Here is a 228,708-nt window from a genome sequence, read left to right as displayed (position 1 = left end):
TTCCATGGCATGGCCGCTCAGGGTCACCTCCGACTGGGTCAGCGGCAGCGGTTGCCCGGCGGCGATCTGCAACTGCCAATCCACCAGGTCGAGGCCGGTGATCAACTCGGTCACCGGGTGTTCCACCTGCAGGCGGGTGTTCATTTCCAGGAAGTAGAACCGGCCATTGCGGTCGAGCAGGAACTCCACGGTACCGGCGCCCACGTAATTCACCGCACGCCCGGCCTTCAATGCGGCTTCGCCCATGGCCTGGCGCAACTCGGGCGTCATGATGGGGCAGGGGGCTTCCTCGATGACTTTCTGGTGGCGGCGCTGGACCGAGCAGTCGCGTTCGCCGAGGTAGATCAAGTGGCCGTGGCTGTCGCCGAACAACTGGATCTCGACGTGGCGCGGCTCGATCAGCGCTTGCTCAAGAATCAGTTCGTCGCTGCCAAAGGCATTTTTGGCTTCCGAGCGGGCGGTGTGCAGGTTGTCCAGCAGGGCTTTGGCGTGGTGCACCAGGCGCATGCCGCGACCGCCGCCGCCGGCGCTGGCCTTGATCATCAATGGGTAGCCGATGCGTTCGGCTTCCTGTTGCAGGGTAGCGTCGTCCTGGGCACTGCCCTGATAGCCGGCAATGCACGGCACGCCAGCGTCGAGCATGGCGAGTTTGGACAGGCGTTTGCTGCCCATCAGTTCGATGGCCTCGACGCTGGGCCCGATGAAGGTCAGGCCGGCGTGTTGGCAGGCACGGGCGAAGTCGGGGTTTTCCGAGAGGAAACCGTAGCCGGGGTGGATCGCATCGGTGCCGGTGAGTCTGGCGGCGGCGAGGATCGCCTCGATATTGAGGTACGACTGTTGTACCGGGGCGGGGCCGATATTGACGGCTTCGTCGGCCATCTGCACATGCAGGGCCTGGGCGTCGGCATCGCTGTAGACGGCGACGGTGCGGTAGCCCAGGGCTTGGGCGGTGCGCTGGATGCGGCAGGCGATTTCGCCGCGGTTGGCGATCAGGATTTTGTTGAAGGCGGGCATGGGTTTATCCCTTGGCTGATGGGGTGTTTGATCGGGCCTCATCGGGGGCAAGCCCCCTCCCACACTGTGGGAGAGGGCTTGCCCCCGATGGCGTCATTTGCACCACCGAGGCTTTCTTTTCTGCACAAACGCCTGCGTCCCTTCAATCCCTTCGTCACTGCGCACCGCTTCGGCAAACCACTGCGCGCCCCGATCCAGCACCGCCTCCAGCGGCTCATCCACACTGGCCAGCAACAGCGCTTTAGTACGCCCATTCGCCCCCGGCGCACACTTCAGCACTTGCCCCAGCACGTCATCCAACCGCTGCGCCAACGCCTGCGGGTCGCGCTCGGTAAAGTGCACCACCCCCAGCCGCTCAGCTTCAAGCCCATCAAACCGTGTCGCCGTCAGCGCCAGCCGCCGTGCCTGGGTCAGCCCGATGCGCTTGACCACAAACGGTGCAATCTGCGCCGGTAACAAGCCCAGGCTGGTTTCCGGCAGGCCGAATTGCGCCTGGTGATCGGCGATGGCGATATCACTTACGCACGCCAACCCAAATCCACCACCCAGCACCGCGCCCTGCAGCACCACGATCACCACCTGCGGCAGCGCTTGCACTTCCTGCAGCAAGGTGCCAAACGCCCGGTTCAATGCCTGTAGTTGATTGCCCGCCGTGACCAGGTCCTTCACATCCGCCCCGGCGCAGAAATGTCCGCCGGCGCCGCTGATCACTACCGCGCGCGTCTGGACATCCAACTGCGCCAACACCGCGCGCAGTTCATTGACCATCTCCAGGCTCATCGCATTGCGGCAGTCGGGCCGGTTGAGGGTGATGTGCAGCACGCCGTTGTGGGGTTCGAGCAACAAGGTGTTCATGGTTTTTTCCCCGGCAAGGTGCCCATCAACTTGCAGATGATGCCCAGCATGATTTCATCGGCGCCGCCGCCGATCGACACCAGCCGCACATCGCGATAGGCGCGGGCCACGGGGTTGTCCCACATGAAGCCCATGCCGCCCCAGTATTGCAGGCAACTGTCGCTGACTTCGCGGCCCAGGCGCCCGGCCTTGAGCTTGGCCATGGACGCCAGGCGCGTCACGTCCTGGCCTTTGATGTACTGCTCGGTGGCCTGGTAGACCAGCGCACGCAGGCATTCGATTTCGGTGGAGAGTTCGGCCAGGCGAAAGTGAATGACCTGATTGTCGATCAGCGCCTTGCCAAAGGTCTGGCGCTCCTTGCAGTACTCGATGGTGCTGTCGATGCAATGCTCCAGGCCCTTGATCATATTGGCCGCGCCAAACAGGCGTTCTTCCTGGAATTGCAGCATCTGCATCATGAACCCCGCACCTTCGTGGCCGATGCGGTTGCGTTGCGGCACGCGCACGCCGTCGAAAAACACCTGGGCGGTCTCGGAGCTGTGCATGCCGAGCTTTTCCAGGGGCGGGCTGACGCTGATGCCGGGGGTGTTCATCGGCACCATGATCAGCGACTTGTTGATGTGCGGCTTGTCATCGGAGGTGTTGGCCAGCAGGCAGATGAAGTCGGCGCTGGGCGAGTTGGTGATCCACATCTTGCTGCCGTTGATCACGTAGTCGTCGCCATCCTTGCGCGCATGGGTCTTCAACCCGGCCACGTCGGAACCGGCGCCGGTTTCCGAGACGCCGATGCAGCCGACCTGCTCGCCGCTGATGGCCGGGCGCAGGAATTCTTCGCGCAGTGCATCGGAGCCGAAGCGGGCGAGGGCCGGTGTGCACATGTCGGTCTGCACGCCGATGGACATGGGAATGCCGCCGCAACGTATGGTGCCGAACTCTTCGGCGGCGACAATGGAATAGCTGTAGTCCAGGCCCATGCCGCCGAACTTCTCTGGTTTGGAGATGCCCAGCAGGCCGAGGTCACCGGCCTTGCGGAAAATATCGTGGATGGGAAAGCGCCCGGCCTTTTCCCATTCGTCCACATGGGGGTTGATCTCGCGGTCGACGAAGGCGCGGACGCTGCGGCGCAGTTCCTGGTGTTCTTGGGTGAAGATCATTTTTATTGTTCTCCTGATTAGAAGCGCGCCACACCAAAGCTGTTGGGCTGCAATGGCCGCACCTCAGCCTCATGACAAATATCCAGCAGAAAACCGAGCAAGGTCCGTGTATCCCGAGGGTCAATCAGCCCGTCGTCCCACAGGTTCGCGCTGCCATACAGCGCGGTGGACTGGCTGTCGAGCTTCTGCGCAGTGACCTGTTCCAGCATGTCCAGCACCTTGGGGTCCGGCACCAGGCCGTCCTTCAATTGCTTGGCCTCTGTCACGATGCGCAGCACCTTGCCGGCCTGGGCACCGCCCATCACCGCCGTGCGGCTGTTGGGCCAGGCGAAGATAAAGCGCGGGTCCAGGCCGCGACCGCACATCGCATAGTTACCGGCACCGTAGGAACCGCCGACCACAATGGTCAGTTTAGGCACCCGTGCATTGGCCACCGCCTGGATCATCTTCGCGCCGTGCTTGATCACGCCTTGCTGCTCCGACTCGGTGCCCACCATGAAGCCGGTGGTGTTGTGCAGGAACAGTAGCGGCGTGCGGCTCTGGTCGCACAGTTGGATAAATTGCGCGGCCTTGCTCGCCCCCTTCGGTGTGATAGGGCCGTTGTTGCCGATCACGCCGACGGCGCGGCCCTGGAGGTGCATGTGGCCGCAGACGGTGTGGGCGTCGAACTCGCCCTTGAACTCGAGGAAGTGCGAGCCGTCGGCCAGGCGCGCGAGGATTTCGCGGACGTCGTAGGGCTTTTTCGGGTCGTCCGGGATCAGGCCCAGCAGCTCTTCGATGGGGTACAGCGGTTCTGCGTAGGCACGTTTCAGCGTCTGTGGCAGGCGATCATTCCAGGGCAACAGGCCGACAATTTCGCGCGCGATGCGCACGCCGTCCGCATCGTTTTCCGCCAGGTATTCGGCGGTGCCGGCGGTTTGTGCGTGCATCTCGGCACCGCCCAGTTCTTCATCGGTCGCCACTTCGCCGGTCGCGGCCTTGAGCAACGGCGGGCCGGCGAGGAACAGTTTGGCCCGGCCGCGCACCACCACCACGTAATCCGACAACCCCGGTTGATACGCGCCGCCGGCCGTGGCCGAGCCATGCACCACGGTGATCTGCGGCAGGCCCATGGCCGACATGCGCGCCTGGTTGGCGAAGCTGCGCGCACCTTCGACGAAGATCTCGGCAGCATAGTTGAGGTTTGCACCGCCGCTTTCGGCGAGGGTCACCACTGGCAGTTTGTTCTCCAGGGCGATTTGTTGCAGGCGCAGGGATTTCTTCAGGCCGGTGGGGGAAATGGTGCCGCCCTTGATCGCGCTGTTATTGGCCACCACCAGCATGCGCACGCCGCTGACGTAGCCGATGCCGGCGATCAACCCACCACCGGCGGCGCTGCCGTCCTTGTCGTCGTGCAGCTTGTAGCCGGCCAGGCTGGCCAGTTCCAGGAACGGCGCACCAGGGTCCAGTAGCAGGTTGAGGCGCTCGCGTGGCAGCAGTTGGCCGCGCTTGTCGAACTTGGGCTTGGCGTCCTGCGCCTTGCTCAGCAGGGTGTCTTCCAGTTGGCGCAGTTGGGCGATGGCGGCCAGCATGGCTTCGCGGTTTTGCGCGAATTGGGCGCTGTGGGCGTCGATCAGGGATTCAATCACTGGCATGCTCTATTGCTCCGCCTTGAGCACATCCGGCAAGTAGGCGCGGTGGAAGCCGTTGAAGGGTTCGCTCGGCGCCTGCGCCTTGTGCAACGGCCAGGCGCGGCTGCCCAGGCTGGCGGCGCCGTCGATGCGCAGTGTGCTGCCGCTGATAAAGGCAGCGGCGGGGCTGAGCAGGAACACGATGGCCGCGCTGACTTCCGACTCGGTGCCGATGCGCTTGAGCGGCACATGTTCGCGCAGCGTGGGAATCACCGCCTTGAACGCGCCTTCGTAGGTGTCCATGCCGCTGGAGGCGATCCAGCCCGGCGCCACGGCGTTGACCCGCACGCCGGCATAGCCCCACTCGAACGCGGCGGTCTTGGTGAAGTTGTCCATGCCCGACCGTGCCGCCCCCGAGTGGCCCATGCCGGGCATGCCGCCCCACATGTCGGCGAGCATGTTGACGATGGCGCCGCCGTGCTTGCTCATGGATTGGTTGAACACTTCCCGCGCCACCAGGAAACCGCCGACCAGGTTGGTGCGCAGTACGGTTTCGAAGCCTTTCTGGTTGATTGCGGCCAGTGGCGAGGGGTACTGACCGCCCGCATTGTTGACCAGGCCATGGATCGGACCGTGCGCATGCAGGATGTGTTTGACCAGCGCCTTGACCGCCTCTTCATCGCGGATGTCGCACACCTGCCAATCGGCGTTGCCGCCGTCTTCGGCAATCTCTATCGCGACGTTCTGCAGTTTGTCTGCCTTGCGTCCCACCAGGATCAAGTGAGCGCCTAGGGCCGCCAGTTCATGGGCAGTGCAACGGCCAATGCCGCTGCCACCACCGGTGACTATCACGGTTTGCCCCTGGAACAGGTTGGCTTTGAAGATCGAGTCGAAGGCCACGGCAACGCTCCTGTTATGCGAGTTGATCGGCAATGTGTTGCGGCACGGCAATCGGGATATCCAGCAGTTGCTGGGCGAAGGCTTTGCCCTGCGGGTCGATGCGCAGGCTGGCGATGCCACCGCCGCCCAGCGCGTTTTCCAGCAGGAAGTTGAGGCTGTGGCTGCCGGGCAGATACCAGCGCTCGACGCGGCCGTGCACAGGGTCGAGCACATGGCCCATCCAGTCGACGATCACTGGCGGGGTGAGTGCTTCGGCGATCCATGGCAGGTAGTCGGGATGGCGGGCGATCACGCCGATATTGCTGTGGTTGCCCTTGTCGCCGGAGCGCGCCACGGCCAGTTTCACCAATGGCACGCTGGCGTCGGCGCGACCTTGGGGCTTGGGCGGATCGATGGACGCATCGGGCAGGCGCGGGGTGTCGGCAGGTGGCAGTGCGCAGGGGTGGCGCTCGCCCTGGAAGTCGATGGCCAGGTCACAGGCCGTTTTATCGATCAGGAACGAAAACAGTCGGATCAACGGGTACACCGTCGGCCGTCCGCCGACGATGCCGGTCAGGCCCGGCGCCATGCCGGTCGCGGCTTGGGCAATCTCACGGGCGAACAGCACCAGTGCGTGTTTGTTGGGGTGACGCACCGCCAGTTTCACCACCACTTCGCGGCAGTCCTGGCGCCTGGCGTGGGCGCCGTAGGTGGCTTCGCTGCCGAGCAATTCGATGTTCACTTCGGTGTAAGGCGCCCAGCCGCGCTGGCTGAATAGTTCCGAGGTCTTGTTGATGATCGCCTGGCTGACCCGCTCGGCCTTGGCGACCGCGTCGATCCCGGCAATCAGGCAACTGGCGGTGCAGCGGAAACCGTCCGGGTAAGTGGCGCTGACCTTGTACTGGTCGGTAGGTGGCAAGCCCTTGGCGCCGTGCAGGCGTACCTGGTTGTTGCCTTGCTGCTGCAATTTGACCTGGCTGAAATCGCAGATCACATCGGGCAACAGGTAGGCGTGCGGGTCGCCGATTTCATACAGCAGTTGTTCGGCGACGCTGAGTTCGCTGATCAAGCCGCCTGTACCGTCGACCTTGTTGACGGTGAATTGGCCGTCGGCGCTGACTTCGACGATGGGAAAGCCGATGTGCTCGTAGTCCGGTACGTCGCGCCAATCGGTGAAGTTGCCGCCGGTGCACTGCGCGCCGCATTCGATGATATGCCCGGCCAGTGCGGCCTGGGCGAGGCGGCCGTAATCCTGCCAGGACCAGTCGAATTCATGCACCAGCGCCGCGCTGACCACTGCGCTGTCCACCACGCGGCCGGTGATGACGATATCCGCGCCCAGCTTCAGCGCCTGGGTGATGCCGGGTGCGCCCAGGTAGGCGTTAGCGGACACGCACAACGGCGGCAGTGGGCTGCCGTTGAACATGTCGGTGATGCCATGCAGGTGTTTGAGTTGGGGTTGCAGGTCGTCGCCCAGCAGCACGGCGATTTTCAAGGGAATATCGGCTTTGTCGCAGGCCGTTTGCAGGGCGGCGGCGCAGGCTTGGGGGTTGATGCCACCGGCGTTGCTGATCACACGAATGCCCTGGTGCTGGATATCGGCCAGCAGCGGCGTGAGCACTTCGACGAAATCCGTGGCATAGCCGGCCTGGGGATCTTTCATCCGCGCACCGGCCATGATCGACATCGTGACTTCCGCCAGGTAGTCGAACACCAGGTAATCCAGCTGGCCGCCCTGCACCAATTGGGCGGCGGCGGTGCAGGTGTCGCCCCAGAAGGCGCTGGCACAGCCGATACGAACCGTCTTGCTCATGAGAAATCCTTCCTCGAATGGCTGGGGTCGAGACTACCAAGCAAGCGCTTGGTTTGTAAACTGCGGATACAAGTTTCAGCCAAGCGCTTGCTTGGGTGGCCGCCACGGCCTAAATTGCGGGCCAAGACGTCCGTGGAAGTAGAGGAGAGAGGCATGGATGAGCACAAAGCCCTGCGGGTCATGCGCACCATGGTCGATGGCGGCCAATTGACCGACCCCGACAGCGCCCGGGGCAAGCTGCTGCAAACCGCGGCCCATCTGTTTCGCAACAAGGGCTTCGAACGTACCACCGTGCGCGACCTGGCCAGCGCCGTGGGCATCCAGTCCGGCAGTATCTTTCATCACTTCAAGAGCAAGGACGAGATCCTGCGCGCAGTGATGGAAGAAACCATCCACTACAACACCGCGATGATGCGCGCTTCGCTGGAAGAGGCGAGCAACGTGCGCGAACGCGTGCTGGCGCTGATCCGCTGCGAATTGCAGTCGATCATGGGCGGCAGCGGCGAGGCCATGGCGGTGCTGGTGTACGAGTGGCGTTCGTTGTCGGCCGAAGGCCAGGCCCAGGTGCTGGCCCTGCGCGATGTGTACGAGGCGCTCTGGCTGCAAGTGCTGGGGGAGGCCAAGGATGCGGGCTACATCCGTGGGGATGTATTTATCACGCGGCGTTTCCTCACCGGCGCACTGTCCTGGACCACCACCTGGTTTCGCGCCGAGGGCAGCCTGACGCTGGAGCAGTTGGCCGAAGAAGCCCTGCTGATGGTTTTGAAGGCCGATTGAGGCGCAAGCTATTAATTTACCGCTGGAAAGTTGTCTCTCCAGACAAAAACGCCTAGCTTATCGCCATGAGCGTTTTTGAACGGTGCGTGCCTTGATGTTTTCGCCATGGCGGCTGGCTGCAGGACTTACCTTTTGGGCACTGGGCACCGCGTGGTGGATGCCGGCTTCGGCTGCGCAGTTGGTACGCATCGGCGCGGCGCATTTCCCACCCTACACCGTGCGACCGGAGCAGGGTGCCGACACCGGTTTGCTGCCGCAACTAGTCGAAGCCCTGAACGCCGCGCAAACCGACTACCAATTTGTCTTGGTGCCCACCTCCATCCCGCGACGTTTTCGCGATTTCGAGCAGGGCCGCGTGGATATGGCGATCTTCGAAAACCCTGCCTGGGGCTGGCAGGAGATTGCCCACACGTCGGTCGACATGGGCCTGGAAGATGCGGAAATCTTCGTCGCCCAGCGTGAGCCCGGTCGTGACCAAAGTTATTTCGCTGACCTGAGAGGTAAACGCCTGGCGGTGTTCAGCGGTTATCACTACGCCTTCGCCAACTTCAACCCCGACCCCAAGTACATGGCCGAGCACTTCAACGCCACGTTGACCTACTCCCATGACAGCAACCTGCTGATGGTCGCGCGCGGGCGTGCCGATATCGCCTTGGTGACGCGCTCGTACCTGAGTGATTTCATGGTGCGCAATGCGCAGATGGCGGGGCAGTTCCTGGTCTCGGAGCGCATCGACCAGGTGTATCACCACTACGCGTTGTTGCGCCCGAAAGCGCCGATCACGGGGGACGCGTTTGCCGCGTTGCTCAAGCGTTTGCGCGACGATGGCGAGATGCTGAAGATTTTCGAGCCGTACCGCATTGATGTGATGGCGGTGCCCTGAGGCACCACCGGCCCGGCATCACACTCGACGTGCAAACGTATCGCTATGGCTGCCCGACACCTTGCGGCAGTGCACCAGCGCATCACGGATCATGAAGTTCACCAGGGTCGGCGATACGCCCAGTTCCTTGGCGATGTCCTTTTGCGGCACGCCGTGCAGGCGGTACATCTCGAACGCATAGCGGGTACGCTGGGGCAGCTCCGTCAGGGCGTCGGCGATGTTTTCCAGGGTGTTGAAATTGATGTGCGAGGTTTCCGGTGAAGCGCCGTGAATAACCACATTCAAGCCTTCCTCTTCCGTCCCGGAGTATTTCAGCTCCAGGGCCTGCTTGCGGTAGTGATCGATGGCCAAGTTGCGCACGATCTGGAACAGATAACTCAATTGCGCCTTGAACGATGAGGTGATCGTCGGCGCCGATTGCAGCCGGAAGTAGGCGTCCTGCACTACATCCTCGGCGCGGGAGCGACAGCCGGTAATGCGGGCCGCGATCTTCACCAGAATCAGCCGGTTATCGACGAATGCCTGGAGAAGCGGTGAGTCGCACCTGCCTGTGGATACTTGTTCCGTCATGGAAATCACCTTGTCGCAAAAGAGGTTAGGGGAGGGCGTCCTTGCCGGGGCCTCCTACACATCGGGCAACAAATTATGCTGAATGATAATGATTGTCAAATGAGAAGACGAACTAATCTTATGCTTTCTTGTTCGGTGTGAACCACGTCTCGCTTGTACCCGGCGACTAATTATTTGCCGGTGCCGTCCGTTCTTCTGGGTGACAGGTCCGTTAGTAAAACGGCCAAGGATCAGCACCCGCAGGAGGACGAAATGGGTTTCTATCGTGCATACAGCGTGTTTCAGTTTGGAGTCGTCACTCGATGAGTACGCTGACTCGACTGCGGCTGTTCTGCCTGCCCTATTCGGGCGCCAGCGCCATGGTGTATGCGCGTTGGCGCCGGGCGCTGCCTGAGTGGTTGCAGGTATGCCCGCTGGAATTGCCCGGCCGTGGCATGCGCATGGACGAGCCGTTGCAACGCGATATCAAGGCCCTGGCCGCGCAGCTCGCCGATGAAATCAGCCGCGATCTGAACGGTCCCTATGCCCTGTTCGGCCACAGCCTCGGCGGCCTGCTCGCCTTCGAATTGGCCCATGCCTTGAACGCTCGTGGTGTGCCGGCGCCGCTCGCCTTGTTCGCCTCCGGCACAGCCGGGCCAGCCCGTCGTGATGTCAGCGAGTACGCCATCGAAAAGACCGACGACCAATTGATTGCCCGCTTGCGCGAACTGCAAGGCACCACCGAAGAAGCCCTGGCCAACCCCGAGTTGATGCAGTTGATGCTGCCGATCCTGCGTGCCGATTTCCTGCTGTGCGGCAGCTTCACCTACGGCGAGCGTGCGCCGCTGCGCATGCCGATCCATGTGTTCGGCGGCAAGCAGGACAGCGTGCGCGCCGACCAGTTGCTCGACTGGCAACTCGACGCCGCCAGCGGCTTTTCCCTGGACATGTTCGACGGCCACCACTTCTTCCTCGTGCAACACGAAAGCGCCGTGCTGCGCTGCGTGCGGCGCTACGCCGACGAACACCTGGCCCGCTGGCGCAACGACGCGGCGCGGCCACTCGCCGTCGGCTGAACAACCCCCCCGAATTGTTGAATTTCCCGTAAGCCGATTTCAGGCAGGAACCCCATGATGGACGCCTTCGAACTTCCCCGCACCCTGGTCCAGTCCCTTCAACGTCGCGCCGCGCAGACCCCGGACCAGGTTGCCCTGCGCTTCCTCGCCGAATCCGCCGAGCACAGCGTTGTGCTCAGTTACCGCGACCTCGACCAGCGCGCCCGCACCATCGCCGCTGCGTTGCAGGCCAATGCCGAACTGGGCGACCGCGCGGTGTTGTTGTTCCCCAGCGGCGCGGATTATGTCGCGGCGTTCTTTGGTTGCCTGTATGCGGGGGTGATCGCGGTGCCGGCGTATCCGCCGGAGTCCACCCGCCGCCATCACCAGGAGCGCCTGCTGTCGATCATCAGCGATGCCGAGCCGCGCCTGTTGCTGACCATCGCCAGTCTCGCCGATGGCTTGGCGCAGATCGACAACGCGCCGCCGGTCCTAAACGTCGATACCTTGCAGAGCGCTGGCGACTGGACCGCCCCCGACCTGCACCCCGATGACATCGCCTTCCTGCAATACACCTCCGGCTCCACCGCGCTGCCCAAGGGTGTGCAAGTCAGCCACGGCAACCTGGTGGCCAACGAAGTGCTGATCCGGCGCGGTTTCGGCATCGACCTAAACCCCGACGACGTGATCGTCAGCTGGCTGCCGCTGTACCACGACATGGGCCTGATCGGCGGCCTGCTGCAACCGATCTTCAGTGGCGTGCCGTGCGTACTGATGTCGCCGGCCTACTTTCTCGGCCGGCCATTGCGCTGGCTGGAAGCGATCAGCGAATACGGCGGCACCATCAGTGGCGGGCCGGATTTCGCCTATCGCCTCTGCAGTGAGCGGGTCAGCGACTCGGCCCTGGAACGCCTGGACCTGAGCCAGTGGCGCGTGGCGTATTCCGGCTCCGAACCGATCCGCCTCGACACCCTGGAACGCTTCGCCGAGAAGTTCGCCGCCTGTAGTTTTACCCCGAATAATTTCTTCGCCTCCTACGGCCTGGCCGAAGCAACCCTGTTTGTCGCCGGTGGCACTCGTGGCCATGGCATTCCCGCGCTGCGCGTCGACGAGCAGGCCCTGGCCGCCAACCGCGCCGAGCCGGGGCAGGGCAGTGCGATCATGAGTTGCGGCACCAGCCAGCCTGAACACGCTGTGCTGATCGCTGACCCGCACAGCCTCGCCGAACTGCCCGACAACCACGTCGGCGAACTCTGGGCCAGCGGCCCGAGCATCGCCCACGGCTACTGGCGCAACCCCGAGGCCACCGCCAAGACCTTCGTGCAACACGCCGGCCGTACCTGGCTGCGCACTGGCGACCTAGGGTTTATCCGGGACGGCGAGGTGTACATCACCGGCCGCCTCAAGGACCTGCTGATCGTGCGCGGCCACAACCTGTACCCGCAGGACATCGAGCAGACCATCGAACGCGAAGTCGAAGTGGTGCGCAAAGGCCGGGTCGCCGCGTTTGCGGTGAATGATCAGGGCCTGGAAGGCATCGGCATTGCCGCCGAAATCAGCCGCAGCGTGCAGAAAATCCTGCCGCCCGAAGCGCTGATCAAGGCGATCCGCCAGGCCGTCGCCGAGGCGTACCAGGAGGCGCCGAGCGTGGTGGTACTGCTCAACCCCGGCGCGTTGCCGAAGACTTCCAGCGGCAAGGTGCAACGCGCGGCGTGTGCGCTTCGTCACAAGGACGGCAGTCTCGACCGCTATGCGCAGTTCCCCGATCTGCAAGCGCAGGCGCGCACTGGGGCGCTGGAATCCGACCTGCAAAACCAGATCGCCGCGATCTGGTGCGAACAGTTGCAGGTCGCGACCGTTGCGGCCGATGACCACTTCTTCCTGCTCGGCGGTAACTCCATCAGCGCCACCCAAGTGGTCGCGCGCCTGCGTGAAACCCTTGGCCTGGAGCTGAGCCTGCACCTGCTGTTCGAAGCGCCGACCCTGCAAGGTTTTGCCGCGACTGTCGCGCAATTGCAGCAGGATGGCGGCGTCGCCCAAGGCGTGATCCACCACCTGTCCCGTCACGAGGAACTGCCCCAATCCCTGGCACAGAACCGCCTGTGGATCACCTGGCAACTGGACCCGCAGAGCAGCGCCTACACCATCCCTGGTGCCCTGCGCCTGCGCGGTGAGTTAGACGAAGACGCGGTGCGCGCAAGCTTCCAGCAGTTGATCCAGCGCCACGAAGCCCTGCGCACGCGCTTCTACGAACGCGACGGCCAGGCTTTCCAGCGGATCGCTGCCAAGGCCGATTTCGACCTGCAGATCATCGACCTCAGCGACCTGCCCGCAGCCGAGCGTGAAGGCCGTGCGCAACAGATCCGCGAAGACGAAGCGCGCACCCAGTTCGACCTGGAAAAAGGCCCGCTGCTGTGGGTGACCCTGGTGCGCCTGGACGATGAAGACCACCAACTGTTGGTGACCCTGCACCACATCATCGCCGACGGCTGGTCGCTGAATATCCTTATCGATGAATTCTCACGCCTCTACGCCGCCGCTGCCCAGGGCCAGACTCTGGCGTTGCCGCCCCTGGCCCTGCACTACGCCGACTACGGCAGTTGGCAGCGCCAATGGCTGGCCGAAGGCGAAGGCCAGCGCCAACTGGCGTACTGGAAAACGCAACTGGGTGAAGAACACCCGAGCCTGAGCCTGGCCACCGACCATCCGCGCTCGGCACACCACCGCCATACGGCCTCGCGCCATAGCGTGCGCTTGGGTGCGAGCCTCAGCGAAGCCATTCGCCAGACCGCCCAGGCCAACGAATCCACGCCCTTCATGCTGTTGCTGGCAGCGTTCCAGAGCCTGCTCTACCGCTACAGCGGCCAGCGCGATATCCGCATCGGCGTGCCCAACGCCAACCGCCCGCGCCAGGAAACCCAAGGCCTGGTCGGCTTCTTCATCAACACCCTAGTGCTTCGTGCGGAGCTGGATGGGCGCCTGCCGTTCAACGAGCTGTTGGCCGCAACGCGCCAGACGGCCTTGGGCGCCCAGGCCCATCAGGACCTGCCGTTCGAGCAACTGTTGGAAGCTTTCCCGCAAGCCCGCGAACAGGGCCTGTTCCAGGTCATGTTCAACCACCAGCAACGCGACCTCAGTGCCTTGCGCCGCCTGCCGGGTATGCTCGCCGACGAGCTGCCGTGGCACAGCCGTGAAGCCAAGTTTGACCTGCAACTGCACACCGAAGAGGACCGCAACGGGCGCTTGAGCCTGTCGTTCGACTACGCCGATGAGCTGTTCGAAAACGCGACTATCCAGCGCCTGGCCGAGCACTACATCAACCTGTTGCACGCTGTCTGCGAACAGCCCCAGCAAGCCATCGGCGACCTCATGCTGATGCAGCACGACGAACAGGCGCGTTACAGCGAAGCCCCCTGCGCGCCGGCTCAACAGTGGCTGCCCGACCTGCTCAGCCAGCAGACTTCAGACCACACCGCGCTGGTCTGGGACGGCGGCAGCCTGACCTTCGCCCAACTGCACACCCAGGCCAACCGTCTGGCCCATTACCTGCGCGACAAAGGCGTCGGCCCGGACGTGTGCGTGGCCATCGCCGCCGAGCGTTCGCCGCAACTGTTGATAGGCCTGCTGGCGATCATCAAGGCTGGCGGTGCCTATGTCCCCCTCGACCCGGACTACCCCGCCGAACGCCTGGCCTACATGCTCAAGGACAGCGGCGTCCACCTGCTGCTGACCCAGACCGCCCTGCTGGAGCAAGTGCCGAATGCAGAAGGCGTGTGCGTGATCGCCATGGACAGCCTGCACCTCGACAGCTGGCCGACCCAGCCGCCCGGCCTGCACCTGCACGGCGATAACCTTGCCTATGTGATCTACACCTCCGGTTCCACCGGCCAGCCCAAAGGCGTGGGCAATACCCATGCGGCATTGGCCGAGCGCTTGCAGTGGATGCAGGCCACTTATCAACTCGACGCCAGCGATGTGCTGATGCAAAAGGCGCCGATCAGTTTTGACGTGTCGGTGTGGGAATGCTTCTGGCCGCTGATCAGCGGTTGCCGCCTGGTGCTGGCCGGCCCCGGCGAGCATCGCGACCCGCACCGCATCGCGCAGTTGGTGCAGGCGCACGGCGTGACCACGCTGCACTTTGTGCCGCCGTTGTTGCAGCTGTTTGTCGATGAACCGCTGGTGGCCGAATGCACCAGCCTGCGCCGCCTGTTCTCCGGTGGCGAAGCCTTGCCTGCCGAGCTGCGCAACCGCGTGTTGGCCCAGTTGCCGGCGGTGCAATTGCACAACCGCTATGGCCCGACCGAAACCGCAATCAACGTGACCCACTGGCACTGCCGCGCCGAGGATGGCGAACGCTCGCCGATTGGCCGTCCGCTGGGCAATGTGATCTGCCGTGTGCTGGACGAGCAGCTCAACCCCGTGCCCGTTGGCGTGCCAGGTGAGCTGTGCATCGGCGGTATCGGCCTGGCGCGGGGTTACCTCGGCCGTCCTGGGTTGACCGCTGAGCGCTTTGTCGCCGACCACCAAGGAACGCGCCTGTACCGCACCGGCGACCGTGCCCGCTGGAACGCCGACGGTGTGCTTGAGTACCTCGGCCGTCTCGACCAACAGGTCAAGCTGCGCGGTTTCCGCGTGGAACCGGAGGAAATCGAAGCGCGCCTGCTCGCCCTGGACGGCATCGCCCAGGCCGTGGTACTGGTGCGTGACGCCCAGTTGATCGGCTACTACACCGCCCATGCCGAACTGGGCGAACAGCAGGTCAAGAGCGCCCTGGCCGCCGAACTGCCGGAGTACATGGTGCCGGCGCTGCTGATGCGCCTGGACGCCATGCCGTTGAGCCCCAGCGGCAAGCTCGACCGCCGCGCGTTGCCGGAGCCGGTGTGGCAAACCCGTGAGCACGTCGAGCCTGAAACGCCGCTGCAACAGCAGATCGCCGAGATCTGGTGCGAAGTCCTTGGTCTGCCGAAAATCGGCCTGCACGATGACTTCTTCGCCCTGGGCGGCCACTCGCTGCTGGCTACGCAAATCATCTCCCGCACCCGCCAGGCGTGTGACGTCGAGTTGCCGTTGCGCACCTTGTTCGAAGCCAGCGAGTTGGGCGCTTTTGCCGAACAGGTCGGGCTGATCCAGGCGTCGGGGCAACGCAACCAACAAACCGCCATCGCCAAGGTCGACCGCAGCCAGCCGGTGCCGTTGTCCTATTCCCAGCAGCGCATGTGGTTCCTCTGGCAGATGGAGCCGGACAGCCCGGCCTACAACGTCGGTGGCATGGCGCGCTTGCGTGGCGTGCTGGACGTGGGGCGTTTCGAGGCGGCGTTGCAAGCGCTGATCATGCGGCACGAAACCCTGCGCACCACCTTTCCGAGTATCGACGGTGTGGCTTATCAGAAGGTCTCGACGCAGACCGGCCTGCGCATGGACTGGCAGGACTTCTCCGCGTTGGACGAAAGCGAACGCCAGCAGCGCTTGCAGCAACTGGCCGATCACGAGGCGCATACGCCGTTCAACCTGGAAACCGGGCCGTTGCTGCGCGCCTGCCTGGTCAAGGCCGCCGAGCGCGAACATTACCTGGTGTTGACCCTGCACCATATCGTCACCGAAGGCTGGGCCATGGACATCTTTGCCCGTGAACTCAGCGCGTTGTACGAAGCCTTTATCGACGAACGCCTGTCGCCGCTGGCGCCGTTGCCGGTGCAGTACCTCGACTACAGCGTGTGGCAGCGCCAGTGGATGGAAGCGGGTGAACGTCAGCGCCAGTTGGATTACTGGACTCGGCAACTGGGCACCGAACATCCGCTGCTCGAACTGCCTGGCGACCGTCCACGTCCGCCGGTGCAAAGCCATCGGGGCGAGTTGTACCGCTTCGATTTGAGCGATGACCTGGCCGCCCGCGTGCGTGCTTTCAACGCCGAACACGGCCTGACCCTGTTCATGACCATGACCGCCACCCTGGCCGTGTTGCTCTACCGCTACAGCGGCCAGACCGACCTGCGCATCGGCGCGCCCGTGGCCAACCGCATCCGCCCGGAAAGCGAAGGGCTGATCGGTGCGTTCCTCAACACCCAGGTGCTGCGTTGCCAGCTCAATGGGCAGATGAACGTGGCTGAACTGTTCGACCAGGTGCGCCACACTGTGATCGAAGGCCAATCCCATCAGGATTTGCCCTTCGACCACTTGGTGGAAGCCCTGCAACCGCCGCGCAGCGCGGCCTACAACCCACTGTTCCAGGTGATGTGCAACGTGCAGCGCTGGGAATTCCAGCAGAACCGCCAACTGGCTGGCATGACCGTCGAGTACCTGGCCAACGATGCGCGGGCGACCAAGTTCGACCTCAACCTGGAAGTCACCGACCTTGACCATCGTCTGGGTTGCTGCCTGACCTACAGCACCGATTTGTTTGACGAGCCGCGCATTGCGCGCATGGCGGAACATTGGCGCAATCTGTTGGAAGCGCTGATCGCCAGTCCCGAGCAGCGCCTGAGCGAATTGCCGTTGCTCAGCGCCACGGAACAGCGCGCGTTGCAGGACAGCCTGGGCGTCGAAGCGGGCGAGCACCGCCTTGATCAGTGCATTCACACGCTGTTCAGTCAGCAGGCGAAAGCCCGTGGCGATGCACCCGCGTTGACCTTCGCCGGCGTGACCCTCAGCTACCGCGAACTGGACGCCCGCGCCAACCGCCTGGCCTGGATGCTGCGCGAGCGTGGCGTCGGCCCGCAAGTGCGTGTGGGGTTGGCACTGCCACGTTCCCTGGAAATGGTCATCGGCCTGCTGGCGATCCTCAAGGCCGGCGGCGCCTATGTGCCGCTGGACCCGGAATACCCGCTGGACCGCCTGCATTACATGATCGAAGACAGCGGCATCGGCCTGCTGCTCAGCGACGCAGCGATGTTCGAAGCGCTGGGCGAATTGCCGGCGACCGTGGCGTGCTGGTGCCTGGAAGATGATTTGCCGGTACTCGCCAACTATCCGTCCGATGAGCTGCCGTTTATCAGCCTGCCGCACCATCAGGCGTACTTGATCTACACCTCCGGCTCTACCGGCAAGCCCAAGGGCGTGGTGGTGGCCCACGGTGAAATCGCCATGCATTGCGCGGCGGTGATCGAGCGGTTCGGCATGCGCCCGGACGACTGTGAGCTGCACTTCTATTCGATCAACTTCGACGCCGCCACCGAGCGCCTGTTGGTGCCGTTGCTCAGCGGTGCGCAGGTGGTGTTGCGGGCCCAGGGCCAGTGGGATGCAGAAGAAATCTGCGGGCTGATCCGCAGCTATCGCATCACTATCCTGGGCTTTACGCCGAGCTACGGCAGCCAGTTGGCGCAATGGCTGGCGACCCAGCAGCAGACGTTGCCGGTACGCATGTGCATCACCGGCGGCGAGGCGCTGACCGGCGAACACTTGCAGCGCATCCGCGCCGCGTTCCAGCCGCAGGTGTTCTTCAACGCCTATGGCCCGACTGAAACTGTGGTGATGCCACTGGCCAGCCTCGCGCCCGAGCAGTTGGAGGAGGGCGCGGCCAGCGTACCGATCGGGAGCATCATCGGTGAGCGCGTGGCCTATATTCTCGATGCCGACATGGCATTGGTGCCGCAAGGGGCGACCGGCGAGTTGTTCGTCGGTGGCGCCGGCCTGGCCCAGGGTTATCACCAGCGTCCGGGCATGACCGCCGAGCGTTTTGTCGCGGACCCGTTTGCGAGCAACGGTGCGCGCCTGTACCGCACCGGTGACCTGGTGCGCCAACGCGCCGATGGCCTGGTAGAGTACCTGGGGCGTATCGACCATCAGGTGAAGATCCGCGGCTTCCGTATCGAACTGGGCGAGATCGAAACCCGCCTGCTGGAACATGAATCCGTGCGTGAAGCGGTGGTGCTGGCGCTGGATTCGCCGAGTGGCAAGCAGCTGGTGGCGTACCTGGTCAGCGATGCCGAGCACGGCGCATTGCGCGATGCGCTCAAGGCGCATCTCAAGGCGCAACTGCCGGACTACATGGTGCCCGCACACCTGATCGTGCTCGACAGCATGCCGCTGACCTCCAACGGTAAACTCGACCGGCGTGCGTTGCCGCAACCGGATCCCGAGGCGAATCGCCAGACCTATGTTGCACCACGCAACGAGCTTGAGCAGACGTTGGCCGCGATCTGGTGTGCGGTGCTGAATGTGCAGCAAGTCGGCCTGGACGATAACTTCTTTGAACTGGGTGGCGACTCGATCCTGTCGATCCAAGTGGTCAGCCGTGCGCGGCAGGCCGGGATTCATTTCAGCCCCCGCGACCTGTTCCAGCACCAGACCGTGCAAACCCTGGCCGCCGTGGCCTCGCGCTCCGAGCAGATCACCGCCGAGCAAGGCGTACTCACCGGCAGCTCGGGCCTCACGCCGATCCAGCACTGGTTCTTCGACAACGAGATCCCTAACCGTCAGCATTGGAACCAGGCGCTGGTTCTCAAGCCCCTGCAACTGCTGCAACCCCATCGTCTGGAGCAAGCGCTGCTGGCGGTGCTGGAACACCACGATGCACTGCGCCTGAGCTTCTCCCAGCGCGACGCGCGGTGGCACGCCGAGCATCTGGCCGTGCCGGAAGGCGGCGTGCTGATGCAGGCGCAAGTGCGTGATATGGCGCAGTGCACCGCGCTGTTCACCGACACCCAGCGCAGCCTCGACCTGCAACACGGCCCGCTGCTGCGCGCCTTGCTGGTGGACGGTCCCGAAGGGCAGCAACGCCTGCTGATCGCGATCCATCACCTGGTGGTGGATGGCGTGTCCTGGCGCGTCCTGCTCGAAGACCTGCAAACGGTCTACCGCCAACTGAGTGACGGCCAATCGGTCAGCCTGCCGGCCAAGACCAGTGCCCTGCGTGATTGGGCTGTGCGTTTGCAGGCGTATGCCGGCAGCGAATCCCTGCGTGAAGAATTGAGCCTCTGGCAGGACCAATTGGCCGGACCGGAAGTGGGGTTGCCGGTGACTCGCCCGCACGGTTCGTTGCGCAACCGCGATGCCGACACCGTCAGCGTGCGCCTGGATGCCGAACACGCCCGCCAGTTGCTGCAACAGGCCCCGAGTGCCTATCGCACCCAGGTCAATGACCTGCTGCTGACCGCCCTGGCCCGTGTGCTGTGCCGCTGGACTGGCCATGCTTCGGCACTGATCCAGCTGGAAGGCCACGGCCGTGAAAGCCTGTTTGATGACATCGACCTGACCCGCAGCGTCGGCTGGTTCACCAGTGCCTACCCGCTGCGCCTGACCCCGCATGCCGGGCAGGGCGATTCGATCAAGGCGATCAAGGAGCAACTGCGCGGCGTGCCGCATAAAGGCCTGGGTTATGGCGTGCTGCGCTACCTGGCCGATGATGTGTGCAAGCACAGCATGGCCGCCTTGCCGAGCGCGCAGGTCACCTTCAACTACCTCGGCCAGTTCGACCAGAGCTTCGGCGCCGATGCGCTGTTCCACCCGCTGGATGAATCCGCGGGCCTGGCCCATGACCCGGACGCGCCACTGCCCAACGAGCTGAGCATCGACAGCCAGGTGTACGGCGGCGAACTGGTGCTGCGCTGGACCTTCAGCCGCGAACGCCATGATCAACAGAGCATCCGTGAACTGGCAGATGCCTATCTCGCTGAGCTGCAAAGCCTGGTCGCGCATTGCCTGCAGGACGATGCCGGTGGCCTCACGCCGTCCGACTTCCCGCTGGCGCACCTGACCCAGGCGCAACTCGACAACTTGCCGGTGCCCGCCAGTGTCATCGAAGACGTCTACCCGCTGACACCGATGCAGGAAGGCCTGTTGCTGCACACCCTGCTGGAGCCGGGCACCGGCCTCTACTACATGCAGGACCGCTACCGCATCAACAGCGCCCTCGACCCCGAGCGTTTCGCCCAGGCCTGGCAGGCGGTGATCGCCCGTCACGAAGCCTTGCGCGCTTCGTTCTGCTGGAACGTCGGCGAAGACATGCTGCAAGTGATCCACGCACCGGGCAGCACGCCAATTGAATACCTCGACTGGAGTGCTGACCCGGAAAGCGAACATGAGCCGCGCCTGCAAGCACTGCTCAAGCAGGAGCGCGAAGCCGGTTTCGATCTGCTCAACCAGGCCCCGTTCCACCTGCGCCTGATCCGCGTCGGCGCCGAGCGCTACTGGTTCATGATGAGCAACCACCACATCCTCATCGATGCCTGGTGCCGTTCGTTGCTGATGAATGACTTCTTCGAGATCTACATGGCCCTCGGCGAGGGGCGCGAGGCGCAACTGGCCACACCGCCGCGCTATCGCGACTACATTGCCTGGCTGCAACGCCAGAACCTGAGCGAAGCACGTCAGTGGTGGCAGCACAACCTGCAAGGTTTCGAGCGCACCACACCAATCCCGAGTGACCGGCCGTTCCTGCGTGACCACGCCGGCCACGGTGGCATGGTGGTGGGCGACTGCTACACCCGCCTCGATGCCCGCGACGGTGCGCAACTTCGCGAACTGGCCCAGGCCCACCAACTGACGGTCAACACCTTCGCCCAGGCGGCATGGACGCTGGTGCTTCGCCGGCTGAGCGGTGATCGTGATGTGTTGTTCGGCGTCACCGTGGCTGGACGCCCGGTGGAAATGCCCGAGATGCAACGCACCGTCGGCCTGTTCATCAACAGCATCGCGCTGCGGGTAAAACTGCCCGAGGACGACCAGCGTTGCAGCGTGCGCCAGTGGTTGAGCGGCTTGCTCGACAGCAATATGCAACTGCGCGAGTACGAATACCTGCCGCTGGTGACGATTCAGGAACACAGCGAACTGCCCAAGGGCCAGCCGCTGTTCGACAGCCTGTTCGTGTTCGAAAACGCCCCGGTGGAAGTCTCGGTGCTGGACCGTGCACAAAGCCTGAATGCCACCTCGGACTCCGGGCGCACCCACACCAACTTCCCGCTGACGGCCGTGTGCTATCCGGGGGATGACCTGGGGCTGCACCTGTCCTACGACCAGCGCTACTTCGACGAGACCACCGTGCAATCCATGCTCGGCGAGTTCAAGCGCCTGCTGCTGGCGCTGGTGCAGGGCTTCCATGGCGACATGGCGGACTTGCCGTTGATTGGCGAACAGGAGCGCCAGTTCCTGGTGGAGGGCTGCAACCAGAGCGAGCACGCCTATCCGCTGGAGCGCAGCTATGTCGAGTTGTTTGAGGACCAGGTGGCCGCGCATCCGCAGCGCATCGCCGCCAGTTGCCTCGATCAGCAGTGGACCTACGACGAACTGAACCGCCGCAGTAACGGCCTGGGTCATGCGCTGATTGCAGCCGGCGTGGGCCTCGATCAACCGGTGGCGTTGCTGGGCGAACGTAACCTTGACCTGCTGGGCATGATCATCGGCAGCTTCAAGGCCGGTGCCGGCTACCTGCCGCTCGACCCAGGCCTGCCAAGCCAGCGTCTGCGCAGCATCATCGACCTGAGCCGCACGCCGCTGCTGGTGTGCACCGAGGTGTGCCGCGAGCAGGCCATCGAGTTGCTGGACGGCTTCGATTGCCAATTGCTGGTGTGGGAAGAGATACCGGCACGTGGTGAAAACCCGGGAATCTACAGCGGCCCGGACAACCTCGCCTACGTGATCTACACCTCGGGCTCCACCGGCCTGCCCAAGGGCGTGATGGTGGAACAGCGGGGCATGCTCAATAACCAGTTGAGCAAGGTGCCGTACCTGGCCTTGAGTGACGCGGATGTGATCGCGCAGACCGCTTCGCAGAGCTTCGATATTTCTGTGTGGCAGTTCCTCGCCGCACCGTTGTTCGGTGCGCGGGTGGACATCGTGCCGAACACTATCGCGCATGATCCCCAGGGCCTGTTGGAACATGTGCAGGCCCAGGGCATCACCGTGCTGGAAAGCGTGCCGTCGCTGATCCAGGGCATGCTGGCCCAGGATCGTATCGGGTTGGACGGCCTGCGCTGGATGCTGCCGACCGGCGAAGCGATGCCGCCGGAACTGGCGCATCAGTGGTTGCAGCGTTATCCCGAGATCGGGCTGGTGAACGCTTATGGCCCGGCGGAATGCTCGGACGATGTGGCGTTCTACCGTGTCGACCTGGCCTCGACCCGTGGCACCTATCTGCCGATTGGTACACCGACCGACAACAACCGTTTGTACCTGCTGGATGGTGCGTTGGAGCTGGTGCCCCAAGGTGCGGTAGGCGAGTTGTGCGTCGCCGGTACGGGCGTTGGTCGCGGTTATGTCAGTGACCCGCTGCGCACTGCTCCCGTGTTTGTACCCAACCCGTTCGGCGCAGCGGGCGAACGCCTCTACCGCACCGGCGACCTCGCGCGCCGTCGCAGTGACGGTGTGCTGGAATACGTCGGGCGTGTCGACCATCAAGTGAAGATTCGCGGCTACCGCATCGAACTAGGTGAGATCGAAGCGCGCCTGCACGAACAACCAGAGGTGCGCGATGCGGCGGTGGGTGTGCAGGAGGGCGTCAACGGCAAGCATCTGGTCGGCTATCTGGTGGCGGCGGATGAGGCGCTGAACCCAAGCGAACGCCTCGACCGCATCAAGCAACGCCTGCGCGCCGAGCTGCCGGAATACATGGTGCCGCTGCACTGGCTGTGGCTTGAGCGCCTGCCGCTCAACGCCAACGGCAAACTCGACCGCAAGGCCCTGCCGGCGCTGGAGATCGGCCAGTTGCACAGCCAGGACTACCTGGCACCGCGCAATGAGCTGGAAACCACCTTGGCAGACATCTGGGCCGAAGTGCTGAAAGTCGAGCGGGTAGGGGTGCAGGACAACTTCTTCGAACTGGGCGGGCATTCGTTGCTGGCCACGCAGATTGCCTCGCGGGTGCAGAAGACCTTGCAGCGGGATGTGCCGCTGCGGGCGATGTTTGAGTGCAGCACGGTGGCGGAGTTGGCCGAGTATATCGAGGGGTTGGCGGCGAATGAGATCAGTGCCGAGAAGGTGGATCGGTTGAGTGATTTGATGGCGGAGTTGGAGGGGCTTTAATTTTCGCTGTCAGTCAGGGCCTTATCGGGGGCAAGTCGAACCGTCGCACCGCCCCTCCCACATTTGGAGCGCATTTCTAATGTGGGAGTGGGGCTTGCCCCCGATGGCGTCAGTCAAGGCGCCGCCTACTTCGGCCCAAGTATCTTCACCAACTTCTCCGGCGAAGGCGCCCCTTGCTGCTGCTGCAACCCCCCCTTGTCATCCAGATAGAAAATCGCCGGCGTCGCCGACAACTCCAGCTCATCCATCAACTTCATGTTGCTATCAAGCTTGGCCTCGATATCCGCCGGAATCTTGGCCAGCGCCTGCAACTTGCTGCCTTTACCGGCGGCCTCATGTTCTTCCAACGCTTTCTGCGGGTCTTTGGCGGCAAACAGCGCGGCGGATTTGCCCGGGCTGTCTTCGCGGATGATGCCAACCATGATGTGGCGCAGCTGCACTTTGCCGGCCTTTACCCACGGACGCGCCTGTTCCCAGAACATGTTGCAGTAAGGGCAGTTGGGGTCGCTGAACAGGTAGACGATGCGTGGCGCCTTGACGTCGCCGTCCTGGATCCAGCTGCTTTTTTCCATCTTGGCCCAGACTTCCTTTGCCATCGGTGCGTACACCAGTTTTTCCAGCGGCGCGCTGCTCAGGTCGTTGCCTTGGGCGTCGTACAGGTTGCCGGCGATCACGCTTTTGCCGTCGGCGGTCAGGTACAGGGCCATGCCACGGTTCTGGTAGCGGGCGGCGTAGCCAGTGAGGCCGCTGGGGGCGTCGAATTTGCCGAGGATCTTGGCGCCCTTGGCCTCGATCTGTTTGATCGGTGCGGGCCAGTCTTCGGCCTGGGCCAGGGTGGCCGCGAGTGTCAGCGGCAGCAGGGTCAGCAGGTGGCGGAGGCTTGGCATGTCGGTTTCCTTTCAGGGGCGGTGTCGAAGGGTTCCATGGCGCGGGCCAGGCTGGCCTGGGACAACTCGCCGAGGTGGCTGTTGATCAGGCGCCCATCGGCTCGGTAGAACAAGGTGGTCGGCAAGGCCATCGAGCCCACGGCCTGGCCGAGGCGGCCGCTGGCGTCGAACAGCACGTTGTCCAGCGTCAGGCCCTGGGTCGCGAGAAAGGTACTGACGCTCTGCATGCTTTCGGCCTGGTTGACGAACAGGAAGGTCACATCGGGACGTTGGTGTTGGGCACGCTCCAGCACCGGCATTTCGCGGCGGCACGGCGGGCACCAGGTGGCCCACAGGTTGATCACCAGCGGGCCGCCCTTGTAGTCGGCCAGTTGCACCACCTCGCCATTGGCATTGCGCAGGGTGATCTCCGGCAACTGCGAGCCCTTGTCATACAGGCTCAGGGACAAGCTGGTCATGCCCCAGAACACCAGGCCGGTGATCACCCCGGCGCTCAGTGGCTTGCGCAGGGCTGGGCGGCGCCAGCCGTAGGCGAGAGCGCCCAAGACCAGGGCGATCACGCCGGGCCAGGCAAGGAAGCCGCCGTCGCGCAGGTCGACCATCTGCACCCAGTCGTTGCGGTAGTCGCTCCAGTACATCAGCACAAAGCTGACGCGGGCAGCGAGCATGCCCAGCAGGAACAGGCTGAACAGCACCGATTCCGGGTTTTCACCACCACGCTTGGCCACGCGCCAACCCACCAGGGTGGCGAGAATCAGCGCGCTGATCAGCAGGATGTGATTCAGGGCGATGGCGAAGGTGCCGATGGTCAGGGTCAGCATCAGAGAGCGTCTCGGGTTTGCGTCCAGCGTTGCAGGAAAGCGGCGGCATCCACTTCGCCGGTGATGCGTTGGGCGCGGCGTTCTTCACCGTCCGGGCCGATCCACACGAAGCTCGGTGGGCCAGGCACTTTGTAGCGGCCGAGCAGCGCGCGGCTGGCGGCGTTGTCGGCGGTGACGTCCAGGCGCAGCAGGCGTACGTCTTTGAGTGCCTGCATGACTTCGGGTTTGCCGAACACCTGTTTTTCCATGATCTTGCACGACACGCACCAGTCGGCGTAGTAGTCCACCAACACCCATTGGCCTTGGGCCTTGGCGCTGTCGAGCTGGCTTTGCAGCACGGCCGGGTCGTTGATGGTCATGAAGGCATCGTGGGCGGACGCTGCGCCGGCGACCCGTGAACCGCTGTAGACCTTCAGCGGTTGCCACAGGTCGTCGCTGCCCCCCGCTGCGCCCACCACCAGCACCGCGCCCCACAGGCCCAGTACCAGGGAACCTGCGCCAAACACTTTGGCGGCCAGACCGTATTCGCGGGCCAGGGTCCAGCCGCAGTAGGCCATGATCAGCGCGAGTACGCCCCACAGGCCGATCCACAGGTTTTCGCCGACCACCGGGCGGATCATCAACACGGCGGTGCCGAGGAACAGGAAGCCGAAGATGCCCTTGAGCACGTTCATCCAGGTGCCCGGCTTGGGCAGGAAGCGGTTGCCCACGGTCACCAGCAGCAACAGCGGAATGCCGATGCCGATGCCCATGGCGAACAGGATCAGGCCACCGTGCAGCGCATTGCCGCTCTGGGCGATGTACAGCAGGGCGCCGGCCAGGGGCGCGGTCATGCACGGGCCCACCAGCAGGCCGGATAGCGCACCAAGAATCCCTGCCCCCACCAGGCTGCCGCCGCTTTGCTGGCGGCTGACGTTGTCCAGGCGGTCGCGCAGGAAGGCCGGCAGTTGCAGCTCGAAGAAGCCGAACATCGGCAGGGCAAGAACCACGAAGAGGGCGGCGAAGCTGCCGAGAATCCAAGGTGTTTGCAGCCAAGCGGCGAGGTTGCCACCCAAAAGCGCGGCCAATACGCCCAGCGCCGCATACACCAACGCCATGCACACCACGTAGCTGCTCGCCAAGGCAAAACCGCGACGCGGGCTGGCGCCACTGCCCACCACCAGGCCGGCGAGAATCGGCAACATCGGCAACGAACACGGCGCAAACGCCAGTAACAGGCCGAGGCCGAAGAATATCAACAGGCTCCAGCCCAGGCTGCGCTGTTGCAAACCGCTGGCCAGGCTCTGGTCCTGGGCTTGTGCGGTGGCGGCGACGGCGGGGTTGCCACCCAGGTCCACGGTGATCGACTGCGGCGGGTAGCACAGGCCCGCGTCGGCGCAGCCCTGCCAGCCCAGCTTGACCTGGCCGGTGGCGCCGGCGGGAATCTTCACTTCCAGGCCTTGGCGATACACTTCCTGGTCGCCGAAGAACTCGTCGGTGTGGGCCTCGCCTTTGGGCAGCACGGGCTTTTCGGCCAGGCCGTCGAATTTCATGCGCTGCTTGTACAGGTAATAGCCGTCGGCAATCTGCCAATACAACTGGGTCTCGCCACTTTCAAGACGTTCGGAGGTAAAGGTGAAGGCCTTGCCCACCGGGAGGAAATCGGGTTTGGTCTCAAACGGGTTGCCCGGCGCGGCCTGGGCCAGCCCCGCGAACAACACCAGCAGAAAGGTAAACAGATGCCGCATGGTCAGGCCTTAGTTCGATGCAAGTAGGCACACAATGTGTGGCGTTGATTAACCGATGATTAACCACGGCTATTCTAGATTGAGTGTGGGGTGTTTAGCGGCATAATCTGCGCTTAATCCGCAGCCCCTTTAATCCCCCCATCTTTCATGAAGGGTTCACCATGCACGTACTGGTCTGTGAAGACGACAAACTGATCGCCAGCGGCATTGTGGCCGGCCTCACCGCCCAGGGTTTCACCGTCGAACACGTGGCCACGGCCGGTGCCGCACGCGCGATGCTCAAGGCGGCGACGTTCGACATCATGGTGCTCGACCTGGGCCTGCCGGACGAAGACGGCCTCAAGTTGTTGCAGCAACAGCGCAGCCAGGGCCTGGAGATACCGGTGCTGATCCTGACCGCGCGGGACTCGGTGACCAACCGCGTCGACGGCCTGCAAGCCGGCGCCGATGACTACCTGCTCAAACCCTTCGACCTGCGCGAACTCGCCGCGCGCCTGCAAACCCTGTTGCGACGGGTGGCGGGGCGCAGCGTCAACCTGATCGAGCATGGCCGCCTGGCTTACGACCCCAGCAGTCGCGAAACCTTCCTGGGCGGCGAGCCCGTCGACCTGTCGCGTCGCGAACAGGCGCTGTTGCAAGCCCTGCTGCACAACAAAGGCCGGGTACTCTCCAGCGAACAGCTCAAGGACAGCGTCTACGGCTTCAACGACGAGCTGGAAAGCAACGCGCTCAACGTGCATATCCACCACCTGCGGCGCAAATTGGGCAATGGCATCGTCGAGACCGTGCGCGGCCTCGGGTATCGCCTTGGCCCGGCCGATGGAGGCGAGGACGCATCGTGAAAAGCCTGCGTCTGCGCCTGACGTTCAAGCTGGGCGCCGCCTTTGTGCTGATCTGGGCCCTGGCGGCGGCCTGGATGCTCAACGACCTGCGCAACCAGATGATGTTCTCCCTCGACCAACGCCTGGTGGCGTCGGCGCGCATGGTGGCGGGGCTGACCGAACAGATGCCGGGCCTGGCCAGTGTGAGCGGCGGCGCGCATTTCAGCGCTGAACAATTGAATGTGCCCGGCGGCATGGCCTGCCAGGTCAGTTCCCTGCGCGGGGAAATCCTGGCGCGCAGCCACACCACGCCGGATGAGGGGTTGGAGTCGCGCAAGAGCGGGTTTCGCGACCAGGTCGTCGATGGCGTGGGCTGGCGCAGTTTCACCCTGTCCCGGGGTGACCTGCTGATCACCACGGCCGATCGGCAAGTGGAGCGCGAGGCGCTGAACCTGTCGATCCTGCTGGCAGCGTCGGTGCCGGTGGGCGTGGCGATGCTGGGCTGCCTGTGCCTGTTGTGGCTGGGCATCGGCCAGAGCCTGCTGCCGCTCAACCGTATGCGTGACGCCTTGATGCGCCGCAGTGCCGACTCCCTTGAACCGCTGCAGATCCACCCGTTGCCCAGCGAACTCGAGCCGCTGCTCGACACCCAGAACCAGCTGTTGCAACGCATCGCCAAGACCATCGAGCGCGAGCGCCGCCTCACCGGTGACGCCGCCCACGAACTGCGCAGCCCGCTCACCGCGATCAAGACCCACCTGCAAGTGGCGCGCATGACCGAGGGCGCGGCCCGCGACCAGTCCCTGGCCCATGCCGAGGAGGGCGCCGACCGCCTGCATCGGACCCTGGAGCAATTGCTGTTGCTGGCCCGGGTGGAGGGCAACCTGTCGTTTGACGATGGCATGCACTCCAGTGCCGAAGAAGTAGCGCGCCTGGCGATCCAGGATGCCAATGCCGGTGACAACTCGCGCATCGACCTGATCCTGCCGGACAACCTCTCGGCCACCCCGGTGGGGATGCCGGTGGGCCTCGCTGTCGCCGCCTTGCGCAACCTGCTGGACAACGCGTTGCGCCACACGCCGACGGACACCCGGGTGGAGCTCAGCGTGTTCACCGAAGCCGATAATGTGGTGTTCCGCGTGCGTGACCACGGCAAACAGATTGCCGCCGAGGACCTGCAGTACCTGACCCAACGCTTCTGGCGCAACGGTAACAGCGAAGGCTGTGGCCTGGGCCTGGCGATTGTGCAAGCGATCGTGCAACGCTGTTCCTGCTCGTTGAAATTCGACAGTCGGCCGGATGGTTTGCGCGTCGACCTGGGCATGCCGTTGCGCTGCTGATCACTTTTCGTTCAAGTGCCAAATAGTTACCGCCCTCCTGAAGTTCAAGCCTTCAGGATGGCGGTAATTTTTTTGCGCTTGAACGGGCTGAACGACTCGGCCTGTATTGAAAAGGACGGTTCTCATGTTGGTCATCGATACCAGTTTCCCTGCCAGAGGCTTCAACGAACGCAACGGCGAGCCCGTGCGGCAGGTGATCCTGCATTACACCGCAGCGCCTTTTGGTGCCTCCCTGCGTACCCTGACTCAGGATGGGGTGAGTGCCCACTACTTGCTGCCCGACCCTGATGAGCCCGACTATCGCGCGGCGGGCTATGAAGAGCTGCGTGTCTTCCGGTTGGTGGAGGAAGACAAGCGTGCCTGGCACGCCGGGGTGAGTCATTGGGCGGGGCGCGACAACCTCAACAGCCGTTCGATTGGCATCGAGATCGTCAACCTGGCGCGGGATGACGGTGGCGTGTTCAGCTTTCCTGCCTACGCGCAGGAACAGGTCGACGTATTGATTGCGCTGGTTCGCGACATTCTTGGGCGATACCCGCAGATCGGGCCCACCGACCTCCTCGGGCATGCGGACGTGGCGTTCGGGCGCAAGAGCGATCCGGGGCCGCGCCTGCCTTGGCGGTGTCTGCATGAAGCAGGGGTGGGGGCCTGGTTTGATGAGGCGACGCGGGCGATGTATCAGCGCCGGTTTTGCCTGGGCCTGCCGCCGGAGGTCGAGGTGGAGCGGGCGTTTCAACGCTATGGCTATGCGCCGGCTAAGAATCGGCAAGGGTTTGAACAGAGGACGCGGGCGTTTCAGATGCACTTTCGGGCGCGGGATTACTGCGGGTTTCTGGATGCGGAGACCTGCGCGATTTTGTATGCACTGAACGAAAAATACCGCGGTCTATGACGCCGAACGCAGTTCCAATGTGGGAGGGGGCTTGCTCCCGATTGCAGTCTGCCAGTCACAACACCAGTGACTGATCCACTGCAATCGGGGGCAAACCCCCTCCTACATTTGGTTTTGAGTGATCAAAGGCCCTAAATCCCCTCGACGCTGGTGCGTTTCCAGAACAGGAAATCCGTGCGCATGCCCCTTGGGGCCAGACGCCAGCGGATCGGCAGTTTGGTCACCATCATCAGCGTATTGAGGGATCGAGAAATGTCAGTCGCTACCAGCCGTATCGAAGACGCCCAGGTGCATGAAACGCTTTACCAGTTCGACGAAACCCCGCTGCTGGCCCGTCAGCGCCAGCAGGAATCCAATGCCCGCAGCTACCCGCGGCGCATTCCCCTGGCACTCAAGCGTGCCAAGGGGATTTACGTGGAAGACGTCGAAGGGCGCAGCTTCATCGACTGCCTGGCGGGCGCCGGCACCCTCGCGTTGGGGCATAACCATCCGGTGGTGATCGAGGCTATTCAACAGGTGCTGGCCGATGAACTGCCCCTGCACACGCTGGACCTGACCACCCCGGTCAAGGACCAGTTCGTGCAGGACTTGTTCGGTTTGTTGCCGCCCGCGCTGGCCCGGGAAGCGAAAATCCAGTTCTGCGGCCCCACCGGCACCGATGCGGTGGAAGCTGCGTTGAAGTTGGTACGCACCGCCACCGGGCGCAGCACCGTATTGTCCTTCCAGGGCGGTTACCACGGCATGAGCCAGGGCGCCTTGAGCCTGATGGGCAGCCTGGGGCCGAAGAAACCCCTGGGCGCCTTGCTCGGCAATGGTGTGCAATTTTTGCCATACCCCTACGACTACCGTTGCCCGTTCGGCCTGGGTGGCGCGGAAGGCGTGCGGGTCAACCTGCATTATTTGGAAAACCTGCTGAATGATCCGGAGGCCGGTGTATTGCTGCCGGCGGCGGTGATTGTCGAAGTGGTGCAGGGCGAGGGCGGCGTGATTCCGGCTGACCTGGACTGGCTGCGCGGCCTGCGCCGCATCACCGAGCAGGCAGGCGTGGCGTTGATCGTCGATGAAATCCAGAGCGGTTTCGGTCGCACCGGCAAGATGTTTGCCTTTGAGCACGCCGGGATCATCCCGGATGTGGTGGTGATGTCCAAGGCCATCGGCGGCAGCTTGCCGCTGGCGGTGGTGGTGTATCGCGACTGGCTCGACACCTGGCTGCCGGGCGCCCATGCCGGGACCTTCCGTGGTAATCAGATGGCCATGGCGGCGGGTTCGGCGGTGATGCGCTACCTCAAGGATCACGACCTGGCCGGCCACGCGGCGGCCATGGGCGAGCGCCTGGGTGAACACCTGCGCATCCTGCAGCGCGACTTCCCGCACCTGGGGGATATTCGGGGCCGTGGGTTGATGCTCGGCGTGGAACTGGTCGACCCGAACGGCACGCCGGACATTCAAGGCCATCCGCCCGTGCATCGCCAATTGGCGCCGCTGGTGCAGCGTGAATGCCTCAAGCGCGGGCTGATCCTCGAACTGGGCGGTCGGCACGGCAGTGTGGTGCGCTTCCTGCCGCCATTGGTGATCACTGCCGCCGAAGTGGACCGGGTGGCGGAGATCTTCGGTCGCGCGTTGGCGGCAGCGGTCGCCAGCCTCTAATTTTTTGCCAGCCTGGTACGTTTCTACAGATATCAGGGCTGCGCACGGTGCGCAGCCAGCCTTTTAGCGATGGAGAACAGCAATGACCTCAGTATTTGACCGCGACGACATCCTGTTTCAGGTAGTGGTCAACCATGAAGAACAGTATTCCATCTGGCCCGACTACAAGGCCGTGCCGGAAGGCTGGCGCACCGTGGGCAAGAGCGGCCTGAAGAAAGAGTGCCTGGCCTATATCGAAGAAGTCTGGACCGACATGCGCCCGTTGAGCCTGCGCCAGAAGATGGATGGCACTGCGATCGCGTAAACGCCACAGATCAAAAATGTGGGAGGGGGCTTGCCCCCGATGAGGGAGTGTCAGTCGACTAATGAGTGACTGATACACCGCCATCGGGGGCAAGCCCCCTCCCACATTTTGAGCTGTGTTGCTTTCAGGTATTTTTTTCTTTGTCTAATCCGCCCGAAACCCCCGTCACCACCTTCACGCTCAAGCGTGGTGTGGCCAGGTCCAACCCCGCCTCATCCAGATGCCGTTTCAGCGACAGGTTGAACGCCCGCGACACCTCCCACTGTTTGATCGGCGCCGTCTTGAACCGCGCCCGCAGGATCGCGCTGCCCGACTCGAAACTCTCCACCCCCTGAATCTCCAACGGCGACCAGATGTTGCGGCGTTGCAGCGGGTCGTTGCGCATCTTCTGGCCGACATCGCGCATCAGCTTGATGGCGTCGTCGATTTCCATGTTGTAGGGGATCGCCACCCGGAAGATCGCGTAGCCGAACTCCCGCGAGTAGTTCTTGATGCTCTTGATCTCGCTGAACGGGATGGTGTGCACAATGCCGTCGATATCCCGCAGGCGCACAGTGCGGATGGTCAGGCCCTCCACCGTGCCCAGGTGGCCGCCCACATCCACGTAGTCGTCGATGGCCAGGGAGTCCTCGATGATGATGAACAGGCCGGTGATCAAGTCCGCCACCAGCGACTGCGCGCCGAAACCAATGGCCAGGCCGATCACACCGGCGCCCGCCAGCAGCGGCGTGACGTTCATGCCCATGTTCGCCAGGGCGACGATGGCAGCAATGATAAAGATGGTCACGAACAGCACGTTGCGGATCAACGGCATCATGGTCTGCGCCCGCGCGTTGGCCAGGCCTTTGCGCGAGCGGGTGAGGGCATGGTGGATCGCGGTGTCGCTGAGAATCCAGATCAGCCAGGCGAACAGCAAGGTCCCGGCCAGGCCGAACAGCTTGACGCTGACTTCATGGCCATCGCCTTCGGTAAAGCGGATCAGCGACAGGCCCCACACCCGCAGGCCCAACTCGATAAACGCCAGCCACACGATCAGGTGGGCCAGGGTGTAGACGAAGCTTTTCAGGCGTTCGGAATACAGCGCGTGACGCTTGTGCCCACGCTGCGGTTTGAGCGCGTGGCGACGGACCAGGCCGTTGATCACCATGCACAACACCAGCAGCACCGTACACAACAGCGACTGGCGCAACGCCGTGCTGGTATCGCCGGCAGACACGAAGGTGGCGAACAGCGAGATGCCCACCAACAGCAAGGCCGGGATGTACCAGAAGGAGCCGATGATTTCGATGGTGTCGCTGAGGGCGCGGCGCGTCAGGCGACGCGACAGCGGTTGGTTGCGGATCAGGTGGGCGATGGGCCGGCGGAAACGCAGGATGAATACACCGGTCGACAGCGCCGCCATCACATTGGCGACCGTCGCGGCGGTGTGGGACAGGTGCTGGCCCAGGGCCTGGACCAGTCGCGGGTCGCTCAAGGCCTCGCCAAAGGCGGCAAAACTGCCGATCCACCATAGCGGGCGGAACGCCTGGTGCCGCAGGATATACAGCGCGCGATGACGGTGCGGGCCGTCGAGTACCGAAAAAGCAATCACGCAGATCGCCGAGAAACAGGTGCCCACCACGAGCGCATAGGCCAGCACCATCGCCAGGGATTTGCCCAGGGACGAGGGCAGGGCGTAGCTCAGGTACACCGTGATCACCAGGGCGATCATCCACGGGCCGAGCTTGCGCAGGGCGAAGCGCACCATGTCCCAGGTGCGTGGATGTTGCGGCAATTCTTCAGGCAGGCCGAAACGTTCGCGCACCCGATGGCTGAGCCAGATCAGCGCGTAGGCCAACAGGCTCCACACGGCGAGGATCAGGGCAAAACCGAAAATGATCGGCAGCCATTCGTTGGCCGGCAGCATCAGCGCACTGAGTTCTTCCTTGGCCTGGTCGACTTCGTCGGACCAGCGTTCCAGCGGGCTGTCGGCCCCGGAGAACTGTGCCTCCAGGTTGGCCAGGGTGCCGCCGATCAACCCCAGCACGCCTTCTTCGGCGGCCGGTTGGGCCTTTTGCGTGGCGGCGCGCAGCTTTTTCAGGTCGCTCAGCAACTGGGTGCGCTGCTGGTCGTTTTCCAGGGTCTTGATCACCTCGTCCAGCGACTGCCCCAGTGGCACTTCGGCCTGGGGCTGGGTCTTGTTGGTACTGCCCAGCAAGCCGGGCAAACCCACTGCATGGGCGGGCGTGAGCGGCAGCAAGGTGAGCAGGGCGATCAAGCAATAGCAGGGCAGGGCAAACAGACGGGAAAGCACGAGGCGGTCAACCTTGGAAACGACGGGTTGAGCGAGTGTACGAGTGCAAGCGTCATTCGGCCAGTTTGGCGAGGATCTTGTACACCACGGTGCCCAGGATCAGCAGCATGCCGAGCCACATGCCGAACACGCCGAGGGGCTTGTCGCGAAAGTTGAAACCCACGGCCAGCATGATCATGCCTATCAGGATAGGAATAAGCGTGGCGTGGAAGGAGGACATGGAGATCATGGTGCGACGGCCTTGTCGGAGTGGGAATACTGACAAGTCTAGGCCGGATTGCAGAAAGTGCAGGTGATGCAGGTCAGGTATACGCAGATCTAATGTGGGAGGGGGCTTGCCTCCGATTGCAGAGGGTCAGACTACAAATATAGTCACCGATCCGCCGCCATCGGGGGCAAGCCCCCTCCCACATTTTTGACCGAGTCAGCCCAAATTATCAGGGCAGATCGTGGCTCGCGTAGAACGCCCCCAACACCTTCACCAGGTGCGCCAGGTCATGGCTGCCGCACAGTTCGCGGATGGAGTGCATGGCGAACGTCGGCAGGCCGATGTCCACGGTGCGCACGCCCAGGTGGCTGGCGGTGATCGGGCCGATGGTCGAGCCGCAGCCCATGTCGCTGCGCACCACGAAGCTCTGCACTGGTACTTCCTGGGCCATGCACAGGTGGCGGAAGAACCCGGCGGTTTCGCTGTTGGTGGCGTAGCGCTGGTTGCTGTTGACCTTGATCACCGGGCCGGCGTTGAGCTTGGGGCCGTGATTGGCGTCGTGTTTCTCGGCGTAGTTAGGGTGAACGCCGTGGGCATTGTCTGCCGACACCAATAGAGATTTCTGGATAGTGCGTACGAATTCATCACCTTCCGGCAGCAGGCGACGCAGGGTCTGCTCCAGCATCGGGCCATCGGCGCCGCATGCCGAGCAGGAACCGACTTCTTCGTGGTCGTTGCACACCAGTACGCAGGTTTCTTCGCTGTCGCTGGTGAGCAAGGCTTGCAGGCCGGCGTAGCACGACAGCAGGTTGTCCAGGCGTGCGCCGGCGATGAAGTCGCCATTCAGGCCAATGACCGCAGCGCTTTGCGTGTCATAGAAACTCAACTCGTAGTCGAGCACCACGTCGGCGTTCAGCCCATGCTCGCGCGCCAGTTGATCGGTAAGCACGGCGCGGAAGTCCACGCGCTCGTCACCGGCAAATTGCGCGAGGATCGGCGGCAGCTCGGTCTGGGCATTGATCGCCCAACCCTGGTTGGCTTCACGGTTGAGGTGAATGGCCAGGTTTGGAATGATCGCGATGGGCAGCTTGAAGTCGATCAACTGGCTTTCGACCTTGCCGTCGCGGCGGAAGGTCACGCGGCCGGCCAGGGACAGGTCGCGGTCAAACCACGGCGCCAGCAATGCACCACCATAGACTTCCACACCCAACTGCCAGAAGCCCTGGCGTTGTAGCTCAGGCTGCGGCTTGACCCGCAGGCACGGGCTGTCGGTGTGGGCGCCGACCAGGCGAATGCCGCCCTGCAGCGGCGAATGGCGGCCGAGCTTGAAGGCGATGATCGAGGAGTCGTTACGGGTCACGTAATAGCGCCCGTTGGCCTCGGTGGCCCAGGTCTCGCGCTCATCGAGACGCTGGTAACCGGCCGCTTCCAGGCGCTGGGCCAGGGCAGCAGTGGCATGAAAAGGAGTAGGGGAGGCCTTGAGGAAGTCGATCAGGCCTTGATTCAACGCTTCGCGCATAAATAGCTCCAGACAACAATGCCGCGAGTTTACCGTATTTATTCTTCAGAACGGGGCAGGGCACTCGAAACGCAAACGCTCGCCGCTCTGTGGGTGGGTGAAGCTCAGCATGCTTGCATGCAGGCACAGGCGCGGCCAGGCGGCCAGGGCTTGCTCATGGGCATACAGGCCGTCACCCAGCAGCGGGTGGCCGATGGAGAGCATGTGCACGCGCAACTGGTGCGAACGCCCGGTAATCGGTGTCAGCTCGACGCGGCACCAGTCCCCGCAACGCTCCAGCACCTTCCAGAAGGTCAGCGCATGCTTGCCGAACTCGTGGTCGACCACATGCCGGGGTTTGGTCGGTGGGTCGTAGCGCAGCGGCAAATCGATGCTGCCACTGTCCAGTTCCGGTTGGCCCCAGGCCAGGGCGGTGTAGGCTTTTTCGGTTTCACGGTCGTGAAACTGGCGAGACAGCTCGCGGTGCGTGTCGGCATCCCGCGCCAGCAGAATGATGCCCGAGGTTTCCCAGTCCAGGCGATGGACGATACGGGCTTCGGGGTAGCCGTTTTCCTGCAGGCGAGTGATCAGGCAGTCCTTGTTGTCGTCGGCGCGGCCAGGCACCGAGAGCAGCAGGGTGGGCTTGTTCACCACCAGGACGGCATCGTCCTGATACAGGATGTGGATATTGGACAGCGGCATTAAACAGCCTCGTAACAAACGCCAACGGCGGCTCGCCCACCCGGTTCCCGAAAAGGGATCAAGGTGACCGAGCCGCCGTGGCGGCCGCCTGTTCGATCAACGATCAGGCAGGGTGATATTGAGTTCCAGAATCGAGCAGCTGCCGTCATTTTCCAGGGCGACATGCACGTCATCGTTGCCGATATTGACGTACTTGCGGATCACCTCGACCAGTTCCTTCTGCAAGGCTGGCAGGTAGTCCGGCGTGCTGCGTTGGCCGCGTTCGTGCGCCACGATGATCTGTAGACGCTCTTTCGCTACCGACGCGGTACTTGGCTTTTTGTTGGCGCGAAAGAAGTCGAGAAATTTCATTGTTTAGTTGCCTCCAAAGATACGCTCGAAGAATCCCTTCTTCTTGACATCGAGGAAGCGGTGTTCCACGGTCTTGCCCAACAAGCGATCAACGGCATCGCTGTACGCCTGGCCGGCGTCGCTCTGGTCATCAAGAATCACCGGAACGCCCTGGTTGGAGGCCTTGAGGACCGCCTGGGATTCTGGGATCACGCCCAGCAGGGTCACTGCGAGGATTTCCTTCACGTCTTCAACGCCGAGCATCTCGCCGTTGCTGACGCGTTCAGGGTTGTAGCGGGTGAGCAGCAGGTGCTCCTTGATCGGGTCTTCGCCTTTCTCGGCGCGCTGGGACTTGCTGGCCAGCAGGCCGAGCATGCGGTCCGAGTCGCGTACGGAGGAGACTTCCGGGTTGGTCACCACGATGGCTTCATCGGCAAAGTACATCGCCAGGTGAGCACCGGTCTCGATACCGGCCGGCGAGTCGCAGACCACGTATTCGAAGGTTTCCTTCAGCTCGGCCAGGACTTTGCCTACGCCTTCTTTGGTCAGCGCGTCTTTGTCGCGGGTCTGGCTGGCGGCCAGCACGTACAGGTTCTCAAGGCGCTTGTCCTTGATCAGGGCCTGTTGCAGGTTGGCTTCGCCGTTGACCACATTGACGAAGTCGTACACCACACGGCGTTCGCAGCCCATGATCAGGTCGAGGTTACGCAAGCCGACGTCGAAGTCGACGATAACTGTCTTGTGGCCGCGCAGAGCGAGGCCGGTACCGATAGCGGCGCTGGTGGTGGTCTTACCCACACCACCCTTGCCGGATGTAACCACGAGAATCTTGGCCAAGGTGTTTCACCCCTAAGGAAAAAGGACTTTTCAGTCCCTGAAAAACATCTCTTGGAACTCGCTGCAGGCGGACAGCCTTGTAGGAATAAAAAATTCCTACATAAGTAATGCCGGTTTCGCTGTGCTATCAGAGTCTAGAGATGCTTGGAAAATGCGGCAGTATCCGTTAAAGACGGATGATGTTCAACACATCGCCCGACAGGTTGACCTGCACCGAAGCCCCCCACAGCGGATCACGGCGCAAATCTTCCGAAACCTTGTACTGGCCTGCGATGGACACTAGCTCAGCGGTCAACTGCTGGCAAAAAATACGGGCCTTGGTATCACCCTTTATGCCGGCGAGGGCACGTCCGCGCATCGGGCCGTATACATGGATGTTGCCATCGGCGAGAAGTTCCGCCCCCGGGCTGACCGAGGAGATCACCACAAGGTCGCCGCCCTGGGCGTAAATCTGCTGCCCGCCGCGTACGGGCGAGGTGATGATCTTTGTAGGCTTGATCGCAGGCTCGGGTGGTTTTTCCGGTTTTTTCTTCTCTTCACCGACCAATGGTTCCAGTGGACGCTCGCGTGCACCGGACGGTGGCAGTACTGGCAGTTCAATGGCGATGGCTGCCGCGATGTCTTCGATACGGCTGGCGCGAATCGCCAGGGTACGCAGGCCATGGGAGCGGCACACGCGCATCAGGCCGGGCAAATCGATGTTGCCCTGGCCGGCGGGCAGCTTGTCCAGGGCCAGCACCAGCGGGGCGTTGTTGAAGAAGTTCGGCGCCAGGGCGACCTTGGCCGCCAGCTGGCGGTCCAGGGCGTCGAGGTCGTTACGGGCGAGTTCCAGCACGGTGATGGCGAGCATGCTGCCTTTCAGCTGGAACACGGGATCTTGGTCTAGCGGTTCGGTTTGGCTCATGGTCGGCAAAAGCGGCTTGTCACGAAAAGTGTCGAGACTTATAACGAGAACACTCACCCGCCGCAAGCCGGGTCGAACCGTTGTAGAATGCGCGGCCCTTGTCTTTACCGGAATCTGTAATGGATCGCCCGCGTTTTCGAGCTGTATTTTTTCACCCGCGTTTCTGGCTGTTATGGCTGGGGCTCGGCCTGCTGTGGCTGGTCACCCAACTGCCGTACCGCGCGCTGCTGACCATCGGTCGCCTGCTGGGTGCGGGCATGTACCGCGTGGCCGGCGAACGCCGCCGTATCGCCGCACGCAACCTGGAACTGTGCTTCCCGGAAAAATCCGCCAAAGAGCGTAAACAGTTGCTCAAGGAAAACTTTGCCTCCACCGGCATCGCGTTCTTTGAAATGGCCATGAGCTGGTGGTGGTCGCGCCCGCGACTGGCGCGCCTGGCCCACGTCGAAGGCCTGGAACACCTCAAGCAGGCCCAGTTGGATGGCAAGGGCGTGATCCTCATGGCCCTGCACTTCACCACCCTGGAAATAGGCGCAGCGTTGCTGGGGCAGAAGCACACCATCGATGGCATGTACCGCGAGCACGGCAACCCGCTGTTCGACTTTATCCAGCGCCGTGGCCGCGAACGTCACAACCTCGATTCCCTCGCCGTGGAGCGCGAAGACGTGCGCGGCATGCTCAAGCTTCTGCGTGCCGGGCGTGCCATCTGGTACGCACCGGACCAGGACTATGGCGCCAAGCAAAGTATTTTCGTGCCACTGTTCGGCATCCAGGCTGCCACAGTGCCGGCTACCAGCAAGTTCGCCAAGCTGGGCAAGGCGCTGGTGGTGCCGTTCACCCAACAGCGCCTGGCCGATGGCAGCGGTTACCGCCTGGTGATCCATCCGCCGCTCACCGATTTTCCCGGTGAAAGCGATGAAGTCGACTGCCTGCGCATCAACCAATGGGTAGAAGCCTCCGTGCGTGAATGCCCCGAGCAATACCTGTGGACCCACCGCCGCTTCAAGAGCCGGCCGCCGGGTGAACCCAAGCTGTACGAAAAACGCCGCTGATAAGAACGACTTTTCCCCACATGGAGTGACGCAATGCGCCCAGCTGAACCGGTTACAGGCTTGATTCTTTCCGGCGGCGGGGCGCGAGCGGCGTATCAGGTGGGGGTATTGGCGGCGATTGCCGAGTTGCTGCCACCGGGGGCGCCTAATCCTTTTCCGGTGATCGTCGGCACCTCGGCCGGCGCTATCAATGCGGTGAGCCTGGCCAGTGGCGCCACCGACTTCACCGCCGCGATCCAACGTCTTACCGCGTTCTGGCAGGGCTTTCGCAGCCATCTGGTATTGCGCAGTGATTGGCCGGGAGTAATTCGCCAGGCGAGTCGCTTCTTTATCCACAGCCTGCTGGGCTTGGGCGCGCAAGTGCCGGTGGCACTGCTCAACAGCACGCCGCTCAAGGCGCTGCTCAAAGACAAACTGCATCTGGACGGCATCGACGAAGCGATCCGCGCCAAACACCTGCATGCGGTAGCGGTCACGGCGTTCGGCTACGAGTCCGGCCAGGCGGTGACCTTCTACCAGGGCGGTGGCACCATCGACGCCTGGCTGCGCCACCGCCGTATCGGCCTGCCGACTCAACTGACGGTCGAACACCTGCTGGCCAGCTCGGCAATCCCCTTGTTGTTCGCGCCGGTCAAACTCGACCAGGAGTACTTCGGCGACGGTGCGGTGCGGCAATCAGCACCGATCAGCCCGGCCTTGCACTTGGGGGCCAGCCGCGTGCTGGTGGTGGGTGTCAGCGGCAACCCACGAGGCAATGAACCGGCGGTGCAGCGCAGCTACACCGGTCAGGAACCGACCCTGGCGCAGATCGGTGGGCATATGCTCAACAGCACGTTCATTGACAGCCTGGAAGGCGATATCGAATTGCTCGAACGCTTGAACCAGTTCAGCCATGTCGCGCCTGGTGTGGCGGCGGTGGAGGTGCTGGTGATCGCACCCAGCCAGCCGATCGATGAGATCGCGGCGCGGCATCGCCAGGAACTGCCGGCGGCGTTGCGCTTGTTTTTGCGCGGGCCGGGGGCGACCAAGACGAGCGGGGCGGGGGTGTTGAGTTACCTGCTGTTCGAGGCGGGATATTGCAGCGAGTTGATCGAGCTGGGGCGCAAAGATGCGCTGGCCAAACGTGAGGAAATCACTCGGTTCCTAGGTCTGGCATAGATCCAAATGTGGGAGGGGGCTTGCCCCCGATAGCAGTGGGTCAGTCACTGATGTACTGACTGACACACCGCTATCGGGAGCAAGCACCCTCCCACATTTGTCTTGCAGTGGCTTTTAGAAGTGATACTTGACCAGGAAGCTCGCCGTGTCCTGGTTGGTCTTGAACGCGCCGGAATCTTCGATCCCGTACTTGTTCTTCCAGTAGTCGTATTCAAAGCCCACGTACAACTGCTTGTCGCCCCAATGCAGCGCCTTGCCCAGGTCATATTTGACCTGTGGGTTGAAGTGCAGGTTGGCGTGGTAGGTGCCACGGGCGTTCTTGTCGTTGTCCGTCACCCAGTCCATGAAACCGTCGATCAGCACATCGGAGTTGCCCACGGGGATGGTGTACGACCACACCGGGGTAATCTGCCATACACCGTCACCCGGGCGATTGCCTTCGGTCTGGCGCTGGTAGAAGTTCAACTGGAAGTAATCGAAACCGGGGATGTTCAAGTCAAAGCCAGGCCCGAGCAGGTACGACTCGTTGTCGCCTTCGCCGAACTCGTAAGTAAAGGCCAGCAATACATCTTTGATCGGTCCGAACGACAGGTCTTTATCAAAGATTTTGCCGAATGACAGGCGCGGGCTGATTTCGCCGTAATAGGTACTGGGCCCGACGTTGCCGTCTTCCTTGCCGTTGTAAAAGATGCGGTCGACGAACACAAAGTTATCACCGTACTTCCACGCATCGGCATGTTCGAACGTGACGGTTTGCTGGATCTGCGGGTTGACGGTAAAGCTCTTGCCCCACAAGTAAGTCAGGCTGTTGTTCTGCCACTGCAACAGGTCACCGGCCACGGCTTGGCCACCGGCCAGCAGGGATCCCGCCAGCATCAGGCCTTTGAACATAGGTTTCATTCGGTTGCTCCCGAGTTAAAGTTTTATGGTTTTTCTTCTACGCAGGCGCTCTGGTGTGGCGCCTTTTGGTTCGCTGCAAAAATCGTCTGTTCGGTCAGCTTTAGTGCTTTTAGCAAGAGCTGCGCCAAGGTGTTTAAAAAGCCAAAAAATCCCCGTCGGCTGCATGAGATGCAGTCGAATTCAGAGGACATTTGCGCACTTTGGCCGCAGACGGGAGGCCGGGATAAGTTGGCCTTGCAGTCAGCTTTTACATTTGCTGTTTTTTTTTGAGTCGATTCGAGCGGGCGCGGAGAATACTGGCTCCCAGGCCTGGGCTCAAGTGCGCCGTTACAGCGCGCGCGGGGCGAGAATGGGGCACGGCTTGTGACCGACCCCAGGTGAAGGGTGTGCATGTTGATGTTCCCTGTTTCGTTATTGTTTTTGTGCGAACGAAGGAATCAATGCGTAGGAGCAACGGCAGGTCGTTCAGAACCGCCGAGAATGTTGAACAGGATATTCAGCGACAACGCGCTGAGCGTGGCCATGGCGATGCCGCTGTGGGTAATCGGGCTCATCCACAGCGGCAGTTGCGCGAAGAACTCCGGGCGCACCACCGGGATCAGGCCCATGCCGATGCTTACCGCCACCAGCAATTGGTTGCGCCGGTCGGCGATATCGGCTTCCTGCAGGATCTTGATCCCGGTCGCCGCCACCATGCCGAACATGGCAATCGCCGCGCCGCCCAGCACCGCCGGTGGGATCGACGCGACCAGGTACGCCGCCTTCGGCAGCAGGCTGAGTACGATCAGAAACGCGCCGGCCATCATCGTCACCGAACGGCAGCGCACGCCGGTCATCTGTACCAGGCCGATGTTCTGCGCGAACGAAGAGTGGGTGAAGGTGTTGAAGAACCCGGCGAAGAATGACGCACCGGCATCACACAGCAGGCCGCGCCGCAGCATCTTCGGCGTGACGTCCTGCCCGGTGATCTTGCCCAGCGCGAGGAACATCCCGGTGGACTCGACAAAGATAATCACCACCACCAGGCACATCGACAGGATCGGCGCCAACTCGAATTTGGGCATGCCGAAGTGCAACGGCGTCACCACCTGCACCCACGGGGCCTGAGACAGGCCGCTGAGGTCGACCATACCGATGGCACCGCACAAGGCGTAGCCCAGGCCCATGCCGATCAGCACCGAGATGTTCACCCAGAAGCCACGCATGAATCGGTTGATCAGCAGGATGGTGGCCAGTACCAGCGCGGCAATCGCCAGGTAGACCGGTGAGCCGAAGGTTGCGGCGGCGCTGCCACCACCGGCCCAGTTCACCGCTACGGGAAACAGCGACAGGCCAATCGCGGTGATCACCGTGCCGGTCACCAACGGCGGGAAAAAGCGCACGACCTTGGACATGAACGGTGCGATCAGCATGCCGAAGAACCCGGCAGCGATGGTCGCACCGAAGATGCCCTGCAAGCCGATACCGGGCATGCCAGCCATGGCGACCATGCTGCCGACAGCGGCAAAACTGGCGCCCATCATCACCGGCATGCGGATGCCCACCGGGCCGATGCCGAACGACTGCACCAGGGTGGCGATGCCGGCCACCAGCAGGTCGGCGTTGATCAGAAAGGCGATTTCTTCACGGCTGAGGCCTGCGGCCTGGCCAATGATCAAAGGCACGGCGACGGCGCCGCCGTACATCAGCAAGACGTGTTGCAGGCCTACCAGAATCAGTTGCAAGAGGGGCAGCCGCACCAGGGCGGGCGCGGCAGGAATCTGCGGTTCGGCTAACTCGGTCATGCAACACCTCGGATCTTTTTTATTGTTGTGTTGTTCGGCATTCAATTGCCGGGTGGAGCTCAATCTTCAAAACACTGGAGACCCTTGTGGGAGGGGGCTTGCCCCCGATTGCAGTGGTTCAGTCACTGATGCGTTGAATGACACACTGCCATCGGGGGCAAGCCCCCTCCCACATTTGGATCTGCATCAGGCTGTCAGTTTGTGCGGGCTCCTTGATTGATCCAGGTGCCAATCAAATCCCGCTCCTGCTGGGTCATCTGGGTGATGTTGCCCAACGGCATGATCTGGCTCGCCACGGCCTGCGCCTGGATGCGCGCCGCCTGTTGCTGGATCTGCGCCGGGGTGTCGAACATCACGCCAGCGGGTGCGGTGCTGAACAGCGGGCTGGTAGGCTTGGCCGAGTGACACACGGCGCAGCGTTCCTGGATCACCCCGTGGACCTTGTCGAAATCAATCGTCGCCTGGGCCGGCGCCGGTTCAGCGGCGGGTGCTGCAGGCGCTGCCGGTTTCAAGCCACCGCCCAGTGCGGTTTCCGGCAATGGTTGGTACTCGATGGCCGCGGGGGCCTTGGCCACTTCGGCCACCGGCTTGGGGCCGGTCACGTAGGCCAGGCTGATCATCGCCAACGCACCCACCGGCAACGTCCACGCATACTTCTGGCTGTTATGCCGGGTGTTGAAGTAGTGACGCACCAACACCGCCGCCACCGCGATACCGGCCAGGATCAGCCAGTTGTATTGGCTGCCGTAGGTGCTCGGGAAGTGGTTGCTGATCATGATGAACAGCACGGGCAAGGTGAAGTAGTTGTTATGACGCGAACGCAGCAGGCCTTTGGCGGGCAGTGCCGGGTCCGGCGTGCGGTTTTCCGCAATCGCCGCCACCAGTGCACGTTGCGCCGGCATGATGATGCGGAACACGTTGCCCACCATGATGGTGCCGATCACTGCACCCACGTGCAGGTACGCACCCCGCCCACTGAACACTTTGCTGAACCCGTACGCGGCGGCGATCAACAGCACGAACAGAATGAAACCGAGCAGGGCAGGGCGCTTGCCCAGGGCCGAGTCGCAGAGGAAGGAGTAGATGAACCAGCCGGCGAACAGTGAGCCAATGCCCAGCAATACGCCTTCCGGACCACTGAGGCTGCTGCCCGGGGCCAGCAGGTACAAGGTCGGGTTCCAGTAGAACACCACGCACAGCAGCGCGATGCCCGACATCCAGGTGAAATAGGCTTCCCATTTGAACCAGTGCAGGTTGTCCGGCATGGTCGGCGGGGCCAGTTTGTATTTTTCCAGGTGATAGATACCGCCACCGTGGATTGCCCACAAGTCGCCGGCCAGGCCGCTCTTGGGGTTGACGCGATTGAGGTTGTTTTCCAGCCAGACGAAGTAGAAAGAAGCGCCGATCCACGCGACGCCCGTGATCATGTGAACCCAGCGCACGCTCAGGTTCAGCCATTCCATCAAATGTGCTTCCACAGTCTTTACCTCTCGCCTGTCACCCTTGTTGTCGGGTGATCAGACCTTCTCTTATTGGTGGGGGGCGAGGATCAACCGCTCATCCTCTTTGAAAAAATGCTCATCGCAGTTATTGCCTGTGCCACTGCGATCAACCACCAGGAAGTCATCCCGCTTTTCGATCGTCAGCACCGGGTGGTGCCAGACGCCGCGATGGTAATTAATGCCCTGCCTGCCGTTGGTGACGAAGGCGCGGACCAAGCCCGATACAGGTGCATCGCCAAGTGGCGCGACCACGATCAGAAAGGGGTTGCCGAGCAGCGGAATGAAAGCCTGGCTGCCCAGCGGGTGTCGTTCCAGCATGCACACGGTCAGCGGCATGTCCTGCGCGTCGGCGCGGAAGATGCTGATGATCGCGTTGTCTTCCGGCGTTGCGGTTTCCACCGTTGCCAGTTTGTGAAAGCGCATGGTCGACCCGTTGTTGATCATGAAGTGATCGCTGCCATCGGTTTCGATAACGTCTCCGAAAGGGGCGAAGGCTTCTTTGGTCAGGGGTTCGATCACTAGTGTGCGCATGGCTGTCTTCTTATCCGAATTTTGTGTTGTTTGTTCTGCCGCCATCGCGGGCAAGCCCGCTCCCACATTTTGATTTGTGAATACAGTCAAATGTGGGAGCTGGCTTGCCTGCGATCGGGTTCACCGCTTACTTGGCTACTTTGCCCAATACACGCAGGCGGCTCACACCGCCATCCGGGAACACGTTCAGGCGGATGTGGGTGATTGGCCCCAGCGCCTTGATCTGCTCGGCGAAGGTGTGTTCAGCGTGCATTTCCAGCTTCTGCGCCGGCAGCAGTTCGCGCCAGAACAGCGATTGGGTTTCGATCTGGCTGTCGGTACCGCCCTTCACAAATGCGCCCTGTATCGAGCAGGTGTCCGGGTAGTTGCCCTTGAAGTGCAGGGTATCGACGATGATCTTCTCGATCTCGCCCGGGTGACCCAGTGCCACGATCACCCAGTCATTGCCTGGCGTGCGACGACGCGCGGTTTCCCAGCCGTCGCCCATGTTGGTGCCACGGCCTGGGTTGAGGATGTTGCTCATGCGGCCGAAGTGTTCATCGGAGCAGGCCAGGGCACGGCCACCGTTGAGTGCGGCCGCCAGGTCGACCTGTTCGTTGTCGCCCACCGAGGACCAGTCGCGGAACGGCACGCCATATACGCGCAGGCGCGCCACGCCGCCGTCCGGGTAGATGTTGAAGCGCAGGTGGCTGAAGGCCTGGTCGTTGTTGATCTCGTGGTAGTGGTGGCTGTTGCCTTGCAACTCGACGGCGGACAGCACTTCGACCCACTGGGTGTTGTCATCCGGCTCGCCCGAAGCCAGGAAGCAGGCTTCCAGGGAGGCCGATGGCGGGAAGTTGCCGGTGAAGAATGAAGTGTCGATGTCCACACCTTTGATCGAGCCCGGCACGCCCAGGCGGATCACCGCGCTGTCGTAGCCTTCGAAGCGCTTGCGGCGCGACTCCCAGCCGTCCATCCACTTGCCGTTGTCATCGAACACGCCCTCCTTCCACACGGCCGGGGTCGGCTGGAACAGGCGGTTGGCGTCGGCGAACCAGTCATCGGTCACAGAGATGATCTTGGTGCCCAGGCGGGCGTCGGCCAGGTTGACGAACTTCTCGAAAGGTACGGCGTAAGCTTTCATTCTTCTTGTCTGCCTTGAATAGAGTGGCTGGGGATGGTCGTTTAGAGGGTCAGTAAACGGAACAACGCGATCTTGTTGATCTCGTCCAGCGCGCACTTGAACTCGGTGTCCACCGAGTTATGGATGCGCGTTTCGAACGCGGCGAGGATCTGGTGCCGGTTGCTGCCTTTTACCGCCATGATGAAGGGAAACTTGAACTTGGCCTTGTAGGCGTCGTTCAGCTCGGTGAAGCGCGAGAACTCTTCGGCCGTGCATTGGTGAATCCCCGCGCCAGCTTGTTCATCGGTGCTGGCTTGGGTCAGTTGGCCCTGGACGGCGGCTTTGCCGGCCAGGTCCGGGTGAGCGTTGATCAGCGCCAGTTGGCGGGCATGATCAGCGCTCAACAGGATGTCGCTCATGCGCTGGTGCAGGGTTTCGATCTGGTCGATCGAAGCATCCTGGCCCAGATCGAAGGCCTTTTCGGCCACCCATGGCGAGTGTTCGTAGATATCGGCGAAGGCGGCGACAAACGCATCGCGGCTCAGGGTTGAGGGTTTCAGGCTGTGGAACGCAGTCATTTGGCCGCTCCCGTGTAGGGGTGGGTTTCCTGCCAGTGGCGGGCAATGTCGACGCGGCGAGTGAACCACACCTGCTCATGGCCTTTGACGTATTCGATAAAGCGCTTCAGCGACGCCAGGCGCGCCGGGCGGCCGATCAGGCGGCAGTGCAGGCCGATGGAAAGCATTTTCGGCGCCTCGGCCCCTTCGGCGTAGAGCACGTCGAAGGCGTCTTTGAGGTACTCGAAAAAGTCATCGCCCTTGTTGAAACCCTGAACCTGGGTGAAGCGCATGTCATTGGTGTCCAGGGTGTAGGGGATCACCAGGTGCGGCTTGCCGGTGGGGTTGTTGGGTTCCCAGTAGGGCAAGTCGTCGTCGTAGGTGTCGCAGTCATAGAGGAAGCCGCCTTCCTCCATCACCAGCCGCCGGGTGTTGGGGCCGGTGCGCCCGGTGTACCAGCCCAGGGGGCGTTCGCCGGTGAGTTCGGTGAGGATGCGGATGGCTTCGAGCATGTGCTCGCGCTCCTGGGCCTCGTCCATATATTGGTAGTCGATCCAGCGGTAGCCGTGGCTGCAGATCTCATGGCCGGCGTCGACCATGGCGCGGATCACATCCGGATGGCGTTGTGCGGCCATGGCCACGGCGAAGATGGTCAGCGGGATGTCGAATTCCTTGAACAGCTTGAGGATGCGCCACACGCCGGCACGGCTGCCGTATTCGTACAGCGACTCCATGCTCATGTTGCGCGCGCCTTGCAGCGGCTGGGCCGAGACCATTTCCGAAAGGAACGCTTCGGATTCTTTGTCGCCGTGCAGGATATTGCGCTCGCCGCCTTCTTCGTAATTGAGTACGAAAGACAGCGCAATGCGCGCCTTGCCCGGCCAGTGGGGGTGAGGAGGGTTACTGCCGTAACCGATCAGGTCGCGTGGGTAGTCAGCGCTCACTGCAGTCTTCCTTCTTGTTCGTCGTAGTAGCGATGAGTGATTGTATACAACTTATCGCGCACTTTGTAAGCCTACATTTCTGCATTTTTTCGGCGTAGCGCTAGACCAGAGGTGCAGCAAGAAACTTGCCTGGTTGGTCAGCTAATGGACAAAAGGTCTTTCAAAAGCAAGGATAACGCGCAGATTGCCCTGTTGAGCAATGGCAGTAGGCTGTTCTGAGAGTTTGTGATTTTTATTGTGTACAATTTTTTTAAAAAGTGTCTTAATCGATCATCACCGGCTTTTTCGATGCCCTGAAAAAGTGCGGATCACTTTTCTACTGACCACAGGAGGCGCGCAGACGCCATGGGACGCTTGACCACACACGTATTGGACGCCGCACACGGCTGCCCCGGCAGCGCAATCAAGGTTGAGCTGTACCGCGTCGAAGGCGTGCAGCTGGAACTGGTGGCCACCGCGCAGACCAACAGCGACGGCCGCTGCGACGCACCGCTGTTGCAAGGTGACGACTACCGCAGCGGCGTGTACCAATTGCAGTTCAGCGCCGGTGATTACTATCGCGCCCGCGGCGTGCAACTGCCGGAGCCGGCCTTCCTCGATGTGGTGGTGCTGCGCTTCGGTATCAGCGCCGAGCAGGATCACTACCATGTCCCGCTACTGATTTCGCCCTACAGCTACTCCACCTATCGCGGTAGCTGAGCGTCACCTCGCTTCACACCCCCAAAGCTCTTCGTTGGTTTCGCCCGCGCACACTGCGGGCTTTTTTTTGCCTGGCATTTGCCCGCCCGCCCGTTCAATTATGTGGCGCACACCTTAGAGGGATGAGGCCTAGGCTCGGCGTCTTTCGTACAAGAAGACGCCGTCATGAGCTCTGATCCCCTCAACCCCGTAGTCTCGGCACCGGACACTGTCACCGCCGAACCCTTTGATCTCGACAATCCCATTCAGGCCAGTGAGGCCCGTGATCAAGCCGTTCGCCGCTTGCTGACGCGCCGCCTCAACGCATCCGCCCAACCCAGCCGGCTGATCAACCAATGGCACCTCGTGAACACGCGCTGTATCGAATCCTCAAAGGCGCTCAAGCGTCTGATAGGCAGGGCGCCACGGCTGTTGCGGGTGATTCGTTTCGCGTTGCAGGAAGCCTTTGGCCTGGATCCGGACACCCTGCTGTTCACCGAGCCCCTGCCGCCACGTCCCGCGCAGAAAGTCGACAGTCTGACCGAGCGCGCGCTGGCGTTGTTCAGCGATCCGTCCTTGCCGATCAACCTTAACCAGTACACCGCGCTGAGCCTCAAGGACGACCCTGCGCGCAAACTGCCTTTTACCGCCCTGCAGGCGCTGGAGCGGGTCAAGGGGCTGGGGTTGATGGCTCGGCTCGACAACCAGGTGCGTGAATACTGGCAGTATTTGGCGTACGGCTCGTGGTTGACGCGCCAGGCGCGTTGGGTGCAATTGCGCAAGCGTTTGTTCATCGACGCGGGCTTCCTGGCGCACCAGTTGGATGAACTGTCGGATGCGGGTTGGGCGTTGGTGCAGCAGTTGGCGGATGCGCCTTCCGAAGAGGCACGCCAGCGCGCTGGCGGCGATTGGGCTGGCGTGCGCGTCGGCACAGTACTGTGGCCCGGCACGTTTCAGACGGCGCTGGCCATTCCCGGCGCCCTGCACTTGTACCGTGAGGGCGCGGCGCAGCAGGCGCCCCACGTGATCTATCTACCAGGGATGGCCCGCGCATTCTATGAGTTCAGTGCTTGGGAACAGGTGCAACGCGGTTTGGCGAGCCTGTTGAACGGCGCGTTGTTCAGTGTCTTGTGGCAGTGCTTGCCGCTACGCCGTCGCCACGAAGTCTGTCGCGGCGAGACGCAGTTGGCGCGTGGCGCTGCGCTGAGCGGCGATGCCTTGCAGCACAGTGCAATCGCCGTGCTTGATGCGCAATGGGACAACGAGCTGGCGTGCGCGTTGTCGATCAATCACGCGACGTTAGCGGCGCCGGCTTCACTGGGGCGTGACACGGCGCGCTTCCTGCGGTTTATCGAAAAAGGCCGGGACCGACTGGCGATCGCGGAGCACCTGGGCGCTTCCCTGGGGACCTTGTTGGGTTGGGATGCAACGCGGCGTGCGGCAGAAATCATCCTCGGCCAGCTGCCGTCCGGACTGGCCTTGCGCAGCCGCGAACAGCAGGTGGAGCGCTACGAAAAGCGCCTCATGACGCTGCTCGACCCACAGGACCCGAGCCGGGAGAGCACGGCCTATGACGCATTGGTCACGCTCAATGGGCAATGGCAAGCACAGACTGATGCGGTGCAGGCCCTGTCACTCGGGGCAGATGAGCGCCTGCTGAGCCCGGCATTCTGGCTGGAACACCCAGACGACACGCGCAACCGTACCACCTTGTTGTTGATCGCCCAGCGCGAGGCGTTGTTGCAGGAGGTGCAACGGCTGCAGCATTTGAAACTGATGGCCGAGGCGCCCTTGCAGCGCCTGGTCGAAGTGTTGAACAAGCCCCATGCCAGCGATCGCAACGGCAGCGATACCTGCGTGCTGCGGGTGCTGTTGGGCGGCGAGGGGATGCTGGGGGCGTTCGTAGTGACGACTAAACAGGCCCACGCCACCCCGGTGCGGACGCAGCCAGTGCTGCTGTGTGTGGCCGGGCGCTTCGGCGGGCTGGCTGCATTCGACGACCTGGAGACGCTATCCGAGCGCCTGCGGGTTAGCCTGTGCAGTCGCGACGGCTCGCCCCTCTGGCAGTGCGTGGGGCGTGATCGGCGCCAGGCGCTGAAGACTGCGTCTGACATCACGGTGACGTACGAAGTGCTTGAGGAACATGTGCTGCACCATGGGCTCACTGAACTGATCAACTACTACGCCAGGCTCGACCAGGGACTGGACCAGGGCTTGCGGCTTTTCAGTGAAGTCCGCGACCCGGCGCTGATCCGGATGCTGTTGGCCGCCGAGATGCGCGAGCACCTACAGGTGCCGGCGCATGACGCCTTGACCGAGGCCATGGCCAACCTGGAGCTGCTGCGGTTCGCCGCCGCCCAGGCGAATAAACTGCCGGCATGGCTGGGCCAGGCGCAGGCCGATCAGCGCAATGCCTACCGACGATTACAGCTGCATTACTTGAGCAGTGCCCAGGCATTCGAAGCCAAGCTCTGGCGTGAATTGCCGGAGTTGGAGGCGTTCGCACGTAAGCTGCTGATCGCTCAATTGAAGCTGGATGGGTTGTACCCGGAGGTGGATATCGATCAGCCCTTGCTCGATATGCCCGATGACGTCAGCGCCTACTTCTGCGGGTGGACCAGCCAGTGCGGGGTGGGCGAGCGGGATATCAAGAAAGTCGTCAGTCCGCAACGCACTACATTCAGCCTGTTGCAGTTGGCCCTGCACAATCTGGATGCCCAGGCGCCCTGGACCGAGTGGCGCTTGAACCGCGCGCGCTACCTGGCGCCGCAGTGGCAGCAGCGCTTGAATAGCCGTTACTTGATCAAGACCCTGGCAGCCCTGGATATCGGCGGGCGCTATGACACGTTGATCCAGCAAGTGTTTTATCCGCCCGCTTGCGCGCCCCCAACGTTGCCTGGTGGACTGATTGACCGGGTACTGCGCCAGCAGGCGCGTATGCATGGGTTTTCGGCGGCAAGGCAGGGCCTGAGTGCCAAGGCCCAGAGTGTGTTCAACACCCTGATGGCGGCGCAGGCGGTGGCCGATCTGAACGGCAACGGCCATCGCCTGCGATTGCACTTCGTGCGCCTGTGCGGGCATACCCTGGAACACGACCGGCATATCGCCGGGGTGCTGGTGACCCACGACGAATCGGCAGGGTTGTGGCTGGTGTACTGGCCCGCCGCAGTGGATGGCCCGGCCATTGCCGAGTACACGAGCCGGGAGCAGGCTGTCGCTGCTTTGAACAAGGCTTGGGCAACCCCGGCCAATGTGAAAGCCCTGGCCCATCAGGTGGCACCGGGGTGGGAGACGCAGGCCATCGCCAGTTACCCCGTCGTCGGCAGCGGGGGGGCGATGGTGGCTACCGGTGGAACCAGACTGGTGTTTGCTCCGGTGCGTGGGTTCTATGTGCTGGAAACGGTCGAGGCCATCGCCCGGTTCATACGCTCGTTCAAGGTCAAGCACCGCGTGCCGTCGGTGGCCGTGGAGGATATCCAGGCGCAGATCAACGAGCAGATCGCCGCCGCCCCGAACGCCTGGCTCGACTTCAGTGCAACCCCCGCCAGTCATACGTTGGCACTGTTGGCGCACGCGCGGATGCTCGAAATCCAGCACCGCGCACAGGGGCGCGCCGTATCGGCCAGAACATTGGAGGCCTACCGGCAAGATCGCTTGGGCGAGCAACACGCGGCTACGCTGCGTGGGTTGCTGTCGTTCGTACCGGTGATCGGCCTGGGGGTCAGCCTTTACGAGATTCTGTTGGCGGCCAGGCGCTTTCATCACAGCCGCCATCCCAGTGACGCCGTTGACTTGGTGTTTGTCACGCTGCTGGGCTTTGTGGATGTGCTGACCGCGTTCATTCCCGGGCCAAAAGGTGCGCGGGTGACAGGCGTGGCCGCCGCGCGCGCGTCGATGCGCGGTGCCCTGGGCCGGCTGCACCGTCGTCATGGGTTGGTCGGCGGCGGGCTGTCTGCGCTCAAACCGTCGACGACCCTGCCGGCCAAGGCGCTGGAACGGTTTCGCAAGGACCTGCCGCCAAGCGCAGCCATCGAGTTGCAGGGGCCGGGTAATCGGGGCACTTACGTCAAGGGTGGCGAGCAATTTGTGCTCGACGATACCCATCAATACCCGGTCTATCGACGCCAGGATGAACAGGTGCTGCGTCTCAAGCACCCGCAGGACGATGTGCAAAACGAGCTGATTCTGCACATCGAGGAACCCGGGGAATGGCTGCTTGGCGCCGATGCCCCGCCACCCCAGCCGCAGCCGGGACCCAGTACCGAGATGTGGCGGCCGTGGGCTACAACCCCCAGCGCCCAGGAGTGGTCGCCGCCTTCTCATGCGATGCTGCAGGAACACGTGGGCCGCGCCGCCCATCTGCCCGGTGCGGGGCAGGGGTGGGCGTTCGATTCGCGATGGGTGCTGACAGACCTGTTGCCCGAGCGCGGGATCTTCCGCGTGTCGGGCGGGGAGGGGGAGCGGGCCTTCGATGTGCTGCGCCAAGACGGGCGTTTGTTCCGGTTGCTGCCCGAGGGGACCAATTCGTCGTTCCAGAGCATTATCTTTCTCACCCGTAATCGGGCGCTGGCTCCGCAAGCGGCCACCGACATTCACTTCTGGTTGGGCGCCGGCTTCAGTGAGCAGCCGATTCCTGCGACGCTGGGCGCCGATGGCCTCTGGAAGGCGCGGCCGGTGCTGTTCCTGGAGCCGCTGGAAAACACCATGGGCCGAGTGTTTCCCCGCATGAGGGAACTCAGCCGGCGCTCCGCCTGTGAGCGCTTGATTGAGTTGGCCGACACCGGCCGTGAGGTGACCGCCAGCCATCTGTTGACCCTCCGCGCCACCCTGGATGACTGGCTCGCCCCCGGTGCCGTGGGCCACACCGATGACCTGCTGAAAATGTTGCGTCCGACCTACAGCCGACGGCGCCTGGCTTTCTACATTGGCTATGAAGGCCGTTCACCGGGGTTTACGCGCATGGACTTCACCCTGCCAGCGCCCCTTGATCCCTCCTTGCGCGTGAGCACCCGCGAAAACGCCAGTGCCAGGGCCCAGGTGGTGCAGGCGGTGATTGCCCGGATGCTGGAACAACAAGGGTTTGTCATCCACTCGATCGAAAAACGCATGGGCGGGCAGTACTCGGTGGATTACTTCTGCACGCACCCCAAATCCAACGCCAGGTACTACGTGCTCACGCGCTGGGTGAAGAACAGCACCGTTAACCTGCGGTCCGCCACCAGCGTGCAATTGACTGACGAATGGTTCAGGCGGCGCAGTGTGGCGCGTACCTATTCGGAGCATATGCCCGAGATCAGTCGGGCATTGAATCAGAACCGCCTGGTCAAGATCATTGCCGGTATCCAGTGGACATCGCGTTCCAACCCGACGGTGTTTTTCGTCAAGTTCGGCGGGGTCAGCTCTTGAGCAACGACAGCGCGCCTGCGCCACCGAACAGCCCGGCGCTGATCCGGTTGAACCAGCCCTGGCCCTTGCCACTGCGCAGGTAGCGCGCAGCGCCGTGGGCACTCAAGCCGTAGGCCAGCTTGCACAGCAGGTCGAGCACGGTCCAGGTGGCGATCATGATCAGCAACTGCGCCAGGAACGGCTGCTGGCTGTTGAGAAACTGCGGCAGGAACGCGGCAAAGAACAGGATGTCCTTGGGGTTGCTGGCGCCCAGCACAAACGCCCGCCCGAACAAGGCGCGAAAGCGTGGGGTCGGCGCGGCCTGTGGAACGTCGGCGCCCTGGCTTGGCTGGCGCGACTGCTGCCAACTCTGCCAGGCGAGGTAAAACAGGTACAACGCGCCGACGATCTTCAGCGCGCTGAATAGGTGTTCCGAGGCCAGCAGCAGGGCACCCAGGCCGAGCGCCGAAGCGCTGAGCAGGCAGATCGAGGCGCTTACGCCACCGAGAAATGCGGGGTAGGAGCGGCGCAAGCCATAGTTGAGGCTGTTGCTGATCATCAACAACGACAGCGGCCCGGGGATCAGGATCACCACCAATGCCGCGCCACTGAACAACAACCAGGTTTCCAGACTCATGCCTAACACCTCTTATAGAAATATGAATTTCGCGATGAAAATCGCGCACAGCACCCACAGGCTGACGGAAATCTCGCGGTACTTGCCCGTACCGGCCTTGAGCGCCACGTAGGTGATAAACCCCAGGGCAATCCCATCGGCGACCGAGAATGTCAGCGGCATCATGATCGCGGTGACAATCGCCGGGATGCTGTCGGTGGCTTCATCCCAATTGATATGGGCCATGCTCGCCATCATCAGCATTGCCACGTAAATCAGCGCACCCGCGGTGGCATAGGCTGGAATCATCCCGGCCAGCGGTGCAAAAAACATCGCGGCCACAAACAGCACGCCGACGGTCACGGCGGTCAACCCGGTACGGCCACCTGCGGCTACGCCCGCAGCACTTTCCACGTAGCTGGTCACCGGCGGCACGCCGACCATGGCACCGAACACGCTGGAGGCACTGTCGGCCTTCAATGCGCGGGACAGGTTGTCGATCTTGCCGTCGGCATTGACCAATCCGGCCCGTTGCGCGACGCCCATCAGTGTACCTGCAGTGTCGAACATGTGTACAAAAAGAAAAGCAAATACCACGCTGATCATGCTGACATTGAATACACCTGCCACATCCATCGCCATCCAGGTCGGCGCCAGGCTTGGCGGTGTGGAGATAAAGCCGTTGTAGTGCACCAGCCCCAGGCCCCAGCCGGCCAGTGTCACAGCGATGATGCTGATCAGGATGGCGCCGAACACGCGGTGGTAGCTGAGGATGGCGATCAGCAGGAAGCACACCGCCGCCAGCAATGGCGCCGGCTCATGCAGCGAACCGAGCTTGATCAAGGTCGCCGGGCTTTCGACGATGATGCCGGCGGTCTTCAGGCCGATCACCCCGAGGAACAGGCCGACGCCGGCCCCCATGGCGTGGCGCAGGCTCACGGGGATGCTGTTGAGCAGCCATTCACGTACCCGCGACAGAGTCAGAAACATGAACAGCACGCCGGAGATAAACACGGCGCCGAGCGCGGTCTGCCAGGTGTAGCCCATGGTGCCGACCACGGTGTAGGTGAAAAATGCATTCAAACCCATGCCTGGCGCCAGGCCCACCGGCCAGTTGGCGTACAGGCCCATCAACAGGCAACCGAGTGCGGCGGCGATGCAGGTGGCGACGAACGCCGCACCGTGATCGATGCCCGCATCGGCCATGATGTTGGGGTTGACGAAGATGATGTAGGCCATGGTGATGAAGGTGGTGAGGCCGGCGATCAGCTCGGTCTTCACTGTGGTGCCATGCAAGCGCAGTTTGAACAGGCGTTCCAGCCAGCCGTTCGGTGAGGGGGCAAGGTCCAGCGTCGAGGCTTCGGATTTGCGGCTATCCACAGCGAGTACTCCTCAAGCATTTTATTGTTATGGTCAGCGCCGAAGCGCTGAGAGGTACTGGCGGGTTTGTTGACCAATAGGTCAGGAACTCGCACGAAGCGAATTATGCTTTTGTATACAAATAAAGCAAATAATGTTTTCTATTTGCTGCACGAAATAGATGAAAGGCAACCATACGATTGCGTGGTGAGCGGGCTTGCCCCGCGTTGGGGCGCGTAGCGGCCCCAGGAGCGTCACCACCGCATCAGGGTTGATTGGCGAGCGCCTGATTCACCGCCAGCCATCCAACTACCGCGTCTTCGCCCGCGTCACTGAAGGCACGTTGCAGCAATTTCACCTGTTCGCGGCGCAGTGACTGTTCGAAACGCAGGCCTTCTTCGGTCAACTCCAGCAGGCGTTTGCGCTTGTCTGTCTCGGACGCGACGCTGTTGACCAGGTGCATCTCCTGCAATTGCCGCAGCGGGATGTTCAATGCCTGCTTGCTCACACCGAGCAACTCCAGCAGTTCCTTCACGCTCAACGCCGGGTAGCGCGCGATGAAAAACACAATGCGCTGGTGCACCCGGCTCAGCCCACGGCGCTCGAGCATTTCGTCGGCCTTGGCGGTAAACGCTTGGTAGCCGAAGAAGAACGCTTCCATGGCGGCCTGCTGGGCGGTGGGGTTTTTAAGGTCAAGCATATTGACGTATCCGTGCGAGTCGTCGTAATTTCGGTCAACCAGTTTGACGTATTTCCCACAGTCTTCGCTACCGGTGACCCCATGGCCTTCTCTGAACGTGTTACGCGCCTCAAAAGCTCCCTGATCCGTGAAATCCTCGCGGCGGCCCAGCGTCCGGAAGTGATGTCGTTCGCCGGAGGCCTGCCGGCCGAAGCCATGTTGCCTGCCTTGAACTGGGACGACATGCCGCTGAACATCGGCCAATACGGCATGAGCGAAGGCGAACCGCAGCTGCGCGAACTGCTCGCCGCCGAGGCGCGTGCCCTGGGCGTGCCGTGCCAGGCCAGCCAGGTGCTGGTGGTCAGCGGCTCCCAGCAGACCCTCGACCTGGCGGCCAAGCTGTACATCGACAAGGGCACGCAGATCCTGCTGGAAGGCCCGACCTACCTGGCCGCGTTGCAGATCTTCCAACTGTTCGGCGCCGATTGCCTCACCGTGCCACTGGAAGCCGACGGTCCGGACCTGAGCGCGTTGCGGGCCAACCTTGAACGCCATCGTCCGGCGTTCATTTACTTGATCCCGACTTTCCAGAACCCCTCGGCCGTGCGCTACAGCGAGGCCAAGCGCGAGGCCGTTGCCGCCTTGCTCGACGAATTCGGCGTGACCCTGATCGAAGACGAACCCTACCGCGAACTGACCTTCGACGGCGGCAGCGCCAAACCCATCGTCGGGCGCCTGAAAAAAGCCAGCTGGATCTACACCGGCACCGTGTCCAAGACCCTGTTGCCGGGCCTGCGCGTGGGCTATCTGATCGCCAGCCCGGACCTGTTCCCGCACCTGCTCAAGCTCAAGCAATCGGCGGACCTGCACACCAACCGCGTCGGCCAATGGCAGGCCATGCAGTGGATCGGCACGGAAAAATACCAGCAGCACCTGGCGCAACTGCGCAGCTTTTATCGCGAGCGCCGCGATGCCTTCCAGTCGGCGCTGGAGCGTCACTTCGCCGAGCTGGCCGACTGGCAGATGCCCCAGGGCGGATTATTCTTCTGGCTGACCTTGAAACAGCCGCTCGACACCCGCACCTTGTTGGCTCAAGCGCTCGACCAGAACGTTGCGTTCATGCCCGGTGAACCGTTCTTTTCCGAGCCGGACCAACATCTTGGCTCGTTGCGGCTCAATTTCAGCCATATCGACCCGGCCCGTTTGGATGAAGGTCTCAAGCGCCTGGCCGCGGTGGTCCGTCAAGCACAGCACGCGCAAGCGGCATAAGGGGAGCCCCATGTACAAGGTTTATGGCGATTACAAGTCGGGCAACTGCTACAAGGTCAAATTGATGCTCAGCCTGCTGGGCATTCCCTACCAATGGATCGATGTGGACATCCTCAAGGGTGACACCCAGACCGCCGAGTTCCTGGCGAAGAACCCCAACGGCAAGATCCCCGTGCTGGAGCTGGAAGACGGCACCTGCCTGTGGGAATCCAACGCGATCCTCAACTTCCTCGCCGATGGCAGCGAGTTCCTGCCCAGCGAACCGCGTCTGCGCACCCAGGTGTTGCAGTGGCAGTTCTTCGAGCAGTACAGCCATGAGCCGTACATTGCGGTGGCGCGGTTTATCCAGTTTTACCTGGGCCTGCCCGAAGACCGCCTGGAGGAATACAAGAAGCTGCACAAAGGCGGTTACAAGGCGCTCAAGGTCATGGAACGCCAACTGCAGTTGACGCCGTACCTGGTGGGCGAGCAGTTCTCCATCGCGGATGTGGCCTTGTATGCCTATACCCATGTGGCGAATGAGGGTGGTTTTGAGCTGGAGGCTTATCCGGCGGTGCAGGCGTGGTTGCAGCGTGTGGCCAGCCATCCCAAGCATGTGCCTATGCTCGGTTAAACGTGTGGGAGGGGGCTTGCCCCCGATTGCGGTGTATCAGTCAACTTATGTGTGATTGACACTCTGCTATCGGGGGCAAGCCCCTCCCACATTCAGTTGTTCGTTCAGCAAGTCGAAACAACGCTGTGCAGCAGGGCTTAGGCCCATCCCGCTGCGACTGATCAACCCGATCTCGCGGTTCACCCCGGGATGATCGATGGGGATGCGTTTCAACCCCGCCAGGCTGTCCGCCGCCGATTCCGGCAGCACACTGATCCCCAGCCCCTGGCGCACCAGCGCCAATACCGTCGACATGTAGTTGGCTTCCATGCCCGCGTTCATCGTCAGGCGTGTCTCATCGAAAAGCGCATCCACTTGCTCACGCACGCTGCTGTCGCGGCCAGTGAGGATGATCGGCTGGTCCGCCAGTTGTTCCAGGGTCAGTTTGCGATGGCGGGTGAGGGGGTGATCCACCGGTACGAACGCACACAGGCGATCGTTCAGCACCGGCACGAATTCCAGCCCATGGCTGAGCCGTGCGCGCACGCCAATGCCGAAATCCACCTCACCGGAACGCACCTGGGCATGAATGCGATGGGCGACCAGGTCATGCAGGCGCACTTCGATTCCTGCAAAACGCTCGCGAAACAGGCGCAGCACCGGCGGCAGGCTGCCGGCACAGACCGAGGGCAGGGCGGCGATGGTCACCACGCCTCGGCGCAACGCCGCCAGGTCGCGGGACCCGCTGACGATGTTGTCCAGGTCCAGCAACAGTTTTTCCATCGGCCCGCGGGCCTCCTGGCCGGCGACGGTGACGCTGACGTGGCGCGGGCTGCGGTCGAGCAAGGCGACGCCGAGCCAGTCTTCCAGTTGTTGCACCTGCACCGTCAGCGCAGAAGGCGACAGATGCAGCTCATTGGCCGCCTTGGTGAAGCTGCCAGTACGTGCCACCGCCAGAAACGCCTGAATGTGTTGGATACTGTTCTTCATTTTGTTTTTCCGAACACTAGCGGGTGAATATTCCAATTTACAAAGACTAACCTGCTTCCAATACTCCAGGGAAAACAATAACCGGCCAAAAAGGCCGCTCTGGAGTAACCCATGCTCGCTACCCTGGGTGTCATCACCATCCTGTGCCTGCTCGCTGCCGTCATGAGCAAACGTCTCTCGCCGCTGGTGGCCCTGATCGCCTTGCCGATCATTGCCGCACTGCTCGGCGGGTTCGGCCTGCAAACCAGCGCCTTCATCATCACCGGGATCAAGAACGTCGCCCCCGTGGTCGGCATGTTCGTCTTTGCGATTCTGTTTTTCGGGATCATGACCGATGCCGGCATGCTTGACCCCATTATTGATCGCATCCTGCGCACGGTAGGGACGCGTCCTACACGCATTGTTGTAGGCACCGCGACCCTTGCGCTGTTGGTGCACCTGGACGGCTCCGGCGCGGTGACGTTCCTGGTGACGGTGCCGGCGATGTTGCCGCTGTATACGCGGCTGGGCATCGATAAACGCATCCTCGCCTGCGTCTGTGCGATGGCCGCCGGTGTCAACTTCCTGCCGTGGACCGGGCCGGTGCTGCGCTCGTCAGCGGCCCTGCACGTGCCGGTGGCGGACCTGTTCCAGCCGCTGATCCCGGTGCAGATCGTCGGCCTGATCTTCGTGTTTGCCTGTGCCTGGTGGCTGGGCCGTCGCGAAGAAAAACGCCTGGGTCTCGGCGCCGGCTCCACGGTGGATGCGGTGCCGCAACGGGTGCTCAGCGACGACGACATCAAGCTGCGTCGCCCGCGCCTGTTCTGGGTCAACCTGATCCTCACCGTGCTGGTGATGGTGGTGATGATTGCCGGCTGGGTCGACCCGGTGGTGATGTTCATGCTCGGCACCGTAGTGGCGTTGTGCATCAACTACCCGAACGTGGATGCCCAGCGTGCCCGCATCGATGCCCATGCCAAGACCGCCCTGACCATGGCCAGTATCCTGTTGGCCGCCGGGGTGTTCACCGGGATCATGCAAGGCACCGGCATGCTCAAGGCCATCGCCGAAGTGGCGGTGGCGCAGATTCCGGCGGGTCACGGCAAGTTGATTCCGGCGGTGGTGGGTTTTATTTCCATGCCGTTAAGCATGCTGTTCGACCCCGATTCCTACTATTTCGGCGTGATGCCGGTGATCGCTGAAGTCGGCAAGGCCCTGGGCGTCGACCCGCTGCAAGTGGCCCAGGCCTCGTTGCTGGGGGTGCACACCACCGGTTTCCCGGTCAGCCCACTGACCCCTGCGACCTTCCTGTTGGTGGGCCTGTGCAAGATCGAACTGGCCGATCACCAGCGCTTCACCATTCCGTTTCTGTTTGCCGCGTCGGTGTTGATGACCCTGACCGCGTTGCTCCTGGGAGTGATTTGAGATGAAAACCTTGCGCATCGGTTCCGGTGCCGGCTATTCCGGCGACCGTATCGAACCTGCGGTCGAGTTGGCCGAACACGGCGACCTGGATTACCTGGTATTCGAATGCCTGGCTGAACGCACCATCGCTTTGGCGCAACAGGCGCGTATCAGCGATCCGCAAGGCGGTTACGATCCGCTGTTGAGTGAGCGCATGCGCCGGGTGCTGCCGTTTGTGGGTGTGCAGACCGGGCGCCGTCGCCTGCGGGTGATCACCAATATGGGCGCGGCCAATCCAGTCTCGGCGGCGGCCGAAGTGCGGCGAATTGCTGTTGAGTTGGGCCTGGATCTCAAGGTACTCGCTGTGGTGGGCGACGACGTGTTGACGATGTTGCAGCCCGAGTTTTTGCTGGATAACGGCCAGACCGTCGGCTCTTTGGGTGAACGGTTGATCTCAGCGAATGCCTACCTGGGCGTCGACGGCATTCTGCAGGCATTACACGTCGATGCGGACGTGGTGATCACCGGGCGCGTGGCCGACCCCTCGCTGTTCCTGGCACCGCAGATGTTTGAGTTCGGCTGGGCAGCGGACGATTGGCTGCGCCTGGGGCGCGGCACCTTGGTGGGGCATCTGCTCGAATGTGCCGGGCAAGTCAGCGGTGGGTATTTTGCCGATCCGGGTTTCAAGGATGTGGATGACCTGGCGCGCCTGGGTTTCCCGCTGGCCGAGATTGATGCCGACGGTGAAGCCGTGATCACCAAGGTCACCGGCTCCGGTGGTCGGGTCAGCTGTGCCACCTGCACCGAGCAACTGATCTACGAAGTGCATGACCCTGCGGCCTATCTGACGCCGGATGTTACAGCCGACTTTTCCCAGGTGGGCTTTGTCGAGGAGGGCGCGGATCGCGTTCGTGCCCAAGGTGCTGGGGGGCGCTCGCGTCCCGCACAGTTGAAGGTGAGTGTTGGCTATCTGGACGGATGGATCGGTGAAGGGCAGATGTCCTACGGTGGCCCTGGTGCTGTCGCTCGGGCACAGCTGGCGCGGGATGTCGTGCTCAAGCGCCTTGAGTTGATGGGGGTGAAGATGCAGGACGTGCGTGCCGAATTGATCGGCATGGACTCGCTGCACGGCCCGCGCAGCACGGTGGAGCCCTGGGAAGTGCGCCTGCGCGTGGCGGCTCGTTGTGAAGAGCGCAGCGAAGCGGTGCGCGTCGGCAACGAAGTGGAAACCCTTTACACCAACGGCCCGTCTGGTGGCGGCGGCGCGAGCAAGAGCGTGCGGCAGGTGGTGGCGGTGGCGTCGTTGCTGCTGCCGCGTGATGCGGTCAAACCGAGGATCGAAGCATGAAGCTGCACACACTGGCCCATTCCCGTACCGGGGATAAGGGCGACACGTCGAACATTTCGATCATTGCCTATCGTGCCGAGGATTACCCATTGCTCTGCGCACAGCTGACGGTTGAGCGCGTGGCCGCGTTCTTTGTCGACCAACTGGAGCCAGGCGCCGCACCGGTGCGGCGCTATGAGCTGGCGAATGTGCAGGCACTGAACTTCGTTCTGCCGGGCATTCTGCGTGGTGGTGTCACCCGCTCGCTGGCGCTGGATGCCCATGGCAAGTGCCTGGGCTCTGCATTATTGGATCTCGACCTGTAAATACCGTAAATGTGGGAGGGGGCTTGCCCCCGATAGCAGAGTGTCAGTCACACATAAGTTGACTGATACACCGCCATCGGGGGCAAGCCCCCTCCCACATTGGTCATCCAGTGTCTGTCAGACCGCAGCGAAACGCTTGTCGAGGTAGTCGATGATCACCTTGGAGTCATACATCCAGGTGGTCTGGCCATTCTCTTCAATACGCAGGCACGGCACTTTGATCTTGCCGCCTTGCTCCAGCAGGGTCTGGCGGTCCTGCGCGTTGTTCTTCGCGTCCTTCAACGCCACCGGCACATTCAGGCGGCGCAGGGTGCGACGGGTCTTCACGCAGAACGGGCAGGCGTGGAACTGATACAGGGTCAGTTCCTTGGCCGCTGCATTCACCTGCGCCTGCTGTTCGGCGGGGCGCTGTTTTTTGCGGGGACGGGTCAGGAAGTCGCCCGCGATGATGATCTGGCCGAGGCCGACTCGAAGTGCTTTGACCAACATGGTGTAAACCTCTTGCCCATAACTGAGGGGCGGCAGCTTACCTGAATTCTGCGGGCGAAAAAAAACCGGCGATGAGCGCCGGTCTTTTCCTACGCAGCCTGTTACTTGATCAGGCTGAGGAATTCGCTGCGGGTCGCCGCGTTTTCGCGGAACTCACCCAGCATCACCGAAGTGATCATCGAAGAATTCTGTTTCTCCACGCCACGCATCATCATGCACATGTGCTTGGCCTCGATCACCACGGCCACGCCCAGGGCGCCGGTGACTTGCATCACCGCATCGGCGATCTGGCGGCTGAGGTTCTCCTGGATCTGCAGGCGGCGCGCATACATGTCGACAATCCGCGCGACCTTGGACAGGCCCAGCACTTTGCCGCTCGGGATATACGCGACATGGGCCTTGCCGATGAACGGCAGCAGGTGGTGTTCGCACAGCGAGTACAACTCGATGTCCTTGACCAGCACCATTTCGCTGTTGTCGGAGCTGAACAAGGCACCGTTGGTGACTTCTTCCAGTGTCTGCTCATAGCCGCGGCAGAGGTACTGCATCGCCTTGGCGGCACGCTTTGGCGTGTCGAGCAGGCCCTCGCGGGAAACGTCCTCGCCGAGTTGGCCGAGGATCGCGGTGTAATTCTGTTCCAGGGACATGAAACTACCTGTGGGATTTTCGCAAAGCGCAAGGTTACGGTGGCGGGCACATCGCTGCAAGCCTGACGATGGCACTTGTTATTCGTCGCGCCCTTCCATCATGGTCCGCTTGAGCATCACATACACCGCCCCCGCGCCGCCGTGACGAGCCTGGCACGAGGTAAAGCCGAGTACCTGGGCATGCTGGCGCAGCCAGGTGTTGACGTGGCTCTTGATCATCGGCCGCTTGCCGTCCAGCCGCACGGCCTTGCCATGGGTGACGCGCACGCAGCGGATTTCGAACTTGGTGGCTTCGGCGAGAAAGGCCCACAGGGTCTCCCGGGCTTTTTCCACGGTCATGCCGTGCAGGTCGAGGCTGCCTTCGAACGGGATCTGGCCGATCTTGAGCTTGCGCATCTGGCTTTCCTGCACACCGTCGCGGGCCCACATCAGCTCGTCTTCGGGGCCCACGTCGATCACGAACTGGTCCGACAGGCCGTCCACGGTGGTGGCATCGGTTCGCACGGTCGCGGCCTGGCGCAGCTTGGCGATCTGCGCGCGGTCGGCCTTGGGTTTGCCGGTGTCGGCGCGGTCGTGCTTGATCGGCTTGACGCCGCGCAGCTCGTTTTTGAACAGGGAAAAATCGTCGTCTTGCATGTCAGCCTCCGCGAAGGGCGGGCAGTTTACCTAAATCGCGGCGGCCGGGGCGCAGGAAACGCTATCCAAGCGCCATCAGTCGTGTTTTTTCATCAGGTGCGAAGCGATATTAAGCGACAACGGCTGGCGCATTTTCCGACGGCTGCGCCGCCACAACCACACGCCCAGCCACAGTACCAGCAGCCCGATCCCCAGCAGGATAGCCGAGCCACCAGGGCTGGCATTCAGCTCGCCAAGGGCCGGCGAGTGACCAGACAGACCGGCACCACCAGCGCCGGCCAACAGCAGACCTACGATCGCCAGCAGCGCGGCGATGCCGGCCACCAGGCGCAGACGCCAGTTGCTCGGGCCCTTGGGGCGCAAGCGACGAGCATCAAAACCATCGGATATCTTCATTCCGACCTTTCCTCCAGGGTATCGGCCCTTCGACCGGACAATACACAGGTTGTTCCGGGACGAGGGGTAAATGCGCCAAATGAAAAGGCTTTGCGGATGAGCGGGGCAATAAACATTGCCGCACCGCTCATCAGAAGGTCGATCAGATCAGATCTTTGGTCAACGCCAGGGTGGCGAAGTTGTCGGCCATGATGGCCATTTCGGTCTGCTGTACGTGCTCGGCGCTGAGGATGCCGCCTTTGTAAGGCAGGTCGCGGGTGGCGCAGGCGTCTTCCACCAGGGTGCAGCGAAAGCCCAGGTTCTTGGCGGCACGCACGGTGGTGCTGACGCTGGAGTGGCTCATGAAACCGCAGACAATCAGATCCAGGGAACCGAGGTCCTGCAGGTGTTTTTCCAGGCCGGTGCCGTGAAATGCGCTGGGCAGCAGTTTGCCGATGATGGTTTCGTCGCCCTCAGGCTCGAGGCCCGGGATGAACTCACCCCGTTCGCCTTGAGGGTCGAACAAGCCGCCAACGGTGCCCAGGTGACGCACATGCACGATCGGGCGCCCGGCGTTGCGCGCTGCGGCGACCAGTTGCTTGATGTTACCAACGGCCGCGTCCATGCCCGAGAGGGCGAGCGGGCCGCTGAGGTATTCCTTCTGGGCGTCGATGATCACGAGGGTCGCATGGCTGAGGTTCGCTGCTGCGTAACCACGACCGCTGAGTTGAAACATCGTCTTTGGAACGGACATTCTGGGGCTCCTGTGAGGGGGGCTTTTGCGACATTGTCCACTGGCTGAGCGGTTCTGTGAATCGCTACCATCGTAAGGTACGCCGTTGTTGACGTGCAGCCATGTCAAGAGGTGGGCCTGTTTAACGCAATGATGGCAATTTGGATGAAATCCGACGGATGGGCGCAGGTTTTCGTACATCGTCGGTACAGGTGAAGGCTGTTAGAATCGCCAGTCGTTTTTTCCAGGAGCTTGTCCCCGTGATCACATCCCGCCTGCGCACGTTGCGCGACCATATTCGTTGGGCTGTCAGCCGTTTCCATGGGGAAGACCTGTTTTTCGGGCATGGCACCGACAATGCCTGGGACGAAGCCCGCCAATTAGTGCTCGGCGCCTTGAACCTGCCATGGGAAATTGCCGACAGTTATCTAGACTGCAATCTGGAGGAAGAGGAAGTCTCCCATGTGCAACGTTTGCTGCATCGGCGCATCCATGAGCGCGTACCCACCGCGTACCTATTGAATGAGGCGTGGTTCTGCGGCATGTCGTTCATTGTCGACGAGCGCGTGCTGATCCCGCGTTCGCCGATTGGCGAGCTGATCGAAAACCGCTTCGAACCCTGGCTGGCCCAGCCGCCCGCCCGCATCCTCGACCTGTGCACCGGCTCCGGCTGCATCGGTATTGCCTGCGCCTACGAGTTTCAGGACGCCGAAGTGGTGCTGGGCGACCTGTCCTTCGAAGCCTTGGAAGTGGCCAACCAGAATATCGAGCGCCATGGCGTCGATGAGCGCGTCTACACCGTGCAGGGTGACGGTTTCGACGGCCTGCCGGGCCAGCGTTTTGACCTGATCGTGTCGAACCCGCCGTATGTGGATGCCGAAGATTTCGCCGACATGCCGGATGAGTACCAACACGAACCGGCGCTGGGCCTGGCCTGTGGTGACGATGGCTTGAACCTGGTACGGCGAATGCTGGCCGAAGCGGCAGACCACTTGACCGAGAAGGGCTTGCTGATCGTGGAAGTGGGCAACAGCCAGGTGCACGTCGAGGCGTTGTACCCGGAAGTGGACTTCGCCTGGCTGGACTTCCAGCGCGGTGGGCATGGGGTGTTCATGTTGACGGCTGAGCAATGCCGTCAACATCAGGCGGTGTTTGCCGCCCGCGTTTAACCCACCTTACTGAACGAATAGGGCCAATGTGGGAGGGGGCTTGCCCCCGATGGCGGTGGATCAGTCAGCTACTCCAAATACTGACACTCAGCTATCGGGGGCAAGCCCCCTCCCACATTCAGACCTTATTTCAAGGCATAGACTCATTTCAGCGGTGGGTGGCAATCCAGATCAACAACCCCGCCTGAAACACTGTAAACGCCACCAGGCAGGTGATGGTAAAGCGCAACCCGCTGTCCTCACGCTTGAACTTGGTGACCTTTTCCTCTTCCTTGCGCAGTTTCACTTCCTGCTCCGCCAGGTTCTGCTCGGCCTGTTGCAGCATCTGCGCGGCTTCGAGAATCTCCACGAACTGCACCTTCTCGGTGTTCCAACTGTCCAGCACATCGCCGACCTTGCCCGGCTGCACATTACCTTTGAGGTGTTGCACATCGGCGTAGGCCACATCAAAGCCCTGGATGCGCAGGAAGTGATCACGGCGTAGGCGGGTGGCCTCGTTCAACGCATCTTTGTTGGCCAGGTCGACGCCGTCGACGCGGTAGTGTGACCACTTCTTCTTCGCCCACGCGGCGCCCTGGGCCACCAGGAAGCGACCGATACCCCGGTTGGCCGGTTCGATTTCCAGGCTGTTGCCCGGGCCGAAGTGCACGCGGTGCTTGTCGTGGTCGACCCAGATGTCCAGGTGGTTCTGCTCACGGCGCACGCGCTGCCCTGGCAGCTGGATCACCATGCGCAGCAGGCTGTGGTGTTTGTCATTGCGCTCGGCGTAGCCAAACTGCACGAAGCGCAACGGTCGCACGCCGGTGGCGCGGTCGGTGGCCAGGGGCGCCAGGCGCAGCATCTTGAAATGCTCGGCCTGGACCTCCGCCCACGGCAAGGGCGCCGCGTCGACGGCCTCGGTTTTTTCAGCCGGGGTATCGGCGGTGGATTCCGGTGTTGCTTCAGTGGTTGTCATGCGGCGCGATCCTGTCCAAGCCCAGCGAGCCGACAGTCTTTTTGCTGTCGACCCAGGGCTTATCGGCCGTTTTTCCCAGGACTGGAGACAAATTGTCGCTTAACGGGGTTGAAGTCCGTCGATAAAGCGCACGACGCGGCTGCCCAGCTCGGCGGCAAGGGGCAGTTGCGGATCGTTGTACGAGGCCAATTGCTGCTTCACGTCGTTGGGCACGATGCGCATCACGTGGTTCATGCCTTCGATCACCGCCAGCTGTGCGTCGGGCTTGGCCTTTTTCAATTGCTGGGCGTCGCCCACACCCACCTGGATATCGTTGGTGCCCTGGATGATCAGCGCGGGCATGCGCAACTGGGCGAACGCGGCCGAAGGGTCGGCACGGAACAGGCTGATCAGGTACGGCTGCACACTGGGGCGGAAAATGCCTTCCAGCGGGCCGGGTACATCAGCATCCACCTGGCCGGCCTTGAGGTGATCGAGGATCTCGTTGCTGCGCAGCAACAGGGCAGGGGGCAGGTGATCGGCCAACTGCTGGCGGATCACCTGGTCCACCGGGCGTGCGCTGCCGGACAACGAAATGACGCCGGCCGGGTCCAGTTGCGGCGCGGCGAGAGCCGCGACCAAGGCACCTTCGCTGTGACCCAGCACAATCAACGGGCCCAGGCGTGTGTCGGCCTTGAGCAGCTTGCCCCAGGCCACGGCATCGGCCACGTAGGCATCCAGGGTCAGGTTGCGCTCATCCGGCGTGGCCGCCAGGCTGGCCGCGACGCCGCGCTTGTCGTAGCGCACGCTGGCAATGTTGTGCCGCGCCAGCACCCAGGCCAGGCGCTTGAGACTGTCGTTGCGCGCGCCGTCGGCACTGTTGCCGTTGCGGTCGGTAGGGCCGGAGCCAGGGATGATCAGTACAACCGGGACTGGCTTATCGGATTTGGGCAACAAGAGTGAGCCAAACAGCTCGCCACTGCCGGTGTCCAGGCTGATGGGCCTTTGCAGCACGACAGGGGAGGCGGCGAAGCCAACACTGGAAAACAGGGTGAGGGTCAAAAGCAGAACTCGCAGCATCATCGCGCCATCATGAGGAAGGTGCCGGTTGGACCAAGGTCTACCGGTAAGGTTTCGAGGATGAACTACTCGGTTAGCCTGCGTATACTGGCCGCCTTAAGTTATTACGGTTGACTTGATTCAACTGATTTCACGGAGCGCCCTGCATGTCCGGCAATACCTTCGGCAAGCTGTTCACTGTTACCACCGCGGGCGAAAGCCATGGCCCGGCGTTGGTCGCCATTGTCGACGGCTGCCCGCCAGGCCTCGAGCTGTCCCTGGAAGACCTGCAGCGTGACCTCGACCGCCGCAAGCCCGGCACCAGCCGCCACACCACCCAGCGCCAGGAGCCCGACGAAGTCGAGATCCTCTCCGGGGTGTTCGAAGGCCGCACCACCGGCTGCTCCATCGGCCTGCTGATCCGCAACACCGACCAGAAGTCCAAGGACTACTCGGCGATCAAGGACCTGTTCCGCCCGGCTCACGCCGACTACACCTACCACCACAAATACGGCGAGCGCGACTACCGTGGCGGCGGCCGCAGTTCGGCCCGCGAAACCGCCATGCGTGTGGCCGCCGGTGCCATCGCCAAGAAATACCTGGCCACCCAGGGCATCGTGATCCGTGGCTACATGAGCCAACTGGGCCCGATTGAAATCCCGTTCAAGACCTGGGACAGCGTCGAGGACAACGCCTTCTTCAGCCCGGACCCGGACAAGGTGCCGGAACTGGAAGCCTATATGGACCAGTTGCGCCGCGACCAGGATTCCGTCGGCGCCAGGATCACCGTGGTGGCCGAGGGCGTGAAGCCGGGCCTGGGCGAACCGATCTTCGACCGCCTGGATGCGGAACTCGCCCATGCGCTGATGAGCATCAACGCGGTCAAAGGCGTTGAAATCGGCGCCGGTTTTGCCTGTGTGTCCCAGCGTGGCACCGAGCACCGCGACGAACTGACCCCGCAAGGTTTCCTCAGCAACAACGCGGGCGGCATCCTCGGCGGTATTTCCTCGGGCCAGCCGATCGTGGCGCACCTGGCGCTCAAGGCCACGTCGAGCATCACCACGCCGGGCCGTTCCATCGATGTGCACGGCAACCCGGTGGATGTGATCACCAAAGGCCGCCACGACCCGTGCGTCGGCATCCGCGCCACGCCGATCGCCGAAGCGATGATGGCCATCGTGTTGATGGACCACCTGTTGCGCAATCGCGGGCAAAACGCCGATGTGCGCGTGAGTACGCCGGTGCTGGGCCAGCTGTGACTGTGGTGAGCGAGCTTGCTCGCGCTGGGCTGCGAAGCAGCCCCATCTAGCATGACCTCATCTCTCCCATACTGGCGCCTCTCCAGCTTCTACCTGTTCTACTTCGCCCTCCTGGGGGCGACTGCGCCGTTCCTGGCGCTGTACTTCGATCACCTGGGGTTCTCCAGCGCGCGCATCGGCGAGCTGGTGGCCATTCCCATGCTGATGCGCTGCGTGGCGCCCAACCTGTGGGGCTGGCTGGGCGATTACACCGGCCGGCGCCTGGCCATCGTGCGTTTTGGCGCGGTATGCACCCTGGCGAGTTTTTCGCTGATCTTCGTCAGCCACACCTACGCCTGGCTGGCCTTGGTCATGGCGCTGCATGCGTTCTTCTGGCACGCGGTACTGCCGCAGTTTGAAGTGATCACCCTTGCGCACCTGCAAAAGCAGACGGCGCGCTACAGCCAGATCCGCCTGTGGGGTTCCATCGGGTTTATCCTCACCGTGGTGATCATGGGCCGCCTGTTCGACTGGCTGAGCCTGGACATCTACCCGGTGGTGGTCGTGGTGATCATGGCGGGCATTATCGGCGCCAGCCTGTGGGTGCCGAATGCGCAGCCCACCACCCACGGCAATCGTCTGGTGGGCGACGGCTTCCTCAAGCAATTGCGCAGCCCCGGCGTGCTGGCGTTTTATGCCTGCGTGGCATTGATGCAACTGAGCCACGGTCCGTATTACACCTTTCTGACGCTGCACCTGGAACACCTGGGTTACAGCCGCGGTGTGATCGGCATGCTGTGGGCCCTGGGGGTCGTGGCGGAAGTGTTGATGTTCCTCGGCATGAGCCGCATCCTCACGCGCTTTTCGGTACGTCGGGTACTGCTGGCGAGTTTCCTGTTGGCGGCGCTGCGCTGGTTGCTGCTAGGGTCGTTTGCCGAGTATTTCTGGGTGCTGTTGCTGGCGCAGGTGATGCACGCCGCCACGTTCGGCAGCTTTCATGCGGCCTCGATTGCCTTTGTGCAACGCAGTTTTGGTGACCGGCAACAAGGCCAGGGCCAGGCGCTCTACGCCGCCCTGGCCGGTACCGGCGGTGCGCTGGGTGCGCTGTATGCCGGCTACAGCTGGAACCTGTTGGGGCCGACCCTGACGTTCAGCATCGCGAGCGTCGCGGCCCTGGCCGCCGCCCTTATCATCGGTCTTCGATTGCACGAGCAGAACCAAGGAACCCTTCAATGAGCTATGTCGCCGTCTACTCCGTTGCTTCACCGGACACCCCGAACAAGGTCCTCACCCACTCCGAGGATATTGTTGCGACCCTGGCCGAGCACGGCGTGCGTTTTGAGCGTTGGCAGCCTGTCCCCATCGAGAAGGGGGCCACAGATGCGCAATTGATTGCGGCGTACAAGGCGCAGATTCAGGCCTTGGGCTACGCAGATGCGCTGGTGCTCAAGGTGACGGAGGATCATCTCCAGAAGGCCGAAGTGCGCGCGGGTTTTCTTGCCGAGCGCCGCTACAGCGAAGATGCCGTACGGTTCATCATTGCTGGCCAGGGGCTGTTTTGTCTGCACATAGCCGATTACGTGTACGCCGTGCGTTGTGAGAAAAACGACCTGCTTGTGATCCCGGCCGGTATGCCGCACTGGATTGACATGGGGGAGAACCCGCACTTTGTCACGCTGCGCCTGTGCAATACGGCTGAAGAATGTATACCGGAGTTCACCGAGGACGATATTGCCAGTCGTTTCCCCGGCCTCGACGACTAATCCCCACCTATCAAAAACTACAACCCCTGAAGGTTGGAAGTTGCTGTGGGAAGAAACTTAAACTTCTGTAAGGCGCGGATGTTTATGCGCGGGCCTGCGCCTTAATACCATTCGTTATGTAACCCTTTGCGGCATCAATGTTTATGTCACCTGTCAATAGGAGGAATCCGAAGAAGGTGGTGCGGCATGAGCCAGAAAAAGGAGAGGATCTAATGAGCGGCCCCAAGGAATCGTATCTACCGCCGTATTCGCTGCCCAATGCAATCAGGCGACGTCTGAACCTGGCGGGCAAGGCCCTGACCCCGGCGGAGTTGGAAATCCTGCGCTGGGCTTCGGAAGGCAAGACCGTCTGGGAGATCAGCCAGATACGCGCCACGTCCGAAGCAACCGTGAAGTTCCACCTGCGCAATATCTACTGCAAGCTGGAAGTGACCAATCGGGTACAGGCCGTCAACGAAGCCAGCCGACAAGGGCTGTGTTGAACCCATGAAAAAGGGCCGCGACGCTAGAGGCGTCGCGGCCCTTTTGGGTATCTGGAGCTTAAGCCGAGTGGTAGGTCGGCAAGGCAAAGCGGTTCTGGCTTTGCAGCATCGAAATCTGCGGCAGCTCGCTGGCCTGTTCTGCCAGGTCGCGGCGAATGGCGCTGATAACCCATGTCAGCTGGTCGGCAGTGTGCAATTGCTGGTATGAGATCGAACGCTTGACCTGTTTACCCTCGCTGTTGCGCAGGGTCAGCAGGATGCCGCCATCTGGACGAGGCTGGGTGGTGACATCGTAGTTGGAGAATACTGAAGCGAATTTATCTTGGATCAGGCTCATGTCTATCAGCTCCGTTGGCTCAAGTTGGCAAGCATGGAGAGATAGGTGCAGTGATTGTGCCAGCTAGTGATTTAAATAAATATCGTTATAAATCAATGGTTTATAAAAATTCTAAATTTTCGAATTCGTGCAATTTGCATGAATGGCCATCATGCATCCTGCATTTTGCGTTGCTTGGCAGGGTCGAGCATGCAGGCCATTACTCATAAAGACTCCCTCTGCCTGGCTAAATTCCTTTTTTCAGCGCTCGCTTATCGGGATACAAAACTTTTCAAATCCTGCGTGTACAGCCGAAGAGGGCCTGACGTACTTTTCTGCAAGGTTTACGCACAATAAGAAAAAGGATGTTCCCATGAGCCACGCGCAAAACGACATGATCACCTGGGGCATGATGCTGCGGAAGGTGCCGGCCATTGTTCGCGCTTTGCCACGCGTGGTGCGCGGCATGCGGGCCGCCAATGTCACCGACCCCGCGCAGCCCTGTGGCCTGGGCTGGCATTTTGAACAAGCCACCCTGCGTAACCCGCATGGCACGGCCTTGTTGTACGGCGACCGCGTACTCAGCTACAGCGAAGCCAACCAACAGGCCAACCGCATGGCCCACCATCTGCAAGCCCAAGGCATCGGCAAGGGCGACGTAGTGGCGATCTTTATTGAAAACCGTCCCGAGTTGCTGCTGAGCGTACTGGCCGTGGCCAAGCTGGGCGGCATCTGCGCGATGCTCAATACCGCGCAAACCCAGGCGGCGCTGCTGCACAGCCTCAACCTGGTGAACCCGGTGGCGATTGTGGCCGGTGCAGAATTGGTGGCTTCTTATGACGCGGTACGTGAGCAGGTGAGCATTCCTGTGGAACGGACCTGGTTTGTCGCGGACCAGCAGGTCAATGCGCTGCCCGACGGTTACTGTGACCTGATGGCAGCCAGCGCCGGATGCCCGGTGGACAACCCGCCGAGTACCGCGCAGATTTTCTTCAACGACCCCTGCTTCTATATCTATACCTCCGGCACCACCGGGCTGCCCAAGGCCGGCATCATGAAACATGGTCGCTGGACCAAGACCGCTGTCAGCTTCGGCAGCATTGCGCTGGACATGGGGCCGGAGGATGTTCTTTATTGCACCCTGCCGCTGTACCACGCCACCGGCCTCTGCGTGTGCTGGGGCTCGGCGATTGTCGGCGCGTCCGGGTTCGCTATCCGGCGCAAGTTCAGCGCCAGCCAGTTCTGGGAGGATGCGCGCAAATTCAAAGCGACCACCCTCGGTTATGTCGGCGAATTGTGCCGCTATCTGCTCGATCAGCCGGCCACCGGAAACGACCGTGACCACCGCGTGACCAAGATGGTTGGCAATGGCCTGCGCCCCGGTGTGTGGGCACAGTTCAAGGCGCGTTACGGCGTGGAGCATGTCTGCGAGTTGTACGCCGCCAGCGACGGCAATATCGGTTTCACCAACATATTGAATTTCGACAACACCGTCGGCTTTTGCCTGCAGCACTGGGCGTTGGTGGACTACGCCCACGACAGCGGTGAGCCGATCCGTGGCAGCGATGGCTTCATGCACAAAGTGAAGACCGGCGGGCAGGGCTTGTTGCTGGCCAGGATCGATGAAAAGTCTCCCTATGACGGTTACACCGACCCGGAGAAAAACCGCAAGGTGATCCTCACGGATGTGTTCGAGAAGGGCGACCGCTACTTTAATACCGGCGACCTGGTGCGCAGCATCGGCTTCGGCCATGCACAGTTTGTCGACCGCCTGGGCGATACCTATCGCTGGAAGGGAGAAAACGTCTCGACCACCGAAGTGGAAAACATCCTGCTGCAACACCCGCAGATCGCTGAAGTCGTGGCCTATGGCGTGGAAATCGAAAACACCAATGGCCGCGCCGGTATGGTCGCCATCACCCCGAGCGAATCGCTGGCTGCCCTGGACATGCGCGAGTTGCTGCAGTTCGCTCATGGTCAGTTGCCGCACTATGCCGTGCCGTTGTTCCTGCGGATCAAGGTGAAGATGGAAACCACCGGCACCTTCAAATACCAGAAGGTGCGGCTCAAGGAGGAAGCCTTCGACCCGGACAAGGCCGGCAATGACCCGGTCTATGCCTGGCTGCCGGGGTCGGACAGTTATGTGCCGGTCACCGGGCAGTTGCTGGCGCAGATCCAGGGTGGGCATTTCCGCTATTAAAGGAGCGCTATTGATTCTGCCTATGGCCGCTTTTGACAAAAAAGCCATGACAGCGGGGAACTCCCTCGCGACACTGGGCGCCATATAAAGCACCAGACAAGGAGCCCCACATGTCAGACCAAGCCAAACAAATGACCGAAGACGAAGCTGCCGAATTTGCCGAACAGGTCTTCGACGTTGCCCGTAAAGGCGACGCCGCCATGCTCGCTGCGCTGCTGGCCAAAGGCTTGCCGGCCAACTTTCGCAACCATAACGGCGACACCCTGCTGATGCTCGCGGCCTACCACGGCCACGCCGAGGCGGTAAAAGTGCTGCTGGAGTTCAAGGCCGATCCGCAGATCGCCAACGACAAGAATCAGCTGCCGATGGCTGGTGCAGCGTTCAAGGGCAACCTGGACGTGGTCAAGGCGCTGATCGAAGGGGGCGCGCCGGTGGATGCCGCGTCTGCCGACGGCCGTACGGCGTTGATGATGGCGGCGATGTTCAACCGCGTTGCGATGGTCGATTACCTGCTGGGGCAGGGCGCCAACCCCAAGGCCACCGACGCCAATGGCGCCACCGCACTGGCTGCCGCGCAGACCATGGGCGCGGTGGATACGGCGGCGCAGTTGCAGAAACTGGTGTAGGCTACGCGCCCTCAAAAGCCAGCCCGCTACAGGATCATTTCCATGAAAACCGCCCTCGTCGAACTCATCAGCAAAATCAGCGCCGGCGTCATGGGCGAGGACGAGGTGGCGCGCATCGCCGATGAAGCGGCCCAGGCTTACGCCGACCCGGCCGCGTTTCTGGCGGCCAACCCGGATATCAACTACGACGACACCTTCCCCATCCCACTCGGTGAGTGGGTGGTGGTCGGCAGCCTGCCGGACACCGTACTGTTCCAGGCCGACACCTATGGTGACCTGTTCGCGCAGATCGTCGCGTCGTTCGGCCCCGGCGTGGCGTTCAACCTCAAGCCCAAGCAACTGGCCAAGACCGAAGACCTGACCGCGCTCAACCGCATCCAGATCCAGATGAGCGCCCTCAGCCCCGAGGATGGCGGCTACGTATTGCTCAACTTCAGCCAGTTGCTCGATGACGAAATCCAGGCGGTGCTGGTCTACGGCAACGACCTGCCGCGCGTGCTGGAGCTGTGCGCTGAAGTGGGCATCAAGGGCGAACCGTCCCTGGAAGCGCTGAAAGTCGCCGTTCACGTCTGAAATAAAACGGAACCCCCGCCAGGGCTGACTATCCTACAAGGGCATGCCCTCACTTAGGAGCGACACCATGGGTTCCACGTTCAATAGCTTGATCGGGCTGATCATCCTCGCGCTGGATATCTGGGCGATCATCAACGTGTTCAAAAGCGGCGCAAGCACGGGCGCCAAGGTGTTGTGGATCCTGTTGATCCTGCTGCTGCCGGTGCTGGGCCTGATCATCTGGGCGATTGCCGGGCCACGGGGTAATGTGCGGATCTGATCGCGCGCCCGGCCTGGCAGCTGTCGAACCCCGGCTCGACAGCTGCCAGGCCATGGCTTTTCCCTTCAATTCATTTTGTGTTTCGAAATATTCGCTGCACAAAATTTTCACATCCCGTCCAAGACAATTCGCCGGCTTTATCTTCCTGCCAAGGCCCTATCCCAAGAGCCGCTAAAGGCGGAGCGCCGGTGCACGTTCAGTAATTAATAGCCTTGCCGCCGTTGATCGGGCACCATTCGCGCCACTGCACTACTTCGTCACTTAAACTTCCAATGGGTCCTGAAACGACATGGCAAACCCGGACGCCCTGAGTCAGCAGCGAGCTTCTAATCGCCTGCTGCAACCGACCGTCAAATCCCATCTGGCGTACACGCTGCTCTGCGCACTGGTCATGATGGTGATGTTCTCCCTGCTGCGCCTGGCGCTGCTGGTGTACAACCGCGAAATGATCCTCGACACGCCGGCCTCGACCTTCCTCGAAGCGTTCGGCAATGGCACGCGCTTTGACATCCGCTTCGTGATGTATGCTTTGGTCCCGCTGCTGCTGGCCTTGTTCAGCGTCCGCGCCATGGCCGCGCGTGGGTTCTTCCGTCTGTGGCTGACCGTCGCGTCCAGCATTGCCCTGTTCCTGGGCCTGATGGAAATGGACTTCTACCGCGAGTTCCACCAGCGCCTCAACGGCCTGGTCTTCCAGTATGTGAAGGAAGACCCCAAGACCGTGATGAGCATGCTCTGGTACGGTTTTCCGGTGGTGCGCTACCTGCTGGCCTGGGCCGTGGGTACGTTGATCCTGAGCATGGCGTTCAAAGGCGCCGACCGCGCCACACGTCCGCGTGGCCCGTTCAGCGGTGGCAGCATCGGCACTCGCCAGGTGGCGCCTTGGTACACGCGTATCGCGGTGTTCGTGGTCTGCCTGCTGATCGCCGTGGTCGCCATCCGTGGCACCCTGCGCCAAGGCCCGCCACTGCGTTGGGGTGATGTGTACACCACCGACTCCAACTTCGCCAACCAGTTGGGCCTCAATGGCACCTTGTCACTGATTGCGGCGGCCAAGGCCCGCTTCGGCGAAGACCGTTCCAACATCTGGAAGGCCACCCTCGACCAGCCGCTGGCTACCCAGACCGTGCGTGACATGCTGGTGCTGCCGCAAGAGAAGCTGGTGGATACCGACATCGCTGCCGTGCGCCGCGACTACATGCCGCCGGCCGAGAAGACCCTGCCGATCAAGAACGTGGTCGTGATCCTCATGGAGAGCTTCGCCGGTCACTCGGTCGGCGCCTTGGGTCGTCCAGGCAACATCACGCCGTACTTCGACAAACTGTCCAAGGAAGGCCTGCTGTTCGACCGTTTCTTCTCCAACGGCACCCATACCCACCAGGGCATGTTCGCCACCATGGCGTGCTTCCCGAACCTGCCGGGCTTCGAATACCTGATGCAGACCCCCGAAGGCAGCCACAAGCTGTCGGGCCTGCCGCAGTTGCTCAGCGCGCGCAAGTTTGACGACGTGTATGTGTACAACGGCGATTTCGCCTGGGACAACCAGTCGGGCTTCTTCAGCAACCAGGGCATGACCAACTTCATCGGTCGCAATGACTTCGTCGACCCGGTGTTCTCCGACCCGACGTGGGGCGTGTCCGACCAGGATATGTTCAACCGTGGCCTGGAAGAGCTCAAGGCGCGTGAAGGCGGCAAGCCGTTCTATGCGTTGCTGCAAACCCTGTCCAACCACACGCCGTATGCGTTGCCGACGCCATTGCCGGTAGAGAAAGTCACCGACCGTGGCAGCCTCAACGAGCATTTGACTGCCATGCGCTACTCCGACTGGGCATTGGGCCAGTTCTTTGAGAAGGCCCGCAAGGAGCCGTACTTCAAGGAAACCCTGTTCGTGATCGTGGGTGACCATGGCTTCGGCAACGAGCAGCAGATCACCGAAATGGACCTGGGCCGTTTCAACGTGCCGATGCTGATGATCGCGCCAGGCATGCAGGAAAAGTTCGGCGAGCGTGACCACACCGTGGGCACCCAGATCGACATCGTGCCAACGATCATGGGCCGCCTTGGTGGCGATACCCTGCACCAGTGCTGGGGCCGTGACCTGTTGAACCTGCCGGAAGGCGATAAGGGTTTTGGCGTGATCAAGCCATCGGGCAGCGATCAGACCGTGGCGTTGGTGACCGCAGACCGCATTCTGGTGCTGCCGAAGGAAATGCCACCGAAGTTGTGGGAATACGAACTGGGCGCCAACCCGACCGGTAAAGTAATCCCCGAGTCGCCGGACGAGGCGGCGCTGAAGCAGAAACTTGAGTCGTTCCTGCAGACGGCCACCAAGAGTCTGTTGGATAACACCGCGGGTGTAGTCAACGGCAAGCCGGACTAATTAATCGGCCATAAAAAAGAGGCCCTTTAAAGGGCCTCTTTTTTTTGCCTGGCGTTTATATACGCCCAAGCAACAACAGTACCAGCAGCACCACCAGGACAACGCCCAGGATACCCGACGGGCCGTAACCCCAGTTGCGTGAGTGAGGGAACACTGGCAAACCGCCGACCAGCAGCAGGATCAGGATAATGATCAGAATGAGGCTCATGGTTTTTTTCCTTATTGGCCTTCTGCAAAGACCGGTTGTTTAACGATAGGCCCGCATATTAAAGACAGACGCCTTAACAACTCCGACTATGGCCCCTCGCAGAAAATTCAGTATTTTTTTAAAGCATTTCGCAAACGTGCTTATTTCTTTTAATGCGCTCGCAACTAAAACCTATTAGTTGAAAAATATTGAACTTAGGCTATACGCAAACATCCGACCCGGCCCACGGTTTGCCAGGGGCATTCATCACTCTGATGGTGGATGGGGGCAGGAAAAACCTTCGCTACACTGCCGATCACTTCTTCCGTGAACCACAAGGCAGCTTCCTATGCAAAATCGCATGATGATCACTGGCGCCGGGTCCGGCCTGGGTCGTGAAATCGCTCTGCGCTGGGCCCGTGAGGGTTGGCAGTTGGCCTTGTCGGATGTCAGCGAGCCCGGCCTGCAAGAAACCCTCAGGTTGGTGCGCGAGGCCGGTGGCGAAGGTTTTATCCAGCGCTGCGACGTGCGCGACTACAGCCAGCTCACCGCATTCGCCCAGGCCTGTGAGGTCAAGCTCGGTGGTATCGATGTGATCGTCAACAACGCGGGCGTGGCGTCAGGCGGCTTCTTTGCCGAGTTGTCCCTGGAGGACTGGGACTGGCAGATCGCAATCAACCTGATGGGCGTGGTCAAGGGCTGCAAGGCGTTCCTGCCGCTGCTGGAAAAGAGCAAGGGCCGCATCATCAACATCGCCTCCATGGCTGCACTGATGCAGGGGCCGGCCATGAGTAACTACAACGTGGCCAAGGCCGGTGTGGTGGCGTTGTCGGAGAGTCTGCTGGTGGAACTCAAGCAGCAGGAAATCGGTGTGCATGTGGTGTGCCCATCGTTCTTCCAGACCAATCTCCTGGATTCGTTCCGTGGGCCGACCCCCGCCATGAAGGCCCAGGTGGGCAAGCTGCTGGAAAGCTCGCCGATTTCGGCGGCGGATATCGCCGACTACATCTATCAGCGGGTCGCGGAGGGCGAGTTCATGATCCTGCCCCACGAGCAGGGGCGCATGGCATGGGCGTTGAAGCAGAAGAACCCGCAATTGCTGTATGACGAAATGACCAGCATGGCCGACAAAATGCGCGCCAAGGCACAGGCTGCCAAGGGCTGATCGGGTAGTGGTCTGTCAGGTATTTTACCTACACATGTAAGTAGTGCCTGATTTCACGGCAAGCCATTGATGCGCAGCACAGCCTGCGCGCATGGTCGAGGTCCTTTCACTGTTAAAAGGACAACCGCCATGCTGGTCTTAAGCCGCGCCATAGGCGAAGTCATCTCCATCGGCGATGACATCGCCGTGCATATCCTCGAGTTGAACGGTACCCAGGTGAAACTCGGCGTTGAAGCGCCGGCCGGGGTGCATGTGCATCGCGCGGAGGTGCATCAGAAAATCCGCGATCGCCAGGACCCCAGCACCCATCCGGTGCCGGTGCCCAATCTCTGACGTCAGTCGAACAGATGCTTGGGCACGTCGTGCTTGAGCATCAACTGGCACTGCTCGCTTTCCGGGTCGAACACGATCAGCGCCTGGCCCTTGGTCAGCGCCTGACGCACGCGCAGCACGCGGGTTTCCAGGGGCGTGTCGTCGCCATTGTCGGTGCCGTCGCGGGTCACGAAGTCTTCGATCAGGCGCGTCAGCGTGTCGACTTCAAGTGCATCGTAGGGAATCAGCATACAAGCCTCGGGTGATGGATCCCGGCGATCCTACTGCGCCGGGACCGTAGTTGCCAGTCTCAGGACTTGTTGCCCACCAGGCTGTCCACCGACGGCACTCGCGTGTCGCTCTCCATCTGCGTCTCGTGCTCGATCTGGTGACTGAACCGGTCCAGGGAACCCTGTGCCGGCTGTGCATCGCTGGCGAACACGGGCGGGCTGAGAATGTAGGCGCCCAATAGACGACTCAGCGCCGCCAGGCTGTCGATATGCGTGCGTTCGTAGCCGTGGGTCGCATCGCACCCAAACGCCAGCAACGCGGTGCGGATATCGTGGCCGGCGGTGACAGCCGAGTGGGCGTCACTGAAGTAGTAGCGGAACAGGTCGCGGCGCACCGGCAATTCGTGTTCCGACGCCAGGCGCAGCAAATGCCGCGACAGGTGATAGTCATACGGCCCGCCGGAATCCTGCATCGCCACGCTCACCGCGTGTTCGCTGGAGTGCTGGCCGGGGGCGACCGGCGCGATGTCGATGCCGACGAACTCACTGACGTCCCAGGGCAGGGCGGCCGCTGCGCCACTGCCGGTTTCCTCGGTGATGGTGAACAGTGGATGGCAGTCGATCAGCAACGGCTCGCCGCTGTCGACGATGGCCTTGAGTGCGGCCAGCAACGCCGCGACGCCGGCTTTGTCGTCCAGGTGTCGGGCGCTGATGTGCCCGCTCTCGGTGAATTCCGGCAGTGGGTCGAAGGCGACATAGTCACCGATGCCAATGCCCAGGGAGTCGCAGTCAGCACGGGTCGCGCAGTAGGCGTCCAGGCGCAACTCCACATGGTCCCAGCTCACCGGCATTTCATCCACAGCGGTATTGAACGCATGCCCGGAGGCCATCAGCGGCAGCACGCTGCCACGGATCACGCCGTTGTCGGTAAACAGGCTGACGCGGCTGCCTTCGGCAAAGCGGCTCGACCAGCAGCCTACCGGCGCCAGGCTCAGGCGGCCGTTGTCCTTGATGGCGCGCACGGCGGCGCCGATGGTATCCAAGTGTGCCGAAACTGCACGGTCGGGGCTGTTTTTCTGGCCCTTGAGGGTGGCGCGGATGGTGCCGCGCCGGGTCATTTCAAAGGGGATGCCCAGTTCTTCCAGGCGCTCGGCGACGTAGCGCACGATGGTGTCGGTAAACCCAGTGGGGCTGGGAATGGCGAGCATTTCCAGCAGCACTTTTTGCAGGTAGTTCAGATCCGGTTCGGGGATGGTTCGGCTCATAAAGACTCCTAAGGTCGGATCGTTCAGCTATGGGGAAACAGCAAATCCACAAACTTTTCTGCGGTCGGTTGCGGTTCATGATTGGCCAGGCCGGCCCGTTCGTTGGCTTCGATAAACACGTACTCGGGTTGGTCGGCGGCGGGCACCATCAGGTCCAGGCCCACCATGGGGATGTCCAGGGCGCGGGCGGCGCGCACGGCGGCGTCCACCAGCGTGGGGTGCAGGATGGCGGTGACGTCTTCCAGGCAGCCGCCGGTGTGCAGGTTAGCGGTGCGGCGCACGGACAGGACCTGGCCACGGGGCAGGATGCTGCTGTAGTCATAGCCAGCGGCTTTCAGCGTGCGTTCGGTTTCGCCATCCAGGGGGATTTTGCTTTCACCATCGGTCGCAGCCTGGCGGCGGCGGCTCTGGGCTTCGATCAGCGCACCGATGGAATGATGACCATCACCAGTCACCTCCGCCGGGCGGCGGATCGCGGCGGCCACCACCTCGAAGCCGATCACCAGGATGCGCAGGTCCAGGCCTTGGTGGAAACTCTCCAGCAACACACGGCTGTCGAATTGCCGCGCCGCTTCAATGGCTTGCTGCACCTCCTCGATACTCTGCAAATCCACTGCCACACCCTGGCCTTGCTCGCCATCCAGCGGCTTGACCACGATGCGCTGGTGCTCATCGAGGAACTCCAGGTTGTCATCCGCGCTGCCCGCCAGTTGCTGCGCGGGCAGTTTCAATCCGGCGGCCTTCAACACCTTGTGCGTCAGGCTTTTGTCCTGGCACAGGGTCATGCTGATAGCGCTGGTCAGGTCGCTCAACGACTCACGGCAACGCACACGTCGCCCGCCATGGCTCAATGTGAACAAGCCGGCATCGGCGTCATCCACCTGCACATCGATACCGCGCCGGTGGGCCTCCTCGACAATGATCCGCGCATAGGGGTTGAACCCCGCCTGCGGGCCAGGGCCGAGGAACAATGGCTGGTTGATCCCATTCTTGCGTTTGATCGCAAAGGTGGTCAGCGCGCGGAAACCGAGTTTGGCGTAAAGGTTCTTGGCCTGGCGGTTATCGTGCAGCACCGACAGGTCCAGGTAGCTCAGGCCACGGCTCATGAAATGCTCCACCAGATGGCGCACCAGCACTTCGCCCACGCCGGGTCGCGTGCATTGCGGGTCGACCGCCAGGCACCACAGGCTGCAACCGTTTTCCGGGTCATGAAACGCCTTCTGGTGATTCAGGCCCATCACGCTGCCGATCACCGCGCCGCTGTCTTCGTCTTCTGCCAGCCAGTACACCGGGCCGCCTTGATGGCGCGGTGTGAGGCGTTCGGCGTCGACCGGCAGCATGCCGCGCCCCTGGTACAGCTGATTCACCGCCAGCCAATCGGCCTCGGTCTGCACCCGTCGAATACGGAAGCCGCGAAACACCCGGGTAGCCGGGCGATAGTCGCTGAACCACAGGCGCAGCGTGTCGGAGGGGTCGAGAAACAGCTGCTGGGGATCAATCCCCAGGATCTGCTGGGGCGCCGCCACATACAACGCGATATCACGCTCACCCGGCTGCTCATGGAGCAGTTCCTGGGCCAGGCTGGCCGGGTCGGGGAAGGTATGCCCGATCAACAACCGGCCCCAGCCGCAATGCACCGCAATCGGCTCGGCGCCCAGGGGGCTGCCGTCTTCCGCCAGGCGCGCCTGCAGGCGCTCGTAGGTCGGCGCCTGGCCCTTGAGCAAGCGTTGGCTATAGGCCGCTGCGAGAGGTTTCATCAATCAGATTCCTTGTTCGCTGAGCCACAGGTTCAGCGCTGCCAGTTGCCACAGTTTGGAGCCACGCAACGGCGTCAGTTGGCCCTGCGGGTCGGTCAACAAGCGGTCCAGCGCGGCGGAGTTGAACAGGCCGCGATCCTGGCTCGGGTCGAGCAACAGTTCGCGTACCCAGTTCAAGGTATCGCCCTGCAAGTGCTTGAGGCCCGGCACCGGGAAGTAGCCTTTCTTGCGGTCGATGACTTCGCTCGGGATGACCCGGCGCGCCGCTTCCTTGAGCACTTGCTTGCCGCCGTCGGGCAGCTTGAACTTACCCGGCACGCGGGCCGAGAGCTCGACCAAGCGGTAGTCGAGAAACGGCGTGCGTGCTTCCAGGCCCCAGGCCATGGTCATGTTGTCGACACGTTTGACCGGGTCTTCCACCAGCATCACCGTGCTGTCCAGGCGCAGGGCCTTGTCCACCGCCGCATCGGCGCCGGGCATGGCGAAATGTTCGCGCACGAAGTCGCCCGCCGCATCGTTGGCGGTCAGCCATTTGGGCGCGACAGTGGCGGCATAGTCGTCGTAGCTGCGGTCGAAAAATGCATCGCGATAGGCTGCATAGGGATCGGCCGCACCGTCCACCTGCGGGTACCAGTGGTAACCGGCGAATAGCTCATCGGCGCCCTGGCCGCTCTGCACCACCTTGCAATGCTTGGCCACTTCCCGCGACAGCAGGTAGAAGGCAATGCAGTCATGGCTGACCATCGGCTCGCTCATGGCGCGGAAGGCCGCCGGCAGTTGCTCGATGATCTCGCTTTCGGCAATGCGCAATTGGTGGTGGCGCGTGCCGTAGTGCTTGGCGATCAGGTCCGAGTATTGGAACTCGTTGCCGGCTTCGCCACCGGCGTCTTCAAAGCCGATGGAGAAGGTCGACAAATCCTGTACGCCGACTTCACGCAGCAGGCCGACGAGCATGCTCGAATCGACACCACCGGAGAGCAGCACCCCCACATCCACCGCAGCACGTTGACGGATGGCCACGGCTTCGCGGGTGCTGTCGAGCACGCGGTCGGTCCAGTCTTCCAGGCTCAGGTTTTTTTCATCTTCGCGTGGGCCATAGGGCAGGGTCCACCAGGTCTTCTGCTCGGTCTTGCCGCTGGCATCGATGCGCATCCAGCTCGCGGGTGGCAGTTTTTCAATGCCCGCCAGCAAGGTGCGTGGCGCCGGTACCACGGCGTGGAAATTCAAGTAGTGGTTCAGGGCGACCGGATCGAGGATCGGGTTGATATCGCCACCCTTGAGCAGCGCCGGCAAGGCCGAGGCAAAGCGCAGGCGCTGGCCGGTGCGCGACAGGTACAACGGTTTCACGCCGAGGCGGTCGCGGGCAATGAACAGGCGCTGGGCATCGCGTTCCCAGATCGCGAAGGCAAACATGCCGTTGAGCTTGGGCAGCAGTGCCTCGCCCCAGGCGTGATACCCCTTGAGCAGCACCTCGGTGTCGCCGCCGGAATAGAAGGCGTAGCCCAGGGCTTCCAGCTCTTCTCGCAATTCCGGGAAGTTGTAGATCGCGCCATTGAAGGCCAGGCTCAGACCCAGGTGCGAATCGACCATCGGTTGGGCTGAACCGTCCGACAGGTCCATGATTTTCAGGCGCCGATGGCCCAGGGCTATCGGCCCCTGGGCATGAAAGCCCCAGGCGTCTGGGCCTCGCGGGGCCAGGTGATGGGTGATGCGTTCAATCGCTGCCAGGTCGGCAGGTTGGGCATCGAAACGTAATTCTCCAGCTAATCCGCACATAAATTCCTTACCGGTTTTTCCGTTGGGGAGCATAAAACTCAATACGCCCGACAGGGCGCGTACCCAGAAACTGACACGGGGCTATTCGTGGAGTTTTAGATCAATCGGTTATAAGCGGATGAAGGTGGTTGCAGGGCGGTAGACAGATACCCGGATGCGGCCCGGTCCAGGCTTATCGTTTGGCGTCATGTTCAGCTGGCTGAGGAAACATGCCGATGACGCAAAAACGCGATTTGAGTGAGGTCGCCGCAGGGGCGACTCAAGATGAACTGGACAGGGCATTGCTCGACATCACCGCCGACCTGGACAAGGCGCAGGTTTTGCGCAAAACCGTGCCGCACTGGTTGGTTGAAGCCGACGCTTCGACACTCACCGCCCTTGAACAGACGCATATCGACAGCAAGGTGATTCGTGAGAATGTCCGTTACCTGTTGAGCCGCCTGGAACCGCTGGATCAATACTGCGCAGAGCGCTTGACCAATTTTCTGCGGGCCAAAGGGGTGGAGTCGCCGGATGTCAGGCGAGACCTGCTGGAGTTGCCCAGGCGCAAGCTCACTGGGGTGAGCCCGGACCTGGGCGGCGGCTTGCTCCAGACCGTTACCTATACCAAGCAAAGCCTGCTGCATGCGGCGATGCAGAATTTCTCTGCAGAGCGCGCTGAGCCCGGGGGCATGTCCGTCGCAGCTGTAGTGCGCTCTGCGGCCACCAGGCAGCCGATGGTGGGGATGACGGTGCCTGAATTTGTCGGTCATTGCCGGGAGCTGGACCTGGGGGCGCTCTATCAAAAGCACATCGAAGAGGTCTTCGACCTGCCCGACCCGAAAAGCAAAGAGGAAGTCAGCTCCTACAACCAGGTTGCCGTCAGTATTGGCCTGGGCAAACTCATGGACATGCGCATGGATCTGCATATTGCCTTGTGCAAGGGGCATATCGAAGCCGGGACCTACGCGCGGTTGCTCAAGCTGATCGGGTTCGATCGTCCGGCCAGTGAACTCAGGAGCAGGCTGCCGGGCAACGGCCTGATCAATTGGCAGGGCTTGAACATCGATGGCACCTGCGTGTGGAGTGTATTGGTGTTTTCCGACAGCGCACCGGGCAGCCTGGATACCGGCCCCTTTATTGTCTACATGCCGAACGAGCCCTCCAGGCCCTGGTACGAGTATCCGACGCTGGAAGACTTCAAGGTGTATTTGTCCTTGAAGCTGCAAATCAAGAGCTACCGGACGTTTTTCGAAGGGTACGTGGATGAGGGCAACCGCCTGGATTTTTTCGACTCGTTCGACATGACGCGCAAGGTTGGCCAGCTGCGTGCCTTACCCGTCACGACCAGCCTGACCGGGTTCTTCTTTCAGGCATTTGTCGGCAAGATACAGTTGGACGCGCTGGTACTGGCGGTACCCAAGGCCCAGGTCGACCAGCAAGCCAGTGAAGAGCGCATGCAGCGCTATCTGGACCTGGGGCTGGACCTGCTGAATGTGGCGTCGTTGGTGGTGCCGGTGTTGGGGCAGTTGATGCTCGGGGTCGCCGTCGGACAGCTGTTGGGTGAAGTGTTCGAGGCCGTCGAGGACTGGCAGCACGATGAGCATACCGAGGCCCTCAAGCATCTGGTGAATGTGGCTGAAAATATCGCGGCCATGGCGTTGTTCGTGGCGGGCGGGCGGGTAGTGGGGACGTTGAAGCGCACCCTGACAACGTCTGCGCAGTTCTTCGAGAAGTTCGAAGCCGTCAACACTGCCGATCAGGGCCAGAAACTCTGGCGGCCAAGGCTCAATGCCTATCGACAGCCTGAGCCGGTCGCACTCCAGGCCGTGGCCAGTTCTCGAGGGGTGTACCAAGTCAACGGCCGCTCCTACATCCGCATGGGGGGAAACCACTATTCGGTTGCGTTCGATACCCGATTGCAGAAGTGGCGGGTCATCCATCCACGGCGTCCGCAGGCTTATCGCCCGCCGCTGGAGCACAACTTCCGTGGTGGCTGGCAGCATGTCTACGAGCGCCCCTTGCAATGGGAAGACCCCGTCTACAGCCTCAGGCGACTGGATCCAAGCCTTGACGAATTGCCCGCTGAGCCATTGTCGAACCTGGCGACCCTCACAGGAATGACCCTGCCACACCTGCAGGCGTTGGGCAGTGCCTACGAGCCGTTACCCGAGCGTTTTCATGACGCAGTGCTGCGCTATAAGCAAAACGACAGGGTTCGTGAGCTGATGGAGTACCTGGAGCGTGGTGAACGTCCCGATGCGAGTACCGCACGCGCGCAATTGTTTGCATTGCCGCTGGTGCCAGGCTGGCCCCAAGGGCGTTTTTTCGAGGTGCTGGACGAGGAGGGCGAACTGCTGGAAAGGCATCCGGAAACAGCACCTTTCGATTATGAGGACCTGAGCATCCATATCACCCGCAAGGAGTTGAGGGACGGGCGGGTCATGGACACCTTGCTGGAGCACTTGAGCGACGAGGAACGTGGCGACCTGTTGGGCAAGGGTGTGGCGGAAGACGACATGCGCAGTACGCTGGAGCGTCGTCTGCTGGACACGCTGCGTAGCCGGCATCAAGCCGTGTTCGACCATTTGTACACCTATTACGCCGGTGTTGCCCTGAACGAATTGGTGCCGTTGTGCGAGCGCTTCAAACAACTGCCGCCCCGCATGGCGTGGGAGCTGTACTCACAGGCCACATTATGGGAGCGCCGGTATTTGCGCACCACCGGCCAGGTACCGCTGGTGCTTGCCCAGCGGGCGCGCGAGACGGTGAACCTGTTGGAGCAGGACCGCGCACTGATGGGCCTGTACTGGCCGGAATTGGCGGGGGACGGCACCCGACGCGTGGCCGTCGGTATGCTGCAGCAAATGCCCGGCTGGCCCCGAGACCTGGCGTTGCAGGTGCGCAGGCAAACCCTGAGCGGGGAGGTGCTGGCCGAGGCGGGCGCGTCAACAGCTGCAACGCAGAGGACCCTGGTCAGCACGCCTCAGGGGTATCAGGCATTCGATCAAAAAGGCAAGGCCCTCGGGCCGGTCGCGACAGGCGCGGACGGCTTGTACACGGCGCTTTTCGATAGCCTGCTGCCACGCCAGCGCATTGCATTGAAGCTTCAGGCCGAGAACGAGGCGGCCGACCTGCGCGGCCGCCTGCGTGCTACCGCGGTGCATGAGCGTGACAGGGTCGCCCGTTACCTGTGGCCGGAACGCGGGCTGCTGGACGAAGAGCCGCTGATCTGTACCCAGGCGGCGCGAGCCGAGGCAGAGCATTTCCCGGCGGCGTTGGTGCGTAAAGTCAACAAGCTCTATCCCTTGCTCAGTCCGTCGCAGGTCAACGATTTCCTGCGCGATGCGGGCCATGATCATCTGTCGCGTGCCAAGGCGGTCCAGGCACGCGAGCAGGAGTTTGAAGCGCTGCACACGGCACTCAAACGCTGGCGTGCCGAGAAGTCTGTCAATATCGTGCAGGCCGACCCCCTGTGGGACTATCGATTGAGCCGCCACCAGGCGGCGAAGAGCATTGAAAAGTGCTGGCGACGGATGTCGACCCTGCCCGATGAGCACGCCCGCCAGGTTCCTGGGCTGTTGCTCGATGATATGGTCATCGGCCCTCTGCCGACATTGCCCGCACAGGTGCGTTTCGATCACGTCGAGCATTTGTCACTGCGCCGTTTGAACCTGACTGACGATGTGGCGTATTTCCTCAGCCACTTCAAGGGGCTGCGCACCCTTGAACTAGGCGAAAACCAGATGACCCGGCTACCTGAAGCCCTGTTGCACATGCCGGGCCTGGAGCGGTTGTACCTGAGCAACAACAAACTCCAGCTCACCGAATACACCCGTGCCAAGCTGGCCGATCTGACGCGCCTGAAGGTGTTGAACCTGGCGGACAACCCGTTGCTGGACCCGCCGGATATCAGCCGTATGTTCGCGCTGCGTAGCCTGGTGTTGCGCAACTGCCGACTCAAGGAACTGCCCAGGGACCTGTGGCGCCTGCCTTATCTTGAACATATCAATTTGCGCGCCAATGACATCAGCGTGCTGCCGGAGTGGCTACTACGCGTGCCGCGAAACGTTGCCCAGGGCGTCAACTTGCGGCACAACCCGTTATCGGCGCAAAGCCAACTGGCCCTGAAAAACTACCGTCAGGCGTACGGTCCGGGCATGGGGTTCCTGGAAGATGACATTGCCCGCTTGAACGAGCAGAGCGCACGCGAACTGTGGCTGGCGGACGAACGGATGGCGGGCTATGCGGCGAAGAAACTCACGTGGACGAGCCTCAAGGACGATCACCGGTCGGACGCCCTGTTCAAGTTGCTCGCGGAACTGGGCGGCACCAAAGACGCCGAGTTCGTGCGTGAGGACCTGCAGCGACGCGTTTGGCGGGTGCTGGAGGCTGCCGCAATGAACAGCGAACTGCGTGAGGAAGTATTCGACCGGGCCGCCACGCCGATCAATTGTGACGATGCCGCCGCCGTCAACTTCAGCAGCCTGGAAGTCCTGGTGGAAATCAGCGATGCCAAGGCCCTCATCCAGGGGCGTGCGCTGACGCCCAAGCCGCTGTTGAAACTGGGTCGTGGCCTGTTTCGCCTGGAGCAGTTGGAGGCGATTGCGCGCCGTCACAGTGGCCTGCATCCTGCCGCCGATCCATTGGAGGTCAGCCTGGCGTTCCGCACAGGCCTGGTCGGCGAATTCTATTTGCCCGGCCAGCCTCGACACATGCGCTATTCGCGGCTGGGGGAGGTCACTCAGTTGGCGCTGGATGAAGCCAAGGCCGAAGTCACGCTGGCCGAGCTGTCCCCCGAGCTGATGACGTATCTCAAGAAGCTGCCGTTCTGGACCGACTACCTCAAGCGTGCCCATGCAGCTCGCTTCGAGGCCTTGAACACGCCCTATGATGAGCGCCTCAATGACATCTTCGAACAAAGCCTGGTACTGAGCGATGCCGATTACCGGAGTCGCATGCATACCGTCCTCAGTGAACGGGAGCAGGCTGAAAGCGTGCTGATCGAGCGCTTGACCGAGGACGCCATCAGAACCGAAGGGCTGGGCCCCGTGTGTGAGGCCCCGGCCGGTTGATCATTCGGCCTTGCCGGTGGTGGTGCGGATCAGCGCCCGCACGGCGAAACGGTTGGGGTGGCAGGCGTCAGCCACCGCGCGCGGCACCGGCAGCGGCTCGTTGTCCAGCCAGGCGGCGAGTAGCTCCGCAGTCAGCGGGGCGGTGATCAGCCCCCTTGAGCCGTGGCCGCTGTTGACATACAACCCGTCCAGCCACGGGCAGGCGGCGCCAGGCACTTGCCGGGCGTCCTTGCGCAGCGCGGCGTAGGCCTGGTCGAACGCCTGGCGGTCAGCCAATGGCCCGACAATCGGCAGGTAGTCCGGGCTGGTGCAGCGGAACGCGGCGCGGCCTTCCAGGGCTTCCGGCGCCAGGCTGTCGGCGCCCAGGCGCTGGGCCAGGTCTTCGGAAATGCCCTGGAGCAGCTCCAGGTTCCCGGTATGTTCAGCGGCGGTGGGCGTAAGGTCATCGCTCTTGAAGTCGAAACTGGCGCCCAGGGTGTGCTCGCCCAGGCGTGGCGGGGCGACGTAGCCTTCGGCGCACACCACCGTGGCCAGGGCCTGGCTGTCGGCGGTCTGCGGCAAACGGGTGATCTGCCCGCGAATGCGCTTGAGGGGCAGGTCGGCGAAACGCTGGACCTCGGCGGCGCCGGCCAGGATCGCCACGCTGGCGCTGGCGAGCAGGCGCTCAGCGTCCCAGGCTTGCCACTGACCGTCGACGTGCCGCAGGTCGAGCACATCGTGGTAGGGCAGCAGGGCCACGCCCGGCTGGTGTGCTTGCCATTCGCACAATGCCGGTGGGTGCACCCAGCCGCCTTCGGGGAAAAACAGCCCACCGTGCGCCAGCGCGACACCGGCGCGGGCCTGGGCCTGGTCGCGGTCGAGCAGGTGCAGCAAGTCTGGCGCGAAAGCAGCGGCCAGTTGCGCCTGGCGTTGGGCTTCCTTGGCGTCGAAGGCCAGCTGCAGCACGCCGCAACTGTCCCAGTCGACGCCGCGATGCAGGTGCTCCAGCACCCGGCGGGTGTAGCCAAACCCCGCCACGATCAACTGCGACAGGGCTGTGCCGTGGGCCGACAGTTTCAGGTACAGCACGCCCTGGGGGTTGCCGGAGGCTTCCCGCGCCACACCGTCATGGCGCTCCAGCAGGCTGACCTGCCAACCCCTGGCCGCCAGGCTGGCCGCTGTCGCGCAGCCCGCCAGGCCGGCGCCGATCACCAGTGCGTGACGCTCACCCGCAAGGGCGGGCGGCCTGGCGAACCACGGCTTGGTCGCGGCCGGTACCGGTGTGTCGGCCGGCCAACCGAGAAACTCCCCACGGAGGATCTCCCACTTGTGGCCAATGCCCGGCGTACGTTTCATCTTGAACCCGGCGGCGTTGATCAGCCGACGCACCCAGCCGGTGCTGGTAAACGTGCTGATGGTCGAGCCCGGCGCCGCCAGGCGTGCCAGCTCGGCAAACAGCTCGGCGGTCCACATCTCCGGGTTTTTCGCCGGGGCGAAGCCGTCCAGGAACCAGGCGTCGATTTGCGCATCCAGTTGCGGCAGTTGCTCCAGGGCATCGCCGATCAGCAGGGTCAGGGTCACGCGGCCGTTATCCAGCACCAGGCGCTGGAAGCCCTGATGGATGGCAATGTATTGCGCCAGCAGTTGTTCGGCGAAGGGGTGCAGTTCGGGCCAGAGCAGCAGGGCGCGTCGCAGGTCGGCATGGCTCAGCGGATACTTTTCCACGCTGACGAAATGCAGGCGCGCACCGGCTACCGCGTGTTGTTCGAACAGTTGCCAGGCGCAGAGGAAATTCAACCCCGTGCCGAACCCGGTCTCACCAATCACCAGCCGCCCACCGGCGGGCAGCGCGGCAAAGCGCTCCTGCAAGCGGTTCTGTTCGAGGAACACATAGCGGGTTTCTTCAAGGCCCGACTTATCGGAAAAGTACACATCGTCGAAGATTCGCGAGTGCGGGCGACCTTGGTCATCCCAGTCGAGCTGGGCGTGGGTGATAGGGTTCATGGGCGGCTCGGTAAAGACAAGGCCGTCATTCTAGCCGATCAACCGACGTTGAATTGACCCACGGCAAGCGCCGGTGGAATTTCCTCCCGCGTGTTGTTGCCCAATCCGCTAGTCTTGAGCCATCTTGAAACGGAGCTGCCCATGTTCGAATCCGCCGAAATCGGTCACGCCATCGACAAAGACACCTTTGAGGCCGAAGTGCCTGCATTGCGAGAAGCCTTGCTGGAGGTGCAGTACGAGTTGCAGCAGCAGAAGCGCTTCCCGGTGATTATCCTGATCAACGGTATCGAAGGCGCCGGCAAGGGCGAGACGGTCAAGCTGCTCAATGAATGGATGGACCCGCGCCTGATCGAAGTGCGCACCTTCGACCAGCAGACCGACGAAGAACTGGCGCGCCCGCCGGCCTGGCGCTACTGGCGCCAACTTCCCGCCAAGGGCCGCATGGGTATCTTCTTTGGCAACTGGTACAGCCAGATGCTGCAAGGCCGTGTACATGGGCAGATCAAGGACGCCCGCCTGGACCAGGCCATCGCCGGCGCCGAACGCCTGGAAAAGATGCTCTGCGATGAAGGCGCGCTGATCTTCAAGTTCTGGTTCCACCTCTCCAAAAAGCAGATGAAAGCGCGGCTCAAGGCCCTGGCCGATGACCCCCTGCACAGCTGGCGCATCAGCCCGCTGGACTGGCAGCAATCCGAGACTTACGACAAATTCGTGCACTTCGGCGAGCGAGTGTTGCGCCGCACCAGCCGCGACTATGCGCCGTGGCATGTGATCGAAGGCGTGGACAGCAACTACCGCAGCCTCACCGTAGGCAAACTCCTGCTCGAAGGCCTGCAGAATGCGCTCAAGCTGCCCAAGGGCAAGGCCAGCGGCATGAACCCGGCGCCCTTGATCGCCTCGGTGGACAAGAAGAGCCTGTTGGACAGCCTCGACCTGTCCCAGCGCCTGGACAAGGACGATTACGAAGAACAACTGATCACCGAACAAGCACGCTTCTCCGGACTGATGCGCGACAAGCGCATGCGCAAGCACGCCTTGATCACGGTGTTCGAGGGCAACGACGCGGCGGGCAAAGGTGGGGCGATCCGCCGGGTGGCAGCGGCGTTGGACCCGCGTCAGTACCACATCGTGCCGATTGCCGCGCCCAGTGAAGACGAGCGCGCCCAGCCTTATTTATGGCGGTTCTGGCAGAAGATTCCGGCACGCGGCATGTTCACCGTGTTCGACCGCTCCTGGTATGGCCGCGTGCTGGTGGAGCGCATCGAAGGCTTCTGCACCCCTGCCGACTGGATGCGCGCCTATGGCGAGATCAATGACTTCGAAGAGCAACTGCGCGATGCCGGTGTGATCGTGGTCAAGTTCTGGCTGGCCATCGACAAGGACACGCAACTGGAGCGCTTCCAGGCCCGCGAGGAAATCCCTTTCAAACGCTTCAAGATCACCGAAGACGACTGGCGCAACCGCGACAAATGGGACGACTACCGCGCGGCGGTAGGCGATATGGTCGATCGCACCAGCACCGAGGTATCGCCCTGGACCCTGGTGGAGGCCAATGACAAGCGCTGGGCGCGGGTCAAGGTGTTGCGCACGATCAACCTGGCGCTGGAAGAGGCGTTCGCCAAGTCCGACAAGCACGACAAAAAGAAAAAGAAATAATGATGCAGCTCGTTGTGGCGAGCGGGCTTGCCCCGCGTTGGGCTGCGAAGCAGCCCTAAAACCTGCCAACTCAGTCGTGCCTGAAGAACCGCGGTGCCTGATTCGGGGCCGCTTCGCGCCCCAACGCAGGGCAAGCCTGCTCACCACAACAGGCCGACTCACCACAACAAGCCTGCTCACCACAGTGAGCCGGGCCGCCATGGTTTTGTATCTATGGGGTGAATGATCGTCGCGATGGCGCAGGGTGGGATCTATGCTCGATCCAACAACCACAAGATCGAGGTAGCCCATGCGTGAAGTAGTGATCGTCGACAGCGTGCGAACCGGCCTGGCCAAGTCCTTTCGCGGCAAGTTCAACCAGACCCGCCCGGATGACATGGCGGCCCATTGCGTCAACGCGCTGCTCACCCGCAACGGTATCGATCCGGCGACGGTGGAGGATTGCATCGTCGGCGCCGGCTCCAACGAGGGCGCCCAGGGTTACAACATCGGGCGCAATGTGGCGGTGCTTTCGCAACTGGGCACTGGCGTAGCCGGCATGACTCTCAACCGTTTCTGCTCGTCGGGCTTGCAGGCGATTGCCATTGCGGCCAACCAGATTGCTTCGGGTTGCAGCGATATCATCGTTGCCGGCGGCGTCGAATCGATCAGCCTGACCATGAAAAGCGTCAACACCGACAACCTGATCAACCCGCTGCTCAAAGAGCAGGTGCCGGGTATCTATTTTCCCATGGGCCAGACCGCCGAGATCGTCGCGCGTCGCTACAACGTCAGCCGCGAAGAACAGGACCTGTACGCCCTGCAAAGCCAGCAGCGCACCGCCCAGGCCCAGGCCGATGGGCTGTTCAACGATGAAATCGTGCCGATGGCGGTCAAGTACAAGGTCGAGGACAAGCACACCGGTGAAGTGCAGATTCTTGATGGCGTGGTTGACCGTGACGACTGCAACCGCCCGGACACTACCCTGGCGAGTCTGCAAGGTTTGAAGCCGGTGTTTGCCGAAGATGGCTCGGTGACGGCGGGCAATTCCTCGCAGCTCTCCGACGGCGCCTCGATGACCCTGGTGATGAGCCTGGAAAAAGCCCTGGCGTTGGGGCTCAAGCCCAAGGCGTTTTTCCGTGGCTTCACCGTGGCCGGTTGCGAGCCGGACGAGATGGGCATTGGCCCGGTGTTCTCGGTGCCCAAGTTGCTCCAGGCCAAGGGCTTGCAGGTGGCGGATATCGACCTCTGGGAGCTGAACGAAGCGTTCGCCTCGCAGTGCCTGTATGCGCGCAATCGCCTGGAAATCGACAATGCCAAGTACAACGTCAACGGCGGCTCGATTTCCATCGGTCATCCATTCGGCATGACCGGCTCGCGGCAGGTGGGGCACCTGGTGCGTGAGTTGCAGCGACGCAACCTGCGTTACGGCATCGTCACCATGTGCGTGGGCGGCGGCATGGGGGCCACCGGGTTGTTCGAAGCGGTGCGCTGATCGGCAAGTTAAGTGTTCGCTACACAAAGTGCATCGGGTGCCCCTAGAATGCGGCTCCACTTCCTCCGGCTTCTGGGGTACTCATGCACATCTCTTCCGGCCGCTGGGTCTATGGTTTTCTCCTGACCCTGCTGACCGCGTTCCTGTGGGGCATTCTGCCGATCAAACTCAAGCAGGTGCTGCAGGTGATGGACCCGATCACCGTCACCTGGTTTCGCCTGATCGTGGCCGGCAGTTGCCTGTTCATCTACCTGGCGCTGACCAAACGTCTGCCCAGCCGCAAGGTACTCGGCCCCAAGGGCGGCTGGCTGGTGGCGATGGCGGTGTGCGGGCTGGTGGGCAACTACGTGCTGTACCTGGTGGGCCTGAAATTGCTCAGCCCCGGCACTGCGCAATTGGTGGTACAGATGGGGCCGATCTTTTTGATGGTCGCCAGTGTGTTCGTCTTCAAGGAGCGCTTCAGCCTGGGGCAGGGGTTGGGGTTGGTGGTGCTGATCCTGGGATTCGGCCTGTTCTTCAACCAGCGCCTGGAAGAACTGCTGACCTCGCTCGGCGCCTACACCGCCGGCGTGCTGACCATCCTGCTCGCCACCACGATCTGGGTGTTCTATGCCCTCGGCCAGAAACAACTGTTGACGGTGTGGAACTCGCTGCAGGTGATGATGGTGATCTACCTGTCCTGCGCCATATTGCTTACGCCTTGGGCGCATCCGCTGGAGGCATTGGACCTGAGCCCGCTGCAAGGCTGGCTGTTGCTCGGGTGCTGCATGAATACCCTGGTGGCCTACGGCGCCTTTGCCGAAGCGCTGGCCCATTGGGAGGCCTCACGGGTCAGTGCGACCCTGGCACTCACGCCGTTGGTGACCTTTGTGGCGGTGGCCCTGGCGGCCTGGCTGTGGCCCGACTATGTGCAGGCCGAAGAGATCAACGCCCTGGGCTATGCCGGGGCGTTGGTGGTGGTGCTGGGCTCGGCGACCGTGGCGCTGGCGCCGTCGTTGCTCGCCGGGCTCAAGGCCCGGCGGTTGCGCATGGCATCCTAGGCTAGGCGCCCAGCATGTCTTCGGGGCGAACCCACTGGTCGAACTCCGCATCGGTGAGGTAGCCCAGCTCCAGCGCGGCCTCCCGCAGCGTCAACCCTTCGGCGTAGGCCTTCTTGGCGATCTCGGCCGATTTGTCGTAGCCGATGTGCGGGTTGAGCGCGGTGACCAGCATCAACCCACGCTCCAGATGCTCGGCCATCTGCACCGGGTCGGGCTCCAGCCCGGCCACGCAGTGTTCCTGGAAGTTGTTGCAGCCGTCGGCCAGCAGTCGGATCGACTCGAGCAGGTTGTGGATGATCACCGGCTTGTACACATTCAACTGCAAGTGGCCCTGGCTGGCGGCAATGCCGATGGTCACGTCATTGCCCAGCACCTGGCAGGCCAGCATCGACAGTGCTTCGCACTGTGTCGGGTTGACCTTGCCCGGCATGATCGAGCTGCCCGGTTCGTTGGCCGGCAATTTCACCTCGGCCAGCCCGGTGCGCGGGCCGGAGCCCAGCAGGCGCAGGTCATTGGCGATTTTCATCAGGGCCACGGCCAGGGTTTTCAGCGCACCGTGCAGCGTCACCAGCGGCTCATGGCCAGAGAGAGCGGCGAATTTGTTCGGCGCGGTGACGAACGGCAAGCCCGACAGCGCCGCCAGCTCCGAGGCAATCGCCTCGCCGAAGCCATGGGGCGCATTGAGCCCGGTGCCCACGGCGGTGCCGCCCTGGGCAAGCTCGCATGCGGCTGGCAGGGCGGCGCGGATCGCACGTTCGGCGTAGTCGAGTTGAGCGATGAATGCCGAAAGCTCCTGGCCGAAGGTGATCGGCGTGGCATCCATCATGTGGGTGCGCCCGGTCTTCACCAGCTTCATATGTTTGGCGGCTTGCTCCGCCAGCCCGCCGGACAGGCTGGCAATCGCCGGTAGCAAGCGTTGATGCACCGCCTGCACGGCGGCGATGCTCATGGCCGTGGGGAAACAGTCGTTGGAGCTCTGGGAACGGTTGACGTGATCGTTGGGGTGCACCGGGCTCTTGCCGCCGCGCTTATTGCCCGCCAGTTCGTTGGCGCGGCCGGCGATCACTTCGTTGGCGTTCATGTTGCTCTGGGTGCCGCTGCCGGTCTGCCACACCACCAGGGGGAACTGGTCGTCGTGCTGGCCGGCCAGCACTTCGTCGGCGGCCTGTTCGATCAGGCGGGCGATGTCGGCGGGCAGGTCGCCATTGCGGTCGTTGACCCGTGCCGCCGCCTTCTTGACCAGGGCCAGGGCATGCAATACCGCTAAAGGCATGCGCTGTTCGCCGATGGCGAAGTTCACCAGCGAGCGTTGGGTCTGGGCGCCCCAGTAAGCGTCATCCGGGACATGGACTTCTCCCAGGCTGTCGGTTTCGATACGGCTCATCGGGCACACTCCTTCAGGTTCGTTTGCGCAGTTTAGGCTGTGATCAGCCTTGGGGGTTCCCCTGAAAGACTTTTCATCGGGCAATCCTTGTCCGACAAGGCCCGGGGTTGAGCCCCAAGGTTTTTTAGGCGCAGAATGGGCGCCCTTGGGGTCTTACCTCGCCTGCTAGAAAAGGAAACTCGATGACTCGTCTTCGTGCCATCTGTACCGCGGTTGCTCTGGTTTGCGCCAGCGGCCAGGTTCTTGCCGATACCGCCAGCCACAACGCCAGTGCCGAAGCCTTCCTTACCCTGGCCCATGCCGACAAGCTGGGTACCCCGGTGTACATGCAAGTGCAGCAAATGTTCGCCCAGCGTTTCGAACAGACCAAGGCGCCTGCCGCCAAGCAGTCCGTACTCGACAGCTACCAGGCCAAGGCCAACGCCGCCCTCGACCAGGCCATCGGCTGGCCGAAGCTGAAGCCGGACATGGTCAAGCTCTACACCACCAACTTCAGCGAATCCGAGCTCAAGGACCTGGTTGCCTTCTACCAGTCGCCACTGGGCAAGAAAGTCCTGGAAAAAATGCCGCAACTGACCCAGCAATCGGCCCAGATGACCCAGGCCAAGCTGGAAAGCGCAGTGCCGGTGGTGAACAAGCTGTTGGAAGACATGACCAACGAGCTGACACCTAAAGCCGCCGCACCGGCCAAGAAGAAGTAAGCAGGAATGACCATGCAACAGCGTATCGAAACGGCGCTTGCCGCCCTGGGCACCGACCACTTGAGCGTGCTGGATGAAAGCCACATGCACAGCCGTGGCTTGCAGACCCACTTCAAGGCCGTGCTGGTCAGCCCGCAGTTCGAGGGGCTCAACCGCGTCAAGCGCCACCAGAAGGTCTACGCCACCCTGGGTGACCTGATGAGCGAGTTTCATGCGCTGGCGCTGCATACCTACACGCCTGATGAATGGGCGAAAATCGACGCAGCCCCGGCCTCGCCGACCTGCGCCGGCGGGCATGATTGATGATCGGGTGTCTCTGACACCGGGCATTTGTTAGAATCCGCAACGCGCCGCCTAGCCGGCGCGTTTTTTTTGCATCCGGTTCACCCCTTACGAGGGTAGCCACCTGGAGAGAACACCCATGACTCAACCGATTGTCGTGGCGGCACTGTATAAGTTCGTCACCCTTGAAGATTACGTCGCCCTGCGCGAGCCACTGCTGCAGGCGATGGTCGACAACGGCATCAAAGGCACCTTGCTGATCGCCGAAGAAGGCATCAACGGCACCGTTTCCGGCAGCCGCGAAGGCATTGATGGCTTGATGGCCTGGCTGAAGAACGACCCGCGGATGGTCGACATCGACCACAAAGAATCCTACTGCGACGACCAGCCGTTCTACCGCACCAAGGTCAAGCTCAAGAAAGAGATCGTGACCCTGGGCGTCGAAGGCGTCGACCCGAACAAGAAGGTCGGCACCTACGTCGACCCGCAGGACTGGAACGCGCTGATCAGCGACCCGGAAGTGCTGTTGATCGACACTCGCAACGACTACGAAGTGTCGATCGGCACCTTTGAAGGCGCAATCGACCCGAAAACCACCAGTTTTCGCGAATTTCCCGACTACATCAAAGCCAACTTCGACCCGGCCAAGCACAAGAAGGTCGCCATGTTCTGCACCGGCGGCATTCGGTGCGAGAAGGCCTCGAGCTACATGCTCAGCGAGGGTTTCGATGAGGTCTACCACCTCAAGGGCGGCATCCTGAAGTACCTCGAAGAGGTGCCGCAGGCAGAAACCAAATGGCAGGGTGACTGCTTTGTTTTCGATAATCGCGTCACCGTGCGCCACGACCTGAGCGAAGGCGACTACGATCAATGTCATGCCTGCCGCACACCCGTGAGTGTTGAGGACCGCGCCTCCGAGCACTATGTCGCAGGCATCAGCTGCCCGCACTGCTGGGATAAGCTGCCGGAGAAGACCCGCCGCAGTGCGATTGACCGCCAGAAGCAGATCGAGCTGGCCAAGGCCCGTAACATGCCGCACCCGATTGGCTTCAATTACAAGCAAACTCCTTCCGAGGCCTGAGCCATGTCCGCGCGCCTGCTCTATGTAATGGACCCGATGTGTTCCTGGTGCTGGGGCTTTGCCCCGGTGGCCGAGGCGTTGGTGGAGCAGGCCCAGGCGGCCGGCGTGGAGCTGCATCTGGTGGTGGGCGGCTTGCGCACCGGCAGCGGCGCGGCGCTGGAGCCGACCACGCGACGGTACATCCTGGAGCACTGGCAGGCGGTGACCGACGCCACCGGCCAGCCGTTCAAGCGTGACGGCGCACTGCCCGACGGTTTTGTGTATGACACCGAGCCGGCGTGCCGCGCCATCGTCACGGCGCGCAGCCTGGCGCCGGATTGCGCGTGGAAGCTGCTGGGGCTGATCCAGCGTGCGTTTTATGTCGAAGGTCGCGATGTGACCCTCGCCAGTGTGCTGGTGGAGCTGGCCGAGCAGGCGGGTATCCCGCGCATCGAGTTTGCCGGCGAATTTGACCGCGCCGAGCAGCACGCCGCCACAGCGGCCGATTTTACCTGGGTGCAGGACCTGGGTATCGCCGGTTTCCCCACGCTGCTGGCCGAGCGCAATGGCCAGTTGGCGTTGCTGACCAACGGTTACCAGCCGCTGTCCGAGCTATCGCCGCTACTGGGCCGATGGCTGGAGCGAGCCACCTGTGCATGAGCAACCTCAACGCACTGACCGCCTGACCTGGGCGGAAATTCGCCGCCTGGCCCTGCGCCACAAGAAGTCCCTGTGGATCGCCAATGGCGTCGCCGTGCTGGCGACCCTGTGCAGCGTGCCCATTCCTCTGTTATTGCCGTTGCTGGTGGATGAAGTGCTGCTGGGTCGTGGCGATGCCGCACTCAAAGTGATGAACCACGCCTTGCCCCTGGGCTGGCAGAAGGCCGCCGGCTATATCGGCCTGATGTTGCTGGTGACGCTGTTCCTGCGCTGCGGCGCGCTGGTGTTCAACGTGGTGCAGGCGCGGTTGTTTGCGCGGTTGGCCAAGGACATCGTGTACCGCATCCGCGTGCGGCTGATCGAACGGCTCAAGCGTATTTCCCTCGGCGAATACGAAAGCCTGGGCAGTGGCACGGTCACCACCCACCTGGTCACCGACCTGGATACCCTGGATAAATTCGTCGGCGAAACCCTCAGCCGGTTCCTGGTGGCGATGCTCACGCTGGTGGGCACGTCGGCGATCCTGGTGTGGATGCATTGGCAACTGGCGCTGCTGATCCTGCTGTTCAACCCGCTGGTGATCTACGCCACGGTGCAGTTGGGTAAACGCGTTAAACACCTGAAGAAGCTGGAAAACGACAGCACTTCGCGGTTTACCCAGGCACTCACCGAAACCCTGGACGCCATCCAGGAAGTGCGCGCCGGCAACCGCCAGGGCTTCTTCCTCGGGCGCCTCGGCCAGCGGGCCCAGGAAGTGCGCGACTACGCGATCCACTCCCAGTGGAAAACCGATGCTTCCAGCCGCGCCAGCGGGTTGCTGTTCCAGTTCGGCATCGACATCTTCCGTGCGGCGGCCATGCTCACGGTGCTGTTTTCCGACTTGTCCATCGGCCAGATGCTCGCGGTGTTCAGTTACCTGTGGTTCATGATCGGCCCGGTGGAGCAATTGCTGAACCTGCAATATGCCTACTATGCGGCGGGCGGGGCGCTGACGCGGATCAACGAGCTGCTGGCACGGGCCGATGAGCCGCAATATGCGGGCGGCGAAGACCCGTTCACCGGGCGCGAAACCGTCGGCATCGAAGTGCGTGGCCTGAGTTTCGGTTATGGCGAAGACCTGGTCCTCGACCAGTTGAACCTGGCCATCGCACCGGGGGAAAAGGTCGCGATCGTCGGCGCCAGCGGCGGTGGCAAAAGCACCCTGGTGCAACTGCTGCTGGGCCTGTACACGCCCCAGGCCGGGACTATCCGCTTTGGCGGTGCCACCCAGCAGGACATCGGCCTGGAGACCATCCGCGAGCACGTCGCCGTGGTGCTGCAACATCCCGCGCTGTTCAACGACACTGTGCGCGCCAACCTGACTATGGGCCGCGAGCGCAGTGACCAGGCCTGCTGGCAGGCACTGGAAATCGCCCAACTGGATGCGACGGTCAAGGCGTTGCCCATGGGCCTGGACAGTGTGGTGGGGCGTTCCGGGGTGCGGTTTTCCGGCGGCCAGCGTCAGCGCCTGGCGATTGCGCGCATGGTGTTGGCCGAACCGAAAGTGGTGATCCTCGATGAAGCGACTTCCGCCCTGGACGCCGCCACCGAGTACAACCTGCACCAGGCGCTGGCGCGCTTCCTCAGCGGCCGTACTACACTGATCATCGCCCACCGCCTGTCGGCGGTTAAGCAGGCAGATCGAGTCTTAGTGTTCGACGGCGGTCACATTGCAGAGGATGGCGACCATCAGCAATTGATTGCTGACGGTGGTTTGTACGCCAAACTCTACGGGCACTTGCAACAAGTACGTTGATTTAGCCTAGGCTGAGCTATCGGAAGCGGTGTTTCGCGTGCGTATCCAGCAGTGCATGTGCAAGGGGCTTCATGAAGCAAAAGCGGACTCTCGGAACGCCACGGTTGTTGGGCATTGTCTGGCCCTTTATCGCCGTGGTGCTGTTCCAGGCATTGTTGGGTTGCGTCAGCCTCTACGTGCTCTCGGCGGTGCGTGGTTATGTGGCTGGCGAAAGCCTGTGGTCCAAGGGCCAGAAAGATGCGATCTACTACCTGACGCTGTATGCCGACAACCGCGACGAAACCACTTATCTCAAATACCAGCAGGCGATCGCCGTGCCCCAGGGCGGGCATGAATTGCGTATTGCCCTGGACCGCTCCACCCCTGATCTTGCTGCCGCGCGCCTTGGCATCCTCAAGGGCGGTAACCACCCGGATGACGTTTCCAGCCTGATCTGGCTGTACCTCAACTTCCGCCATTTCAGCTACCTGGAAAAAGCCATCGAGCTGTGGACCGTGGGCGATGGCTATCTGGTGCAACTGGATGACCTGGCCCGCGAGATGCACGGTGCAATCAGCCGCGACCAGGTCAGCGCCAACGATGTACGCCAATGGAAGGCACATATCACTGCCATCAACGAAGGTGTGACGCCCGCTGCCAAGGCGTTCAGCGATGCCCTGGGCGAAGGTTCGCGGATGATCCTGCGGCTGCTGGTGATCACCAACCTGGCCACGGCGTTGGGCCTGATTGTGCTGGCGCTGTTGCGCACGCATAAACTGCTGGCCCAACGCCACGCCTTTGCCGACGCCCTGCAACAAGAGAAGGAGCGGGCGCAGATCACCCTGGAGTCGATTGGCGACGGGGTGATTACCACTGATGTCGACGGTGCCATCACCTACATGAACCCGGCGGCCGAGGCGCTGACCCACTGGAATTCTGCCCAGGCCCAGGGGCTGCCCCTGGCGGCCCTGTTCAACCTGCTGGATGACAATGCCCAGCCCGATGGCTTTACCTTGATCGAACATATCGTCAAGGGCCAGCTTGGCGGCGGCAGCGAGCACTCGAAAACCATCCAGCGCCTGGATGGCAGTACGGTCTCGGTGACCCTGGTGGGCGCGCCGATCCGCAGCGCCGGCAAGGTGACCGGGGCGGTGCTGGTGTTGCACGACATGACCCAGGAGCGTCAATACATCGCCAACCTGTCCTGGCAGGCGACCCACGACGCCCTGACCGGCCTGGCCAATCGTCGTGAGTTCGAGTATCGCCTGGAACAGGTGCTTCACCCCACGGGGTCGCAGCAGGGCGGGCGGCATGCACTCATGTTCCTCGACCTAGACCAGTTCAAGCTGGTCAACGACACCTGTGGCCATGCCGCAGGTGATGAGCTGTTGCGGCACATCTGCGCGTTGTTGCAATCGGACCTGCGCGAAGGTGACACCCTGGCGCGCCTGGGCGGCGATGAATTCGGCATCCTGCTGGAGAACTGCCCGGCGGCGGTGGCGGAAAAAATCGCCGAGAGCCTGCGCCACACCGTGCAAAGCCTGCACTTCGTATGGAAGGGCCGGCCGTTCATGACCACCGTCAGCATCGGCCTGGTGCACCTTGGGCATACCCCGACAACCCTGGAAACCTCACTGCGCGCCGCCGACATGGCATGCTACATGGCCAAGGAAAAGGGCCGTAACCGTGTGCAGGTGTACCACGCCGACGATTCGGAACTGTCCGTGCGCTTTGGCGAAATGGCCTGGGTGCAGCGCCTGCACATGGCCCTGGAGGAGAACCGGTTCTGCCTCTACGCCCAGGAAATCTCACCCCTGGGGCACACCGACGGCGGCAATGGGCATATCGAGATCCTGCTGCGCCTGCATGACGAGGCTGGCCGTATCATCCTGCCGGACAGCTTCATCCCGGCCGCCGAACGCTATGGCTTGATGACGTCCCTGGACCGCTGGGTGGTGGAGAATGTGTTCAAGATCATCAACCGCTGCATGCAGGAACGCCCGGGGCGTCCCATGGCCATGTGTGCGATCAATCTGTCAGGCATCACCATTGGTGATGATGACTTCCTTGGGTTTTTGCGTGAGAAGTTTCATACATACAATATTCCGCCGGGCATGATCTGTTTTGAAATCACTGAAACCAGTGCGATTGCAAACTTGGGCAGTGCGATCCGCTTTATCAATGAACTCAAAGCCTTAGGCTGTCATTTCTCGCTGGATGACTTTTGTGCCGGAATGTCCTCATTCGCTTATCTCAAACATTTACCTGTAGACTTCCTGAAGATCGATGGAAGTTTCGTAAAGGATATGCTGGACGACCCGATTAACCGCGCGATGGTCGAAGTGATCAACCACATCGGCCATGTCATGGGTAAGCGCACAATTGCAGAATTTGTCGAGACACCGCACATCGAACAGGCGTTACTCGAAATTGGTGTGGATTACGCTCAGGGCTACCTGATTGAACGACCGCAATTGTTTACCTTTGATAGCTTGCAGTGTCGACCTGTGCGGCCGCAGCCTCTGTTATTCAAGGCGCCCGGCACATTCCGCTGAAAACTTTGCTGGTCTGTACAATCACACTTAAAAAGGAGCCTTACAGTGATCGACACATTCAACAGAACCGGCCCGCTTATGGAAGCCTCGAGTTACCCCGCCTGGGCTCAGAAACTGATCCTGGACTGTAGCGAGAGCAAGCGCCGAGTTGTCGAACACGAACTGTACCAGCGCATGCGCGACAACACGCTCAGCGCCAAGACCCTGCGCCACTACCTGATCGGTGGCTGGCCGGTGGTGGAACAGTTTGCCTTGTACATGGCACAGAACCTGACCAAGACCAAATTTGCCCGCCATCCTGGGGAGGACATGGCGCGCCGCTGGCTGATGCGCAATATTCGTGTGGAACTCAACCACGCCGATTATTGGGTCAATTGGGCCCGTGCCCACGGCGTGAGCCTGGACGAGTTACAGGCCCAGGACGTGCCGCCGGAGTTGCACGCCCTCAGCCATTGGTGCTGGCACACCAGTTCTGCCGATTCGCTGATCGTGGCCATTGCCGCGACCAACTACGCGATCGAAGGCGCGACCGGTGAGTGGTCCGCCGTGGTGTGTTCCACCGGCGTCTACGCGGCGGCTTTCCCTGAGGAAGAACGCAAGCGTGCGATGAAGTGGTTGAAGATGCATGCCCAGTACGATGACGCCCACCCGTGGGAAGCGCTGGAGATCATCTGCACCCTGGCCGGGATGAACCCCACCAAGGCATTGCAGGCAGAACTGCGCCAGGCTGTGTGCAAAAGCTATGACTACATGTATTTGTTCCTGGAAAGCTGCATGCGTCTGGAGAAAGAAAAAGCCCCTGCGGTGATGCGTGAGCGTCAGGCGCGGGTTGCCAGCGAGGCCTGATGCAGAGCAGATGGCGGGGGTTACCCCGCCATCGCCAGGCGGTTGCGGCCTTCGCGCTTGGCCACGTACAACGCGCTGTCGGCACGGCGCAGCAGGCTTTCGGCAGATTCGGCCGCCAGCAAGGTCGAGCAACCCAGGCTCACCGTCAATTCGATCCGTGTTCCGTCCGCCCAGTAATCCTGGGCCTGTGCTGCCTGGCGCAGGCGTTCGCCGACCATCGCCGCCGCATCGCGGCCGGTGTTGGACAGCAGGATCAGAAACTCTTCCCCGCCATAACGAAACACCATGTCCACATTACGCAGCTGGCTCTTGATCGATGCCGCCACAGTGCGCAGCACGTTATCGCCGGCGGCGTGGCCGTGGGTGTCGTTGATGCTCTTGAAGTGGTCAATATCCAGCATCAGCAAGGACAGTGGATTGAGGTGGCGGCGCGCCATGTCGATTTCCCGTTGCAGGGTCTGGTCCATGGCGATGCGGTTGCCGGTCTCGGTCAGTGGGTCACGCAGCGCGCTGCGGGTGGCGGCGCGGTAGAGCAGGGCGTTGCGCATCGGGTAGAGCAGGGTCGCCAACAGGGACTCAAGCTGGCCGAGTTCTTCTTCCTGCAGGCGCTGGTTGCGCCGAAAGATCAACTCGCCCAGGTGCTCGCCTTCATGGCTCAGGCTGTAGCTCATCGAGTGATGACCGCGATGGCCGAACTCCAGGCGCAGGTCGCTGGCTTGGTGACGGTAGTGCAGGGCGTCCAGGGGCACCAGGCGTTGGATCTCACGGAAGAACACCGCGAGAATGCGCTCCGGTTCCAGGCTGGTTTGCAGTTGCTGGCCCAGTTGCTGGCGAAGTTCGATAACGGTGGTGGGGCGGCGCGGCAGGAGGGCGGGTTGGCCAAAGCCCAGGCGTTGCAATTTGGCACTGTCAAAGTCAATTGCATGGGTCTGGGTAGGTGTTTTCATAACCGTTTCGCCTCTAAGCACTCAACTGTCTTACAGGCTCGATGAGAGTGGCGAATGCCAAGCGTCTTACTGTTCCTTCAGTTCCGTAAAACATGAGTTACAGTTTAGACCGCTTTACCATGGGTTATAACCCCTGGGCACTGCCGCACGTCTTGTCATCGCTTAACCTGCTTGAACAGGGTTAGAGCGAGATTCATGCCACATTCGTTCAATTAAATAAAAAGCCTTACAAATCAAGCGACTGTTTTTATCGCTAAAAACAGTCGCCGAAGAATGACGCCAGTTATTTGGCAAACGGACGCCGCGCTTACTGTTTTTGCGGATCGAACTGTTTATCGCGGATAAACAACGCAGGAATGACGCCGCAGATGAAGTACGCGCCGCCCATTACCAGGAACCCCATGCCGATGGAGCCATGGGACGCCAGGAAACCGATCGCTGCCGGTGCCACTGCCGCACCAATACGGCCGATGTTGTAGGCCCCACCCACCGCTGAGCCGCGAAACTTCGCTTCGAAGCTTTCGGTCATGTAGGTGGCGTTCACACCATAGGGAATCCCGTACAGGAAGCCGAACACCACCAGCATCCACAGGATGTTCTCCGGGCTCTGGAACAGCACGATCACCGGTAGGAAGACCGCCGTGCCCAGGGCGCCGACGGCGAATACGGTACGTCGTCCCAGGCGGTCTGCGGCGAGACCGGCGAGGATCTTGCCGAATATCATCGCCGCGTAGGTGCCGACCATGTAGCTGGTCATCGACTTGAAGTTCATCCCCAGTTCGCTTTCCAGGTAGGAGGGCATCCAGTTATTCACACCGTAGTAGCCGAACTGCAGGAAGCCTGCGGTCAGGGCCCAGAGCAGGAACATGCGGCTGGCTTTCGGGTCGCTGAAGATCAGCTTGAACATGCCGTCGGGCTTGTTCTTCAGGGCGTGCCGGGTGCCATTGGCTTTCTCCTGCGCGCGCTCGGCCCTTGCGGTCAGCCAGGCCTGAGGTTCGGGCACCAGGCGTTGCATCAACACGGCGAGGATCACCGGAATGATCGCCACGTAGAACAACCAGCGCCAGCCGTGCTCGGGCAGGATCCAGCCGGCCAGCAGCGTGGCGACGATATAGCCCACCGACCAGCCGGCCTGCAGGGTGCCGAGCACGGTGGTGCGATAGCGGGTCGGCACGTATTCGGCCATCAACGTGTTGCACGCCACGTACAGCGCGCCCAGGCCGAGGGAGGCGAAGAACCGCGTGCTCGCGAACTGCCAATAGCTGTGGGTCATGCCCAGGATCGCCGTGCCCACGGAGAACAGCACGATGCTCCACACCACGGTTTTGACCCGGCCGAAGCGGTCACAGGCCCAGCCCCCGTAGATGCCACCGATGGCCATGCCGGCCAGGGTGAAACTGCCCAGGCTGCCGGCCTCGACGCTGGTCAGGCCGAACTCGGCCTTCAGGCTGCTGAGGCTGTAGGACAGCAGCATCAGGTCTGCGCCATCGATCAACAGGCCGAGGAAGCAGAAGATAAAGACAATGATCCACAGTTTGCTTTTTGCAGGCGACAACGCGCCCGCCGATGCGGCGACTTCCATAGCGATACCTTGTTGTAGTTGTTAGGGCATTGGGTATGGGTGGTGCTTAGCGTTGCGCCGCGCGAATCATGTTGCGGGCAATCACCAGTTGCTGGATCTGCGTGGTGCCTTCGTAGAGACGGAACAGGCGCACATCCCGGTAGAAACGTTCAATGGCGTACTCGCTGATATAGCCGGCGCCGCCATGGATCTGCACGCAGCGGTCAGCCACGCGACCGCACATCTCGGTGGCGAACATCTTCGAGCAGGAGGCTTCGGTGCCGATGTCCTGGCCTTCGTCACGCTTGCGGGCGGCATCGAGCACCATGCAGCGTGCGGCATAGATTTCGGCCTTGCTGTCGGCGAGCATGGCCTGGATCAATTGGAACTCGGCAATCGGTTGGCCGAACTGCTTGCGTTCGATCGCGTAGTTCAGCGCGTCACCCAGCATGCGCTCGGCGGCGCCCACGCTGACGGCGGCGATGTGCAGGCGGCCTTTGTCGAGGACCTTCATGGCGGTCTTGAACCCCACGCCTTCCACGCCACCGATCAACTGGCTGGCCGGCACACGCACGTTGTCGAAGATCACGTCGCTGGTGTGCGCGCCTTGCTGGCCCATCTTGTGATCGCGCTTGCCCAGGGACAGGCCCGGTGTGTCGCGCTCGATGATAAACGCGCTGATACCGCCCGAGCCACGAATCGCCGGGTCGGTGCGCGCCATCACCGTGAAAATCCCGGCGTGGGGTGCGTTGGTGATAAAGCGCTTGGTGCCGTTGATCACGTAGTGGTCGCCATCGCGCACGGCGGTGGTTTTCAGTGAGGCAGCGTCGGAGCCGGAGTCGGGTTCGGTGAGGCAGAACGAACTAAGCAGTGCGCCGCTGGCCAGCAACGGCAGGTAGTGCTCCTTCTGCGCCTCGGTGCCGTCGAGCAGGATGCCGATGGAGCCGATGCCATTGTTGGTGCCGAAGTACGAACGGAAGGCCGGTGAGGTGCGCCCCAGTTCAAAGGCGATGGTCACCTCTTCTTCCATGGTCAGGCCAAGGCCGCCGTAGGCTTCGGGGATGGTCAGGCCGAACAGGCCCATGTCCTGGAATTGGCTGATGATGTCGGCCGGGATTTCATCGGTCTCGGCGACTTCGTTTTCCCGTGGGATCAGCGCTTCATCGACGAACTGCGCAATGGCGTCCACCAGGATATGCAGGGTTTGTGCGTCTCGGATCATGTGCAGCCCTCAGCGGCCCGTTCGGCGGGCCTGTTATCGTCAATCTGCCGAGGCCATGCACCGGTCCAGCTAACGGGTGGCGGCCTCGATATTGTTCACCATGTGCTTGAGGCGGGGGCCGATGTCGTCTTCGAGTTTCTCCCGGGAGAGGTGGAAACTCGGTCCGCCACAGTTGAACGCCAGCAAGCCGTGTTGTGCGTGTCGCAGCGGTACGGCGATGGCATTGACATCGCGGTGCCACTCACCGATCGACATGCAATAGCCGAAATCGGTGTAGTCCCGGAAGGCGCGTTCCAGCCCCTTGCGGATGTTCGGCCAGTCCTCCAGATGACGCTGGCGGATGTGGTCGAGAATGAACTCCCGCTCGTTTTCCGGCATCGCTGCCAGGCAGGCGCGGCCTGCTGAACTCAAGTGCAACGGCAACCGTGTGCCGACCTGGCGACGCATGGTCATGTTGGCTTCACCCTGGACCACGTCCAGGTACACTGCGTCGAGGCGGTCGCGGGTGGCCATCGCGACGGCCGCCTGGGCGTACTTGGCCATGGTCTCCATCAACGGGTGGGCCACGGCGCGGATCGACAGGTTCGACAACATGGCGTAACCGAAGGCCATCACGCCCACGTCCAACTGGTACCGGCCCGACTGGGGCAAGTGCCTGAGGTAACCCAGGCGGGTCAGGGTGTGGGTCATGCGGGTGATCGTCGGTTTCGGCAACCCGGTCTTGCGCGCCAGTTCCTGGTTGCCCAGCACACTCTCGCTCGGCGTGAAACAGCGCAGCAGTTCCAGGCCGCGGGCCAGGGCGGTGACGAACTGGCGGTCCTTGTCTTCCTCCTCCTCGTTGTGCATCGGGTCAATCAACAAATGCTCGAAAGCGTTGTTGCCTGCTGGGACTTCGTTGTTGTCCGAGTCCGGGTTTCGACGGCGCATGTTAAGCCTCATTTTTTTATAAAATCAACAAAACAAAATAGTATTCCGCACAGCGAAACTAAGCAACTTTTTGGGTTGTGATTTTTTAATGCGATAAAGCCCAGTAAAACAGCGAGTTAGTCACTGTTTTAGAATGAGCTCGGGTTTTTACGTTTACACCTGCGGGGTCGATACTTATGATTATCGACAAATGCGGAATGTTATTTCGCACAGCGAAACTAGCGTAATCCAACTAACAAGAACAGTGCAGCAGGAGTGAATGTGACCAACGCTAACCCACCCGTGGTGACCCTCGACGTCCAGGACAATGGCGTGGCCGTGGTGCGTATCCATCGTCCCGACGTCAAGAACGCCCTGAATGCCCAGGTACGTGAAGCGCTCGCCGAGCATTTCCGTGCACTGGCTCGCCGCCAGGATGTGCGCGCCATTGTGCTGACCGGGGGCGAACAGTTCTTCGTCGCAGGTGCGGATATCAAGGAGTTCGCCGCTGCCGGCGCGATCGATATGTACCGCCGCCACACCGAATACTTGTGGGAAGCCATCAGCCGCTGCCCCAAGCCGGTGATTGCGGCCGTCAACGGTTTTGCCTTGGGCGGCGGCTGTGAGTTGGCGATGCATTGCGACCTGATTGTGGCGGGCGAGTCGGCGCGGTTTGCCCAGCCGGAGGTCAAGTTGGGTTTGATGCCGGGCGCGGGCGGTACCCAGCGGCTGGTGCGTGCGGTGGGTAAATTCCAGGCGATGCGCATTGCGCTCACCGGCTGCATGGTCAGCGCGAAGGAAGCCTTGGCCATGGGCATGCTCAGCGAGATGGTCAGCGACGACCAGACACTGCCCCGCGCCCTGGAACTGGCCGCGCAGATCGCCGCGCTGCCGCCGTTGGCGGTGGAGCAGATCAAGGAGGTGATGCTGGCCGGTGCCGACCTGCCGCTGGAAAGCGCCCTGGTGCTGGAGCGCAAGGCGTTCCAATTGTTGTTCGACTCCAAGGACCAGAAGGAGGGCGCTGCGGCGTTCTTCGAAAAGCGCACGCCGCAATACCGGGGGGAATAAGCATGACCGACATTATCAATACGCTGGGCCTGGTGGGCACCGGTGTGATGGGGGCGGGCATTGCGCAAATCGCCGCCCAGGCCGGTGTGGTGGTGCGCCTGTTCGATTCTCGCGACGGCGCAGCGCAAACGGCCCGTGACACCCTCGGTACCACGTTTGCCAAACTGGTGGGCAAGGGCAAGATCAGTCAGGCGACGATGGACGCGGCGTTGGCCAACTTGCAGGTGGTCGAGCGCATCGACGACCTGCGCGATTGCGACCTGGTGGTGGAAGCCATCGTGGAAAACCTCGACGCCAAGCGCGGCCTGTTGCAACAGCTTGAAGGCATTGTCAGCCCGCGTTGCATCCTGGCGACCAACACCTCGTCACTCTCCGTCACGGCCATCGCCACCGGTTGCCGGCACCCCGAGCGCGTGGCCGGCCTGCACTTCTTCAACCCGGTGCCGTTGATGCGCGTGGTGGAGGTGATCGATGGCCTGGCCACCGCGCCCAAGGTCGGTGAAGCCTTGCTGGCGCTGGTGGCGCGCACCGGCCATCGCGGCGTGCGCGCCAAGGACACTCCCGGTTTTATCGTCAACCACGCGGGCCGGGCCTACGGCACCGAAGCCCTGAAGATGCTGGAGGAAGGCATCGCCGAGCGCGGCGATATCGACCGCATCCTGCGCGACGGCGCGGGGTTTCGCATGGGGCCGCTGGAGCTGCTGGACCTCACCGGGCTGGACGTGTCGCACCCGGTGATGGAGTCGATCTACAACCAGTTCTATCAGGAGCCACGCTACAAACCGTCGCCCCTGACCCGGCAGATGCTGGTAGGCGGTCGCCTGGGACGCAAGACCGGCCACGGCTTCTATCAGTATGAAAACGGCCAACTCATCAACGCCCCGCACCCCCAGGCGGTGCCCACGGTGCAAGCGCTGCCCCCGGTGTGGATCGCCACGGAAAACAGCCAAGACTACGAGCGCTTGAGTGCCCTGGTGATCGACCTGGGCGCCCATCTGGAACACGCTGCGCAACCGTCGCCGCAGGCGTTGTGCCTATTGGCGCCTTACGGCCGCGATGCCAGCAGCGCCTGCGTGCGCTTCGATACCGACCCGGCGCGCACGCTGTGCATCGATGTGCTGACGGACCTGTCACGCCACCGCACGCTGATGCAAAACCCGCTGACGGCCCCGGCGATGCGCGATGCCGCTCACGCCTTGCTCGCAGCGGATGGCGTGGGCGTCACGGTGATCGGCGACAGCGTCGGCTTTGTGGCCCAGCGCACCTTGGCGATGGTGGTCAACCTCGCCTGCGACATTGCCCAGCAGCGCATCGCCAGCGTCGAGGATATCGACCAGGCCGTGCAGCTCGGCCTGGGCTACCCCCACGGCCCGCTGGCCTGGGGCGATGCCCTCGGGCCACGGCGCCTGCTCACGATTTTGCAGCGCATGAGCGAACTCACCAACGACCCGCGCTATCGCCCCAGCCCGTGGCTGCGGCGGCGGGCACTGCTGGGGGTTTCCCTGCGCCATGAAGAGCCGAGCCTCGGCTGATTTCCCAACCTCACAGGATAAGAACAATGGGTGCATTGACAGGTTTGCGGGTGCTGGATCTGAGCCGTGTGTTGGCCGGCCCCTGGTGTGGGCAAGTGTTGGCTGACCTCGGCGCGGAAGTGATCAAGATCGAACGCCCGAAAAGCGGCGACGACACCCGTGGCTGGGGCCCGCCGTGGATGAAAACCGACACCGGCGAGTCGTCTGGCGAGGCTTCGTATTATCAGTCGACCAACCGCGGCAAACTGTCCGTGGCCATCGACATCGCCACTCCCGAAGGCCAGGAGTTGGTACGCGCATTGGCGGCGAGTTCCGATGTGTTGATCGAGAACTATAAAGCCGGCTCCCTGGCCCGCTACGGCCTGGACTACGCGACCCTGGCCGAGCTCAACCCGCGCCTGGTGTATTGCTCCATCACCGGTTTCGGCCAGACCGGCCCGCGTGCCGAGGAGCCGGGTTACGACTTCATCATCCAGGGCATCGGCGGCCTGATGAGCATCACCGGCGAGCGCGATGACCTGCCCGGCGGCGGCCCGCAAAAAGTCGGCGTGGCGTTCTCCGACCTGATGACCGGCCTGTATTCCACCGTGGCGATCCAGGCCGCATTGCTCAGCCGTGAGCGCACCGGCGTGGGCCAATACATTGATATGGCGTTGCTGGATGTGCAGGTCGCGACCTTGGCCAACCAAAGCATGAACTACCTGGCCTCGGGCAAGGTGCCGCAGCGCTATGGCAATGCCCACGCCAATATCGTGCCTTACCAGGTGTTCCGTGCCGCCGACCGTGACTTCATCATCGCCTGCGGCAACGACAGCCAGTTTGTCGCGCTGTGCCAGAGCATCGGCCTGGCGCATCTGCCGGACGACCCGCGCTTCCGTCGTAACGCTGACCGAGTGGCCCATCGCGAAGAGATTGTCGCGCTGCTCTCGGCGCACTTTCTGGGGCGCAGTGCCGATGAGTGGGTGGCATGTATCCATGCCTCGAAGGTGCCGGTGGGGGCGATCAACTCCATCGCGCAATCCCTGGAAGAACCCCAGGTGATCGCGCGCAACCTGATGGTGAAGATCCCCCATCCGCAGAACCCGGATTTCGCCATGGTCGGCAGCCCGATCAAAATGTCCGGCACCCCCGTGGAGTATCACCGGCCGGCGCCGAGGCTGGGGCAGCATACCGACGACATCCTCGGCCAGCGCTTGGGCTTGTCACCGGAGCAACTGGCCCAACTCAAGGCGCGCGGGATTGTCGAACAGCAGGGTTAGACCAGGGTCGAGCGGTCGATCTGCGCGATGGACGTGACGCCGGTGAGGGTCATGGCTACGCGCATTTCCTTGGCGAAGATGTCCAGCAGGTTTTCCACGCCGTGCTGGCCATCGGCGGCCAGCGCGTAGGCGGTGGCGCGGCCCAGCAGGCACGCCTTTGCACCCAGGGCGAGCATGCGCACCACGTCCAGCCCGGAGCGGATGCCGGAGTCGACCAATACGGTGAGGTCATCACCCACCGTATCGGCAATTGGCGGCAGGGCCTTGGCGGTGGACAGCACGCCGTCCAGCTGGCGGCCGCCGTGGTTGGAGACCACGATGCCATCGGCACCGAAACTCACTGCATCCTTGGCGTCCTGGGGGTCGAGGATGCCTTTGATGATCATCGGGCCTTTCCAGAATTCGCGGATCCACTCCAGGTCTTTCCAACTGATGGATGCATCGAAATTGTTCGCCAGCCAGCCGATGTAGTCTTCCAGGTGGGTGGGTTTGCCCAGGTACCTGGAGATATTGCCCAGGTCATGGGGACGGCCCATCAGGCCCACATCGAAGGCCCATTGCGGCTTGGTGACGGCTTGCAGCATGCGTCGCTGTGCGGCGAACGGGCCGGACATGCCCGAGTGGGCATCGCGATACCGTGCGCCAGGCGTGGGCATGTCCACGGTAAACACCAGCGTCGTCACACCGGCTGCTTGCGCGCGCTCCAGCGCGTTGCGCATGAAGCCGCGGTCCTTGAGCACATACAACTGGAACCAGATCGCCTGCGCGCTTTGCGAGGCCACTTCTTCGATCGGGCACACCGACACCGTCGACAGGCAGAACGGGATGCCCTTGTTCGCTGCCGCCTTGGCCGCCTGCACTTCACCGCGCCGCGCGTACATGCCGGTCAGGCCGACGGGGCTGAGGATGACGGGCATGTCCAGTTCCTGGCCGAACACGCTGGTCTTCAGGCTCAGGTTGTCGACATTGCGCAGGATGCGCTGGCGCAGACTGATCTCGGCCAGGTCCGAACTGTTCGCGCGCATCGTGTGTTCGGCGTAGGCGCCGCCGTCGATGTAGTCGAACAGGAAACGCGGCAGCTTGCGCTTGGCGGCTGCGCGGTAGTCGGAGGCGGACGAGATGATCATTTTTAGAGGCTCCACGGGCAAGGTGGCTTCAGGATAGGCAATTCTCTGGCATGATAAAAACAACTTTTATCGCTGGCAGCCAGTCGCCAAAGGAATACTGATGAACCTGAGAACATTGCGTGCCTTTGTCGAAGTGGTGCGCCAGGGCGGTTTTTCCCAGGCCGCCGAGGTGGTGTCCCTGACCCAATCCAGCGTGAGCAAGGCGGTCAAGACCCTGGAAGACGAACTGGGCACGCCGCTGCTCAATCGCCTGGGGCATCGCAACGAACTCACCGCCGCCGGCGAAATTGCCTACCGCCGCGCTCTGGTGCTGCTCGCCGAGCGCAATGACCTGGTGGCCGAGATCAACGACCTGTGTGGCCTTAAGCGCGGCGTACTGCGCATCGGCCTGCCGCCGGTGGGTTGCGGCGTGCTGTTCGCGACCATGTTCGCCACCTACCGCAGCCGCTACCCGGACATCGACATCGAACTCACCGAATACGGCAGCAAAAAACTGCGCGAGTGCCTGGAAGCGGGGGAGGTCGACCTGGCAGCGCTGCTGCTGCCGGTGGACGAAGACTTCGACTTCCAGCCCGTGCGCAACGAACCGTTGATGGCGGTGCTGCCCATCAGCCACCCGCTGGCCCGCCTTGAACGTATCGACTTCACCGACCTGGCTGATTCGCCGTTCATCCTGTTTGAAGCCGGCTTCGCCCTCAACGCCAAGATTCTCGCCGCCTGCGAGCGCAAAGGCGTCAACCCGAAGGTGACCGCCCGCAGCGGGCAGATCGACTTCATCATCGACCTGGTCGCCGCCGGCCTGGGCGTAGCCTTCGTGCCACGCATGCTGGCGCACAAACACCAGCACCCCGGCATTGCCCTGATCCCCTTGGACGAGCCCTACACCGACTGGCACATCGCCCTGGCCTGGCGCGCCAGCGCCCACCTGCCCCCCGCCGCCCTGGCCTGGCTGGAACTGGCCAGGGAGCACGCCATTTCAACCGGCCATCCGGTTTAATCACGCCGAGTGCCAGAGAAAGCTTGACTTCTCCTTTTCAATCAGTAACATACGGCGCATTCCGCGATAGCTCAGTTGGTAGAGCAAATGACTGTTAATCATTGGGTCCCTGGTTCGAGTCCAGGTCGTGGAGCCAGATAGCGACATAAAGAGAAGCCTGCAGCGATGCAGGCTTTTTTTTGCCTTGGATTTCTCTAGGCGCTAAAAACCGCCCCCTCAATGTGATAAACCTGCGGTTCCTCCGAAAAGTATTTTTCCAGTCCCAACATGAACACCCGATGGTCTTCACTCGCTTCAAACCCCGGCGTATGGTCTTCCAGCGATTTCCAACGCACAATCAGGTTGAATCGCTCCGGTGTTTCAACCCCCTGCGCAAGCATATGACCCAAGTGGCCTTTGGCACGACTCAGCAACGGCGCCACCTCGGCAAAGGCACGCCTGAACGCGTCGATGTGTTCCTTGTGAACCGGCAGCACGGCGATCTCGTAAATCATGGTCTTGTTTCCTGAGCGGGCACGACGGCAATCGCGATTTTTCCTTGGATACCGTTGTTAGCACCCTCCAACCGAGCATGGGCAAGTCCAACATCGGCCAGCGCATAGACAGCCCCTACATGCGGCCGCAATTGGCCCTGCGCAACCAACGTACTCAACTCATCCAGCTTGCCGCGATTCTGCCGCGTGAACACAAAGTGATAGCTCGCGTTCTTGCCCCAGGCCTGTACCAGGTTCTGCGGTTGCGCTATGTCCACGATCGAGACCACGCGGCCCAGTTGCGCGAGTGCGTCGGGGCTGCGTGAAAGCGTGTTGCCGCCGATGGTATCGAACACCACATCGACGCCGCGCCCGCCCGTTTCCCGTAGGATCGCGTCAACGTAATCTTCCTTTTCGTAGTCGATGATCACATCGGCGCCCATGCGCTGTGCGAACTCGATATTGGCTTCACGCACGGTGGTGAACACCTTGGCGCCGATGGCTTTGGCCAGTTGGATTGCCACATGCCCGACGCCGCCCGCGCCGCCATGTATCAGGATGCTTTCCCCCACCCGAAGTGCTGCACGCACGGTCAGCGCTTCCCATGCGGTACCGCCCACCAGGCTCAGGCTTGCCGCCTCGAGGTGACTGAGCGTAGGTGGTTTCTTACCGATGATGCTTTCGGCCGCCACGTGGTATTCGGCATAACTACCGGGGCCGTCGAATATCTGCGGGGTGTACCAGACTTCGTCGCCTGGCGCGAAGTTCGTCACGCCCGGGCCTACGGCCTCGACGACGCCGGACACGTCATGACCGGTGATGGCGGGGAGGGGCACCAGCTCGGCATAGTCACCACGTCGCACCTGGTAATCCAGCGGGTTGATGGAGGTTGCGTGAACCCGCACCAGCACCTGTCCCGTGTGCGGTACCGGCTTGGGCACCTCGCAGCGTTCGAACGAATCCGGGCCGCCAAATGATTTAAGCATCATCGCTTTCATTGCATTACCTCGTTTCAGTAGTCGTGGGTTTCAATAGCGGTAGGTTTCAATAGCCGTAGGTTTCGGTAAAAAGGGATATCGGGAATTCTCGATATCCTGGGGCAAAAAATTACAGCTCCTTGCCGATGATCTCGGCAAGGGCGCTGATGGTTGCTTCGTTTCGCTTGTAATAGGTCCACTGCCCGATGCGGCGGGTTTCGATCAAGCCCGCTCGATGCAGCGTTGCCAGGTAGTCCGACACGGTCGACTGCGACAGCCCGACGCCTTCCTGGATACTGCTCACGCAGACGCCCACGGTATGAACGTCCCCTTCATCCTGCGGGGGGAAGTTCTTTTCGGGGTCCTTCAAACCTTTCAGGATGTCGAGTCGAGTACGGTTCGAGAGGGCTTTGAATATGTCGAGTAGGTCCATGGCGCGAGGATATCGAGATTTACCGATATGTCAATGCGGTTTCGGCAGGAAATCGGCTAGCGCATCAGTGTTGGTCCGCCTCCGAGAGCGCGTTGTCCACGACCGTGAGTATCAAACGGCTCGGATGCCCGGCGCCGATATGCACGGTATTGCGCGCCACCTGCGGATGCTCGCCCATGCCTTCGGCCTCGCCACTGTTGGGGTTTACATCGAAGCGCGGAAAGTTGCTGCTGGCGATATCCAGGCGCAGGCGGTGGCCACGCTTGAACAGGTTGCAGGTGGCGAAGGGTTCGATCACCACCTTGAACGGCTCTCCCGGCGTGAGCGGAGCCGGGTGTTCCCACGAGTCCCGGTAGCGACACCGGAAAATCCCGTCGGTGATGTTCATGGCGTACCCCTGTGGGTAATCGTCGCTCGGCGGATAGACGTCCACCAACTTGGCGGTGAAATCGGTATCCAGCGCGCTGCTGTGCACCCACAGTTCGACTTTCACCGGGCCGGCAACCACCCAGTCGTGCTCAAGCGGTTGGGTTTCGAAGCTCACTACGTCATCTCGGTCGCACAGTGCCGAGTGGTCACCCCGAGTGCCGAAAAAGTCCGGGCTTTCGACCTGGTTGAAAGCGCCGCCCACAAACACCGGAGCGCCCGATGTCAACGAGCCGCCAATGGTCGGTACCGGGTGGGCGGGATCGCTGAAGTAGCTCAATGAACTGGGCGGCCCCACAGGAGCGAGCGGCGAAAGGGCTTTTTGTGGTGTCAGGTAGAGGTTCAGCTGTTGGCTGCCCGCGAGCGGCCAACACTGCGACTTGAGCCAGCGCCCGCCATGCTCCAGCCGACCCTGCGCATTTTTTCGGCCGCTGCCGCCGCCCATCAGGAACACATCGACCTGATGAGTGGCGCGCCGTTCGGCTTCGGTTGGTTTGAGCCAGCGTTGCATCCATTCCACTCGGCAACTCAACCAGTCTTCGCCCAGGTTGCCGTCGAAAGGCGCGGCGTTGCCAAATTCGGCGTTGCCGCTGTAGCTGATGTTGCGGTCACCGTGCAGCCACGGGCCCATGATCAGGCGTTGAGGTGACTGCTTGCGTGCGGTGAACGCCGTGAAGTTGTCCAGCGTGCAACTGACATAGGCGTCGTACCAACTGGACATGAACAACACCGGGATGTCCGGGATCTGCTCGTAGAAACCTTCGGCGTAGATACCCAGTTGCTTCCAGTACTGATCGAAGTCCCCGTGGGACCACTGCTCGAACAGGTAGTTTTCATACTCCGGTACATGGCGCAATGGCGAATGCCCTGGGCGCCACGGCATGCGTGCAAACCAATCGAGAATGTCTTCCTGGGCCAACGCCTCTCGCAACTGCGGGTCGGCCTGCACGGCGGCGCTTTGTTGGGCTTGCTTGTAGGCCCAGGTCGCTTGCTTGAGTTCGAAGGCGCCGCCCTGGCGAATGCCGCACTGGTAGGCGTTGGCGAACCCCCCCGAGTCCAGCACCATGGTCTTGAGACCCGGCGCATTGCAGCAGGCCATCGCCATCTGCGTGTGCGCTGCATAGGACAAGCCCATGCTGCCGATATGGCCGTTGCACCAGGGCTGTTCGACGATCCAGCGCAAGGTGTCGTAGCCGTCTTCGCCTTCATTGATGTATTTGGTGAACACACCTTCAGAACGGTAACGCCCGCGACAATCCTGGAAGATCGCCACAAAGCCCTGCTCGGTAAAGGCTGCGGCCATTTGCTCGCGGGTAAGGTGCAGCCCGTCCAGGCGTTTTTCCGAGCGCGAGGGGCCGGATTTGTCGTAGGGCGTGCGCTCGATGACAACCGGCCAGGGGCCGGTGCCCAGCGGTAGATAAATGTCAGTGGCCAGGCGCACGCCATCGCGCAGGGTGATCATCTGGTTGCGTACGATGTGCATGTTTTCGAATGCAGGGAGGGTCATGACAAAGCCTTGGTCAGTCGAATTCAATAGCCGGTGAGGGCGGCGCAGGCGAGCAGGAGCAACGCCACCGCCGTGCAGATCAGGAACAGCGGCAGCACAAACCGCGCCCACTGCACCCAGCCCACATTGGCAGCAGCAAGCAGTACCAGCAGGCCGCTGGAAGTGGGCGTGATCATGTTGGTCAAGCCGTTGCCCAGCAAGAAGGCATACACCGTGGTCTGCGGGCTCACGCCGGCCAGTTGGCCCAGTGGACCGAAGATCGGCATCGTCACCGCAGCCTGCCCGCTGGTGGACGGAATCACCACATCCAGGCTCATCTGCGCGAAGAACATACCGAACGCCGCAGGCAGTTGGCCGTGCTGGCCGATGATCTGCGACAGCCCGTGGACGATGGTGTCCAGCACCTGGCCGCTGGCGAGGATCGACTCCACGGCCGTGGCCAGTGCAATCAGCACGCCGGCCATGAGCATCTTGTTCATGCCTTCGACAAAGGTGCTTGCCGTGGTGCTCGGGCTCATGCCTGCGATGGCGGCGAATACGATGGTCAGCGCCAGGTAATACGAGGACAGCTCGGGGTACTTCCAGTGCCAGGTGTTGGAGGCGTACACCAGGAAGCCGACGCCCACCCCCAGTGTGATCAGGCTCAGGGTATGCCGCGCGGAGAGTTTTTTGCCCGAATGGGAAAACGTGGCCGAGGTATCGAAGCCGCTCCGGCGGATGTAGAACAGGATGTAGCCGACGGCCAGCGTGACAAAAATGAAGTACGCGACGATGCGCATGCTCAGCCCGCTGAACACCGGCAGCCCGACCAGGGGTTGTGCGACAGACAGCGCGATGGGGTTGGAAATCGAGCCCATGTACCCCGTCTTGACCGCCAGCGCGACGATCGCCAAGCCAACGATGTTGGGCAGGCCCAGACGGTTTGCCATGGCCACCATCACCGGCACGAACATGATGTATTCCTTCGCCAGCCCCATGAAGGTGCTGCCTGCCGACAATGCGAGCATCAGGGTTGGCACCAGGATGTAGACATTGCCTTTGGTGGCGCCGAGCAGCCGGTCCAGGCCGGCATCGATGGTGCCGGTCTTGTTCAGCACGGCAAACATGCCACCGATGAACAGCACCATGAAAATCAGCCCGGCGCGTTTCTCGATGGCCAGGGGAATGGCCAGAAAGGTCTCGGCCAGCGATACCGGTTGTGCCACGGTTTTATTCGCCGAGCGCGGCGGCAGGGCGAAGAGTTGGCTGAGCGAGGTGTCTTTTTCCAGTACCTGATAGGTCCCGGGAATCACACGGACGTCTTGGCGTTCAAACTGGCCGGAGCGCACCACATAAGTCAGCACCATGGCCAGGAACACAATGCTCAGCAAGATGATTGCCGGGTTGAGTTGGCGGGTGTTTTTGGGTGGCGCGGTGTCGGTGACTGTTGGCGCAGTGGATGACATAGCGGTGCTCTCATCTTTTTTTTATGGGGATAGCCAACGGCTACAACGGCACAGTAGGGCAATCATAAATACCTCACAATGTTATGACGGACGCGTATTGGGCTATGCGTTTCAAGGTGTCGTCGGGTTATTTGTCATAGCCTGATGCGCGTTTGTCATAAGCTTGTCGCCCCTGTTTTAATTCGATAGCGTTGTTTACTCGTTTCGGTCATTAACACTCAGGAGCATCGGCCAGGAAATACTTGGTCAAGCAACTTTTCTTACTCTCTGCCACAAAAAATAAAACACAGCTGAGGGCTTTAATATGCGTGCGTTTATAACGACCGGCGGGCTTTTGTGCGCCAGCTTAATGGTGCCTGGTATATCAAGCGTGCGCGCCGAAGGTTTCCTCGAGGATTCCACCGGCCACCTTGCGTTGCGTAATTACGCTTTCAATCATGACAACCGCAGCGGCGGCAACGACCGTGTCGAATGGGCACAGGGGTTGTTGCTGACGATGCGTTCCGGATTCACCCCCGGGACCGTCGGGTTTGGCCTCGACACCCTGGGCCTGCTGGGGCTGAGGCTTGACTCCAGCCCTGCACACGCCGGTACAGGCCTGTTGCCAGTGCAGGATGATGGCCGCGCCGCGCGTGATTTTTCCAGCCTCGGCGTGACCGGCAAGCTGCGTTTCGCCGATGTCGTGGTGAAGACGGGCACGTTGTTGCCCAAGAACCCGGTGGTCAGTTACAACGATGGGCGTTTGCTGCCACAGACGTTCCAAGGCACGCAGTTTGAATACACCGGTATCGAACATCTATTTGTGCAAGGTGGGCGACTGGATCAATCAAAGTTGCGTAACTCCAGCGATAACGTCGATCTGATACCGAGCGGTTACAAAGGCCCGAAGCACGGTGATTTTTATTTTGCGGGTGGTACGTATGCACTGAATAAAACCATCAGTCTGTCTTATTACTACGGTGAACTTGAAAACTTCTATCGCCAGCACTTTTTCGGGGTTGTGCATAAAGTAGCTGTCGGGCCGGGTCACTTGACGACGGACGTACGTTATTACAACAGTCTTGAAACGGGGGCGGCCTATAACGGTGCTGCGGACGCCGACATGTTCAGCGGCTCCTTGAGTTATCGACTCGGCGGGCACACGTTCGGCGGTGGCTATCAGCAGTTGTCCGGTGACGCCGCATTGCCGTATTTGAATGGTGCGGCCACCACGTCCTTTACCAGTCCGGGGGTGAGCAAATTCATCCTGGAGGATGAGAAAACCTGGATGCTGCGCTACGACTATGACTTTTCCGCCCTGGCGATCCCGGGCTTGAGTTTCATGGTCCGCTACTACAAAGGTTTCGACGCCAAGTATTCCGGCAAACCGGCCGATGAGCACGAGCTGGATACCAGCCTCAAGTACGTGATCCAGGACGGCACGTTCAAAGGCTTGGGGGCAGAATTTCGCAACACGGCGTACCGCTCCAATGTGCTCACCAGTTGGGACTACAACCGCCTGTACCTGACCTACGACATCAAGCTCTGGTAGGGCTGTAAGGCTGGACGCCGCAGGTGTCGCCAGCGGAAACTGCGCCCAGTCGTGTCTGCTTGGAGCCCGAGCGTGAATCTCAAACAACTGCAAGCTTTCCAGGCCATCATGTCGACCGGTTCGACCATCGATGCCGCCACGCGCATGGGCTTGTCCCAGTCGGCCATCAGCCGTTTGCTCAGCCAGCTCGAGGAGTCACTGGGCTTTGCCTTGTTCCTGCGCAGGAAGGGCAGGCTGACGCCGACCTCCGAGGCCGAGGCGTTTTTGCCGGAGGTGTCGGGGCTGGTCGACAACATGCAACGCGTCCAGCGCATGGCCGACGATCTGCGCCTGGGTCACGCAGGCCGGGCGCTGCTGCGCGTGGCGGTGCCCACCAGCATGACCCACCAATGGTTGCCCCGTGTGGTGGCCGAATTCATGCAGGGCCGCGATGACCTTGTGATCGAACTGGTCACTGGCTCCTACGATGCGCTTGAGCGTGCGGTGCTGGACCGCAGCGTCGATTTTGCCTTTGTGCGTCTGCCCACCGAATTGCCGGGCTTCGACGTGGTGCCGGTGTTGCAGGTGCAAGGCGTGTGCGTGCTTCCCCAAGCGCACGCGCTGTGCGCAAGGCGCGTTATCCAGGTGAGTGATTTGCGCGGTGTGCCGTTGGTGCTGCTGGGCCGCCAGCGCAACCTGCGCACGGAGCTTGACCAGGTGTTTCGGCAGGCGTCCATTCTTCCCAACGTTCGTATGGAAGTGCATTCGGCAGGTGCCGCCTGCGCGTTCGTCGCCGAGGGCATCGGCGTGTCGATCATCAATGAATTGCTGGCCAATGATTTCTTGGACTTGCCGATCGTGACGCGGCCTTTTCTACCGGTTTTGCCGTACTCATTCGGCCTGGTTTTTCGCAGTGATGTCCCCCGTACGGCCCTGGCGCAAGCGTTCTCCGATTTACTGGCCCAGCGTTTGCGAATGGCGATGCCGCAGGTGCATTAACGTCAGCGCAACCCTTCGAGCGTGCGCCACAACTTCCTCATCGTCGGGTTCTGGTTTTCAATCGCGCAGTACGAGCGAATCTCCAACCGCGTACTCCATTCCTCGCCACCCGCACGCACCAGCAGCCCACGCTCCAACTCATCCACCACCGCGCTCTGCGGCAACCACGCCACCCCATACCCTTCAATGGCCATGCGCATCAAAAGCATGGCCATGTCGGCTTCGTAGCAGCGCTCCAGCACGGCGGGCGCAGGGCCGTTCTTGATCACGATTTCTGCGACGCGGCCCAGGAACGTGGTGGCGGTGTAAGCCAGATGCGGCACAGGCTTCCCCGTGCTCCCCGGCAGGCGATACAGCGGTCGGCCGCGTTTGTCTGGTGCGCACAACGGGATAAACGCATCATGCCCCAAGGCCAGGCTGCCGAAGCGTTGCGCGTCCAGCAGGATCGGCGCCAGGGGATGGTGGTAGACGATCATCAGGTCGCAACTGCCTTCTTCCAGCGCAATCACCGCGTCATGAATATTCGCCGCCACCACCCGTGCATTGAACTGCTCGGTCTGGCGCTGGAACTGCGTCAGCCACTTGGGCAGGAAGGTCATCGACAGGCTGTGCGCGGCGGTCACCTGGATCGAGCGCCCCGGCATGCGTTCCACTTCGCGCAGGCTGGCGCGCAGGCGCATCAGGCCGGCGAGGGCGTCGCGGCTTTCGCTGCAGAAGGCGGCGCCTGCGGCGGTCAGTTGCACCGGGTAGGTGCCACGGTCGACCAGTTCGACGCCCACCCATTCCTCCAGTGAGCGAATACGCCGCGACAACGCCGATTGCGTCACGCAACGCACTTCGGCGGCGCGGGAGAAGTTCTTCCACTCGGCGATGGCCAAGAGGTCGTCCAACCATTTGATCTGCATGTCGGTTTTCCAGGCGATGAGCCCTGAGTGTATGCCGCCGTGCGCCGCCGGGGCTGGGCTTTTCGAAAACTATTCCAAAAGCGCATGGGGTTAGCCGGATTACTCATCATGGCCGCCGGGGCGCGTCCCTAGAATCCGCTTCATACAACAAAAGCCATCTGAGGGCCGCACCTGTGAAGAAGAACAAACTTCCCCGTCGAATTGCAGTCGGCATCGCCTTGGGCGTGCTGGTGGGTTGGGCGTGTCACCACTATGCAGGGAGCGAGCAGGCCGCCAAGGAGCTGGCCGGATACTTTTCGCTGGTCACCGATATTTTCCTGCGCATGATCAAGATGATCATTGCGCCACTGGTGTTCGCCACCCTGGTGGGCGGCATCGCGAGCATGGGCAGTTCGCGCTCGGTAGGGCGCATCGGCTTGCGTGCGATGCTGTGGTTCGTCACGGCGTCGCTGGTCTCGCTGATGCTTGGCATGGCTCTGGTCAACCTGTTCCAACCGGGCGCCGGGCTGAACATGCAGGTGGTGCAACATGCGACGGCAGCGGTGCCGGTCAACACCGGCGACTTCAGCCTCAAGACCTTCATCAGCCACGTATTCCCGCGCAGCATTGCCGAGGCAATGGCCAACAACGAGATCCTGCAGATCGTGGTGTTTTCGCTGTTCTTCGGCTTCGCCCTGGCGGGCGTCAAGCGCGCCGGCTACACACGCATCACCGACACCGTGGACGAACTGGCCAAGGTCATGTTCAAGATCACCGACTACGTGATGGCCTTCGCGCCGCTCGGTGTGTTCGCCGCGATTGCCTCGGCGATCACCACCAACGGCCTGGGCCTGCTGGCCGATTACGCCAAGCTGATTGCCGAGTTCTACCTGGGGATCGCCTTGCTCTGGGTGTTGTTGTTCGCCGCCGGCTATCTGTTTCTCGGTCGCTCGGTGTTCACCCTCGGCAAGTTGATCCGCGAGCCGATCCTGCTGGCGTTTTCCACGGCCAGCAGCGAGTCGGCCTACCCCAAAACCATGGAGGCCCTGGAGAAGTTCGGCGCGCCCAAGCGGGTCTCCAGTTTTGTGTTGCCGCTGGGTTATTCCTTCAACCTCGACGGTTCGATGATGTACCAGGCGTTCGCCATCATGTTCATCGCCCAGGCCTACAACATCGACCTCAGTTTCACCCAGCAACTGCTGATTTTGCTGACGCTGATGATCACCAGCAAGGGCATGGCAGGGGTGGCACGGGCGTCGGTCGTGGTGGTGGCGGCGACCTTGCCGATGTTCAATCTGCCCGAGGCGGGTCTGTTGCTAATCATCGGTATCGACCAGTTCCTCGACATGGCGCGCACCGCCACCAACGTGGTGGGCAACAGCATCGCCACGGCGGTGGTAGCCAAATCCGAAAGCGCGGAAGACCCCGCTGAACTGCCGCAGGGTGCGCACGCATGAACCCCACCTCCCGGCTGGGCATCGTCGGCGGGCTCGGTTCGCTGGCGGGCGGCGATCTGTTCTACAAGCTGGTCAAGTCCCGTGCCGTGCTGGAGGACCAGGGCCGCTATCACTTCCTGTTTGAGCAGCATCCGTTCAAGGATGTGTTGCTGCCCCTGGACCGTAACGCGAGCATGACCGCGCGCAAGTTCTATGTGTTCCAGGTGTGCAAGACCTTTGAAAACACCGGGGTGGATGCGGTGCTGCTACCGTGTTTCGCCAGCCAGACCTTTCGCGCTGAAATCCAGCAGGAACTGGGCATTCCGGTGCTGGACATGATGCAGGCGCTGGTCCGGCACATCACCCGCCACGTCGCGCCCGGCACCATCCTGGGCGTGATCGCATCGGACTTCGTGCGCCACGGCGGCTTGTTTGAACGGCACCTCGGCCAGCACTTCAACCTGGTCTACCCGGAGAACCACGCCCAGGCCGCCTTGATGGAGGCGATGTACGGCGTCAACGGCATCAAGGACGGCCACCTCGATGGCGTGCCGCTGGAGTCGGTGTACCAGGCGTGCCTGTCGCTGCAAGGGCAGGGTGCCACGGTGATTGTGCCGGGCATGACCGAGTTGTCGCTGGTCTGCGGCGACCTGCAACGGCGCGGCATCAGCGCCCTCGACATCAACCAGATCTACGCCGAGTTCGCCACCCAGGCCGATGGCCCGGCGCGTCAGCCGCCGTTCAAACTGGGCATCGTCGGCGGCGTCGGCCCGGCGGCCACCGTGGATTTCATGGGCAAGGTGGTCGCCCATACTCCGGCCGGCAGGGATCAGGACCATATCAAGATGGTGGTGGAGCAAAACCCGCAGATCCCCGACCGCACCGCCAACCTGCTGCGTGATGAAACCGACCCGACCCTGGCCCTGTACGCCACCTGCAAACGCCTGGAAAGCGCCGGCGCCCAGGCCATCGCGATTCCGTGCAACACCGCCCATGCGTTTGTCGAACGCATCCAGGCGCACCTGCGGGTGCCGATCGTCAACATGCTCAGCGAGACGGTGGAGTGGATCGTGCACACCCACGGCAGCGGCCAGGCCGTGGGCTTGCTGGCGACGTCCGGCACCCTGCAAAGCCAGGTCTACCACCAGGCCGCGCGGCGCTGCGGCTTGCAACTCATCACGCCGGGCTTTGATTACCAGGCGCTGGTGATGGAGGCGATCTACGGCGAACGGGGGATCAAGGCGGGGTTTACCGAGGGCGTGTGCCGCGAGCAGTTGCTGCTGGCGGCGGAGCATTTGTGTGAGCAGGGGGCGAAGGTGTTGATTCTCGGGTGTACCGAGTTACCGTTGGTGCTGGCGCATTGTGAGGTGTTCGAGATCGGTGCCCACCGGGTCGCCCTGGTTGACCCCACGACGGTCCTGGCGCGCCGGTGTGTCAGCCTTTCGTCCGGAGCTCGTCACATCGGATAAAAAAATTTTGTGGGGGCCGCTTGAAAATTTTCAGCCCGAACCTACTTAGGTTTTACGCGATGCCGAATGCGGGTCGCGTATCAAATCACTTGGAGAAACCTCAGGAGATTTTGCAATGGCTACTACTCTTTCGTTGGCCCCACTGTTCCGTCACTCCGTCGGCTTTGACCGTTTCAACGACCTTTTCGAATCGGCGCTTCGCAGCGAGGCCGGCACCACCTACCCACCGCACAACGTCGAAAAGCACGGTGACGATCATTATCGGATCGTGATTGCGGCCGCAGGCCTGGTGGAGGATGACCTGGAAATCCAGGTGGAAAAAGGCGTGTTGACCGTCGCCGGCGGCAAGCGCGAACACGATGAGGGCATCACCTACCTGCACCAGGGCATCGCCCAGCGCGCGTTCCGCTTGTCGTTCCGCCTGGTCGACCACATCGAAGTGCAGGGCGCGCAGCTTGCCAATGGCCTGCTGAGCATCGACCTGCTCAGGGTGGTACCGGAGGAAGCCAAGCCAAAACGCATTGCGATTGGTGGCGCTGCCAAGGCGGATGTGAAATCCATCGGCGAGCAGTGAGTTGAACTGAATAAAGGCGCTCTCAGGAGCGCCTTTATTTGGCCCAATGATTAACAGTCATTTGCTGTTAATTGAGCGAATTGCTCTTTGGCTTTGGCCGTTTTTTTACCGTCCAGACCATTGCTCGGCAGGGTCACGTCAGCCATGCGTGCCGCAAAATACATATCGAAAAGTTGCCAGTCTTCGAACTCCTCAGGAGCGACAGCAAACGTCGTCAGCCGACCAATCAATCCGCACAGCCAGTCAGCACATTGCAACGTTTGAAACAGATAGCTCTCACCTTGAAGCGGAGGCTCTATCAGTGTGCGGCATTTTTCTGCTGGATCTTCAAACATCGCCAGGGTACAGGCTTCTACGTTTCGTTCGCGCCATTCATTGCCTGCTTTCTGCTCATCCAGCAGAACGATGAACGAGGCATTGTTCAACGTACAGAAGCGATCAATCTTGCGGATTGACTGTAACAGCGTCCGCTTGAAGGTCTCGGTCGAGTCGTGTTCCCTGGGCTCGATAGATTTGTGCTCACCCGTGTAGAAAACGTGTCCGCCAATTTTCTGGATATGACTCAGCAAACGACATGAGGATCTTCGCAGCTCCGGATATTTGCGCACATTACCCACAGTAAAAAGTGCAGAGCCTTTCTTTTCCCATTGATAGGCAGGCAAGTGATGAGGGTTTTTGTGTTTCAGGTCCCAGGCGAGTAACTGGCATTTGAGCTTGTAGAAATAGATTGCGAACTCGCGCACCTCTTCGGCGGGAATCAGCATGCCGCCTAACCCGAATACAGGGCTGGTCTTGTACATCGGGTGTTTTCGCGAGACATATTGGCCCACGTGCCCAAACTCATCCAGATAAGCAATGTACTGCACCAAATTCGATTTCCCCATCCATGAGAAACACGAAAGCCCGTGCGATTTCTCGCAACGGGCCTCGGAAGGTGGGCACATGGTTGCCCATATGCGTTGGGGAGGAATCTAGCGAAAAAAAGCGGCAGGTTCCAGCCGAGCCGGCGGAATCAGGCAAGTCCTACACATCATCAGGAAACTTACCGCGTAGGTGCTCTTTGGTGAGCCCCTGGCACCTCCCGGCCCTCCCACTTCGCAATCACCAACGGCGCCAGCGCGTTGCCCAACACATTCAGTGCGGTGGTCGGCATTTCCATCAAGCGATACACCCCGGCAATAAACGCAATCCCCTCCAATGGCAACCCGGCACTGGCGAGCGTTGCCGAGAGAATCACGAACATGAACCCCGGCACGCCTGCGGCGCCCTTGGACGTGAGCACCATGGTCACCACCAGCAGCGCCTGATCCCCCAGGTTCAAATCGATGCCATACAACTGCGCCACGAAGAGCGTGCCGATGCCAAGGAACAGCGAGGCGCCGTCGAGGTTGAACGAGTAGCCCACCGGCACCACAAAGCTCACCAGCGACGGCGGCACCCCGTAGGTCTCCAGCTTCTTCATCAATTGCGGCATGACCGACGCCGAACTCGCGGTGGAGAACGCCAATATCAGCTCATCCTTGATATGCCGCATCAAGGCAAACAGATTGATCCCGCACAGCCGCGCCACCAGGTTGAGCACCACCAGTACAAAGAACGCGATGGACACGTAACTGACCATGATCAGCTTGGCCAACGGCAACAGCGAACCAAAACCGAAGTTGGCCACGGTCACGGCGATCATGCCGAACACGCCGATGGGCGAGTAGGCCATGATCATCGACGTGACCTTGAACATCGCGTCAGACACGCCGCGCAGCAGTGCGACCACCGGGTCCTTGCGCTCGGCGGGCAAGCGCGCGACGCCCAGGCCGAACATCACCGCGAAAAACAGCACCGACAACAAGCTGCCCTGGGCCATGGCGCTGATCACATTATCCGGGATGATGCCGACGACGATCTGCCCCAGGCTATGCCCACCGCCGTTGCTGGTGGGCAGGGTGATGTTTGCCGCGTGCAGGCTCGACAACTCCGTACCGGCGCCCGGCTTGAGCAGATTGCCCAGCACCAGCCCGACGATGATTGCCAGGGTAGTGATGCAAAAGAAATAGCCTAGGGAACGTACCCCGATACGGCCCAGGGATTTACCGTCGCCGTGCCCGGCAATGCCCACCACCATGCAGGCAAACACGATGGGCACCACGATCATTTTCATCAGCTTGATAAAAATATCGCCCGCCGGTTGCAGGAGATTGTCCACCAGCCACGGCCGGGATTCGGGAAAGCGGTGCAACAGGGCACCAATGGCGATGCCGGCCAGCAAGCCGATCATGATTTGCCAGACCAGCGCGATACGGGGCGTGTGCATGGGAATGCCTCATTTGCGATCAATGATTTTTAAGTTGTTGTTCTAGGCAGTCAAAACAGCGGCCGTCCGTTGGCCGCCGGGTGCAGCAGGGCGGGTCAGCGCAGGTCGTGGCACGCGTCCTTGAGACGTCGGCAACCTTCTTCGATCACTTCTAGCGAGCTTGCGAAGGACAGGCGTACATAGGGCGACATGCCGTACGCCGCACCGCTGACTGTGGCCAGGCCGTAGTCACGCAGCAGGTAGTCCACCAGTTGGCTGTCGCTGTCGAGGCGACCGCCTTGCGGTGTGACTTTGCCCATCAGCCCGCTCACATTGGCGAACACGTAGAACGCGCCGTCTGGTGGGGTACAGCTCAAACCGGGGATGTCCGCGAGCAAAGCCAACATGCGTGTGCGGCGTTGCTGGTATTCCTCGCGCATGGCGGCGATGGGTGCCTGGTCTCCGGCAAACGCGGCGACAGCAGCCGCCTGGCTCAACGAGCTGGGGCAGGTGGTGGTTTGCGACAGCAGCTTGGCGATCGCTGCAATCAGCCAGGCGGGACCTGCGCCAAACCCCAGGCGCCAGCCGGTCATGGCGTAGCCTTTTGAGGCCCCGTTGACGATCAGCGTGCGCGACTTGAGGTCGGGCGCCAGGCGCGTCAGCGGCACGTGCCGGGCTTCACCGTAGACGAAGTGCTCATAGATTTCGTCGGCCATGACCAGCACGTGTGGATGACGCCGCAGCACGTGGGCCAGCGCCAGCAGCTCGGCCTCACTGTAGACCGCGCCGCTGGGGTTGTTCGGGCTGTTGAGGATCACCCATTTGGTCTGCGGGGTAATCGCCTGGTCCAAGGCGTCGGGCGACAGCTTGAAACCCAGGCGTTCATCACCGGGGATGATCACCGGTGTTGCATCATTGAGCCGGGCGATGTCCGGGTACGACACCCAATACGGCGTGTGCACGATGACTTCATCACCGCGGTTCAGCGTGGCGGCCAATGCGTGATAGATGATGTGCTTGCCGCCGCAACCGGCCACCACTTCATCCAGGCCGTAGGCCAGGTCGTTGTCCCGCTGCAGCTTGAGGCAGATGGCCTGGCGCAGGGCGAGGGTGCCGGTGGTGGGCGTGTAGTGCGTGTCGCCGCTGTGCATCGCCTGGCTTGCGGCTGCGAGGATATGCGCCGGGGTGTCGAAGTCCGGCTCGCCGACGGTGAAGTTGACGATATCGCGGCCCTGGGCGCGCAACTCGGTCACCAGTGCGTTGGCGGCGATGCTGGGGGAGGGCGCGATGCCCAGGACGCGATCAGACAACCAGTGCCTCATGACGCCAGCCCTGCGTTGTCCAGTACCTTGTCGATCCAGCTCTGGCGCACGGCACCGCTGGCGATCTCGGCTTTGACGGCCTCTTCATGGTCGGCATGGTGCGCGGCGCGGCGCAGCACTTCGGCGGCGTCGGCCTGGGAGAACGCGACCAGGCCGTCTTCATCCCCCACCACCAGGTCGCCGGGGTTGACCAGCATACCGCCGATGGATACCGGCACGTTCACTTCACCGGGTCCGGTCTTGTAGGGCCCGGTGTGCACCACGGCGCGGGCGTAGCAGGGCGTGTCATCGAAGCTGGCGACATCACGGATCGCGCCGTCGATCACAAACCCCACACAGCCGCGTTGCTGGGCGTAGAGCTTGACCAGTTCGCCGATCACCGCATTGTTGGTATCACCCTGGCCGTCCACCACCAATACATGGCCGGGTTGCAGCAGGCTCAGGGCTTTGTAGATCAGCAGGTTGTCACCGGGACGGGTCTTCACCGTGATCGCCGTGCCCACCAGTTTGCCGCTGCGGTTGTAGCGCGTCAGGCCGCGCGCGCCGATATGCCGGCCAAGGTTGTCGCTGATGTGCGGGGTGACCACCTGGGCGAACGCCTCGACCAGTTCGATTGAGGCCATGGGGGCGTTGGGAAGGATGCGTGAACCGGGCAAGGACATGGCAAATCTCCAGAATCGTTGGATAGCGACGGGCTATGGCCAGATCTTAGGAGTGATGATCGGAGAGTTTTAGCGATATTTTATGATATGTTAGCATCGCTTTTTCTCATGATTGGCCTGCCATGATCACGTTCAAGCAAATCGACGCGTTGTACTGGATCGCCGAACTGGGCAGCTTCGAAGCGGCGGCCAACAAGCTGAACATGTCGCAGTCGGCCATCTCCAAGCGTATCCAGGAGTTGGAAGACACCTTCGGCGTGGAGATTTTCGACCGCAGCAAACGTAACGCCCGGCTGACGGAGAAGGGGGGCGAGCTGCTGGACTACGCGCGTGACCTGCTCAACAGCCGCGACCAATTGCTGGAACGGGTCAGTGCCCGTGAGGTGCTGGTGCGCCGGTTTCGCTTGGGCGTCACCGAACTCACCGCACTCACTTGGCTGCCGGCGTTGGTCGAAGCGCTGCGTCAGATGTACCCCAAGGTGCAGATCGAACCGTCGGTGGAGCTCAGCAGCGAGCTGTTCCGCAAACTGGAAAGCGACCAGTTGGATTTGGTCATCGTGCCTGACGTCTACAGCGACCCGCGTTTTCACAGTACGCCGCTGCAATGCGTGGAAAACGCCTGGATGTGCGCCCCTGACCTGATCCCGGATGTCGACCCCATCAGCCTGGAGACTCTGGCCAGCTACACCGTGCTCACCCAAGGTTCACAGTCGGGGACCGGGATGATCTACGAGCGCTGGCTGGCGGCCAACCATGTGCAGATGCCGCGCACCCTCACCAGCCACAACCTGTTGGTGCAGGCCGGGTTGGCGTTGTCGGGGATCGGCGTGAGCTACCTGCCCGTGGCCTGCCTGTCCCACCTGATCGAGCAAGGCACCCTGCGTGCGCTGGTGACCCAGCCGGCGCTGCCGGATATCCAGTATGTGGCGTTGCACCGGGTGGACCGCCAATACGGGCTGAATCAAGAGGTGGCGCAACTGGCACAGGCGTGCTGCAATTTCTCGCGGCTGTTGTTTTAGGGAGCGACCATGAAGCGCCATTTCGAAGATGTGCAGCTGGGCAGTATCGAACTATTCTGCCTCGCCGCCGAAGCCAACAGCTTCACCGCCGCCGCGCAGGTTGCCGGTGTCACGCCGGCGGCCGTGAGCCGCAGCATTTCACGCCTGGAAGAGCGCCTGGGCGCGCGGCTGTTTGTGCGCACCACGCGCAGCATCCGCCTCACCGACAGCGGCTGGACTTTCTTCGAGCAATGCCGCCAGGCCCTGGCCCAGCTGGTGGAAGCCCAGCAGGAAGTGATGGGCGCGCAAGCCGTGCCATCGGGCCTGTTGCGCATCAGCATTCCCACCACCTACGCCCATCATCGTCTGCTGCCGCTGCTGCCCAGGTTTCGTGCGTTGTACCCGCAGGTGACGGTGGATATCCACATCAGCAATCGCAACATCGACTTCGTCGCCGAAGGCTACGACCTGGCGGTCCGTGTGCGCGCCCAGCCAGACTCATCGCTGATTGCGCGCCTGCTGGAAGAGGCCGAGTTGGTGGTGGTCGCGGCACCGTCCTATCTCAAACGCGCCGGCATCCCACAGACGCTGGAAGACCTGCCCACCCATGAATGCATCCAGTACGAACTGCCCAGCAATGGCCGGCGCATCGCCTGGCTGTTCCAGGTGGACGGCAAGGCGCAGGAGTATGCGGGGGAGGCGGGGTACAGCTGCTCCGACGATGTGCTGGGTGGGGTGACCCTGACCAGGCATGGGGCGGGGTTGTTCCAGACCTACAAGTTTATCGTCGAGCAGGACTTGGCTGACGGCAGCCCGGTGGAAGTCCTGCAGCCGTTTGGCGGGCGTTCACGGCCGTTTACCCTGCTGTATCCCCATGGGCGCTATATGCCGCATCGGGTGCGGGCGTTTGTGGATTTCCTGATGCAGTGTCGGGACGAATGGGCGGTGTCGTAGACGCGGCAATGTCCCAGGTCAGCAGCAGTTGGCTGATCGCCGCGTCAATGCTGGCGTGGGGCACGTTGTCGCGCGCAAGGATCGAAACGCCTTGCAGGAAACTGTCGAATACCGTCGCCATCACCGCCGGGTCAATCGTGCCTGGCAATTGCCCGGCACGTATTGCGCGCTCCACACAGGCCACAATTCCCGCGCGGGTGCGCAGCCGTGATTGCGTCAACCCATTCGCCACCCGCGCATTCTCCGGGCTCGGTGCACTCATCACACCCAGTGCCACCATGCAGCCCTTGGGGTGCCCGTCTTCACACTGCATGCGTGCCGATCGGCGCAGCGCCGTTTCAACCGCCTGACGCGGTGACAGGCTTTCATCCCACAGGCATTCGGTGACCTGCGCGTAGGTCGCCAGGTAACGCTGCACGCATTCGTCGAACAAGGCTTCTTTGGAACCGAACGCGGCATAAAAACTCGGCGCGGAGATACCGCCGCCCAGGCCAGCCTTGAGATTGGCCAGGGAGGTGGCGTCGTAGCCATGCTGCCAGAACAATTGCAGGGCCTGGTCTACGGCGTGGTCGCGGTCGAAAGTGCGGGGGCGGCCCATCTGTGCCATGGCGGATCTCCGGTGGGGAAGCGAGATAAATACTAGTCGATACATAAGTCGTTGACAACGAGCCGTGCTCGGCCGCAACATTTGTATCGATCAGTATTTAAGTCTCGCTCAAGGAGTTCTCCGTGACACCCTCACTCACTTTATCGGCGTCATCCGACCGCCTGCCCATCGGCGCCTTGCTCGCCCTGGCCATGACCGGCTTCATCTGCATCGTTACCGAAACCCTGCCCGCCGGCCTGTTGCCGCTGATCAGCGACGGCCTGGCGATATCCCCGTCGATGGCCGGGCAGATGGTCACCGCGTATGCCTTGGGCTCGGTGCTGGCAGTGATCCCCATGACCATCGCGACCCGTGGCTGGCGCCGGCGCAATGTGTTGTTGCTGACCATCGTCGGCTTTCTGCTGTTCAACTCCATCACCGCGCTGTCGTCCCACTATGGCGTGACCCTGGTAGCGCGTTTCTTCGCCGGCGTAGCGGCCGGTCTGGCCTGGAGCTTGCTGGCTGGTTACGCCCGGCGCATGGTCGCGCCGCATCAGCAGGGCAGGGCGTTGGCGTTGGCGATGGTGGGTACGCCGATTGCGCTGTCATTGGGTGTACCGCTCGGCACCTGGCTGGGTGGGTTGGTGGGATGGCGCACCACGTTTGGCCTGATGTCGGCAGTGAGTCTGGTGTTGATTGCGTGGGTGCTGGTGAAAGTCCCGGACTATGCGCCCCAGCCCGCCCATCAACGTGTGTCACTGGGCCAGGTGCTGACCACGCCGGGCGTACGGCCGGTGCTGGCGGTGGTGATCAGTTGGATGCTGGCGCACAACATTCTGTACACCTACATCGCACCGTTCGTGGCGCCTGCGGGGTTGGCAGAGCGGGTTGACCTGGTGTTGTTGGTGTTCGGGGTGGCCGCGTTGGCGGGGATCTGGCTCACGGCCAGGCTCGTTGAGCTGTTATTGCGCAAGACCGTACTCGTCAGCCTGGCGGTGTTCGCGATCGTCGCGCTGGGGCTGGGCCTTTTCGGCAACCGGCCGGAAGTGGTCTATATCGGTGTAGCGGTGTGGGGCCTGAGTTTCGGTGGCGCCGCGACCCTGCTGCAAACCGCCCTGGCCGATGCGGCGGGCGATGGCGCCGACGTGGCGCTGTCACTGAATGTGGTGGCCTGGAACAGTGCGATTGCCGGCAGCGGCGTGGTCGGTGGGGTGCTGCTGGAGACCTGGGGCGTGGCCTCGTTTCCGTGGGCGATGCTGCTGTTGATCGGCGTGTCGCTGGCGATTGCCTGGGGCGCCCATGCCCATGGTTTCAAACCAGGCGCGCGGGCTGCGGGAAAACCTACAGCAGTCGGGCACTAATCTCACATCTGCTAGTCAATAATCCTCGCAATATCATCCACTTGGCTCCGCACGCCGGAGCCAGCCGCTTCACTCCTTTTCGAAGATTTAATGCATGTACCTACGCAAAATTGCCGTTGGGCTGACCGCCTTTGTTTTGCTGTCTTGTGGGGCCAACGCCCGCAGCCTGCCGGACCTCTACTCCAAACAGGAAAAACAACTGTCCTTCGACAGCTGTGCCGACCTGTTCCCCGCCGCACCGATCAACCCCGCCACGGTGCCGGCCGCGATGAAACCCCTGGCACTGTGTTCCGACCATTTTGCGGTGCTCTACTCGCAAACCAGCAAGACCCCGCTGGTGGTGGTCGAACGCCTGAATGCCGCCTTGCTGAAAGACGCCAAGGGCGAGGAACGCACCAACCAGTTCTATGCCGATCCGCTTATCCCCAAAGCCGGTCGCGCCGAGTTGAGCGACTACCGCGCCCAGCACCCGGCGGTGGACCGTGGGCATCAATCCCCGGCCGCCGATGCACCGAATGCCAATGCCATGGCGCAGTCGTTCGCGCTGTCGAACATGGTGCCCCAGGACCCCACCAACAACCGCAAGATCTGGAGCAAGGTCGAGGCCGACGTACGCAAGTTTGCCGTGCGCGCCGGCGGCGATGTATATGTGTTCACAGGCCCGCTGTTCGACCCGGGCTACGGCACCATCGGCGACAACAAGGTCTGGGTGCCGACGCGGTTGTTCAAGCTGGTGTACGACGCCTCCAGCAAACGTGCCTGGGCCTATGTGCTGCCCAATGCCGAGACGCGTCTCCAGAAACCGATGGACTACGCGACGTTTGTGAAGAGCACCGGGCTCAAGTTGCTGGGGGATCTTCCGGTGTCGGGGTCGGTGGGGCGGGGTTGATCCGCGATCTTGCGGGCCAATTGTGGTGAGCGGGCCTCTGTGGTGAGCGGGCTTATTTTGTGGCGAGCGGGCTTGCCCCGCGTTGGGCTGCGTAGCGGCCCCAAAAAAAAAGGAGCGCTGCGCACTCCAACGCGGGGCAAGCCCGCTCACCACAGACGCGCTCTCACCACAGATGCATGAACGGCCTCACCTGGCTTTCTTCAACGCCTTGAGGCGCTGTGTCGCACGCTGTACGGCGGCCATCTTCTCCGGGCGTTTCATGCGTTTCCACTTGCGGATGTCATCCTTGGTGCGTCCGCAACTGACACACAGGTCGCCGCTGAGCTGGCAGAGGGAAACGCAAGGGTTCTCGATGTCTTTGGCCACGGGGTCACCGGCTGATGGAGGAAAGGGGCGCCGTCAGGCCACACGCCTCCCAGGATTATCTACACACAAGGTTATACTCGCCACCCTCGCAGCCTACTCCATTCAAACAGACCGAGATTCCCCATGAGTACCTCACTGCCTCTTACCCCCGCGCGCAAGCCCGTCGCGCCGATGGTGGCCTTTATCATCCTGGTGCTGGGCGCCCTGTTCCTGCAAAACAGCGTTGGCTCGCGCCAGGTGCTGTTGCTGGTGGTCGGCGCCGCACTGGGCTTGACCCTCTACCACGCCGCCTTCGGCTTCACCTCGGCCTGGCGCGTGTTCATCAATGATCGGCGTGGCGCCGGCTTGCGCGCGCAGATGGTGATGCTGGCGCTGGCGGTGCTGCTGTTCTTCCCGGCGTTGGGGGCGGGCACGCTGTTCGGGCAGCCGGTGACCGGGCTGGTGGCGCCGGTCGGAGTGTCGGTGGTGTTCGGGGCGTTTATCTTCGGTATCGGCATGCAGCTGGGCGGCGGTTGCGCATCGGGCACGCTGTTCACCGTGGGCGGCGGTAATGCGCGCATGCTAGTCACCTTGCTGTTCTTTATCTGTGGTTCGTTGATCGCCACGCACCATGTTGACTGGTGGTTTGCGCTGCCGGCGTTCCCGGCGGTGTCCATCGTCAAGAGCTTTGGCGTGGTGCCGGCATTGGGCTTGAGCCTGGTGGCGTTCGCGATCATCGCGCTGGTGACCATACGCCTGGAGAAGGGCCGTCATGGTCAGTTGGAAGAGGGCGTGAAAAGCGAACACCAAGGCGTGCGCCGCTTCCTGCGTGGGCCATGGCCATTGGTGTGGGGCGCCATCGGCCTGGCCCTGCTCAACTACGCCACCCTGGCGTTGGCGGGACGGCCCTGGGGCATCACCTCTGCATTCGCGCTGTGGGGCGCTAAAGTCGCCAGCGGCCTGGGGGTGGACGTGGTCAGTTGGGCGTTCTGGCAGATGCCGGGCAACGCCAAAGCCCTGGCCGCGCCGGTGTGGGAAGACATCACCAGCGTGATGGACATCGGCATCGTCCTCGGTGCGCTGCTGGCCGCCGGCCTGGCCGGGCGTTTCGCCCCCAGCCTGAAGATTCCGGCGCGCTCGCTGGTGGCGGCGGTGATCGGTGGCCTGCTGCTCGGCTACGGCTCGCGCCTGGCGTACGGCTGCAACATCGGCGCGTACTTCAGTGGCATCGCCTCGGGCAGCCTGCATGGCTGGGTGTGGCTGGTGGCGGCGTTTATCGGCAACAGCGTGGGCGTGCGGCTGCGGCCATTTTTCTTTGCGGGCGAGCGGCGGCAGGTCGCGTTGAGCGGTTGCTGAGTCAGCTTTCCGGGGAAAGGCTTGGGTCCAGAGCGGCTTCGGCCGCGAGCTTTTCCCGGTCTGCCTTGCTGATGTACTTGTCCTTCTTCTTCGGCGCCAACTTGGCGTTGGCCTTCCTGGCTTTTTCCTTGAAGAGCTGCTGGAGTTTTTTCTGGCGGTTCATGTGGTTCTACCCGGGTTGTACAGGCCCGGGATGATACCAGCTAAAAATCGGCCGCCGTGCGCCGTGCCGCTGTCCGCCCCAAAAAACCGGTGATCAGATCCAGCACCTGTTGCTGAATCACCGCCCTTGGCCGAGCCCCCTCGCCATCGCGGCAAATCATGCCATCGCCCGGCGAGTCTTCTTCGATCAACGCCATGCCACCCGGCTTGCAGATCGACATGAAGCTGAAGTGCGTGGCATCGAGGATTTCCACGTACTGGGTCGAGGCTTTGGGCATGCGCCTGACCATGTCGGCGGACTCCAGGTTGGGGTCCATATCTTCCGTTGGCACGCCCCCCGCAATCACCAGCGCCGGCACCGGCAGTGCGGCCAGGCTGGCGTCGGTGAAGCCGCGCGACAGGCCCAGGTCCAGGGTCACCACGGCGCCGACGCGTGGGTCGCGCAGGTCAGCGGCCAGTTGGGCCTTCGCCGCCGGGGTCGCGGCGGGCTTGATCTGCTGGTAGCCGATGCAGCCGCCCAATTTGGGATGAGTATTGCAATCGCGGGCGAAGAGGTCCGGGTCGAAACGCGCGCCGGCGATTTCCATGGCGGTCCAGCCACCGATGGAGTGGCCGACCACGGCGATCCGGTTGTTTGCCACGGTGCCGAACTGCGTCGGCTGGGCGATCACCGCATCGATGGCCCGGCTCAGGTCTTTGGGCCGTTGCCACAACTGCGCAGCGGCCTGGGGGCTGCGATCCTTGCTGGTGGTGCCGGGATGGTTGACCGCCGCCACGATATACCCCTGATTTGCCAGGGCGCTGGCCAGCCACACCTGGTTGCCCCAGTTGCCGCCGTAGCCGTGGGAAAGCACCACCAACGGATGTTCGCCGCTCGCTGCCGGCGCATCGGGCACTGCCAAGGCACCGAAAAACACGGCGTCATCGCGGATCAACTCAGGCGTCGCGGCGGTGGCGGCGGGGTACCAGACGACCATTTGCAGCGGGCGTTGTGCATCAGGGACGTTGATGTTCTTGAAGCCGATGGGCTTGGTATCGGCGAATGCAGGCATCGCCAAGCCAATCAACAGCAGCGCGGTGAGGGTGGTTTTCACGGTTTCATCGTCCTTGATGTGAGGGCGGCATCATGCCTTGGAACAGGGGTTTTTAATAGAGGGGAGGCGGGACTAGGAAGTTGCTGACAAAGTCCTACTTGTAAGTATTACAGATAAGGGCTTCATGTTTTTAGGAAGCGGGTGCCTTACTTGAATTGAAAAATCGTGCAAGGGTAGTGGTGTGATTCCTACTGCTGGAATGATTGGAACCTCAGGTGCTCACTTATGAACTAGGGTGAAGATTATGAAGAGCTCGAAAAGCATTAGTAAAGTTTGGCTTGTTGTGTGTGTTGTGTTGGCGGTTTTTACAAAGGATGTGGTGTTGGCGGCGGAGGGCGTTTTTACTAAAACGGTGGCGCCAACTCCCGTATTGGTTTTGTCTAATTCTAATACTGTGCCAAGTCGTGAATTCGCAAACTTTAGTGTGCTGGCTGCGGATATTCCATCAGGAACACTCCAGTATCCCAAGCAGATATCAGAAGTTCGGTGGAGTACAACATACTATCCTGGGACACTCAGTGAGAAGGTTGAGCTGTGTTACTTTCGCTCCTTCAGTGCCGAAAAAGATTGTCGTGATATCTTTCCGAGTTCTTCGGGTGTGCTGATGGATTTTAATAGCCAGCCCTTCGGTCATGGTTCAAAAGTTACGATTTTTCATACGGTATTGGGTGGCGCTCCACCTTACGCTCGTCCTGCCGGCGTTGATGCTGTGACAATTAAATATAGCTATTAGTGTGTGGTGTGATGCCCGCAGCGAATTTGGCTGCGGGTATTTGGATAGGCAAGAAACTTTTACATGACCATTCACATGCCCTACGCAAGGTGAATACTAATGATCACTATCAGCCCTAATACCTCCTCGTCTAACAGTCGCGTGACGAATGAATCCGGCGGCATTGTTATTCCGTCAACAGTCTCGCCTGACAACGCCCAGGCTGATGCCCCCCTCTCTACACGTAATGCCGGCACCACCACCGTCTCAATCCTGGCGCGTCAACTGAGTGATGCGGCACAGCGGGCGGAGACACCCGTTGGCCAAAAGAACGCCGACTCCCTAGAACCCATCACCGACGAACAGTATTTCGCCAACAAGGCACAACACGACGCAGAGACTCCAACGGCCAATGACCCAGAACTCCTGGCCCGTGCGCGACAAGCGACCGGTTTCCTCAGCGGTCATGACAGCAACCCCTTCAAGGGACTAGGGCGAGATCAACTCAACCTGATCGCCCGCGACAACGGCGGCGCCTTCACGGTTAACGAGCGAAGGGTGGCGTGGGAAACTGTCCAGTCGATGGCGCCTTCAGGCGCTTCTAATCCCACGCTGGTCCCCATTAACGGTCGTGAGATCTTCATTTCGCGCATGTTTCACAATGACGAACCACCCGTTGCCCTTCCACCCGCGACCTTTGAAAACGGCACTCAAAATCGCAACGACTTTCTCACCCTCGATGACCGTGCCTTGATCTCGGATATGTACGCTTATGCACATTCAGAAGGTGCGGATCTACGTCACGTCGACCGATTGGTTTATGCACTCGCTGACTATCGTTATTTCAGCGACGGTCGCCAACTCATTAGCAATAATGGCTATTACGTCGATGAGTATTGGACGACGTTCGATTTCAAGCCGGAGGACGCCGCCATCGCTTCACGGATACTGTCCAGTTCAGCGCTCGGCAACAGCCGTGTTGACCAGGGTTTTGTGAAGCACATCCTGGATCCGGGCATCGGGGTGTACTCCCACTTTGGCGGCATACCGTTCCTGGAGCGTATGGTGAAAAAATTCTCCAGTGAAGGTGCGGATCAACCCCCCCTCGGCAGTGAGTACGCCACCTTCAACTACGCCAAGGCGGCGGACCATATCGTCACCACCACGCACAAGGACATAAAACTTCCCCCCTCCGAGGCCCTCTTCGAAGTCGTCAACGGGGTATGGAACCTCACCGAATACGGCAAGGCCACCGGCTATGTACTGGATGCGGCTAACCGGCGTGTCTATAAGCCAGAGGAACCACGCAGCGTTTCAACTCACCCGGTTTCAAACGTGAACGGGCCTGACGGTGATGCTTCCAACAACACCTTTCTGGATGCCCTCGCCGACACCCGCAACCCGCCCCAGTCGCGCTGGGTCTGGCCCGGCCACCTGTTCAAACTGATGAAAAACTTCAAACCCTGAGGTGCCGGCGCACTGCATTCCATGTCCGTGAGTCAGGCGGATTAATAGAGGCTAGGTGAAGACAAATGGTCACTATCAGTCCTTATACGCCATCGTCCAACAGTCGCGTGACAAGCGATTCCGTCAGCGGTGCTACTCCGTCCGCTATCTCGCTTGATGGCGGTGAACGTGATGCGCCCATTGCTTCAAGTAATAACGGCACCACGACCGTCTCAATCCTGGCGCGTCAATTGAGTGATGCGGCACAGCGTGCGGAGGCGCCCACGGGCCAAAAGAACGCCAACCCCCTCGAACCCATCACCGACGAACAGTATTTCGCCAACAAGGCACAACACGACGCAGAGCTTCCAACGGCCAATAACCCGGAACTCCTGGCCCGTGCGCGACAAGCGACCGGTTTCCTCAACGGTCATGACAGCAACCCCTTCAAGGGACTCGGGCGAGATCAACTCAACCTGATCGCCCGCGACAACGGCGGCGCCTTCACGGTCAATGAGCGAAGGGTGGCGTGGCAAACGGCCAAGTCGATGGAGCCTTCAGGCGGTTCTAGTTCGGGGCAGGCTGCCAGTGTCGGCCGTGAGATCATGATTTCGCGCGTGTTTGGCGGTAGAGAACCCCCCGTCGCCCTTCCACCGGCCACTTCAGTGAATGCCCTTCAAAGAGCAAGCGACTTCCTCAACCTCGATGATCGTGCCTTGGTCGCGGATATGTATGCATATCTACAGTCAGAAGGTGCGGATTTAGGCCACGTTGATCTTTTGGTCTGGGCACTCGGCGAGTATCGACGCTCCAGCGACGGTCGCCAATACATAGCCACCAATGGCTTTTACGTAGACGGGTATTGGACGACGTTCAATTACAAGCCAGAGGACGAGGCCATCGCCTCACGCATACTCACCAGTTCAGCACTCAGCAGCACCCGTGTTGACCCTGGCTTTGTGAAACACATCCTGAACCCGGGCATGGGCGCGTTCACCCACATCGGCGGCATACCGTTCCTGGAACGTATGGTGAAAAAATTCTCCGACGAGGGCGCGGATCAACCTCCACTCGGCAGCGAGTACGCCACCTTCAAACACGCCAAAACTGCAGACCATATCGTCACCACCACGCACAAGGACATCAAGCTTCCACCCTCAAAGGCAGTCTCCCAAGTCATCGACGGTGTCTGGAGCCTCACTGAGTACGGCAAGGCCGCCGGTTACGTGCTGGATGCAGCCACCCATCGGGTCTATAAGCCGGAGGACCCGCCAAACGATCCAACTCTCCCGCGTCCAAACGTGAATGGACCTGACGGTGATGTGCCCAACAAAACCTTTCTGGACGCTCTCGATGAGACTCGCGACCCGCCCCAGTCACGCTGGATCTGGCCCGGCCACCTGTTCAAACTGATGAAAAACTTCAAACCCTGAGGTGCTGGCGCACTGCGTAACAAACCATGAATCTTGCTATTGGCCAACACGGCCCCATAACTAGGCGGGTATCCACTGAACGCAAGGGCAGACCATGACCAAACCAACCGAAACCGCCATCCTCGCCGGCGGTTGCTTCTGGGGCATGCAGGACCTGTTGCGCCGCTACCCCGGCGTGCTGCACACCCGCGTCGGCTACACCGGCGGCGACGTGCCGAATGCCACCTACCGCAACCATGGCAACCATGCCGAAGCGATTGAAATCGTGTTCGACCCGGCGGTGATCAGCTACCGGCAGATTCTGGAGTTCTTTTTCCAGATCCATGACCCGAGCACGCCTAACCGGCAGGGCAATGACCTGGGGCCGAGTTATCGCTCGGCGATTTATTACCTGAACGAGCAGCAGCGCGCTGTGGCCGAGGACACGGCGGCGGACGTGGATGCATCGAAATTGTGGCCAGGCCGTGTGGTGACCGAGATTGAGCCGGCGGGGCCGTTTTGGGAGGCGGAGCCGGAGCATCAGGATTATCTGGAGCGGATTCCCAATGGCTATACCTGCCACTTTATTCGGCCGAATTGGAAGCTACCCAAGCGTGGCTGAAAGCACGCAAGGCCTTTAGGTAAAACTGGCGATAAGTACCCTGTGGCGAGCGGGCTTGCCCCGCGTTGGGCTGCGAAGCAGCCCCAAAACATAGCCCCGGAGCTGTCTGGCACACTGCAGTGCTCTTATTGGGGCTGCTGCGCAACCCAACGCGGGGCAAGCCCGCTCGCCACAGTTGCAGTGTTCGCCCTTATGGGGCGGTATCAGCCGGAGATGGCCGGTTTCTCAAAGACCTTGATCAGCTTCGCGCTCCATCAGCTTATCCACCAACAAAACCCCCAACTCACTCAACTGGTGAATGGCCAGCGCCACATCCCGCTGTTTCCCCGTCAACGCCTCCGACAGGTCGAGCAGCAAGGCGCTCACCGAGGAAAAGGTTTCGTAGCTGTTGACGATCAAGGTCTCGTTGCTGGCGTCGTTGGCGATGCTGAACAGCGTTGTCGATGGCGGTGGAGGTGGCTCTGGCGGTTCGGCGCCGGTGTTGAGGTAGTGATCAATTGCACGGTGCGCCGCCTGATTCAGTTTCAGGTCCAGACTGTTTGGAGGGTTGGGTGTGACTTTGAACATGTGTGTTGTACCTGTTTTAGGGCCACCACCTTTTCGCTACTAAACGAGAGGGTGGCAGCTGTACGCAGGTTAGTAGACCGGGGAAACACACAAAGCCGGCGCGCCCGAGGGCGCCCTGCGCACAGCCACCATCAAGCACAGACAAGAACATCTGATCGATGAGGCTCATGCACTTTATGTTGTCACTCGGGCTACTAAACCCGATCACTGAGTGTTCAGCGACCGAGCCACGTTAGAGACACCCACCCAAGCGCACAAGCCGGCGGATTCTGACGCAAGCGTAGGCAACCGGGCAAGGCTCGCGCCTTTCGTCCCGGCAGGATTAGGACTTGTCGTACGCCATGTACGCGTTCTGCAACACGATATGGTCCGCCACGTACTTCGCATCGTGCCAAACCCCATAGATAAACGACGATGCGCGGTTGACCAGGTTCGGCAAACCGAGGAAGTAAATCCCGCTTTGCGCCGAGATCCCGCGCTTGTGGAACGGTTCGCCTTTTTCGTCGAACGCGTCCACCTTCAACCAGCTGAAATCGAAAGTGAAGCCAGTGGCCCAAAGGATCGTGGTCACGCCCGCTTCAGCCAGGTCCAGGTTCAACATCGGATTCACCAAACACTCTGGATCGGGCAACAATTCCCAGGCCTGTGGCTCCGGCGGAAACGGCAAGCCATTGGCCTCGATATACGCATCCGCATCGCGCAGCACATCGAAGTAAGCGCGGTCACCTTCAGCCACGTTCTCGGCCAACCCCGGTTGAAACGTCATGACGCCCTCCACCCAGTCCTGGGTGACGCCCACCAACCGAATCCCCTGGTGGGCCAGTCGGCGAAAGTCCACCGTCTTGCCGCCTTCATAGCCACTCACCGCAAACGCCACGTGTTTTTTCTTCGGCTGGATTTTGACTTCATCCCACAAGCCCAGTGCTCCCAGCCACCAGCAATAGTCACGGCCACGATAGGCGCGGGGCGGGCGGTAGTGTTCGCCCACCGAGAGGTACACGGTCTTGCCGGCCTTTTGCAGTTCTTCGGCGATCTGCGAGCCGGAGGCACCGGCGCCGACTACCAGCACGGCGCCTTCGGGCAGTTGGCCGGGGTTCTTGTAGGCAGAGGAATGCAGTTGGTGCAGCGCTGCGCTGGCGGGGACGATGTTCGGGATTGAGGGGCGCTGGAACGGGCCGGTGGCGGCCACCACGTTGACGGCTTCGATCACACCCGCGGAGGTGGTGACCTTGAAGCCGGGGCGCCCTGCATGGCGTTCCACCGACTGGACTTCCACGCCCGTGCGGACAGGGGCCTGCAACTTATCCGCGTAGGCCTCGAAGTAGTCGGCCATGCGCTCTTTCGGCGGGAAGGCTTCCGGCGAAATGCCTTCGAAGGTGAGACCGGGAAAGCGGTCATGCCAGGCCGGACCGTTGGCGACCAGTGAGTCCCAGCGTTCCGAGCGCCAGCGTTCGGCGATGCGGTGGCGTTCCAGCACAAGGTGGGGCACGCCCATCAGGGACAGGTGCTCGCTCATGGCGACGCCGGCCTGGCCTGCGCCGACGACCAGGGTGTTGATTTTTTCGACGGACATAGGCGGTTCCTGAACAGTCATTAGGCGGTTTGGCCTAGCAATTCGGCCACAGCCGTGATTGCCAGTTGGTAACCCAGCGCCCCCAACCCGGCGATCACACCGGTGGCGGCCCTGGACACGTAGGAGTGGTGCCGGAAGCTTTCACGCTGCCAGATATTGCTCATGTGCGCTTCGATGATCGGGCCGTCGAACGCCAGCAGCGCATCGAGGATCGGCACCGAGCTGTAGCTGAGCCCGGCGGCATTGATCACGATGGCGTCGGCCTGCAGGCGTGCTTCCTGAATCCAGTCCACCAGCACGCCTTCATGGTTGCTCTGGCGAAAGTCCAGCCTCAGGCCCAGCGCGGCGGCGTGGCGTTGGCAGCGGGCGTCGATGCTGGCGAAGCTTTCGCTGCCATAGGTGCCGTTTTTATCCAGCCCATACAGGTTGGCGTTGGGCCCGTTGAGGAAAAACACACGATGGGTCATGGGGCACTCCAGGCAATCAGCGTGTTCATACGGCCCAATCGTCCGGCACCACGGCGATCACATCGATCTCCATCAACCACTCCGGCTGGCCCAGCCCGGAGATGACCAAGCCGGTGGAAATCGGGAACACACCTTTGAGCCACTTGCCCACCTCCTGGTACACCGGCTCGCGGTAGCGCGGGTCGATCAGATAGGTGGTGGTCTTCACGATATGCGACAAATCCGAACCTGCTTCTTCCAGCAGTTGCTTGACGTTCTTCATCGCCTGCTCGGCCTGGGCGCGCGGGTCGCCGAGGCCGACCAGGTTGCCGTCGAAATCGGTGCCGATCTGGCCGCGCACGTAAATGGTGTTGCCGGCGCGCACGGCCTGGCACAGGTCGTTGTCCAGCGCCTGGTTGGGGTAGGTCTGTCGGGTATTGAACATGCGAATACGGGTGTGGGTCGGCATAACGGCAGCTCGTGGGAAGCGGGATAGATCCAGCTTCACACCGCCCCGGTTGCGGCGAAACCAGCATTTGCGCGGGGTAGTGCTTAGGAAAAACCGAAGCCCATGCAGGTCATCGGTTTGCGCCTGACCCGGCACGAACCCTGCAACACCACCTGCACAGTCATTGTTGAGGGGCAGGCGTCATGCTCAGTCGTATTACTCAGCGTCAACTGGAGTATTTCGTCGCGTCGGGAGAGGCGGGCAGCATCAGTGCGGCCGCCGAGCGCATCCATGTGTCGTCACCGTCGATCTCGGCGGCGATCACGCATATGGAGGCGGAGCTGGGCATCCAGCTGTTTATTCGCCATCACGCCCAGGGCATTTCCCTCACGGCGGTGGGGCGCCTGGTGATGCAGGAGGCCAAGTTGATCCTGGAACAGATGACCAACCTCTACACCATCGCCTCGGAGTCCTTGAACACGGTGCGCGGGCCGTTGCGCGTGGGCTGCCTGGAGTCGCTGGCGCCGATGATCACGCCAGAGCTGGTGTTCGGTTTCGGCCGTGCGTTTCCCGGCGTACGGCTGACGCAAGCCGAGGGCAACCATGAAGAGCTGCTGGAAAAACTGCGCAGCGGCGAGCTGGATATCGCCCTGACCTACGACCTGGTGACCAGCCCGGACATCGACTTCCAACCCCTGGCGCAACTGCCGCCCTACGTGATGGTGGGCGAGTACCACCCGCTGGCGAACTCGCCGGCCGTGAGCATGCAGGACCTGGAGGCCTACCCGGTGGTGCTGCTCGACACGCCGTGGAGTCGTGACTATTTCCTCAGCCTGTTCATCCAGGCCGGCACCACGCCGAACATCATCATGCGCTCCACCAACCTTGAAACGGTGCGCGCCATGGTGGGCAATGGCATCGGCTATTCCTTCGCGAATGCGCGGCCCAAATCGAATATGTCCCAGGACGGCAAGCGCGTCATCCGCCTGCGCCTGGCGGGTGCGCACCGGCCGATGCGCCTGGGCTACGCCACGGCCAGCAACACCCAGTTGTCGCGGGTGGTGTCGGCGTTTGCCGAGCGGTGCCGCATGTTTGTGTCCGACCAGTACATCCCCGGCATGGCGCCGCCAAGCTTTTTTGATCCGCATGCGGTGCGGGTGTTGAGCGGTGTGAGCTGAGGTTGCACCAATAAGTGGCGTGCGCAATACGGCCGATTCAAGCCTGCACCAATGGTGGGAGGGGGCTCCCTCCCACATTGGATTTTGGTTGCTTTCAGACTGCATAGGTTCTGCCTACCCAGTGCCCCGGCTTTTACGAATTGACCCCAACCGCCTCCCGCCACGACTCTGAACCCATCGATGTAGATCAACTTCTCAGGGCACAGCGACGATGACATTCGACTGGAATTACATGTTTGGTTTGCTGGGCGATGCCGAGTTCTGGCGCGCGACGTGGACGGTCATCAAGCTCAGTACCCTGACCTGGGTGTTGAGCATTGGCCTGGGCTTTCTGCTGGCGCTGGCCAAGCAATCCCGACATGGTCTGCTCAGCGTGCCGGCTCGCGGCTATATCTGGCTGTTCCGCAGCCTGCCGTTGCTGGTGCTGCTGATCTTTATCTACAACCTGCCGCAAGCGTTGCCGGGCACCTCGGCGGTGCTGGCCGACCCGTTCTGGTCCGGCCTGTTGGCGCTGGTGATCTGCGAAACCGCCTATGTGGCCGAGATCCATCGCGGTGGCCTGCTGTCGATTCCCAAGGGCCAGGGCGAGGCGGCGCGGGCGCTTGGCCTGAAGTTCTTCGGCACCCAGTGGCGCGTAGTGATTCCCCAGGCGCTGCGGGTGGCCTTGCCGTCGCTGGCCAACGAGTACATCTCTATCGTCAAGCTCACCTCGTTGGTGTCGGTGATCTCCCTGACCGAGATCCTGATGGTCGGCCAGCGCCTGTATTCGCAGAACTTCCTGGTGATCGAAACCATGGCGGCGGTGGCGTTCTTCTACGTGTTTATCGTCACGGTGTTCGACTTCCTGCTCAAACGCCTGGAGCGCTTTCTCGACGTCAACCAGCGCAACGTGTCCCGCATGCCCGATGCGGCGGTGTTGGCCCTGGCGACCCAACAGCGCACCGCCTTGGCGCGCCCGGCCAATAATGGCGAGTCGGCGTTGCAGGCCACGCGCTTGCACAAGGCCTACAACGATATCGAGGTGTTGGGCTCGGTGAATCTGCAGATCCAGCCCGGTGAAGTGGTGTCGGTGATCGGCCCGTCGGGCTCCGGCAAGACCACACTGATTCGCCTGCTCAACGGCCTGGAGCAACTGGATAACGGCGAGATCAGGATCAACGGCCAGCCCTTCATTCACTTGAACAAAGTCGGCGCGCAGAAACCCCAGTACGTCGAACACGCCGAACATCGCCTGCACATCGGCATGGTGTTCCAGAGCTTCAACCTGTTCCCGCACTTGAGCGTGCTCGACAACTTGCTGATGGCGCCCAAATACCACCGCCTGGGCGCGACCGCCGAGCTCAAGCAACAGGCCTACGCGCTGCTGCACAAGGTCGGCATGCTCGACCACGCCTGGAAGTACCCGCACCAGCTTTCCGGCGGCCAACAGCAACGCGTGGCCATCGCCCGCGCGCTGATGATGCGCCCGCAGATCATGCTGTTCGACGAGCCCACCTCGGCGCTGGACCCGGAGAAGGTCAACGAGGTGCTGCAGGTGATCGAAGCCCTGGCCGAGGAGGGCATCACCATGGTCATCGTCACCCACGAGATGAACTTCGCCTTCAAGGTCTCCGACCGCATCGTGTTCATGGAGAAGGGCCGCGTGGTCTGCGACGACACGCCGGGCGCCCTGCGCAGCGGCCACAACCCACGCGTGGAGGCGTTCCTCAAGGACGTCTCGCTGGCGTGATCTGTTTAACGTTCAGGAAACACTAAAATGATCGAGCAATCGCAAGTCGAACAATTCCAGCGCGACGGCTTCCTGGTGGTAGAAGGCGTGCTGTCACTGGATGAAGTGGCCGCGCTGCAGCATGACTTCGACCAATGGGTGGAAGAAAGCCGCAGTCATGACCGGAGCTGGGGCGCCACCGTCGATGGCCGCGAGCGCTTTGACCTGGAGGGTGACCACCGCGCCGACCAGCCGTCGCTGCGCCGGGTCAGCTCGCCCACGGAGATTTCGCCGGCGTATGAGCGCGTGGCGTTGCACTCGCGCATGGCGGCGATTTCCGCGCAACTGATCGGCGCCCAGGGCACGCGTTTTCACCACAGCAAGATCAACTCCAAACTGCCCCACACCGCGACCCAGGTGAAGTGGCACCAGGACTTCCTGTTCACGCCCCACAGCAACGACGACATCGTCACCGCCTTGCTGATGGTCAGCGAAGTGACGCCGCAGAACGGCCCGCTGAACGTGATCCCCGGCAGCCACAAAGGCCCGCTGTGGTCGCACTGGCAGAACCAGCGTTTCACCGGCTCGGTGGACGACAGCGTGGTCGCGCAACACTGCCAGCAGCCGGTGGCCTGTTACGGCCCGGCCGGCTCGGTGTGCTTCATGCACACCCGGCTGCTGCATGCTTCCAGCCCTAACGAGACCGAACTGCCGCGCACGCTGTTCATCAGTGTCTATGCCGCTGAAGACGCGCTGCCCTTCGGCGAAAACCCGTTGCCCAGCGCACATGCCGGCCTGCTGGTGGCCGGTGAAGAAAGTGGCCTGGTGCGTTCCACCGACAACCACATGCGCTTGCCGCAGAAACCCCGTGGCGCGTCGTTCTTCGTTCAACAGGCGGGACAAGATTCAGCCACTGCCTAACCCCCCCAAACCCTTGCAGGTAATCACCATGACAGCGTTTCGTAAAAGTGTTCGTCCCCTTGCCGTGTGCCTGCTGGGCGCAGCGGTTGCACTGACCTCGCTGGCCGCTTCGGCGTTCCAGCAGGACGGCAAGATCATCGCCGGTTCCGATGTGACGTTCTTCCCGTATGAGTACATGGATAACAACAAGCCGGCAGGCTTTGATATCGAATTCATGGACGGCCTGGGCAAGGTCATGGGCCGCAAGGTCGAGACCCTCGATACGCGCTTTCCCAACCTGATCACCGGCCTGCAAGCCGGGCGTTTCGACGTGACCAATTCGTCGATGTACATCACCGCCGAGCGGGTCAAAGTCATCGACATGATCCCTTACCTCAAGAGCGGCGAGTCGATCCTGACCCTCAAGGACAGCAGCTTCCAGCCCAAGACCCCGGAGGAGTTCTGCGGCCACAAGATCGGCTCCATGGGCGCCACCTCGTGGCTGGCGCAGATGAACAAGCTGTCCACCGAATACTGCGTGGCCAAGGGCCTGAAGCCGATCCAGATCAGCGAATACAGCACCGACCCGCAAACCACCCAGGCGCTGCTGGCCCACGCGGTTGAAGCACAGATCACCGACGCCGCCGTGGCCCGGGGCGTGATCGACAAGCTCGGCAGCCGCGTGGTGATCTCGTCCGACACCTTGATCTACCCGGTGCTCAACGGCTTCGGTGTGAAGAAAGGCAATGACACGGTGAAAAAAGCCCTGCTCGACGGCCTGGACAAATACCGCGCCACGCCGGAGTACGCCGCCCTGCTCAAGAAGTACAACTTCCAGGCGCCGACCGATGCCGACATTGCCGCATTGATGCCGAAGTAAACCTACACGCGCGTGCCGCATTCGCCTGCGGCCGCGCCCTGCGGAGTCCGATCCATGGCGTTATCCCACGAAGAACAGACGCGCATCGACCTGGCGGCGACCTTTCGCATCATCGCCCACCTGGGCATGCATGAGGCGGTGGCCAACCACTTCAGCGCCGCCGTCTCGGCCGATGGCAAACAGTTTTTGCTCAACCCGAAGTGGAAGCACTTTTCACGTATCCGCGCGAGCGATCTGCTGCTGCTGAACGCAGACGACACCGCCTGTGCCGATCATCCCAACGTGGATGCCACGGCGTGGTCGATCCACGGGCAGATCCACCGGCTGCTGCCGCAAACCCGTGCGGTGCTGCACCTGCACCCGGTGTACACCACGGCGGTGGCGTGCCTGGCCAGGCCGCACATCCCGCCGATCGACCAGAACACTGCGCGCTACTTCAACCGCGTTGCCGTGGACGAGCTGTACGGCGGCATGGCCGACACCGAGGCCGAAGGCGCGCGCCTGGCCGGGCTGCTCGACGGCAAGACGCGCTTGTTGATGGGCAACCACGGCGTGATGGTCACGGCTGGCTCCATCGGTGAAGCCTTCGACGATATCTGGACCCTGGAACGTTCCTGCCAGATCCTCGTCACGGCCTGGTCCACCGGGCAGCCGTTGCGAGTGCTGTCCGATGACGTGGCGGAAAAAACCGCGCGCGGCTGGGAAGGCATCGCCGACTTTTCGCGCCAGCATTTCGAAGAAATGAAGCAGTTGATGATCGCCGCGGACCCTTCCGTGCTCGACTGAGGACACCCCATGACGTTTTCCGTTGTCGCCCGCTGCGCCGAGACGGGCCAGTTGGGCATTGCGATCAGCTCATCGAGCATTGCCGTGGGTGCGCGTTGCCCCTGGCTGCGCCCCGGTGTGGGCGCGGTGGCGTCGCAGAACATCACCTTGCCGAGCCTGGGGCCACAGGTGCTGGATTTACTGGAGCAGGGCCTGGCGCCGAGTGAAGCGCTGGCGATGTTGGCCGGTCAGGATCACAGCGAGTATCGCCAGGTCAGCGTGATTGATCACCTGGGCCGCACCGCGCATTTCAGCGGTGCGCAGACCCTGGGCATTCACCACGCAGTGAGCGGTGAGGGCTGCGTGGCGGCAGGCAACATGTTGGCCAACGCTGAGGTGATCGAGGCCATGGTGGCGGCGTTCGAAGCGGCCCCGGGGCACCTGGCCGACCGGCTGCTGGCCGCGATGCACGCCGGTGTGGCGGGCGGTGGCGAAGCCGGGCCGGTGCATTCGGCGGCGCTGGTGATCGTCGATGACCTGCTGTGGCCGGTGGTCAATCTGCGCGTGGATTGGGCCGATACGGGCCCGATAAGCGCCCTCGACCAACTCTGGCAAGCCTATCGCGGGCAACTGCGGGATTACATCGACCGCGCCCTCAACCCGCAGATCGCACCGGGTTATGCGGTGCCGGGAGATGACCGATGAACAGCCGCGACCTGCTGGCGCAACTGGTACGTTTCGACACCACCAGCCGCGAATCCAACCTGGCCTTGATCGACTTCGTGCGCACTTACCTGCAAGACCACGGCGTGGCCTGTGAACTGGTTTACAACCCACACAAGAGCAAGGCCAATTTGCTTGCGACCATCGGCCCGGCGCAGGTGCCCGGCATCGTGCTGTCCGGGCATACCGATGTGGTGCCGGTGGACGGGCAGCGGTGGAGCGTGGCGCCGTTCGAGCTGACGGAACAGGACGGCAAGTTGTACGGGCGTGGCACGGCGGACATGAAGGGCTACATCGCTTGTGTGCTGGCATGCGTGCCGGCGTTGGTGCAGGCGCCGTTGCGCATGCCGGTGCATATCGCGCTGTCCTACGATGAGGAAGTCGGCTGCCTGGGCGTGCGCTCGCTGATCGAGCGGTTCCACGGGCAGCCGGTCAAGCCGCTGCTGTGTGTGATTGGCGAACCCACCGAACTCAAACCGGTGCTGGGCCATAAAGGCAAGCTGGCGATGCGCTGCCAGGTGCATGGCGCGGCGTGCCATTCGGCGTACGCGCCGGCGGGCGTGAACGCGATTGAATACGCGGCGCGGCTGGTCAGCGAGCTGGTGCGGCTCGGCGAAACGCTCAAGGCGCCAGAGCATCTGGATGCGCGTTTCGACCCGGCGTTTTCTACGGTGCAGACCGGTTTGATCAGCGGCGGCAAAGCACTGAATATCGTGCCGCAGGAGTGCAGTTTCGACTTTGAAGTGCGCTCGCTGCCGGCCCAGGATCCCTGGCAGGTGGTGCAGCAACTGCGCGACTACGCTGAACAATCCTTGTTGCCGGCGATGCGGGCAGTGAGTGCGCAATCGGCGATCAGCCTCAGCGAGTTGTCCAGTTATCCGGGGCTGGCCACGTCGCCAGAAAGCCAGGCCGCAGAGTGGGTGGCGCAGTTCTGTGGCTCGCCGGATTTTGGCACGGTGGCCTTTGGTACCGAAGGCGGGTTGTTCGACCAGGCCGGTATTCCCACGGTGGTTTGCGGGCCGGGGAGTATGGCGCAGGGGCATAAGCCGGATGAGTTCATCAGCCTGGAGCAGTTGCAGGCCTGTGACCGGATGTTGGCGCGGGTGCTGAAGTTTGTGAGCGTGTAGGTTACCTGTGGGAGGGGGCTTGCCCCCGATGGCGGTGGGTCAACTAACAATGCAGTGACTGGATGTCCGCAATCGGGGGCAAGCCCCCTCCCACATTTGATCTTTGTTGTGCCCTCGAACTGTCAGTGCTTTGCCACACCCACCCGCCACTGCGCGGGCGGCAGGATTCCATTCACCAGGTAATTGCCCACAATCCGCGACTTGTACACACGCGGGTTGTGGTTCGCCAGGGTGCGCGCATTGCGCCACAGCCGGTCCAGCGCCTTGCTGCTGGCAGTGGCGCTGGCGCCCAGGGCATCGAACAAGGCCGTGGTCGCGGCCAGCGTCGCATCCACCACCGGGTTCACCGCCAGGCACACTTCCAGCTCGGCCAATGCAACCTGCGGGTCATCGTCATGCAGTGGCTGGTCGTGGGCAATCACATACTGCGCGGTGTACTCCAGGCGCCGGGCCGCTTGCTGGGCGATGGCTTGCGCGGCGTAGGCCTGGCTCGCGACTTCACCAATCACCTGGAGCAGCTGCACGTCCTGGCTCGCCGTGTCGGCATTGCCGGTGGTGAAGGTGCGGGCGCGCTGGCTGAGTTCTTCGGCACCACTGAGGGCGGCGCGTCGGGCGATACCGGCGAGGGTGCTGAGGTGGTAGAGCTGGAAGAACGACTGCCCGTGACCAAAGCGCTGTTGGGTGGGGCGCGCGTCGTTGTCCACCACCGGTGCGTTGTCGAAAATGCACGTGCCGCTGGCGGTGAGGCGTTGGCCGAAGCCGTTCCAGTCGTCGACGATCTTTACCCCTGGGGCTTTCAGGTCGACGACAACCGTATACACGGTGCCGTTTTCACCGGTTGCAATGGTATTGATCAGGTCGCTGTAGAGCGCGCCGGTGGTGTAGAACTTCTTGCCGCTGATGCGCAATGCGCCGGCGGCATCGCGGTGCAGGCGGGTGTCGAAGTCGCCACGGGCTCCGTTGCCGACTTCGGTGCTGCCGGGGGAGAGCAGGGCGCCTTGGCCGAGGCGGTCCAGCCACTTGGCGCGCCAGTCGAGGTCCTTGGCGCTGAGTACGTCTTCGCAAAAACCAAAGTGGCCGCGCAGGGCCTGGGTGATGTTGGAGTCGGCGGCGGACAGTTCAGTGAGCAGCGTGAGCAGCTCGACCAGGCTCGCATCCTGGCCGCCATAACTGGCCGGCAGGCGCCAGCGTGGCAAACCCAGGGCATTCAGTTGCTGGATCACCGTGGCGAGGCTGGCGCGTGTCTGATCCGCCTCGGCGGCCTGCGCGAGAATCTGCGCAAACAGTGGGCGAAACGGCGCGGCCAATTGTTCGTAGCGGGCAGTGGGCGGAGCGCCCCAGATATTCAAAGCGGGAATCGACATGCAATGGACCTTGCTGAAAGTAGTTCAGGTGCTGGGGTCCAGTGGTCTGGTGACGTCACCCTAACCCAGGGGCGGCGAAGGTTTTAATACGAAAAGCAACTAGCGACCTGTGGGACGGTTCTATCGATAGTGCCCAACAGTATTAAACCCCGCGCTTTTATTGCGTTAGCTTCTACCTCAAGCGACCAGACTGCATGCCCACAGATGGTTAAACCAACCCTCTAACCCTGTGGGATTTTTCATGATCAACCGTCGAACACTGCTGTCCTTGCTAGGCGTGGCCTCTCTTGCACTCTATGGTCCGTCGGCCAGCGCCGCCGAGCCGTTGACCCTCGTCGTGGGTGACCAATTCTTCTCCAACCGCATCGTGCTGGAGCTGTCGGGCGAGCTGAAGGACTTGCCTTACAAAATCGACTTCAAGCGCTTCAACACCGGCTCCCCGGTGGCCTCGGCCGTGGCCAGCGGCGCGCTGGATGTGGGCATCGTCGGCGACACCCCGGTGATCAGCCTGGCCGCCAACGGCGCACCGGTGAAAGTCGTCGCCAGCACCCAGACCAGCCTTGATGGCGTGGGCATCGTGGCGCGCAAGGGCATTCATTCGGTGGCCGACCTCAAAGGCAAGACCGTTGCCATCTGGAACGGCTCATGGAGCCAGCAACTGGCGTACAAGGCGCTGGATGAAGCGGGTGTGCCGCGCAGCAGCGTCAACTTCAAATACCTGCTGCCGGCCGAGGCCAGCCTGGCGTTGACCCAGGGCGACATCGACGCCTTCGGCACCTGGGAACCCTACGTGTCGTTGCAGGAAAAAGAAGGCAGCACGCTGATCCGCAACGCCAAGGGCCTGATGAGTGCGCCGACCTACATCGTGGCGTACGAGCCGGCCCTGGCGCAGAAAAGCGCGATCATCAAAGACTTCATTGCCCGCCTGACTCGCGCCCGAGTCTGGAGCAACACCCACGTCGATGAATACGCCGAAGCCTGGTCCAAGGCCAACCAGTCGGCGCCGGAAATCGCCAAGGTGTGGTTCAAGCGCGATGCAATCAAGGTGCTGCCGATCTCGCCGACGATTATCAGCGAGGCCCAGGCCACGGCGGATTTTTTGGTGGATGCGCAGATGTTGAAGCAGCGGTATGACGTGGCGCCGTTGTTTGATCGGGTGCTTTAAACACAGGGGAAACAAGCACTCATAGTATCCATCCGATGTTTGTGCGGGTGCTGAACTAGGGTTTTTTATTCCGGCGCTCACCGGAAACAAAAATCCATTGGCATCGACAAGGGGTAGCCTGTAGGCTACAAGTGATACTGTGACTAATTTAATCGGCAGGACGCCGGAGTTTGATACATGGCTCGACGGTATGCGGGATATCTGGGGGAAAACGGCGGTGCTGACCCGCTTGGACCGAGCGGAGGAAAACAATTTTGGGGATTGTGAATCGGTAGGCGACGGCATGAGTGAAATGCGTGTGTTCGTCGGGCCTGGTTACAGGATGTATTTCGTGCGTACGGGGATCACCGCTTACTTGATGCTGTGGGGCAGTGATAAGACTGACCAGAAAAGAGGCATCAAGCGGGCAAAAGAGATTCTCGATGCCCTGAGAGGTAAATGAAATGAGCGAATCGAAATTCAAACCCGAGGACATGCCGATCCTCGATCTGGATACGTCCGGAACCAGCGTCTATGAGGCTTCGCGCTTTCTCGACAGCCCGGAAACCATCAGTGCGTATCTGGCGCAGAGCATGAAGGCTCAAGACCTGCAGGTGCTCATGAAGGCGCTTGCCGAGATTGCCAAGGCCCAAGGTGTGAACAAGGTGGCCGAGGCCGCTGGGGTGAACCGGGAGAGCCTGTATAAAACGTTGAAAGGCGGCTCGAAGACCCGCTATGAAACTATCCAGAAGCTGATGCTGGCCTTGGGCGTCGAGCTGACGGTGCAGCCAATTGCAGGAGCGAGCTTGCTCGCGAAGAAAACCTAGGCAGCGCGTTTACCCAGGGGGGGCGCGTTTTTCGTTGGCGATCTTCGCGAGCAAGCTCGCTTCTACAGTGGGTGGGCGTTTATCGCACCAGGCACGGCTGTTTGTTGTTGAAGCGCCACCCCGGAATCAAGAATTGCATGGCCACGCTGTCATCCCGCGCGCCGAGGCCCATGCCTTTGTAGACTTCGTGGGCCTGGGCCACCGCGTCCATGTCGATCTCCACACCCAGGCCTGGTTTGCTTGGGACCTTCACGTAACCACCTTCGATTTTCAGTGGCGCTTTGGTCAGGCGCTGGCCGTCCTGCCAGATCCAGTGGGTGTCGATGGCGGTAATATCGCCCGGCGCTGCGGCGGCGACCTGGGTGAACATCGCCAGGGAAATATCGAAGTGGTTGTTGGAGTGCGAGCCCCAGGTGAGGCCCCATTCATGGCACATCTGTGCGACGCGCACCGAGCCCTGCATCGTCCAGAAGTGCGGGTCGGCGAGGGGAATGTCCACCGACTGCAACTGGATCGCGTGGCCCATTTCGCGCCAGTCGGTGGCGATCATGTTGGTGGCGGTTTTCAGTCCCGTGGCCCGGCGGAATTCGGCCATGACTTCGCGGCCCGAGTAACCGTTTTCGGCACCGCAGGGGTCTTCGGCATAGGCGAGTACGTGGTGCTGGTCGCGGCACAGGCGGATAGCCTCTTGCAGTGACCAGGCGCCGTTCGGGTCGAGGGTGATGCGTGCGTCCGGGAAGCGTTCGGCCAGGGCGGTGACGGCTTCGATTTCGGCATCGCCGCTCAATACGCCGCCCTTGAGCTTGAAGTCGTTGAAACCGTATTTGGCCTGGGCGGCTTCGGCTAGGCGCACCACGGCGTCGCTGGTCAGGGCTGTTTCATGGCGCAGGCGGAACCAGTCATCGTCGCTGTCGGCTTCGTTGCGGTAGGCGAGGGTGGTTGCGCTGCGGTCGCCGACATAGAACAGGTAGCCGAGCATTTTCACCGCATCGCGCTGCTGTCCTTCACCGAGCAAGGCCGCCACCGGCACTTCGAGAAACTGGCCCAGCAAATCGAGCAGTGCTGCTTCCATGGCGGTGACGGCATGGATAGTAATGCGCAGGTCAAAGGTCTGCAGGCCGCGGCCGGCAGCGTCGCGTGAAGCAAAGGCGCTGCGCATCTGGTTGAGGATGCGCTGGTACTGACCGATAGGCTGGCCGATCACCAGGCTGCGGGCGTCCTCCAGGGTTTCGCGGATGCGCTCGCCGCCGGGCACTTCGCCGACGCCGGTGTTGCCCGAGCTGTCCTTGAGGATCACGATATTGCGCGTGAAGTACGGCCCATGGGCGCCGCTGAGGTTGAGCAACATGCTGTCGTGGCCGGCGACGGGGATGACCTGGAAGTGCGTAACGACGGGAGTATTCATGGCAGGTTCCTGACTGGGCTCAAAGTGGTTTGCCGAGAGCGGCGGTGGGCACGCCGCTCGCTGGCTTCAATGCGGCAGAGGGGGACGTCTTGGCAAAGAACACCAGGATCGCGGCGAGCACCGAGGTGCCGGCCAGGCCATAGAGGCCGCCCTGGATCGAACCGGTGGTCTGCTCCAGGAAACCGAAGGTGGTCGGCGCCACAAAGCCGCCCAGGTTGCCGATGGAGTTGATCAGCGCGATCACCGCAGCGGCGATGCGCACATCCAGGTAGCCCTGGGGGATCGGCCAGAACAGTGACGACGCCGACTTGAAGCCGATGGCCGCAAAACAGATCGCCACAAACGCGAAGATCGGCCCGCCCGTGGTCGACATGAACATCCCCGCCGCTGCAATCAACAGCGCTGCCGCGACCCAGGCCTGCTGGAACTTGAATTTGCCCGAGAGCGAGGCGAAGGCGTACATGGCGATGATCGAGATCAGCCACGGGATCGAGTTGAAGAAGCCGACCTGCACATCACTCAAATCGCCCATCTTCTTGATGATGCTCGGCAGCCAGAAGGTAGCGGCGTAGATCGTCAGCTGGATGCAGAAATACAACGCGCAGAACAGCAGGATCTGGCGGTCCTTGAGCAGCTTGCCGAGGGTCGGCTTGACGCTGGTGAGGGCTTCGCGGTCGCGTTGTTCCTGGTCGATGGCATTGACCAGTGCGTCCTGTTCCTCGCGGGTCATCCATTGGGCGTCGTGGGGTTTGGAGTCCAACCAGAACCACACAAAGAACCCCAGCGCCACCGAGGCCAGGCCTTCAATGGCAAACATCCATTGCCAGCCATGCAAGCCAAACCCTTCGATCTGCAACAGCGCGCCGGAAAGCGGACCGGAAATCAGCGACGCGACCGCCGAGCCACTGAGGAAAATCGCAATGGCTTTACCACGCTCCACACCGGGCAACCAGCGCGTGAAGTAATAGATCACCCCCGGGAAAAAGCCGGCTTCAGCCACACCCAGCAGGAAGCGCAGGATGTAGAAGTGGGTTTCGTTCTGGATGAACGCCATCAGCGTGGCGACGATGCCCCAGGTGAACATGATGCGGGTCAGCCAGATACGTGCGCCAACCTTTTGCAGCAGCATATTGGAGGGCACTTCGAAGAGGGCGTAGCCGATGAAGAACAGCCCGGCGCCGAAACCATAGGCCGCAGCGCCGATGCCCAGGTCGTGTTCCATGTGCGTGCGCACAAAGCCGATATTGACCCGGTCGATGTAGTTGAGGATGAACATGATCACGAACAGTGGGAGCACATGGCCCTTCACTTTGCTCACGGCGCGCGTGAGGACTGGATCATTTTCGAGTGTGGCAGATTCGTGGCTTGAAGTGGTCACCATTCAAAACTCCCCCTGATTGTTTTTATGCGGGTGTGTGTGTCTTGTTGATAGACATCATACAAGTTGATTTATTTTTTTCGCAACAGTATTGGGGTTTTTTGATTTTTAAAATGCGTTTTTAGTGTGTTGTCATACAAGTGGATTGTTTTTTTGACATCAAACATCCTGAAGACGCGACGGGCAGGTGGGAATGTTAAGCTTGCCGCTGCTCAACCCTGTGGACACGTAATATGCCCATCGATAATGGAAGCTCTGTCCGCAGACGCTCCACCAACCTGGCCCAAGGCGTGGTCGACGCGTTGACCCAGCGCATCCTGCTCGGCCAACTCAAACCCGGTGAAAAACTGCCCTCGGAATCCACCATCGTGCGCGAACACGGCGTGAGCCGAACGGTGGTGCGCGAGGCTATCTCCAAGTTGCAGGCGTCCGGCCTGGTCGAGACCCGCCACGGTATTGGCACCTTTGTGTTGGAGCAGCAGGCCCAGCAGGGGTTGCGCTTGCACGTGGACACGGTGGCCAGCGTGCGCAACATGCTGGAGTTGCGCCTGGGCCTTGAAGTACAAGCCGTTGCTCTGGCGGCGGTTCGCAGGACCGACGCCCAACTGGCTCACATGCGCCAGGCCCTGGACGACTACCAGGCTTCCCTGGCCAATAACGACAGCTGCGTGGAGGAAGACAAACGTTTTCACCAACTGATCGCCGAGGCCACCGGCAACACCTTCTTCACCGAAATCATGCTGCACCTGGGCAATGCGATGATCCCGCGTACCCAGGTGAAGAACGATGAACGTGGCGGCGCCGATTTTGCCAAGCTGGGGCAGTTGGCGAACCTGGAGCACGAGGCAATCTTCAACGCGGTCAAGCGCCAGGACCCGGATGCCGCCCGCGCCGCCATGGTGTTGCACCTGACCAACAGCCGCGATCGGTTTTCCGGGGAGCAGGGCCGTTGAACGAACACACCTTATCCCAGCGCCTGGAGCGCGTGGCCGCCAACGTACCGGCTGGCGCGCGACTGGCCGACATCGGTTCCGATCACGCTTACCTGCCGGTGGCGTTGATGCGCCGAGGTGCGATCACGGCGGCGCTGGCGGGGGAGGTCGCGACCACGCCCTTTCATGCGGCGCAACGTACCGTGCGCGACAACGGCCTGGAGCAGCAGGTCACCGTGCGCCTGGCCGATGGTCTGGCGGCCATCGAACCCCATGACGGCATCACCGCCATCAGCGTCTGCGGCATGGGCGGCGAGACGATCCGCGACATTCTTGAAAACGGCAAACTGCACCTGAGCGGCCAGGAACGCCTGATCCTGCAACCTAACGGTGGCGAACAAGCGCTGCGCCAATGGCTGATGCACAACGGTTACTCCATCCTCCATGAAGAGCTGCTGCGCGAGAACCGTTTCTACTACGAAATCATCGTCGCCGAGCGCACCGGGCCGGTGGCCTACACCGCCGAACAGCTGTACTTCGGCCCCCTGCAAATGCAGGCGCGTAGCCCGGCGTTCCTTGCCAAGTGGCAGCGCCTGTTGCAGCAAAAGCACAAGACCCTGGCCAGCTTCGAGCAGGCGCGGCAGGCAGTGCCGCCAGACAAGTGGCAGGAGATTTCCCGACAGGCCAGGTGGATAACCGCGCTGCTGGCTTGATCTACCCTCATTCAAACCTGATGACCAAGGAAAACCACCATGGCAGACGCCATCGACCCCACTTTCTACGACCGCGCCGACGCGCATATCGAGCTGTCGAACGAGCAGCTCCAGACCCACGAAAACCTCGGCCAGGTCAGCGCCTCGATGATGTTTGGCACCACGCGCTTCAATGCCTGGGCCAGTGCACGCAACTTCAAGTCCGGAGCTGAAATGGCCGATGCACGGGAGGCCATGTTGAAGTACTTCTGCGATCAGTACCGGATGATGCTTGAGGATAATCTGGATGATCACATCAATAACTTCAGCCGGTACATGGCCGGGCAGGCGCAAGGGTAAGCGAGGCTGTCGGGGGTTGAAAATGTGGGAGGGGGCTTGCCCCCGATTGCGGTGGGCCAGCGAAGAATGTGCTTAATGACACACTGCCATCGGGGGCAAGCCCCTTCCCACCTTGGGTTTGTGGCGTGGTTACATATCTGCGCGCAGTGATGGGTGCTTTCGCCCCATTTCAGGGCGCTTTGCGTGCACCGTCAGTGTGCCACCCCGCCTGTATCCGGCCTCTCCACCAGCGGCCCACATCTTGCTAGTGCCTTCCCAATCAATGACATGGCATTTTGCCGTTAGTCATTTCAAGGCTTCACCCAGCGGTGCACCGCCTGGGTCGTTTTTGGGGAGTGTTTGCACATGCACAGCCTTTTATCACCGGGTATCCGCCTGCTGGGGCGGTTCGGCTTTGCGCGCAAGTTCCAGATTCTGTTCTTCCTGTTCATGCTGCCCCTGGCGGGCAGCCTGTGGATGATCGGCGCGGACTATCGAGACAAGCTGACCGTGATTTCCAGCGAGCAATCCGGCGTTCGCCAACTGCTGGCCCTGGATGGGCTGGACGGCCAGTTGACGGCGCAGCGCAACCTGGCCGCGCGCTGGAAAGCCGCCGACATCCTGCACGCCCCGACTCCGGCGGCGAAGGCGGCGATGGACAAGGTCGATGCGAATTTCCCGCTGATCCTGCAGAGCCTGCAAACCCTGGGGGATTCACTCAAGGCCCAGCATGCCGGCGCCGACGTGCTGGCTCGCTTCGAAGCGTTGCAGGCCACGGTCAAGGGCATGGACTCCCAGTCCCTGCGCACCGTGGGCTGGTGGCCGGACGGTTACGACCGTTTCACCTCGGCCCTGACCGCCATGCAAACCCTGCGCGAACAGATCACCCTGGACGCCGGCCTGATTCTCGACCCATGGCTGGAAACCTACCTGTTGATGCAGATGTCCACCCAGCACACACCGGACCTGATCGAGCGCATCGGACGCATGGCCAGTGTCGGCCAGTCGTCCATCGCCTCGGGGCAATTCACCTTGCAAAGCCGTTTGCAGATGCGTGATCTGCGCGGCCGTATCGGCGATGCGCGCGACCAGTTGGTCAAGGCGGCGGCATCGCTCAAGGCCAAGCCGTACGCCGGCCTGGAACCCTGGACCACCCAGTACGACACCAGCCTGCAACGCCTGGACAACCAACTCAAAGTACTCGACGACGGCGTGTTCGGCGGCACCATCAAGCTCGACACCGCCGCCTTCGAAACCAGTGTCGACGGCATGCTTGACAGCCTGGGTGCGCTGCGCAACCAATCCCTCGATTCGCTGGATGCGCGCCTGGGTCACTACCGCGATCGCTCGTTGCAGAAGTTCGTCCCCGTCGCGGCGACATTCAGCCTGCTGGCCCTGGCCGCGTTGTACCTGTTCATGTGCCTGCAAGCCTCGATCCGCCGCAGTGCCAGCGGCATCACCACCCTGGCCGAGTCCCTGCGCGACGGCAACCTGTGCGTGGAGGTGGCGGTGGAAGGGCGCGACGAACTGGCGGCCATCAGCACCGCGCTCAACGTGGCGGTGGTGCAACTGCGCACCAGTCTGCTGGGGGTCAACCACGAGACGCAGCAGCTCGGCTCGGCGGTGCTTACCCTCAATTCGCAATCGGGCAGCACCCTCACCGAAGTCGAAGACCAGCAACACCAAATCAGCCAGATTGCCGCCGCCGCGACCCAGCTGGCGGCGACCTCCCTGGGCGTCGCCAAAAGCTGCGAACAGGCCTCGGGCAGCGCCCAGCAGACCCGGCGTATTGCTGAAGACAGCAGCCGCGATAGCCAGCGCACCACGGCCAGCATCCAGCAGCTCAACCAACGCCTGACCGACACCGCCGATGCGCTGGAGCAAGTCAGCCAGCAGGGCCAGCAGATTCAATCGGTGGTCGACACCATTCGCGGCATCGCCGAACAGACCAACCTGCTGGCCCTCAACGCCGCCATCGAAGCCGCGCGCGCCGGCGAGCAGGGCCGTGGTTTTGCGGTGGTGGCCGATGAAGTACGCAGCCTGTCGCAACGCACCCAAGCCTCCACCGCGCAGATCGCCGGCACCGTCGACAGCCTGCGCGCCACGGTCAGCCAGGCGGTGACCCTGATGGGCGCCGCGTGTGAACAAGCGCTGACGGATGCGGAGTCCGTCACCGGGCTGGGCACCCGTTTGGGCGAGATCGCCGGGGCGGTGCAGCACGTGACCGACACCCTGGCGCAGATCGCCACCGCCGTCGAGGAACAAGCGGCGACGGCGGATGAAGTGAGCGGCAACATCCAGCAAGTGGACCAGGCCGCCGGGCGCTTGCTCGACGGTGCGCGGGCAGTGAACCGCGCAGCCGATACCCTGAGCAAAGGCAGCCAGGCACTGAGTGACAACACTGCGCGGTTCCGCCTGGGCTGAGCTGTCTTCCAAACAAACCAGATCCTATGTGGGAGGGGGCTTGCCCCCGATTGCGGTGTACCAGTCAACAGATTCAGCGACTGACACACCGCATTCGGGGGGCAGCCCCCTCCCACATTTTGTCCTGCGCTGTTTTCAGTATCGGGTCAGGTCCTCCTCCTGCCGCCGTGTCCTCAGGCGATCTTCACATTCATGGTGATCTTCGCCGTAAACACCTTCACCCCGCCCTCATCGAAAATATCCACCGGCACGATCTTGTCGCCAGCCGTTGCCCAGTCAATGCCACTGCCATCCGCCACCGCACGGATGTTCGACTTGGCCTTTGCCAGGTACTCCACGGTCATGCCCTTGGGAATCCATTTGGCGCCTTGGGGGATCGACACATCGGTCATCGTGCCACCGGCCAGTTCCGCTGCGTTGCACAACGCAATGGCATGCACCGAGGCCAGGTGGTTGGTGATTTCCTTGCGAAACGGCACGTTGACCACCGCATGGCCTGGGCGCAGTTCGGCGATTTCAGGGTTGATGGTGCTGAAGTAGGGCGCCACCTGGCAGGCCATCTGGCTGAAGGCGGCTGGACCTGCGCTGTTGAACATGCTGAGAAACTGACTCATGGATTTCCTCCGGATAGGTTTACAGAATAATATTCTGTGACGGAACAATATTCTGTAAATCTCAAGAGTGTCAAGCCATGCCTTCTCTCGCGGCTGCCGTACCTTTAGACTCCGCACATTTGGCGAGCGACTTCATGCACGCACCTGATCTGATCGAGCGCACCTTCCCGGGCCGGCGCAGCGACCTCAAGCGCAGCATCCTGCGCGAGGCCCTGGCCTGCTTTAACGAAGTGGGTATTGAAGCCACGAACATCGAAACCATCCGTGCGCGGTGCGACACCAGCGTGGGCGCCATCTACCACCATTTCGGCAGCAAGGAAGGCATCGTTGCCGCGCTGTTTTTTGCCGCGCTGGAGGACCAGGCCGTCCTGCGTGAGCACTACCTGACGCAGGCGCAAACCGCCCAGGCAGGCGTGGAGGCACTGGTGCGCAGCTATGTGGAGTGGGTGGACGCGCAACCCGACTGGGCGCGCTTTGTGTTCCAGAGCCGTTTCGCCGTGGCCAACGGTCCGTTCAAGGATGAATTGCTCACCCGCAACAAACAGCGCAATCGGCAGTTGACCGAGTGGATGAGCGAGGCGGGCCGCGCTGAAGCGTTCAGCCACATTCCCGCCGAGCTTTTGCTATCGCTGATCATTGGCGCGGCAGAAAACTACGCCCGAGCGTGGTTGTCCGGGCGGGTCAAGAACAGCCCGAATGACTACGCGCAGTTACTGGCCCAGGCGGCGTGGGCGTCGATCAGCCAAACGCCTCCACAATAAACGCCTCGAGTGTCTTCTCTTCCAGGATCTCCATGGAAAAGTGCCCGAAGCGCTTGGGCAGCCAGATAATGCGCCCGCCGGAAGGCGACTGCAGGTTCTCGCGGGCCAGGGGCACACCGTTTTCATTCTCGGGCTGCACACCGGCGGCGATCAGCTCGTCATAGGCGACCTCGATGTCCGGCGTGGTGTAGCAATGACGGTAAATCATGCCTTCGCCGTGGGCGTCCAACAGCTCGCGCAGATTCCCGGCAATCGGCTGCACCAGCATGAACCGCTCTTGCCCCATCAGCACCACGGCATAACGCACATGCAAACCGCCGCGCTCCCACACAAAGGTCTTGGAGATGCGTGCCTTGAGGATGTTTGCGTAATAGGCGCAGGCCTCCTCGAGGTTTTCGACCAGTATGTCGACGTGACTGAACTTCAGGTCCATGGAGGAACTCCTGTGGAATCGATCCCCATGGTAACCACGAGTGTTTGTCGCGTTGAAATTTAATTGTCGGCACTCCCGGCCGCTGGCGTAGTCTGTTTCCAAGACATCCCTCTCGCCCTGCGGAGCACGCCATGATCATCGTCCATCACCTCAACAACTCACGTTCGCAACGCATCCTGTGGCTGCTCGAAGAACTCGGCCTGCCTTACGAGATCAAGCGCTACCAGCGCGACCCGAAAACCAACCTAGCGCCGCCTGAACTCAAGGCCATCCACCCGTTGGGCAAATCCCCGGTTATCGAAGACGGCGGCCAGGTGTTGATCGAGTCCGCTGCGATTATCGACTACCTGATCCGCCATCACGGCCAGGGCCGCCTGCAACCGGACCCGGCCAGCGCTGCCTATGACAGCTACGTGCAATGGCTGCATTTTGCCGAAGGCTCGGCCATGTTGCCGTTGATGCTCAACCTCTACGTCGGCCGCCTCGGCGATGCCGGTGCGCCGTTGCATCCGCGTATCGAATCGGAAGTGGCCAACTATTTGGGTTACCTGAACGACGTGCTGGCCGATAAAGCGTACCTGCTGGGCGACGAGCTGAGCGGTGCGGATATTCAGATGAGCTTTATCGGCGAAATCGCCAAGGCCCAGGGCAAGTTGCAGGCCTACCCGCACCTGGCGGCGTGGGTAGAAACATTCCAGGCCCGACCTGCCTATCGCAAGGCGGTGGAGCAGGGTGGGGAGTATGCGTTTGCCAAGTGACTAACGCTGCTGCAACGCCACCTTCAGCCCCAGCCCCATAAACAGCGTGCCGATGATTTTTCCTTCCCAGCGCCGCAGTTTGGACAGCCCCTTGATGCCTCGGCTCAAGGGGCGGATGGCGAGGGCGAGCAGGCTGGTGTACACCGCACTGAGCACCGAGAAAATCAAACCCAGCACCGCGAACTGCACCAGTGATGAGCCGGCTTCCGGGTGCACGAATTGCGGCAGGAAGGCCAGGAAGAAAATCGCGGTTTTCGGGTTGAGCAACTCGGCACCGACCGCCTGGAAAAACGCCTGGCGCGGCGTGACCGCAGGCAACGTCAGCCCTTTCTGTGTGCCGGTCTTGGCCATGAACGCGCGGATGCCCAGGTAGATCAGGTAAGCCGCGCCAGCCCACTTCACCGCGTTGAATGCGGTAGCCGAGGTCATCAGGATCGCGGACAAGCCCAGTGCCGCGCCCAGGGTATGCAGCAGGTCGCCGCACGCCACCCCCAGGCCGGTGGCGACCCCGACCTTGCGGCCGCCCTGCACGGTGCGGGTGATCACCAGCAACACGGACGGGCCGGGGATCAGGAACAGGCCGATCACGACGGCGATATAGGTGATGAGGGCGGCGAGTTCAAACATGATGGGCACTCTCGGAACGGGGCTCGACCACCAGTTATCCCCAACTGAACGTCGTTTACAACTGTTAACGGATTCAACGGCGCAATCGCTATAGGCTTTGCGTGGTCCTTCAGGAGTCCTTGACCATGAACCTGCGAGCTGTCGTCGCCACGCTGTTTGCCTTTGCCCTTTTGCTGCCGTCACCGGCCGAAGCCTCGGCGCCTATCACCCGTGTCGCCATCTACCGTGGCCCGGCAGGCTGCGATGATTGTTCGGAAAACGTGGCAAAGGCCCTGCAGCGCATCAACCCCAACTACCGTATCGACTTCGTGGGCGCCGACGAGCCCATCGACATCACCCCGCAAACCCTGGCGCGCTACGACCTCTACGTGCAACCCGGCGGCGGCCAGGACATCCCCGGCGCCCTGCGCAGCCTGGGCGATGCGCGCAGCGAGGCGATCCGCGATTACGTGGCCAACGGCGGGCGCTACCTGGGCTTGTGCATGGGCGCCTACCTGGCGGATGACAGCAACCTCGGCCTGATCCCCGTGGACCTCGACGGCGAAGCCGGCCGCCCCGGTTTCGAAGTGCCCGACAGCGCCGACGCCGCTGTGCAGGTCACGTGGGACGGCAAGCCTGACCAGGTGTTCTTCCAGGACGGTCCGTATTTTCCCAAAGTCGCGCCCTACACGGCCATCGCGACCTACCGCAACGGCGACGTCGCGGCGGCGCGGTATACCTTCGAGAAAGGCGTAGTGATACTGAGCGGGCCCCATCCGGAAGCCAGTGCGCAGTGGTTCGAGAACGCCGAAATCCCGTTGAGCCAAATGCCCCGGGGCGACCTGTTTGGTTCGCTCATACGCCACTTCTAACTGCCCCCTAATCCCTTGTGGTGAGCGGGCTTGCTGTGGTTGTTCAAACTTATCTGTGGTGAGCGGGCTTGTTGTGGCGAGCGGGCTTGCCCCGCGTTGGGGCGCGAAGCGGCCCCAGACCAGGCACCGCATTCTGTCTGAAAGAATGCGGTGTATTTATTGGGGCGGCTGCGCCACCCAACGCGGGGCAAGCCCGCTCACCACAACAAGCCCGCTCGCCACAACAAGCCGGCTCATCACACGTTGAGTGCGACTGCGGCTAAACACAACGGGCGATCAGTCGCCGCTTCGATGTGTTCTTGCGTGGCGTGGAGCCCTAATCAGCGCACAACGTCCAGCGTCTGGATTTCATTCACATAGTGGGTCTGGCTCGACGTCGACTCCAGCGTCAGGGCCACCCCCAGGTCCTCGATAAACGCGCGCGACGACGTGTAGCCGTCCTGCTCGCAGGCCAGCCGGATGGCATCGCCCGTCAACGACGCAAACACCTGGCGCGCCGGGAAGCGCTCGCCGACTTTGCAGGTCAAGGTGGTTTCGGTCGGTTTGTCAGTGGGCTTGACCGGCACATTGGCCATCTTCAGGTGCGCACTCAGGGTCTGGCCCGGTGCCCAACTGGTCGGTAGTTTGACCTCGGCCTCGCGGGTCTGCAGCACCTGGCCTTCGCCCACGCCGTTCATTTTCGATTTCAGCTGGATCAGGTCTGCCAGCATTAAACGGTCCACATTGAAGGCGTTGCCATAGGCCTCATTCTTCACCAGCAAACCGCCCTCGGCCTTGAACCGGATCGTGATCGGCGCGTCCTTGCCCGCGTCATTCTTCGACAGGTAGGTGTAGCTCAACGTCTTGAACCTGGGCTGCAACAGCGGCGCGTCGAGGCCCTGGAGCACAGTGGGCGGCACCGGCACGTCGGCGAGATGGGTCTCGGCCACCGTGCGCGGGTAATCCACCGGCGCAATGTCCGGCCGCAGCAGTGCGACCAAGCCGGGAGTCACCCCGCCCTGCACCGAACAGCTCACACGCGAGTGCGTGCCCTCCGGCTCCACGATCAGCACCCGCTCCACATTGCGCAGCCCTGGCGCCTTGCCCGGCATCGGCTTGATCGCCTGCCAGCTGTTGCCCACCTTGAGCTCGCTGCGCGTGTATTGCCCTTCGCCTTTTTGCAGCGCAGCGGGTTGGTCCAGCAGTGCGGCAAAGCGCTGCGCGACCTCATCAATGTTGCCGTCCACCGTGAAACCCCAGAAGTAATACAGGCCCAGCGGGCCGAGATCGCTGACCTCATCGTTGTAGGACAGCAACTTCAAGCCGGCGATGGCCGGCGCGCTTACCGGCACGGCGGTGGCCTTGGGGTCGGTGCGATCGCGCACCGCGATCCAGCTGAAGTCCTTCTCTTGCTTGAGCGGGGCGTAGGCCTGCCAGGCGTCGCGGTGGGTGTTCAGGCTGCTGAAAAAACTTGCGTCGCAGCGGGTGAAGGCCTTGAGCGTGTCGACCAAAGCGGCGTCGTCGGCGTGGGCCATCGAAGGCGACAGCAGGGCAGACGCAAGCAGGGCGGCGGAAAGCGGCAACTTCATGGGGCGGGATTTCCTTTTCAGCGGGCGGAGAACAGGGCGAGGCATTATCCAGCAGTTGGGCGCCAGGCTCTAGTTGGCTGAGCGGGTCAGGCGCAAACGCCAATTGCCGCCGTGCTGGGCTCGGCAGGCTTCTTCGGAGTCAAGGTGAACGCAGCGCGGCAACGGCACGGGTGGGATTTGCGCATCGTGCAGGGCTGCGGCCGTGAGTTCGCGGATGCGCGCGTCCAACCCGGTCGCCACCGCGTGGTCTTTGTTGGCGCGGGTGTCGAAGACCCAGGTGATGCGCAGGCTTTGAGGGAAGTCGGCGTAGTTGACCGTGTGCGTCAGCCATTCAAACCCCGGGATTTCAGCCTTCGCCGTTTCGCAGGCGTCAGTCAGTGCAGCGACCAGTTGGCGTTCGATACCAACGGTTTCACGTTTGGACAGGGCCATGTATAGCTCCGAATGCAGATCAATTGTAGGAGCTGTCGAGCTTCAGCGAGGCTGCTATGGGATCACCTCGGTGTCCAGATAGCGCGACGCGACAGGGCTACACCTGAGCTCTAAGCGCACTGATGATAAACCCATGCAGGCTGTTGACCGCCTTGGATCCGCGCGAAGCCCGACTACGTAGAATCGACACCTCCATCGGTTCGATAGCGCCCAGGCCGTGTTCGCTGCTCAAGACCTGCAAGGACGGCTGCACGGTGCACTCTGTAATCGCAGCAATCGCCAGCCCACCTTCCACGGCGGCGAGCTGGCCGGCCAGGCTGGAGCTGTTGTACACCACCTTGAACTGGCGGCCCTGCTGCGCCAGTGAATTCACCGCATACCGGCGCGCCAGGCTTTCGCTTTCGTAGACCGCGATAGGCACCGGGTCGCGGCGCCATAGTTCGAATTGCGCGGAGCCGACCCACACCATCGGCTCCTTGAACAGAAACGTCCCCGTGTGCGGCGAGTCCCTGGACACCAGCGCAAGATCAAGATCGCCGCTGCGCAAACGCGGGATCAGCGCGGTCGACTGTTCACAGGTCAGCTCGATGTCCACCCCCGCATAACGCGGCGCAAAACGTTTGAGCAGCGGCGTGAGGTATTTGGCCGCGTAGTCCTCGGCAACCCCCAGGCGGATGCGCCCGGTCAACGCCTCGCCGTGAAACGCCGCCTGGGTCTCGGCGTGCAAGGCGAGCATGCGACGCGCATAGCCCAGCAACGTCTGGCCGTCATCGGTCAGTTGCAGGTGCCGCGGGCCACGGTTGAGCAAGGGCCGGCCCAGGGCCGCCTCGAGTTTTTTCATCTGCATGCTGACGGCGGACTGCGAGCGGTTCACCTCATGGGCCGCCCCCGACAGCGAACCGGCATCCACCACGGCGACGAAGCACTTGAGCCAATCGATCTGCAAATCGCTGGAAGACATGGCGGTTACCTTTATTCGTTAATCGAATGGCTGCGACGTGAATTATGCGCTTTTCACGTTCGTTGTTCATTCGCAAGATAGCAGCCAGAACCTCCCCATTGTGGAACTGCTCATGCCCTTTGAAACCTGGTTGCTCTACCTGATCACCTGCTGCGGAATATCCGTGGTGCCAGGCCCGAATGCGTTGCTGGCGCTGACCCATGGCGCGCTGCACGGCAGTCGCAGAACCCTGTTCACCATCAGCGGCGGCGTGCTCGGCTTTGCCCTGGTGCTTGCGCTGTGTGCGCTGGGCCTGGGCGCACTGATCCAGGCCTCGGCCACCGCGTTTACGGCCTTGAAGATTGCCGGCGGGCTCTACCTGATCTGGCTGGGCTACGGGCTGTGGCGCGCCGCCCCCGTCAGCCTGGAAACCCCGGCCACCGCCAGCCTGCGTCGCTGGTCGCTGTTCCGCCAAGGGTTGGTCTCGGCCCTCTCCAACCCCAAGGCGCTGCTGCTGTTTACCGCGTTTATCCCACCCTTCCTCGACCCCCACAGAAACATCATCACGCAGACCGCCATCATCGCGCTGACCTACGCCGTGGTGGAGTTCGTGGTCGAATACCTGGTGGCCAGCGCCGCGCACCGGGTGCGGCCATGGCTGGCGCGCACCGGGCGGCGGTTCAATAAAGTCTGTGGCGGGTTCTTCGTGTTGTTCGGGGTGGCGTTGCCGTTGCACAGCTGAGGGCGAGACGTGGCTCAGAAGTTATCGCCCCAGTTGCACAACTTGCTCTCACCCAACGGCACCCGAGTGCCCTCAGTCTTGCCGACCAACATGCGCTTGAGCGTCACCCCGCACTTATAGCGACCCGCTGCATCCAATTCGTAATCCATCCCCGCCTCGGGCACGAAAGTGAACATGTTGTAGCAACGATTGCCGATGTAATGAAACGCGATGGGCTGCCCGGCCGGCACCCGCAGTTCACTCATCACCGTGGCCTCCGAAGACCGCTGCACGGGCGCCATGCCCAGGCTTTCGCCGTTGCGGTCTGCGTAGCCCTCTCGGTTGGCCACCATCACCCCCGCGCCGGGCAGGCGGAAGTTGATGCAGTTGGAATTGGGCACGGCGCGCACCATGCCATCGCTCATCACACGCAGGCGCACGGTTTCAGCGCTGGTGGGCGTGGCGTAGGGCGTGGAGAAGGAGCGCACATCCGTCAATGCGCCGCAGCCGGTGAGGGCGGCGAGAAGGGTGAGGCCGATGAGCGGTTTGAGTGGGCGCGGGGAGGTGAGCATGGTGTCGATTCCATTCGTAAGGGGGTCGATAAGCGTGCCTGAGTGAGTGGCGCAAAAGGCGCCAGTGTAAACGTGGTAAACCAAATCCGTCGCCTTAATCCCCCGTGTGTAATCGTGGGGTGGTCCGAAGGCTCCTGCGCACTTATTCTCTTGCCTGCGCAAAGGGTCTACTGCCTTACCCCACGGCGCGGGTTATGGGCATGGCGCTATTTCAGTGGGGATTGAATTGCAAACGTGAGGGCACCGAGGGTGAATAAAGCGCAATTGACCGCGCAGGGCGAAAGGGCTTCACACGGGCTGTTTGCGTGGAGCCAATTTGTCGCGCACACCGAGTTCCTGTGGCAGGACACCACGCTGGTAACCGACGCTGCCGCCTGGCAGCGCCAATGGTTCGAGCTGGAAATTATCAATGGCCTGGCGTTGGCCGAGTGGGAAGAGCAGGGCAGGCCGGAGGATTTCTCAGCCCGCTGGCGCGAGGGCTATCAGCAGGAAGCCTTTGGATTGGTGAATGAGTTGCTGGCGCTGATCCCTTCATCCCCGGATTGAGGCTGGGAGGTGGCTGGCAGAAATAGAGGGCAGGCTACCATTATTGAAAACGTGGTCTGACCCCTATTCTTCCCATAGCCAAGGAATGCGCCAGTAATTCAAGGACTTAAGTCAATGCCAGTTTCCATCGCGAACTTCTTCTACCCATACGTAACCTTCCTCCATGGCGCGGCGTACAACCTGCACCAAATTTTGGAAGGCCTGGACGTTGTGTCATCAAGCTTCACCGAACGTGACACCGCTGGGAAAATCATTGGCAGCTATTGGTCACCCGATCAAGCAATGGTGATCACGCTGGGCTACCTGATGATGCTGTCACTGTTGGTGATTCCATTGCTGGCAGCTACAGCCTATACCGTGGGCAAGAGGCAGGGCCTACTTATCTACTTGGGAATCTTGCTCCTACCAGGTGTGTTGAGCTGCCTCGGCCTATTCCCGACAATCAATTACCTGCCAACGCGCTACACCATCCATGGCGTGGGGAAACTCGGCAGTGAGATTGGGCTGATTCCCCTATTGATGCTGTGCGCCATCACCGGCTGGGGCATCATGGTTCTCGCGTATGACAACCTCAACCTTACCGAACGGTTCCGCCAGATCTACGACCATTTCTGGTTCCCGCTGGCATTGGTCGCTGCAGTGTTCTTCGTAGCAGACAACGGTGCCAGCGAGGACAACGCCATGCTCAAGGAGGCGACGTCAGGCATCCAGGACGCCAGCGGCTACTTGTTGAGCCAAATCAGACGCTATGACGACTACTGCAAGGCCAATGGACTGGATGATTTGAAGTCGTGCCAGTGGAGCCGCTATTCGCAGTGGACCTTCACCAACATCAAAGAAGGTGAAGCCAGCGAATTCATCGAGTTCGCGCCGAATGACTCCAAAGGGTTTTACTCCGCGAGTCGCTGGGTCCTGAGCGATGAGGATGTAATCGCTATTCGCAAAGAGATCGCCGACTACAATCAAACGCTATGTCCGGTGAAGTACTTATCGGGCGACATTTCGCAGTCATCGCCGCTCTCAAGTACCTGCGAGTATGTCCCCCACCACTTTTGCATGGCGAAACCGGATGGTCCCGCGGGCCTTGTGGATGATCGTATCGGCAGCCAAACCGTGGCATTGGCGAGCGAATGCATCATTCCGCGGCTTGCTGCTGCTAAGCCCTATTTGAAGCAATTGTCTGCGCTTGTGGGTCAACATGATCAAGCCAAGAATCATCGTTGGCTGTACTTCCTGGCTGTCGCTGTAGCGATTGGGGCAAAAGTGGCTCTGGCCACTACCAAGCTATGCCTGATGGATGCGCGACCTGAGGCTGACAGGCGTCGCGTCTTGCGCGCGGTTCGATTCCGGGCAGGCCAGTGCATGCGTTTACTGAAACGTCTGACGGTCAGTTCCAGCCGATGGGTAAGAGGCGTTGCAAGCCGTGCTGCCAGACGGTTCAAACGTGGGAAGCGAGGAGGGGCCCGCGCCTAATGCGAGTGACAGCAATCACCCCTGCCGCCGGCACTGACATGGACGAAGCAGGTCAAGCTTGATTCTCTGCAGCGAGCCACTCGCTTCTCGACATCTCCCATATTTCAACCTGCATGGGCCCGGAGACAAAATGTCCGTCCCGCGTCCCGATCATGCGCATTCCTTCATGTTGAGAGATCTTGCGTGAAGGGTGGTTGAGGGCGGCCTTGGGCACCTGCATAACCGGGCGCAATAATGTTTCGAACCAATAAGCGTTGACGACCTTACACGCTTCGCGCATGTAACCGTTCCCCTGATACTGCGGAGCGAGCCAGAAGCCTCTATGGTTGCCAGGTTGGTCAAACAGGCTGATGCTGCCGATGCTGCACTCGGGTTCAGCGCGCAAGCGAATCATCCAGTGCCATTCTCGCCCTGACGCCATGGCAGGCAGAGCTACATCACGCACGTAAGTCAGCCCGCCATCAGGTGGATATGGCCATGGTACGCTGTTGTCCAGATACCGGACGACCTCCCATTGCGGGAACAACTGCTGCACCGCCGTCGCATCAGTCAATTGAAGCGGCGTCAGGATCAGGCGGTTAGTGCAAAGCGTGGGAAAACAATCCATTGCATGAAACCCTCTGTGCTCGGGGTAGCTTGTCTGATCGGTACTTTCTCAAACCATTGGCTCTAGTGTCGAGTGTTCACTTCTGGTCGGTTGTGTTGAACGGAATTGGGGGCAGACCAGCATTCTTGAAAACGTGGTCTGACCCCAATTCTCCAATTCTCCGCGAGGGCTATCAGGAGGAAGCCGTTGAACTGGTGAATGAGTTGCTGGCGTTGGTCGCTGATCCCTACATCCCCGGATAGAGACCGGGAGGTGGCTGGTAATCCGGGTCCTCGAAGCGACTATTGTTGTAGTGGGTTTTGGCGGTGGGGCCGACAGGCGAGTAAGTCACCTGCGGATTAGGCGTGAGATGCCATCCCGCCCCCGCTTTATCGCGCTCGATCAGCGAGGGCCTGGCCGTGCAGGTGCCGCTGGAGCCCGACGTCAGGCTGAACTGATAGTAACGCCCAGCCTGCGGCGTGAACTGCACCGTGACAAAACAGGATTGAGTGCGCGGCCCCTCCCAGAACAGCCCCACATGGGTTCCGATGCCGGGCCGCACGCGGGTTTCATAATAGTCGTACGTCAAATGCTGCCCGGCTTTAGGCATGCCCTGATCCTGCGTATGGATGAAGGGCAGCGGCCCGCTGCGGATGACACCGCCCGAGCGCATACCGTTTTCGTATTGGTAGATATCGGCGTGCTGCGTGAAATTGACGATGCGTACCCAGGCGGGGTTCGGCTCGTTGTCGGGGGCGGTGAAGTAATGGGTCTGTGGGAAAAACTGGCAGCCGGCAAATAGTGGCAGGATCAACAGGCAGAGCGTGGGGCGAATCGACATGGCGCGAGTCCTTTGCAGCGTTGTGCTACAGACCGCAAGAAAACAGGTGCATTCCGTAGCCGACGCAAAGTGGGTCAGATCGCGGTTGTACCGGCGATGTCAATTTCAGCAACAACAAGTCCCACAGCAAGCGGGTTGGTCAGGGGGAATAGGGGGAGGCACACCATTATTGATAACGTGGGCTGGCCCCAATTCTCCATTCTTCGGCTACGTAATCGTCCAGACACTCCGGCAGCAAGGTGACTTGCGTCCGAGCCTCACCTTCAATAAATCGCTTCATGATCGCCCCCGATACGATCTAGACGAACAAAAGCTTAGATCATCCTCGGCGTATTCCGACTTTTGGCCTTAAAGCTCGCTTTTCATCTGGATTGAAGACATTACCGGAGGGGATTGGTCAGATATTGGCAAGCTGGGGAACAATGGATTTACCCATGCAATTGACTGCCGCAAAGTATTTACGGCCGCTTGAATGAGACAACCTTGCGTGGCATTCGCAACAATACTCGTCACGGTATTGGCGATCAGGTTTGAAAAATAGCTTGGCCTCGTTGAGGTCGGTTATTAAAAATCCTTCAGATTTCAAAATCTGTTCAAAACGATCACGTAGTGAAGAGAGGGCGGTGGGAAGGTGGGGATGACTGAGAAGCTCCTTCGGGTATGGGGTCGCACTCATTAGATCCACCGTCGCGATCGATTCCCCGGTCGCTTTGAGGGCTTGCAACAGATGTGGGTGTACGTACGACAGACTGCTCGCAGCGTGATGCGCAATACTTTGACAGACACTACTGAGGCGGCGACGGGAAGGCATTCATTCTTCCTGATTTGGTTTGCGAGCTGCGTCGAGCTGCTGGATTCTTAGAGATCATATGTTGCCTCAAAACCTGGTCGAATGCCCCCATGGCCGAATCGTTCTAAAAATGTGTTTTCACACAGCCTGGCCCCATCTGAATCGTCCGCATAACATCGTCAACGTTTGAGACGAACTCTCTTGTTTAAACCAGACTGGCCGATAACGGACCAGATGTCCCCATTTCTGGATTTTTCTAGGTTGGTGTGAAGTTGACTAAATCCATACTTATCTGCTGTGCGATTTTTCTGACTGGTTGTGTTGGTCACTACCAGCAACCGGCACCGAATGCGCCGCACGCCACCCTTGATGCTCATTGGGGGAAAAACGAATTCATGTCTGGAGGCAGCCAAGTGTATTGGGCCTACTACGATGCTCACTGCCAAGACACGAAAGAGACCGGTGTGCTAGGTAGTGTTTCACCGTCAGAACCTGAAAAGAATCGATTTCTAATCCAGCCTGATCGGCGCATTTACCTGAGCGCACTCAGCTCAGGAATCAAGGAGCGTGAGAACACGGATCAGCCGTTAATCCATAGGAGTTGTTTGAGCATCAGTAGCTTCGTCCCTAATGCGGGGGGGATCTACCAAGTGACCCACTCAGCTCCTAAATCCGGTTGCGCATTGGAGGTAGTTGATATTCAGACAGGGAAAGCGCCTTCAACACTTGTCGTTGAGCCTATCGCAAAGGGGTGCGGATTGTGATGGCGTACACAGACAAAGCGTATTGCCACCAACTTATGGCCTCGCCTTATCTGAGACAGTCTTTCTGCCAGCGCAGTGTCTAGTCTGTTGTCTCTACCGGTTGAATAGTCTGGCGATTTCTGCTCGTGCTGACGTGCTGCTTCTGGCCGATTTCTGCCTGTCGTAGCGGGCAGCAATCGGCCAGAACCGGATGTTTAAAGCTGGGATAATGAACTCGTCGAATTTCTTCCTGCTTTAAGAGTTTGCCGACGCGCTTTTACACACTCCGGGCTGGGAAGTAGAGTTAGGAAATCAACTCGTCCCTTTTTATAAAGTAGGTGCAAATGGTGGCTCCCTTCGTTCTCCAGGACTTTGATGTTGGATGGGTCGCCACCGACGCCCTCGGGCAGGTTGCGCTCTTCACTACGGGTGGGCCGGGGCCGGTTCCTGATTCCGCAATGCCCTCCGTCGAAAACTCCGAAGAATTTGTCCTTTCATTGCCGGAGGTGTCCGATGTAGATCGGGTCACTGCCAGGGCTGGCGTAAACGCTTTCGTTGAATTTGCCAAACGTGGGTTCTTCGCGTACGACTGGTCAGACGTTCATCGCGATTCACGCCAGGCCTTGAGGGGGTATGAGCTGCAATGCCGCCCACTGAATCCACTGACACTTTTCGATTTGCCTGCCCCTTTACGGGCATTAGCTGAGGCTACTCGGCTATCTGATGTAACCTTCGGAGAACCCCTCATAGTGATAGGTGATCAGGTTTCTTAGCCTTCATTCGGCGATTCGGAGCCGCTTTTTTGGGCCGGAAGCTTTCAGTTGCGTACCGCAGCTCACGGCCAATAGCTGCGCTTCGCGATTGACGACTTTCGACCCATTGCGACCATTCGCAGGAGCCACCAGAATCGGGGGACTTTTGGTGGTGAGGTGACGCATGGTGAGGATTGAAGTATCAGAAGAAGCCGACTGGACGCTTTTCGAGGACGTGGCCCGGGTTCTTGAGCAAGGGCTGGGAGGTTGCTGGAAAGAGAGGCTCGATGGTCAAGATCAGCGCTACTGGGATCTGTTGGTAGATGAACACACGCTCACCCTGCACCTTGAACACTATTTAGGCATTTCAGTGGACATTCCCGATGGCGCAGATGACATCGCTCGAAGAGTATGTGTGTTGCTCAAGTAGCCTCTTTGCGGGTAAGCCCGCTCCAACAAAGATCACGTCTGATCTAGACGGCAGCAGTGGGTCGATTTCTGCCTGTAGCCATCGTCAGCTTTTGGCCGAGAGTAGCCATTCATCAAAGGCCGTTTTGAGTCCACTGAAAAGGGGACAAATTGATTCTTCATGGATCAATCCGCCCCCATTTTTCATACTTCGACTCAGCCACTGACCTGCCTCGTCTTCTGGATAGCTATGGTCAGCCCGCGGAGGGCGCCTCACGATCAAGGAGCTTGGCTGTGAGTAACACGCCCAGTTCACTCAATTGGTGGATAGCCAGTGCAATATCTCGATGTTTGCCGCTCAGATCTTCGGATAGATCGAGCAGAAGGGTACTGACAGAGGCGAAGGTTTCGTAACTATTGGCAATGAGGGCTTCATTGCTTGCGTCTGGAGCAACGCAGAAGAGCACGGTTGAATCCTGCATGACGTGAGGCATAAAGATATCCTGACTTGGGCCACCACCTCCCCGCTACTAAACGAGTGGGTGGCAGCTGTACGCAGGTTAGTAGACCGGTGGATATCTAAAGCCGGCGCGTCCGAGGACGCCCTGCGCACAGCCGCCATCAAGCACAGACGTGATGTCTGACTGATGAAGCTCATGCACATTCAGATAACCGATCCGGGCTACTAAACCCGATCACCGAAAAATTCAGCGACCGCGCAACCATAGATTCCACCACCCCAGCGCACAAGCCGGCGGATTCTGACGCAGGCGTAGGCAATCGGGCAAGCCACTGCCCTGCTTTGGGAAATGTCCTAGGACACCGCCCTCACACCGTCACCACCACCTTGCCCACCTGCTGGTTCGCCTCCAAAAAACGATGCGCCTCCTGCACCTCATCCAACGCAAATGTCTTCGCAATCACCGGCGCCAACGCGCCCGAGGCCAGCCCGTCCAGAATGAACGCCTTGGCCCGCGCCAACGCCGCCGGTTTGGCGACGATCTCGGCGTACAGATACCCCTTGAGCGTCAAACATTTGCCCAATACGGTAAACAACGGAAACGGCGTGGGCTCGGCACTCAGTGCGCCGTATTCCAGCAAGATTCCGCCCTGGGCCATGCTTTGGGTGAGGGCTTCAAAACCCGGCCCGCCGATCGGGTCGAACACCACGCGGGCGCCTTGGTCGTGGGTGAGTTGCATCACGCGTTCCACCAGGTCTTCTTCGTCGCTGACGATGACGTGGTGGGCGCCGGCGTCGAGCAGGGCTTGTTGTTTGGCGCGGGTGCGGGTCACGCCGATGGCGGTGGCGCCGACGCTGCGGGCGATCTGGAAGGCGGCGAGGGCGACGCTGCTGGAGGCGGCGGTGACCAGTACGGTGTCGCCCTGGGTCAGTTTGGCCTGTTCCACCAGGGCACCCCAGGCGGTGACGTATTGCATCCAGCACGCGGCGGCTTGTACGAAGCTGAGGGTTTGCGGGTGTTTGACGGTGAGGTGGGCGGGCACGTTGGCGACTTCGCCGTAGGTGCCCCAGCGGGCGATGTCCAGCGGTGGGATGACGCTGACGGCGTCGCCCACCTGCAGGTCACTGACATCGGCGCCGACCGCGACTACCACACCGGCCGCTTCGTAGCCCAGGCGGCTGGGGAATTCGGCTTCTTGCAGGTAGGCGTGGTTGCGGAACATCACTTCGGCGCGGTTGAGGCCGAAGGCTTTGACGTCGATTTGGACTTCATCGGCGGCGGGGGCGGGGACGTCGACGTCTTCGAGTTTCAAGACGCTGGCGTCGCCGTAGGCGTGAATCCGGACGATGCGTGCCATGGGGGCTGACCTCGGGGTTGATCGATAAGGCGTTCAATGTAGGCCGGGGGCGGGTGGAGATAAAGCACAACCTCCCGCCCGCGCCTCAAGCCTTGGCCAATCTGCGCGCCTCAATCCGCTCAAACAGCCACATCCCCAACGCCATGGCCAGCACGAACACTCCTACCTGCCATTGCCCGGTCAGCAACAACGCCACCGCCGGCCCGGGGCACAGCCCGGCGATCCCCCAGCCAACACCAAACACCACACTGCCGAGCACCAGCCGGCGGTCGAGGGTGCGGTTGGTCGGCATCTGCATCGGCGCGCCTAGCAATGCGGTGCGGCGCTGCCTGGCGACGTAGAAGAACACGCTGCTGACGGCGAGCGCGCCGAGCATGACCAGCGCCAGGGACGGGTCCCATTCGCCGGCCAGGTCGAGAAACCCGAGCACTTTGGCCGGGTTGGTCATGCCGCTGAGGTACAGCCCCAGGCCGAAGATCAGGCCGGCGATCAAGGCGGTCAATTTGCGCATGCTCAGGCTCCGATCAGATGGCGGATGAGGTAGACAGCCGCAAACCCGCTGCCCATGAAGCACGCCACCGCCACCAGCGAGCGCAGCGACAGGCGCGACAGCCCGCAGATCCCGTGCCCACTGGTGCAGCCGGCGCCGTAGCGGGTGCCGAGGCCTACCAGCAGCCCCGCCAGCACCAACGCTGCGCCACCGGCCTGGATCGACGCGCCGGGCAAGCTGGCGAACAGTGACCACAGCCAGGGCGAGGCGAGCAGGCCGAGCAGGAACAGGCCCTTTTCAGCGCGGCCTTCAGCGTGTTTGGCCAGCAGGCTGCCGAGCAGGCCGCTGATGCCGGCGATGCGCCCATTGAGCAGGATGAACAGGCCGGCGCTGAGGCCGATCAGTGCACCGCCGAGCAACGAGGCCCAGGGGGTGAAGTCGGGGGAGAGGGTCATGGTGCTGGGCCTGCGGGGCGGGAGGGGGATGTAGCTTAGCGCTATCACGGTGGTGTGGGGAGGGTCATGAAAAAGCCCCCTTTCTCAGCCAGCCGGTCTACCATGCCACCCCGGCAGTGGTTGCACGCGCTACCGAATTCTCTCTTTTAAGGTATCGCCCATGTCCATCGACCAGATCAGCCTGCCCAAGGGCGTTAGCCCCCATGCCACCAAGCTATTCGACGCCATCACCGGCGCCGCCACCCCTGAAGAACTCAATCGCGCCGGCGGCAAGGCCGAGGGTTTTGTGCTGGGCCTTGAGTCCACCAAGGCCATCAAGAGCCAAGTCGCCGAGTCGTTGTATGTGGTGTACGACGACGCGGCGGCGCATCGGGCGGGTGAGTTGCAGGCGTGAAAACACCCCTCTCAGGCGGCTGATGGTCGAGCCAAGGCATGGCATGATGGTTAAGTGCCACTATCTGGCCGTGACATCAGCCTATGTGTAAGAGGGAATCGAGTGAAGAAGTTGACTAAGGGCAAGCTGGAACGGTTGAGTCTGCTTTTCGGACTGCCAGTGGCCCTTGTATCTATAGCCTCTGTGGTTGTTCCTCCCGCCTGGAGTTGGTTGAAAGGGGACTATTCAAAACTGGACATCACGCTGGCTTACAGCGATTTTGACCGGATGGAGGTGTTGGTGACGAATGTCGGCAATCGTGCGGCCATCCTGACGGGGCTGGTGCTTGAAACCGCCGCTGACAAAAGCCCGGACATGAGTCTGTTCAACATCCCGAAAGGGCATAGGCTGATCAAGGCGAGCGAGCAGGTCCTGGTGAATGCAACGAACGGGCTGCTGATCCCTGCGAGCGTTGCTGAACTCAGCGAGGTTACGGACCTGCCGCAGAAAAAATGCACCGTTGTGGTGAAGTACCGGCAATACAATTCCAAGGACGAGACTTCAAAGTATGCGTTCGATTGCTACAAGGTCGATCGCCATGCGGCGGGGCGCATTGCCAATTTGCAGAGGGCGGGGGTGGATATTCCTTGGCCCAATTACATTATTCGTGTGGATGGCGTTATTCACATTCCCAATCTGGAACTGATGGAGTGGGCCAAGCGCCAGCCGCTGACCGAGGCTGAAGCTTCTCATTGAAGGGGGGGCAAGGGCGGTGCTGCCGCAAGTCCTGGTTTACGCTGATCCCGCGTGAGATCGAAAAGCGCGGGTCACGAAACCCTCCACGCCGTGGTGTAACCTCTGCCGTTCGAGCGCGTCACGGATAACGGAGAGCCCATGACATTGACTGTCGAAACCCTGCTCAACCTGGCCATGGCCAACCCCATCAACGCCGAAATCACCGCGCGCCTGCCCGACCTGGGCGTGGACCAGTGCTTCCTCACGGCGGGCTGCCTGTTCCAGGCGGTGTGGAATCATCACTCGAATTTGCCGGCGGCCCAGGGCGTAAAGGACTACGACGTTTTCTACTTCGATACCGACCTGTCCTACGAGGCTGAAGACGCAGTCATCCGTGCGGCCGAGCGCTTGTTCCAAGACCTGGGCGTCAATGTCGAGGTGAAGAACCAGGCGCGGGTGCATCTGTGGTACGGCGAGCGCTTTGGCCGGCCTTACCCGCAGTTGCACACGGCCAGGCAGGGGATTGACCGTTACCTGGTGGCGGGCACATGCATCGGCCTGGAGATTGCCACGGGCGAGGTGTATGCGCCTTATGGGTTGGAGGATGTGGAGCAGGGCGTGTTGCGCATCAACCCGCTGCATCCGGAGCCGGCGTTGTTTGTGCAGAAGGCCCGCAGTTATCAGGCGCGCTGGCCATGGCTGCGAATTGTGGAGCCGGGGTTATCCCAATAGGCATCCCAGCGCTGCACTGCCAGCCACCACCAGCCACGGCGGTAGCTTCCAGACTAGCAGGGCGATGAATGCGAGCAGCGCCAGGCCAAGGTCGTACCCGGTCACTATCGCGCTGGTCCATACCGGCTGATACAGCGCCGCCAGCAGCAGGCCTACCACCGCTGCGTTCACTCCGACCAGTGCGGCCTGGGTGCGTGGGCTGCGGCGCAGGCTGGCCCAGAAGGGCAAGGCGCCAAAGATCAGCAGAAACGACGGGGCGAAGATCGCCAGCAGGGCGACCACGCCGCCCAGCCAGCCGGTGGGTGGCTGGTTCATCGAGGCACCGAGGAAGGCGGCAAAGGTAAAGAGCGGCCCGGGCACGGCTTGGGTGGCACCGTAACCGGCAAGGAACACGTCGTTGCTCACCCAGTGCGTTGGCACCACCTCGGCCTGCAGCAGGGGCAACACCACGTGGCCGCCACCGAATACCAGCGAACCGGTGCGGTAGAAGGCATCCAGCAGCGCCAGGGTGGTGTTGGGCAGCCAGTCGGCCAGGATCGGCAAGCCCACCAATACCCCAAAAAAAGCGCCCAGCCACAGCGCCCCCGCTCGGCGGCTGAGGGGGATCGGCAGCGCGTCATGTCCGGCACTCGACTCGGGTTTGAACAACATCACGCCGGCCAGGCCTGCGGCGGCGATCACACTGACCTGGGCCCAGGCGGAGGGTTCCAGCAGGGCCACACCGGCCGCTATCAGCATCAGCATGACGTGGGCGACGCCTCGGCACAGGTTGCGCGCCATGCCCCACACCGCCTGTGCCACTACGGCCACCGCAACCACCTTGAGGCCATGCAACGCCCCCGCAGGGATCACCGAGCCGTGGTGGGCAATGCCTAGGGCGAACAGGACCAGGATGAGGGCCGACGGTAAGGTAAACCCGGCCCAGGCAGCCAATGCGCCGCCGTAACCCGCCCGTGACAAACCGAGCGCAATGCCCACCTGGCTGCTGGCCGGTCCGGGGAGGAATTGGCACAGTGCGACCAGCTCCGCGTAACTGCGCTCGCTCAACCAGCGGCGGCGTGCCACGAACTCTTCGCGAAAATAACCCAAGTGTGCAATCGGGCCGCCGAAGCAGGTGAGGCCTAGGCGCAGGAAGATCAGGAACACCTTCCAGGGTGGGGTGGAGGCATGGGTCAAGGCAGGCGATCTCGCTGGTGAGCAAACAGGTTAGGGTGTCGAAGCACCTTAGCGAATTTTGATGACATGAAGTAGGAGCGCTGTTGTATGCGATTTGCCACGCAGGATTGAATTTTTGCGCGAGCGTTTGAGTCATTGATAAAGCACGGACAACGCCTTCCCCTCACAACCGCTGACGACAGCCAAGGACCGCCCATGACCTTCTTCATCTTCCTGCTCGCCTGCGCCGCCGCTGCCAGTACCGGCATCATCTTCAAGCCGGGAGCCTGGTACGAATCCCTGGTCAAACCCAGCTTCACCCCACCCAACTGGTTGTTCCCGGTGGCGTGGACGATTATTTACCTGTTGCTGGCCTGGGCCGGTTATCGCCTCAGCCTCATCCCGGGCAGCCAAATGGTGCTGGCCTTGTGGGCCGCGCAGATCGCCTTGAACACCTTGTGGACGCCGGTGTTCTTCGGCGCCCATCGCATCCTGGCCGGGATGGTGATTATTGCGGTGCTGTGGCTGACCGTGGCGACCATGGTGGTACTGGCAGTGCAACTGGATTTGATCACCGGCTTGATCCTGTTCCCCTACCTTGCCTGGCTGTGCGTGGCGGCGGCGCTGAACTTCTCGATCCTGCGGAATAACCGTTGATGGCCTATACACCCTGGCCCGCCAGTGAGCCGGAACTGGCCGAGATGCGTCGCTTCAACCAGAAGCTTGCCTGGATGCCGCGCTTCAAGATCCGTAATCGCGTCACACCGCGCCTGATCCAGGCGCTGTTGCGCACCAGCCAAATGCTCAAGAAAGCGCCGGCTGCTGAATGCAAGGTGGTTGACTCCGTACCCGTGCGCATCCTGCGGCCGAGCGGCAAGCCCAAGGGTGTGGTGCTGGATATCCACGGTGGCGGTTGGGTAATCGGCAATGCGCAGATGGATGACGACCTCAACCTGGGCATGGTCAACGCCTGCGAGGTGGCGGTGGTGTCGGTGGATTATCGGTTGGCGGTCGACACGCCGGTCGAAGGGCTGATGGACGATTGCCTGGCGGCGGCGCGTTGGTTGCTCACGGCCGATGAATTTGCCGGCCTGCCGGTGTTCGTGGTCGGCGAATCGGCCGGTGGGCATTTGGCGGCGGCGACGTTGCTGGCGTTGAAGCAATGGCCGCAACTGCTCCAGCGCGTGTGCGGGGCGGTGTTGTATTACGGCGTGTACGACTTGACCGGCACCCCGAGCGTACGTGCGGCGGGGCCGGACACCTTGTTGCTGGACGGGCCAGGCATGGTCGAGGCGTTGCGCATGCTGACGCCGGGCCTGAGCGATGATGAGCGTCGGCAGCCGCCGTTATCGCCGTTGTATGGCGACTTCGAAGGCTTGCCACCGGCGTTGATGTTTGTGGGGGCGTTGGACCCGTTGAAGGATGACACGCTGTTGATCGCTGAGCGGTGGCCGGGGGCTGAGGCGCATCTGTTGCCGGAGGCGGCGCATGGGTTTATTCATTTTCCGGTGGTGATGGGGGGGCGCGTGCTTGCTTATAGCCACCAGTGGATCAGTGCCCTACTAGGGAGATGATCATTCAAACCGCCATGCCGACTGTAACTTGTAGTGAGCGGGCTTGCCCCGCGCCAGGTTCGCAACGGGACCCCAGGCACACCGAGGCGCCTGGGTTTGGGGCGGCTTCGCCACCCAGCGCGGGGCAAGCCCGCTCACTACAGTGACGGTGGCTGAGCAGGGCCAGCAGTGGCAAGGCGTTAGTTCGGGCGTAGCCGCAGGATCCGCCGCTGTACGTTATGCCGGCGGAAAGTCATCGAAGGATTTTGGAAGGTATCCCCGAATTCTCAGTACGTCGGCCTTCACTTCAAATTCGAAGCCTATCTGCGAGATAACCTGAGAGATTTCCTCGGTATGGTCAATATACGTTCGTGGCAGTAATACGCCTAACGAAGGCGCTTCTTGCCACAAGCCGATGTCGAGCCATTCGACATACGCAAAAGGGAAAGGTAGGTGGTAAAACCATTCCACATCCCATCCCGAGATATGGCCTGTGATGGATTTTGAGCGATAAGACGGTACCCACCCCGAGCGCTGGCGCATGTGTGTAATCAGTTCGTTCCACTTGGTGTTGTTTGCCGCGCCTGCCAGGTTTCGTTCTTTGATAGCGGTCTGGATGACCTTGCGGCTTTTATCATTCTGGCGCGCGTCAGCCATGGGTAGTTCAGTCATTTTCTGCTCATCTCCTTTAACCCGTCGGGTTTGAAATCAATGACGGGCGCAGGTATATCACGACACGGCAGCCCGCTAAATCTATCCACTTTATCTGACTGCGCGGGTAATCTCTCGGCCCCACCTATTCAAGCCAAGGACAGCACGTGAAGTTTCTAAAAGGAGTCATCGCTTTATCAGCGCTCTACCTGTTGGCCGGCTGCGAGCAAGTCACCGAGAAGACCCTGCGCTTCGATGTGCCCTACGGTTTTTACGAAACGGGCTGGCGCCAGAACGTCACCGGCAAGGGCCAGTTGACCTGCAAGGTCGTCACCGACACCCAGGACCGTGGCGAGAAGTGGGTGCCGTCGGTGATCCTGGCGGCCGCCGAGGATGCGGCCGAAGACGATACGTTGTTTCTCTCCAGCTATTCGCCAGCCGGTACGGATCAGCGGATTTTCAACCTGCGTACGTTCAATAAGGCCAAGCCGATCATCGATACGCCGATTCATCAAACACTCGATCATAACGGCGTGTACACCCTGCGCCTGACCTGGCAAGCCGATGGCGCCATCGGTTACCAGGTTGAAAACGGCGGCACCTGGGAAGAGAAGAAGCTGGTGGTGAAGCCCGGTTTTACGGTGCGCCATGTGAGCGTGCATGCGTCGGGCATGAAGGGCAATGCGGTGTGTGAGTTGCGCCAGTGATCATCCGGCCAGTTGCAATGGGGGATGTGCCACAGGTGCTGGACTTTGTGCTGCAGGCGCGTGCGGAGCTGTTCCCCAAGCTTCACGACGCCGGCATGCCGGATGACCTCGCGCGCTTTGCGTCGATTTATCTTCAGGGCGAAGGCCGCTTTTTGATCGCTCGCAACGGTGGCGAAATTGTTGCGGCCATCGGGTATCTGCCCTATGACGGGCGTTTCCCTCAACTGGATTACCAAGGCCGCAAGACGGTGGAGGTGGTGCGCTTGTTCGTAGCGCCGGAGTTTCGTCGTTTTGGCTTGGCGGGGCAGTTGTACCGTGCGTTGGAAGCGATGGCGCAGGCGGATGGGGTTGAGGTGATGTACTTGCATACCCACCCGTTTTTGCCGGGGGCGATTGAGTTCTGGGTTCGGCAGGGCTTCGAGGTCGTAGATGTGGAAGCAGACCCGGTCTGGCGGACGGCGCATATGCAGCAGTTCCTGTAGGCCTGTGGCGAGCGGGCTTTTGTGGCAAGTGGGCTTGTTGTGGCGAGCGGGCTTGCCCCGCGTTGGGCTGCGAAGCAGCCCTGAAACCCTGCGCCTCGGTTCGACCTGGAGGAATGCAGCGGCTTTATTGGGGCTGCTTCGCAGCCCAACGCGGGGCAAGCCCGCTCGCCACGATAAACCGCTATTCCAGTATTAAGCGGGGCGCAGCCGCAGGATCTTCGCCCCATCAAGCGGGTCCGTCAGGTAATGCGCCTGCACCCCGAACGTCTCCTGCAACCGTTGTGGCGTCAGTACTTCCAGCGGTTTGCCCAGGGCCACCAACCGCCCGCGATCCAACACTGCCAGGCGGTCACAGGTCAGCGCCTGGTTAAGGTCATGCAACGCAATCAAGGTGGTCACGGGCAGCGCCTGCACACCCTTCAAGATCGCCAGCTGATGCTGGATATCCAGGTGGTTGGTCGGCTCATCCAGCAACAGAATCTGCGGCCGTTGCGCCAATGCGCGGGCGATGTGCACGCGTTGGCGTTCCCCGCCCGAGAGGCTGCGCCAGGCGCGGTGGCTCAGGTGGGTGGCGTCGACGTCCTGCAGGGCTTGCTTCACGATGGCGTCGTCCTCAACGGACCACGGGCTCAGCGCCGACAACCATGGCGTACGGCCCAGGGCCACGGCGTCGAACACGCGGATGGCGTCGTCGGTGTCGGCCTGTTGCTCCACCACCGCCAGTTGCTGGGCGATGACGCGGCGGGACAGCGTGCCCAGGCGCTGGCCGCCCAGCAGCACTTCGCCGGATGCGGGTGCACGCAAGCCGGCGAGCAGCTTGAGCAAGGTGGATTTACCTGAGCCGTTCGGTCCGACAATCCCCAGGGTTTCACCGCGCTGCACGTCCAGATGAATATCACGCAGCAACTCGGCCTCGCGCACCTTGAAGCCCAGCCCGCGGCAGCTCAATACGCTCATCGCGCGTTCCTCCGGCCAATCAGGATGAGCGCAAACACCGGCGCACCGACCAGCGCGGTGACCACACCGACCGGAATCACCTGGCCCTTGATCAGCGTGCGCGACAGCACATCCGCCGCGATCAGAAACAACGCGCCACCCAAGGCGCTCGCCGGCAGCAGCCGCGAATGCCCGGTGCCAAGCAACAGGCGCACGGCGTGGGGAATCACCAGCCCGACAAAGCCGATAGAGCCGACAATCGACACCATCACCGCCGTCACCAGCGCCGCGCAGCCCACCAGCACAAACTGCACGCGGCGCACCGGAATACCGAGGGACGCCGCCGAGTCGCTGCCAAAGGTAAACGCATCCAGCGCGCGCCGATGCCACAGGCACACAGCCAAGCCGACGACTGCCACCGGCACCGCCAGCCACACCGAGGGCCAGCGCACGCCGCTGAGGTTGCCGAGCAGCCAGAACATAATGCCGCGGGCCTGTTCGGAACTGGCCGACTTGGTGATCAGGAACGCGGTGAGCGCATTGAACAGCTGCGAGCCGGCAATGCCGGCGAGGATGATCTGCCCGGTGCCACTGGCCGAACCGCTGGCCCGTGCCAACAGGATTACCAGGGCAAACGCTGCCATCGCGCCGACAAATGCGCCCGCCGACAACGACACCAAGCCGCCGCCCACCCCCATCAACGCCACCAGCACCGCACCGGTCGAAGCGCCGGCGCTGATGCCCAGCAGGTAGGGATCGGCCAGCGGGTTGCGCAACAGCGATTGCAGGATCACCCCGCAGGTCGCCAGCCCGGCACCGCAGGCCGCAGCGACCAGGGCGCGGGTGAGGCGGTAGTTCCACACCACGCCTTCATCGATGGGGTCGAGCACGTAGCCGGCGCCCCACAGTTTGTTGGCGAGTACCTGGAGCACCACCTGCGGCGAGATGGCGGTTTCGCCGATGGCCACGCCGGCGAGCACGGCAATCAGGAGCAGGGCCAGGGCGAGCAGGGTGCGCATCATTTTGGCAGGTCGTAGCCGTCGATGGCCGTGGCCAGTTGTTCAAGGCCGTCGAACATGCGGATGCTAGCCTGCAACGCCAAGGCGTCGAGGATGATGATGCGGTTGTTTTTCACCGCGTCCATGTTGCGCGTGACCGGGTCGCTGCGCAGGAAGGCGAGTTTCTTTTCATGGTCGTCGGCCGGGTAGCGGCGGCGGTCCATGCGCGCGATCACCAGGAACGTCGGGTTGGCCTTGGCGATGGTTTCCCAACCGACGGCAGGCCACTCTTCATCGGACTGCACCACATTGGAGAGGCCGAGGGTTTGCAGCATGAATTCGGGGATACCCTTGTGGCCAGCCACGTACGGGTCGCTGGCCATCTCGGCACTGGAGAACCACACCAGCGCGCTGGCCTGCTTGAGGCCTTTGCCCTGCACGGTGGCGACGGATCTGGCCAGGCGCGCCTTGAACTCGTCATTCAACTGCTGGCCGCGCTCCTGTACGTCGAAGATCTGCGCCAATTGGCGGATGCTTTTATAGATGGTCTCGATGCGAAACGGCTCCAGCCGCGTGCCGTCGGCGCCCACCAGGTTGTCCTTGCCTTCGCAGTCGGAGGGTAGCAGGTAGGTGGGAATCTTCAGTTCATGGAACTGCTCGCGGGTGCCAACCACGCCTTGCGGCCCCACCACCCATTCCAGCTCGGCGGCCACCAGCTGCGGGCGTTTGGCGATCACTGCTTCGAAGCTCGGTTCGTTGTTGGCCAGGCGCTCGATGTTGTCGTTCTGCGCCTTGTACTGCGGCAGCACGCTGTTGAACCACAGCGAAGTGCCGACCACTTTATCGCCTACGCCCAGGGCGTAGAGCATCTCGGTGGCCGCCTGGCCGATGGTCACGCTGCGGGCGGGGGCTTGCGGGAAGGTGATCGGGCTGCCGCAGTTTTCCACGGTCAGCGGGTAGTGAGTGGGCGCGGCGTGGGCCAGGGCACAGAAGCCAACACCTGTAAGCAGGGCGATAACGCGTGGCAGCATGGGGCGATCTCCGAGTGAAGCGTACGTGCCATTCGGAAATCCACTCTCGGGCGCCGGGGGGCGCGACAGGCAAGAATGTCCTTCCCGGACACCCCGCCGGTTAGTGATTGAGCTTGGGCCGGCAGGTCTCCTGACTGATGCGTCGTCGCCACGCTCCAGCCTTCCCGGACGAGGTCCAGTGGCATCGAGGAGCAGGCTCAGCACCTACAGTTGCGGGGGCAGTTCCGATTGGCGCGGGTGTACCGCGCCTCGGATTCCCTATTAGTCCCGTTTGGGAACCGGCGCGGTATGGTAGTCGATCACGCGGTCGAGCGGGAGGCCGTGAAACCAACGGTGGCTCTTTGAAGGTGGGGCTCCTATGATGCGCAGCCAATGGATCGCTTTATCACAAGGAATAGACAGTGAAATTATTCGTCGCGCTCGCCCTCGCCGCCGCTCTCGTCGGTTGTGCCACCCAAGGTAAATCTGAACAGCAGATTCTTGATGAGGCCGCCTCCGCCTATGTCAAGTCGATGCCGGCGGGGTCGGACAAGCTCCGGCTGCATACGATGAGCATCCCCAAAAGCGGTATGTTCGGCGATACCCTGGCGATTTCCATGGCGGGTGAGCAAAATGCCGCGCACCTCAGGGCAGAGCTGCTCGATGCCAAACGCTTGGGCGATGTGTTCTTTTTGATTATCGGTGCCAGCACGCCGGTTGATGTTGCGGTGATCGGCAAAGCAGTCGAAGGGCAAAACTTGAAGGGTATGCAGATTTACTACTCGGGCACCGAGGCGCAGAAAGACGCCGTGCGTGCGGCAGTCGAGAAAACGCAGGCACAGTTTCATTACATCAACGCGCAATGATGGCTAGCCCGTTGACTCGCCTGGGTACGGCGCTCGCCACGGATGCAGTGTTCACCCTTGATGGAATCGTATCAGCCAGATCAAGAGCGGCTCGCCTCGCGTCGTGGTGAGTGTCAGTTGTCAACGCGGATCAACCTGTGAAGCGTTGATCAAAGACGAATGTCTTCAGGCCCCTGGATCAGCGCTTCAATCCGCGTGCCGGTGGCGCGTTCTTCGTTGCTGAAGCCGTCGTAGTCGGCCAGGTTGCCGAAGCGGATGCCGGTCAGGCGCTCGATCTGGATCACACTGCGCTGGTAGGTGCGCAGCTGGCCGAACACCAGCTCCAACTGGCCCAGTTCGCGGCTCTGATCGATCATGTAGGCGCTGGCCGAAGGTTTGCCGTCATCGCTGAGGTAGGCGACCACCTTCCAGAACGCCTTGGGGATCTGCACGCCCCGGTACACGCGGTCGTCGTCGGCGAACACCGGGCCGCTGAACACGGTGGCCCGGGCTTTCCAGCGCTGGGTGTTGTCGAGGATGTAGTCTTCGAGTTCCAGCCAGGTCTTCTGGTTGAACCCGCTCATCTGCGGTGAGCAGTTGGTGAAGTGGAAGGTGTCGAGGTTGGCGGTTTGCGCCACATCGCCCCAATTGGGGTCTTGGCGGCGCACCAGGTGGCCGCGGTCGAGGCCGTTGCTGGCATACAGCGCTTCGCCGACTTGGGCGTCGACCGGCAGGCGGCCATCGTAGGCCCAGGTGTCGTTGCTGCGGATGATGTCCACATGTTGCCCGCCATCGATGTTCACGCCCACATACAGCGCGAGGCGCTTGGCACGTGACATCGTGATGGAGAAGTGCGTGTAGTCCAGGCGCTTCTGGGCATCGCTCGCCAACGCTTCTTCCAGCGTGGGCCAGGGCACTCCGAAGCTGCCGAGAAAGTCATCTGCGTAACCGCGCCGGTCCTTCAAGTCTTTGGCCGGGGTGACGCGGGGTGTCGCTGCCCTGGCCTCCAGCAGCGTGGGGCTCGGCGCGATCAACGGGCGCAGGTCGGCGAGCCGGGGGCGGTAGGCGAGGTCGATTTTGGTTTTACGTGCGGGCATCGGTCAGTCCTCCTTGGATAAACACGACTGCAACATAGGTTAATGACAATTGATCATGCGCACCAACCCCTGGGGGCTATCCTCAAACGGTCACCCGGACGTTCAGCACACGCCAACAAGGAGCCAGCCAATGTGTGATCGCCATTACCGAAACCCGATTTTCTGCCTGATTCCGCCGTATATGCTCGACCAGATCGCGCGTAACGGTGACAAAGCGCAACGGGATGTCGCGCTGCGTACTCGCGCCAAGGACAGCACGTTCCGCTCACTGCGCATGGTCGCGGTGCCTGCCAAGGGGCCGGCGCACCTGGCGCTGGCGATGGGCGCCGACAAACGGCGTTCGATCTACAGCGCCGAGGGCACCGACAGCCTGCCGGGCAAACTGATCCGTGGCGAAGGCCAGCCCATCAGTGGCGACGCGGCGGTGGACGAGGCCTATGATGGCTTGGGCGCCACTTTCGATTTTTTCGACCAGGTGTTCGATCGCAACTCCATCGACGATGCCGGCATGGCCCTGGACGCTACCGTGCACTTTGGCCAGAACTACAACAATGCGTTCTGGAACTCGACCCAGATGGTGTTCGGTGATGGGGACGGCGAGCTGTTCAACCGCTTTACGGTAGCCCTCGACGTGATTGGCCATGAACTGGCCCACGGTGTGACCGAGGATGAGGCCAAGCTGATGTATTTCAACCAGTCCGGGGCGTTGAACGAGTCGCTGTCGGACGTGTTCGGTTCGTTGATCAAGCAGTATGCGTTGAAGCAAAAGGCCGAGGACGCCGATTGGCTGATCGGCAAAGGGCTGTTTACCAAAAAGATCAAAGGCACTGCGCTGCGCTCGATGAAAGCCCCGGGCACCGCGTTTAACGACAAGCTGCTGGGCAAGGATCCTCAGCCCGGGCACATGGATGATTTTGTGCAGACCTACGAGGACAATGGCGGGGTGCATATCAATTCCGGCATTCCCAACCATGCGTTCTACCAGGTGGCGACAAACATCGGCGGGTTTGCCTGGGAGCGTGCCGGGCGCATCTGGTACGACGCGTTGCGCGATGCGCGGTTGCGACCGAACTCAGGGTTTTTGCGCTTTGCGCGCATTACCTACGATGTTGCCGGTCGACTCTACGGCGCGAACAAGGATGAGCAGAAGGCGGTCAAGGAGGGCTGGAAGGCGGTCGGTATTTCGGTCTGACGTGAGGAACAGCCATGCAAATTTCGCTGAAGGAAAACGGCGGGCCTGCTTTTTTTCCGGGCCTGGCCAAGCCGCGTACAGTTGAGTTGGACAGCCTGCCCGAGCAGGACCAGCAGGAGTTGCGGCAGTTGGTTGAGGCGTGCGACTTCTTTCAACTGCCGCAAAGCAGCGAACCCGCGCCCGGTAACCCGGGCCAGGTGCATTACACCCTGACGGTGAAGGAGGACCAGCGCGAACACACGGTCTGTGTGCTCGCGCCAGTGAAGTCGCAGGCGCTGGAGGGGTTGGTGCAGTGTGTGCGGCGTCATATTCGTGCATAAACACTTTCAGGCGACCAGATTCCTGTGGTGAGCGGGCTTGCCCCGGGGCTGGTGCTGCTCTGATTTATTTGCGATCCAGCCACACTGTCTGGGCATTGCAGAACTCCCGTACGCCGAAGTGCGACAACTCACGCCCGAAGCCACTCTTCTTGATCCCACCAAACGCCACCCGAGGGTCTGAAACACTGAAGGCGTTGACGAAGATGCCGCCGGTTTCCAGCTGATTGGCGATGTCCCGCGCCTTCGCCGGGTCGCTGGTGAAGATGCTCGCGGTAAGGCCGAACTCGCTGTCATTCGCCAGGGCCACCGCATGGTCGGCGTCGCGGGCGGTGATGATCGAGGCTACGGGGCCGAACAGTTCCTGTTTGAACGAGGTCATCTGGTCGGTGACGTTGGCCAGTACGGTCGGCGCATAGTAATTGCCGGCGCCGGGTACTTTATGGCCGCCCAGCAGCAGGGTCGCACCTTCTTCCAGGGTGGCCTGGACCTGGCCGTGCAACTCGTCGCGCAGGTCGAAGCGGGCCATCGGGCCGATGTAGGTGGCGGCTGAAGTCGGGTCGCCCATGACCATGGCGCGGCTGGCTTCGAGGAATTTGGCGGTGAAGGCTTCCACCACGCCGTCCTCGATGATCAGGCGCTTGGCAGCGGCGCAGACCTGGCCGCTGTTCTGGAAGCGGCCGATCAGGGCGGCTTGCACAGCGGCGTCGAGGTCGGCGTCGTTGAGCACGATGAACGGGTCGGAACCGCCCAGTTCCAGCACGCATTTTTTCAACGCGGCTCCGGCCTGGGAGCCGATGGCGATACCGGCGCGCACGCTGCCGGTGAGGGTGACGGCGGCGATGCGTGGGTCGGCGATGGCCTTGGACACACCGTCGTTGGTCACGTTGGCCACTTCAAACAGGCCTTCGTCGAAACCGGCTTTGCGGAACGCCTGTTGGATCAGGTAAGCGCTGCCCATCACATTCGGCGCGTGTTTGAGCACGTAGGTGTTGCCGGCCAGCATGGTCGGTACGGCGCCACGCAGGATTTGCCACACCGGGAAGTTCCACGGCATCACGGCGAAGATCGGGCCCAGCGGGCGGTATTCGATCTGGGCGCTGCCGTTGTCCACCAGGGTCGGTTCCGGGGCGAGCATGGCCGGGCCGTGGGCGGCGTACCACTCGCTGAGCTGCGCGCACTTTTCGATTTCGGCACGGGCCTGGGCGATGGGTTTGCCCATTTCCAGGGTGATCATCTGCGCCATGTCTTCGGCTTGTTCGCGCAGAGCGCTGGCCAGGCTCAGCAGCAACTCGGCGCGCTGGCTGACCGGCTGGCGGCGCCAGGTGCGGAAGGCGAGGGTGGCGCGCTCGAGGGCGGCGTCCAGTTGCTGCGCGGTTTCATACGGGTAGCTGCCGACCGTTTCGCCGGTGGCCGGGTTGATCGAGAGGGCGTGGGTAGTCGCGTTCATGGCACCGTCCTGCTGAATGATGAGATTGGGTTCAGCCTACGGGGCTAGCTCTTTTCTGGAAACTGAATAATATTGAGCAATACATTCACGATTGGAGAATGACTTGGACCTGGTGCAGCTGGAAATCTTCAAGGCCGTTGCCGAGCAAGGCAGCATCAGCGCCGCCGCGCAGTTGATTCACCGCGTGCCGTCGAACCTGACCACGCGTATCAAGCAGCTGGAGCAGGACCTGGGCGTGGAATTGTTTATCCGCGAGAAAAGCCGCTTGCGCCTGTCGCCGGCGGGCTGGAATTTCCTCGGCTATGCGCGGCGCATCCTCGACCTGGTGCAGGAAGCCCGCGCGACCGTGGCGGGGGAGGAACCCCAGGGCGCGTTTGCCCTCGGTTCGCTGGAAAGCACGGCGGCGGTGCGTATCCCGGCGTTGCTCGCGGCGTACAACCAGAAGCACACCAAGGTCGAGCTGGACCTGAGCACCGGACCGTCGGGCACGATGATCGAAGGGGTGTTATCGGGACGGCTGGCGGCGGCGTTTGTCGATGGGCCGGTGCTGCATGCCACGCTGGAGGGGGTGGTGGTGTTTGAAGAAAAGATGGTGGTGATTGCGCCGCTGCATCATGCGCCGATCAAGCGTGGTCAGGATGTGAATGGCGAGAACATCTACACCTTCCGCTCCAACTGCTCGTATCGGCACCATTTTGAGCGCTGGTTCTCACAGGACGGCGCGGTGCCGGGCAAGATTTTCGAGATCGAGTCCTACCACGGCATGCTCGCCTGCGTCAGCGCCGGCGCCGGGCTGGCGCTGATGCCGCGTAGCATGCTGGAGAGCATGCCGGGGTCGGCAGCGGTGAGTGTGTGGCCGCTGACGGATAACTTCCGGATTTTGAATACCTGGCTGATCTGGCGCCGCGGGACGGTGTCGCAGAGCCTCAACAGCTTTGTAAAGCTGTTGGAGGAACGCGATCTGGTTGCTTCCTAGATTGTGATTGGTATCAGCCGCCGAATTGCAGGGTGCCCATGGCCAGTTTTGCCATGATTGCAGTCGCGCCCAATTGCACCAGCCACAGCGCCAGGCCACCTAGGAACACACCGAGCGCCACTTGCAGCACCAGGCTCTTCTGGCGCTTTACTTGCGGTGCGCGCGGGGTGAAGTGGTCCAGTTCGTCGCGGTCGGCACGCAGGTCCAGGTCATCGTTTCTCATAAGGTACTCACAGCAAAGGGGCGGTCGAGGTTCAGTCTAGGGGCTGGAGACGAAAAAGGGGAAGCCATCGGCTTCCCCTTCTGGTGCAACGGCTGCAGGTTTACAGCACCTGAACGATTGCCTTTGTGACTGCATCAATGTTCGACTGGTTCAACGCCGCCACACAGATACGCCCGGTATCCAGTGCGTAGATGCCGAATTCGCTGCGCAAGCGGGTGACTTGCTCAACGGTCAGGCCAGAGTAGGAGAACATCCCGCGCTGGCGGCCGACGAAGCTGAAGTCGTGGCCCGGAGCAGCCTTGGCCAGGGTTGCGACCATCTGCTCGCGCATGCCACGGATGCGCAGGCGCATTTCGGCCAGTTCGGCTTCCCACTGGGCGCGCAGCTCAGGGCTGTTCAGCACTGCGGCAACAATCGCCGCGCCGTGGGTGGGCGGGTTGGAGTAGTTGGTGCGGATCACACGCTTGACCTGGGACAGGATGCGCGCGCTTTCTTCCTTGGACTCGCCGACGATGGACAGTGCGCCCACCCGTTCGCCATACAGGGAGAACGACTTGGAGAACGAGCTGGACACAAAGAAGGTCAGGCCCGATTCAGCGAACAGGCGCACGGCGGCGGCGTCTTCGTGGATGCCGTCGCCAAAGCCCTGGTAGGCCATGTCGAGGAACGGCACCAGGTTCTTGGCCTTGACCACGTCCAGCACGTTCTGCCAGTCGGCCGGGCTCAGGTCGACGCCGGTCGGGTTGTGGCAGCAGGCGTGCAGCACCACAATGGACTTTGGCGGCAGGGCGTTGAGGTCTTCGAGCAGGCCGGCACGGTTCACGTCGTGGGTGGCGGCGTCATAGTAGCGGTAGTTCTGCACCGGGAAACCGGCGGTTTCGAACAGCGCGCGGTGGTTTTCCCAGCTCGGGTCGCTGATGGCGACGACAGCGTTGGGCAGCAGTTGCTTGAGGAAGTCAGCGCCGATTTTCAGTGCGCCGGTGCCGCCGACCGCTTGTACGGTGGTGACGCGGCCAGCGTTCAGCAGTGGCGATTCAGCGCCGAACAGCAGGGTTTGCACAGCCTTGTCGTAGGCTGCGATGCCATCGATCGGCAGGTAGCCACGGGCGGCGTGTTGTGCCACGCGAATGGCTTCCGCTTCGGCAACGGCACGCAAGAGTGGAATCTTCCCCTCCTCGTTGCAGTAAACGCCCACGCCAAGGTTGACCTTGGTGGTTCGTGTATCGGCGTTGAATGCTTCGTTGAGGCCCAGGATAGGATCGCGTGGTGCCATTTCGACAGCGGAGAACAGGCTCATTTTTGCGGCAGCTCTATGGGGGGTAGGAGGGACGTGTCGCGCTCCAGCCGAATGCACTAGAGCGGTGCACAAACGGGGAGCTAGTATAGAGCCCATCACTGCTGAGGGCGACAGCCGAAATGGCTTTTCGGCCAAGTTTTTCGGTTTATTTGCTGACCGTTAGTCTTATTGCAACATTGATCCGGCACGGCACGTAGGACGATGGTCTTGAAACCCGTCACATTCGGCACCACTTCTACAGCTATCATGGTTTTTTCCTGCAACCTGCGATGATCATTCGCGGGTTGCTGAGCTATTTCGTCCTTGGCGGTTTCGAGTCTGGGGTGACTACACGAGGTACGTTATGTCGGATTTCCAACTCGTCACCCGTTTTGAACCCGCTGGCGATCAGCCGGAAGCCATTCGCCAGATGGTCGAAGGCATCGAAGCCGGCCTGGCGCACCAGACGCTGCTCGGGGTGACCGGTTCGGGCAAGACCTTCAGCATCGCCAACGTGATCGCGCAAATCAATCGTCCTACCCTGGTGCTGGCGCCGAACAAGACCCTGGCCGCGCAGCTCTATGGCGAGTTCAAGGCGTTCTTTCCGAACAACGCGGTGGAGTACTTCGTTTCCTACTACGACTACTACCAGCCTGAAGCTTATGTGCCGTCCTCCGACACCTTTATCGAGAAGGATGCGTCGATCAACGACCACATCGAGCAGATGCGGCTGTCGGCGACCAAGGCGCTGCTGGAGCGCAAGGACGCGATCATCGTCACCACGGTGTCGTGCATCTACGGCCTGGGCAGCCCGGAAACCTATTTGAAGATGGTGCTGCACGTCGATCGCGGCGACAAACTCGACCAGCGCGAACTGCTGCGCCGCCTGGCCAGCCTGCAATACACCCGCAACGACATGGACTTTGCCCGCGCGACCTTCCGGGTGCGGGGCGACGTGATCGACATCTACCCGGCCGAATCCGACCTGGAAGCGATCCGCATCGAGCTGTTCGATGATGAAGTCGAGAGCCTGTCGGCCTTCGACCCGTTGACCGGCGAGGTGATCCGCAAGCTGCCGCGCTTCACCTTCTATCCGAAAAGCCACTACGTGACCCCGCGTGAAACCCTGATGGGCGCCATCGAGGGCATCAAGGTCGAGCTGGCCGAGCGCCTGGAGTACCTGCGTTCCAACAACAAACTGGTCGAAGCCCAGCGTTTGGAACAGCGCACCCGCTTTGACCTGGAGATGATCCTGGAGCTGGGCTACTGCAACGGTATCGAAAACTACTCGCGCTACCTGTCGGGCCGCGAATCCGGGGCGCCGCCGCCGACCCTCTACGATTACCTGCCGCCGGATGCGCTGCTGGTGATCGACGAATCCCACGTCAGCGTGCCGCAGGTCGGCGCGATGTATAAGGGGGACCGGTCGCGTAAGGAGACGTTGGTGGAGTACGGTTTCCGCCTGCCGTCGGCGCTGGATAACCGGCCGATGCGCTTTGATGAGTGGGAAGCCATCAGCCCGCAGACTATTTTTGTGTCCGCCACGCCGGGTAACTACGAGGCCGAGCATGCGGGCCGTGTGATCGAGCAACTGGTGCGCCCGACCGGCCTGGTCGACCCGGAAATCGAAATCCGCCCGGCGTTGACCCAGGTCGACGACTTGCTCTCGGAAATCAACAAGCGCGTGGCCCTGGAAGAGCGGGTGCTGGTCACCACGCTGACCAAGCGCATGTCCGAAGACTTGACCGACTACCTGGCCGACCACGGCGTGCGGGTGCGCTACCTGCACTCGGACATCGACACCGTGGAGCGCGTGGAGATCATCCGCGACCTGCGCCTGGGCACCTTCGATGTGCTGGTGGGGATCAACCTGCTGCGTGAAGGTTTGGACATGCCGGAGGTGTCGCTGGTGGCGATCCTCGATGCCGATAAAGAAGGCTTTTTGCGCTCCGAGCGCTCGCTGATCCAGACCATCGGCCGTGCCGCGCGTAACCTCAATGGCCGGGCGATCCTGTACGCCGACCGCATCACCGGTTCCATGGAGCGGGCGATTGGCGAGACCCAGCGCCGTCGCGACAAGCAGATCGCGTTCAACCTGGAAAATGGCATCACGCCCAAGGGCGTGTTCAAGGACGTCGCCGACATCATGGAAGGCGCCACCGTGCCGGGCTCGCGCAGCAAGAAGCGCAAGGGCATGGCCAAGGCTGCCGAGGAAAGCGCCAAGTACGAGAACGAATTGCGCTCGCCGAGCGAGATCACCAAGCGCATCCGGCAACTGGAAGAGAAGATGTACCAGTTGGCGCGGGACCTGGAGTTCGAGGCGGCGGCGCAGACGCGGGATGAGATCGGCAAGTTGCGGGAGCGCTTGCTGGCCGTCTGATTTGCGGTGGTTTCATCGGGGGCAAGCCCCCTCCCACACTGGACCTCGGTCAAATGTGGGAGGGGGCTTGCCCCCGATAGCCGCGCCGCGGTTTTCCAGAAATCCCCCAGGCTGTTACCATTCGCCCCTTGTTTCAATTTTCAGTTTTATCGCCCATTCGAGACCTGCCATGACCACCGTCCGCACGCGCATCGCGCCATCGCCTACTGGGGATCCCCACGTCGGCACTGCTTACATCGCCTTGTTCAACTACTGCTTTGCCAAGCAGCACGGCGGTGAATTCATCCTGCGGATCGAAGACACCGACCAATTGCGTTCCACCCGCGAGTCGGAACAGCAGATTTTCGATGCCTTGCGCTGGCTGGGCATTACGTGGGCGGAAGGTCCGGACGTCGGCGGCCCGCACGGCCCGTATCGCCAGAGCGAGCGCAGCGACATCTACAAGCAGTACACCCAGCAGCTGGTCGACATGGGCCATGCGTTCCCGTGCTTCTGCACCGCCGAAGAACTGGACCAGATGCGTGCCGAGCAACAGGCTCGCGGCGAAACCCCACGCTACGATGGCCGCGCGCTGCTGCTGTCGAAAGAAGAGGTGGCCCGGCGCCTGGCTGCCGGTGAGCCTCACGTTATCCGCATGAAAGTGCCGAGCGAAGGCGTGTGCGTGGTGCCGGACATGCTGCGCGGTGACGTCGAGATCCCGTGGGACCGCATGGACATGCAGGTGCTGATGAAGACCGACGGCTTGCCGACGTACTTCCTGGCCAACGTGGTCGATGACCATCTGATGGGCATCACCCACGTATTGCGCGGCGAAGAATGGCTGCCGTCGGCGCCGAAGCTGATCCTGCTCTACGAGTACTTCGGCTGGGAACAACCGCAGCTGTGCTACATGCCGCTGCTGCGTAACCCGGACAAGAGCAAGTTGTCCAAGCGCAAGAATCCGACTTCGGTGACCTTCTACGAGCGCATGGGCTTCATGCCGGAAGCGATGCTCAACTACCTGGGCCGCATGGGCTGGTCGATGCCGGATGAACGCGAGAAGTTTTCGCTGCAAGAAATGGTCGACAACTTTGACCTGTCGCGTGTGTCGCTGGGCGGGCCGATCTTCGACATCGAGAAGCTGTCGTGGCTCAACGGCCAGTGGCTGCGTGATCTGCCGGTGGAAGAGTTCGCCAGCCGTGTGCAGCAGTGGGCGTTGAACCCTGAGTACATGATGAAGATCGCGCCGCTGGTGCAGGGCAGGGTGGAGACGTTCAGCCAGGTCGCGCCGTTGGCCAGCTTCTTCTTTGCTGGGGGCGTGAGCCCGGATGCCAAGCTGTTTGAATCCAAGAAACTCTCGGGCGACCAGGTTCGCCAACTGATGCAGTTGATCCTGTGGAAGCTCGAAAGCCTGCGCCAGTGGGAGAAGGATGCGATCACTGCGACGATCCAGGCGGTGGTGGAATCCCTGGAATTGAAATTGCGTGATGCCATGCCGCTGATGTTTGCCGCGATCACCGGGCAGGCCAGTTCGGTGTCGGTGCTTGATGCGATGGAAATCCTGGGCCCGGACCTGACGCGTTTCCGTCTGCGCCAAGCCCTTGATTTGCTTGGTGGTGTGTCGAAGAAAGAAAACAAAGAGTGGGAAAAGCTGCTGGGCGCCATCGCCTGAGCACACGGTTGAAACGACGAAACCCCGGTTTTCCGGGGTTTCGCCGGTAAGTGATTGTTATCCCGGCAAAAAATTTTGGAAATTGTTGAAAATAAATTTGACACACTTCCAAACCGCCATTAAGATTCGCCCCGTCCTCACCGATGAGGGGCTATAGCTCAGCTGGGAGAGCGCTTGCATGGCATGCAAGAGGTCAACGGTTCGATCCCGTTTAGCTCCACCAATTTACAGGTTCAAGGTCTGGCCACACCGTCCTTGAATCGATCAGCTCTCAGCGCTGATCAGCTGTACAGAAGGTTTTGTCCCCTTCGTCTAGTGGCCTAGGACACCGCCCTTTCACGGCGGTAACAGGGGTTCGAGTCCCCTAGGGGACGCCAGTTTCACCAAGCAGTTCGAAAGGCCTGCTACGTCGCGAGACGAAAAATCCGGGGCTATAGCTCAGCTGGGAGAGCGCTTGCATGGCATGCAAGAGGTCAACGGTTCGATCCCGTTTAGCTCCACCAATTTACAGTTCCAAGGTTCCGGCCACACCGTCCTTGGATCGATCAGCCTCAGCCTGATCAGTGTACAGAAGGTTTGTGTCCCCTTCGTCTAGTGGCCTAGGACACCGCCCTTTCACGGCGGTAACAGGGGTTCGAGTCCCCTAGGGGACGCCACGATTACCCGCTCTGCGGGATTTTTAAGGGTCATTCAATTATTGAATGGCCCTTTTGTTTGTCTGGCGTTTGGCCAATTCTTTTGCCCTCCTTGCTTTTTCTTCTGACCAACGGTCATGCCTGTCGCTTGCCAAATATTATTATGGTAATAATATTCAACCCATGAACATCGGAGGCAATGATGAGCGATAAAAAAGCGCAAACCCGCGAACGCATTTTGCAGGCCGCCAGCGCCGCGCTGATCCAGCGTGGCCCGGCCGAACCGAGTGTGGGTGAAGTGATGGGTGCGGCGGGGCTGACGGTCGGTGGTTTCTATGCGCACTTCGAAAGCAAGGATGCATTGATGCTGGAGGCCTTCACTCAGTTGCTGGCCAAGCGTCGTGCGTCGATTGATGACATGGACTCACAACTGACCGGAGAGGAACGCAGAAGCCTGGTGGCGGCGTTCTACCTGTCGCGCAAGCACCGCGACTCCACCGCCCAGGCCTGCCCGATTCCCGCCACGGTCGGCGAAATGAGCCGCCTGCCGGATGAGTTCCGCCAGGCACTGAATGAGCACTGTGAACTGATGGCCGCCCAGTTGGCTGCCAGCCCCGAGGACACCGACAAAGCCCTGGCTGACATGGCGCTGATGATCGGTGGCCTGGCCCTGGCCCGCGCCTTGGGACCGGGCGAGTTGTCTGACCGTGTGCTGCGCGCCGCCAAGTCGGCTGTGCGCTAGAAGAGGGCTGCATGATGGGCACGCTTACCTGGATTCGTCGTTTCAACGGCACGCTGGGGCACCTGGCACCACAAACGGTCGCCAATCGCATGCGTCGCGCCTTCATGACGCCCCGCGACCTGCCGCCACGTGACTGGGAACTGCCGCTGCTGGCGCAATCGGAGCGCATCACCCTGCGTTTCGGCTTGTCCGCGTTGCGCTGGGGTCAGGGGCCTGCCGTGTTGTTGATGCACGGCTGGGAAGGCCGACCTACCCAGTTTGCCAGCCTGATCAGCGCATTGGTCGACAACGGCTACTCGGTGATTGCCCTCGACGGTCCGGCCCACGGCCGTTCGCCGGGGCGTGAAGCCCATGTGCTGCTGTTTGCCCGTGCCATGCTTGAAGCTGCCGCCGAGTTGCCGCCGCTGCACGCCGTCATCGGCCACTCCATGGGCGGTGCCAGTGCGATGTTGGCGGTGCAGTTGGGGCTGCGCACGGAGGCGTTGGTGAGCATTGCTGCACCCTCACGGTTTCTGGATGTATTGCGCGGCTTTACCAAGATGGTCGGCTTGCCGGCGCGGGCACGTTCGGCGTTTATCCAGGAGGTCGAGCTGACCTTCGGCATGCCGCTCAAGCATTTGGACGTGGCCCACTATCAGATGAATATCCCGGGCCTGATCGTCCATGCCGAAGACGACACCTTCGTCCCGGTCAAAGCCTCTCAGGCCATCCACGAAGCCTGGTTCGACAGTCGCCTGTTGCGCCTGGAGCAGGGTGGTCACCAGAAAGTCCTGGCCGATCCGCGCGTGATCGACGCTGTGCTGGCGTTGTTGGCCGGCCGTCGTCTACAGGAGCGGCAAAGCGCCTGATACACTCTCCCCGCCGACATTAATCGACTGGGAGCAAGGCATGGGCTGGGATTTGGCAACGCCGTTTATCATCGATCTGCAGGTTGCTCCTGAAGATATCGACGGCCTGGGGCACGCCAATAACGCGGTATACGTGTCCTGGCTGGAGCGCTGCGCCTGGCGCCACTCCCAGCGCCTGGGCCTGGACCTGAGCGAATATCGCCGGCTGGATCGCGCCATGGCGGTGGTGCGCCATGAGATCGATTACCTGGCCGCTGGCTATGAAGGCGATGAGCTGCAACTGGCCACCTGGATCGTCGACTGGGACCAGCGCCTGAAAATGACCCGGCGCTTCCAACTGGTCCGCCCCCGTGACGGCGCGACCCTGTTGCGCGCACAAACCACCTTCGTCTGCATTGAGCTGTCCACTGGCAAGCCCAAGCGCATGCCGGCTGAATTCCTTGACGGTTATGGCCCCGCCCTGACAGGGGGTTAACGGTTGCTGTGGGAAACCCAGTAAACTGCGCCACGATTTTTGTTGAGTGTTTTCCATGCAAATTGCTTTGGCGCCCATGGAGGGGTTGGTCGACAACATCCTGCGGGACGTGCTGACCCGTGTCGGCGGTATCGACTGGTGTGTGACCGAGTTCATCCGCGTCAACGACCGCCTGCTCACCCCCGCGTATTTCCACAAACTGGCCCCGGAACTGCTGCACGGTGCCCACACCGCTGCCGGTGTGCCGCTGCGCGTGCAGTTGCTCGGCTCCGACCCGGTTTGCCTGGCGGAAAACGCTGCCCTGGCCTGTGAGCTCGGTTCGCAGGTCATCGACCTCAACTTCGGCTGCCCGGCCAAGACCGTCAACAAGTCCCGTGGCGGTGCGGTGCTGCTCAAGGAGCCGGAGTTGCTCAACCAGATCGTCGAGCACGTACGCCGTGCTGTGCCGGCGCACATCCCGGTGACGGCCAAGATGCGCCTGGGTTTCGACAGCCCGGACGGCGCCCTGGTCTGTGCCACCGCGTTGGCCGAGGGTGGTGCCGCGCATATCGTGGTGCATGCGCGTACCAAGACGGATGGCTACAAGCCGCCCGCGCACTGGGAATGGATCCCGCGGGTGCAGGATGTGGTCAAGGTGCCGGTGTTCGCCAATGGCGATATCTGGAGCGTCGAAGACTGGAAGCGTTGCCGCGAAATCAGCGGTGCCGAAGACATCATGCTGGGCCGTGGCCTGGTGGCGCGCCCGGACCTGGCGCGGCAGATCGCTGCGGCGCGGGCGGGTGAGGAGGTGGTTGAAATGACCTGGGCGCAGATGCAGCCCATGCTCCAGGACTTCTGGACTCAGTCGGTGGCGCAACTGACCGAGCGTCAGGCACCAGGTCGTTTGAAACAATGGCTGGCGATGCTGACGCGCAACTATCCGGAAGCGGTGGAGCTGTTTACGGCCATGCGCCGGGAAACCGAGTTGGCCCAAGTGAGTCGTTTGCTCGGTATGGTGCCGGTAGACTCGCAGTGAGTGACGGCGCTGAAAAATAGCGTTCATATTTAATAAGTTTGCAAAAGCATCGATGAGTGGGCGCCCTTGGCGCCCTTTTTTGTGCGCTGTTTAAGTGAATGTTCCCGGGCCTGAAGGGCAAGGGCATTCATGTTTACTGATGTTGATTGTGGGAGCGTGAATGTAGGCAGTTATTTGATTGCTGCTTTAGTTTTCCGGGGGAAGCGCAAGTTAATTGTTTTCTGATACGTGCTTGTGCGCAATTAGCATAAGTGTTGGGTTTTGTTGGGGGTTAATGGTTTCATTGTTTTTGATTTGGGCTTGGTTGTTACCTTGTTTGTCCATGCGGCGTTCGCTGGCGCAGTGGGTGTAGAGCGTTTCCTCAAACAGCCATAGGCTAAAATCTGATTTTCAATTTTGTTTGCCTTATGTGAAGTTGGATTATTGGAACTTGATCGTGTTTTGGTCCACGAAAATAGGGACTGCGAGATGATGATTGTTTCCAGTTTTATATTAATTGCTGTCCGAGTTTCTAAATGCTTCGAGGCAGCACATAACTAATCATGAGGTTACAAGATGTCCAATGTATCGCTTGGCACTCCTAAGGCTTTTGTTCCGGAACTCCAATCGGCAAGCCAACGTTCTACTGGTCTTCTGAAAGATGTTGAGCGCGTGAGCACGCTCGCTACGGATCTCGGTATTAAAGGGGCTGCCCGAGACGTTAATCAACCTTTGACGGGAGCAAAGGAGATTTCCGTTAACTCTGATGCGCTGGAAAAATTATTTGAGATGTTTGATCTGGTCTTCAAGGCCATGCGCAGCCTCTTGTCCGGCAGGGCATTCAGTTCTCAAGCCGCAACAGTAGTTCCGCATACCGCAATGACGGAGAGTGGTATTGAAGTGTCTGTGGAGGGCGGGGTGAATTCCAAAGGGAAGCCGTTACCTTTTGCCAAGAACAGTGAACGGTTCTCCGGTGGTATTGCGAGTGTGAGTATCAATGCAGATGGCTCCACGCAAGTGAAGACTGCTAGCGATAATAATATCTCGACAGTTACTGCGGATAAGGACGCTAAAGTCAGTATTGGTGCTGACGGCTCTGTGCAAGTTAAAGCCACCGGCGACAATAAAACGGCAACAGTTACTGTGGGCAAGGACGGCAATGTAAGCGTCGGTGCAGATACCTCCATGCAAGTGAAGACTGCTGACGATAATAATAAATCGACCACAGTGACAACCGGCAAGGACGGTAATGTCAAGGCCGACGCGAGTGGCGGCGCGCAGATGAAAATCACGGGTTTTAGCAATCGTTCGTCGGCGGAGACTGTCGGAAATAGCGTTCAGGGGAAAGTTGGCGGTGACGCACAGGTGGGTACGTCGGGTGGTGATGCCCAGGTGCAGGTTATGCCAGATGGCAGTACGCAAGTGAGCGTTACAGCTGAGGAAGGTAAACAGTTCAGGGTACGAGTGGAGGCCGGTGTCAACGTGCGGATTAGTTCAGAGGGGTGGGGGGAGAACCAACCAGTAAAAATCCGTGACATTCCCCCGAGGCAGTCGACGCGCGTGGCGCTGGATACGCAGCCGGACGCGGAAGTAAAGACCATTTCTCAGTCGAAGGCAGAGGCGATAGCGGATACTGAACCCAAGGTGAATGGCGAGTCGAACGGGGAGCAAAAGGCTGAGGTAGCAGTCGGTGCAGAGCCGAAGGTCCAGACGCCGGCCACTCCAGGGCCACAACCTTCGGACAAGGTTGATGCAGAGCCAACTGTAGAAGTGAAAACCCCCACCGTCCTCCGCAGGGTCATGAATCCTCGATTGGAAGGGGTAAGGGCCTGAGGTGCAGACGAGTCTTGATGTCAGCCGGCTCGTCTTAAAAGCTTGATGAGGGATCCAGCCTCCCCGATCACAGGTGCGATTGGGGAGGGCTGGTTGGGGGCAGCGTTTTTTCACTCATTCAATTTGGTTTCGGAGGGTTTATGACCTTTGCTGTCTTTGCTCCTCCTGTCGGCTGGTGGAGTTCACCGGACTACAGGCACGTTACCCACGCTACGGGACAGGCGGTTGCCAAACCGACCGCAAAGGGCGTCGGTTTTGAAGCTTCTCGGCGTCATTTTGGCGAGAATTTTGATACCAGCACCCATGCGGCGGTCATCAAGATGATGATGGCAACCTTTGGGTCAAGCCCGAAAGACATGTTTACCCAATTCACGCCGGTTGCGGGGGGGTACGCCATCACCATGAAAGACGAGTTCAAGGTGGTGATTTCCCAACATGAACTCGAACAGACAAGGCGCGCTTCCCGCTTCACCGGTGCGGACAGTGGCGCCGTTGACAGCGCCAACGTCGCGCTTGCCGCCTATGTCAAGCGCAAGCAGATTACGGGCGGCTATCACAGTTTCGACGGCGCCTTGGCTGATACCTTGCAGGGTGAGACGACCCTGCGGTGCCTGCGGGGCATGGGCTTGTACGGGCTGTCGCAATATGTTTCGGCTCATCAGATGGTCGGGGATGGGGTGGCGGGAGTGCTGGAGACGCATAGCCGAGGCAGTGCGTTTGTCCTCGGTGGCGTCGTGCACGACTACACCGAAAGGCGCCGTGTTGGCCGAGGCTACGGCTACCGCCTGTTCAACGACAAACCCCGGCCCGAAACGGTTTCGCCCTTCAGCAATGACACGGTTGTTTCACAGATGCCAGTCGGTATGAAACCGAAGGATATATGGGGCGGCTTTTATCAAGGTGCCGAGGGCAATTGCGTCACGATATCGGCGATCAAGGCCGCAATGATGAAATTTGGTCAGAATCCTGCGGGTATTTACAAAAACATCAGCGCTGTGCCGGGTGGTTTTGACGTGATCATGCGCGATGGCTTCAAGCTGTTTCTGAGCCATGAAGAGCGGCGCAAGGCCGAGCAGGGGTCAAACCTGGCCGGTTCTGACCTGGCGCTCAAGGACGATGCCAACTTTTTGTACGCCGTGAGCGCCAAGCGTGCGCAACTGGAGAACAACGACATGCGTGCCGGTCGCAGTTTTGAGGATGCCATGCACTCGTTGAATGACGGAGAAGCGCCAGGCCAGGCGTTGCGCAGGCTGGGGTTGATTGCCCATGTGCGGCAGAGCAGTGCGCAAGAGTTGGCCGGCGGCGCCATTGGTACTCTCGCTGACGATACGCATTCGGTGCTGGCATTAAACGGCTCGGTGGACATGTACGGCCAAAAGCTCGGCTTGACGTCATCGGGGTGGTCCGATAGAGCAATGTGGGCATTGAAACTGGTGTGAGGGCTACCTCAGCAGTTGCCGGAACCCCTCGATCGGCAAGGGTCGGCTATGCAAATAACCCTGGAACAAATGGCAGCCCAGTTTTTGCAGGAACGCCAGTTGCTCCGGGGTCTCCACGCCTTCGGCAATCACCTCCAGATTCAAACTGCGGGCCATGGCCACAATGGCGCGGATGATTTCAGCGTCGTTGGGGTCATGGGTCGCGTCGCGCACAAAGGACTGGTCGATCTTCAGCGCATCCACTGGCAGCCGCTTGAGGTAGGTGAGCGATGAATAGCCAGTGCCGAAGTCGTCCATCGCAAAGCTCACGCCGAGCTTTTTCAGGCGGCGCATTTTGCTGATGGTGTCATCCAGGTTCTGGATCACGATGCCTTCGGTGATTTCCAGTTTCAACAGGCTGAACGGCAACTGGTGTTGCTTGAGGCTGCGCTCCACCCGCTCCACGAAGTCGTTCTGGCGAAACTGCCGGGGGCTGATGTTCACGCACAGGCTGAAATTCAGTGGGTCTACCAAGCCTTCGTGGATCAGCTGTTGAAAGGCCGCGCAGGCTTCATCCAGGATCCAGGTGCCCACCTCAAGGATCAGGCCGCTGTCTTCCAGCACCTTGATGAATTCGGAAGGCGACTGCGCGCCCAGTTGCGGGTGTTGCCAGCGCACCAGGGCCTCGGCGCCGACGATCTTGTTGCCGCGCGCGTCCACCTGGGGTTGGTAATGCACACTGAACTCGCCACGTGACAAGGCCAGGCGCAAGTCTGTCTCCATGCGCAGGCGTTCGCTGGCGGTTTTTTGCATGCTGTTGTGAAACATCTGCGTGGTGTTGCGCCCCGAATCCTTTGCGCGATACAGGGCGATATCGGCACGCTTGAGCAAGTCCGCCGGCGTGGAGCCGTGATCGGGAATCAGTGCCACGCCGATGCTTGGCGTGACCTGCAGGCGATGACCGTCCAGGAACATCGGCTCCGAGAGCAATTCACGCAAGGTGTCAGCCAACGCCTGCACCTGGCCGCTGACTTCCATGCGTGACCCTTCCAGGCCGCTGAGCAGCACCACAAATTCATCACCGCCCAGGCGCGCCACGGTGTCTTCCATGCGCACGCTGGCTTCCAGGCGCGCGGTGACAATCTTCAACACCGTGTCGCCCACTGGATGACCGAGGGAGTCGTTGATGTGCTTGAAGTGGTCGAGGTCAAGAAACAGCAGTGCGCCACGCAAGTTATGCCGCTTGAGCAGGGCGATCTGCTGGCTCAGGCGGTCCATCAGCAGGGCGCGGTTGGGCAGGTTGGTCAGCGGGTCGTGATAGGCCAGGTGGCGGATCTGCGCCTGGGCATTTTTCAGCAGGCTCACGTCGCGGGCGGTCAGCAACAGGCACGGGGTTTCATTCAGGGTGATGGGCTCCACCGAGACTTCCACCGCCAGCAACTCGCCGCGCTTGTTGTGCCAGAGCATTTCCAGATGATGAATGCGGCCCTTGATCTGCAACTCGGCCAGCAGCGCGGCGCGCTGGTTTTCATCGGCCCAGATGCCGATCTGATACAGCGTCAGGCCGATGGCTTCCTCGGCGCGATAACCGGTCAGGCGGCAGAAGCCGTCATTGACCTCCACATATCGACCGGTGTCGCGCTCAGTGATGGAAATGGCATCGGGGCTGGAATGGAAGGCCTTGGCGAATTTCTCTTCGCTGGCCTTGAGCGCCGCTTCCGAGCGCTGCTGCTGGGTGATATCGCGTAGCGTGGTGACGATGCACGGCTGGTCGCCCACCTTGATCAGGCGGCTGGAAATCACGCAGGTCAGGCTTTGGCCGCTTTTGTGATGCACCACGATCGCCACATTGTTCAATGCCTGCTCGCGGATCATCCGCTCGATACGCTGCAGGCGCTTGCTCGACTCGTCCCATAGGCCGATCTGCTCGGCACTTTTGTCGATGACCTCGGCAGCCGTCCAGCCAAAGGTCTGGGTAAACGCGGGGTTGATTTCGATAAACGCGCCGCCCTCCAGGCAGGTAACGCAGATCGGGTCCGGGCTGGCCTGGAACAGGCTGGCAAATTTCTCTTCGGAGGCGGTCAGGCGTCGTTCGCGTTCCACTTGGTCGGTGATATCCAGCAGAGTGCCGGCCATACGCAGCGGCGCGCCGTGCTCATCACGGTACAGGCGGGCGCGGCTTTCGAGGTAGCGTGAGCTGCCGTCTTCCATGGGCACGCGATACGTCAGCTGATAGTTGCCGGCCGGGCCTTCGCGCAGGGTGCGATAAGCGTTGCGCATGCTCTCGCGCTCGTCATTGGGCATTCCGTCAAAGAAGGCGTCGAAGAACTCATGGAACGGCTCCGGCGGCAGGCCATGCAATTGGGCGGCGCGGGCTGAGCCGTAGAGCATGCCGGTGGGGATGTGCCAGTCCCAGGTGCCCAGTTGCGCCGAGTCCAGGGCCAGGTCGAGGCGTTCCTGGCTGTCCTTGAGGGCCTGCTCGGCTATTTTGCGCTCTGTGGTATCCAGGAACGTGCTGAGCAGGTAAGCCTCGCCGTCCAACTCCACCTTTTGTGCGCTGAGGGTGCCGTCGTGGATCTGGCCGTTGCTGGCGCAGAACTGCACCTCCATGGTGATGGGCAGGCCTTTGCGCTGGGTCGCCTTGACCAGTTGCGCACGCTGTTCCGGATGGCGCCACAGGCCCAGGTCCAGGGTGGTGCGGCCGATGGCATCGGCGACCGGCCAGCCGAAGAGCATCTCGAAATACTGGTTGGCCTCGCTGATCAATCCGTCGGACTGGCGCGTCAGCAAGACCATGTTGGGGCACAGGTGAAACAGCGTGGCGAAGCGTTTTTCCGAGTGGCTGAGGGCGTGCTCCCGTTCGCGCTGGCGGGTGGTCTCGCGGATCACCCCGATCATGCGCCGCCGCCCGGCTTTGTCAGGTGCCAGGCTGCCATTGATTTCCAGCCAGTGGTGGGTGCCGTCCGGCCACTGGATATGGTGATGCATCGCCTGTTCGAACGGCTCGCCGGCCAATACCGCGTGAAAGGCCCGCACCACGCGGGCACGATCCTGTGGCGCGAGCAGGTCGAGGTAGTCCAGGTCCTTGGGCAGTGGCTGGCGCGGGTCAAAGCCGAACAGCGCCTGGGTGCCCCGCGACCAGCTTATCCTGCCGGTGTCGATTTCCCAGCACCAGGCGCCCAGCCGGGCAGCATTGAGCGCGGCCAGCAGTTGCGGGGCACTGTCCCAGCTTTGTTCCGCCTCTTGAGGGTCCAGGGCGTAAATGCGGGGCAGGGGTGGCACGGAGTCGACGGGGTTGCGCATTATCAAAGGGCCTTGGCTCGATGGGCGTAAGGCGCGGTTCAGTTCAGACCTGGAGGCCGCACGGTTTCATGCCGGTATCCCTGGCAGATCGACCTGTGCATCCAATAGGCTCATGAAAGCCCGCGCAGCATTCGACAGCGTCCTTTCGGTGTGCACGATATAGCCTAGCTGGCGACTGAGTTGTATGCCCGGCAAAGCGATACTTGCCACCTGATCATCGAGCATGGTGCGCGGCAGGACGCTCCAGGCCAGGCCGATCGACACCATCATCTTGATCGTTTCCAGGTAGTTAGTACTCATCGCGATATTTGGCGTGAGGCCCTGGGCCTCGAACAGCCGGCTGACAATATGGTGGGTGAAGGTGTTGCCGCCGGGGAACACCGCCGGGTGCCCGGCAATATCGGCCAGGCTGACGTGGCCGTTGCTGATCAGGCTGTGCTCCGGCGCCACCACGAAATCCAGCGGGTCGTCCCACACCGGGGTGGCGCGCACCAGATTGTGGGGATCGGGTGCCAGGGTGATCACCGCCACTTCGGCGCGGCCGTGGAGGATTTCTTCGTAGGCCACTTCCGAATCGAGGAACTGAATATCCAGCGCCACATTCGGGTATTCCCGGGTGAATGCGCGCAGCACCGGCGGTAAACGATGCAGGCCGATATGGTGGCTGGTGGCCAGGGTCAGGCGCCCGCTGACTTCGCCGGTCAGGTTGGTGAGGGCGCGGCGGGTGTCGTCCAGCACGTTGAGGATCTGATAGGCGCGTGGCAGCAAGGCCCGTCCGGCCTCGGTCAGGCCGACTTCGCGGCCCAGGCGGTCGAACAAACGCACCTTCAACTGTTGCTCCAGGCCGGCAATGCGTTTGCTGATGGCTGGCTGGGTCAGGTGCAGGCGTTCACCGGCGCCCGAGAAGCTACCGGTCTCGGCGATGGCGATAAAAGCATTGAGGTTGGCCAGGTCCATGGTTGTATTCCAGTTGGTAATCCAAAGCATAAAAAATATGAATTTGAGTTATTTAATGTAGCGCCATACCATCAGCCTCACAAGCCAAAGGGTTATTGAAAAGCCCGGCATAGAGAAACACCGCTGATGAGGACCGACTGATGGCCGGCAAAACGCTTTACGACAAGCTTTGGGATTCCCATGAAGTGAAACGGCGCGACGATGGTTCGTCGCTGATCTATATCGACCGTCACATCATCCATGAAGTGACCTCGCCCCAAGCGTTCGAAGGCCTGCGGCTGGCCGGGCGCAAGCCTTGGCGCGTCGACTCCATCATCGCCACCCCGGACCACAACGTACCGACCACCCCTGAGCGCAAGGGCGGCATCGAAGCCATTGCCGACCAGGTGTCGCGTTTGCAGGTACAGACCCTCGACGACTACTGCGACGAATATGGCATCACCGAATTCAAGATGAATGACGTGCGTCAAGGCATCGTGCACGTGATCGGCCCGGAGCAGGGCGCCACCTTGCCGGGCATGACCGTGGTCTGCGGCGACTCCCACACCTCCACCCACGGTGCGTTCGGCGCCCTGGCCCACGGCATCGGCACCTCCGAGGTGGAACATGTGTTCGCCACACAGTGCCTGGTCGCCAAGAAGATGAAGAACATGTTGGTTAAAGTCGAAGGCCAGTTGCCGTTCGGCGTGACCGCCAAGGACATCGTGCTCGCTGTGATCGGCAAGATCGGCACCGCCGGCGGTAACGGCCATGCCATCGAGTTCGCCGGCAGCGCGATTCGCGACCTGTCCATCGAAGGTCGCATGACCATCTGCAACATGTCCATCGAAGCCGGTGCCCGCGTGGGCATGGTGGCGGCGGACGAAAAGACCGTTGAATACGTCAAGGGCCGTCCATTTGCCCCACAAGGCAAGGATTGGGACGCCGCTGTCGAAGCCTGGAAAGACCTGGTCTCCGACGCCGATGCGGTGTTCGACACCGTGGTCGAGCTCGACGCTGCCCAGATCAAGCCGCAAGTCAGCTGGGGCACTTCGCCGGAGATGGTCCTGGCCGTCGACCAGAACGTGCCGGACCCGGCTCAGGAGGCCGACCTGGTCAAGCGTGGTTCCATCGAACGCGCCTTGAAGTACATGGGCTTGAAAGCCAACCAGGCGATTACCGACATCCAGTTGGATCGCGTGTTCATCGGTTCCTGCACCAACTCGCGGATCGAAGACCTGCGCGCCGCGGCGGTGATCGCCAAGGGTCGCAAAGTGGCTTCGACCATCAAGCAAGCCATCGTGGTGCCGGGCTCGGGCCTGGTCAAAGCGCAGGCTGAAGCCGAAGGCCTGGACAAGATCTTCCTCGAAGCCGGTTTTGAATGGCGTGAGCCGGGCTGCTCGATGTGCCTGGCGATGAACCCGGACCGCCTGGAGTCGGGTGAGCATTGCGCGTCCACCTCCAACCGTAACTTCGAAGGGCGCCAGGGCGCCGGTGGGCGTACCCACCTGGTCAGCCCGGCCATGGCCGCTGCGGCTGCCGTCAACGGTCGTTTCATCGACGTTCGCGAATTGATCTGAGGATTACCCGATGCGTGCTTTTACCCAACACACCGGCCTTGTCGCCCCTTTGGATCGCGCCAACGTCGACACCGACCAGATCATCCCCAAGCAGTTCTTGAAATCGATCAAGCGCACCGGCTTCGGCCCGAACCTGTTCGACGAGTGGCGCTACCTGGACGTGGGCTACGCCTACCAGGACAACTCCAAGCGCCCGCTGAACAAGGACTTCGTGCTCAATGCCGAGCGTTACCAGGGCGCCAGCGTCTTGCTGGCCCGGGAAAACTTCGGCTGCGGTTCCAGCCGTGAACACGCGCCATGGGCTCTGGAAGAGTATGGCTTTCGCAGCATCATCGCGCCGAGCTACGCCGACATCTTCTTCAACAACAGCTTCAAGAACGGCTTGCTGCCGATCATCTTGAGCGATGCCGAAGTGGACGAGCTGTTCAAGCAGGTTGAGGCCGAAGAGGGCTACCAACTGACCGTCGACCTGGCCGCGCAGACCGTGACCCGCCCAGATGGCAAGGTGTACCACTTTGAGGTGGATGCCTTCCGCAAGCATTGCCTGATCAATGGCCTGGACGATATCGGCCTGACCTTGCAGGACGGCGATGCGATTGCCGCGTTTGAAGCCAGGCACCGGGCGAGCCAGCCTTGGTTGTTTCGCGATGCCTGATTGGCGGTAACCGTGCGGGCCCCATCGCGGGCAAGCCCGACTCCCACATTGGACTGCATTCCAACTGTGGGAGCTGGCTTGCCTGCGATAGCGCCAGTACCAACACCCCAAAACCCAAGGAAACCACCATGACCACCACCGCCCACACCCAAGTCGTGCAAAAACAATTCGGCGAGCAAGCCTCCGCCTACCTGAGCAGTGCCGTGCACGCCCAGGGCACCGAATTCGCGCTGCTCCAGGCCGAACTGGCCGGGCAGGGCGGTGCGCGACTGCTGGACCTGGGCTGCGGTGCCGGTCATGTCAGCTTCCACGTTGCGCCACTGGTCAAGGAAGTGGTCGCCTACGACCTGTCCCAACAGATGCTCGACGTGGTCGCCGCCGCTGCCACGGACCGTGGCCTGGACAACATCCGCACCGTGAACGGCGCCGCTGAGCGCCTGCCGTTCGCCGATGGCGAGTTCGACTTCGTGTTCAGCCGCTACTCGGCCCACCACTGGAGCGACCTCGGCCTGGCCTTGCGTGAAGTGCGTCGGGTGCTCAAGCCGGGTGGTGTGGCGGCTTTCGTGGATGTCTTGTCACCGGGCAGCCCGCTGTTGGACACTTACCTGCAAACCGTCGAAGTGCTGCGCGACACCAGCCACGTGCGCGACTACGCCGCCGCCGAGTGGATGCAGCAGCTCAGCGAGTCCGGCCTGCATGTGCGCACCAGCAGTCGCCAGCGCCTGCGCCTGGAATACACCTCGTGGGTCGAGCGCATGCGCACGCCGCAGGTCCTGCGCGCCGCGATCCTTGAGCTGCAAAAGGCGATGGGCCAGGAAGTGCGTGATTATTACGAAATTCAAGCCGACGGCACCTTCAGCACCGACGTGCTGGTGGTGTTTGCCGAACGCTGATTGATTTTTCCCGACCTGCCCACGGGCGGGTCGCTTGATGAAATGAGGAACCCATGAGCAAGCAGATTCTGATTCTCCCTGGCGACGGCATTGGTCCGGAAATCATGGCCGAAGCGGTCAAGGTGCTGGAACTGGCCAACAGCAAGTACAGCCTGGGCTTTGAACTGAGCCACGACGTGATCGGCGGCGCCGCCATCGACAAGCACGGCGTACCGCTGGCCGACGAGACCCTGGACCGCGCCCGCGCGGCCGACGCCGTGCTGCTCGGCGCAGTGGGTGGCCCGAAGTGGGACAAGATCGAACGAGACATCCGCCCTGAGCGCGGCCTGCTGAAAATCCGCGCGCAACTGGGCCTGTTCGGCAACCTGCGCCCGGCGATCCTCTACCCGCAACTGGCCGACGCCTCGAGCCTCAAGCCGGAAGTGGTGGCGGGCCTGGATATCCTGATCGTGCGTGAGCTGACCGGCGGTATCTACTTCGGCTCGCCACGCGGTGTACGCGAGCTGGAAAATGGCGAGCGCCAGGCCTACGACACCTTGCCGTACAGCGAGAGCGAAATCCGCCGTATCGCCCGTGTCGGCTTCGACATGGCCCGCGTGCGTGGCAAGAAGGTCTGCTCGGTGGATAAAGCCAACGTGCTGGCCTCCAGCCAGCTGTGGCGCGAAATCGTCGAGGAAGTGGCCAAGGACTACCCCGACGTCGAACTGAGCCACATGTACGTCGACAACGCCGCCATGCAGCTGGTGCGCGCGCCGAAGCAGTTCGACGTGATCGTCACCGACAACCTGTTCGGCGACATCCTGTCCGACCAGGCGTCGATGCTCACCGGTTCCATCGGCATGCTGCCGTCGGCGTCCCTGGACACCAATAACAAGGGCATGTACGAGCCGTGCCACGGTTCGGCGCCGGACATCGCGGGCCAGGGCATTGCCAACCCGCTGGCGACCATTTTGTCGGTGTCGATGATGCTGCGTTACAGCTTCAATTTGAGCGATGCGGCGGATGCCATCGAGCAGGCCGTGAGCCTGGTGCTGGATCAGGGTTTGCGCACCGGCGACATCTGGTCGCAGGGTTGCACCAAGGTCGGTACGCAAGAAATGGGCGACGCAGTAGTCGCCGCGCTGCGGAATCTGTAATCTCTCGGGCCCGCTTGCAGTTGTTGCTGCAAGGCGGCCCACTTTTTAACAAGGTGTAGTTGCGATGAAACGTGTAGGTCTGATCGGTTGGCGCGGTATGGTCGGTTCCGTGCTCATGCAGCGGATGCTGGAAGAGCAGGATTTCGATCTTATTGAGCCGGTGTTTTTCACCACTTCGAATGTGGGTGGCCAGGGGCCGTCCGTGGGCAAGGATATTGCTCCGCTCAAGGACGCCTACAACATTGAAGAGCTGAAAACCCTCGACGTGATTCTGACCTGTCAGGGTGGCGACTACACCAGCGAAGTCTTCCCCAAGCTGCGCGAAGCCGGCTGGCAGGGCTACTGGATCGACGCCGCGTCGAGCCTGCGCATGCAGGATGACGCGGTGATCATCCTCGACCCGGTCAACCGCAAGGTCATCGACCAGCAGTTGGATGCCGGTACCAAGAACTACGTCGGCGGCAACTGCACCGTCAGCCTGATGCTGATGGGCCTGGGCGGCTTGTTCGAAGCTGGCCTGGTCGAGTGGATGAGTGCCATGACCTATCAGGCGGCCTCTGGGGCCGGCGCGCAGAACATGCGTGAGCTGATCAAGCAGATGGGTGCGACCCACGCCGCGGTCGCCGATCAACTGGCCGACCCGGCCAGCGCGATCCTCGACATCGACCGCCGCGTGGCCGAAGCCATGCGCAGCGATGCCTACCCGACCGAAAACTTCGGCGTGCCGTTGGCCGGTAGCCTGATCCCATGGATCGACAAGGAACTGCCGAACGGCCAGAGCCGCGAAGAGTGGAAGGCCCAGGCCGAGACCAACAAGATCCTCGGCCGCTTCAAGAGCCCGATCCCGGTTGACGGCATCTGCGTGCGTATCGGCGCGATGCGCTGCCACAGCCAGGCGCTGACCATCAAGCTGAACAAAGATGTGCCGATCGCCGATATCGAAGCGTTGATCAGCCAGCACAACCCTTGGGTCAAGCTGGTGCCGAACAACCGTGATATCAGTATGCAGGAGCTGAGCCCGACCAAGGTCACCGGCACCCTGAATGTGCCGGTGGGCCGTCTGCGCAAACTGAACATGGGCAGCCAGTTCCTCGGTGCATTCACCGTGGGCGACCAGCTGCTGTGGGGCGCGGCCGAACCGCTGCGCCGCATGTTGCGGATTTTGCTGGAGCGTTGATCGCGTAAGGCAATGAGAGAAACCCGCGTTCTGATGACAGGCGCGGGTTTTTTGTTGTTTGGTCGGGCTTCATCGGGGGCAAGCCCCCTCCCACATTTTGACCTGTGAACCCGTTCGAGTGTGGGAGGGGGCTTGCCCCCGATAAGGCCATCAGCCCCACCACAAATCCCAGCTTAATTGCCTCACCCCCAGTCACCCGGTAAAGTGCCGCTCCCCCCGCGATGCCCGAGGCAGCCCCCATGACCCAGACCTTTGAAATCGCCGTGATCGGCGCCACCGGCACCGTCGGTGAAACCCTGGTGCAGATCCTCGAAGAGCTGGATTTTCCGGTAGGCACCCTGTATTTGCTGGCGGGCAACAACTCGGCCGGCGCCTCCGTGCCCTTTCGCGGCAAGAATGTGCGGGTCAAGGAAGTCGACGAATTTGACTTCAGCAAGGCGCAGCTGGCGTTCTTTGCGGCGGGGCCGGCTGTCACCCTGAGTTTTGCGCCGCGTGCCACGGCGGCGGGGTGCTCGGTGATCGACTTATCCGGTGCGTTGCCGGCCGAGCAGGCGCCGCAGGTGGTGCCGGAGGCCAATGCCCACGTGCTGGAAGGTCTGAAGAAGCCGTTCCAGCTCGGCAGCCCGAGCCCGTCGGCGACCAACCTGGCGGTGGTGCTGGCGCCTTTGCGGGGCTTGCTGGATATCCAGCGGGTGAGCGTCACCGCCAGCCTGGCGATGTCGGCCCAGGGGCGTGAAGCCGTCAGCGAACTGGCCCGGCAAACCGCCGAGCTGCTGAATATGCGCCCGCTGGAGCCGAAGTTCTTTGATCGGCAGGTCGCCTTCAACCTGTTGGCGCAGGTTGGCACGCCAGACGCTCAGGGGCATACGGCCCTAGAAAAACGCCTGGTCCACGAGTTGCGTGCAGTGCTGGGAGTACCTTTGCTAAAGATTTCCGCAACCTGCGTTCAAGCCCCGGTGTTTTTTGGCGATAGCCTGACAGTGTCCTTGCAACTGGGCGCGGCGGTCGATCTGGCTGCGGTGAACCGCGCACTTGAGGCTGCGCCGAGCATCGAGCTCGTAGATGAAGGGGATTTTCCTACAGCCGTCGGCGATGCAGTGGGCCAGGATGTGGTCTACGTCGGTCGCGTCCGGGCAGGTGTGGATGACCCGGCGGAACTAAATCTGTGGCTGACGTCAGATAACGTACGCAAAGGCGCCGCACTGAATGCAGTACAGCTGGCGCAGTTGTTGATAAAAGGCCTTGCGTAAAAGATACTTGGCGGCAATTTGTAGATTGATTCTAGCCAGGCGCTATGCTTGGCCCCAGGCAGGAAAAGTTGCGCGTCGGTGACCTATCGGCTCGCCATGCCTTATGGCAGCGGTTACCAACCTTCTCGCAGGCCGGGGAGTGTTCAAACAAAGGATGAGGCTATGGTTCAAGTTCGCAAACTGGTGTTAGCAATAGCGGCCGCCTCGGCGCTGTCCTCCGGTATGGCGCAGGCGCTGCAGCTGGGGGAGATGACCCTCAAGTCGAAGTTGAACCAGCCGTTGGCGGTGGAAATCGAATTGCTCGATGTCGGTGGCCTCACCGCTACCGAGATCACGCCAAGCCTGGCTTCTGACCAGGCATTTGTGGACGCCGGCGTCGATCGCCAGGCGTTTCTCAATGACCTGACGTTCACCCCGGTGATCAACCCCAATGGCCGCAGCGTGGTGCGTGTTACCTCCAGCAAGCCGTTGCCGGACTCCTACGTACGTTTCCTGTTGCAGGTGCAATGGCCGAATGGCCGTCTGATGCGTGACTACAGCGTGTTGCTCGACCCGGCCAAGTTCGACCAGCCGGCACCGACGACCGCCGCGCCTGCGCCGCGTCTGGCCGCACCGGCCAGCACCGCGCCCGCCGCGAGCAAACCGGCACAGCACACCACCACGTCCCGCGACACTCTGTGGGAAATCGCCGAGAAGCACCGCAATGGCGGCTCTGTGCAGCAAACCATGCTGGCGATCCAGGCGCTGAACCCGAATGCGTTCATCGACGGCAATATCAACCGTCTGAAAACCGGCCAGGTCCTGCGCCTGCCGGACGCCGTACAAAGCACTGCGCTGCCGCAACCCCAGGCAATTGCTGAGGTGAGCGCGCAAAATGCCGCCTGGCGCCAGGGTCGACGCGCCGCCACCAACCCGGCAGCGGGCAAACAGCAACTGGACGCCACCAAGCGCACCCAGGCAGGCAACGCGCCTGCAAGCACCAATGCCAAGGACAACTTGAGCCTGGTGTCGGCCGAAGCCGCCAAGAAGGGCGCCAAGGGCAAGGCGGGCGACAGCGCGGCACTCAGCGACAAGTTGGCGATGACCCAGGAGCAACTGGACACCACCCGACGCGACAACGAAGAGCTGAAAAGCCGCGCGGCAGACCTGCAAAGCCAGTTGGACAAGCTGCAAAAACTGATTCAACTGAAAAACGATCAACTGGCGCGTTTGCAGGCTGAAAAGGGTGTTCCGGCTGCTCCGGCGACTGCAGCAATGCCTGCGCAGTTGGCAGGCGAGCCATCCACTGCACCTGCTACGCCCGAGGCCGTCACCCCTGCACCCGTCGCGCCAGCGCCTGAGCCGGTCAAGGCGGACCCGGCACCGGCCAGCGCCGACGGCAAATTCAATGACCTGCTCACCAACCCGATCGTGCTCGGTGTGATCGGCGGTGCGGCGGGTTTACTGGTGTTGTTGCTCCTGCTGTTGTGGGCGCGCCATCGCAATGCGCGCCGCGAAGAGGAAAAACACCTGCGCATGGCGCGGGCCCTGGCTGAAGAACCGGAGTTCACCTCGAACCTCCATGACGACCTGCCGCCGAGCAGCTTCGAAGGTCTGGAGACGCCGCCGCCCAGCGTAAAGCTGGCCGCCGCACCGGCCCCGGCTCCGGTGGTTGAACCGGCGGTTGTTGTGCCGACCGTTGCTTCCGTACTGGCGCCGCTGGCGGTTGCCGTGGCTCCGGTGAACTCAAACGATGCGCTGGCCCAAGCCCAGTCCCATATCGACCGTGGTCACCTGAACCAGGCAGCCGACGTACTGGAGCAAGCGATCAAGCATGAGCCCAAGCGCAGCGACCTGCGCTTGAAGCTGATGGAAGTCTACGGCCTGCAAAACGACAAGGACGGCTTTGTGACCCAGGAGCGTCAACTGGTGGCCAATGGTGAAAACCATGCCCAGGTCGAACAGCTCAAGAGTCGCTTCCCGGCCATGGCGGTGTTGGCGGCGGGTGTCAGCGCCGCCGTGGCTGCAGCTGCCCTGGACGCTCAGTACGTCAAGGATTTGCTCGAAGACAAACCTGCGCCTGCGCAGCCGGAGGTCTTTGACACTGATTTCGATCTGAGCCTCGACGAGCTTGAGCAGGCGTCCCCGGCCGAGGTCAAGGGCGATCAGCAGACGTTCGAGTCGCTGCTGCAGCAGCAGACCGAAGCCAAGGCCAGCCCGGATGACCTGTCGGACTTCGATCTGGACCTGCAACTGGATGCCCCGGCTTCGGCGCAATCCGATGACGACTTCCTTTCGGGCCTGGAAGAACAGATGAAGGACGTGCCGGCCGTCGAGCCGCCGACCCTCACGCCTGCGGCGCTGGATGACTTCGATTTGCCGGAAGATTTCGACCTGTCCCTGGCTGATGAGCCGGAAGCCGCCGCCAAGCCCGATGCTTTCACGTCGGAGCTGGATGATGTCAACGCCGAGCTGGATCGCCTGTCCCAGAGCCTGGAGCATCCGTCCATTGAGCCGTCCTTTACCGCAGAAGACGCGGCGCTGGGCGATGATGAGCCGGAATTCGACTTCCTCTCCGGCACGGATGAGGTGGCCACCAAGCTCGACCTCGCCCAGGCCTATATCGACATGGGGGATGCGGACGGCGCGCGGGATATCCTTTCCGAAGTGTTGACCGAAGGCGATGAGGTTCAACGCGGCGAGGCCAAGGAAATGCTCGGCCGGTTGGCGTAACAGCCCGTTGTTCAAACAGCGGCGACCTTCGGGTCGCCGTTTTGCTTTTGTGGGCTCCCCTGCAAACCGGCATAATGGCCGCCTTTGCGCAACTCATCAGGCTCTCAGTTCTTGGCAAATATAGATAACCCGACCGCCGAAATGGCGGCCGCAGGCTTTTACCGCATCGCCTTGGGCGTGGAATACAAGGGCTCGCGCTATCGCGGCTGGCAGCGCCAGGCATCCGGCGTGCTGACGGTGCAGGAAACCCTGGAAAATGCCCTGTCGAAAGTCGCCAATTCACCGGTATCGCTGATGTGCGCCGGGCGTACCGACGCCGGTGTGCATGCGTGTGGCCAGGTGGTGCACTTCGATACTCAGGCTGAGCGGTCAATGAAGGCCTGGGTGATGGGCGCCAATATCAATTTGCCCCATGACGTCAGCGTCAGTTGGGCCAAGGTCATGCCAGCGCACTTTCATGCGCGTTTCAAGGCCATCGCCCGGCGCTATCGCTATGTGATCTACAACGACCAGATCCGCCCGGCGCACCTCAACGAAGAAATCACCTGGAACCACCGCCCGCTGGATGCCGAGCGCATGGCCGAGGCCGCGCAGCACCTGGTGGGTGTGCATGATTTCAGCGCCTTCCGTGCCGGCCAGTGCCAGGCCAAGTCGCCGATCAAGGAAGTCCACCACCTGCGGGTAACCCGCCACGGCAAGATGATCGTGCTGGATATCCGCGCCGGGGCCTTCCTGCATCACATGGTGCGCAACATCGCCGGGGTGCTGATGACCATTGGTACCGGCGAGCGCCCGGTGGAGTGGGCCAGGGAAGTGCTGGAAAGCCGCGTTCGTCGCACGGGTGGGGTCACGGCACATCCGTTCGGCCTGTACCTGGTGGATGTGGAGTACCGCGACGAGTTCGAGTTGCCGGAGCGCTTCATCGGGCCACACTTCCTCACAGGTTTCAGCGAACTTGGCGGCTGACGCCCGGAATAGCTTTTGTTACCATCCGGGACTTTCTCGGTCCAACCCTGGAGTTTTCACGACATGTCAGCCGTTCGCAGCAAGATTTGCGGGATTACCCGCATAGAAGACGCGCTGGCGGCGGTCGAGGCAGGGGCGGATGCCATCGGTTTCGTGTTTTATGCCAAGAGCCCGCGGGCGGTGAATGTGGTGCAGGCGCGGGCGATCATCGCGGCTTTGCCGCCATTCGTGACCACCGTGGGTTTGTTCGTCGACGCCAGCCGCTGCGAACTCAACGAAACCCTGGATGCCGTACCCTTGGACATGTTGCAGTTCCACGGCGACGAAACGCCTGACGAATGTGAAAGTTATCAGCGTCCCTACATCAAGGCGCTGCGCGTCAAGGCCGGGGATGATATCGCGGCGGCGTGTGCCGCCTACGGTGGTGCTCGCGGGATTCTGCTGGACACCTATGTCGAAGGCGTACCCGGCGGTACCGGCGAAGCGTTCGACTGGTCGCTGATTCCCGCTGGCTTGAGCAAGCCGATCATCCTGGCCGGCGGGCTCAACCCCGCGAATGTCGGGGCGGCAATCGAGCAGGTGCGGCCGTATGCCGTGGATGTCAGCGGCGGGGTGGAGCAGGGCAAGGGCATCAAGGATCACAGCAAGATTCGCGCATTCATGCAGGCCGTGCGCAACAGCAGTGGTGCAATGTGACGGCTGGCAGTCTGCCGCCGTCCATAACTACCACTGTGTAAAACAGCCCGGCGCCGCCTGTGGTGGCCCGGAAACGAAGTGGCAACCCTGCGCTGGCAGGTTGTCTGGAAGGCTGAGGATACAGGCAGGAAAAGGCCGGTCGAACGTCTGACCCCGTCCAGCCTGTGTCATCGCCACATATGAATTTAGCTCAAGGGCATACGCGGGGCTGTGTTCAAGCCACCGGTACTGGAGAAAGAAAGCATGAGCAACTGGTTAGTAGACAAACTGATCCCTTCGATCATGCGTTCCGAGGTGAAGAAAAGCTCGGTTCCTGAAGGTCTGTGGCATAAGTGCCCATCCTGCGACGCGGTGTTGTACCGCCCGGAGCTGGAAAAGACCCTGGACGTTTGCCCCAAGTGCAACCACCACATGCGTATCGGCGCCCGCGCCCGCATCGACATCTTCCTGGACGCCGAAGGCCGTAACGAACTGGGCGCCGACCTGGAGCCGGTTGACCGTCTGAAGTTCCGCGATGGCAAGAAGTACAAGGACCGCCTGGTTGCCGCGCAGAAGCAGACCGGTGAGAAAGACGCGCTGATCTCCGTCAGCGGCAAATTGCTGGGCATGCCAGTCGTGGTGTCGGCGTTCGAGTTCTCCTTCATGGGCGGCTCCATGGGTGCCATTGTCGGTGAGCGCTTTGTTCGCGCCGCCAACTACGCGCTGGAAAACCGCTGCCCGATGATCTGCTTCGCTGCCTCCGGTGGTGCGCGCATGCAGGAAGCCCTGATCTCCCTGATGCAAATGGCCAAGACCTCTGCGGTGCTGGCGCGTCTGCGTGAAGAAGGCATCCCGTTCATCTCCGTGCTGACCGACCCGGTCTACGGTGGCGTATCCGCCAGCCTGGCCATGCTGGGTGATGTGATCGTCGGCGAGCCCAAGGCGCTGATCGGCTTTGCCGGTCCTCGCGTGATCGAGCAGACCGTGCGTGAAAAACTGCCGGAAGGTTTCCAGCGTAGCGAGTTCCTGCTGGAGCACGGCGCGATCGACCTGATCATCCCGCGCGGTGAGTTGCGTCCACGCCTGGGTAACCTGCTGGCGCAAATGATGGGCCTGCCGACCCCGGTGTACGTCGCGCCTAAAGTCGAGCCGATCGTCGTACCGCCGGTGCCTGCAAACCTATGACCCAACGTACCCTGGGCGAATGGCTCGCCTACCTTGAGCAGTTGCATCCGTCCGCCATCGACATGGGCCTGGAGCGCTCGCAACAGGTAGCGGCCCGCCTCGGGTTGGGCCGCCCGGCGCCGCGCGTGATCACGGTGACCGGTACCAACGGCAAAGGCTCTACCTGCGCCTTTGTCGCGGCGCTGCTGCAGGCCCAGGGGCTGAAAGTCGGCGTCTATAATTCCCCGCACCTGCTGCGTTACAACGAGCGGGTGCAGCTCAATGGTGTCGAAGCCACCGACGAGCAACTCTGCGAAGCCTTCGCCGCACTTGATGCGGGCCGAGGCGAGATTTCCCTGACTTACTTCGAGATGGGCACCCTGGCGGCGTTCTGGCTGTTCGAGCGTGCGCAACTGGATGTGGTGGTGCTGGAAGTCGGCCTGGGTGGGCGCCTGGACACGGTCAACGTGGTGGACGCCGATTTGGCGTTGGTCACCAGTATTGGGGTGGATCACGCCGACTACCTGGGCAATACCCGTGAGTCCGTGGCCTATGAAAAGGCCGGGATCTTCCGCCAGGGCAAGCCTGCGCTGTGTGGTGACATTGACCCGCCGTACACCTTGCTGGACAAGGTGCGTGAGCTGGATTGCCCGTTTTTCCTGCGGGGCCGCGAATTCAACCTTGAGATCGGTGATCAGCACTGGCAATGGTGTGGGCGCGATGCGCGTGGCCAGGCCGTAGAACTGCGCGATTTGCCGTTGCTGAACCTGCCGATGGAAAACGCCGCGCTGGCGCTGCAAGCGTATCTGTTGCTTGATCTGCCGTGGAATGCCGAGCAGATCGCCACCACCTTGCTGGCGACTCGCGTGGTGGGGCGTCTGGACCGTCGTGAGTTCGATTGGCAGGGCAAGCGCCTGAACCTGCTGCTGGATGTGGGGCATAACCCTCATGCAGCGGAGTACCTGGCGCAACGCCTGTCGCGCACAGCGCCGGTCGGTCGTCGCCTTGCCGTATTCGGTTTGCTGGCCGACAAGGACCTGGACGGCGTGGTCGCGCCATTGCTGGGCAGTGTCCAGGCCTGGGCCGTCGCGCCGTTGGATACTTCGCGTAGCCGCCCGGCCGCCGAGCTGGAAGTGGCCTTGCAGAACCTTGCTGCGCCCGTGACGTCGTATGCAAGCGTCACCGATGCCCTTGAAGCACAGTGCGCCATTGCCACGCCCGACGATGAGATTCTGTTGTTCGGGTCATTTTATTGTGTTGCCGAGGCGCTTGAGTGGTTGGCCCGGCGCTCCACGGAGGAAGCTGCACATGGCATTACTGGATAGCGCATACAAGCAGCGAATGGTCGGTGCCCTGGTGCTGGTGGCATTGGCGGTGATCTTCCTGCCGATGCTGTTTTCCCGCCAGGATGAAGAGCGTCAGGTCGTTGTCGAGGCGCCGGCCTCGCCGCAGGCGCCTGCAGTGCCTCAGGTGCAGGTTCAGCCGGTGGTGGTGCCTGAGCCCCAGGCGTTACCCGAGGACGAGCCCGTGCCGACCAATGATGAGGTGGCTGCACAGCAGGCACCGTCGATGCCGGTACAGCCAAGTTTGCCGGTGGTGAAGCCGGCGCCTGCGCCGACTGTAGCGGCCAAGCCTGCTGCGCCCGCACCTGCGCCCAAGCCGGTTGCGCCGCAGCCTGCCGCGCCAGGCAAGC

The 228,708-nt window shown here is 61.7% G+C and carries 206 protein-coding genes, 5 tRNA genes, 1 pseudogene and 1 riboswitch (2 of these 213 cut by a window edge); of the genes and pseudogenes, 116 read left to right on the top strand and 96 right to left on the bottom strand.

The genetic code is table 11. The features are described 5' to 3' along the window. From M2497_RS22730 to M2497_RS22705, 6 genes are all read right to left on the bottom strand, one after another. Positions 1–1,014, bottom strand: the 5' portion of a protein-coding gene (locus M2497_RS22730; RefSeq protein ID WP_248483375.1) for an acetyl/propionyl/methylcrotonyl-CoA carboxylase subunit alpha. The gene continues 870 nt to the left of window position 1, outside the view; 1,014 of the gene's 1,884 nt are visible here — the first part of the coding sequence; its start codon is at positions 1,012–1,014; its stop codon lies off the left edge, out of view. A gap of 93 nt (positions 1,015–1,107) precedes the next feature. Continuing rightward, positions 1,108–1,869 carry an enoyl-CoA hydratase-related protein gene (locus M2497_RS22725; protein WP_248483373.1) on the bottom strand — a complete coding sequence of 254 codons (762 nt, stop codon included), beginning with the start codon at positions 1,867–1,869 and terminating at the stop codon, positions 1,108–1,110. Further along, positions 1,866–3,023: an acyl-CoA dehydrogenase family protein gene (atuD, locus tag M2497_RS22720; RefSeq protein WP_248483371.1), complete on the bottom strand. Its 1,158-nt coding sequence runs from the start codon at positions 3,021–3,023 to the stop codon at positions 1,866–1,868. Before atuD ends, M2497_RS22725 begins: the two co-directional genes overlap by 4 nt. A gap of 17 nt (positions 3,024–3,040) precedes the next feature. Next, positions 3,041–4,657 (bottom strand): acyl-CoA carboxylase subunit beta, encoded by a 1,617-nt coding sequence (gene atuC / locus M2497_RS22715; RefSeq protein WP_248483369.1) that lies wholly within the window; start codon positions 4,655–4,657, stop codon positions 3,041–3,043. A gap of 3 nt (positions 4,658–4,660) precedes the next feature. Beyond that, positions 4,661–5,533, bottom strand: coding sequence for an SDR family oxidoreductase (locus tag M2497_RS22710; protein WP_248483367.1), 873 nt, complete (start codon positions 5,531–5,533; stop codon positions 4,661–4,663). Positions 5,534–5,546: 13 nt separating this feature from the next. Further along, positions 5,547–7,325 (bottom strand): acyclic terpene utilization AtuA family protein, encoded by a 1,779-nt coding sequence (locus tag M2497_RS22705; RefSeq protein ID WP_248483365.1) that lies wholly within the window; start codon positions 7,323–7,325, stop codon positions 5,547–5,549. Between the two features lie 153 nt (positions 7,326–7,478). Between M2497_RS22705 and M2497_RS22700 the strand changes: the two genes are divergently transcribed. Together M2497_RS22700 and M2497_RS22695 are read left to right on the top strand one after the other, a co-directional pair. Continuing rightward, entirely contained in the window at positions 7,479–8,102 is a 624-nt protein-coding gene (locus tag M2497_RS22700; RefSeq protein ID WP_071489790.1) for a TetR/AcrR family transcriptional regulator, read from the top strand. A gap of 94 nt (positions 8,103–8,196) precedes the next feature. Continuing rightward, a complete protein-coding gene (locus M2497_RS22695) occupies positions 8,197–8,985 on the top strand; it encodes a transporter substrate-binding domain-containing protein (protein ID WP_248483363.1) in 789 nt (262 codons plus the stop codon). An 18-nt stretch (positions 8,986–9,003) separates the two neighbouring features. Here the strand turns inward: M2497_RS22695 and M2497_RS22690 are convergent, their stop codons facing one another. After that, positions 9,004–9,555 carry an RNA polymerase factor sigma-70 gene (locus M2497_RS22690; protein ID WP_005789991.1) on the bottom strand — a complete coding sequence of 184 codons (552 nt, stop codon included), beginning with the start codon at positions 9,553–9,555 and terminating at the stop codon, positions 9,004–9,006. 302 nt (positions 9,556–9,857) lie between these two features. On the opposite strand from M2497_RS22690, the gene M2497_RS22685 reads away from it, so the two are divergent. Next, entirely contained in the window at positions 9,858–10,610 is a 753-nt protein-coding gene (locus M2497_RS22685; RefSeq protein WP_248483361.1) for an alpha/beta fold hydrolase, read from the top strand. Between the two features lie 54 nt (positions 10,611–10,664). Continuing rightward, positions 10,665–23,543, top strand: coding sequence for a non-ribosomal peptide synthetase (locus M2497_RS22680; RefSeq protein ID WP_248483359.1), 12,879 nt, complete (start codon positions 10,665–10,667; stop codon positions 23,541–23,543). A gap of 125 nt (positions 23,544–23,668) precedes the next feature. Here M2497_RS22680 and dsbG read toward each other — a convergent pair whose 3' ends face one another. Genes dsbG through dsbD form a run of 3 tightly spaced genes read right to left on the bottom strand, consistent with a single transcriptional unit; the run spans position 23,669 to position 26,978 of the window. Continuing rightward, positions 23,669–24,430: a thiol:disulfide interchange protein DsbG gene (gene dsbG / locus M2497_RS22675; RefSeq protein ID WP_248483357.1), complete on the bottom strand. Its 762-nt coding sequence runs from the start codon at positions 24,428–24,430 to the stop codon at positions 23,669–23,671. Further along, positions 24,406–25,251 carry a TlpA disulfide reductase family protein gene (locus tag M2497_RS22670; RefSeq protein WP_058424658.1) on the bottom strand — a complete coding sequence of 282 codons (846 nt, stop codon included), beginning with the start codon at positions 25,249–25,251 and terminating at the stop codon, positions 24,406–24,408. Before M2497_RS22670 ends, dsbG begins: the two co-directional genes overlap by 25 nt. After that, positions 25,251–26,978 (bottom strand): protein-disulfide reductase DsbD, encoded by a 1,728-nt coding sequence (dsbD, locus tag M2497_RS22665; protein ID WP_248483355.1) that lies wholly within the window; start codon positions 26,976–26,978, stop codon positions 25,251–25,253. The genes M2497_RS22670 and dsbD overlap by 1 nt, the downstream gene beginning before the upstream one ends. Positions 26,979–27,139: 161 nt before the next feature. On the opposite strand from dsbD, the gene M2497_RS22660 reads away from it, so the two are divergent. The 5 genes from M2497_RS22660 to M2497_RS22640 all read left to right on the top strand — a co-directional run bounded on the left by M2497_RS22660 (position 27,140) and on the right by M2497_RS22640 (position 31,982). Beyond that, a complete protein-coding gene (locus M2497_RS22660) occupies positions 27,140–27,820 on the top strand; it encodes a response regulator (RefSeq protein ID WP_028617287.1) in 681 nt (226 codons plus the stop codon). Then, positions 27,817–29,139 (top strand): ATP-binding protein, encoded by a 1,323-nt coding sequence (locus M2497_RS22655; protein ID WP_248483353.1) that lies wholly within the window; start codon positions 27,817–27,819, stop codon positions 29,137–29,139. The genes M2497_RS22660 and M2497_RS22655 overlap by 4 nt, the downstream gene beginning before the upstream one ends. 124 nt (positions 29,140–29,263) lie before the next feature. Beyond that, the gene (locus M2497_RS22650) at positions 29,264–30,031 is read left to right on the top strand and encodes an N-acetylmuramoyl-L-alanine amidase (protein WP_248483351.1); all 768 of its coding nucleotides are present in this window, start codon (positions 29,264–29,266) and stop codon (positions 30,029–30,031) included. A 252-nt stretch (positions 30,032–30,283) separates the two neighbouring features. Further along, positions 30,284–31,678: an aspartate aminotransferase family protein gene (locus M2497_RS22645; RefSeq protein ID WP_248483348.1), complete on the top strand. Its 1,395-nt coding sequence runs from the start codon at positions 30,284–30,286 to the stop codon at positions 31,676–31,678. 82 nt (positions 31,679–31,760) lie between these two features. Further along, positions 31,761–31,982 (top strand): MbtH family protein, encoded by a 222-nt coding sequence (locus M2497_RS22640; RefSeq protein WP_071492739.1) that lies wholly within the window; start codon positions 31,761–31,763, stop codon positions 31,980–31,982. A 124-nt stretch (positions 31,983–32,106) separates the two neighbouring features. Here the strand turns inward: M2497_RS22640 and M2497_RS22635 are convergent, their stop codons facing one another. From M2497_RS22635 to minC, 7 genes are all read right to left on the bottom strand, one after another. Further along, on the bottom strand, positions 32,107–34,275 hold the full coding sequence (locus M2497_RS22635; RefSeq protein ID WP_248483346.1) for a mechanosensitive ion channel domain-containing protein: 2,169 nt from the start codon (positions 34,273–34,275) through the stop codon (positions 32,107–32,109). A gap of 52 nt (positions 34,276–34,327) precedes the next feature. Continuing rightward, positions 34,328–34,504, bottom strand: a complete 177-nt coding sequence (locus tag M2497_RS22630; protein WP_248483344.1) for a hypothetical protein — start codon at positions 34,502–34,504, stop codon at positions 34,328–34,330. A gap of 208 nt (positions 34,505–34,712) precedes the next feature. After that, positions 34,713–36,002: a M18 family aminopeptidase gene (locus M2497_RS22625; protein WP_248483342.1), complete on the bottom strand. Its 1,290-nt coding sequence runs from the start codon at positions 36,000–36,002 to the stop codon at positions 34,713–34,715. Positions 36,003–36,047: 45 nt separating this feature from the next. Next, positions 36,048–36,683, bottom strand: a complete 636-nt coding sequence (locus M2497_RS22620; RefSeq protein WP_010208822.1) for an RluA family pseudouridine synthase — start codon at positions 36,681–36,683, stop codon at positions 36,048–36,050. Between the two features lie 96 nt (positions 36,684–36,779). Continuing rightward, positions 36,780–37,034, bottom strand: coding sequence for a cell division topological specificity factor MinE (gene minE, locus M2497_RS22615; RefSeq protein ID WP_003175252.1), 255 nt, complete (start codon positions 37,032–37,034; stop codon positions 36,780–36,782). A gap of 3 nt (positions 37,035–37,037) precedes the next feature. After that, entirely contained in the window at positions 37,038–37,850 is an 813-nt protein-coding gene (minD, locus tag M2497_RS22610) for a septum site-determining protein MinD (RefSeq protein WP_003209098.1), read from the bottom strand. A gap of 166 nt (positions 37,851–38,016) precedes the next feature. Next, a complete protein-coding gene (gene minC, locus M2497_RS22605) occupies positions 38,017–38,754 on the bottom strand; it encodes a septum site-determining protein MinC (protein WP_248483340.1) in 738 nt (245 codons plus the stop codon). 119 nt (positions 38,755–38,873) lie between these two features. Here minC and M2497_RS22600 point away from each other — a divergent pair, with 119 nt between their 5' ends. Both M2497_RS22600 and M2497_RS22595 read left to right on the top strand, forming a co-directional pair. Then, positions 38,874–39,806 carry a lipid A biosynthesis lauroyl acyltransferase gene (locus M2497_RS22600; protein WP_248483338.1) on the top strand — a complete coding sequence of 311 codons (933 nt, stop codon included), beginning with the start codon at positions 38,874–38,876 and terminating at the stop codon, positions 39,804–39,806. Positions 39,807–39,839: 33 nt separating this feature from the next. Further along, positions 39,840–40,964 (top strand): patatin-like phospholipase family protein, encoded by a 1,125-nt coding sequence (locus tag M2497_RS22595; RefSeq protein ID WP_248483336.1) that lies wholly within the window; start codon positions 39,840–39,842, stop codon positions 40,962–40,964. A gap of 114 nt (positions 40,965–41,078) precedes the next feature. On the opposite strand, the gene M2497_RS22590 is transcribed toward M2497_RS22595, so the two are convergent. The 8 genes from M2497_RS22590 to puuE form a co-directional block, all read right to left on the bottom strand. Further along, positions 41,079–41,864 carry an outer membrane protein OmpK gene (locus M2497_RS22590; RefSeq protein ID WP_058424647.1) on the bottom strand — a complete coding sequence of 262 codons (786 nt, stop codon included), beginning with the start codon at positions 41,862–41,864 and terminating at the stop codon, positions 41,079–41,081. Positions 41,865–41,887: 23 nt separating this feature from the next. After that, positions 41,888–42,055: a hypothetical protein gene (locus M2497_RS22585; RefSeq protein ID WP_156790787.1), complete on the bottom strand. Its 168-nt coding sequence runs from the start codon at positions 42,053–42,055 to the stop codon at positions 41,888–41,890. 246 nt (positions 42,056–42,301) lie between these two features. Further along, complete coding sequence (locus M2497_RS22580) at positions 42,302–43,648, bottom strand: nucleobase:cation symporter-2 family protein (protein ID WP_248483334.1); 1,347 nt, start codon at positions 43,646–43,648, stop codon at positions 42,302–42,304. 194 nt (positions 43,649–43,842) lie between these two features. Beyond that, the gene (locus M2497_RS22575) at positions 43,843–45,126 is read right to left on the bottom strand and encodes a urate hydroxylase PuuD (RefSeq protein ID WP_071492744.1); all 1,284 of its coding nucleotides are present in this window, start codon (positions 45,124–45,126) and stop codon (positions 43,843–43,845) included. Between the two features lie 51 nt (positions 45,127–45,177). Next, on the bottom strand, positions 45,178–45,681 hold the full coding sequence (locus M2497_RS22570) for an ureidoglycolate lyase (RefSeq protein ID WP_071492745.1): 504 nt from the start codon (positions 45,679–45,681) through the stop codon (positions 45,178–45,180). A 127-nt stretch (positions 45,682–45,808) separates the two neighbouring features. Continuing rightward, positions 45,809–46,804, bottom strand: coding sequence for an allantoicase (alc, locus tag M2497_RS22565; protein WP_248483333.1), 996 nt, complete (start codon positions 46,802–46,804; stop codon positions 45,809–45,811). Between the two features lie 41 nt (positions 46,805–46,845). Next, entirely contained in the window at positions 46,846–47,361 is a 516-nt protein-coding gene (uraD, locus tag M2497_RS22560) for a 2-oxo-4-hydroxy-4-carboxy-5-ureidoimidazoline decarboxylase (RefSeq protein ID WP_248483331.1), read from the bottom strand. Then, positions 47,358–48,284, bottom strand: a complete 927-nt coding sequence (puuE, locus tag M2497_RS22555; protein WP_058424641.1) for an allantoinase PuuE — start codon at positions 48,282–48,284, stop codon at positions 47,358–47,360. The genes uraD and puuE overlap by 4 nt, the downstream gene beginning before the upstream one ends. Before the next feature lie 345 nt (positions 48,285–48,629). On the opposite strand from puuE, the gene uraH reads away from it, so the two are divergent. Both uraH and M2497_RS22545 read left to right on the top strand, forming a co-directional pair. Beyond that, the gene (uraH, locus tag M2497_RS22550) at positions 48,630–48,983 is read left to right on the top strand and encodes a hydroxyisourate hydrolase (RefSeq protein WP_248483329.1); all 354 of its coding nucleotides are present in this window, start codon (positions 48,630–48,632) and stop codon (positions 48,981–48,983) included. Positions 48,984–49,148: 165 nt separating this feature from the next. Continuing rightward, positions 49,149–54,368 carry a DUF6543 domain-containing protein gene (locus M2497_RS22545; protein WP_248483327.1) on the top strand — a complete coding sequence of 1,740 codons (5,220 nt, stop codon included), beginning with the start codon at positions 49,149–49,151 and terminating at the stop codon, positions 54,366–54,368. Here the strand turns inward: M2497_RS22545 and M2497_RS22540 are convergent. The 3 genes from M2497_RS22540 to M2497_RS22530 all read right to left on the bottom strand — a co-directional run bounded on the left by M2497_RS22540 (position 54,358) and on the right by M2497_RS22530 (position 57,022). After that, positions 54,358–54,984 carry a LysE family translocator gene (locus M2497_RS22540; RefSeq protein ID WP_248483325.1) on the bottom strand — a complete coding sequence of 209 codons (627 nt, stop codon included), beginning with the start codon at positions 54,982–54,984 and terminating at the stop codon, positions 54,358–54,360. The genes M2497_RS22545 and M2497_RS22540 overlap by 11 nt on opposite strands. A 12-nt stretch (positions 54,985–54,996) precedes the next feature. Next, positions 54,997–56,343 carry an NCS2 family permease gene (locus M2497_RS22535; protein WP_248483323.1) on the bottom strand — a complete coding sequence of 449 codons (1,347 nt, stop codon included), beginning with the start codon at positions 56,341–56,343 and terminating at the stop codon, positions 54,997–54,999. Between the two features lie 244 nt (positions 56,344–56,587). Continuing rightward, positions 56,588–57,022, bottom strand: coding sequence for a MarR family transcriptional regulator (locus M2497_RS22530; protein WP_071492751.1), 435 nt, complete (start codon positions 57,020–57,022; stop codon positions 56,588–56,590). Between the two features lie 81 nt (positions 57,023–57,103). Here M2497_RS22530 and M2497_RS22525 point away from each other — a divergent pair, with 81 nt between their 5' ends. Both M2497_RS22525 and M2497_RS22520 read left to right on the top strand, forming a co-directional pair. Next, the gene (locus M2497_RS22525; protein ID WP_248483321.1) at positions 57,104–58,270 is read left to right on the top strand and encodes a PLP-dependent aminotransferase family protein; all 1,167 of its coding nucleotides are present in this window, start codon (positions 57,104–57,106) and stop codon (positions 58,268–58,270) included. A gap of 10 nt (positions 58,271–58,280) precedes the next feature. Next, positions 58,281–58,883: a glutathione S-transferase family protein gene (locus M2497_RS22520; protein WP_248483319.1), complete on the top strand. Its 603-nt coding sequence runs from the start codon at positions 58,281–58,283 to the stop codon at positions 58,881–58,883. A gap of 66 nt (positions 58,884–58,949) precedes the next feature. Here M2497_RS22520 and M2497_RS22515 read toward each other — a convergent pair whose 3' ends face one another. Continuing rightward, entirely contained in the window at positions 58,950–59,852 is a 903-nt protein-coding gene (locus M2497_RS22515; protein ID WP_248483317.1) for a LysR family transcriptional regulator, read from the bottom strand. 111 nt (positions 59,853–59,963) lie between these two features. Here M2497_RS22515 and M2497_RS22510 point away from each other — a divergent pair, with 111 nt between their 5' ends. The 3 genes from M2497_RS22510 to M2497_RS22500 are packed head-to-tail and all read left to right on the top strand — an operon-like array spanning position 59,964 to position 62,888. After that, the gene (locus tag M2497_RS22510) at positions 59,964–61,256 is read left to right on the top strand and encodes a citrate:proton symporter (protein WP_016976366.1); all 1,293 of its coding nucleotides are present in this window, start codon (positions 59,964–59,966) and stop codon (positions 61,254–61,256) included. Position 61,257: 1 nt separating this feature from the next. Next, a complete protein-coding gene (locus tag M2497_RS22505; RefSeq protein WP_248483315.1) occupies positions 61,258–62,583 on the top strand; it encodes an acyclic terpene utilization AtuA family protein in 1,326 nt (441 codons plus the stop codon). Next, on the top strand, positions 62,580–62,888 hold the full coding sequence (locus tag M2497_RS22500; protein WP_248483313.1) for a hypothetical protein: 309 nt from the start codon (positions 62,580–62,582) through the stop codon (positions 62,886–62,888). The genes M2497_RS22505 and M2497_RS22500 overlap by 4 nt, the downstream gene beginning before the upstream one ends. A gap of 117 nt (positions 62,889–63,005) precedes the next feature. On the opposite strand, the gene M2497_RS22495 is transcribed toward M2497_RS22500, so the two are convergent. The 5 genes from M2497_RS22495 to M2497_RS22475 all read right to left on the bottom strand — a co-directional run bounded on the left by M2497_RS22495 (position 63,006) and on the right by M2497_RS22475 (position 65,789). Then, positions 63,006–63,377 (bottom strand): glutathione S-transferase N-terminal domain-containing protein, encoded by a 372-nt coding sequence (locus M2497_RS22495; protein ID WP_248483311.1) that lies wholly within the window; start codon positions 63,375–63,377, stop codon positions 63,006–63,008. A 101-nt stretch (positions 63,378–63,478) separates the two neighbouring features. Beyond that, a complete protein-coding gene (gene folE, locus M2497_RS22490) occupies positions 63,479–64,024 on the bottom strand; it encodes a GTP cyclohydrolase I FolE (RefSeq protein ID WP_003442011.1) in 546 nt (181 codons plus the stop codon). A gap of 78 nt (positions 64,025–64,102) precedes the next feature. Further along, entirely contained in the window at positions 64,103–64,660 is a 558-nt protein-coding gene (locus M2497_RS22485) for a Smr/MutS family protein (RefSeq protein ID WP_058424628.1), read from the bottom strand. Positions 64,661–64,735: 75 nt separating this feature from the next. Next, a complete protein-coding gene (locus tag M2497_RS22480) occupies positions 64,736–65,056 on the bottom strand; it encodes a hypothetical protein (protein ID WP_058424627.1) in 321 nt (106 codons plus the stop codon). A gap of 142 nt (positions 65,057–65,198) precedes the next feature. After that, complete coding sequence (locus tag M2497_RS22475; RefSeq protein WP_025855010.1) at positions 65,199–65,789, bottom strand: cysteine hydrolase family protein; 591 nt, start codon at positions 65,787–65,789, stop codon at positions 65,199–65,201. Between the two features lie 239 nt (positions 65,790–66,028). On the opposite strand from M2497_RS22475, the gene prmB reads away from it, so the two are divergent. Continuing rightward, complete coding sequence (gene prmB, locus M2497_RS22470) at positions 66,029–66,937, top strand: 50S ribosomal protein L3 N(5)-glutamine methyltransferase (protein ID WP_248483309.1); 909 nt, start codon at positions 66,029–66,031, stop codon at positions 66,935–66,937. A gap of 148 nt (positions 66,938–67,085) precedes the next feature. Here the strand turns inward: prmB and M2497_RS22465 are convergent, their stop codons facing one another. Together M2497_RS22465 and M2497_RS22460 are read right to left on the bottom strand one after the other, a co-directional pair. Then, a complete protein-coding gene (locus tag M2497_RS22465; protein ID WP_248483307.1) occupies positions 67,086–67,892 on the bottom strand; it encodes a hypothetical protein in 807 nt (268 codons plus the stop codon). A gap of 99 nt (positions 67,893–67,991) precedes the next feature. Further along, complete coding sequence (locus M2497_RS22460; protein ID WP_248483305.1) at positions 67,992–68,954, bottom strand: alpha/beta fold hydrolase; 963 nt, start codon at positions 68,952–68,954, stop codon at positions 67,992–67,994. A gap of 143 nt (positions 68,955–69,097) precedes the next feature. Here M2497_RS22460 and aroC point away from each other — a divergent pair, with 143 nt between their 5' ends. From aroC to M2497_RS22440, 4 genes are all read left to right on the top strand, one after another. Then, positions 69,098–70,189 (top strand): chorismate synthase, encoded by a 1,092-nt coding sequence (gene aroC / locus M2497_RS22455; RefSeq protein WP_179040850.1) that lies wholly within the window; start codon positions 69,098–69,100, stop codon positions 70,187–70,189. Between the two features lie 51 nt (positions 70,190–70,240). Further along, complete coding sequence (locus tag M2497_RS22450) at positions 70,241–71,404, top strand: MFS transporter (protein ID WP_248483303.1); 1,164 nt, start codon at positions 70,241–70,243, stop codon at positions 71,402–71,404. Next, entirely contained in the window at positions 71,401–71,931 is a 531-nt protein-coding gene (locus tag M2497_RS22445) for an acireductone dioxygenase (RefSeq protein WP_179028425.1), read from the top strand. The genes M2497_RS22450 and M2497_RS22445 overlap by 4 nt, the downstream gene beginning before the upstream one ends. Before the next feature lie 212 nt (positions 71,932–72,143). Next, entirely contained in the window at positions 72,144–72,413 is a 270-nt protein-coding gene (locus M2497_RS22440) for a helix-turn-helix transcriptional regulator (RefSeq protein ID WP_248483301.1), read from the top strand. A 58-nt stretch (positions 72,414–72,471) separates the two neighbouring features. Here M2497_RS22440 and M2497_RS22435 read toward each other — a convergent pair whose 3' ends face one another. Continuing rightward, positions 72,472–72,750, bottom strand: a complete 279-nt coding sequence (locus M2497_RS22435; protein WP_003172952.1) for a DUF3509 domain-containing protein — start codon at positions 72,748–72,750, stop codon at positions 72,472–72,474. 352 nt (positions 72,751–73,102) lie between these two features. On the opposite strand from M2497_RS22435, the gene M2497_RS22430 reads away from it, so the two are divergent. The 5 genes from M2497_RS22430 to M2497_RS22410 all read left to right on the top strand — a co-directional run bounded on the left by M2497_RS22430 (position 73,103) and on the right by M2497_RS22410 (position 78,764). Beyond that, on the top strand, positions 73,103–74,929 hold the full coding sequence (locus M2497_RS22430) for a long-chain-acyl-CoA synthetase (protein WP_248483299.1): 1,827 nt from the start codon (positions 73,103–73,105) through the stop codon (positions 74,927–74,929). A 110-nt stretch (positions 74,930–75,039) separates the two neighbouring features. Further along, positions 75,040–75,555, top strand: a complete 516-nt coding sequence (locus M2497_RS22425) for an ankyrin repeat domain-containing protein (RefSeq protein ID WP_248483297.1) — start codon at positions 75,040–75,042, stop codon at positions 75,553–75,555. A gap of 42 nt (positions 75,556–75,597) precedes the next feature. Continuing rightward, positions 75,598–76,128: a hypothetical protein gene (locus tag M2497_RS22420; protein WP_071492765.1), complete on the top strand. Its 531-nt coding sequence runs from the start codon at positions 75,598–75,600 to the stop codon at positions 76,126–76,128. Positions 76,129–76,195: 67 nt separating this feature from the next. Beyond that, positions 76,196–76,387, top strand: a complete 192-nt coding sequence (locus M2497_RS22415) for a PLDc N-terminal domain-containing protein (protein ID WP_003192770.1) — start codon at positions 76,196–76,198, stop codon at positions 76,385–76,387. Positions 76,388–76,676: 289 nt separating this feature from the next. Further along, complete coding sequence (locus M2497_RS22410) at positions 76,677–78,764, top strand: LTA synthase family protein (protein WP_248483295.1); 2,088 nt, start codon at positions 76,677–76,679, stop codon at positions 78,762–78,764. Between the two features lie 55 nt (positions 78,765–78,819). Here M2497_RS22410 and M2497_RS22405 read toward each other — a convergent pair whose 3' ends face one another. After that, positions 78,820–78,972: a DUF3309 family protein gene (locus M2497_RS22405; RefSeq protein ID WP_015885095.1), complete on the bottom strand. Its 153-nt coding sequence runs from the start codon at positions 78,970–78,972 to the stop codon at positions 78,820–78,822. Positions 78,973–79,300: 328 nt separating this feature from the next. Between M2497_RS22405 and M2497_RS22400 the strand changes: the two genes are divergently transcribed. Together M2497_RS22400 and csrA are read left to right on the top strand one after the other, a co-directional pair. Next, positions 79,301–80,116 (top strand): SDR family oxidoreductase, encoded by an 816-nt coding sequence (locus M2497_RS22400; protein WP_071490757.1) that lies wholly within the window; start codon positions 79,301–79,303, stop codon positions 80,114–80,116. Positions 80,117–80,245: 129 nt separating this feature from the next. Beyond that, a complete protein-coding gene (csrA, locus tag M2497_RS22395) occupies positions 80,246–80,449 on the top strand; it encodes a carbon storage regulator CsrA (protein ID WP_071492768.1) in 204 nt (67 codons plus the stop codon). A 2-nt stretch (positions 80,450–80,451) separates the two neighbouring features. Here csrA and M2497_RS22390 read toward each other — a convergent pair whose 3' ends face one another. The 4 genes from M2497_RS22390 to M2497_RS22375 are packed head-to-tail and all read right to left on the bottom strand — an operon-like array spanning position 80,452 to position 85,456. Further along, a complete protein-coding gene (locus M2497_RS22390) occupies positions 80,452–80,679 on the bottom strand; it encodes a YheU family protein (RefSeq protein ID WP_003192759.1) in 228 nt (75 codons plus the stop codon). A gap of 59 nt (positions 80,680–80,738) precedes the next feature. Further along, a complete protein-coding gene (locus M2497_RS22385; protein ID WP_248483293.1) occupies positions 80,739–81,923 on the bottom strand; it encodes an osmoprotectant NAGGN system M42 family peptidase in 1,185 nt (394 codons plus the stop codon). A 23-nt stretch (positions 81,924–81,946) separates the two neighbouring features. Further along, a complete protein-coding gene (gene ngg, locus M2497_RS22380; protein ID WP_248483291.1) occupies positions 81,947–83,680 on the bottom strand; it encodes an N-acetylglutaminylglutamine synthetase in 1,734 nt (577 codons plus the stop codon). A 3-nt stretch (positions 83,681–83,683) separates the two neighbouring features. Then, positions 83,684–85,456 carry an N-acetylglutaminylglutamine amidotransferase gene (locus M2497_RS22375; protein WP_248483289.1) on the bottom strand — a complete coding sequence of 591 codons (1,773 nt, stop codon included), beginning with the start codon at positions 85,454–85,456 and terminating at the stop codon, positions 83,684–83,686. Positions 85,457–85,671: 215 nt separating this feature from the next. Between M2497_RS22375 and M2497_RS22370 the strand changes: the two genes are divergently transcribed. Next, a complete protein-coding gene (locus tag M2497_RS22370; RefSeq protein WP_248483287.1) occupies positions 85,672–90,510 on the top strand; it encodes an NEL-type E3 ubiquitin ligase domain-containing protein in 4,839 nt (1,612 codons plus the stop codon). Here M2497_RS22370 and mnmC read toward each other — a convergent pair whose 3' ends face one another. After that, positions 90,511–92,493, bottom strand: a complete 1,983-nt coding sequence (gene mnmC / locus M2497_RS22365; protein WP_248483285.1) for a bifunctional tRNA (5-methylaminomethyl-2-thiouridine)(34)-methyltransferase MnmD/FAD-dependent 5-carboxymethylaminomethyl-2-thiouridine(34) oxidoreductase MnmC — start codon at positions 92,491–92,493, stop codon at positions 90,511–90,513. 141 nt (positions 92,494–92,634) lie between these two features. Between mnmC and pap the strand changes: the two genes are divergently transcribed. The 3 genes from pap to M2497_RS22350 all read left to right on the top strand — a co-directional run bounded on the left by pap (position 92,635) and on the right by M2497_RS22350 (position 96,663). Continuing rightward, positions 92,635–94,149, top strand: coding sequence for a polyphosphate:AMP phosphotransferase (pap, locus tag M2497_RS22360; RefSeq protein ID WP_248483283.1), 1,515 nt, complete (start codon positions 92,635–92,637; stop codon positions 94,147–94,149). Positions 94,150–94,438: 289 nt separating this feature from the next. Continuing rightward, entirely contained in the window at positions 94,439–95,623 is a 1,185-nt protein-coding gene (locus tag M2497_RS22355; protein ID WP_248483281.1) for a thiolase family protein, read from the top strand. Positions 95,624–95,706: 83 nt separating this feature from the next. Then, on the top strand, positions 95,707–96,663 hold the full coding sequence (locus M2497_RS22350) for a DMT family transporter (protein ID WP_179028367.1): 957 nt from the start codon (positions 95,707–95,709) through the stop codon (positions 96,661–96,663). Position 96,664: 1 nt separating this feature from the next. Here M2497_RS22350 and M2497_RS22345 read toward each other — a convergent pair whose 3' ends face one another. Beyond that, positions 96,665–98,047 carry a class II fumarate hydratase gene (locus tag M2497_RS22345; RefSeq protein WP_248483280.1) on the bottom strand — a complete coding sequence of 461 codons (1,383 nt, stop codon included), beginning with the start codon at positions 98,045–98,047 and terminating at the stop codon, positions 96,665–96,667. A gap of 182 nt (positions 98,048–98,229) precedes the next feature. Between M2497_RS22345 and M2497_RS22340 the strand changes: the two genes are divergently transcribed. From M2497_RS22340 to M2497_RS22310, 7 genes are all read left to right on the top strand, one after another. After that, positions 98,230–98,748: a DUF2059 domain-containing protein gene (locus tag M2497_RS22340; protein ID WP_058424992.1), complete on the top strand. Its 519-nt coding sequence runs from the start codon at positions 98,230–98,232 to the stop codon at positions 98,746–98,748. Between the two features lie 6 nt (positions 98,749–98,754). Then, a complete protein-coding gene (locus M2497_RS22335) occupies positions 98,755–99,051 on the top strand; it encodes a BolA family protein (protein ID WP_185703844.1) in 297 nt (98 codons plus the stop codon). Positions 99,052–99,169: 118 nt separating this feature from the next. After that, positions 99,170–100,111 carry a rhodanese-related sulfurtransferase gene (locus tag M2497_RS22330; RefSeq protein WP_033900937.1) on the top strand — a complete coding sequence of 314 codons (942 nt, stop codon included), beginning with the start codon at positions 99,170–99,172 and terminating at the stop codon, positions 100,109–100,111. A 36-nt stretch (positions 100,112–100,147) separates the two neighbouring features. Then, on the top strand, positions 100,148–100,750 hold the full coding sequence (locus M2497_RS22325) for a DsbA family protein (RefSeq protein ID WP_172832155.1): 603 nt from the start codon (positions 100,148–100,150) through the stop codon (positions 100,748–100,750). After that, positions 100,743–102,545, top strand: coding sequence for an ABC transporter ATP-binding protein (locus tag M2497_RS22320; protein ID WP_071492777.1), 1,803 nt, complete (start codon positions 100,743–100,745; stop codon positions 102,543–102,545). The genes M2497_RS22325 and M2497_RS22320 overlap by 8 nt, the downstream gene beginning before the upstream one ends. Positions 102,546–102,616: 71 nt before the next feature. Then, positions 102,617–105,079 (top strand): EAL domain-containing protein, encoded by a 2,463-nt coding sequence (locus tag M2497_RS22315; RefSeq protein ID WP_248483278.1) that lies wholly within the window; start codon positions 102,617–102,619, stop codon positions 105,077–105,079. Positions 105,080–105,124: 45 nt separating this feature from the next. Beyond that, positions 105,125–105,925, top strand: a complete 801-nt coding sequence (locus M2497_RS22310; RefSeq protein ID WP_248483276.1) for an iron-containing redox enzyme family protein — start codon at positions 105,125–105,127, stop codon at positions 105,923–105,925. A 20-nt stretch (positions 105,926–105,945) separates the two neighbouring features. Here M2497_RS22310 and M2497_RS22305 read toward each other — a convergent pair whose 3' ends face one another. The 4 genes from M2497_RS22305 to M2497_RS22290 all read right to left on the bottom strand — a co-directional run bounded on the left by M2497_RS22305 (position 105,946) and on the right by M2497_RS22290 (position 110,594). Further along, a complete protein-coding gene (locus tag M2497_RS22305; protein WP_248483274.1) occupies positions 105,946–106,872 on the bottom strand; it encodes a GGDEF domain-containing protein in 927 nt (308 codons plus the stop codon). Between the two features lie 307 nt (positions 106,873–107,179). Continuing rightward, positions 107,180–108,454 carry an MFS transporter gene (locus M2497_RS22300; protein WP_248483272.1) on the bottom strand — a complete coding sequence of 425 codons (1,275 nt, stop codon included), beginning with the start codon at positions 108,452–108,454 and terminating at the stop codon, positions 107,180–107,182. Between the two features lie 46 nt (positions 108,455–108,500). After that, positions 108,501–109,655 carry an acyl-CoA dehydrogenase family protein gene (locus M2497_RS22295; RefSeq protein WP_248483270.1) on the bottom strand — a complete coding sequence of 385 codons (1,155 nt, stop codon included), beginning with the start codon at positions 109,653–109,655 and terminating at the stop codon, positions 108,501–108,503. A 69-nt stretch (positions 109,656–109,724) separates the two neighbouring features. Further along, complete coding sequence (locus tag M2497_RS22290) at positions 109,725–110,594, bottom strand: IclR family transcriptional regulator (RefSeq protein WP_248483268.1); 870 nt, start codon at positions 110,592–110,594, stop codon at positions 109,725–109,727. A gap of 249 nt (positions 110,595–110,843) precedes the next feature. Here M2497_RS22290 and M2497_RS22285 point away from each other — a divergent pair, with 249 nt between their 5' ends. The 3 genes from M2497_RS22285 to M2497_RS22275 are packed head-to-tail and all read left to right on the top strand — an operon-like array spanning position 110,844 to position 114,420. Then, complete coding sequence (locus M2497_RS22285; protein ID WP_248483266.1) at positions 110,844–111,629, top strand: enoyl-CoA hydratase; 786 nt, start codon at positions 110,844–110,846, stop codon at positions 111,627–111,629. 2 nt (positions 111,630–111,631) lie between these two features. Beyond that, positions 111,632–113,161 carry a 3-hydroxyacyl-CoA dehydrogenase gene (locus M2497_RS22280; RefSeq protein ID WP_248483264.1) on the top strand — a complete coding sequence of 510 codons (1,530 nt, stop codon included), beginning with the start codon at positions 111,632–111,634 and terminating at the stop codon, positions 113,159–113,161. Positions 113,162–113,187: 26 nt separating this feature from the next. After that, a complete protein-coding gene (locus tag M2497_RS22275; RefSeq protein ID WP_248483262.1) occupies positions 113,188–114,420 on the top strand; it encodes a CaiB/BaiF CoA-transferase family protein in 1,233 nt (410 codons plus the stop codon). Here the strand turns inward: M2497_RS22275 and lldD are convergent. After that, on the bottom strand, positions 114,417–115,547 hold the full coding sequence (gene lldD, locus M2497_RS22270; protein WP_248483260.1) for an FMN-dependent L-lactate dehydrogenase LldD: 1,131 nt from the start codon (positions 115,545–115,547) through the stop codon (positions 114,417–114,419). The two genes, M2497_RS22275 and lldD, sit on opposite strands and share 4 nt — an antisense overlap. Before the next feature lie 100 nt (positions 115,548–115,647). On the opposite strand from lldD, the gene M2497_RS22265 reads away from it, so the two are divergent. Together M2497_RS22265 and M2497_RS22260 are read left to right on the top strand one after the other, a co-directional pair. Next, complete coding sequence (locus tag M2497_RS22265) at positions 115,648–116,544, top strand: LysR family transcriptional regulator (RefSeq protein ID WP_248483258.1); 897 nt, start codon at positions 115,648–115,650, stop codon at positions 116,542–116,544. Between the two features lie 60 nt (positions 116,545–116,604). Then, positions 116,605–116,680 (top strand) — tRNA-Asn (locus M2497_RS22260). A 58-nt stretch (positions 116,681–116,738) separates the two neighbouring features. On the opposite strand, the gene M2497_RS22255 is transcribed toward M2497_RS22260, so the two are convergent. The 5 genes from M2497_RS22255 to M2497_RS22235 form a co-directional block, all read right to left on the bottom strand. Beyond that, positions 116,739–117,038 (bottom strand): antibiotic biosynthesis monooxygenase, encoded by a 300-nt coding sequence (locus tag M2497_RS22255; protein ID WP_248483256.1) that lies wholly within the window; start codon positions 117,036–117,038, stop codon positions 116,739–116,741. Further along, entirely contained in the window at positions 117,035–118,015 is a 981-nt protein-coding gene (locus M2497_RS22250; protein WP_248483254.1) for a zinc-dependent alcohol dehydrogenase family protein, read from the bottom strand. Before M2497_RS22250 ends, M2497_RS22255 begins: the two co-directional genes overlap by 4 nt. A gap of 109 nt (positions 118,016–118,124) precedes the next feature. Next, positions 118,125–118,427 (bottom strand): metalloregulator ArsR/SmtB family transcription factor, encoded by a 303-nt coding sequence (locus tag M2497_RS22245; protein ID WP_071492803.1) that lies wholly within the window; start codon positions 118,425–118,427, stop codon positions 118,125–118,127. Positions 118,428–118,491: 64 nt separating this feature from the next. After that, positions 118,492–120,336 (bottom strand): CocE/NonD family hydrolase, encoded by a 1,845-nt coding sequence (locus M2497_RS22240; RefSeq protein WP_248488246.1) that lies wholly within the window; start codon positions 120,334–120,336, stop codon positions 118,492–118,494. Positions 120,337–120,383: 47 nt separating this feature from the next. Next, entirely contained in the window at positions 120,384–121,805 is a 1,422-nt protein-coding gene (locus M2497_RS22235) for a Na+/H+ antiporter NhaC family protein (RefSeq protein WP_248483252.1), read from the bottom strand. Positions 121,806–122,154: 349 nt separating this feature from the next. Between M2497_RS22235 and M2497_RS22230 the strand changes: the two genes are divergently transcribed. Beyond that, on the top strand, positions 122,155–123,336 hold the full coding sequence (locus M2497_RS22230; RefSeq protein WP_248483251.1) for an OprD family outer membrane porin: 1,182 nt from the start codon (positions 122,155–122,157) through the stop codon (positions 123,334–123,336). 72 nt (positions 123,337–123,408) lie between these two features. Further along, entirely contained in the window at positions 123,409–124,314 is a 906-nt protein-coding gene (locus M2497_RS22225; protein WP_248483249.1) for a LysR family transcriptional regulator, read from the top strand. Positions 124,315–124,316: 2 nt separating this feature from the next. On the opposite strand, the gene M2497_RS22220 is transcribed toward M2497_RS22225, so the two are convergent. Further along, positions 124,317–125,219, bottom strand: coding sequence for a LysR substrate-binding domain-containing protein (locus tag M2497_RS22220; protein WP_179028352.1), 903 nt, complete (start codon positions 125,217–125,219; stop codon positions 124,317–124,319). Positions 125,220–125,392: 173 nt separating this feature from the next. Here M2497_RS22220 and M2497_RS22215 point away from each other — a divergent pair, with 173 nt between their 5' ends. From M2497_RS22215 to M2497_RS22205, 3 genes are all read left to right on the top strand, one after another. Further along, positions 125,393–126,655, top strand: a complete 1,263-nt coding sequence (locus M2497_RS22215; protein ID WP_248483247.1) for a dicarboxylate/amino acid:cation symporter — start codon at positions 125,393–125,395, stop codon at positions 126,653–126,655. Beyond that, the gene (locus M2497_RS22210) at positions 126,652–128,103 is read left to right on the top strand and encodes an amino acid racemase (RefSeq protein WP_248483245.1); all 1,452 of its coding nucleotides are present in this window, start codon (positions 126,652–126,654) and stop codon (positions 128,101–128,103) included. Before M2497_RS22215 ends, M2497_RS22210 begins: the two co-directional genes overlap by 4 nt. Before the next feature lie 115 nt (positions 128,104–128,218). Then, positions 128,219–128,677, top strand: a complete 459-nt coding sequence (locus M2497_RS22205; protein WP_248483243.1) for an Hsp20 family protein — start codon at positions 128,219–128,221, stop codon at positions 128,675–128,677. Between the two features lie 50 nt (positions 128,678–128,727). Here M2497_RS22205 and M2497_RS22200 read toward each other — a convergent pair whose 3' ends face one another. The 4 genes from M2497_RS22200 to M2497_RS22185 all read right to left on the bottom strand — a co-directional run bounded on the left by M2497_RS22200 (position 128,728) and on the right by M2497_RS22185 (position 132,948). Then, positions 128,728–129,561 carry a DUF3800 domain-containing protein gene (locus tag M2497_RS22200; RefSeq protein ID WP_282579061.1) on the bottom strand — a complete coding sequence of 278 codons (834 nt, stop codon included), beginning with the start codon at positions 129,559–129,561 and terminating at the stop codon, positions 128,728–128,730. A gap of 158 nt (positions 129,562–129,719) precedes the next feature. After that, entirely contained in the window at positions 129,720–130,985 is a 1,266-nt protein-coding gene (locus M2497_RS22195) for a cation:dicarboxylase symporter family transporter (protein WP_248483239.1), read from the bottom strand. A gap of 95 nt (positions 130,986–131,080) precedes the next feature. Further along, positions 131,081–132,286 carry a pyridoxal phosphate-dependent aminotransferase gene (locus M2497_RS22190; protein ID WP_248483237.1) on the bottom strand — a complete coding sequence of 402 codons (1,206 nt, stop codon included), beginning with the start codon at positions 132,284–132,286 and terminating at the stop codon, positions 131,081–131,083. Next, positions 132,283–132,948, bottom strand: coding sequence for an RraA family protein (locus M2497_RS22185; protein ID WP_058425676.1), 666 nt, complete (start codon positions 132,946–132,948; stop codon positions 132,283–132,285). Before M2497_RS22185 ends, M2497_RS22190 begins: the two co-directional genes overlap by 4 nt. A gap of 122 nt (positions 132,949–133,070) precedes the next feature. Here M2497_RS22185 and M2497_RS22180 point away from each other — a divergent pair, with 122 nt between their 5' ends. After that, a complete protein-coding gene (locus M2497_RS22180; RefSeq protein ID WP_248483235.1) occupies positions 133,071–133,967 on the top strand; it encodes a LysR family transcriptional regulator in 897 nt (298 codons plus the stop codon). Positions 133,968–133,976: 9 nt separating this feature from the next. Next, positions 133,977–134,900, top strand: coding sequence for a LysR family transcriptional regulator (locus M2497_RS22175; protein ID WP_248483233.1), 924 nt, complete (start codon positions 133,977–133,979; stop codon positions 134,898–134,900). Here M2497_RS22175 and M2497_RS22170 read toward each other — a convergent pair. Continuing rightward, complete coding sequence (locus M2497_RS22170) at positions 134,803–135,507, bottom strand: TetR/AcrR family transcriptional regulator (protein ID WP_248483232.1); 705 nt, start codon at positions 135,505–135,507, stop codon at positions 134,803–134,805. The two genes, M2497_RS22175 and M2497_RS22170, sit on opposite strands and share 98 nt — an antisense overlap. A gap of 122 nt (positions 135,508–135,629) precedes the next feature. On the opposite strand from M2497_RS22170, the gene M2497_RS22165 reads away from it, so the two are divergent. Continuing rightward, positions 135,630–136,847: an MFS transporter gene (locus M2497_RS22165; RefSeq protein WP_248483230.1), complete on the top strand. Its 1,218-nt coding sequence runs from the start codon at positions 135,630–135,632 to the stop codon at positions 136,845–136,847. Between the two features lie 94 nt (positions 136,848–136,941). Then, positions 136,942–137,736, top strand: coding sequence for a DNA/RNA non-specific endonuclease (locus tag M2497_RS22160; protein ID WP_248483228.1), 795 nt, complete (start codon positions 136,942–136,944; stop codon positions 137,734–137,736). Positions 137,737–137,922: 186 nt separating this feature from the next. Here M2497_RS22160 and M2497_RS22155 read toward each other — a convergent pair whose 3' ends face one another. Further along, complete coding sequence (locus tag M2497_RS22155; RefSeq protein ID WP_058425670.1) at positions 137,923–138,102, bottom strand: DUF1289 domain-containing protein; 180 nt, start codon at positions 138,100–138,102, stop codon at positions 137,923–137,925. A 123-nt stretch (positions 138,103–138,225) separates the two neighbouring features. Between M2497_RS22155 and M2497_RS22150 the strand changes: the two genes are divergently transcribed. Then, positions 138,226–139,437 (top strand): YeeE/YedE family protein, encoded by a 1,212-nt coding sequence (locus tag M2497_RS22150; RefSeq protein ID WP_248483226.1) that lies wholly within the window; start codon positions 138,226–138,228, stop codon positions 139,435–139,437. A 1-nt stretch (position 139,438) separates the two neighbouring features. On the opposite strand, the gene M2497_RS22145 is transcribed toward M2497_RS22150, so the two are convergent. Continuing rightward, the gene (locus tag M2497_RS22145; RefSeq protein WP_248483225.1) at positions 139,439–139,600 is read right to left on the bottom strand and encodes a DUF2986 domain-containing protein; all 162 of its coding nucleotides are present in this window, start codon (positions 139,598–139,600) and stop codon (positions 139,439–139,441) included. 40 nt (positions 139,601–139,640) lie between these two features. Next, on the bottom strand, positions 139,641–140,693 hold the full coding sequence (locus tag M2497_RS22140; protein ID WP_248483223.1) for an alpha/beta fold hydrolase: 1,053 nt from the start codon (positions 140,691–140,693) through the stop codon (positions 139,641–139,643). Positions 140,694–140,937: 244 nt separating this feature from the next. Here M2497_RS22140 and M2497_RS22135 point away from each other — a divergent pair, with 244 nt between their 5' ends. The 4 genes from M2497_RS22135 (at position 140,938) to msrA (ending at position 144,885) form a co-directional block, all read left to right on the top strand. After that, positions 140,938–141,426 carry a hypothetical protein gene (locus tag M2497_RS22135; protein WP_248483220.1) on the top strand — a complete coding sequence of 163 codons (489 nt, stop codon included), beginning with the start codon at positions 140,938–140,940 and terminating at the stop codon, positions 141,424–141,426. A 99-nt stretch (positions 141,427–141,525) separates the two neighbouring features. Further along, positions 141,526–142,872, top strand: a complete 1,347-nt coding sequence (locus M2497_RS22130; RefSeq protein ID WP_248483218.1) for a hypothetical protein — start codon at positions 141,526–141,528, stop codon at positions 142,870–142,872. Between the two features lie 65 nt (positions 142,873–142,937). After that, positions 142,938–144,284: a hypothetical protein gene (locus tag M2497_RS22125; RefSeq protein WP_248483216.1), complete on the top strand. Its 1,347-nt coding sequence runs from the start codon at positions 142,938–142,940 to the stop codon at positions 144,282–144,284. 94 nt (positions 144,285–144,378) lie between these two features. After that, on the top strand, positions 144,379–144,885 hold the full coding sequence (gene msrA, locus M2497_RS22120; RefSeq protein ID WP_248483214.1) for a peptide-methionine (S)-S-oxide reductase MsrA: 507 nt from the start codon (positions 144,379–144,381) through the stop codon (positions 144,883–144,885). Between the two features lie 225 nt (positions 144,886–145,110). Here the strand turns inward: msrA and M2497_RS22115 are convergent, their stop codons facing one another. The 4 genes from M2497_RS22115 to M2497_RS22100 form a co-directional block, all read right to left on the bottom strand. After that, a complete protein-coding gene (locus M2497_RS22115) occupies positions 145,111–145,452 on the bottom strand; it encodes a DUF6124 family protein (RefSeq protein ID WP_248483212.1) in 342 nt (113 codons plus the stop codon). Between the two features lie 322 nt (positions 145,453–145,774). After that, the gene (locus M2497_RS22110) at positions 145,775–147,025 is read right to left on the bottom strand and encodes an NAD(P)/FAD-dependent oxidoreductase (RefSeq protein ID WP_248483210.1); all 1,251 of its coding nucleotides are present in this window, start codon (positions 147,023–147,025) and stop codon (positions 145,775–145,777) included. A gap of 20 nt (positions 147,026–147,045) precedes the next feature. Next, positions 147,046–147,492 (bottom strand): type II 3-dehydroquinate dehydratase, encoded by a 447-nt coding sequence (locus M2497_RS22105; protein WP_248483208.1) that lies wholly within the window; start codon positions 147,490–147,492, stop codon positions 147,046–147,048. A 25-nt stretch (positions 147,493–147,517) separates the two neighbouring features. Beyond that, entirely contained in the window at positions 147,518–147,940 is a 423-nt protein-coding gene (locus tag M2497_RS22100; RefSeq protein ID WP_248483206.1) for a RidA family protein, read from the bottom strand. Positions 147,941–148,122: 182 nt separating this feature from the next. On the opposite strand from M2497_RS22100, the gene M2497_RS22095 reads away from it, so the two are divergent. The 7 genes from M2497_RS22095 (at position 148,123) to argE (ending at position 155,200) form a co-directional block, all read left to right on the top strand. Continuing rightward, positions 148,123–149,097 carry a LysR family transcriptional regulator gene (locus M2497_RS22095; RefSeq protein ID WP_092250662.1) on the top strand — a complete coding sequence of 325 codons (975 nt, stop codon included), beginning with the start codon at positions 148,123–148,125 and terminating at the stop codon, positions 149,095–149,097. Between the two features lie 211 nt (positions 149,098–149,308). Beyond that, positions 149,309–150,826, top strand: coding sequence for an amino acid ABC transporter permease/ATP-binding protein (locus M2497_RS22090; protein ID WP_248483204.1), 1,518 nt, complete (start codon positions 149,309–149,311; stop codon positions 150,824–150,826). A gap of 27 nt (positions 150,827–150,853) precedes the next feature. Then, positions 150,854–151,726, top strand: a complete 873-nt coding sequence (locus tag M2497_RS22085; RefSeq protein WP_248483202.1) for a phytanoyl-CoA dioxygenase family protein — start codon at positions 150,854–150,856, stop codon at positions 151,724–151,726. Between the two features lie 28 nt (positions 151,727–151,754). Beyond that, a complete protein-coding gene (locus M2497_RS22080) occupies positions 151,755–152,585 on the top strand; it encodes an ABC transporter substrate-binding protein (protein ID WP_248483200.1) in 831 nt (276 codons plus the stop codon). Between the two features lie 54 nt (positions 152,586–152,639). Further along, the gene (locus tag M2497_RS22075; RefSeq protein ID WP_248483198.1) at positions 152,640–153,371 is read left to right on the top strand and encodes a class II aldolase and adducin N-terminal domain-containing protein; all 732 of its coding nucleotides are present in this window, start codon (positions 152,640–152,642) and stop codon (positions 153,369–153,371) included. Positions 153,372–153,380: 9 nt separating this feature from the next. Further along, positions 153,381–154,055, top strand: a complete 675-nt coding sequence (locus M2497_RS22070) for a DUF1028 domain-containing protein (protein ID WP_248483196.1) — start codon at positions 153,381–153,383, stop codon at positions 154,053–154,055. Further along, on the top strand, positions 154,052–155,200 hold the full coding sequence (argE, locus tag M2497_RS22065) for an acetylornithine deacetylase (protein WP_248483194.1): 1,149 nt from the start codon (positions 154,052–154,054) through the stop codon (positions 155,198–155,200). The genes M2497_RS22070 and argE overlap by 4 nt, the downstream gene beginning before the upstream one ends. A 122-nt stretch (positions 155,201–155,322) precedes the next feature. Here argE and M2497_RS22060 read toward each other — a convergent pair whose 3' ends face one another. Then, positions 155,323–156,564 (bottom strand): acyl-CoA dehydrogenase family protein, encoded by a 1,242-nt coding sequence (locus M2497_RS22060; protein ID WP_248483191.1) that lies wholly within the window; start codon positions 156,562–156,564, stop codon positions 155,323–155,325. 241 nt (positions 156,565–156,805) lie between these two features. Between M2497_RS22060 and M2497_RS22055 the strand changes: the two genes are divergently transcribed. From M2497_RS22055 to M2497_RS22045, 3 genes are all read left to right on the top strand, one after another. Further along, on the top strand, positions 156,806–157,729 hold the full coding sequence (locus tag M2497_RS22055; RefSeq protein WP_248483189.1) for an ABC transporter substrate-binding protein: 924 nt from the start codon (positions 156,806–156,808) through the stop codon (positions 157,727–157,729). Between the two features lie 139 nt (positions 157,730–157,868). Beyond that, positions 157,869–158,171: a type II toxin-antitoxin system RelE/ParE family toxin gene (locus tag M2497_RS22050; RefSeq protein ID WP_248483187.1), complete on the top strand. Its 303-nt coding sequence runs from the start codon at positions 157,869–157,871 to the stop codon at positions 158,169–158,171. Between the two features lies 1 nt (position 158,172). After that, entirely contained in the window at positions 158,173–158,535 is a 363-nt protein-coding gene (locus M2497_RS22045; RefSeq protein WP_058425648.1) for an addiction module antidote protein, read from the top strand. Between the two features lie 79 nt (positions 158,536–158,614). Here M2497_RS22045 and gudD read toward each other — a convergent pair whose 3' ends face one another. Both gudD and M2497_RS22035 read right to left on the bottom strand, forming a co-directional pair. Next, on the bottom strand, positions 158,615–159,940 hold the full coding sequence (gudD, locus tag M2497_RS22040; RefSeq protein WP_248483185.1) for a glucarate dehydratase: 1,326 nt from the start codon (positions 159,938–159,940) through the stop codon (positions 158,615–158,617). A gap of 19 nt (positions 159,941–159,959) precedes the next feature. Further along, positions 159,960–161,321, bottom strand: a complete 1,362-nt coding sequence (locus tag M2497_RS22035) for an MFS transporter (RefSeq protein WP_248483183.1) — start codon at positions 161,319–161,321, stop codon at positions 159,960–159,962. A gap of 230 nt (positions 161,322–161,551) precedes the next feature. Here M2497_RS22035 and M2497_RS22030 point away from each other — a divergent pair, with 230 nt between their 5' ends. The 4 genes from M2497_RS22030 (at position 161,552) to M2497_RS22015 (ending at position 165,705) form a co-directional block, all read left to right on the top strand. After that, positions 161,552–162,271 carry a FadR/GntR family transcriptional regulator gene (locus tag M2497_RS22030; protein ID WP_248483181.1) on the top strand — a complete coding sequence of 240 codons (720 nt, stop codon included), beginning with the start codon at positions 161,552–161,554 and terminating at the stop codon, positions 162,269–162,271. Beyond that, positions 162,268–162,963, top strand: a complete 696-nt coding sequence (locus tag M2497_RS22025) for a class I SAM-dependent methyltransferase (protein WP_248483179.1) — start codon at positions 162,268–162,270, stop codon at positions 162,961–162,963. Before M2497_RS22030 ends, M2497_RS22025 begins: the two co-directional genes overlap by 4 nt. A 39-nt stretch (positions 162,964–163,002) precedes the next feature. After that, positions 163,003–163,302, top strand: a complete 300-nt coding sequence (locus tag M2497_RS22020; RefSeq protein ID WP_248483177.1) for a DUF3144 domain-containing protein — start codon at positions 163,003–163,005, stop codon at positions 163,300–163,302. 345 nt (positions 163,303–163,647) lie between these two features. Further along, a complete protein-coding gene (locus M2497_RS22015) occupies positions 163,648–165,705 on the top strand; it encodes a methyl-accepting chemotaxis protein (protein WP_248483175.1) in 2,058 nt (685 codons plus the stop codon). A 173-nt stretch (positions 165,706–165,878) separates the two neighbouring features. On the opposite strand, the gene M2497_RS22010 is transcribed toward M2497_RS22015, so the two are convergent. Then, complete coding sequence (locus M2497_RS22010; RefSeq protein ID WP_248483173.1) at positions 165,879–166,319, bottom strand: hotdog fold domain-containing protein; 441 nt, start codon at positions 166,317–166,319, stop codon at positions 165,879–165,881. Positions 166,320–166,453: 134 nt separating this feature from the next. Here M2497_RS22010 and M2497_RS22005 point away from each other — a divergent pair, with 134 nt between their 5' ends. Next, positions 166,454–167,080, top strand: a complete 627-nt coding sequence (locus M2497_RS22005) for a TetR/AcrR family transcriptional regulator (RefSeq protein ID WP_248483171.1) — start codon at positions 166,454–166,456, stop codon at positions 167,078–167,080. Here the strand turns inward: M2497_RS22005 and M2497_RS22000 are convergent. After that, positions 167,058–167,513, bottom strand: a complete 456-nt coding sequence (locus tag M2497_RS22000; RefSeq protein WP_058425639.1) for a VOC family protein — start codon at positions 167,511–167,513, stop codon at positions 167,058–167,060. The genes M2497_RS22005 and M2497_RS22000 overlap by 23 nt on opposite strands. A gap of 131 nt (positions 167,514–167,644) precedes the next feature. Here M2497_RS22000 and M2497_RS21995 point away from each other — a divergent pair, with 131 nt between their 5' ends. Further along, a complete protein-coding gene (locus tag M2497_RS21995) occupies positions 167,645–168,271 on the top strand; it encodes a glutathione S-transferase (RefSeq protein WP_248483169.1) in 627 nt (208 codons plus the stop codon). Here M2497_RS21995 and M2497_RS21990 read toward each other — a convergent pair whose 3' ends face one another. Then, entirely contained in the window at positions 168,272–168,898 is a 627-nt protein-coding gene (locus M2497_RS21990) for a LysE family translocator (protein WP_248483167.1), read from the bottom strand. A gap of 125 nt (positions 168,899–169,023) precedes the next feature. Between M2497_RS21990 and M2497_RS21985 the strand changes: the two genes are divergently transcribed. After that, positions 169,024–169,749, top strand: coding sequence for a BPL-N domain-containing protein (locus tag M2497_RS21985; protein ID WP_248483165.1), 726 nt, complete (start codon positions 169,024–169,026; stop codon positions 169,747–169,749). A gap of 320 nt (positions 169,750–170,069) precedes the next feature. On the opposite strand, the gene M2497_RS21980 is transcribed toward M2497_RS21985, so the two are convergent. The 3 genes from M2497_RS21980 to M2497_RS21970 all read right to left on the bottom strand — a co-directional run bounded on the left by M2497_RS21980 (position 170,070) and on the right by M2497_RS21970 (position 172,710). Beyond that, on the bottom strand, positions 170,070–171,317 hold the full coding sequence (locus M2497_RS21980) for a hypothetical protein (protein ID WP_248483163.1): 1,248 nt from the start codon (positions 171,315–171,317) through the stop codon (positions 170,070–170,072). 69 nt (positions 171,318–171,386) lie between these two features. Beyond that, positions 171,387–171,749 (bottom strand): hypothetical protein, encoded by a 363-nt coding sequence (locus M2497_RS21975; RefSeq protein ID WP_248483161.1) that lies wholly within the window; start codon positions 171,747–171,749, stop codon positions 171,387–171,389. Positions 171,750–171,846: 97 nt separating this feature from the next. Further along, the gene (locus M2497_RS21970; protein ID WP_248483159.1) at positions 171,847–172,710 is read right to left on the bottom strand and encodes a LysR family transcriptional regulator; all 864 of its coding nucleotides are present in this window, start codon (positions 172,708–172,710) and stop codon (positions 171,847–171,849) included. A 112-nt stretch (positions 172,711–172,822) separates the two neighbouring features. Between M2497_RS21970 and M2497_RS21965 the strand changes: the two genes are divergently transcribed. After that, positions 172,823–173,431, top strand: coding sequence for a LysE family translocator (locus M2497_RS21965; protein WP_248483157.1), 609 nt, complete (start codon positions 172,823–172,825; stop codon positions 173,429–173,431). Positions 173,432–173,445: 14 nt separating this feature from the next. On the opposite strand, the gene M2497_RS21960 is transcribed toward M2497_RS21965, so the two are convergent. Further along, a complete protein-coding gene (locus M2497_RS21960) occupies positions 173,446–173,982 on the bottom strand; it encodes a hypothetical protein (RefSeq protein ID WP_248483155.1) in 537 nt (178 codons plus the stop codon). Between the two features lie 249 nt (positions 173,983–174,231). Here M2497_RS21960 and M2497_RS21955 point away from each other — a divergent pair, with 249 nt between their 5' ends. Both M2497_RS21955 and M2497_RS21950 read left to right on the top strand, forming a co-directional pair. Next, positions 174,232–174,528 carry a hypothetical protein gene (locus M2497_RS21955; RefSeq protein ID WP_248483153.1) on the top strand — a complete coding sequence of 99 codons (297 nt, stop codon included), beginning with the start codon at positions 174,232–174,234 and terminating at the stop codon, positions 174,526–174,528. Between the two features lie 114 nt (positions 174,529–174,642). Then, complete coding sequence (locus M2497_RS21950; RefSeq protein WP_248483151.1) at positions 174,643–176,001, top strand: hypothetical protein; 1,359 nt, start codon at positions 174,643–174,645, stop codon at positions 175,999–176,001. Between the two features lie 52 nt (positions 176,002–176,053). On the opposite strand, the gene M2497_RS21945 is transcribed toward M2497_RS21950, so the two are convergent. The 4 genes and pseudogenes from M2497_RS21945 to M2497_RS21930 all read right to left on the bottom strand — a co-directional run bounded on the left by M2497_RS21945 (position 176,054) and on the right by M2497_RS21930 (position 178,239). Further along, complete coding sequence (locus M2497_RS21945) at positions 176,054–176,608, bottom strand: GNAT family N-acetyltransferase (protein WP_248483149.1); 555 nt, start codon at positions 176,606–176,608, stop codon at positions 176,054–176,056. Between the two features lie 226 nt (positions 176,609–176,834). Beyond that, positions 176,835–177,428 carry a hypothetical protein gene (locus M2497_RS21940; protein ID WP_248483147.1) on the bottom strand — a complete coding sequence of 198 codons (594 nt, stop codon included), beginning with the start codon at positions 177,426–177,428 and terminating at the stop codon, positions 176,835–176,837. Between the two features lie 199 nt (positions 177,429–177,627). Then, positions 177,628–177,708 (bottom strand): annotated as a pseudogene (locus M2497_RS21935) (hypothetical protein); the annotation flags it as partial. A gap of 117 nt (positions 177,709–177,825) precedes the next feature. After that, positions 177,826–178,239: a hypothetical protein gene (locus M2497_RS21930; RefSeq protein ID WP_248483145.1), complete on the bottom strand. Its 414-nt coding sequence runs from the start codon at positions 178,237–178,239 to the stop codon at positions 177,826–177,828. Positions 178,240–179,897: 1,658 nt separating this feature from the next. Between M2497_RS21930 and M2497_RS21925 the strand changes: the two genes are divergently transcribed. Continuing rightward, a complete protein-coding gene (locus tag M2497_RS21925) occupies positions 179,898–180,143 on the top strand; it encodes a DUF3630 family protein (RefSeq protein WP_058425626.1) in 246 nt (81 codons plus the stop codon). Between the two features lie 232 nt (positions 180,144–180,375). Here M2497_RS21925 and M2497_RS21920 read toward each other — a convergent pair whose 3' ends face one another. The 4 genes from M2497_RS21920 to M2497_RS21905 all read right to left on the bottom strand — a co-directional run bounded on the left by M2497_RS21920 (position 180,376) and on the right by M2497_RS21905 (position 182,884). Continuing rightward, entirely contained in the window at positions 180,376–180,615 is a 240-nt protein-coding gene (locus tag M2497_RS21920) for a DUF6124 family protein (protein WP_093528274.1), read from the bottom strand. Positions 180,616–180,949: 334 nt separating this feature from the next. After that, the gene (locus M2497_RS21915; protein ID WP_248483143.1) at positions 180,950–181,939 is read right to left on the bottom strand and encodes a zinc-dependent alcohol dehydrogenase family protein; all 990 of its coding nucleotides are present in this window, start codon (positions 181,937–181,939) and stop codon (positions 180,950–180,952) included. Positions 181,940–182,024: 85 nt separating this feature from the next. Beyond that, a complete protein-coding gene (locus tag M2497_RS21910; protein ID WP_248483141.1) occupies positions 182,025–182,450 on the bottom strand; it encodes a DUF6691 family protein in 426 nt (141 codons plus the stop codon). A 2-nt stretch (positions 182,451–182,452) separates the two neighbouring features. Next, positions 182,453–182,884 carry a YeeE/YedE family protein gene (locus tag M2497_RS21905; RefSeq protein WP_248483139.1) on the bottom strand — a complete coding sequence of 144 codons (432 nt, stop codon included), beginning with the start codon at positions 182,882–182,884 and terminating at the stop codon, positions 182,453–182,455. Positions 182,885–183,044: 160 nt separating this feature from the next. On the opposite strand from M2497_RS21905, the gene M2497_RS21900 reads away from it, so the two are divergent. The 3 genes from M2497_RS21900 to M2497_RS21890 all read left to right on the top strand — a co-directional run bounded on the left by M2497_RS21900 (position 183,045) and on the right by M2497_RS21890 (position 184,724). Further along, positions 183,045–183,278 carry a hypothetical protein gene (locus M2497_RS21900; protein WP_248483137.1) on the top strand — a complete coding sequence of 78 codons (234 nt, stop codon included), beginning with the start codon at positions 183,045–183,047 and terminating at the stop codon, positions 183,276–183,278. 102 nt (positions 183,279–183,380) lie between these two features. Next, positions 183,381–184,013: a hypothetical protein gene (locus tag M2497_RS21895; protein ID WP_248483135.1), complete on the top strand. Its 633-nt coding sequence runs from the start codon at positions 183,381–183,383 to the stop codon at positions 184,011–184,013. Positions 184,014–184,151: 138 nt separating this feature from the next. Beyond that, on the top strand, positions 184,152–184,724 hold the full coding sequence (locus tag M2497_RS21890) for a nucleotidyltransferase family protein (RefSeq protein WP_248483133.1): 573 nt from the start codon (positions 184,152–184,154) through the stop codon (positions 184,722–184,724). Here the strand turns inward: M2497_RS21890 and chrA are convergent. Beyond that, the gene (gene chrA, locus M2497_RS21885) at positions 184,713–185,900 is read right to left on the bottom strand and encodes a chromate efflux transporter (protein ID WP_248483131.1); all 1,188 of its coding nucleotides are present in this window, start codon (positions 185,898–185,900) and stop codon (positions 184,713–184,715) included. The two genes, M2497_RS21890 and chrA, sit on opposite strands and share 12 nt — an antisense overlap. 195 nt (positions 185,901–186,095) lie before the next feature. Here chrA and M2497_RS21880 point away from each other — a divergent pair, with 195 nt between their 5' ends. Beyond that, the gene (locus tag M2497_RS21880) at positions 186,096–186,536 is read left to right on the top strand and encodes a TspO/MBR family protein (protein ID WP_222540100.1); all 441 of its coding nucleotides are present in this window, start codon (positions 186,096–186,098) and stop codon (positions 186,534–186,536) included. Beyond that, the gene (locus tag M2497_RS21875; RefSeq protein WP_248483129.1) at positions 186,536–187,453 is read left to right on the top strand and encodes an alpha/beta hydrolase fold domain-containing protein; all 918 of its coding nucleotides are present in this window, start codon (positions 186,536–186,538) and stop codon (positions 187,451–187,453) included. The genes M2497_RS21880 and M2497_RS21875 overlap by 1 nt, the downstream gene beginning before the upstream one ends. A 216-nt stretch (positions 187,454–187,669) precedes the next feature. On the opposite strand, the gene M2497_RS21870 is transcribed toward M2497_RS21875, so the two are convergent. After that, entirely contained in the window at positions 187,670–188,104 is a 435-nt protein-coding gene (locus tag M2497_RS21870; RefSeq protein ID WP_248483127.1) for a DUF6678 family protein, read from the bottom strand. 146 nt (positions 188,105–188,250) lie between these two features. Here M2497_RS21870 and M2497_RS21865 point away from each other — a divergent pair, with 146 nt between their 5' ends. Continuing rightward, positions 188,251–188,790 (top strand): hypothetical protein, encoded by a 540-nt coding sequence (locus M2497_RS21865; protein ID WP_248483125.1) that lies wholly within the window; start codon positions 188,251–188,253, stop codon positions 188,788–188,790. Between the two features lie 17 nt (positions 188,791–188,807). Continuing rightward, entirely contained in the window at positions 188,808–189,272 is a 465-nt protein-coding gene (locus M2497_RS21860; RefSeq protein ID WP_248483123.1) for a GNAT family N-acetyltransferase, read from the top strand. Positions 189,273–189,464: 192 nt separating this feature from the next. Here the strand turns inward: M2497_RS21860 and M2497_RS21855 are convergent, their stop codons facing one another. Genes M2497_RS21855 through M2497_RS21845 form a run of 3 tightly spaced genes read right to left on the bottom strand, consistent with a single transcriptional unit; the run spans position 189,465 to position 192,237 of the window. After that, entirely contained in the window at positions 189,465–190,229 is a 765-nt protein-coding gene (locus tag M2497_RS21855; protein WP_248483122.1) for an ABC transporter ATP-binding protein, read from the bottom strand. After that, positions 190,226–191,230 carry an iron ABC transporter permease gene (locus tag M2497_RS21850; protein WP_248483120.1) on the bottom strand — a complete coding sequence of 335 codons (1,005 nt, stop codon included), beginning with the start codon at positions 191,228–191,230 and terminating at the stop codon, positions 190,226–190,228. The genes M2497_RS21855 and M2497_RS21850 overlap by 4 nt, the downstream gene beginning before the upstream one ends. Further along, the gene (locus M2497_RS21845; RefSeq protein ID WP_248483118.1) at positions 191,227–192,237 is read right to left on the bottom strand and encodes an ABC transporter substrate-binding protein; all 1,011 of its coding nucleotides are present in this window, start codon (positions 192,235–192,237) and stop codon (positions 191,227–191,229) included. Before M2497_RS21845 ends, M2497_RS21850 begins: the two co-directional genes overlap by 4 nt. 102 nt (positions 192,238–192,339) lie before the next feature. Further along, a riboswitch (cobalamin riboswitch) is annotated at positions 192,340–192,535 on the bottom strand. Positions 192,536–192,638: 103 nt separating this feature from the next. On the opposite strand from M2497_RS21845, the gene M2497_RS21840 reads away from it, so the two are divergent. Next, positions 192,639–193,082, top strand: a complete 444-nt coding sequence (locus tag M2497_RS21840; protein WP_248483116.1) for a hypothetical protein — start codon at positions 192,639–192,641, stop codon at positions 193,080–193,082. A 149-nt stretch (positions 193,083–193,231) separates the two neighbouring features. Here M2497_RS21840 and M2497_RS21835 read toward each other — a convergent pair whose 3' ends face one another. Then, positions 193,232–194,158 carry a DNA/RNA non-specific endonuclease gene (locus M2497_RS21835; RefSeq protein WP_248483114.1) on the bottom strand — a complete coding sequence of 309 codons (927 nt, stop codon included), beginning with the start codon at positions 194,156–194,158 and terminating at the stop codon, positions 193,232–193,234. Between the two features lie 130 nt (positions 194,159–194,288). Here M2497_RS21835 and M2497_RS21830 point away from each other — a divergent pair, with 130 nt between their 5' ends. Both M2497_RS21830 and M2497_RS21825 read left to right on the top strand, forming a co-directional pair. Continuing rightward, a complete protein-coding gene (locus M2497_RS21830; protein WP_248483112.1) occupies positions 194,289–195,350 on the top strand; it encodes a M4 family metallopeptidase in 1,062 nt (353 codons plus the stop codon). A gap of 14 nt (positions 195,351–195,364) precedes the next feature. Next, complete coding sequence (locus M2497_RS21825) at positions 195,365–195,670, top strand: protealysin inhibitor emfourin (protein ID WP_071490119.1); 306 nt, start codon at positions 195,365–195,367, stop codon at positions 195,668–195,670. A gap of 64 nt (positions 195,671–195,734) precedes the next feature. Here M2497_RS21825 and M2497_RS21820 read toward each other — a convergent pair whose 3' ends face one another. After that, positions 195,735–197,117, bottom strand: coding sequence for an aldehyde dehydrogenase family protein (locus M2497_RS21820; RefSeq protein WP_248483110.1), 1,383 nt, complete (start codon positions 197,115–197,117; stop codon positions 195,735–195,737). 103 nt (positions 197,118–197,220) lie between these two features. Between M2497_RS21820 and M2497_RS21815 the strand changes: the two genes are divergently transcribed. Beyond that, positions 197,221–198,093, top strand: a complete 873-nt coding sequence (locus tag M2497_RS21815; RefSeq protein ID WP_248483108.1) for a LysR family transcriptional regulator — start codon at positions 197,221–197,223, stop codon at positions 198,091–198,093. 13 nt (positions 198,094–198,106) lie between these two features. Here M2497_RS21815 and M2497_RS21810 read toward each other — a convergent pair whose 3' ends face one another. After that, positions 198,107–198,316 (bottom strand): hypothetical protein, encoded by a 210-nt coding sequence (locus tag M2497_RS21810; RefSeq protein ID WP_248483106.1) that lies wholly within the window; start codon positions 198,314–198,316, stop codon positions 198,107–198,109. Between the two features lie 100 nt (positions 198,317–198,416). Next, the gene (locus M2497_RS21805; RefSeq protein ID WP_248483105.1) at positions 198,417–199,613 is read right to left on the bottom strand and encodes an amino acid aminotransferase; all 1,197 of its coding nucleotides are present in this window, start codon (positions 199,611–199,613) and stop codon (positions 198,417–198,419) included. 343 nt (positions 199,614–199,956) lie between these two features. Between M2497_RS21805 and uvrB the strand changes: the two genes are divergently transcribed. The 12 genes from uvrB (at position 199,957) to M2497_RS21745 (ending at position 210,589) form a co-directional block, all read left to right on the top strand. Next, the gene (gene uvrB / locus M2497_RS21800; protein ID WP_248483102.1) at positions 199,957–201,972 is read left to right on the top strand and encodes an excinuclease ABC subunit UvrB; all 2,016 of its coding nucleotides are present in this window, start codon (positions 199,957–199,959) and stop codon (positions 201,970–201,972) included. A 169-nt stretch (positions 201,973–202,141) separates the two neighbouring features. Then, entirely contained in the window at positions 202,142–203,623 is a 1,482-nt protein-coding gene (gene gltX / locus M2497_RS21795; protein ID WP_248483100.1) for a glutamate--tRNA ligase, read from the top strand. Between the two features lie 147 nt (positions 203,624–203,770). Beyond that, a tRNA-Ala gene (locus M2497_RS21790) sits at positions 203,771–203,846 on the top strand. A gap of 78 nt (positions 203,847–203,924) precedes the next feature. Further along, positions 203,925–204,000: transfer RNA gene (locus M2497_RS21785), tRNA-Glu, on the top strand. 50 nt (positions 204,001–204,050) lie between these two features. Further along, positions 204,051–204,126: transfer RNA gene (locus M2497_RS21780), tRNA-Ala, on the top strand. A gap of 77 nt (positions 204,127–204,203) precedes the next feature. Then, positions 204,204–204,279, top strand: a tRNA-Glu gene (locus tag M2497_RS21775). Between the two features lie 181 nt (positions 204,280–204,460). Then, positions 204,461–205,000, top strand: a complete 540-nt coding sequence (locus M2497_RS21770; protein WP_058426896.1) for a TetR/AcrR family transcriptional regulator — start codon at positions 204,461–204,463, stop codon at positions 204,998–205,000. A 14-nt stretch (positions 205,001–205,014) separates the two neighbouring features. Further along, on the top strand, positions 205,015–205,848 hold the full coding sequence (locus tag M2497_RS21765) for an alpha/beta fold hydrolase (protein WP_248488245.1): 834 nt from the start codon (positions 205,015–205,017) through the stop codon (positions 205,846–205,848). Positions 205,849–205,888: 40 nt separating this feature from the next. Beyond that, positions 205,889–206,323, top strand: coding sequence for a thioesterase family protein (locus M2497_RS21760; RefSeq protein WP_071492885.1), 435 nt, complete (start codon positions 205,889–205,891; stop codon positions 206,321–206,323). 55 nt (positions 206,324–206,378) lie between these two features. Further along, positions 206,379–207,338: a tRNA-dihydrouridine synthase family protein gene (locus M2497_RS21755; RefSeq protein ID WP_248483098.1), complete on the top strand. Its 960-nt coding sequence runs from the start codon at positions 206,379–206,381 to the stop codon at positions 207,336–207,338. A 555-nt stretch (positions 207,339–207,893) separates the two neighbouring features. Further along, positions 207,894–209,150, top strand: a complete 1,257-nt coding sequence (locus tag M2497_RS21750; RefSeq protein WP_248483096.1) for a hypothetical protein — start codon at positions 207,894–207,896, stop codon at positions 209,148–209,150. A 140-nt stretch (positions 209,151–209,290) separates the two neighbouring features. After that, entirely contained in the window at positions 209,291–210,589 is a 1,299-nt protein-coding gene (locus M2497_RS21745) for a hypothetical protein (protein ID WP_248483094.1), read from the top strand. A 3-nt stretch (positions 210,590–210,592) separates the two neighbouring features. Here M2497_RS21745 and M2497_RS21740 read toward each other — a convergent pair whose 3' ends face one another. Then, positions 210,593–213,871 carry an EAL domain-containing protein gene (locus M2497_RS21740; RefSeq protein WP_248483092.1) on the bottom strand — a complete coding sequence of 1,093 codons (3,279 nt, stop codon included), beginning with the start codon at positions 213,869–213,871 and terminating at the stop codon, positions 210,593–210,595. A gap of 66 nt (positions 213,872–213,937) precedes the next feature. Further along, a complete protein-coding gene (locus M2497_RS21735) occupies positions 213,938–214,828 on the bottom strand; it encodes a LysR family transcriptional regulator (protein ID WP_248483090.1) in 891 nt (296 codons plus the stop codon). Between the two features lie 140 nt (positions 214,829–214,968). On the opposite strand from M2497_RS21735, the gene leuC reads away from it, so the two are divergent. From leuC to M2497_RS21675, 12 genes are all read left to right on the top strand, one after another. Beyond that, positions 214,969–216,387 (top strand): 3-isopropylmalate dehydratase large subunit, encoded by a 1,419-nt coding sequence (gene leuC / locus M2497_RS21730; protein ID WP_058426888.1) that lies wholly within the window; start codon positions 214,969–214,971, stop codon positions 216,385–216,387. A gap of 10 nt (positions 216,388–216,397) precedes the next feature. After that, a complete protein-coding gene (gene leuD, locus M2497_RS21725; RefSeq protein ID WP_058426887.1) occupies positions 216,398–217,042 on the top strand; it encodes a 3-isopropylmalate dehydratase small subunit in 645 nt (214 codons plus the stop codon). Positions 217,043–217,170: 128 nt separating this feature from the next. Continuing rightward, positions 217,171–217,935, top strand: a complete 765-nt coding sequence (locus M2497_RS21720; RefSeq protein WP_248483087.1) for a class I SAM-dependent methyltransferase — start codon at positions 217,171–217,173, stop codon at positions 217,933–217,935. 53 nt (positions 217,936–217,988) lie between these two features. After that, a complete protein-coding gene (gene leuB / locus M2497_RS21715; protein ID WP_017737859.1) occupies positions 217,989–219,071 on the top strand; it encodes a 3-isopropylmalate dehydrogenase in 1,083 nt (360 codons plus the stop codon). A 64-nt stretch (positions 219,072–219,135) separates the two neighbouring features. Next, positions 219,136–220,248, top strand: a complete 1,113-nt coding sequence (gene asd, locus M2497_RS21710) for an aspartate-semialdehyde dehydrogenase (protein WP_058426885.1) — start codon at positions 219,136–219,138, stop codon at positions 220,246–220,248. Between the two features lie 239 nt (positions 220,249–220,487). Beyond that, positions 220,488–221,498 carry an aspartate-semialdehyde dehydrogenase gene (locus M2497_RS21705; RefSeq protein ID WP_248483085.1) on the top strand — a complete coding sequence of 337 codons (1,011 nt, stop codon included), beginning with the start codon at positions 220,488–220,490 and terminating at the stop codon, positions 221,496–221,498. Between the two features lie 162 nt (positions 221,499–221,660). Then, positions 221,661–224,210 carry a FimV/HubP family polar landmark protein gene (locus M2497_RS21700; protein WP_248483083.1) on the top strand — a complete coding sequence of 850 codons (2,550 nt, stop codon included), beginning with the start codon at positions 221,661–221,663 and terminating at the stop codon, positions 224,208–224,210. Positions 224,211–224,351: 141 nt separating this feature from the next. Continuing rightward, on the top strand, positions 224,352–225,176 hold the full coding sequence (truA, locus tag M2497_RS21695; protein WP_248488244.1) for a tRNA pseudouridine(38-40) synthase TruA: 825 nt from the start codon (positions 224,352–224,354) through the stop codon (positions 225,174–225,176). A 63-nt stretch (positions 225,177–225,239) separates the two neighbouring features. Then, positions 225,240–225,872 carry a phosphoribosylanthranilate isomerase gene (locus tag M2497_RS21690; protein WP_248483081.1) on the top strand — a complete coding sequence of 211 codons (633 nt, stop codon included), beginning with the start codon at positions 225,240–225,242 and terminating at the stop codon, positions 225,870–225,872. Positions 225,873–226,115: 243 nt separating this feature from the next. Further along, a complete protein-coding gene (accD, locus tag M2497_RS21685) occupies positions 226,116–227,036 on the top strand; it encodes an acetyl-CoA carboxylase, carboxyltransferase subunit beta (RefSeq protein WP_058426880.1) in 921 nt (306 codons plus the stop codon). After that, positions 227,033–228,340 (top strand): bifunctional tetrahydrofolate synthase/dihydrofolate synthase, encoded by a 1,308-nt coding sequence (folC, locus tag M2497_RS21680; RefSeq protein WP_248483079.1) that lies wholly within the window; start codon positions 227,033–227,035, stop codon positions 228,338–228,340. The genes accD and folC overlap by 4 nt, the downstream gene beginning before the upstream one ends. Then, on the top strand, positions 228,324–228,708 hold the 5' portion of the coding sequence (locus M2497_RS21675; RefSeq protein WP_248483076.1) for an SPOR domain-containing protein. Its footprint extends 275 nt past the window's final position; 385 of the gene's 660 nt are visible here — the first part of the coding sequence; the start codon lies at positions 228,324–228,326; the stop codon falls past the right edge of the window. Before folC ends, M2497_RS21675 begins: the two co-directional genes overlap by 17 nt.

This window comes from Pseudomonas sp. CYM-20-01, from assembly GCF_023169845.1.
Lineage (GTDB): Bacteria > Pseudomonadota > Gammaproteobacteria > Pseudomonadales > Pseudomonadaceae > Aquipseudomonas > Aquipseudomonas azotoformans.
The sequence above is the reverse complement of the archived record's forward strand: the minus strand, read 5'-3'. Positions and strand labels throughout refer to the sequence as shown.

What these genes read in the sequence shown, in the direction of transcription:
- M2497_RS22725 (WP_248483373.1), bottom strand. Translation starts at nt 1,869, where the DNA reads ATGAACACCTTGTTGCTCGAACCCCACAACGGCGTGCTGCACATCACC.
- atuD (WP_248483371.1), bottom strand. Translation starts at nt 3,023, where the DNA reads ATGATCTTCACCCAAGAACACCAGGAACTGCGCCGCAGCGTCCGCGCC.
- atuC (WP_248483369.1), bottom strand. Translation starts at nt 4,657, where the DNA reads ATGCCAGTGATTGAATCCCTGATCGACGCCCACAGCGCCCAATTCGCG.
- M2497_RS22705 (WP_248483365.1), bottom strand. Translation starts at nt 7,325, where the DNA reads ATGAGCAAGACGGTTCGTATCGGCTGTGCCAGCGCCTTCTGGGGCGAC.
- M2497_RS22700 (WP_071489790.1), top strand. Translation starts at nt 7,479, where the DNA reads ATGGATGAGCACAAAGCCCTGCGGGTCATGCGCACCATGGTCGATGGC.
- M2497_RS22695 (WP_248483363.1), top strand. Translation starts at nt 8,197, where the DNA reads ATGTTTTCGCCATGGCGGCTGGCTGCAGGACTTACCTTTTGGGCACTG.
- M2497_RS22690 (WP_005789991.1), bottom strand. Translation starts at nt 9,555, where the DNA reads ATGACGGAACAAGTATCCACAGGCAGGTGCGACTCACCGCTTCTCCAG.
- M2497_RS22685 (WP_248483361.1), top strand. Translation starts at nt 9,858, where the DNA reads ATGAGTACGCTGACTCGACTGCGGCTGTTCTGCCTGCCCTATTCGGGC.
- M2497_RS22680 (WP_248483359.1), top strand. Translation starts at nt 10,665, where the DNA reads ATGATGGACGCCTTCGAACTTCCCCGCACCCTGGTCCAGTCCCTTCAA.
- dsbG (WP_248483357.1), bottom strand. Translation starts at nt 24,430, where the DNA reads ATGCCAAGCCTCCGCCACCTGCTGACCCTGCTGCCGCTGACACTCGCG.
- M2497_RS22670 (WP_058424658.1), bottom strand. Translation starts at nt 25,251, where the DNA reads ATGCTGACCCTGACCATCGGCACCTTCGCCATCGCCCTGAATCACATC.
- dsbD (WP_248483355.1), bottom strand. Translation starts at nt 26,978, where the DNA reads ATGCGGCATCTGTTTACCTTTCTGCTGGTGTTGTTCGCGGGGCTGGCC.
- M2497_RS22660 (WP_028617287.1), top strand. Translation starts at nt 27,140, where the DNA reads ATGCACGTACTGGTCTGTGAAGACGACAAACTGATCGCCAGCGGCATT.
- M2497_RS22650 (WP_248483351.1), top strand. Translation starts at nt 29,264, where the DNA reads ATGTTGGTCATCGATACCAGTTTCCCTGCCAGAGGCTTCAACGAACGC.
- M2497_RS22645 (WP_248483348.1), top strand. Translation starts at nt 30,284, where the DNA reads ATGTCAGTCGCTACCAGCCGTATCGAAGACGCCCAGGTGCATGAAACG.
- M2497_RS22640 (WP_071492739.1), top strand. Translation starts at nt 31,761, where the DNA reads ATGACCTCAGTATTTGACCGCGACGACATCCTGTTTCAGGTAGTGGTC.
- M2497_RS22630 (WP_248483344.1), bottom strand. Translation starts at nt 34,504, where the DNA reads ATGATCTCCATGTCCTCCTTCCACGCCACGCTTATTCCTATCCTGATA.
- M2497_RS22625 (WP_248483342.1), bottom strand. Translation starts at nt 36,002, where the DNA reads ATGCGCGAAGCGTTGAATCAAGGCCTGATCGACTTCCTCAAGGCCTCC.
- M2497_RS22620 (WP_010208822.1), bottom strand. Translation starts at nt 36,683, where the DNA reads ATGCCGCTGTCCAATATCCACATCCTGTATCAGGACGATGCCGTCCTG.
- minE (WP_003175252.1), bottom strand. Translation starts at nt 37,034, where the DNA reads ATGAAATTTCTCGACTTCTTTCGCGCCAACAAAAAGCCAAGTACCGCG.
- minC (WP_248483340.1), bottom strand. Translation starts at nt 38,754, where the DNA reads ATGAGCCAAACCGAACCGCTAGACCAAGATCCCGTGTTCCAGCTGAAA.
- M2497_RS22600 (WP_248483338.1), top strand. Translation starts at nt 38,874, where the DNA reads ATGGATCGCCCGCGTTTTCGAGCTGTATTTTTTCACCCGCGTTTCTGG.
- M2497_RS22595 (WP_248483336.1), top strand. Translation starts at nt 39,840, where the DNA reads ATGCGCCCAGCTGAACCGGTTACAGGCTTGATTCTTTCCGGCGGCGGG.
- M2497_RS22590 (WP_058424647.1), bottom strand. Translation starts at nt 41,864, where the DNA reads ATGAAACCTATGTTCAAAGGCCTGATGCTGGCGGGATCCCTGCTGGCC.
- M2497_RS22585 (WP_156790787.1), bottom strand. Translation starts at nt 42,055, where the DNA reads ATGTCCTCTGAATTCGACTGCATCTCATGCAGCCGACGGGGATTTTTT.
- M2497_RS22580 (WP_248483334.1), bottom strand. Translation starts at nt 43,648, where the DNA reads ATGACCGAGTTAGCCGAACCGCAGATTCCTGCCGCGCCCGCCCTGGTG.
- M2497_RS22570 (WP_071492745.1), bottom strand. Translation starts at nt 45,681, where the DNA reads ATGCGCACACTAGTGATCGAACCCCTGACCAAAGAAGCCTTCGCCCCT.
- alc (WP_248483333.1), bottom strand. Translation starts at nt 46,804, where the DNA reads ATGAAAGCTTACGCCGTACCTTTCGAGAAGTTCGTCAACCTGGCCGAC.
- uraD (WP_248483331.1), bottom strand. Translation starts at nt 47,361, where the DNA reads ATGACTGCGTTCCACAGCCTGAAACCCTCAACCCTGAGCCGCGATGCG.
- uraH (WP_248483329.1), top strand. Translation starts at nt 48,630, where the DNA reads ATGGGACGCTTGACCACACACGTATTGGACGCCGCACACGGCTGCCCC.
- M2497_RS22545 (WP_248483327.1), top strand. Translation starts at nt 49,149, where the DNA reads ATGAGCTCTGATCCCCTCAACCCCGTAGTCTCGGCACCGGACACTGTC.
- M2497_RS22540 (WP_248483325.1), bottom strand. Translation starts at nt 54,984, where the DNA reads ATGAGTCTGGAAACCTGGTTGTTGTTCAGTGGCGCGGCATTGGTGGTG.
- M2497_RS22530 (WP_071492751.1), bottom strand. Translation starts at nt 57,022, where the DNA reads ATGCTTGACCTTAAAAACCCCACCGCCCAGCAGGCCGCCATGGAAGCG.
- M2497_RS22525 (WP_248483321.1), top strand. Translation starts at nt 57,104, where the DNA reads ATGGCCTTCTCTGAACGTGTTACGCGCCTCAAAAGCTCCCTGATCCGT.
- M2497_RS22520 (WP_248483319.1), top strand. Translation starts at nt 58,281, where the DNA reads ATGTACAAGGTTTATGGCGATTACAAGTCGGGCAACTGCTACAAGGTC.
- M2497_RS22515 (WP_248483317.1), bottom strand. Translation starts at nt 59,852, where the DNA reads ATGAAGAACAGTATCCAACACATTCAGGCGTTTCTGGCGGTGGCACGT.
- M2497_RS22510 (WP_016976366.1), top strand. Translation starts at nt 59,964, where the DNA reads ATGCTCGCTACCCTGGGTGTCATCACCATCCTGTGCCTGCTCGCTGCC.
- M2497_RS22505 (WP_248483315.1), top strand. Translation starts at nt 61,258, where the DNA reads ATGAAAACCTTGCGCATCGGTTCCGGTGCCGGCTATTCCGGCGACCGT.
- M2497_RS22500 (WP_248483313.1), top strand. Translation starts at nt 62,580, where the DNA reads ATGAAGCTGCACACACTGGCCCATTCCCGTACCGGGGATAAGGGCGAC.
- M2497_RS22495 (WP_248483311.1), bottom strand. Translation starts at nt 63,377, where the DNA reads ATGTTGGTCAAAGCACTTCGAGTCGGCCTCGGCCAGATCATCATCGCG.
- folE (WP_003442011.1), bottom strand. Translation starts at nt 64,024, where the DNA reads ATGTCCCTGGAACAGAATTACACCGCGATCCTCGGCCAACTCGGCGAG.
- M2497_RS22485 (WP_058424628.1), bottom strand. Translation starts at nt 64,660, where the DNA reads ATGCAAGACGACGATTTTTCCCTGTTCAAAAACGAGCTGCGCGGCGTC.
- M2497_RS22480 (WP_058424627.1), bottom strand. Translation starts at nt 65,056, where the DNA reads ATGAAGATATCCGATGGTTTTGATGCTCGTCGCTTGCGCCCCAAGGGC.
- M2497_RS22475 (WP_025855010.1), bottom strand. Translation starts at nt 65,789, where the DNA reads ATGTCCGTTCCAAAGACGATGTTTCAACTCAGCGGTCGTGGTTACGCA.
- M2497_RS22465 (WP_248483307.1), bottom strand. Translation starts at nt 67,892, where the DNA reads ATGACAACCACTGAAGCAACACCGGAATCCACCGCCGATACCCCGGCT.
- M2497_RS22460 (WP_248483305.1), bottom strand. Translation starts at nt 68,954, where the DNA reads ATGATGCTGCGAGTTCTGCTTTTGACCCTCACCCTGTTTTCCAGTGTT.
- aroC (WP_179040850.1), top strand. Translation starts at nt 69,098, where the DNA reads ATGTCCGGCAATACCTTCGGCAAGCTGTTCACTGTTACCACCGCGGGC.
- M2497_RS22450 (WP_248483303.1), top strand. Translation starts at nt 70,241, where the DNA reads ATGACCTCATCTCTCCCATACTGGCGCCTCTCCAGCTTCTACCTGTTC.
- M2497_RS22445 (WP_179028425.1), top strand. Translation starts at nt 71,401, where the DNA reads ATGAGCTATGTCGCCGTCTACTCCGTTGCTTCACCGGACACCCCGAAC.
- M2497_RS22440 (WP_248483301.1), top strand. Translation starts at nt 72,144, where the DNA reads ATGAGCGGCCCCAAGGAATCGTATCTACCGCCGTATTCGCTGCCCAAT.
- M2497_RS22435 (WP_003172952.1), bottom strand. Translation starts at nt 72,750, where the DNA reads ATGAGCCTGATCCAAGATAAATTCGCTTCAGTATTCTCCAACTACGAT.
- M2497_RS22430 (WP_248483299.1), top strand. Translation starts at nt 73,103, where the DNA reads ATGAGCCACGCGCAAAACGACATGATCACCTGGGGCATGATGCTGCGG.
- M2497_RS22425 (WP_248483297.1), top strand. Translation starts at nt 75,040, where the DNA reads ATGTCAGACCAAGCCAAACAAATGACCGAAGACGAAGCTGCCGAATTT.
- M2497_RS22420 (WP_071492765.1), top strand. Translation starts at nt 75,598, where the DNA reads ATGAAAACCGCCCTCGTCGAACTCATCAGCAAAATCAGCGCCGGCGTC.
- M2497_RS22415 (WP_003192770.1), top strand. Translation starts at nt 76,196, where the DNA reads ATGGGTTCCACGTTCAATAGCTTGATCGGGCTGATCATCCTCGCGCTG.
- M2497_RS22410 (WP_248483295.1), top strand. Translation starts at nt 76,677, where the DNA reads ATGGCAAACCCGGACGCCCTGAGTCAGCAGCGAGCTTCTAATCGCCTG.
- M2497_RS22405 (WP_015885095.1), bottom strand. Translation starts at nt 78,972, where the DNA reads ATGAGCCTCATTCTGATCATTATCCTGATCCTGCTGCTGGTCGGCGGT.
- M2497_RS22400 (WP_071490757.1), top strand. Translation starts at nt 79,301, where the DNA reads ATGCAAAATCGCATGATGATCACTGGCGCCGGGTCCGGCCTGGGTCGT.
- csrA (WP_071492768.1), top strand. Translation starts at nt 80,246, where the DNA reads ATGCTGGTCTTAAGCCGCGCCATAGGCGAAGTCATCTCCATCGGCGAT.
- M2497_RS22390 (WP_003192759.1), bottom strand. Translation starts at nt 80,679, where the DNA reads ATGCTGATTCCCTACGATGCACTTGAAGTCGACACGCTGACGCGCCTG.
- M2497_RS22385 (WP_248483293.1), bottom strand. Translation starts at nt 81,923, where the DNA reads ATGAGCCGAACCATCCCCGAACCGGATCTGAACTACCTGCAAAAAGTG.
- ngg (WP_248483291.1), bottom strand. Translation starts at nt 83,680, where the DNA reads ATGAAACCTCTCGCAGCGGCCTATAGCCAACGCTTGCTCAAGGGCCAG.
- M2497_RS22375 (WP_248483289.1), bottom strand. Translation starts at nt 85,456, where the DNA reads ATGTGCGGATTAGCTGGAGAATTACGTTTCGATGCCCAACCTGCCGAC.
- M2497_RS22370 (WP_248483287.1), top strand. Translation starts at nt 85,672, where the DNA reads ATGACGCAAAAACGCGATTTGAGTGAGGTCGCCGCAGGGGCGACTCAA.
- mnmC (WP_248483285.1), bottom strand. Translation starts at nt 92,493, where the DNA reads ATGAACCCTATCACCCACGCCCAGCTCGACTGGGATGACCAAGGTCGC.
- pap (WP_248483283.1), top strand. Translation starts at nt 92,635, where the DNA reads ATGTTCGAATCCGCCGAAATCGGTCACGCCATCGACAAAGACACCTTT.
- M2497_RS22355 (WP_248483281.1), top strand. Translation starts at nt 94,439, where the DNA reads ATGCGTGAAGTAGTGATCGTCGACAGCGTGCGAACCGGCCTGGCCAAG.
- M2497_RS22350 (WP_179028367.1), top strand. Translation starts at nt 95,707, where the DNA reads ATGCACATCTCTTCCGGCCGCTGGGTCTATGGTTTTCTCCTGACCCTG.
- M2497_RS22345 (WP_248483280.1), bottom strand. Translation starts at nt 98,047, where the DNA reads ATGAGCCGTATCGAAACCGACAGCCTGGGAGAAGTCCATGTCCCGGAT.
- M2497_RS22340 (WP_058424992.1), top strand. Translation starts at nt 98,230, where the DNA reads ATGACTCGTCTTCGTGCCATCTGTACCGCGGTTGCTCTGGTTTGCGCC.
- M2497_RS22335 (WP_185703844.1), top strand. Translation starts at nt 98,755, where the DNA reads ATGACCATGCAACAGCGTATCGAAACGGCGCTTGCCGCCCTGGGCACC.
- M2497_RS22330 (WP_033900937.1), top strand. Translation starts at nt 99,170, where the DNA reads ATGACTCAACCGATTGTCGTGGCGGCACTGTATAAGTTCGTCACCCTT.
- M2497_RS22325 (WP_172832155.1), top strand. Translation starts at nt 100,148, where the DNA reads ATGTGTTCCTGGTGCTGGGGCTTTGCCCCGGTGGCCGAGGCGTTGGTG.
- M2497_RS22315 (WP_248483278.1), top strand. Translation starts at nt 102,617, where the DNA reads ATGAAGCAAAAGCGGACTCTCGGAACGCCACGGTTGTTGGGCATTGTC.
- M2497_RS22305 (WP_248483274.1), bottom strand. Translation starts at nt 106,872, where the DNA reads ATGAAAACACCTACCCAGACCCATGCAATTGACTTTGACAGTGCCAAA.
- M2497_RS22300 (WP_248483272.1), bottom strand. Translation starts at nt 108,454, where the DNA reads ATGGAAGTCGCCGCATCGGCGGGCGCGTTGTCGCCTGCAAAAAGCAAA.
- M2497_RS22295 (WP_248483270.1), bottom strand. Translation starts at nt 109,655, where the DNA reads ATGATCCGAGACGCACAAACCCTGCATATCCTGGTGGACGCCATTGCG.
- M2497_RS22290 (WP_248483268.1), bottom strand. Translation starts at nt 110,594, where the DNA reads ATGAGGCTTAACATGCGCCGTCGAAACCCGGACTCGGACAACAACGAA.
- M2497_RS22280 (WP_248483264.1), top strand. Translation starts at nt 111,632, where the DNA reads ATGACCGACATTATCAATACGCTGGGCCTGGTGGGCACCGGTGTGATG.
- M2497_RS22275 (WP_248483262.1), top strand. Translation starts at nt 113,188, where the DNA reads ATGGGTGCATTGACAGGTTTGCGGGTGCTGGATCTGAGCCGTGTGTTG.
- lldD (WP_248483260.1), bottom strand. Translation starts at nt 115,547, where the DNA reads ATGATCATCTCGTCCGCCTCCGACTACCGCGCAGCCGCCAAGCGCAAG.
- M2497_RS22265 (WP_248483258.1), top strand. Translation starts at nt 115,648, where the DNA reads ATGAACCTGAGAACATTGCGTGCCTTTGTCGAAGTGGTGCGCCAGGGC.
- M2497_RS22255 (WP_248483256.1), bottom strand. Translation starts at nt 117,038, where the DNA reads ATGATTTACGAGATCGCCGTGCTGCCGGTTCACAAGGAACACATCGAC.
- M2497_RS22250 (WP_248483254.1), bottom strand. Translation starts at nt 118,015, where the DNA reads ATGAAAGCGATGATGCTTAAATCATTTGGCGGCCCGGATTCGTTCGAA.
- M2497_RS22245 (WP_071492803.1), bottom strand. Translation starts at nt 118,427, where the DNA reads ATGGACCTACTCGACATATTCAAAGCCCTCTCGAACCGTACTCGACTC.
- M2497_RS22240 (WP_248488246.1), bottom strand. Translation starts at nt 120,336, where the DNA reads ATGCACATCGTACGCAACCAGATGATCACCCTGCGCGATGGCGTGCGC.
- M2497_RS22235 (WP_248483252.1), bottom strand. Translation starts at nt 121,805, where the DNA reads ATGTCATCCACTGCGCCAACAGTCACCGACACCGCGCCACCCAAAAAC.
- M2497_RS22230 (WP_248483251.1), top strand. Translation starts at nt 122,155, where the DNA reads ATGGTGCCTGGTATATCAAGCGTGCGCGCCGAAGGTTTCCTCGAGGAT.
- M2497_RS22220 (WP_179028352.1), bottom strand. Translation starts at nt 125,219, where the DNA reads ATGCAGATCAAATGGTTGGACGACCTCTTGGCCATCGCCGAGTGGAAG.
- M2497_RS22210 (WP_248483245.1), top strand. Translation starts at nt 126,652, where the DNA reads ATGAACCCCACCTCCCGGCTGGGCATCGTCGGCGGGCTCGGTTCGCTG.
- M2497_RS22205 (WP_248483243.1), top strand. Translation starts at nt 128,219, where the DNA reads ATGGCTACTACTCTTTCGTTGGCCCCACTGTTCCGTCACTCCGTCGGC.
- M2497_RS22200 (WP_282579061.1), bottom strand. Translation starts at nt 129,561, where the DNA reads ATGGGGAAATCGAATTTGGTGCAGTACATTGCTTATCTGGATGAGTTT.
- M2497_RS22195 (WP_248483239.1), bottom strand. Translation starts at nt 130,985, where the DNA reads ATGCACACGCCCCGTATCGCGCTGGTCTGGCAAATCATGATCGGCTTG.
- M2497_RS22190 (WP_248483237.1), bottom strand. Translation starts at nt 132,286, where the DNA reads ATGAGGCACTGGTTGTCTGATCGCGTCCTGGGCATCGCGCCCTCCCCC.
- M2497_RS22185 (WP_058425676.1), bottom strand. Translation starts at nt 132,948, where the DNA reads ATGTCCTTGCCCGGTTCACGCATCCTTCCCAACGCCCCCATGGCCTCA.
- M2497_RS22180 (WP_248483235.1), top strand. Translation starts at nt 133,071, where the DNA reads ATGATCACGTTCAAGCAAATCGACGCGTTGTACTGGATCGCCGAACTG.
- M2497_RS22175 (WP_248483233.1), top strand. Translation starts at nt 133,977, where the DNA reads ATGAAGCGCCATTTCGAAGATGTGCAGCTGGGCAGTATCGAACTATTC.
- M2497_RS22170 (WP_248483232.1), bottom strand. Translation starts at nt 135,507, where the DNA reads ATGGCACAGATGGGCCGCCCCCGCACTTTCGACCGCGACCACGCCGTA.
- M2497_RS22160 (WP_248483228.1), top strand. Translation starts at nt 136,942, where the DNA reads ATGTACCTACGCAAAATTGCCGTTGGGCTGACCGCCTTTGTTTTGCTG.
- M2497_RS22150 (WP_248483226.1), top strand. Translation starts at nt 138,226, where the DNA reads ATGAGTACCTCACTGCCTCTTACCCCCGCGCGCAAGCCCGTCGCGCCG.
- M2497_RS22145 (WP_248483225.1), bottom strand. Translation starts at nt 139,600, where the DNA reads ATGAACCGCCAGAAAAAACTCCAGCAGCTCTTCAAGGAAAAAGCCAGG.
- M2497_RS22135 (WP_248483220.1), top strand. Translation starts at nt 140,938, where the DNA reads ATGAAGAGCTCGAAAAGCATTAGTAAAGTTTGGCTTGTTGTGTGTGTT.
- M2497_RS22130 (WP_248483218.1), top strand. Translation starts at nt 141,526, where the DNA reads ATGATCACTATCAGCCCTAATACCTCCTCGTCTAACAGTCGCGTGACG.
- M2497_RS22125 (WP_248483216.1), top strand. Translation starts at nt 142,938, where the DNA reads ATGGTCACTATCAGTCCTTATACGCCATCGTCCAACAGTCGCGTGACA.
- msrA (WP_248483214.1), top strand. Translation starts at nt 144,379, where the DNA reads ATGACCAAACCAACCGAAACCGCCATCCTCGCCGGCGGTTGCTTCTGG.
- M2497_RS22115 (WP_248483212.1), bottom strand. Translation starts at nt 145,452, where the DNA reads ATGTTCAAAGTCACACCCAACCCTCCAAACAGTCTGGACCTGAAACTG.
- M2497_RS22110 (WP_248483210.1), bottom strand. Translation starts at nt 147,025, where the DNA reads ATGTCCGTCGAAAAAATCAACACCCTGGTCGTCGGCGCAGGCCAGGCC.
- M2497_RS22105 (WP_248483208.1), bottom strand. Translation starts at nt 147,492, where the DNA reads ATGACCCATCGTGTGTTTTTCCTCAACGGGCCCAACGCCAACCTGTAT.
- M2497_RS22100 (WP_248483206.1), bottom strand. Translation starts at nt 147,940, where the DNA reads ATGCCGACCCACACCCGTATTCGCATGTTCAATACCCGACAGACCTAC.
- M2497_RS22095 (WP_092250662.1), top strand. Translation starts at nt 148,123, where the DNA reads ATGCTCAGTCGTATTACTCAGCGTCAACTGGAGTATTTCGTCGCGTCG.
- M2497_RS22090 (WP_248483204.1), top strand. Translation starts at nt 149,309, where the DNA reads ATGACATTCGACTGGAATTACATGTTTGGTTTGCTGGGCGATGCCGAG.
- M2497_RS22085 (WP_248483202.1), top strand. Translation starts at nt 150,854, where the DNA reads ATGATCGAGCAATCGCAAGTCGAACAATTCCAGCGCGACGGCTTCCTG.
- M2497_RS22080 (WP_248483200.1), top strand. Translation starts at nt 151,755, where the DNA reads ATGACAGCGTTTCGTAAAAGTGTTCGTCCCCTTGCCGTGTGCCTGCTG.
- M2497_RS22075 (WP_248483198.1), top strand. Translation starts at nt 152,640, where the DNA reads ATGGCGTTATCCCACGAAGAACAGACGCGCATCGACCTGGCGGCGACC.
- M2497_RS22070 (WP_248483196.1), top strand. Translation starts at nt 153,381, where the DNA reads ATGACGTTTTCCGTTGTCGCCCGCTGCGCCGAGACGGGCCAGTTGGGC.
- argE (WP_248483194.1), top strand. Translation starts at nt 154,052, where the DNA reads ATGAACAGCCGCGACCTGCTGGCGCAACTGGTACGTTTCGACACCACC.
- M2497_RS22060 (WP_248483191.1), bottom strand. Translation starts at nt 156,564, where the DNA reads ATGTCGATTCCCGCTTTGAATATCTGGGGCGCTCCGCCCACTGCCCGC.
- M2497_RS22055 (WP_248483189.1), top strand. Translation starts at nt 156,806, where the DNA reads ATGATCAACCGTCGAACACTGCTGTCCTTGCTAGGCGTGGCCTCTCTT.
- M2497_RS22045 (WP_058425648.1), top strand. Translation starts at nt 158,173, where the DNA reads ATGAGCGAATCGAAATTCAAACCCGAGGACATGCCGATCCTCGATCTG.
- gudD (WP_248483185.1), bottom strand. Translation starts at nt 159,940, where the DNA reads ATGAATACTCCCGTCGTTACGCACTTCCAGGTCATCCCCGTCGCCGGC.
- M2497_RS22035 (WP_248483183.1), bottom strand. Translation starts at nt 161,321, where the DNA reads ATGGTGACCACTTCAAGCCACGAATCTGCCACACTCGAAAATGATCCA.
- M2497_RS22030 (WP_248483181.1), top strand. Translation starts at nt 161,552, where the DNA reads ATGCCCATCGATAATGGAAGCTCTGTCCGCAGACGCTCCACCAACCTG.
- M2497_RS22020 (WP_248483177.1), top strand. Translation starts at nt 163,003, where the DNA reads ATGGCAGACGCCATCGACCCCACTTTCTACGACCGCGCCGACGCGCAT.
- M2497_RS22015 (WP_248483175.1), top strand. Translation starts at nt 163,648, where the DNA reads ATGCACAGCCTTTTATCACCGGGTATCCGCCTGCTGGGGCGGTTCGGC.
- M2497_RS22010 (WP_248483173.1), bottom strand. Translation starts at nt 166,319, where the DNA reads ATGAGTCAGTTTCTCAGCATGTTCAACAGCGCAGGTCCAGCCGCCTTC.
- M2497_RS22005 (WP_248483171.1), top strand. Translation starts at nt 166,454, where the DNA reads ATGCACGCACCTGATCTGATCGAGCGCACCTTCCCGGGCCGGCGCAGC.
- M2497_RS22000 (WP_058425639.1), bottom strand. Translation starts at nt 167,513, where the DNA reads ATGGACCTGAAGTTCAGTCACGTCGACATACTGGTCGAAAACCTCGAG.
- M2497_RS21995 (WP_248483169.1), top strand. Translation starts at nt 167,645, where the DNA reads ATGATCATCGTCCATCACCTCAACAACTCACGTTCGCAACGCATCCTG.
- M2497_RS21990 (WP_248483167.1), bottom strand. Translation starts at nt 168,898, where the DNA reads ATGTTTGAACTCGCCGCCCTCATCACCTATATCGCCGTCGTGATCGGC.
- M2497_RS21985 (WP_248483165.1), top strand. Translation starts at nt 169,024, where the DNA reads ATGAACCTGCGAGCTGTCGTCGCCACGCTGTTTGCCTTTGCCCTTTTG.
- M2497_RS21980 (WP_248483163.1), bottom strand. Translation starts at nt 171,317, where the DNA reads ATGAAGTTGCCGCTTTCCGCCGCCCTGCTTGCGTCTGCCCTGCTGTCG.
- M2497_RS21975 (WP_248483161.1), bottom strand. Translation starts at nt 171,749, where the DNA reads ATGGCCCTGTCCAAACGTGAAACCGTTGGTATCGAACGCCAACTGGTC.
- M2497_RS21970 (WP_248483159.1), bottom strand. Translation starts at nt 172,710, where the DNA reads ATGTCTTCCAGCGATTTGCAGATCGATTGGCTCAAGTGCTTCGTCGCC.
- M2497_RS21965 (WP_248483157.1), top strand. Translation starts at nt 172,823, where the DNA reads ATGCCCTTTGAAACCTGGTTGCTCTACCTGATCACCTGCTGCGGAATA.
- M2497_RS21960 (WP_248483155.1), bottom strand. Translation starts at nt 173,982, where the DNA reads ATGCTCACCTCCCCGCGCCCACTCAAACCGCTCATCGGCCTCACCCTT.
- M2497_RS21950 (WP_248483151.1), top strand. Translation starts at nt 174,643, where the DNA reads ATGCCAGTTTCCATCGCGAACTTCTTCTACCCATACGTAACCTTCCTC.
- M2497_RS21945 (WP_248483149.1), bottom strand. Translation starts at nt 176,608, where the DNA reads ATGGATTGTTTTCCCACGCTTTGCACTAACCGCCTGATCCTGACGCCG.
- M2497_RS21940 (WP_248483147.1), bottom strand. Translation starts at nt 177,428, where the DNA reads ATGTCGATTCGCCCCACGCTCTGCCTGTTGATCCTGCCACTATTTGCC.
- M2497_RS21930 (WP_248483145.1), bottom strand. Translation starts at nt 178,239, where the DNA reads ATGCCTTCCCGTCGCCGCCTCAGTAGTGTCTGTCAAAGTATTGCGCAT.
- M2497_RS21925 (WP_058425626.1), top strand. Translation starts at nt 179,898, where the DNA reads ATGGTGAGGATTGAAGTATCAGAAGAAGCCGACTGGACGCTTTTCGAG.
- M2497_RS21920 (WP_093528274.1), bottom strand. Translation starts at nt 180,615, where the DNA reads ATGCCTCACGTCATGCAGGATTCAACCGTGCTCTTCTGCGTTGCTCCA.
- M2497_RS21915 (WP_248483143.1), bottom strand. Translation starts at nt 181,939, where the DNA reads ATGGCACGCATCGTCCGGATTCACGCCTACGGCGACGCCAGCGTCTTG.
- M2497_RS21910 (WP_248483141.1), bottom strand. Translation starts at nt 182,450, where the DNA reads ATGCGCAAATTGACCGCCTTGATCGCCGGCCTGATCTTCGGCCTGGGG.
- M2497_RS21905 (WP_248483139.1), bottom strand. Translation starts at nt 182,884, where the DNA reads ATGACCCTCTCCCCCGACTTCACCCCCTGGGCCTCGTTGCTCGGCGGT.
- M2497_RS21900 (WP_248483137.1), top strand. Translation starts at nt 183,045, where the DNA reads ATGTCCATCGACCAGATCAGCCTGCCCAAGGGCGTTAGCCCCCATGCC.
- M2497_RS21890 (WP_248483133.1), top strand. Translation starts at nt 184,152, where the DNA reads ATGACATTGACTGTCGAAACCCTGCTCAACCTGGCCATGGCCAACCCC.
- M2497_RS21880 (WP_222540100.1), top strand. Translation starts at nt 186,096, where the DNA reads ATGACCTTCTTCATCTTCCTGCTCGCCTGCGCCGCCGCTGCCAGTACC.
- M2497_RS21875 (WP_248483129.1), top strand. Translation starts at nt 186,536, where the DNA reads ATGGCCTATACACCCTGGCCCGCCAGTGAGCCGGAACTGGCCGAGATG.
- M2497_RS21870 (WP_248483127.1), bottom strand. Translation starts at nt 188,104, where the DNA reads ATGACTGAACTACCCATGGCTGACGCGCGCCAGAATGATAAAAGCCGC.
- M2497_RS21860 (WP_248483123.1), top strand. Translation starts at nt 188,808, where the DNA reads ATGGGGGATGTGCCACAGGTGCTGGACTTTGTGCTGCAGGCGCGTGCG.
- M2497_RS21855 (WP_248483122.1), bottom strand. Translation starts at nt 190,229, where the DNA reads ATGAGCGTATTGAGCTGCCGCGGGCTGGGCTTCAAGGTGCGCGAGGCC.
- M2497_RS21850 (WP_248483120.1), bottom strand. Translation starts at nt 191,230, where the DNA reads ATGATGCGCACCCTGCTCGCCCTGGCCCTGCTCCTGATTGCCGTGCTC.
- M2497_RS21845 (WP_248483118.1), bottom strand. Translation starts at nt 192,237, where the DNA reads ATGCTGCCACGCGTTATCGCCCTGCTTACAGGTGTTGGCTTCTGTGCC.
- M2497_RS21835 (WP_248483114.1), bottom strand. Translation starts at nt 194,158, where the DNA reads ATGCCCGCACGTAAAACCAAAATCGACCTCGCCTACCGCCCCCGGCTC.
- M2497_RS21830 (WP_248483112.1), top strand. Translation starts at nt 194,289, where the DNA reads ATGTGTGATCGCCATTACCGAAACCCGATTTTCTGCCTGATTCCGCCG.
- M2497_RS21825 (WP_071490119.1), top strand. Translation starts at nt 195,365, where the DNA reads ATGCAAATTTCGCTGAAGGAAAACGGCGGGCCTGCTTTTTTTCCGGGC.
- M2497_RS21820 (WP_248483110.1), bottom strand. Translation starts at nt 197,117, where the DNA reads ATGAACGCGACTACCCACGCCCTCTCGATCAACCCGGCCACCGGCGAA.
- M2497_RS21810 (WP_248483106.1), bottom strand. Translation starts at nt 198,316, where the DNA reads ATGAGAAACGATGACCTGGACCTGCGTGCCGACCGCGACGAACTGGAC.
- M2497_RS21805 (WP_248483105.1), bottom strand. Translation starts at nt 199,613, where the DNA reads ATGAGCCTGTTCTCCGCTGTCGAAATGGCACCACGCGATCCTATCCTG.
- uvrB (WP_248483102.1), top strand. Translation starts at nt 199,957, where the DNA reads ATGTCGGATTTCCAACTCGTCACCCGTTTTGAACCCGCTGGCGATCAG.
- gltX (WP_248483100.1), top strand. Translation starts at nt 202,142, where the DNA reads ATGACCACCGTCCGCACGCGCATCGCGCCATCGCCTACTGGGGATCCC.
- M2497_RS21770 (WP_058426896.1), top strand. Translation starts at nt 204,461, where the DNA reads ATGAGCGATAAAAAAGCGCAAACCCGCGAACGCATTTTGCAGGCCGCC.
- M2497_RS21765 (WP_248488245.1), top strand. Translation starts at nt 205,015, where the DNA reads ATGGGCACGCTTACCTGGATTCGTCGTTTCAACGGCACGCTGGGGCAC.
- M2497_RS21760 (WP_071492885.1), top strand. Translation starts at nt 205,889, where the DNA reads ATGGGCTGGGATTTGGCAACGCCGTTTATCATCGATCTGCAGGTTGCT.
- M2497_RS21755 (WP_248483098.1), top strand. Translation starts at nt 206,379, where the DNA reads ATGCAAATTGCTTTGGCGCCCATGGAGGGGTTGGTCGACAACATCCTG.
- M2497_RS21750 (WP_248483096.1), top strand. Translation starts at nt 207,894, where the DNA reads ATGTCCAATGTATCGCTTGGCACTCCTAAGGCTTTTGTTCCGGAACTC.
- M2497_RS21745 (WP_248483094.1), top strand. Translation starts at nt 209,291, where the DNA reads ATGACCTTTGCTGTCTTTGCTCCTCCTGTCGGCTGGTGGAGTTCACCG.
- M2497_RS21740 (WP_248483092.1), bottom strand. Translation starts at nt 213,871, where the DNA reads ATGCGCAACCCCGTCGACTCCGTGCCACCCCTGCCCCGCATTTACGCC.
- M2497_RS21735 (WP_248483090.1), bottom strand. Translation starts at nt 214,828, where the DNA reads ATGGACCTGGCCAACCTCAATGCTTTTATCGCCATCGCCGAGACCGGT.
- leuC (WP_058426888.1), top strand. Translation starts at nt 214,969, where the DNA reads ATGGCCGGCAAAACGCTTTACGACAAGCTTTGGGATTCCCATGAAGTG.
- leuD (WP_058426887.1), top strand. Translation starts at nt 216,398, where the DNA reads ATGCGTGCTTTTACCCAACACACCGGCCTTGTCGCCCCTTTGGATCGC.
- M2497_RS21720 (WP_248483087.1), top strand. Translation starts at nt 217,171, where the DNA reads ATGACCACCACCGCCCACACCCAAGTCGTGCAAAAACAATTCGGCGAG.
- leuB (WP_017737859.1), top strand. Translation starts at nt 217,989, where the DNA reads ATGAGCAAGCAGATTCTGATTCTCCCTGGCGACGGCATTGGTCCGGAA.
- asd (WP_058426885.1), top strand. Translation starts at nt 219,136, where the DNA reads ATGAAACGTGTAGGTCTGATCGGTTGGCGCGGTATGGTCGGTTCCGTG.
- M2497_RS21705 (WP_248483085.1), top strand. Translation starts at nt 220,488, where the DNA reads ATGACCCAGACCTTTGAAATCGCCGTGATCGGCGCCACCGGCACCGTC.
- M2497_RS21700 (WP_248483083.1), top strand. Translation starts at nt 221,661, where the DNA reads ATGGTTCAAGTTCGCAAACTGGTGTTAGCAATAGCGGCCGCCTCGGCG.
- truA (WP_248488244.1), top strand. Translation starts at nt 224,352, where the DNA reads ATGGCGGCCGCAGGCTTTTACCGCATCGCCTTGGGCGTGGAATACAAG.
- M2497_RS21690 (WP_248483081.1), top strand. Translation starts at nt 225,240, where the DNA reads ATGTCAGCCGTTCGCAGCAAGATTTGCGGGATTACCCGCATAGAAGAC.
- accD (WP_058426880.1), top strand. Translation starts at nt 226,116, where the DNA reads ATGAGCAACTGGTTAGTAGACAAACTGATCCCTTCGATCATGCGTTCC.
- folC (WP_248483079.1), top strand. Translation starts at nt 227,033, where the DNA reads ATGACCCAACGTACCCTGGGCGAATGGCTCGCCTACCTTGAGCAGTTG.